Here is a 230,686-nt window from a genome sequence, read left to right on the forward strand (position 1 = left end):
CTCTTGCATAGACTAACTCAGTTATATCTGAAGTTACTACCTGAAAAGGTTTGTTTACAGTAAGCCTTTTTAAAAGATTAGCTCTATCTCCTAAATCTGCAATTATCTTTTGCAAATAGCTTGGCTTGCGTTTAGGTATTTTGCGCTTTAAAGATAATGCCCAGAGGTTGAGCAATTTGCTAAGAGTATCTCTACCAATACTTACTCCAAACTGGTTAAATAGTGCTTGCTTTATTCTACGTATGCCATATTTAGGATTATCCGTAATTATTTGGATTATTGAGTCCTTTATATGACTGTACTTTAAACTTAAACGCTCTTGAGGAGTTTTACTTTGGTAGTAGGTTGTTTTACTTATACCGAGAAGTTTACAGATCCTGTTTACACCAAAAGCGGAGTTTTTTACACACTCACGAGCAAATATTGCTAATTGCCATTTGGGGATCTGTAGAAATCCAGATAGTTTTTTAAAAGGCTAAGCTCTACCTCCTTTTTGCCTACAAGGAGTTCTAAGTCTTTTACATGTTTTTGAAGTTTACTTATCTCTTGCTCTGGTTTGTTCTCAAATACGCTGTAACCTAGCGATAAAAGATCTTTGTGCCATTTTGAAGCTAATCCTGTGGTTATGCCGTATTTACGGGCAGTTGCACCTATTTGACCACTTTGTATACACTCTAGAGCCACTGTGAACTTAAATTTAGGGCTGTGTTTACGACGATTTGTCATTTTCCTGAGTTAATATTTTATGTACCTATTTTACCAAACTGTTTCTTAGTTGGTGGTACAGTTTACTCAGGACTGGTCAATAAAGAATGGACTGAACTATACGGATCAGGTCACTTATCAGAGGGATCGTCCAAATTTCCTATGGATTTTGAAACCATATTGTAACAATACGCCACTCTTCACTTTCGGGATCAGATACTCAATCCCTTCAGATGGATCCTCTTTGTACGACTGGAATATCGAGTGTAAGGGTTTGTAAATTCGATAGACAAGCTGAACCTTATACATTGTTTTGGTATTTAAAGATCAATTCCTTAATTGTTTTGGCTAATCTAGGGATGCAATATCTTCGATTAAAAAGTTGTTTACCCCCTAACCCTATTCGATCCAACTCTGTTTTATTTTCGTAAGCCCACGTTATCGAATCCACGAGCTCTTCAGCACTCCCCTGTTCTACCAATAAGCAATTCTCCTTATCAACAAATCCTGTATCCTCTTGAATCCTACCAATCACCATAGGGATCCCTAAACTCATGAATTGATAAGTCTTACCTGTAATCACCCTAGTTGCCTGTCCCCGACCGTGGAACGGTCCACCTAGGCAAATATCTGCCCTACATGCACGATCTAAAAGTTCTTCATACTCCATCCACAAGAAGTGTTCTAGATTATCACATTTGTACCCTTGGATCCTCTGAAGTATCGGATCACTTTTTCTGCCCTTACCCCCCACTATTGTGAATTTTATTGGTAGCCCATTACATAGCTCTGCAGCATCTAGTATCACATCAACACCATGTAACTTCTGAAAAGTACCGTAGAAAAATACATCTAGATAATCTTTCTTTAGATCTACACCCTGCCAAGACTTCCCGATGATTGGTACGTTGCTGACTGGTAAAGCTACTAACTTCGACCTAGGAATATCTAACAGATTAGATATGTACTCCGCATGGATATTGGTATCAGTGAGTACCACATCAGATCGCTGTAAGATTATCCTCTCAAAAAATCTCAATACTACGGCGATCAGCCTCCCAAGGATTCCTTGCTTCACCTCGTTTACCAAAGAATCGTACGGAGATAGCATCTCGTCAAAGATTATCCTACGACCACGAGAGAGTAACCATACCAATGGAAATATCTCATGTCCTCGGAATGGAAGTACATAGATATCAGGATCTTGTTCTATCCTTAGTTTCAAAAGACCTATGAAACTCTCAAGATACCTCAGCAAACCACGTGACCGATTTCGGACCACATGTAACTGTACCTCAGGGAGTAATTCGAGTGCAGCGATCATACTCTTTCCACGGATGTAATCTGGAGAATAGTATGAGATGACAACAGCTACTTTCATCGGACACTCCTTCAAGTTACTTCTCATGCTCGATGTGCTTCAATCGCTCGATTATCTTTTCTTGATTTGTATTGCTCCTATCCAACATATCTGCCATCAACCCGAGACCCCATAGGAACAATCCAAGTGAAAAAAGGTAGATACCTCCAAATCCAACGAACTTGTATGGACTAAAACTTCTAGTTATCAAATAATATATCCCCAAACCGACTATCATTAACAATCCGGATAATAGCGGAAATGCACCCAACCCCAAAAAAAACGTCAGCGGAGCCTGATCTCTAAATGCCCGCATGATATTGATAGCACTCCCAAAGAGGAACTGGAAAAAATTGGTTACCACCCTACTTTTACGTCCAGGAAAATACTTCACCAGAACAGGCATAGAGGTCATATTGAGTTTCTTGACTGCCAAAACCTGGAATGACTCTTGAGTGTATGTGTATTTACTATTAATGTTCAACGACAAAAGTGCTTTTCGATCATAGGCTCTAAAACCACATGTCACATCATTGAACTTATATCCTGACAATTTTCCAACTATCCATGCTCCAAGGAGATTTGCATAGTATTTCCCTCCGGGCATATTCTCAGGCTTTCTTTTCAGACCTGTTTCTGGATCGGTAAATCTGTCGGCTGCGACAAAATTGTAACCATGATTTAGGATAGGATCTACAAGAGTAGGTATATCTGCAGGATTGAATTGTAGATCTGCATCAATATTTACAGCAATATCCGCACCCATTTTCAGACACTCTTCTACTGCTTGTTGGAATCTGTATGCGAGTCGCTTCTGAGCGTGTCCTTCTATCACTCTTGCTCCATGCTCACGTGCTATCTCAACCGTCTTATCTTGGCTACCATCGCTCACTACCAATTTTTCTATCTGATCCACCCCTTTGATACTTTTTGGCATCAAGTCTAAAACCTTACCTAGAGTCTTCTCCTCATTTAAAGCAATGACGAAGATTACCAGTTTCATTTTGTTTAATTGCTCAAATTACCTTCCTATCCCTCTATAGACAAGTCCTTTTTTAGTTATCTCATCCTTGTCGAACTTGTTCATACCATCAAAGAAAACTTTGATCGATCCGCTATCTAAGATCTTTTGAAGATCTTGAGAGAACACATCATGTGCTGTAAGCACAGCCACTGCATCTGCTCCATCTATAGCCTCATCCAAACTTTCAACTGTGTTCAAGCTTTTATCCCACGGATCGTATATTCGTAGATCTGCACCTTTGGCAAGCAATATATCCTTGATCTCGATAGACGGACTTTCCCTAAGATCTCCGACATTTGGCTTATAGCTCATACCGAGTGTTGCAATTTTTGTGCCTTTCAGTGGCAGTGCAACTTCATTCAATGCATCCTGTAGTCTGATCACTGAGTATATGGGCATATTATTATTGATATCCCTTGCTGTTTTTAAGAATCGGTGATTAAACCCGCTAACCTCAGCTCTTTTGATCAGGTAGTATGGATCAACAGCAATACAATGCCCACCAACTCCCCTACCTGGCCAAAATGGCATAAACCCAAAAGGTTTATTCGATGCTCCTCGTATCGTTTCGATCAGATCTATTCCCATCTTGTCAAACGATTGCGCAAGCTCATTTACAAAAGCGATATTCACATCACGGAAGGTGTTCTCTACTATCTTTGTTGATTCAGCGACCTTCAGTGAGCTACAGATGTTCAACTCTGCCTCAAGAAAAGATCTGAATATTTCTGCGACTTCCTCGGCTTTTTCAAATGGATAGACTCCAAGATTTCGGGAAATGTTGTATATGTTCCACTTTGGATCTCCGGGATTGATCCGTTCTGGACAGTGAGCCAAGGTTATGTCCTCACCGACCTTAAGCTTACTAAGCTCTTCGATCTTTGGCTTGACGACTTCTTCGTTGGTACCTGGATTGACTGTTGATTCTAATATAAATATATCACCCTTCTTTAATAATGGTGCGATCGTGGATGTCGCAGAAAGGACAGGTCCATAATCGGGAGTATAGTCATCAAGCACAGGAGTGGGTACACACACAAAGTATACTGTAGCGTCTGCAATATCCTTTGGGTCTCTTGTCACTGTGTACTTAAATTCCTTTAATTCTTTCGCACAGAGATCATCATCTATAGGGCATCCTCCATTTTTTATTAACTCAACTTTCGACTCATTGATATCAAACCCGATCACCTCATACTTACCGCTTTTTGCAAGAGCTGTAAGGGTAGGAAGCCCGACATATCCCAATCCTAGAACTGCCACTTTTTTCATTTAATTCTTGGAGAAAAATAATCTAAAGGATGAAAGACTTAACGATTTAGATACTATACCAAATTTACTGTAAAATAAAGAACAGATAACCTCATATAGGTTGTCTAGATAATTTTAATTGTGTTGTTATGCCGACATTTGAAGTATTAGGGGTTGTGGTTGATCCTCTTGCAATTATCGTTGCAGGTGTTGCATATGAGGTGTTGGGATTTCTTTGGTATGGTCCACTCTTTGGGAAGAAGTGGTCAGCACTGACCGGGAAAAAGATGGAACCATCCAAAAAGCGTCCTCTCGACATGATCTTTGGGTTCGTAGTTGCTATGTTCCTTGCGACTGGTTTGAATTCCATTTTACAGTTTGCACAGCAGGTTTCAGAGCTACAACCAGTCATGAATGTTTTGATCTCAAGTGGAATGATCGCAGGTACTACGACATTCATAGTGTATGCAGAAGAGTACCTTTGGGAGGAAAGGGACCTGAAACTTCTACTAATCAACTGGGGACACCAATTTGCTAACTATATCGTGATGGGAGCAGTCCTTGCACTCTTTGTATTGTAAAAGCGACATTCATGCATATATCCAACCATCTAGGGCATTAATGGTCTATAATATATGATGGATCCAGATCAGATACTTAGGATATCTAAGTCCCTCAGATCAACTACTTTTCTTGTAGGGCTGTTTCTTGCCGTACTGATAACGGGTCTGATATTAAGTATTTCAACCAGAACAGATCCTCCAATGATACCCCAAGTAAAGTCTGTCACTACACGATCCAACCGACCCCACAATACATTTCCACCATTAAAAGCAGAAAGAGATATGATCTCCGACCAACTATCGAATTTGTCCCTTGAAGAAAAGATAGGTCAGATGTTCATGGGAGGGTCGTACAAAAGTGATTCATTGGCACAACAAGTTGAGCTCATAAGTACATATCATTTTGGAGGGATCATACTAATGGGAATAAATGTGACTGATACACTCAAAACGAAAGAGAGTATCGACAAGATAAACAAAGCTCAAGACTCTGATCTACCACCAATCCTCATAGCTATTGACGAAGAAGGTGGGTCAGTCAGCAGGTTGTGGGGTCAATTGACCGATCAATCCGCTCAACCCGATCTGAAAACAGAAAAACTAGCAAATGATACTGCATACCGAAGAGGCACAGAACTTCATGACATGGGCATAAATGCCAATTTCGCACCTGTTGTAGACTATATCCCAGATCAAGGCTCATTTTTATATGACAGGGTCTTTAGAGGGGACAGGGACCAAATAGCAAAATTAGGGTCTGCTATGGTGAGAGGATATAGAGATGCTGGGATTATTGCAGTCCCTAAGCATTTCCCTGGACACCCATCAACTCCGATCGATTCTCATAACGCCCTACCCACAAGTGACATATCAACTTCTCAAATGGATGAGTACACTTCACAATTCAGATATATTATCGATACTTCTGCCCCTGTTATGATAATGACAGGCCACGTACTGTTCCCCAATATCGACGATCAGAATCTCTCAACCTTATCCCCCATATGGATAGATGAGTACTTGCGAGGAGATCTAGGTTATCAGGGTGTAGTGATCACAGATGGTATGATGATGGGGGCGATAACAGATGGTCATACATTTGAGGGAAATATCATCAATGCTGTGAAAGCTGGGAATGATATTCTACTGTATGTCACAGAGCCAAAATATCAGGCAGATGCCTACAAGATCTTATTGAATTCCGTTAGAAACGGTACTATCTCAGAGGATCGTATAGATGAAAGCGTGTATCGTATACTCCAGATGAAGAAAGTCCTTGAGGAAATACTTTAGTCCCGGATCCAGAGGCTAATCCAATAATAGAAGAAGAATGTTCACAAAAACCCCCAAGAATAGAAATATTGCTTGAATCAAACTATCTTTGCCACATGACGTATGTTTCAATTCGGGGATCAGATCGGACACAGCAATATATAAAAATCCTCCGATCGACAGTGACAGTATCAGACCTGTATCGATCGAGGTACTATTTTGGATAATTATTACTAAAAAGAAACCCACAAAAGCTGAAAATGCCGTGAGGGTATTTAATACAACGGTTCTTTTGCGAGACATCCCTGCATGTAACATCACCCCTACATCACTTAGCTCCTGAGGGATCTCATGTAATGCGATTGCCACCGCTGTGGCTATCCCAACCGGCAACCCAGCTAAAAAAGCTGCTGCTATCATCATACCGTCTAGCACATTGTGGATCAGGTCACCAACAAGGTTTGAGTATGCAAATGGATGTACATGACCTGGTTCATCAGGATCTATATGACAATGTCTCCAATACAGAAACTTCTCAAATATAAAGAAAAGTACTATACCGCCTAAAACCCCGTATCCGATCTTCAATGGAGCAACGCCTCCTTCCACAACTTCAGGAAAGAGGTGTAGTAGAGCATCAGATGTCAATGATCCCGCTGCCAATGCAACCAGAGACATCACAAATTTGGGACGATGATGTTGTGTCGAGACGAGAAGCGCTGCCAGAAATGAGATCAGCGAGATCGCTGTAAGGGCTATCAATCCATAAAATATCATTTACATATGATCATGAAATAACTAGAGGCGAGGATACACCGTTTCAGCACATATAACAAGCAAAAGACCTTGAATATTTGATCATATAGCGTATAGCATATCGCAGATCCCACCTCTACCCAATTCACAGCTCCATCATAGATGAAGGACTCTAACCCTTCGGTAAATTGACTTTTTGGATCCTCAACATACCCACACCGAGCATAATGATCGAGAAGAGCACCAATACAGCAACTGAGAAGCCATCTAATTCTCCTCTCTTAAGAATCGGTGTAGGCTCACCGTAGTAATAGAAGATCGAAAGATATTTCAAAGGGTCAAGATCTTCGAAAAGCTTCGCTAGTACATTCACAAAATACCCACCAACCAGAAAAGCACTTAGAATTGATGTGACTTTACCAGGTTTTTCAGTAAGAATACTAACTAAAGCGCCAAAAAAAGAAACTGCAAGAAAAGTCAGCGCGACATTAGACATGAATAGAAACCAGTTAGATATATCGATATCAGCATCGATGAACCTTACCGCGATCATGATAGTACCTACCATCAGTAGTGCACAGTAGATCGATTTGATGAGCAGAGAAATAAACATACCCAAGCCAACCTCGCTTCTTGAGATCGGATATGACAAAGTGATCCCCAATGATCCATCAAATGCCTCTTTTGCAAACTTGACTACCCATCCAACTATAAATGGCATAAAAACAACTGCCCAGAAGAAACCAAAATATTCAGAGCCAATAAAAACATCAAAATTGGAATAATCTGTATCTTGGATCCCAAATGCTTCAAGAAGTGCAGGAGGGAAAGCTTCAACATAGGCATTTAGATCCGCATCTAAACCTTGAAATGTAGGGAAGAAAGATACCATCAGAGCTGTGATCAGAATAGCTGCAATCGCACACCATATCATTGAGCTCTTGCTATCCAATATATCCATTTTTACTCTAGTCAGAATATTCCTCATATCACTTTTCGTTATATAGTTCTAAGAACATCTCCTCAAGCTTTGGTTCGGAGATCGTAAGATGCTTTATCTTTAGCTTTGCCAATAGATTTATCAACTGATTTATATCACCAAGATATTTCGCATGATATCGTCCCTGTCCTTCTGCTTTCATGTCTGGAAGAAGATTCATCAGATCTGATGGTAGTTCATCATCAACCCATAACTTCAAAAAGTAGGTTTTCGGTATCAATTCGCCTATTGTAGATACCTTTATCAATTCTCCTTGTCGAATTATCCCCACCCTATCACATACTCGCTGGACCTCACTTAAGATATGCGAGGAAAGAAGCACAGTACCGCCATTCTCCCGAAATTCAAATAACATCTCTTCAAATATGTTCTGTAGTAGTGGATCTAATCCACTCGTTGGTTCATCTAGGATCAGCAGTTTTGGCATCTTCATAAATGCCTGTACAAGCAACACCTTCTGTTTATTACCGCTTGAAAGTTCACTGATCTTTCGGTCAAGATCCAGATCCAAACGATCAGCAAAACTATTAAACTCTATCTGCTTATGTGATATCGAAGATAAATACTCGAACAATCTTCTTGCAGACCAGTTCTCATATATGTAACCTTCCCCACTGATATAGCCGATCTCATCCATCAGCTTTGTATCTGATCTGACACCATTATTTATTCCTAATATCTGAAAGTTTCCTTCATCTTGAAAGATCTGTCCCATCAAAACTCTTATCGTAGTGGTTTTTCCCGCACCATTTGGTCCAAGAAAACCAAATATCTCTCCGCGCTTTACACTAAATGAAAGGTCTTTTACTGCCTTTACCTTCCCATAGCTTTTACAGAGGGAATTGATAATTATGACATTTTCTTGTTTTGCTTTACCTTCCATTATGAATGTGGCATCTTTTATTGATTGATAATAGCCCAATTCCTATGCAAAATCCAAATCTAAAACGTCATCACTTCTACTACTTCTTTCTCTTTCTTACTACATTTCAGCTGGTAAATATTGCAATATGGTCATATTATCCCATACTGCTATACAAGCAATTAAGAAGTATAGATGCAATTGTCCAAGATAATATCTTTTTATACTCCGGGATCATTATTGGTTTCCTTTTCTTCTCATTTATCCTGGATCGCTTTGGTTACGCGAAGATATCAAGAGTTTCATTTATCCTGCTCTCATTAACTTCATTTGTAATATTCCTATTTATAGGGAACATAGCTGAATACTACAGAATATTTGCTTTGCTGATAGGGATCGGACACGGTTCATATTGGACTATCTTTCATAGCTTCACACTTTCAAAATTTGATAAAAAGGGACGCAGTAAACTCATGAATGAAGTCTATGGTTGGATGCTTATAATTTCTGTAGTTGCTCCCATACTTTCTGGCTATGCTCTAACCGCTACAGGAAGATATGATCTGTTATTCCTTTCAGCATCAGCAATATATCTCTTTGCAGCAATACTCCCTCGAGATCTTGGCTCCGAATCTAGAACAAAGTTCAGAGGGTCAGAGATAACAGCGATCTTAAAAGAGAAGGTTTTTAATAGATACTTTTTCACCATGTTCTATCATACTTCCACCGGGTCTGTGATGGATGCGATGTTCAAAGTCATACCATTTATAATGCTAGGTACTGAATTGAAAGTTGGAGCATTATTTAGCGTAGTTGCAGTAATGACAGGAGTTTTCTCTATCCTATCACGGAATTGGAACGAGAAGAGAAAACGTTTAGTTGCACTAGATTCATTCATCTTGCATGGTGGTACAAATCTTGCTTTAGCGATCTCATGGACTACCCCTTTTCTTATCCTGAGGCAGATCACGCAATCTATTGCTCAAGGGTTTGCAATACCGGTTTTTGATTCCATTGATTACAGTATCAGAGAGGATCTAACGAAAGGTAAAGAAGAATCAGCGATCGAGATGAATTTGGTGAGCGAAGGTATCTATTTCATCTCACGCCTGACAGGTCTTATCATTCTTCTGATAATATTTGAATTCTCCCCATACACACAGATGGCAACTGCACAGATAGTCATCGGTGCTCTATCCTTTCATAGACTACTCTCATATCTGTTTGGAGTGAGCTTATCAAAATAGAAACTTCTAGATCCAGACTGAGGTGGGTTGCTGATCGGTAGAGATGCTTAAATAACACTTCTTCCCACGAGGATCTTCACCATGTGATTGACCTAAAGTCAAGCATCATATACATTCATATTATCGGATATTAATTGAACGATCGCTCAATGTCATTCATTCCAAACACACATTCGGTAGAAAGTGTCACATCAGGTCATCCAGACAAGGTGTGCGATCAGATCTCTGATGCCATAGTTGATGCATGCATTTCGCAAGATCCTGATAGCAGAGTAGCAGTAGAGTGTTTTGGTGGACATGGAAAACTGAATATTGGTGGTGAGGTGACCACAACAGCACAGGTAAATTATGAAGATATCGCAAGGCAGGTATATGGCGAGATCGGATATATGGATCCTTTGGAAATCGAAGTGAATATCTCTGAACAATCACCTGATATTGCAATGGGGGTCAATCCCGGTGGTGCAGGAGATCAGGGGATAATGTACGGGTATGCAACAGGCAATACAGTAAATTTTATGCCGGAAAGTGTAAATCTCGCCCATCAACTAACTCAATCATTACAACGTCTCAGAGATGCTGGTGATCTAGATTGGTTAGGACCTGATGGCAAGGCACAAGTCACATATATTGATCGTAAACTACATACTGTACTTGTGAGTGCTCAACACGATGCAGATATGACAATAGAAGATGTACGGGAGATCATTCGATCTGACATAATCGAACCACTTACGACTTCGTACCCCGTTCTAGATATCTTGGTAAATCCGACTGGGCGCTTTGTTCGTAGTGGTTTCGACGCTGACACAGGACTTACTGGCAGAAAAATAATGGTTGATAGTTATGGTGGTTTGATACTACATGGAGGGGGTTGTTTTTCTGGGAAGGATGCTACGAAAGTCGATAGATCTGGAGCATATATGGCTAGATTCGTAGCTAAAAATATCGTAGCTAACCAATTTGCAAGTGAATGTTTGGTTTCTGTTGCCTATTCCATAGGCATTTCAGAACCTCTCATGGTCAGTATAATCAATGAAAAAGGCGAACAACTAGCTGAGAAGTTTGCAGTTGCATTTGATTTTAGACCTCAAGCTATCATCGAGAGGTTACAGTTGAAACGACCCATATATCGAAAGACTGCAACATACGGACACTTCGGAAAAGAGGGTGATAGTTGGGAGGAGATCATCTCGCTATGAGGGTGATTACAGCAAAGAAAAGGGGGTGTTAGCCCCCTTTCTTACTACTATTCCTTACTTATACCCTTTACAGATCCATACCATAACCTTCCATCTCCCCTTTCATCATACCTGCACCACGCATACCACCATGCATCATCGGACCTTCTTCTCTGACTTTGGTGAAGAAATCCTCAACAACCTCGGTAACATTAGTTCGTTGCAATTCTGCTTGGTCGGCAGTTAATTTCCCAGACTGCTCCAACTCATTAATTCTTTCTATGGAGTTTTCAACAACACAACTTTTGACTGCTGATATGTCTGATACTCCGAGTTGTTCCAATGCAGTTTGTAATGTCATCCCTTCAGTAGAATGGATCGTATCATGTATATCCTCTACTTTGAGATCTGTACATATGGAAACATCCTCCATCATCGCCATCCCTTTCATGAAACGGCCACCTCCAAAACCACCAACTGGTCCTAACTCCTCATGAGCTTGCTTGATTGCACTCCCTAGATCATCAGATGACACTCCAACAAGCTCCGCTACCCTGTCAACAAACTGTTGCCAAGAAGCAGGTGTTGCAGTTTCGTCAGCGGCATTGACGGTAGCTGAAGCTGATGTAAACAGAGCTACAATTGTAGCTACACCCGCGATTGCTGTAATAGCAATAAGTTTTTTCATAAATTATTAAGTAATATAAATTAGATATTCACATGATAACTGTTGTACTGTGTACAGCCTGTGAAGTACAGTTCATTTAATATAAGTTGGTATTGTGACAGTAAATATCGTCCCTTTTCCTTCAGTACTTAAGACCTCTATGGTTCCATCATGTTCCTCGATTACCTTCTTAACGATGGCAAGACCTAACCCCGATCCATCGATCTTCGGATCAGCTCCACCTCTATAAAATCTGTCAAATATATGAGGGAGAAATTTTGGAGATATTCCCAAACCGTTATCTTTGAATTTTACTATCAAGAAATTACCCTCAATATCAGCAGAAACTGTGATCTTCGGGTCTTTCGAGCTGTATTTGATCGAATTTTCTATCAGATTTCCAAAAGCTCTAGCGATATATTTCGGATCTCCGTAGATCATTGCATCCTTCGGTATCTTAGTTGTGACCTTAACATTCTCCTGAGCTATCAATGGATGAAGATCTTCAAGTATCTCCTCAAGTAGTTCATGTAATTTGATCGGTGCTCTTTTGCTGATGCTCCTTCGATCAAGATAGAAGAGATCTTCGCTCAAACGAATGAGTTTTCTATTCATTTTGGCTAAAACCTCTACAGCCTCATGATAATCACTAACTGTGGGGGTTTCTTTATTTCGAAGATTATCCAAATTTGCTCGCATGGATGCTAAAGGAGTCCGCAATTCATGTGCTGCATCTTGGATGAATTCCTCTTGAGAATTGAATGCTCTCTCTACATCATCAAGAAGATCATTGAAACTATCTCTCAAATACTCTATCTCAGTTGAGGAACGAACATCAGGCAATCTACCCTGTAATTTCCCGGATGAAAGCTTCTTGACATCTAACGCTAATTTATCGATCGGTCGTACAAGATAGGTTGCAGTTATATAACCCAGTCCCACTGAAAGTAAAGCGGTAGGGATAAGCAGAATAACGAGAGTTCGATTGTATTTCTCTGTTACCTGTTCCTCAAAGTATTCACCCATTTGTATCAGCCGATACTGATCCTTCAACTGCTGACCTCTATAAAAATCTCCCAAACCCGGATGTTTCTGTAATAATGCTTCTATCCTTGAGATAACTATCTGCTCTTCAACCTTATGATTGATAATGCTAAATAGTGATGTTGAGAATGCTATTAAAACGACTATGAGAATAGCAGAGAATACAAGTGCAAACTTACTTTTTAGTGATCTTAACATTCTTTGACCTCCTCTATCTTATAGCCGACACCTGGAATAGTCTTGATAATTGTGTAATCTTTGTCGCCTATCTTTTTTCTGAGATTCTTAATGTGGGATCTCACGGGAGGATCGACAAGATCAGCATCATCATCCCACAAAGTATCAATTATTGTAGCCTGTTCGACAACAGCAGGTGAATTGAATGCTAAAAGATAAAGTAGATCAAACTCCAATTTAGTTAGATCGATCTCATTATTTTTTAATCGAACTGTTCTTGATCTCGGATCGATCGTTATGCCTTTAAATGAATAACATTTACTCTCATCAACCTTATCCCTATCTAACACAACTCTTATTCTTGCCATAAGTTCACGCATATCAAAAGGCTTTGTGACATAATCATCGAAACCTAGTTCGAATCCCTTCAACTTATCGCTAATACCATCTCGAGCTGTCATTGCGATTATCTTGGTTTCTATCTCTGCAGTTCTAACAGACCGTGCTATCGAAAACCCATCCAAACCAGGTAGATTTATATCTAGTAATATAAGATCAGGTTTGACATTTGGTATCACACTAAGTGCTTCATCTCCCTTGTTGACGATCTCAACGTGATAATCCTTGGACAGAGCAGACCCTACAGCTTTGCCCAAATCTACAGCATCTTCAATTATCAGTATTTTCCTTTTTAACATGACTGATTATACCAACTCTCTATGAAGAGTATGTGAATTATTTGTGAATCAACAATACTCAATTAGGGCAAGTATAAAGCATGATTTAATTGGACTTAAGATCGTTTCAGGGGATATAGCCTTATATTATCAGAGCAAGATCCCTTCCCGATCCTCTTCGACCTCTGATTCATAAGGGAGATAGTAGATGTTTGTACCATAATCATCTACACCAACATTCTCTGCTTCCCCGCGTAAGATCGCCTCAAAAGGTCTGCATGCAAAACATCCATCTCCACCTTCTGGACAATCAAGTTTATTTAGTTGACGTGCTAATTTGATCTTCTTTGCAATTGTCATAACTTTTACCTCAGACTCATCAAGATCAGGAAGTTGTTTTTCCTCAGGTTCGTCATCGAGTTCGAGATACCAATAGCTTGCCATCTTTACTTTGCGCTTCTGACAGTGATGAACCAAGAGATGATAGATCGGAAGCTGTAAAGATTCACCCTCTTCTTTTTTCATGCTTGTCTTGAAATCCAAGATATTCACAGAATCTTCTTCAGGAATATACTGAAGCCAGTCTATCTTTCCACATAATATGATCTCGTCCTTCTCTGATAACCAGTAGTACGGAAGGTCCATATTGATCTTGACTGCTAACTTCTCTAAAGGCCCTGGATGTGCGATCACTCTTCGTATCATCTCTTCACCTCGTTTCTTATACTTCGTTTCCTGCTGTTCATCTTTGAATCCGCCCTTCTTGCCTGTATTTTTTTCCCATTCACTATCAAATTGTCTGAGCAGTGGAGTGCTAAAACGATCCTCAGTAGGTAAAGTTGATAAACTTTCTAGTACAGTATGCACAACACTTCCAAGTGTTAATGATGGTGAGATCAACTTGACCTTCTTATTATTAGTTGGGTCCTTATACATATTTTTAAGAAAGTATGCTCTCGGACATTGTAAAAAATCGTTTATCGAAGAGTGAGAAACCCAGAGTGCATTATATTTGTCTGCCATAATATCCATTGTGAATTAAGTCCTTGCATATTCTATCAGAGTAGCAACATTAGTTCAGCAAATATTGATATAACGCCAGATATGGCTATAGGCCTATGTTGACCAGACTTTACATTAGTGCTATATTCCACCAACAGGTAAATAACCTGTCTTACTGCCCAAGTGGTTCGTTGAGCGTTAACTTTTTTAGGTTGACCAATGCGCTCTCGGGTCGTACATTTTTACACCTCTGAAACTACACATCATCATTGTAGAGGAACATCCTTGCAAATTTATAAGTTTTATCTTTATGAAAGATCAATTTGTCATTCAAATATTATTAATTATCTAATTTAATAGAGAAAGGAGGTTAAAAATATCATCGATCAAATAGAACTGCCCGAATAACTTTACTTACCCAGCCAAATGAGTAGGATCGCATTGAGTATCACCTTGGTGGTGGCTCTTGCGGCTGTAGTTGTCGGTTCTTCTATGGCAGTTTTCAGTGACCAAGAAGTAGTAGCAGGCAATACAGTTGCAATGGGTACACTTGAGGTGACAGTGAACGACTCTGCAGGTAAGCCCTTTTCTGTAACAAATGCCTATCCTGGATGGATGCTTCCAAATTGGGAGTATATCGACATCCTAAACACAGGAACACTACCTCTTGAAGCTCATATGTCCTTCCAGAAGACAAGCGGAAGTTCACAGCTGTATAACCAACTAACAATCTTATTAAAGACTTCAGGATGGGATAGTGATTGTAGTAATGGTGATGCAGGTGAAAAGGTGATCTACAATGGTAAGATCAAGGACTTCACACCTCAGACATTAGTAAGTGACATTGCTTATTGGCACTTAGCCAATGAGGATGATGGCTCAGGACCAAACGATAACATCAGAGTTGGATGGTCGGAGAGAGTATGTCAGAAGGTTGGAGTTCATGTAGATGCAGGTAATGCAATCATGGGAACATCAGTGGAGTTCTCAGAGATCGTAGATGCAATGCAGGACAACGACTAAATGTCGTTAGCTTGGGTACCGGTGCACAGCTTCGCTGTGCACCGGGTCAAGCGACTACCCAGCCAGAGTAGCTTAAGGATTATACTATGAGAACAGATCTAATCAAAAACTTAACTCTAAAAAACCTTATCAATCCGGCTAAAGCTCTGCTTCTGTTCTTGATATTCACGATTGGAACACTGATCATCTTAAGCATGGTCGAAAATCCCTTCGGAATAAGATCTTACACTGTTCTGACAGGTTCAATGGAGCCAGCTATCCAAACAGGTAGCATCATTTTCACTTATCATAAGGATGAATATAAGATAGGAGATATCATCACCTACAAACCAACGGGGAAGATCGCGGGGCAAACAGATATGACCTTGACCCATCGGATAGTAAAGATCGATGAAACCCCAAACGGTTTGCTAATTACCACCAAAGGAGATGCAAATGCTGCAAACGATTATGACAAGGTTTCTGAAGATCAGATCATTGGCAGTTCTCTTATGACTGTGCCTTATCTTGGTTTTGTTGTTGATACAGCAAAGAAACCACTAGGGTTTGTAGCGCTTGTAGTTATACCGTCAACCATCCTGATCTATGAGGAGTTGAGAAAGATCCGCGAATCCTTGAAAAGCTCAAAAGGGTTAGGAGAAACAGCGACAAATAACCATAAGATCCTGAATTAGGATCTAGTAGATCTGGGTGGGAAAAAGGAAAGGTTATTTGAGATCAGGACAGCTCATTGGGGATCTTCATGACCTAATGCCTGTATCAGTTCGTCACACCATTCGGAAACTGAACTGTCTAACTGATCATCAGGATCACCATCAAGTTTGAGAGCATCTATGAGCTCAATAGCACCGCTATTGAGTGCACGAGACCTGATCATATCCATCGCTTTACAAAAATTTTCCTCACCGTAGATCAGATCTCCCAAACCTATAAACGCCATTTTTACTCCCGTCAGATCAAGATCTGGAATCTCTTCGTACAAACTCTCTAAGAATTGATTCATCTGTCCCATATCCCAAGTCGATGTAGCTACAATATAAATATCTTTTGTATTGAACAATTCCCCATCAATCTCCTCTGCTCTGTGTAGCATGGTTTCTAAACCCAATCCTGCCTGTAATAGATACTCCGCAACATAGCTTGCCACCCTTTCTGTATTACCCGTAACAGACGCATAGATTATATTGACCATCTCTTAAACACTAATCTTATTATGTTTCATTATCGGGAGCTTGAACTCTCTTAAGACCATTGCAACCCTATCGATATCCTCTTGGGTAGCAGGTTCTGTACTATCCAGTTTATAACTACCAAATAATTCTATCCATTTATAACGCCCCAATGTCACATAAGGCAAGAGTTCTATGGATTCGAAATTTCTTATCCTACCCACAAACCTCCCAAGTGCTTTGATATCTTCCTCTCCATCTGTCAATCCGGGTACCACAACGTACCTTATCCTGATAGACTCTTTTCTTCCCATCTCTGTAAGTTTTTCGTCCAGCCATCTTAGATTTGTGTGTATCGACTTGTTTGGCTTACCCGAGATCTCGAGATGCTTCCCCTCGTCCATATGTTTGATACTAATCATCCAGAGATCCACCTTATCTATAAGCATTTCCAAAACATGTTCAGATGTATACAATGAGGTCTCTACAACAGTATGTACATCAAGCTTTTTCAATTCACTTAATAAGTCTTCCAAAAACACCGGTTGTGCAAGTGGATCTCCACCAGTGATCGTTACTCCTCCATGTAGTTCGGGTTCGGGGATCACCCTAGTTTCATTACGTCGTATATACCTTTGCCAGTAAGGTTTATTCCTCATGATCCTCGATACGAGTTCATCTGTATCGATATGTTCACCTCGATCAGCTAAAGTTGTATCAATACTGTGACAGAAAGAACATTGCAAAGGACATCCTTGTAATACAACAACTGTACGCAATCCCGGTCCGTCTACAGCGCCTAATGTTTGAATTGAATGTAGGACTCCTTGTTTCATTTCTTAAAAGCTTTTATGAAATGTTCTAGCGATGACCTCATCTTGCTGTTCCCTGCTTAATCTATTGAATAGTACTGCATAACCACTAACACGAATTGTCAGTTGTGGGTATTTCTCAGGATGATCCTGTGCATCTTTTAATGTCTCTCGATTGAACACATTTACGTTCAGATGATGTGCACCTTTGCCGATAAAGTATCCATCTAACAATTGTACTAAGTTACCTGTCTGCTCGTCATCACTTTTCCCTAAAGCGCCAGGGATTATACTGAATGTATTTGAGATACCATCCTGGCAGTAGTGATACGGTAATTTTGCGACACTATTCAAAGAAGCTATAGCTCCGTTCTTATCTCTACCATGCATTGGATTTGCTCCAGGTGCAAAGGGCGTACCCGAAAATCTTCCATCAGGCGTTGAACCTGTTGCTTTCCCATAAACTACATTGGAGGTAATAGTAAGTATGGATAATGTGTGTACACTCTCTCGATAAGTCTTGTATCTTCTAAGTGCTTTCATGAATTCCCTAACGATCTCAACTGCTATCATATCCACTCGATCATCATCATTTCCAAACGCCGGATAATCCCCAATGATCTCATAACCTACTGCTACACCATTTGCACCCCACTTGGGTCTAACTTTTGCATATTTGATAGCAGAAAGGGAGTCTGTCACGACTGATAATCCTGCAATCCCAAAAGCCATGTATCTTTTCACTAATGGGTCATGTAATGCCATCTCAGCTGATTCATAATGATACTTATCATGCATGTAGTGGATCACATTCATTGCTGAAACATATCGTTCTGCAAGCCAATCCATCAACTGAACAAATCGTGGCCAAACTTTATCATACTGTAGATACTCTGAATCATTCATCGATCGTAGACCTGGTATGATGATCTCTCCTCCAGTATGTTCAGGATCACCATCCAGTGGTTCTTCTTTACCTCCGTTTATAGTCAACAACAAAACTTTTGCAAGATTTGCTCTTGCACCAAAAAATTGCATCTCCTTACCGATCGTCATACCCGATACACAACACGCTATCCCGTAATCATCACCGTAATATGGCTTCATCAGGTCATCATTCTCATACTGAATAGAGCTAGAGGATATCGATTGCTTTGCACAGTAGCTCTTCCAAACCGGAGATATATCTCTACCCCACAGCACTGTTAGATTAGGTTCTGGTGCAGGACCGAGATTTGTAAGTGTATGTAAGAATCGATACGATGTCTTTGTGACCATGCTACGACCATCCAAACCTGTTCCTCCTAGAACTAAGGTCACCCAGGTAGGGTCTCCGGCAAACAGCTGGTCGTATTCTGGATGTCGTAAATGTCGGATTATACGCAATTTGATAACAAGATCATCGATCATTTCCTGTATCTGACCTTCACTGTATTTACCTGTATTGAGGTCATGTTCGAAATATATATCCAGAAACGCATCTAGTCGCCCCATTGACATAGCAGCTCCATCTTGTTGCTTAACAGCCGCTAAATAGGCGTAATAGATCCACTGCACAGCTTCTAGTGAATCTCTAGCAGGTTTGGACACGTCGTGACCATAACCTTCTGCCATCTTCTCGATATCCTTAAGTGCACTGATCTGATCCATTATCTCTTCTCGTAATCTGATCGTGTCTTGATCCATTTCTAATAGTGCTTCCTCAAGATACTGCTCCCTCTGCTGTATGAGCTTCTCTGTACCGTACAGTGCTAATCTACGGTAATCACCAATTATCCTCCCTCTACTATAGTTGTCAGGTAATCCTGTAATGATATGATGGCTACGTAAATTCCTGATCTCAGGGGAATATGCATCAAATACGCCGTCATTATGTGTTTTACGATATTCGTAATATATCTTAGAGATATTTTTGGGGATCTCATATCCAAACGCTTCTGCAGCATTCTCAACTAAACGTATCCCTCCATTTGGTTTGATCGCTCGCTTCAAAGGTGCATCTGTTTGTAACCCTACGATCACCTCGTTTGGTTTATCAATATAGCCGGGCTGATGGCTTGTGATCGTTGATGGTGTCTCCACATCCAGATCTAAGATCCCCTTTTCTCTCTCTTCTGCTATCAATTCGGTCAATTTTTTCCAGAGAGCTTTCGTCCGATCAGTTGCTGGTACAAGGAAGTTCTCACTCCCCTCATACGGAGTGTAATTCTTTTGAATAAAATCCCTTACATCAATATCTTCTTGCCATATTCCAGTATTAATATCCATTTTGATCGGGGCTTAGGTTAATTCTTCTTTAATATATCATATTCCCCACAGCAGGGGTCCCATTGCATGACTACTGATATATGCTAGAATCATCCTCATATTTGATATATCTACCATATGTACTTATCACAAAAAGCAGTTCTGTTAGCGGGTGCAAATCTCGGACTTGATTGTGAGATACTCCACCCAGACGCTATCACAGTACGAGTGGCAATTAACGGTAGGTATTACTATTTCACACACTGGATCAAGCCTTTCAATACAGTAGATACTGTTCGATTGTTGAAAGATAAGGATCTTACTTATTCATTACTGGCAAAACATATAAAGATACCGGATTGGGAACCTTTTCTTGACCCTCACGTAGATGACTTCTACCCCATATCCCCAAATTCCAACAACTATAAAAGTGTCCATGACATAGCTAAAAGGATCGAGGATGTTTTCGGATACCCCCACATCATCAAACCCAACAAGGGGAGCACAGGAAAGAACGTATCTAAGGTCACAAATATGACAGAGCTACTAGCAAGCCTCAATACAGTTTTCGAACATGGATCACAAAATTACGACTATATAGCAATCGCTCAGGAATTTGTCGATATAGCACACGAATACAGGATTCTAACATTTCGAGGGGATATCCTGATGATGTATGAAAAAGATATATCTAATGCTACTTATATTGGAAATCTCAGTCCACTTCATTGGGAAAATTCGAAAGCTGTGATGATTAATGATATTACTCTCCAAAATAAGATCCTTGAATTCATTAAACCCACTTGGCGCGAGATCGACATTCAATTTGCTGGATATGATATTGCTATTGATAAAGGTGGGGACATGAGATTGATCGAGATCAATAGTAATCCGGGTTTGAAACATCTGATAGATGATAACGGTATAGAGCCTGTGGTGAAAATGTACGAGAAGATATTTACAAAGATCCGTGACCAGATCTAACCGATCTCCTCTTGTAAAACTCCATCCTCAAGCGTGATCATCCTGTCGACATTTACATTATCAACAAAATATCGATCATGTGATATCAGTAGTATATTTCCCTTGAACTCAGAAAGTGCATCTTCGATGACCTCTTTAGTTCCGATATCCAAATGATTTGTTGGCTCATCAAGGATCAAGAATTCAAAGTCATTTTGTGCAAATATGGCAAATGACAATCGAGCTCTCTGTCCCGGACTTAAGTCCCCTAGTTTATAAGTCCGTAACTCTTTAGGGAACAGGAATTTCTCCAACACGCCAAACGACCTATCATAAGAAACTGATGTTTGATCCAAGAAATATTCTTGTACGCTTCGATCCATTGGTAAGTGTGATTGATCTTGCGAGAAGTATTCCCAACGGACATTCTCTCCCCACTCGATACTCCCTTTATATGAACTCAATGATCCTATCAAGAGCTTGATCAGTGTTGTTTTGCCTGTACCATTAGCACCAAACAACCATATTTTCTCACCACCAAGAACTTTAAGGTCTATCTGTCTCAAGATCTCACTACCTGTTTCGTAAGCAAACGAGAGACCTTGTATATCAAGCATTTTTTTACTACTGTGTACCTTTCCTGTGATGTTCAATCCTTTTAACTGGACTTTTGAGTACTTGCTTATCTCATTTCGTAGAACTTCCCTTTCCATGCGCTTTTTAGCAGCCTTGACCGCTCGTCCTCGTTTATGTCCACTTTGTATCCTTCTTGCATTCATAAGTAATCTCTCGAGCTTTTCTCTCCTCTTTTCTTGATGTATCAACTGCTTTTCGCGCATCTCAACCCACTTCTCTTTGCCTAATATATAAGCATCATAATTTCCGACAAACTCATTCAGCTGTCCCTCATCGATCTCGAATATCTTTTGTACTGAGGAATTTAAAAATGACCTATCATGCGAGATAATGATTGCATTTCCTTGATACCTATCGACAAATTGTTCGAACCACATAATGCCGTCAATATCCAGATGGTTCGTTGGTTCATCTAGCAATAGCAAAGGATACTGACCAAGTTGCATAGCATCAGAATGCTGTGCCAACAATCCTGTCATGTACAGCTTCATCTTCTGTCCCTCACTTAGGGCTGATATGTACATATAATCGTCATGATCTCCAAATCCAAGCTGTCCAAGTATTCGTTTGACCTTGTATATATCGTTGATAGGATCATCTACCAGCCTCTCTAGGAATTCCCCAATAAGTTGTTCTTCGGGAAGAGAGAATTCTTGAGGCAGATAACACACAGGTGTTGGTATCTCAATCACTCCTGCGTCAGCAACCTCTAAACCGGCCAAGATTCTCATCAGTGTAGTCTTCCCACATCCGTTTAAGCCTACTAACCCAACCTTATCCCTATCCCCGAGCATGAACGAAACATCTCGAAATAGATCCAAATTGTAACTTTTTGCTAATCCATTCACTCTTAACATAATGTGGTTATTGTATGTTTTTTCACTCTTAGATGGAAGGGTCGATCAGGGTGAATGAGAGTGTGAGTTTTGTAACTTGGCGAATCAGGGATCGGTTGGTTGGTATATTTTACGGTTGGAGGAGATAGTTGGATCGAGGGAGATTAGAGTGGAGATGCTTTTAATGTTACTCTTATACCACCTCCCCTCATGCACTATAAGTTAGCGGGATGGTGAGCGCGCTGGGAGTCGAACCCAGAACCTAGCGGTTAAGAGCCGCTTGCTCTGCCAATTGAGCTACGCGCCCGGAAATTCTATTGGATTCTATCAGAAATGTCTGATTTTGTAACCCTCCGAGGCAAGTCCACAACTGCAATCCGAACTGATCAACTTTCGATAATCTCCATCACAACCCGTTCCAATGCTGTATCCATGAGATCAGATTCATACCTCACATCTGAAACAGGATGAAGCGTGGAACCAAGCACCAATTCAGTTGCACAATTACTGCAGAACATCTGTAAATTTGCAATATTGATAAACTTTAGCTCCTTATTAGAATTACATTTAGTACATTTTCGCATATCCGGCAAATACCCCAAATACTCTAACAACCACATGCGGAACTTATTGACCGCTCTCCTACTAACATCTCCGTGTACTAGTGCTACAAGCCGAGTATATACTTCTGTTTCAGGTTCATCCTCTGGTAACATCTTGTTGATCATCAACAATACCTTCGAGATCTCCTTTACCTGCTGATGATCTAGAATAGGTGCAAATTCTAACGAAGCCTCTATTAGACTTCCGAGATTTCTGCCTTCGTAATAAGTAATTGATGAGATCGATAAGGTTTGAACAGATGGACGATTCTTACTCTCAATTTTTCTAACTCCCTTTGCGATCAGAGCAAAACGTCCTCGCTTAGAGCCAAAGACTGTGATTATTCTGTCGGCTTCAGAAAAATTGACCCCCTTGATCACCAATACATTATCCTTAACTAATGCCACGCAGGTATGCCTTCAGCTTATTTTCAAATCTATCTCTAGAAAATTGAACCGCTTGAGAGCGACATAAATTCGGATCAAAACTCATCTTCTCAAAATCCTTTATGGTATCTATAAGTGCTCTCGGTGAATACTCTCTAAAAAACACCCCAGACACACCTTCTTTGATCGTTTCTAGTACACCTCCACCGGCATACGCAATTACAGGAGCTCCGGAAGCATTGGCTTCTATTGGAATTATCCCAAAATCCTCATCTTTTACAGGGAAGATCAATGCTTTACACTTGTACAGCAATTCCCTCTTCTGCTTCTCACTCACAAACCCTAAAAAACCGACAAGATGACGTACACCTAATTCATCAACCAAAGACCTCAGTCGCTCTAGATCACTTCCACTCCCAGCTATCTTCAATCTGAAATGCCCCTCTGCAACAGCTCGGATAGCTAACTCTACACCCTTATAACTCTCTACTCGACCAAAATACAGATACCAATCCTCACGGCTTTGGGTGTTCCGATTGAATTTCATTTTGTTAATTTCCACAGGAGGATAAACGACATCAGAAGAACGATTATATACTTTTGCTACACGTTTTCTTACCTCATCTGATATTGAGATCAGATACCTGTACTGTTTCACTGAATTCAGATCCCACTTTCGCCACAAGCTCTGCAAAGGATTTTTTAAGAAATTGTCGTAGACCTTGTAGCTGAATGATGGTAAAGAGTTGATCGATCTTGTTTCCATCCATAGAAACCTAGGGGGAGTGAGTGCTATAAGAATAGAAGGGATACGTTCAGGTATTCTAACGGTTTTCTCGAATCCGTCAGAAAGCACTATTACAAGATCGTGCTTAGAAAGGTCTAATGTACTATACGCCAGAGGGTGCAAGGGAATCAGCTCTCGATCTAGTTTTTCTTTATATGGGAATTTTTGAAGTATCGAAGATCGAAGAACAAAATTTTCAAAATACTGCTCTCTGAATTCATCATCATACCAAGCAGTATAGATTGTACACTTATTAAATATCGATGCCAGAACTTTAAGTTCATATTCAGCTCCACCCCACTTTTGAAGTTGATGTACTACGATGGCTGGATCCTTAAATTTCATCAATAGATTCCTTAATGAAATCAACTAACCTCTCAAGAAACCTCTCCTCAGTATACTCCTTTGCTCTGGCAACGATCCTTTTCTGATCCATTCGATTTCTATATCCGATATTTCTTACCAACTCATTCAATTCATTCTGATCATTAAAAAAGTATCCTGTCTGACCAGAAACAACAGTCTCAGTAACTCCTCCTTCATTATATGCTAAAACGGGACAACCAGATGCCATAGCCTCAACAGGAACATATCCGAAATCTTCCACCCCACAAAAAAGAAGTGCATCAGCATTTTTATACAGATCCCTTACTACCTCATCGGGTTGCCATCCAAGCATTTCGACCCTACTGCCTGCCAACCTCTTCAATCGCTCTCTTTCTGGTCCATCACCTACTATGAGAAGTCGCCTATCCTCCTCGTTTGCTGCTCTGATCGCCATATCGACCCTTTTATAGTCATATAACCTCGAAACCACAAGATAAAATTGTTCATTAATGCTTGTAGGGATCTTTGCATTTCCGGTATCGAACCAATATTTTGATATCCCGGGATATATGACAGATGAGTCTCTATGATACACATGTTGTACCTTATTTTGAATATACTTGGAGATCGAGATCAATCTATCTACACGCTTTATTGCTGATTGATCCCAAAGTCTAAGGTAGGTCTTAACAAATGGTGAGACACTGCGATACGCTCGTGCGAGTATGGAACCGCGAAAGTTATCCTCATGATCCCATAAGGAACGTGGAGGTGTGAGGATGATCCCTATGTGGGGCTGTTTTAAACCTGTGATAACTCCCTTAGCAACACCAGCAGAGAGTGAGATCACAAGATCTACGCCATCAAGATCGAATCCTTCGATAGCTACTGGCGAAAGGATATTTAAGTGACGATAGAATCGCCGTGAAAATGGGATATCTTGAATAAAGCTCGTTTCTATAGAGTTCTGAAATTTCCAGCGATCATGCTTGTAATTCTCTCTGAAGTATACAGTTGTATAGATCTTTGCAGTAGGAAAGATCGATAAGATGGAAAACACCATTCTATCAGCACCCCCTGGCATGGCGAGGGAATCAACAACTATCGCTACTTTCAGAGGATCCGTTCTCTTAGACATACGTGGAGTTTACCACATTTATAGCTCAGGAAGCTCTTCATCATCTACAAAACCCGAAAGACCATTAAGATCTGACTCATCATCATCTTGATCTAAAAGCTCTAGAGCATCAGCCATATCAACATCTGATATATGTGCCGTACCATCAGAAGGATCATCGGGAAAGATGTCTTCTAATTTCCCACTTGCGAATGTAACAACATCTTCGTCTAATTCGTCCGTCAATGCTGCTATTCCTTCATCCTCCTCAATGATCTCTTTCACTTCTTCTACCATTTCACCAGCTACTTCGATTTCCCCTTCAAATTCCTTTCCAAGGTCATCTATGAACTCTTTTGCGGGGATCTCGGTTCTTTTTTTGCTTTTTCCTAATGTAGACAGATAGTTGATAGCCTCGTCGTCGTATTTCTCGACAACCTCAACGACTTTCAAAGATGCGGGACATACCATATATATCCGACTGTCCTCGTCCTCAGGATCTGCATTTACAGGGGCAAAGACGATCAATTGGACACTACGTTTAAGTGAATTCGGATCTGTGGTCGGAGACTTTGTTTTGGGAGTAGGCATCGTAAAAACAAAGAGAATATTATCTTTTAGCTAACTCAGAATAATATAGGCATATAACTATGTCAATAAATCCTATAATGTCGATGTTGAGCGAATTTGACACAGTGATCTTTTTAGCGTCATAGAGGCAATGAGTGTTTTCTCAACTAGAAATGTGGTCAACCTATGATATGTTTTTAGCCTAACAGAATAGCATACTATAAGTCTTTGACATATTCAGTCTCCCATGCTTCTCTATCTGCAAAGTACAGATTGAATGCCTTTTTCTCTTCCGGTGTACTAGGATCTTTTCCTATATGGCATTTCTTGTATTTTTTGCCACTTCCACAAGGACACAGATCATTTCTACCGATCTTGTCACGGGTATTTACAACCGTATGTTGCTTGGAAACGGCTCCCGGTCTATTGTCAGAACGGACCCCTGTATTTGGAGTAATTGGTAAGGATGAAATACTGTTTTGTGCAGTTTTTGGAGGTTGGGTTGGAGCTTGTGTTGGATCTTTCCCCAAGGTTGTAGCATCCTCATGTACCGTATTTACTGGTTGTGATTGTGCTGTTCTCTCAACTATCCGTACTTTCATATAACGATTTACGACAGCTTCATCTACCTGTGACAACATCTTTTCGAATAGACCAAACCCTTCATTTTTATAGGCTACTAGAGGATCTCTCTGTGCATAGCTCTGCATACCTACTCCTTCACGGAGATCTGCCATAGAATCAAGGTGCTCCATCCAGTACTGATCTATCGTCTGCAGTACTAGCAATCTAGACATCTCTGATGCGTAGGCAGGACCTATCTGATAGATGTGTATAATGAACGCAGAAACTGTTAGTTTCAGCAGTAAATTCTCCATCTCAAGCGGTTCCTTCCCGTCTAATTCTCTGAAGAATTCAATGGTATCTTTATAGCCCAAAGCCTTTATTGCAGAGTCAGAAAGTTCCTCGGAGATTAGTGCAATCATCTGATTGACGATCTTTCTTTCTTCAACATTATCTATCTTCATATCATCGGCAAGATGAGTCGCTACAAGGACTCTAACCCTATCTACAAACCTCTTTAGGATCCAACTATAGATCGGACGATCTAATGCTTCGTACTGATCCAACCCAGAAATTTCCCAACTATCAGGATCCCTTAAGCTGAATGCGTCAAGATCCTCAAGTAAAGGAACTATATCCAAATGAGCAAGTTTAGCTCTTTCGAATTTTATCTCTTGGTTATTCTGTTTCGATCTGTTCTCGACCAGCTCTAAAACCCTTCTTCGGAGAGAATATACGATCTCTCTCTGCTGATTTAGAACGTCATCATAATCTACAAGTCTTTTTCGTATATCGAAATTGTGTGATTCGACCTTCTTCTGAGCATTTTCTATAGATCGACCTAATATCCCTATAGAAATTGGCATATCATCATCCATTCCGACAGTAGACATTATTTTCTGCATCCTATCACCACCAAACAATCGCATCAGCTCATCTTCAAAAGAAACATAGAATCTAGATCTTCCAGGATCTCCTTGACGCCCAGATCTTCCTCGTAGCTGGTTATCGATCCTCCGGGATTCATGACGCTCAGATCCGATAACATACAAGCCACCAACTTCTTTTACACCCTCTCCAAGTGCAATATCTGTACCACGACCTGCCATATTGGTTGCTATCGTTACTTGACCTTTCTGTCCCGCCTTTTGAACTATCTTTGCCTCTCTTTCATGTTGCTTTGCATTCAAAACCTCATGGGTTATACCTTCTTTTTGCAACATCATCGAAAGTATCTCGGATCGTTCAACAGATGTCGTTCCTACTAGAACAGGTTGACCGACGTTGTTGGCTTCTTTGATATCCTGAACAATTGCTTTGAATTTGCCCATCTCAGTTCGATATACGACATCATTTTCGTCTTTTCGAACTACTGGTCGATTAGTAGGGATAACTACTACATCAAGTTCATATACTTTCGAGAATTCCTCTGCCTCAGTTAGAGCTGTTGCCGTCATACCAGCTAGGTGTTCATATAGTCTGAAATAGTTCTGTAGGGTGACGGTAGCCAAAGTCTTCGATTCTCTTTTCACTTCAACTCCCTCCTTAGCCTCAATAGCTTGATGTAAACCTTCCGAATATCTCCTACCCGGAAGTGCTCGTCCTGTAAATTCATCAACTATTACGATCTCACCATCACGAATGATATATTCATCGTCTTTGATATACAATTCCTTTGCTTTCAAAGCATTTTCTAAATGATAGGCATTTTGAGGTTCGTCATACACATTGCTTACTCCAAGTGCTTTCTCAACTTGATCTATACCCTCATCAGTGATCGCAACTGAGTTGGATTTTTCATCAACTGTATAATGTACTTCAGGTTGGAGAGAACGTGCGATTGTTGCAAACTGTTTATACATATCATTAGACGCTTGCGCACTTTGCGATATGATCAGTGGAGTTCTAGCTTCGTCAATCAAAATTGAGTCTGCCTCGTCCACGATCGAGTAGTGCAATACAGATTGCACCCTATCAGACAATCTCTGAGACATGTTATCCCGTAGATAGTCAAAACCAAACTCATTATTGGTGCCGTAAACCACGTCACAAGCATATGTTTCTGATTTCGAACATTCGATAAGGTTGGTGCCACTCATCATGTCGAGTTTTAATCTTCCTACATCTTTCTGTAATTTCTTTCTTTCATCTATCTCTGTTTTGATCTCCGCGCCTTTTAATGCTATCGCTTCTTCATCAGTAATAAACCGATATTGAGTCCCACTATTGATCACACCGACGCTCATCCCTAAAGCACTTAGAACATGACCATTCCATTCACCATCACGTCGAGCGAGATAATCGTTGACTGTCACAAGATGAGCCCCTCTCCCCGATAGACCATATAGATACATTGCTAATGTTGCTGCATTAGTTTTACCCTCTCCAGTAAACAGCTCAATTATTTTCTTGTCGGCTAAGAAATAACCTGCAAGAAGCTGTACGTCAAAGTGCCTGTGTTGAGCCACCCTATCTGCAGATTCTCTGACTGCCGCAAATGCTTCAGGAAGGATCTCCATAAGGGCTTTCTTTTCAGCTTCAGGATCTATATCTGCAGTTCGTGCAGTTTCAAGATCCACCCCGACCCTCTCTCTTAGTAGCGTTGTGATAGCAAGCAACTCCTCATCAGAAAGTGCTTTCATTTTGGGCTCAAGATCATTGATCTGATCGATGATCGGTTGAACCTTTTTTAATTGCTTTTCATTTGAATCAAATATCCCAGTAATAAAGTCGAACATGTTGTAATCTCTCAGTTTATTGCATGGTGATTATATCACGATGTTGAGAAATAATTTGTAGAAAATTCAGAAGAAAATCAGATAAATATCATCATCAATTGGCAGAATTGGAGTATTAACCTAACAACATCACCTAAATGAGATATTACATCGCCATTCTACTTTCCTTCATTATCATGATGCTCACTTTGGTCAAGATCACCCATGCGGTAGAGTATCACAAAATTGAAGTGGACGAAGATGCATATGCTAAAGAATATTGGCCAACCAGTGGAACTGTGAACCTTGGTTATCTATCGGTAGGTTACAACTCTTTATACCCAGAGAAACGTACTAGAACATATCTTCAATTCGATCTAAACGGATTGGACAAAGATACTCCTGTAGAAATAGATAAAGCAGAGTTGATACTTTCCTATTACCCTGCGGGCAGGCAAGACATTGGGGAAATGATCATCACATCGGTAGAAGACATCAGCTCTTGGAATTCGTTGAATTGGTACAGCCAACCATTACAGATCGGTGAGCCGATCCACCCAAAATATACTATCGTTGGGAGAGATCACCATATGGATGTCACAGCTCTTATCAGAACGATATTTGCGCAGAAGAGGATCGCTACCTTACGCCTCACATACGAAGATGAATTTAATACCAGTATTCGCTTCTACTCCTCAGAATGCTTTTCAGCGAATCTTTTCTATAAACCAAACTGTACAGATGGGATGCAACCACGTCTTTTAGTTAATACACATATGTCTTTAGAAAAACCGATCCTGCAGGATACATCTATTGAAGTTTTCGATATTTCACCTATCTCGCTTGATTGGTCGATCCCATCATATCTCAGATTATTGGAACAAAATTCAGATATCGTTGACTTGGTACAGATCTCAAAGGATCAGGAATTCACAGTATATGAAGAGTACGAGGGAGAAAATGGTCGTGTACTTTGGACACCAGAGGAAGAAGGTTCGTTCTATTGGAGAATAAAACGAGGTGAGAACGAAGATCCAGAAAATCATATCTACTCTTCGATAGGTAATATTACTGTCCTTGAGCTATTGAATGTCAAGCCAGAGATAGTACGGAATGATGACACGTTCACTCTTTTCACCGATCTCCCACCTGTGAACTCATCATTAATGACTCAGTGGTACGTCGGTGGACGAATTATCGAAAATGATCAGATAACCATAGGAGATATCTGTATAGGTCGTACAGAGGAGAATCTTTCTGCAAAGATATTTGCTGGAGAAATCCACTCATCTGAAAGCGATAGTCTGTTGATTCACTGTGATCAAGAGGATGAGTTGATAGATGAGGATGACCCAACTCTGGTCGATCCACATCTTGATGACCCAACTCTGGTCGACCCGCCACAGATCGATCCACCTCTGGATGACAATTCCTCAGATGAGGGATCAATCGAGAAACCAGATCACGATAAAGACAGAGGGTCGAAAGAAAAACCAGAGAATTCCGATAAAGATACTACTACGGATAGTTCATCGAATGATCCGAAAGATCAACTAGGTCAAGACTCTCAAAGATCTAATGAACGTATAAATAGCCCCGATAAAACAGCTAATGACTTGAAGAATTCTAATAACCCAACGCCTCCAAATACCGAAGTTACAACCACTGATCCGGAAAAGCAGAAGCAGTTAACAGAACCCATCTCTAACGATAGTTCTCAAGAATATGTCGATGAGAGAAGTGGAGAAGAGATACTAGGGACTAATATCGAAAAAAACAGCGATAAGAACAAAGAAGGACGCAAAATCGAGAAAGCTGATATCAAATGTCATGAAGAGGATTGTAAGGGATGGAAGTTGCAAACCTTAGAGAATATCCCAGCAGGAAAAGATCTTTATTGGATCAGGATACTCCTTGTACATGAAGATCTTGGAGATAATTGTTCTTCTGAAGATCGGGATTGCAAGAAGAAGTATGAAATATGCGGTGGTGTCGAGAAAGTATCTACACATTCGATTTTGCATGTTGGTCGTTTAGCTCTTTCGCCATATCAGAAGCAGACTACCACAGATCTGACAGAATTCCTTTTCGCTACAAAAACTGATCTTGTAGGACAGAAGGCGACATTAAGGGTTTCACAAAGCTTGTGGAAAAGTAGCAGATTCTGTTCAACGGAACATGTTGAATTATCATTTCAGATAGAGAAGATCCCCCAAGCTAAAAGGATCCCAGATCCATCAGACAAAAGACCATACAGTTTTCCATTCCCATATACGATAGGTGTGACACAATGGCATGGAAATACTGTATTTTCTAAGCCTCATACAGGGATCGATTTTGGTGCAACACTTGAACCGATCTTCGCTTTGAGTCAGGGGGTAGTAGCATCTGCTGGTTATGATAGATATTATGGGGAATGTCAAAGTGGGGGCTATTATCTGAATATTAAGCACCCAGATGGGAAACATTCAGTTTACATGCATTTAGATGGTAACTCTTTCTCGAAATATAAATGGAAAGTCGGAGATCCTGTCAGAAAGGCTCAAACGTTAGGTTTGTCTGGAAATAGCGGATCATACAACTGCCAACCTCTCGGATACCATTTACATCTTGAGACTAGAGATGGAAGTGCACAATCAACACATACAGACCCTGTCAGATCGATAAGATACGATTGGGATGATGTTCTGACGATAAATGCAGAACGTTTCCCTGGCAGACTATCTGGAGATAACCCTCACCCTTGGAAATGAAGAATAAACATACTTTTACTATAATCTTGAGCTGTTTCTTGATATGCATTTTGAGCTTGATATGGTACTTCCAATTTCGAAAAGGTTCTAAGATCCAATATATCGGACAGTTACCGAAAGTTCACAGTGCGTTCATCTTTGAGAATTCGGTCTATATCAATTCTGATCTTGTATATAAATGGTCTGATGGTAACTTGAGTGTCGAATCAGATGGTTCAGATCTGACCTATGGAGTGTATGAAAATAAACTGGTGCTTTGTACTTGGAGAAACCACAAGATCCTCAACAGAAATGAGATCGCAACTGATGTCGTTATCCGTGACAGAGAGGGAGTTATGTATAAAGAATTTGGTTTGAATCAGACTGTCGCGATAACATACTGTACAGAAAATGGGCTCATCCTGAAAGATAGTTATGAAAATTCTCCAGAACGCGTATACCGCTTACAATTCAATGATAAATTTGAGGATACTTTAGGTGTGAGATCTGTAAGCCGCGCGGTGTATCAGGTTGTTGCTAAAGAGATTGCTGATCTTGTCAGAATACCAATACCGGTAGATACATTGGAGATCTTTGAGATAGCCGATGAGGGGTATGTTATTCAGGAGGTGACGGGGGAGGTTTGGCTCTATCCCGCTAACCTATAAGCATAGACAACCAGATAATCGAGATCAGCACACCCATACCAAATTTCAACAGAATTGATAAAAGAAAACCTAGGAAAGTGCCAAAACCTGCTTTCATTGCACTTTTTGTATCCTTTTTTGCAAATATCACCTCAAATATGGATGCCCCGATAAATGGTCCAAGTATCAAACCAAATATATTACCAACGAAGAGTCCTATCATAGCACCGATGACAGCTCCCACCATTGACCATCTGCTACCACCAGTATATTTTGCACCTAGTATGACCAAGAGGTTATCTGCCAAAGATGAGATCAGTGCTAGTATAGTAAAAAGAATCAGTATACCCGGTCCTATCTGTTCAAAGCCAGTATAGATCGCAGAGATCAGGATTCCGATCAGAACCAACCAAACCCCGGGTAAACCTACTAGAGTGATAAGTAAACCCGCAATGACCAAAGTACCTATCAATAACCAGATCAGTACTGTAAAAAGTGTGATAAGTGCTGTTTCTATCATTTTGAGTACACTTTCTTTCCTACTTGATCTAAAACTTTCAGAGTTTCTACCGCTGTATTCTCCCAAGTAAATTGCTGTGCTCGTTTTCTTGCCGCATTAACCTTATCTGCCACGAGCTTCTTTTCAGTATGTGCGATGAAAAGTGCTTTGGCAGCATCGTCCGGGTCTGTTCCATCAACTAAGAATCCTGTATCACCTACGACCTCAGGATAGCTAGTTCCATTGTGAGCAATGACAGGAACACCAGCACTCATTGCCTCTGCTACAGCGATCCCAAATCCCTCAAAAAGTGAAAGGTGTATAAAAGCTATTGCATTATGTAATATTGAGTACTTATGCTGATCAGAGTAAAAACCTGTAAACTTCACCTTACTATTCAATCCCAATTCTGTCACCAACTCGCGTAATCGTAACGACTCTGGCATGTTCAAGTGTGTAAAGATCTTTCCGGCAATTATCAGATATGGTGCATTTTCAACAGATATCGAACGTTCATCATTTAATATATGCAGATATTGGGCGTATGCTCTGATCACGTTTTCAGAATTCTTATTCATCTGGATACCTCCACCCATATAAAGGATATACCCCTTTTCAGACCAATCCTTTGGAAAAGCTTTGTCAAAGTCCGGTGCTTCAACCTCATCAATATCAAGCCCTAACATGATGGCATGAACATCGCTCTCATCGTAGTTAGGATAATATGACATGTAATCTAAGGCTGTGTTTTCTGAGCATGCAATGATCGCTTTAGCCCTTTGCGTTCGGTCCATGTGATACCAGAACTCCGATTTGCGAATTGTGTTAAATATTCCTCCCCTATTTGAATAGTAATTGAATTCTGGCATTGCAAAATCTAATACTGCTACAACAGTCGGTACGATATCTACAGGGAATCCAGAGAGAAAATGAGGAGAGAAGAACAGAGGAGAATCAATATCCTTGATGATCTTTCTAACTGCCGGAGCGAGATGTAACCAGTAGTTAAACAACCCATCAATAACTCCAGGTCGCCTCCCTATCCTTTGGACATCTATCTTATCAGCTTTCACTCCGCTCAGATCAAGACTACTATCACCATCATATAGTAGGATAGTTATTTGAGGAGCATTAGGAGCAAGGATCAAACTGCGAGTGATGTTCTTGGTATACTGTCCTATTCCAGAAAATTCTTTTGTCTGTGTGGCAGTAGCATCAATGATTAGGTGCATAGGGTATTTTACCATGCTGAGAGGGAATTACTATCTCTTTTAGATATGATCTCTCACCCCTGTATTACTGCACTATCCCAGCATACTCATTGAATGAGCCTTGATAGCTCACTCTTTGGGTCGTATACACATTTACATTTGAAGTAATCACCACAGGACCATCTTTAATATTCGGATAAGCCGGAGTGATACGTCCTCCAGGAGGGATAGAATAACTTTGATTTACTACATTGCCGATCTTGATATTTACAGTTGCGGTAGTTGTAGTTGAAGGGTTTCCGATCAAGATCCATGCTAAACGATCGGGTCTGCTTGTATCATACCAAGTGAAATAAAATTGTTTTGATAATGTATTTGACGCGATACCTGGGTATTCATTGAACGAACCCTCGTAACTTACCCTTTGGGTTGTATACACATTGATATCACTTGTCACCACAACTGGACCATTTTGGATACCATTCCATTCTGGTGTAACTTTACCTCCTGGAGGTATTGAGAAGTTCTGATTTACACTATTTCCGATCTTAACATTTACATATGCAGATTGAGATGACGAAGGATTTCCTATCAGAATCCAAGCCAGACGGTTCGACCTGATCGTGTCATACCATGTGAAGTAGTACTTGTTCGTAAGTGAACTGGAGGGGATCCCTGCATACTCATTAAATGAATTTTCATAATTTACTCTTTGAGTTGTGTACACATTGATATTAGAAGTGACAACAACAGGGCCGTTTTTTATCCCTGTGAAGCTTGGTGTGATCCTTCCCCCTGCAGGAATTGTGTAGTTCTGATTTATCTGATTGCCTATCTTCACATTTACTGAAGCGGTTTGTGTCGTCGATGGATTCCCGATCAGGATCCAAGCTTGGCGATTGGACCTACTCGTATCATACCAAGTAAAGTAATATTTATTTGTAAGTGATGCTGAGTCAATAGCTGCAAATTCATTAAAACTACCACTAAAGGATACTCTCTGGCTTGCATAGAAATCCTTACTTGATGAAATCTCTACTGGTCCAGTTTGAATGCCTGTCCAGCTCGGTGTCACTTTTCCTCCAGCAGGTACTGTATAGTTTGAATTCACCACACTACCGATCTTTATATTTGCAGTTAACGAAGATGTAGTTGATGGATTACCAATAAGTATCCAAGCTAATCGATCACTATATTTCGTATCATACCATGTGAAGTATTTCGTATATGTCGTTTCTACAGGTGGTGGAGGTGGTTCAACCGGTGGATCTTCTACATTCTGTTCTCTACCTAAAGCAGCCTCGATATCAAGTAATCCATATCCAAATTGGATATCAAAACCTGCATCGCCAAGATCAATCGCGGAATTTCGTAAAGCTGCCGAGATCTCGTCTACACTAGCAGTTGGTGTATCTGACCATAAAAGTGCAGCAGCAGCAGCAACCTGAGGAGCAGCAAAACTTGTTCCGTAACCAGTACCAGGAGATGAAGTTGAAGAGAAACTCTGGAATAGATTTGGGTTTGTTTCGTCAGAACAGGTATTGGGGGTGGTACCGCTACAGGTATACCTAATAGATGAAGCTCCAGCGCCGGTTGTATCTCCAGCGGGAGCGACAATGTCGATCACGCTACCATAATTTGAGTATTCGGCACGATTATTTAAGTTGTCAGTAGCTCCAACAACAAAAGCATCTGGTGCATTTGCAGGAAAATATAGGGATGCGTCATCATTCTCGTTCCCTGCAGCGACAATTGTAAGTACACCTGCATTTTTAGCATTTGTTATTGCTGTTTCCACGCCGAAATCTTGACCCTGTCCTCCTAAACTCATATTCAGGATCTTTGCTCCATTAGATACAGCATAATTGATAGCATCAATTATAGTTGTAGTAAGAGCGATAACCCGACTATCGTACAAAGGATATGAGCAGGTGGGATCAGGAAGTCCACTCGGTGTCTCACATAGGGAGGTATCATTCTGGGAAAATACTTTTATTGGCATGATCGATACATTGTGAGCTATACCTACCACACGATTTGGAGAAGCGTCTGATGTATCTGCAGCGATTATCCCTGTCACAAAAGTTCCGTGTCCGTGATCATCGTTTGCATGGTCTATCTTTGTTATCTCTGTTGCATTACATGGTGTAGCACCTACAACTTGTCTAAGGGTATTACATACATAATCTTGCCATGAGTCATATGGCGATACAAAATTCACATTCGACAACTCAGGATTTGCACGATAAACTCTATCGTAACCTTCATTGAATATCGAATTTGGAGTAGAGGTTGCTGGGATCTCCTGTGGATAGATCGGGTCAGAACCTACATATTCGATACTGTAAGATCCACCAGCATCATAATCAAAATCTTCATACGCAACACCAGTATCAATAACTGCAACTATCACAGAAGGATCACCGCCACAGCTATTATCTGATATACACCCCCCGAGATCGCTCCAAACTTCCGGCAACATAACTTTCTGAAAGTTCCAATGAACAGTGGGGTCGTAGTCGGATGGAACTGCTCTAGTAGGATCGGTATTGTTCCATGATCGGAGTCTGTATATATAATTTGGTTGGATCACACTTTTACCTTCGATCGTATTGATCTCTTGAATTACTTGATTCGCAATGCTCTGATCAACTAACGCGGTATCAATCTTCGAATCATTGTTTGAATCAAAAACTTCAGCACCTGCTTTCTCAAGAACATTGCCTAAAACTGCCGATTCACCTGTCACGATAAGTTGTACCTCTCCATTGATCTTCAAAACCTCTTTGCCATTTATCGGATCGTCAATGATCTCGTCAAAATCTCCCCTCAGTGCATTTAACTGTGTTTCGACATCATTTGTGAGATCGTTAAATGAACTTGAATCCATGACATTATGGAATTCGATACGGTCATTGGACAAACTATTAACATCTGCCAAAACTTTAAGTGTACCGATCAAGACATCTCCGATCAATTCAGCATAGTTATCTGATACTTCTACAACGATAGAGATCCTATCACCCGTACCGACATTTTGTAGTCCTGTGACGCCATTTCCTCCAGTCCTTCCCTCATAGAGGACTGCATCTTCTGTCAATATATAATTGTATGCAATATCCCCCCATGTTTCGTCGATAGCACAGGCAACAGGTGCATAACCTTCTGTATATCTACATTTGTTTGATTGCATATCATATAGCGTCCGAACTCGATCGACCGAACGAGCTTCTCCGATCCGTGGCATTGGGAAAATATCTATACCCTTGATATCCTGGATCTCCGCCGGTTCACTCACCTCACCGCCTATCCAAACATCCCTTGCGATCACTTGGACACCGTTCTCAGTTAGAAACTTAGTGTCTGAATACCCCTTATTGTCAGATGCCCCTAAGACCAATCCCTGATCCATACCCTCCAATGACATTGCTAGTAAGCCACTTTTCATAAAGTTGATCTCTGGCATAGGGGTGCCTTCTGGTCTGTAAAGAGTGATCTTGTCGATATCTGGTCCTATCAAGATGTTCTCCGAACTCTTATTGACAGGACTATCACCGATCACAGAGGGCTGAACCCCAAACTTGCTTATAACTTCGATATCGCCTTGTGACATCGAGATCATCATGCTACTCAGTTGATCACCCACAAGATACATTGCATTTGCGCCATCTTCAGGGATGAAAGTGAAAGTATCATAGTCTAACGATGGTTCGATGGATCGTTCGGTAGTCACCCCAAAGAAAAGTTCTGGGTCATCCTCCACCAAGTAAGTTGTGATGAAGAAAGCTATGGGTACAGCAACCCATACTAATAATGTTGTTGTATATTTTCGTAAGTCAGATAGCATTTATAAATAATAACCGATTGCGACGAGAAAACAAAGTGATCCAAACTTATAACTTCACATGAGAAGCAAATTCAATTATAAAGTATAGGAATTTCTAGTATGAAAATGTCTTTTAAATATTCGATGTAAATAATTTGTGGATCTTAAAAATTATGTGTGGAATATTTGGTTATATCGGAAAGGGACCTGCTGCAAATAACATTCGTGAAGGCCTTAAGAGATTAGAATATCGTGGATATGACTCATGGGGTATAGCTGTATTAGAGGATGGGAACATTCAAGTCCAGAAGCAGGTAGGTACGATCTCTAAGGTAGATAGCGAAAAGCTGTCTTCAAAAGCTGTTATCGGTGTAGGGCATACACGATGGGCAACTCATGGAGGAGTCACAGAGATCAATGCACATCCTCATATCTCAACTGACGGAAGCTTTACGCTTGCCCAAAATGGGATAGTTGAAAATTACCAAGAGTTAAAAAAAGACCTTATAAATAAAGGGTACGAATTCAGATCCCAAACAGATACTGAGGTCATCGTCAGATTGGTAGAGGAGAAATTACGCACCGAAAAAGATCTTGTGACAGCAACTCGTTTGGCTTTTAATCTACTCGAGGGCAGGAACACAATTATCTTGCTGGATCGAAACGAGAACAGGATAATCGCCATCCGAAATGGCTCACCACTTGTCATTGGTATTCATGGCAATGAATATTATCTTGCATCTGACACGCTGTCTTTTGCGGATAAGACCAACAACATAGTTCAGATGAAAAATCTTGAGATGGTTGTTGCTCATCCAACAGGAATCAAGAAATTTGATGCGGTAACAGGAAAAGAGGTCGAGGTGATCATAGAGGAAGTGGACATTGAGGACAGTAAGATCGACAAAGAAGGTTTTCAACATTTCATGTTAAAGGAAATTGTAGAACAGCAAGATTCCATCATCAATGCGGTACAATATACAGATGAAGAATTGCAACCTCTACTAGATGCTATCAGACAGGCAGAGACTGTCTATACTATCGGTGCAGGTACGGCTTCTTTCAGTGCAGGACAGATCGCTTGGGCACTCCGCAATATCGCTGAGATCAAGGCTATTGATCTGAAGTCTTATGAGATATCGGGTTACCGAAATCTCTTTTCTGAGAAAGATATTGTTATCGTTGTAAGTCAAAGTGGAGAAACAGCAGACACTATAGAAGCTGTTGAGATCGCCAAAGAACATGGAGTAAAGATTGTTAGTATAGTAAATATGCTTGGCTCTACGATCAGCAGGATATCCGATCTAGCCTATTACTCCCGATCTGGTCCCGAGATATGTGTAGCCTCCACAAAAGCCTTCACCGCACAGGTAGCTTGGGGCACACTCGTAGCATCAGCATTAGTTGGAAGATCTGGAGAGTATAAGAAAGAGATACGACAACTAAGTAGCAACCTCAAAGATCAATTCACCGAAGATACTTTTGATCAATACCGAGATCTAGCCAAAAAGCTAAAGAAAAAAGAGCATTTCTTTGTACTAGGTCGTGATTCTAACTATTATATTGCACTTGAAGGAGCATTGAAGATAAAGGAGATCACTTACAAACACTTTGAAGGTTTTGCTGCAGGTGAATTGAAACACGGAGTGATCGCTCTGATCGACAAAGATACTCCTGTATTTATCATCACACCTACTGGAGAACAGAAAGCGGATCTACTTTCTGCGGCAGCTGAGGTAAAAGCTCGTGGGGCTAATGTAATCGGTATCGGTGTTGAATCAAACGAATTATTTGATGTACATCTCAAAACCAATAACATCGGGTCGACCGATCCCATATCAAATGTTATACCATTTCAGTTGATCGCATATTTCCTTGGAGTTGAATTAGGTACTGATCCCGATAGACCACGAAATCTAGCAAAAAGTGTGACGGTAAAGTAGTTAATGCCAGTTTAACAACCAACAACAGGAAACGAACAAGAAATCTTCCGGATTCGTCCGATAGAGTTGATATGATGTCATAATCATCTTGAGTGATGTATTAGAGCTATAAAGATCAAACTGATCCTATATTGCACGAAACATTTACAAGATAGGGACATTTTCTATTCTCAGACTTTATCTCTGCGATAACCTAGATATTGTACGATACATATCAAAACTATCACTAATGCACTTCCCCAGCACCAAATACAAATATCTCCGATCACAAAGAATTCTAAATATCTCAGATATAATGTATATGCCACACCAAAGACCAGAACAGAGAACATCAGTTTATCAAGCAATCTGTCAGATATATTCATCCTGAGATAGGCAAGGAGGATGATCAACCCATAAAATGCGAATCCATATGCAGAAACCGGAACCCCGAACATTTTTCCATATTCACCGGAAATTACTGATTCACATCCTGTAAAACATACAACGCCTGTTGCTGTGACTGTGGCATTCCAGAGATAGAGACTGATGAATGCACCAACAGGCGCCAAGAGCAGTGTAGCTGAATCAGCCTGATATTTGTTTATAGATAGGCTTTTCATAATATTTATTGGGCTAAATATTCTTCTATGATCTTTTGGAATTCAGAAAATGGATATGCCCCTGCTATCAATTTCCCAGATACAGTTCCATCATCACTCAATCGACCGATTATAAAACCGGGTGTTCCATTCACACCAGATGCTAGACCATCTGCTTCATCTGCATCGATCTCATCAAAATATCTCTCTGAATCGAAACAGGATGCAAATTCATCCACATTTAGATCCAGATCACCTGCCCACTTCACATAGCTTTCTTTTGATGCTGATGAAACGGCGTTCGTAAATAGGATATCATGATATTCGAAATACACCTCATCACCACCCTGTTCTCTTGCACAATTCGCAGCTAACGCAGCCGGTTTAGCTTGAGGATGAAACCCTAATGGATAATCCCTAAAAACATAGATCACTTCACCTGTATCAATATACTGATCTACGATCTGATAGTAGGTATCGGAAAAGTGACGTTGACAGTATGGACATTCAAAATCTGAGAATTCAATTATCGCAACCTTCGCAGAATCAACATCACCATTTATTGGATCGTCATCGATAGATCCGACTGTATCAGTAAACTGTACCTGCTCGGTAGGTTCTGGTACATCTGCTACACCTTGTACAGAGGGCTGTGTAGGTGAAGCGACATCACCGTTAGATCTGTATGAAAGAAAGAGTGTCCCACCGATCAGAGTACCTGCAACCAAGATGGCCATAGGGGTAAGAAGTTTATTAAGATCAATAGTAAACAAGATCTCATCCTTTGGATCAACTTTTGTTGGAGGCATGCAAATCTAGTGAAAAATAAACTTGAACAGTAATGAAATATTACCATGTATAGACAACCCATGCTACAATCACCCTGCGATGAAACCTCAACTAGATCTACCTACAGTAGCGATAATTCTTACAGTACTAAGCTTCTTGCTTACTGTCTTTTCGATCACCAGAAATCGCATTCTCTGGTCTATGGGATTGCGAAATGCATTCAAAAGAAAATCTACAACCCTCCTACTGATAATCGGATCTCTTGTCGGTACAGCACTTATCACCGGATCACAGGTGATAAACGACTCCTTCCAATATACTTCTCGCTCAGCATTAGAAGACTCTCTCGGAGAAGTGGATGCAACGGTCAGATCACAAATTCCTACTGGCTTCAATCGTGCTGAGTTGAATCGATTAGAAAAAGAATTACGTAAATTAGATTCTGTGGATGATGTAGCCGATCTGAATGTTTACGAAGTATCTCTACAGAAAGTAGTCAACGGAGAGAAACTTAGCCTAAAAAGCAATGTCAAACTCTCAGCAGCTAATTGGGAGATATTGAACAATTTTGGTGATGATCCATCTCTTAATGAGGCGATCAGAGAACCAGAGAGTGGCAAAGCCTATATCACCCAAGATCTTGCGCGATCATTAGATATCAAGAAAGGCGATCTGCTGTCTGTATATGTTACAGGTAGTGAACTACAGGTCGAGGTTCAGGAATTGATCAAAGGGTCAGGGGTCACAGGTCCTTCACAGGCTGGTCATCTGATCGTTAATAAGCACGATATTCAGATGTTACTAAACCTTCTACCTGATTCGGCAAATACATTATATGTATCCCATGTAGGAGGAATACTACCTGACGACTCTTATGATCCTGACCAATTCACAAGTGAGATCGAAGATGCCGTAGTTGATGCAAACCTACGCGAAGGTAGTTACGAGGTCATTGAGCAGAAAGATACTTTACAGCAGAGAGTCACAGGCAATGGTACAGACGTGATATTTACTGCAATGAGTATTTTTGGAGCATTTGCTGGTGCATTGTTGATAGTAAACATTTTCCTTATGCTTGCAGAAGAAAGAAAATCTGAGATGGGGATATTGCGAGCTATTGGACTTAGCCGTGCAGATCTGATCAAAGCATTTTTATATGAAGGGATGATCTATGCTTCTTTATCATCATTGGCAGGGATGGTTGTAGGTATTGGGATCGGTTACCTGATCGTGATGATCATCTCACAGATCTTAGGACAATTCCTTTCGATTTTTGGCGTAAATGCACAGATCTTATTTGACGTGACAACTAACAGTCTTCTTGTATCTTTCTCTGCGGGTTTCTTGTTCACTTTCATCACGACACTAATGGCTAGTTACTTTATAAGTAATGTAAATATCGTTTCAGCGATCCGTGACATCCCTGAAGAGAAGTTAGAGACGAAATTTAAATCACTGATCAGATGGTCTTATCGGATGATTTTAGTAATTATTGGTGTAACGATGTATTCCTATGCCGGGAAACTCCAAGAAAATGCATCCGAAGGTATGAATATTGAAGGTTCACTTCAATACATGGGAATAATCCTCACGATCATCGGTGCGATGTTGCTCATTACAAGGATGATCCAACAAATATCTCATTCACGAACAGAACGACTACTAAACCGACTGATCGTCAGTATCAGCAGTCTATCTATCACGATCTATTCACTGTATGTAACATCAAACGATACATACGTAGAGAGCTTACAGGAAAATCCCGTGTTCTTCTTCTTTGTGGGACTAGGTATCGTTATCGGAAGTGTTGTATTTGTTTCGTACAACCTCGGGATACTCACATTCTTCATACAATTCATATTTCGACCTATGCGAAGGTTCATTGCCACCGTCACAGTCGCTGTAAAATACCCTGCATTTAGACCGACTAGGACGGGGATCACCTTAACTATCTATGCTGTGATACTGTTTCTCATTACATTCATCAGTATCCAACGAAGCTCACTCGACCTAGCACTTGAGCGAGGTAAGGACTCTGTACTTGGTTCATACGATGGGATCGTACTTATAACAACTCCTGAAAATATTGGTTCCGTGGAAACAGTATTAAAAAACGATCCAAACACCGTCCTTGTGATCACTGGAAAAACTGTAAAGGCTGTCTTTCCTGATGAGCAGGTACAGTCCTTGTCCATGGAGATGGGGCCTCCAATACTAGGAGATGAGATAACTTCATATGTTGAGAATTTATATCTAGCATCAGACGAATATCTTGGATCGACACAGTTCAAATTCGGCGAAACCTATCAGAACATCACAGATGACCAAGTTTGGGAGAAAATGAAGAATGAACCTGATGATTGGGTAATTCTTAGTGGGAAATACGGTATCGATCTACCTTTCTTCCCTAAATGGCAGGTTGGTGACAAGATCTCTTTTGTAATACCCCCTTCAGAACAGAAGATCACACGCACGGTCTTAGCAAAGGTTGATTCTGAATTCGGAAGTAGACTTCCATACGGTGACATTGTCTTATCTGCAAAAGGATTCCCTATCAGTACAGAGGAACTGGGTGGCTCATCAGATACGATACTATTCAGCTTGATCGAAAATGTTGACCCAGCATCATATGCATCAATAAAGGATGAGATCGCAAAAGAAGGGGAGTTCAATCTCGTCATTGCCGAAGAAGTCATCACGACATTTCAAGCATTTATCAAACAGTTCATCTATCTTATGCAAGGATTTCTTAGCTTTGCATTATTAGTAGGTTTAGCTGGGCTTAGTATTATCATGCTCAGGTCTGTAAATGAACGTCGTCAGCAGATCGGTATGCTTCGAAGTTTAGGCTTTAGCAGGGGTATGATCCTAAATGCTTTTCTGATCGAGTCAAGTTTGATCGGATTGGCTGGTATAACAATAGGTTCTGTCACAGGACTCATTGGTGGCAACACACTTATTACAACGGTTACAGGGGATTTTGAAGGCTTTGAGGTAAATCTTCCATATATGGAAACATTCTTGATCGGTTTAGTTATCTATATAGGGACAGTTATTTTTACAGCATGGCCTGCGATCAAGGCTGCCAGATTGCATCCTGTAGAAGCAACTAATTACCCAGAATGATCATATAAACTTTATTTAGGAAATTATGAAAAAACAGAAAAAGACCAGAAATAATAGTACAAAAAAGAAGCGAATATTCACCCTGAGAACTACCGATCTCTGGAAGATATACAATGAAGGCGACGATAATGAAGTAAACGCACTGCGTGGTGTATCTATAGAGATAGAAAAAGGCGAGGTAGTAGCAATAATGGGTGAATCCGGTTCTGGAAAGACTACCCTACTCAACTGCGCTTCGGGTATAGATATTCCCACAAGAGGTGATGTATTTATCGCAGGTAAGAACATAGCAAATATGAAAGACAGTGTGCGGACTAAATATCGTGCTGAAAAGATGGGTTTTGTTTTTCAAACCTTTAATCTCATACCGGTTCTTTCATCCTTGGAGAATGTCGAATTGCCACTACTGATCACCAGACGAGAACCGAAAAGCTCCCGAATAAGGGCAAAGGAATTACTTGATCTAGTCGGATTGGGTGATAGATTGGATCATAAACCCTCTGAGCTTTCTGGTGGGCAACGTCAAAGAGTGACGATCGCTCGTGCCTTGGTCAACGAACCAGAGGTTATATGGGCTGATGAACCTACGGGAAATCTTGATACTAAAACCGCTGATCAGATCATGGAACTCCTGATGGAGATCAATCGAAAGATGGGAACTACTATCGTCATGGTGACACATTCAAATCAGATAGCGAAGTTTGCACAAAGAAAGATACTGATGGATAGTGGTGCTATTGTATCTAGGTAAATGACTCGAAACTGAAGAAGTATATGTATGCCTGTTGCACTATATTCGGTACCGTATCTGCACGATCAAAGCTCTAAGCTTTGTAGTCTGTAAAACTGATGAACAAAGTTGGGGTATTATTATCACATTGGCTGAAATCGAACAGGGATCTCTAGCAAAATATTCCCCTCATCATATATTCTCCAGTTCCCAAAACTGCTTTCTAACCCCGCAATACTACCGATGACTATTGCGGTATCTATCTTTCCATCCTCGACAGGCAGAACGTACTCACCTATCTCATTGCCTATCTCACCTGTGAGTACCAATCTCAAAGGTCCCTCATATTCCGTAGTCCCACGAAAGATGACTGTTGTGTCATTGCTGATCTGATCGCGGATAGGACCGATCATTGAGATCTTGGGGGCACTTGAGATGGCGAATCTTATAGGTATCTTGAGTGTGAGGTCTGAATCAACTCCCTCAGAGATCGGAAATACTAAGATGTATCCTTCTGTTGTGCTAGGTGAATTTTGTAAGTTTATCGGAGTTGTCCAAGAACGAAGATCTGGTTCGATCCCTGTTAATCCTCCGGTGCTTTCCCCAAGACGGATACCACGATCATCATAAACTTCTATTTTCACAGCTAGAAACGATGCTGTAGCACTACCTGTTGCGACAAATTTACCAGTAAGCATCTCTCCTTGTGTAGGTTCGATTAACTCAATGGTCCTTGGAGCATTGAAATTAGGGAGGTCATCATCTGCAAATGGTTGGATGGCAACTATTTGACGGGGAGTTACAGACGGATCGTGTATGAATTTGAGTAGAGGATTTTCTAAATACCCAAAGTAGACCAAAATAGAAACAAATGCCGATATAGAAAGAATCATCATAAAATATACGAGGAGAAAGTCTTTCCAAGTTCTGATACCCTGTTTTTGACTCTTAAAAACATACGTCTCCTTTGGGTTAAAGTCTTCTTCTAATCCTAACTCCTTTAACTCCCTCTTTCTCTTTGCCGTGCGATCGACCTTATCGATCAGTTCCAGAATCGATTCTTTGGTAGAACCGATCACGCCGTTGTATGATTGGTCAGAGGCTGTTTCGACTACATATGATGATGTGGGATCGAACTTTGATCTATTCTTTTTTTTCTGTTTATCTTTGGTTTCCATTATATGTATTAATAACTGTAGGTCTTATATTGCTACAGCAGAAGTAATAACCTGCCCAAGAAAGAACAGGTAAAAAATTAGAAGAAGCAAACCTTCCCATTGTGTTATCTGTCGCTCTTGTGTGATAAAAAAATACAAAAGCCCCGTCGCAACAAGTATCGGTGCTATCAAATAATATGTCTCATGCGAGACGGTAACATCTCCAAGAAGTGCCGGTATCCCTATAGCTCCAAAAAGATTGAAGATACTAGATCCCATGATATTTCCCACCACAACCTCTCTTAATCCTTTCTTCAGTGAAGTAAGGATTATCATAAGCTCTGGGAGAGATGTTCCCAATGAAAATGCTGTTATAGCTATCATATCTGAAGGTACTCCTAACATAGTCGAAATATCAACTATTGAATCAACAACATACTTCGATGCTAGAACTAGTAAAACTATACCTAGTGCTATCTTCACAAAGGTCATCGCCCCAAGCTGTTCCTTACGTGATCGATGTTTTGCTTCTATCTCAAGCCTTTGATGAGCAGAAGTGCTGCTGGATCTCACATGGATAGCGTAGAGAATGTACACAACAAGTCCAAATATCATTAGCAAAGACTCATACTTTGAGATCGATCCATCCTGTGCACTGAGAACTACAAGAAATGTTGCACCTATGAAGATCGGAAGGTCGACATGAAGGAGATCGTATTTTACCGAAAGGTTCTTTGCTACGATCGCGGCTAAACCGAGTATCAAGAGTATATTAGTAAGATTGCTACCTACCGCACTACCGAAAACCACCTGCGAATTACCACTTATCGAGGCGTAGATGGCTGATGAGATCTCAGGAAGTGAAGTGCCAAAAGACACTACAGTCACACCCAATACAAAACTCGGGATCCCTAAATGACGACCTATCTGCTCTGATGATCCAATAAAAATATCCGCCGCTTTTACAAGTGCAGCCATGCTTAATATGAAAAGTGCTATAGGCAGTAATGGTTCCATGGTTACAATAATGATCTACAAAGGCTCTCCTTAAATATTAACAGATAGTAATACGATATTACAGCAATTTGGCGCAGAACATACCAGATCACATACTATAAGGATATCAAAGTATTTTCATTCGTGGTTACAATTTGATAATATTAAGAAGAATCAATCTAAGTATATGACTTTTTACAATCTGCCCTATGCAAGAACAATATTTATCACTTGGAAATCGAGATGTATTTAACGGACAGTACATGCTTGCTGCATACAAGATCATACCCTATGGTGGAGTTACATTGGCTGATGCAGCAACAGAAGTGGCCGCAGAATCAAGCACAGGCTCTAACCTAAAGGTCGGATCAGCCACTCCATTCTCCATGACGATGGATGCTCTCGTTTACGAGCTTGATGAAGAGAATCATATGGCATATATTGCCTATCCTTGGAGGATCTTCGATTCTGGAGGAAATATTCAAAACATTATGACATTTATAGCAGGGAATATTTATGGGATGGGTAATCTTGCTGGTTGTAAACTGATGGATGTACAGTTCCCTTCTCAGATGCTCACCAAGTATGACGGGCCAAGCACTAACCTCGATGATATGAGAAAGTATCTTAATGTTTATGACAGGCCTATTCTGGGTACTATTATCAAACCAAAGATCGGACTTACAGCAACCGAGTACGCTGAACTATGTCATGACTTTTGGGTTGGGAGTGGTGATTTTGTGAAAAATGATGAACCACAAGCCGATCAAGATTTCGCACCGTTCACACAAATGGTTGATTCTGTACGACATGCGATGGATATGGCAGAAGATAAGACAGGACATACTAAGGTACACTCTTTCAATGTCTCTTCATCTGATTATGAAACGATGATAAAGAGAGCTGACTATATTCAAAAGATCATGAATCCAGGCAGTTATGCTTTCCTGATCGACGGGATCACAGCAGGTTGGATGGCCGTGCAGACCTTGAGGAGAAAATACCCTGACGTCTTCATACATTTCCACAGAGCAGGACACGGTGCATTTACCCGAAAAGAAAATCCATTTGGTTTCTCAGTGCCAGTATTGACCAAAATGGCACGATTAGCCGGTGCTTCAGGTATACATACTGGTACTGCTGGGGTTGGCAAGATGGATGGTGATTCAACAGAAGATGTAGAGGCTATGCAACAGGCTCTAAGACTAGAATCAAAAGGTTCCTATTTTGACCAGATATGGAGCAAAATACCTAATGAAGATGATGACGTACAAACAATGATCAGAGCCGAAAAGAGTCTTTGGGATGCTGGTGCACATGAACTTAGCAATATGCGTAAAGATGCCATGAAGGTCGAGGGACATACACTTCAGTTCGGTGCTGATTGGAGAGTGATGAACAGGATGTCTCCTATCGCATCAGGAGGTATGAATCCAGTATTACTACCTGAATTCATAGATACTGTAGGCACAATAGACTTCATAATCACAATGGGAGGTGGGATACATTCACATCCAATGATGACTACAGCAGGTATGCAAGCAGTAATGGAAGCTTTTCAAGCTTGGCAGGATGGAATTACGCTGAACGAAGCAGCTCATGATAAGAAAGGTCACGATACAGAACTTGAATCTGCGATCAGATACTACGACAAGCATGGAACTCAAGCTCATCGGGTGCCACAAACTGGTGCCCCCATAGACAATATTGATCCTACAAAGATTGATCAGGGAGGTAATGGACAGTAATAGTCAAAAACAAAAAACAACAAACAAACCTTTACCAGATAGACAAAGGAGGTTGATGTATCTTGTGAGATCGGGATTATATGTCTTACCGGTAGTTTTTCTTGTAGTTGGGTTTGTTGTACTTAGATTCCTATACCAACACAATCTTGTAAATTCAAGCTTTTCAGAATTCACCGATCGATCTCCGATCATCACAAGCAAGATACTAGGTAAACAGCGTATTGATCTAGATAACGAAAGTATTCCATTTAGAAGCGACGGCATAAGTTATGGTGCCACAGTGATACTTCAAGGTTTTGTTGAATCAAAAGAGGGTTCTGTACTACGGATCGTGAAAGGAGATAGCCAGGCAGTAAGTGTAAGACTTCCTGATACAGGATCTCTTAGTATCAGGTGTGTGGAACCAATAGATTGCGTATGTGAATCTTGTGTCCTTGATGATATCGTTCCAGGTACACTTATTGAGATCTTCAATACATATGATCCTATCAATGATGAAAATGTCCTTGATCAAGAGCCAATAATATCTAATGTGACGATCAGATGAAACTCGAGATCAAACAACTATCCCCCAAGATCATGATCATTATGACGATCGATCTTCTGATCGGTTTATTACTACTTCTCGGTCTTTTATGGGTGTATGGATCTGAAAGCATTATATCTTCATTGCCTATGAATCCAGCGATCCAGGATTCCAGTCTCTCGATATATCTATTGGATCAGGATAGATATGAGCTAATTATGCCTGATTCAAGTGATTCATTTGGTTACTATGGCTTCGTGCTAAGAGTACCGGGTCAACTCACCGAATATCTTTGTGATGGGGTACGAAAACAGATCGATCTCTCTATGATGTATCCGACCTGTACCAACGGGATACCAGAGATACTTGATTTCGATGGGGTTGAGGTCACTCCACCTGTAGCTATACAAACTGTTCAATGGAACACCTTCCAAGATTCTATTTCAGGAGGTTGTCAGATCGGATTCCAATATGGTTTGATTGATAAAGAGCAAACTGTTAATCTTACTTGTGAACGACCTCAATGATATACAAACAGAGGACATATCTCGCTTGTACAACGATCATACTGATGATCTTCTCTTTAGGGATGTTCTTGAGGACTCCGACCCCAACAAATGCTGCTTACGAGTGCTCACCTGGCACATCTGAAACGGGAACTTCTACCAACCCTTGTAGTTGTATTGTAAATGGACAATGGAATGTATATCCGAATGATGTTGGCTATTGTCGTGTAAACGATATTCCGAGTGATTGTATGAATTGTTGTGATAACAGTAATGGAGGATGTGGAGGAGGAGGAGGAAATCAGTGTTCGTGTACACCATCATGTATCGACCCAGCACAACCGCTGATAACAAATACAGTACAAGGTGATCCATCAGTGATCCAATGGACAGTTTCAAACTGGGGAAAGGACCAAGGACAGACGACATGTAATAACAATTCTTGTGAAAGAAGTGGATACTCTGGTGCTGGGTATTCTAAGATCTATGCAAACGGAACAGATGTGACCGAACATTGCCTAGAGGCCATAGGTAACGGATCTTCTGCAAAGGTCCCCGACAGCTCAAGCTCTGTTGAAACATGCTCATTGGATTATATAGGTCCAAATTGGCCTGGCACAACAGTTACTTTCAGGGTAGAGATACATAATGTAGACACATCTTGTGACACACCATCAACCACCGCAACAATGACATTTCCGGCTAATGATCGACCGTATTGTGTGGATCTTGATATTGCTGGTGGTAGAGTTGCAGGTGATCTAGTAGGAATAGATCTAAACGCTCCACTTACATTGAGCTTTACAGCTGGCGAAAATGATTCGTACGGTCCTCCCGGGATGCTTGATCTTTGTTATGCAGTGAGAAACCAATCTCTAGCATTTTACTCCACTCCGGGGGACAATGCTTCTTGGGTTTGTATAGGGCCACAATATGACACTTCAACATACACCGTAAACACAACTCTTCAGCAATTGATCAATAACTACAACATCACATCACAAACAAATCCCTCAGATCTCCAACAAGCTATTACTCGATATGGATTTATTTTCACAACCAATGTTGTTGATAATATTTCTGATCAGTTCTGTACGACAAACCTTGCTTGGAACAACGGATCTGGTACTTGGGGACCTCCATTCCCATCCGGTACCTGTGATGGAGGGAATTGTCGTGGAAGTATTTTCAACAATCCACCTTCTATCGATGCAGTATCACAGAACAGTACCATCTACATAGGTACATCAATTGATTCAGACAATGGTTATCAGTGTCAGGACAATAACCCGTACACCTATCAGATGACAGTTTCTGACCCTGATGGTTCGTCAGACATTAACCTACTACATATAGACCTAGCTTCGGACTCAGCATTACTCGATCCCGATCCTAACTTTGTGGGACAAGGGCATTGGGAGATGCGAGCAAGTTTCGGAAAAACCCACTACGGTACTCCAAATGTATTTGCCTTGAGAGATATCAATCCAGATACAGGTACTTTTTGTTATCGTGCAGATAGAAGTTTGGAACCTATTGGAAACGCAAATACACAGTGTATGAAACTGAACGATGGACACAATTGGGAACAAGCGACACTGCTATCCAATCAAACGATGCCAAGTTCAGGAGTTCCTGTCGACATCTACTACCTACAGAATGATATCGAAGTTTATGGTGGTGGACATATCACACGCATGAAGGGTTCGACAGATTGGAGATCTGCTACCTACGTGGCTTATGAAAGAAATGGCGACAGGGTATTTATGAATTATGTCATCGAATTTCTTGATGACGGATCGTATCATTGGAATGGCTCGTATAATCAGATCTACTATGTCCGTGACATAGTCGGTCATAGGACAATTGCTCCGGGTGAAGATAGAACCATAGATCTCCCGGGAGAGAGTATCGTAAATGTAAATAACAGAAGTGCACACCACAAGCTTGGTCGCTCTATTGTTGATCTAAGGTATCCGGAGATCCAAGTAGGAACTCCAGTTGTACAGACAGCACGAGTTATGCGTATCAATTGGTCTGCCAGTGATGCAGATTCTGGTGTCAATAGAGTCTTTGCAGAATCAGGTTTTACAGGAGTACCCCCTGCAAATAACCCTTCATCACCGATCAGTGATCTAACAGCAATTTCATCAGGAGACCCACAAATTGCATCTGCTTATGATGCAGGTCTCTACACCCCTGTTGGGGATCCATTCCTATGGAATATGGTCGACATAAATCAGAATAATGTGAGCCGATCAGAAGATATTGACATAATTGACAATGATGAAGGGACTTTTGACTTCAATGCATACACACAGGACAGAGCATGCAACGCTAACACATTTATAATGAACGAACAGCTTGATCTTCCATGGATCGCCACTATGGGAGGACTTGTGTATTCATTCAGTTCACCAGAGATTGTTGTTACAAGCTATGCAGATACTGGTAATATAGCACCTGATATCAGTACATCTTCACCATTCGACTTTAAAAAAGAAACAGTCGACTTATCCACCGAATGGCTAGGGACAGGAGTTACAACTGCTGATGATAGATTTATCAAGAAATACAATCAAACATACGCCTTTGGAAATCGTTTCTACTCAGATGATAATAACGATGCTGGTTACTGGATCGACTACTTGAATGATCTTCTGGATTACAAACTCGGAATATATCCTGATGAGTATCAAGAACTTGCATACGGAAATGCAACTCTCTCTGGAAATGTAAGTACCCAGGGTTGTGATACAGATAAAAAGTGTGTCATCAGACGTACAGGGAATCTGACGATCAATGGAAATCTTACCTGTGATCGTAAAACAGCTCTTATTGTATATGGTGGATCCTTAACTATCAACGGAGATATACTTTTACCCGCAGGAGATCAAACAAACGGCTGTATCATACTGGTGACAGGAGATGTGATCGTGAGTGCAGGTCAGTATCTATCCAGTACTGGGTCCCCTCCAAGATACGATACCTTGAACGCTTTTATCATATCTGATGGGGCGATCAAGATTCCCGAGGTAGACATAACGGCAGAGATCCGAGATGGTTTGAGAGTATCGGGAAGTATGTTGGGTTTTGGTGTGAGTACAGAAGGCAGAAGTATCGTTCTTGACAGATCCTTGAGATTACTGGACAACTATCTTTATCCGACCCAGGTGATCAAATACGATAAGAGATATCTGTTTCTCGCAAGAGAGATCTTTGGTGGTGAAAAGGACACCTATAAAAGCGAAGTCGGATTCAAAGGTGGATAAATAGCAAAACTCAATACATACACCCTTGATATTCATTCAGAAGAATAACTTTCCAGCTTGGAGACTTTAGTTGCAGAGTTTTTGCTTGATCTCATTGCTGAGGAAGTAAGTAGGCAGTTCAATTGACTCTCGTCACAACTACTGGATAATCAGCGACATTGACCTCATAGGTCATCTGATAGACCGAGTTCTCAAAAGTACTAGAAACGATAAGTTCCTTTAGAGTAGGATCTCCTCCTATATTCGTCACAGACCCATCACAAACCACTGTATCCTCAGATATTTCAATACTTCCTACATAATCTGGATCAAACTTCAATATGGCAATTCCTTCTTCAAGGCAAGACTGCGCATTTAGTCTGGCTTCTGTGTATAGATAGTAGCTCTTGGATGCTTTGCGGATATCAATACTTAAAAGTACTACATTTATCCCGCTGATAAGTAGTATAGACGAGATGAGTATAACAGTGGGAAGAGCAACACTTCCACGATATTTAGTTATTGCCGACTTTATCTTCTTCATATTATGGAGTGATATAGAAGAAATTTAGATCCTGTGTCACAGTAGGAAGGTCCTGATTTTGGAGATCGATATAGATCTCCAAATAGTACATATTCGAACCCGAATCTTCAGCAACTTCTCCACGGAAACGTGTCACTAATGTATTTGGCGGAGTGAGTGGGAATATGTCTACACCATCAGTGATCTTCAAAATACCATTTTCCAGATAATACTCTTTATAACCCGTAGTGGTTTCAAAACGTAATATCCCGCTATCATCATCGAGTTTTGAGGAGAGGATGTCGAAGCTTAATGAATCTCGGATAGTTTCCTCAGTATGTTCTGCTAAGAATATCCTAGTTCGTTGCAATAACAGATTTGCAGTTGAACGCTGGTTTGAGGAGCCTATCGTGAAGTAGAACTGGATCAATGCCAAAAAAAGTAGTGCAAAAAGACCCAGATATACTACTGATTCGATAAGTAAGACTCCTGAATACCGTTTTCTAGAATTATCATCAGCTAACATCTCTATTCCTCGTAAAATATATCTATCTTGTGTAACTCTGGAGTGTAATCGGGATTTTCTGTACTTAAATATGCGATAAATTGTATATATCTATTACCATCATGTAATGTCGGGATCTCTGCATATGAGGGATCCGTATAGTATGTACCTGCAGTACCATCTGGACCGACCCAGGTTGCTTCTGCAACTGCAGCTTCGCTACTAGCAGAACGTATCTGTAATTGTATATCTGTCCCCTCCGGTAAAACTTCGATCCAATTAAAGTACAGATAGTCTGGCGAAAGAGCTACCGAATCATATATGAGAGATTCGTAAGTACCATTTGCACGATACCCAAATCCTAATCCTCCTAATTCCCCTTCATCACCTCGAACTATTTGAAATTCTTTACTATTGTCAGAAGTTAATGCATATGTATAATAATTAGTCTTATCCCAAACTGGATCGTATATCGTAGTGGCATCTATGTCACTAATTGGGTCTTCGACATATAGCCCACCACAATCAACTATATTTTGCTCGTCATTGTACTGGAACACACGGTAGTTATCTTGTCCACCAAGTGATGAACCGGCAATGATCATAATCATATCTTCTTCCACTATCGCAGCGCTTGTTGTAGACATGGTATCCAGGTTTAAAGAATTGATTATCGGAGCCTTGTTTAATCGGTTTGTCAGATTCACTAAAAACAATTCATCTTCACTTCCATTGTGCGTTGTCAGCAGGAATAGTCGTGTCTGATCCTCCGTAACATATAGATCAGTTGTATTCATACTGTTTACTGATAGCCTACCAGTCTGTATAACATCGTTTGGATCTGATATATTCACTTCGTAAACCTCATATGTATCAGACTGCATACCAACATATACAAAATCCCCAATAGCAACTAATGTGGTAATAGATGAAGAGCTACCACCTAGTGTTATGGTATCCAGTACACTCCTTGATCCTATCGGAGAAGAGGCATCAAAAACAACCAGCACCCTACCTTGACCGAGTAATCCAACATTTCCGATCTTGTAGATCGCCATACCATCGGTTGAACCAGGGGCATCTACATAACCAACTACCGAATACGGTGTATCAGAATGATCCAAGATCCGTACTTCCTGTGAGTTTGTATCGGAAGCCATATATGTATAATCTCCATCATTAAAGAGCATGTTAACTTTACCGTTATCCCATGACCCCAAAACATTTATTACTGGCTCAGTTTCGGTGGTATCGATATCTACTTTTGTAAATGCCGTACCTGATGCATTCGCACCTGTTCCTAAAAATGCCTTATCACCATACGCAATAACAGTACTAGCAATACCATTTCCTGGGATGTCATGATATGTAGCAGATAGTGCAGGATTGCACCAGTTTGGCAGTAGATCTACTACCAATTCGAGCTTGACCTCTCCATCATTATCAAGTGTAGATTCTGTTTGCCAGTATGTTCCCACATCAAATTGTTCTTGTGTGTTATTCCTCCATCTTTGGATATCCCATTTGTTTACATATGTGCTTATAGAAGAACTCTTGGCATCACCCCATAGATCAGTCCATTCAACTGTTGCAGTAACCTTGATCGTAAACGGATCAAGTACTCCTCCTGTAGTTACGATATTACCTGTATCATCTCGATAGACAGGATTAGCAGAAAAGTAGCGGGTTACCCCATCTACCACCTGTGTTCCATCAGTGATACTAAAGACTGCCCCACTCCTAGTGAAGTACTTATCTGTGCCATCTGCTTCAGCTGAAAACTCCGACCAAGACAGATTTTTAAAATCCACAACCGCACTTAATAGTTGGGTCATCTGGTTGTTAGCACTAACCAATCTCTGTTCATTTTTTGCGTACATTACAGCATCTATCGAAAATATCGAAACGGATCCTATTATGAACACAAATATAGTTAAAGCCAGCAGGATCTCAAGGAGACTAAATGCGGGGTATTTCTTCATGTTTAGATCATTCATAATAAACTAAACCTTCTTGATTAATTACTACGGTGTATGTATGCGACCCATCAGATAGAGAGATAGTACCATATGCATTTGGTTTCATACTTCCTCTGTCAAAAACTAACTCGTTTGTTGGTGTCAATGTTGCAATATCAGTTAGATCGATATCTGTAAATGTTACGGTATTCTTAAGTTCAAATGTATCCCAATATGTTGCAGTTGCATACGAGGCACCAATAAACACATCATAATCAGAAGAATTGAATCTGATACCGTGTGCAGATCCGTCTTTTTGAGTAAACGAATCCTGTTGAGTTGAAAAGATCAAGGAGGTCACATCTGAAGCTGGTTGACTGACCCTCGTCGAACTAAGTCCTGAAAGAGATAGTGGGACCATAAAATACGCTGCTATGGCAAACATCCCAAGCACGACCACCACTTCAACATATGTAAATGCACCATGTCTATTAAACGCCTTCATTAATACTGCCAGTTAACTGATAAATTGGTAATATGATCAATATAGCCAACAAACCTATCATCGCACCAATAAATACGAGGAGTAGTGGTTCAAGTAATGTTGCAAGATTACCACTCATATCTCCTACCTGTTCTGCATTGAATTCGTATAGATACATTAGATTCTCCTCTAATGAGCCTGTTTCCTCCCCTACCTCGATCATTTTGACATATGTCGCAGGAAAAAAGTCAGGATATTTGCCTAAAGACTCAGATAAACTTGCACCACCCTCTACTCTTTCATGGATATCTGCCAATATCACCTCATATGCTCGATTTGAAGATACTTCCTTTGCAATACCTAGTGAGGCAACGATCGGAATACCACTTTCGAGCAAGATACCCAAGGTTCGGGAAAAGTTTGTCAAAATATGATACTTGTTCAAATTTTTGATGATCGGGATCTTTAATTGAAGATTATCCTTGAATTCCAAACCTTTTTTAGTCTTGAGCAAGACTTTGGAAACTAATGTCAGCACAACAACAACTATAACACCCATCAAAACATTCTCTCGTACAAACCTCGAAACATTCATCATCAGTGCGGTTGTAGGAGGGAGATTATCACCAAATGACGAGAAAAGATCTTCTAGCTTCGGAAGTATGAAGAACATCACACCTAACATTTCTCCTACTGTGATAACCAATACAATGACAGGATACATCAATGCACCCTTTACTTTGGAGTTCAATTCATGATTTTGTTTCAAGAAATCCGCAAGAAAGAGTAGATTTCTTTCAAGCGTACCACCCTGCTCACCAACATCAATGATCGATACCATGATCTTGTCAAAATCTTTAGGAAACTTTTTCAGAGCATTTGCCATAGATGTACCTTCGTGTACCTCTTTGTGTACTTCCGTGAAAATCTCCTGCAATTTTTCACTCGGTGCCTGCTCGGCCATAACTAGGAGGGCTTCAGAAAGAGACATTCCGGATTTCAACATGATCGCTAGATGTCGTGCTGTCAGTGAGATATCCATCGGATTGACTTTTTTCGGAAGAGAGACTGACTTGTTCAGGACTCCTTTCTTTTTCTTGTCTTTTGGATCCTCTTTTACGATATCCTCAACTTTTGATGTGAGACTTGTATTTTCTTTGATCGCTTGTATCGCCATTTTTATTCCTCTCTGATCGCTGTAACGCGAAGTAGTTCATCAATTGAAGTAATTCCTCTCTGAATCTTTTTGATACCATCTTCCACAATTAGGCTCAATCCACCTTTACGAGCCACATCGAACAACTCATCCGTAGTCGCTGCTTCAGAAATCTTCTGTCGCAGAGCCTTATCGATCTCCAAAACCTCGTACAGTCCGATCCTTCCTTTATAGCCTGTACCGCTACACTTATCGCAACCCACCGGGATATAGATCGATTCTCCCGCCTTTAATAGTCTCGCAATATCCGGTCTCATCTTACCGATCTCGGCTTTGTTTTCCTTTGTGAATACCTCTTTCTTTGTACAATGAGGACAGAGTCGTCGTGCAAGACGTTGGGCTACAACGACATTTAACGTCGAAGCTACAAGAAATTCCTCAATACCCATATCTATCAGACGAGGGATTGTCGTAATACTATCGTTGGTATGTATAGTAGAAAGTACTAGATGTCCTGTAAGAGCAGCATTGATCGCGATACGAGCTGTTTCGATATCTCGGATCTCTCCGATCATGATCACATCCGGATCCTGCCTCAGTATCGATCGCAATCCTGTTGAGAATGTGAGATTTGCTTTCTTATTTACCTGCACATGATTTACACCATCAAGATCATACTCGACAGGATCTTCGACTGTAGTAATATTGATCTCAGGGGTACTAATGATCTTTAGTATCGAGTACAAAGTAGTAGTCTTTCCCGAACCGGTAGGTCCAGCTGCTACGATCATTCCGTACGGTTTAGTATAGCTCCTCTCGATCCTAGGAAGTGTAAATTCATCGAAACCAAGATCTTCTAATGCAAAAGATTGTCCATCAGAAGTGAGCAAACGCATCACTATCTTCTCACCCTTAGTTGTAGGCAAGATCGAAACACGAGTATCTACCTTACCATCGTCGCCAAAGATAAATCGGATCTTTCCATCCTGAGGTGCAAAATGCTCATCAGTTCTCAATCTTGCGGAAACTTTGATCTTGAAAACAAGTGCTTGCTCATATTTTTTCTCAACTCGCATAAAATCTCTCAAGATACCATCTATACGGAATCGAACTAGAAGATCATTAGCTCTAGGTTCCATATGCACATCAGAGGCTTTTTCTTGCATTGCTTTGAGAATTATCTTCTCAAGCAGTTCTCCGATGTTTATATCCTCATTTTCTTCTGCAACGATCGAGTCTACGATCTGATCATATGCTTGATTTCCGAAGTTTTCTCGCTCCCTGAGTAAACTGATCCTTTCTTCTGCTTTTTTCTGCGACAAGGATTTTTCAGCCTGTATCTCTTTACCCAAAGTCTTTCGTGTCTTTGGTGATTTCTCAGTAGGGGGACGGATCACCACATTTCCTCCTTCAGGTTCAGGCTTAGTACCTTGCACCGATGCTGTTTTTGAAATCGTATCATCGGCTACAGGTACGACAGTAGCTGGATCTTTTTGGTCAGATGTCTTTTTTGTGGTGGCCGGTTTAACTTCAGCCATATAGAATCCGGGCAGATTTTAGTATTCTACAGTTTAGCTATTTCTCGAGAAAATATCAAAGCCGATAGCAAATGTAGATATATTGTTGCTTCAAAGAAAAAGGCGCCTGTTTAGGCGCCTGTTTACAATCAAATTGACAACGAGCTATTACCTACTCACTGAGATGCTAGCTGCTCTCTCAGGATCTGCTGTGATCGTGACTCGTCCTGATGCAGTCACACAGAAGGTGTATCCTGTATCAGTTAAAGTTGTCCATGTTGTACTCTGAGATGGATCCTCAGGAATGGTTACAATATACTCATCTACAAGCACATTCGTCTGCTCTAGGTCTACATACTCTAGGGCATCACTTACTCCTGAACCATCAAGGTCAGGAGTCGTAGCTGTTAGATAAGTATCTACTCCTTTTCCGATCTTCTTTATACCATCAGCAAGGAGAGAACACAGCATACCTTCAGATCGATTACCATCGGTATCTACATCCAAACCCGTTTCATCTATGTCAGGACTTCCTATTGCGGCTAACAAGGTCTCGATTGTCTGACCTTCCTCTGAAGTATACTGTGTAACAGCGTTCAAAATAGCTGTAACGTCTGCTGATCTCTGAGCATCTCGCGTCTGCTCGAAGTTCTTCGCAGGGTTGATAGCAACGATCGTGACGGCTGCCAGGATCGCGATCAAACCTACGACTACGAGGATCTCGATCAGGGTGAAGCCCTCGTATGTTTTCTGAATTTTTGCCATTGGGCAGTGATAAAAAAATAATATACCTACTGGTATATATGTTATTAGCAGAAGTGGATAAATGTCAAGTCTAAATATTTCTATCATTCCTCTCGTAAAAAAAAGGCGCCTGTTTAGGCGCCTGTTTACAATCAAATTGACAACGAGCTATTACCTACTCACTGAGATGCTAGCTGCTCTCTCAGGATCTGCTGTGATCGTGACTCGTCCTGATGCAGTCACACAGAAGGTGTATCCTGTATCAGTTAAAGTTGTCCATGTTGTACTCTGAGATGGATCCTCAGGAATGGTTACAATATACTCATCTACAAGCACATTCGTCTGCTCTAGGTCTACATACTCTAGGGCATCACTTACTCCTGAACCATCAAGGTCAGGAGTCGTAGCTGTTAGATAAGTATCTACTCCTTTTCCGATCTTCTTTATACCATCAGCAAGGAGAGAACACAGCATACCTTCAGATCGATTACCATCGGTATCTACATCCAAACCCGTTTCATCTATGTCAGGACTTCCTATTGCGGCTAACAAGGTCTCGATTGTCTGACCTTCCTCTGAAGTATACTGTGTAACAGCGTTCAAAATAGCTGTAACGTCTGCTGATCTCTGAGCATCTCGCGTCTGCTCGAAGTTCTTCGCAGGGTTGATAGCAACGATCGTGACGGCTGCCAGGATCGCGATCAAACCTACGACTACGAGGATCTCGATCAGGGTGAAGCCCTCGTATGTTTTCTTCCAATCACGAAATTGTGTCATTGGATTTGTCTGATAAATTTATCCACACTATGTGTATATATCCATATTATTGATAGACGCTGTAGTAGTCAAGCGATATATGCAAGGATCCCTGATCGACCTGCTTAAACCAACTCCCATCTGATCGTGAAAAGGTTGCGGGAACTACTTTTTAACTCCATTGAGGATGAAAGCCTACCTAACATATCATCTTTCTCCAATGTCGAATAATTCCTGATCTTTCTTATGTATCGCATCTTCTTTCTGCGTAAAACACCAACTTCTAGCAACTGCATTTCCAACTTTTCTTTTCTGCGTTCCCTAGTGGAATTCATCCATCTCCTGTGTAGTTTTCGCTTCTCAGTCATGATCAGACGGAGATCTCTCCTGTGAACCAAGACCCTATCATTAAGCCATATCTCCAGTTTCCTTGAAAGTTCTTCCATGTAGATAGTGTCGCGTTCTTGAAGTTTTTTTATCAATTGCTCTTTGTTATGTAAAAAAACCTTCCTCAAGTCGATCCTACCCCGAAAACCTCCCAGATCTTTTGCACTCAGGTGCATCAGATCGTGACACTGTTTCTGTGATAGGATCTGTCCGTCATCAGTAATTGCGTTAAATATCAGATAGTCTTCAATCTGCATACCTCTAACTGTGACAAGTTTCAATTCAAGAAAACCTCTGCTCTTTTTTAACTTTTTAAGAGAATCAAACCGGGGTTTTACTGAGGCGTATCTGAATTTTAGATGATGCACTGGTAGTTTTCCTCTATATGCTTTATCTAATATCTTTTTTCCTATTCCTTTATTTACATAAAATTTTCGCCTATCCCCTCGCAGTGTCTCATCAAATCCGTAGATCCCCAGATCTTCTTTTTTCATGACAAGCGGTTTACGTCGAAGATTTAAGTAACCGGCACCACGAGTCGTGACAGTTCCTTTATCTCCAACAACAACTGCGGATATTATCGTCAAGCTTTTTTTCAATTCGGTGATACTCTCATCATACCTATCAAGTATCTTTTTGGTCAGTCGCTTCTCTGTTTGAGCTGACTTGATCACTAATCTATTGTAGTAATTGTTCATCGATCTCGATACTGCGTCTTTTATCTCTACAGATATCTTCCTAAAAGGCTGGTCCATGAGATGTACTGTATGTGTTTGCATAAAGAACTTGAAAACTTCCATCGCATAATCGGTTCCGACACCAATTGATCCTATCGCTCTATCGGATCTTCCATGTTTACCTGAGAATATTTCAAAGTTCTCGGATTGGATCTGATAATTCCATTTTTCAAACTCATTCGCTTCATTGACAATATTGAGTACCAAGATGTCATTGTTATTGAACTGGCCACTTACCCTCGAGATCCTCCATTCAGTACGGTAAGGATCGATAGGAAGGTCGTAGTTCACCACTACATCACACTTTTTTAGTACCTGTTCGGACATTCCGGGATCAGTTGCGACTAGATATTCACCTTTGGATTGGAACTCATTTATGATCGCAGTTCTCCGGTCTATCAACTCATCACCAGTGAGAAGATAGTGATTTTCCTTGTTGTTGATGAATCGATGATATATCTCGAGGGATCTTTTGTCTTGATTTCGCTTATTGATGGTATATATATTGCTAAACCCGCGATCATGCAACATAAATGCAATGTATTTCTGTGCCTGTTTGGATTCCGTGTAGATAATATAATGCTTTCGTCCACTTTTTCGTTTTAAACTTCGCTCTGCTTTGTTCAAACCGTTTACCAATGCATTTATCCTCGAATCCTTTTTGATGCTCAAAGCATACTCTCGCATTATCAACAGATCGTTCTGTTCTTTATCAACAGCGCGTTTGATATTCTTCTTGCTAGTTGCGTCAAGCTTGCCCCCATCCTTCTTTCTGTACCATTCATCATCGATCCAGGAAAGTGTTTCAATATCATTTTTAAACTTACGGATGAGCGAAGTTGAAGGATCTTTTGCTTGACGAACTATCTTTAGAGCTGCATCTATGTACCCCAAGCCTCCCATCGCAATCTTTGGTGATACTACAAGTTGTTTATACAATGCTAATGCCTGTAAGCTCTCTTTCTCACTAGGTAATCCAAACTTTGAAGTATTAATGAAATAATTATTTACTGCCGTTATGAAATCTGATTCTAATGCTGATGGTTTATAACTCAACAAGATCTCCCTTCGAAATGCCTTCCCGATATAATCTTTTGCACGATGATGAGGAGTACGGATCATTACCGGTCTCAACCTTTTGGATAACTCTCCATAGTCGATATCATCGGTGATACTGACGAACTGATAATTAAAACTTCGTTTATCACCGAAGGCGTATTTATCCACAAGATTACCCAATCTAAAAAGACGCTTCATAGTGCTTTGGAATGGATTTGATGTGATGAGTAATTTTGGATACGGTTTGACAAAAAAAGATATACTATCACCGATAGCACTACGGATATCATATATATTCTTTAACCTATGAGCTTCATCGACCACAATGAATTCCCACTCTACCTTCTCCAGTAGATTCATCCGTTCATAAGCAAATTTGTATGAGCAGATCACAATCGGATCAACATCTAACGGATTTGCATTATCCAACTTTTTTAGCTCAACCAATTTTCTTTCCGTTATAACCATACTCTCAAAGCCGAATAACCTCTGGAGGTTGACCTTCCACATAGTAATTTCTGTCACAGGAGCGATTATGAGAAATTTCTTCTCTCCATGATTTTTAAGATTTGAGAGCACCAAACCTGTCTCAACACTTTTTCCCATTCCAATTTCATCAGCTAGTATCGCTCCCTTCGAAAGAGGAGAGTTGAGAACAAAGTCTGCAGCAGAGAGTTGGTGCGGATATATTTCGATATTTGAATCATATATTGCATTAGTTAGCCTGTTGAAATCATCCATCGGAAATCTCCGACGGATCTTTGCAGCTAAATATTTGGCATGATATTCGGTGATCCCGTTCAGTTTCATAAGTAATTCATTGTATCATTAAATAATATTAACCATGACCCAAATATTACTTAGTGATTCTATTCATACGAATGCTTTGATACACTATCATAAGGGTGAAGAGCGCCTGTAATCAATTGACTGATATATGTTGTGAACAAGATACCAAATGGTTATACTCACAAAACGTATTCTTTGAACTCTGATCAAGAAACAACCTAAACGATATCAGAATCATATGTTCTCATAATCTCTTACTCAAATCGTATTTATACAAAATATGCGAAATGTATAAACGACAAAAAATAACACAAATAAGTTCCTTGTATAGAATTTCAATTTTCGTTTCTATCGTAATACTATTACTCATCACGGTCCGCTCTGCAATTTCTCCCTCGATTGTTGCTAAAACCGAGAGACTACAGCTTGCTGAGATACTCGGATCACAGGGTTGGGATCTCACTGATCCAGGTGCGTTATTTGATGCCACTAATAATACCAGTACTCAAGAATCAGGTTCTTCCCTTCAACTCAGCTATGCTCTTACAGAAGAATGTACCGGGCCTATCCAAGAGATACTTGTCAACGCCCAAACAACGACCGATTCTACATATATCGTACGCCTAAATGATCAATTCTCTACTACTGTCAGCGCGATCGAAGGTGTGTTCACTATAAAAACCCCAAACAAAGATGACGGACAACCTTGGGTCTGTGATGATGTAAAAAACTTACAAATTACACTTACAAGTAGTGAAAATTTGAACAACTCTGACTCAGTAATCCCAAACTCATGGAGTATCAGCACACTTACAGTAGATGTCGTATTCCAGATAAAAGAGCCCAAACTAGCACAGAATAGATATTTATGGGATACACTTGCAGATGACAACAATATTACCCCTATTAACTACGACAATTTAGTTTTGAATGTAGGACAAAGAGCAATCCTATATGTGGAAATTGAGAACCGTTCAGATCATTCTTCAACAACTAAAAATATCGGTTTCCAGTTTGCAAGTTCGACCCAAAATTGCGACTCTCAAGAACTCGACTGGAAAACTATCGATGAGCATTCGGAAGTTTCTTGGTGGGAAAATCCTGTGATCGATTCAACTTCAGAATACCTATTAGATCAAAATGATACCGCTTGCACCTCTGGTGGTTGCGTTAAAGTAGAAACAATAGCTAGTAACAAGGCTTTTCTGACAACAATCATCCCTAGATCCGAGAGCCTACAGATCTCTATTCCAATTGACACAAGAAATGCCAGAACAGAAACAGATTATTGTATTCGAGCAATCATCTATGATTCTGAAACTGCAAGTCCACGACTATTTGACGAATATAGTAGTATTCCAAAATTTTCAACAGCACCAAACCCTACTACTGACCCATCTTCGTTAAATACAATTACTGACCCAGAAATTTCCCTAGAAAAGGTTGACTTTGCCGCTGAAGAAAACGTTTCATTAGAATTAATATATTTTGAAAAAGATACAGGGACTAATAAGATCATCAATAGTGTAATAGCGCGAGAAAGACATTTAGAGATAAATGAGTACTCTGTAAATACAGTTGTGAGAGATTCAACTGGAGTAGAATATTCAGAAGCACCTGAGATAACTCTTCTTCCTGATGGAACTACGAATATTGTGATCCCAAGTAGTTCAGAAATGCGACCAGGCAAATACTCACTCTCTGTAACAGTAGAAAAGGAAGGCACACCTCCGATCGAACTAAATCAAGATTTTCTTTGGGGTGTTGTTGCGATAAATTCTCCTCAATCAACATATAGACCAAACGAGATTGTTGATCTTTATATGTCTGTATTGAATACCGAAGGAACAACTATTTGTGATGCTGATATTGACCTCGTGATAACATCACCAACAGGTACGATGTCTAGTTATAGTACTGAAAACGACTCAATCCAAAGATCGGAATCTTGTGCTCCACATTCAGTAACTTACCTTCCCGACTACCTCCTTTCATTTTCGGATACCACAGAGCCTGGAACATACATACTTAATGCTAAGATCACACATCCCGAGATTAACACGAAGGTTGAAAGCTCCTTTAGAATAGAAAATGATCCAGCATTTGTCATTACAAGAAATGCTCCCACTAGAATATACCCTGCCTCAAGATATGAAACGGAGATCACAGTATTTTCAAAAACAGGATATAAAGGTGTGATCAAGGAACATGTTCCCAAGATCTTTAGTGAAATTGAAACAGACGCTTTCGTTGAGATACTCACTGATCACAAAACACTATCTTGGAACGTTGATATCCCGGTAGGCGAAAAAATCTCAGTTAAATATAGTTACAAACCACCATATATCAGTCCTGAGATGTTTCTATTAGGTCCCTTGAAACTGGATGGGTATATTGAACCTCGTCAATGGCATATAGCTTCCGATGCAATTGGTGATTTTGCAACATATAGAGAGTCAACAGGATTGGACCTAATAAATACTACCGTCACAAATCTAAACTGGGATACCACGGTTGCTTCATCTTCTACATTCACCCTACAAGGTAACGGAATAGATATTGACCTCGCTGACGCAGGTCATTATCTGGTTATGTATTCGGTACCAACCGAAGCCAATAGCGGTGACAATTTGAGGAATGAACTTCAATCATGGTTACGTATCAATGATACGACAAATCTTATCTACGGTCGTGGCCAAGGATATAACCGTTTCACTGCCAACAATTATGAGGCGTATAATTCTGGTGCTGCTATAATCGAAGTAAATGCAGGAGACGATATACGTCTTCAAATGCAAAGGACTGATTCATCATCAGCAACATCACGCCGAAGAGCAAATAAGTCAGGGATAGATTTACTGAAACTAAACGATGATTACTACTATATCCGCACAAGACCCACTACGAACCAGAGTGTACCAACAAATAATAGTTGGACAGATATTTCCTTTGCCACAGATGATGAATTAGATAGTACAGGTTATTCGAGATCAGGTGCAGATATTACACTAAAGGATGTTGGGCATTATCTGATCACCTACAATGTAGGATTTGCTACTACTGGAACAGTTCGTGTAAATAACGAAGCGAGACTAACACTTGGTGCTTCTGATACTGAAATTAATGGAACTAGAACAACCACCTATATTCGAGGAACAGATGGTACAAATGATGGGATGGTGTCTTGGATTGGTATTATCGAAACATCCTCTACAAATCAAATCCTTAATCTTGAATATCGTCTTGAATCAACATCCAACCCCCAATACAATAGTACAAAAGCTTCAGAGACAGGCTTAACCGCTGTAAAACTTCCTGATTATGCTGAATATATCCGATTAGATGAAACTTTAGGTGGTCAAGATCTTAGCACATCACAAACTGCTGTAACTTGGGATAACACCTTAGAGGAAGATAATGGTTCATTTACTCACGATCCAACTTATACCGAGAGGATAAATATCAACCAAAATGGAGATTATCTGTTTTTACACTCTATGTATGCTTTAAAACCAACAGGAAGTAGTGTTCGAGAAACTCAATTCCTCCAGTGGCAAAAGAATTCGGGTCTTTATCCTTACGGTTCTTCAGGAGCGTTTAATCGAGGAGAACAAGGTGGAAACAACAGTTATAGTAGTGGTTCATCCGGTGGTCTAATAGCAAATTCTTTGACAAATACGGATTATATTGAGTTAACACAGATAAACGAAGCATCAAACTCTACCGCAGTTTATACTGCAGGATATATGGGCTTACAGGGATTAAACTTAGATTCCTTAACAGTTTCAGACCCAATCACTCAACAGAGCCATTACCGGTGGAGAGATGACTCAACCGCTCTGAATAGTGATGGAGGATGGTTAGCATCTGAAGATACAAGTACAGGCATTACTTTCTTTAAATACGAGAACTACAGGATCCGTATTGCCGTTGCAAATATCGGAACAGGTGCAGAATCTGCATCCCGAAACTATGAACTTCAGTTCGCTGATAAAGGTGCAGAAACAAGTTGTTCAAGTGTCACAGGATGGACAGGAGTTGCAAATTCATCAACAGATGAGATCAATATGTACGATTCAAGTAACATTACTTCAGATGGTCAAGGAACGTCACAGTTATTTGCAAATATTGATGGTTACTCTTTTACTACTGGTGAAGGTCGAGATCTCTCAGATACTACTGGGAGTATCGGCCCTCTGAACAACCTTTACTACACAGAATTAGAATACACTGTCAGGATATCAGATCAGGCATTGACAGGCAGTACATACTGTTTACGGCTGTATGACACGGCAAATACAGAAGAACTGAACCAATACAATGTTTTTCCAGAGATCATACTTGAATCTGCAGGACTTCCCCTTGCCCCAACTATGGAGTGGGGAACGCAAAGTTCGGTAACTGACACAGCTTGGACAACAGTAAATTTCTCTAAATCATATGCAAACCCCGTATTCTTTTGCTCAGCTGAATACAATCATAACATTGGAAATGAGGGCGATGGAGATGCTGATGCGCTAACATGCCGTATCAACAATGTTAGTTCTACAAGTGCACAAGTACGCCTCCAAGAACCCGGATCATCAACATTGGCGACTAATGAAACTATCCATTGGATTGTAGTCGATGAGGGAGCTTATGACACACCTGAGATCAAGTTCGAGGCCTTTAAATATCTATCTACTGTGACAGATGGTAAAACAGCTGGATATACAGGAGAGACCCAATCATACACAAATTCTTACACAAGCCCTGCTGTTTTAGGCAGTATTGAGTCTTATAATGACACAAACTTTTCATATTTTTATGCTAAGGGAAGTGGTGCAAATGCGACATTACCAAGTAGTTCATCATTAATAACTGGTAAGCATGTAGCTGAAGATTCCAATACGAGTCGTAATAATGAGACTATCAGTGTCCTTGTTGTGGAAAGTGGACATGGGACACTAAATAATGGTGACATTGAGTATGAAGCGAACCAAACAACTACAGCACCTGTTGATCGTATCGAAGAAAATCCTCCTTACACAGTTTCATTCTCCACTCCATTCTCGAGTACTCCGACCGTTGCGATAGTATCTCAAAACGGAATAAGCGGATCTGATGGTCCAAGTGTGAATATGTATGGGAATAGTATACTCTCAACAACAAATATTGATCTAGCTGTTATGGAAGATGAGATAACGGATACAGAGCAGACAGGTAATACCGAAAATCTTTCATATTTTGTTTTGGAATCATCTGGGATATTTCATGCTGCCAATGTTGGTTTTGATCAGGATAAATACCGTTTCTATGAAAATAAAGATAGTTCAGAACCAGACACAGCACTTTCTTCAGAAAATACAAATATTTCTGGTATCTCAATCAACGATGTAGTTAGGTTAAGGGTAGGGACTCAAGCCGCTGATACGATAGACGCATCTGCATTCTCACTAAAATTACAGTATGTGGCTTCGAGTGATTGTCCGAATGCTTCTGGTTGGACCGATGTTGACTCTAGCGGTGGATCTGGAATTTGGCGCGGATACAATAACGCATCTGTAACGGATGGTGTTACATTAAGTACAAATCTACTAACAAATTCAAATATCAAACAAACATATATAGAAAACGGAGCCATGAGTGGCACCAACCCTAATGCAATAAGTACTGGTGACAGATCTGAGTGGGACTGGGTAATTCAGAACAACGGGGCAGTGGGATCTACAAACTATTGCTTTAGGTTAGTCGATGATAATGGTATCACTATGAATTATACACTCTACCCTCAAATTTCTACCGCATCAGTAACTAATACAAATCCTGACAACCCCTCAAGCATGGACCAAAAGAGAAGCACAAATAGTATATCAATACCAATCGGTGTATGGGTAAATGAAAACAGTATTAAATTTACAGCCTTAGCTTCTGATTATGACTCAGGTGATACTCTACAACTTTGTGTCGAGAATCAACCAATTGGAACAAACTTTACAAATACGGAAACGAACTGTGGATCAGGTGTATTGTATTCCGGATCGCCAGTAACGGTTGAGACTACCATTTCTGGTCTTAACAATGATGATTATCATTGGCAAGCCAGGATTAAAGATGACTCCTCCGCGTACTCAAATTGGGTTTCATTCGAAGCGAATCCTGAAGGTGAGATCGATTATGGTGTAGATCTAGCGGGACCACTTGCAGGTTCTGTTTTCGATGGTGAAATATATTTGAACGATTCAGATATCAACGATGGTTCCCTATCGACTTTTATAGGGAGTTGGAGTGGATTCACCGATGCATTATCTGGGATATCACATTGGGAATACGCTCTGGGTACTTCTCCAGGTGGAACAGATGTCGAGAATTGGACCGAAGCAGTTGACAATGGGAATCTCTTTAATGATGGATTTGAAACAGGAGATCTAATACCATGGGATACATTATCAACAGATGGAGGTGATCTAACGGTTGTTCCACATAAGTCACATACTGGAAACTACTCTGTATCGTATTTGATCGATGATGTTACAGCTTTATATGTACAGGACGATCTATCAAGCCAGACGAATTACCATGCACGAGTATATATTAATCTCGTCGATCTAACTATTGGAAGTGGTGAAGAATTTGTATTTTGGCAATTAATGGACACAATAACACCATATGCCGAGATAAAGATAGGGAATGATGGCAGTAATTACTACCTCAAAGCCACAGAACTTGTTGGGAATCATTCCACTACCAATGTATCAATCACCTCAAGCGGATGGGTCGACGTGGAAATTCACTGGTTTGCAGGTACCAACAGCTATCTATCAATGTTTGTCAACAATATAGAATACACTACTGCCACAACCGACACCTCACTATTATCGATCAATAAAATGAGATTTGGGATGATCTATGGTCGTGACAATGGAACATCTGGTACATACTATATGGATAACTTCACATCGGACAATCTTGAGTATCAAGGTCCGATTGAGTACCATACTGCTACGATCACAGGTATCGGACATCTTCGTACCGGATTGGATTATTACCTATCAATAAGGGGTGTCGATAATGCTGGTAACACTGGATCTCCTACGTCATCGGATGGTTTTACAGTTCTCCCAACCTTCGCTTTCAGCCTCAATAATTCGTCGATCAGCTTTGTTAATCTCAACTTCGCTAACTCTTGGACAGACACTCAAGCAATACAAACCTCAGCTTCAACAAACGCCCATGAAGGATACACTACCTACATATATACCACTCAACCATTCACCAATACTCTCTCTCCTACTTATACGATACCCAACTATTCAGGAACCAATAGTGTACCAACCACATGGTCCGGAACAGGTTTTGGCTACACAACCTCGGACAATAATCTTACTGGTGGTATGGCTGATAGATTTACCAATGGAGGTCCCAAATATAGCGGTTTTCTCAACGCAGGTCCTGGTGTTCCAGTAGCAGATCACACGACAAATATCACAGGAACAACAGGTGCATTGATCAATCAACAGTTCGATATCACTCTGAGGGTTACCGCAGATGGAGGACAAGCTGCTGGACCATACAGTACGGATATAGTGTTCATAGCTATACCTAATTTTTAGGAGAGTTACATTCTCACAGATATTCAACATCCTTTCACACTCCAGATATGTACAAACAAATACCGCTACAATCAAATGAGTTCCACTATATTAAGAATGTTTTAGGCATGATATTTAGAGCCTTTACGATATTTAACGATCTGCTCATTATATCCAAACCATATCTGCTCTTGATAACCATTTTGGCTCTATACTCACTAGCTCATCCAACAGAAACCTATTCACAAAAAATCCAAGATCAACATCCGATTGGCTTAAGCATACAACCCGCAATAGCAATAATTGATATAGAAGCTGGAGAGGAGGTTCTAGGGAGGATCGGTGTTGGCAAAACAATTCCCGATCCAGTCCCGATATTTACTGAAGTCATGGAGTATTCACCACCATCCACAGATCTTTCTACCTATTCAATAGAGCTATGGGATGCATCCGATTGGGTCGAATTAGACAAAACCCCGATAATAATTGATGGCGACGATATCAAGTATCAGGAATTCAATGTTTCTGTACCAATTGAGGTTGAACCTGGTACATATTTCTGCACAATACTTTTTCAACCAGTAATGCCCTCAGATTTCTACCTCCCAGAAAGTGCAAGGGTCGTTCCTTATATAGGGAGCCTTCTTGTAGTAAATGTGTTGGGTGAGGAAAGTTCAAAGATCCCTCCGGAGATAAAAGAATTCAGATATGTCGACTCAAATAGTGAATTAAAACAGTACTTCGATACCGCACTTACTAATAATGATTCATTTTATCAAGAAATTTCTGGTGTTGTAGCGATCAGGTCTATTCTGGGAAAAGAGATCGCCGAGATAAAAGTACCCAAAACTCGTCTACTGCCAGGTGAGACTGAATCCCTCGAACTAGTTGCTTCTTCAAAGATCAGACCTGGTTTGTATACAGCACAGATGGATCTGATATCAGATCGAGGTATCAATAGCAGTAGTATATTTTTTATCTCTATTGGTGATAATTTAGATCCTGCCGTGATGTTCATCACATTCGTTGCAATAGTAACGTCCCTGATCATCCTACTCTCCAAGTACACAACATCTAGACATAGAAAGACCCGTAAACACAAGAAGTCTTAGCAAATCCCCCTTGACACTCGATTTTAAGCATGTTCTAATGGAGTTGTACTATATAGTAGATATAGTATGGACTTGTTTATATTATTTTTTATATTACTGCCCAATAATGGACAAGAAAACAATCCGGATCCTAGCGATCCTGGCTCTAGTCCTCACACCAATGCTCTCAGCATTAGTAGGTTCCGCTGAAGCAGCAGCACTTACAAGTGTGAAGGATACAGTCTCAGATTCTGGACTCTCTGCAAACTCGAATCATGAGATACGATTCGTAGCTACAAGCGGTGTTACCGTAGCTGGCACGATCACTTTAACCTTTGACGATACTGGTGATGCATACGACCTGACAGGTGTAGGATTTGCCGACATGGATCTCGATGCAGGTGTATGTTCATCCGAGACTTCTAGGACACTTGGTAGCACTGCATCTGGTGCGACCTGGGGTGTCAACGTGAATACGTCTACAGATGTCATAACCCTTACATCAGGTACAGATACGATCACCGCCGGTCACTGTGTGATCATCAAGATCGGTACAAATGCATCAGGAGGTACAAACCAGATAAACAACCCGTCTAGCGCATCCGTTTATGATTTGGATATCACCTCTGGAGCTTCAGACACAGGTAAAACCCTACTTGCAGTTCTCTCACATGTAACTGCAGATGTTACGGTTGATGAAACTTTGACATTTACAGTATCAGGTATTGCTTCAGGTGCTTGCTCTTCTCGAACAAGTGATGTTACAACAACTGCAACATCCGTTTCCTTCGGATCAGTTGTAGCAGATACATTCTATGAGGCCTGTCAAGGACTCTTAGTATCTACAAATGCTACAGGTGGATATAGCGTAACTGTACAACAGGATGGAGATCTAACCTCCGCAGGATTAGATACTGTCGATGCAGGTGTGTGTGATGGAACTTGTGATATTTCAACCGAAGATGGTTGGGCGACGCCTACCAACAACGGATTTGCATACTGTGTTGATGATGTGGCAAACACAGATGCCGTTGCTACAAACCCATGTAGTGATGGTGCAACCGCAGGATACCGATTATTTGGAACCTTAGGAACTGACACTCCAGAAGTCATCATGTCTAACAGTGGAGTAGTTAGCGGTAGTGAGATCGAAGTTGGATACCAGATCTCGATCGATGGTGCGCAACCAGCAGGTACATACTCAAACGAGTTGATCTACGTTGCTACACCAACTTACTGATCTAGATCAGTTTATAGTTGATTTCGAAGGGAGGGCTTGCCCTCCCTTTTGTTGATTAAACATAATTAATATTGTACGATGATTGATGAAGATAATTTTGTTATTAAGTCTATCATTATGAAGGGTGCATTATTAAAAGGTTTGTTATCCTTGAGCTTACTATTAACAAGCTCAGTTTTGTATACGACTTTTGTATCAGCTCAAGAAGAAACCGTAGGTCTTGCGATATCTCCTACTACTTTTGAGCTGACTGCAGATCCAGGAGATACTAAAACTGATGTTCTCAAAGTATACAATCCTACTGATGCACCTCTGACAGTCTCGATGAAAGTTGAGGATTTTGCACCTATTGGAGATGAGGGACAGGTAGTCCTTTCAGAACCGGGTGAAAATAGCACTTTTTCGATTGCAGCATGGACAACTATCACACCATCCGAATTTACCATCCAACCATTAGAACAAGTTATCGTAGATGTAGTATTTGCAGTACCTTCAAATGCAGAGCCCGGTGGACACTACGGTTCAATAGTTGCATCTCTTTCCGGAGGAACACAAGATGTCACTGGTTCTGCAGTTGGGAATGATCGAGGTTCACTAGTCTTGATGGCTATCTCTGGAGATATCGAAGAAGAATTATCCGTATCTGAATTCTCTGCTCCTTCATTTAGCGAATACGGACCTATCGATTTCGGCCTACTATTCAAAAATAATGGGAATGTACATGTCATACCAGCAGGTTTTGTTACTATCAAGAATTTACGCGGTGATGAAGTTGGTCAACTGGAGATCCCTAAGGATAAAAGGGTCTTGCCTGGTTTTGAGAGGCGTGCAGATCTCTCATGGGATGAGAAGAACTTGATCGGTAGATATACAGCAACTCTCGTTGTAAATTATGGTAGCGGTTCACAAGAAGTCCTTACTGATTCGATAACCTTTACAGTGTTTCCATGGAAGGTCGGTCTGGGAGTCGGCGTAGGTATCCTTGCAGTTGTTCTTCTGATAGTTAAAGGTAGAGCTAGGATCAAGAAAGCCGCAAAAGCCCTCGTTGGGAAGTAAAGGGCAGTCTATTAAAATATCTGCTCCATCATGATAAGCGGCAATGATAAGCCTGGACAATATGGTCATAGGTTGCTAGTACTGTTACTGTCTCCAGTACTAGCCTTGCTGATGATGTTAGTCGATCCTAAAATCACCAATGCGCTAACCCTTCTGGGTGCCGGAGACTTCGTATCATCTACAGCACCTTCTGCTCCCGGAGTTGTTCATAGTATCGGTTTTCTAACTCCGCTTAGCGGTCATCAGATCATACCTACTGACTATATAATAATCACATTTGCAAACTACTCTGATGTCACACCAGCAACTTCAAGTGTCGGATGGACAGGAGGCACACCTATCTATTCTGTTCTCGGAAATCAGGTGTTCATAACAGGTGTGAGTGCTATACAGGGTTCGGGGATCACGATATCAGGTATTACCACAACAAATCCCCCTACAGGCCAATCAGCGATCGTAAAAGTTGAGATCGCCGATGACAGTAGTGGTACAACGGTCTATGATTCAGTGAATATCGCCCCTATCCCTGCAAATAGAAATACTACAACTTCTGTCACAGTTATCTCATTCAGTTCTTCTTTTGAATTTTATGGGTATACATCTCCCAATGCATTTGTGACGATCTTGCTCAATGGGAGTGTCGCTGGTACAACTGTCGCTGATGTTAATGGGAATTTTTACAAATTGATCGCTGGTCTACAAGGAGCTACTTTATACAACATCTCCGTTTATGCTCAAGATCAGAGTTTACGCGACACACAATCTCTTACTTTTCAGGCTACTTCCTTAAACGATATGAATCTGATATTTAGTAACGTTACCATCCCTACAACCTTCGACATCGCACCAAGAACATTCTTTCAAGGAGATTTCCTTAATCTACAAGGCTCTGCACACCCCTACTCTCAGGTTACTCTTTTTATCGAGGGTTCAAATGACCATAGTTTTGTAGTACAGACGGACGAGGATGGCAAATGGACTTATAAAATGGATACACGCATCTATAAATTGAATGTCGGACCACATATCGCCTATGCAAAAGAGGTTGTACAGGGTGGATATACTAGTATATTTACACAAGAGGAAGCATTTGAGGTCAAATCGTGTAGGATCGCTGATCTTAATTGTGATAAACACGTTGACCTTACAGATTTTAGTATCCTTATGTACTATTGGAAAAAGCCTAACCCAGCAAATCATCGAGCCGATGTGAATGCAGATAGTAAAGTAGATCTGGTAGACTTTAGTTTAATGATGTTCTACTGGACAGGTTGATATGTATTAAATAGACTAGAATAAATAATGAAAAAGATGTTCACAACAATCTCTGCTTTAATACTACTGATGGTATTTCCTTCTACGGCATTTGCTGCCGCATCTCTCTTTCTAGACACACCTAGTAAAACTGTTTACCGGACAGCTTCTTTTACTGTCACCGTAAATGTGAATTCTGGGGGACAACCCACAAATTCATATCAAGCACGTGTGACATATGACTCAAATATGATCCTTCCGATATCTGCTACAAGTAGCGGGACAATTTGTACGCTTTTTATCGTAAATCCGACTCTGACAGCAAGTGAAGCTACAGTAACATGTGGTCTTGCCAATCCGGGCTATTCCGGATCAGCAGGTCGACTTATGAATCTAACATTTAGTGCTGCAAAAGCCGGTACAACAACTCTCAATATCGATAATGGTAGTTCAAAGATACTTGCAAATGATGGATTAGGTACAAATGTCATGGGTTCATCTTCAGGTCTGACCATCAACATTATCGAAAGACCCCCTTCAGCAGTAGTTATTCCTACACCCACGATAACATCAGAGATCGGAGAATCAGGTACTTGGACATCTGCAGACCAGATCGTAATGAAATGGAATAAGCCTACAGGAGCAACAAAGTTCAGTTTCTTACTGACCACTGACAAGAACGCAAAACCTTCATTAGATCCAGCGAAACTAGTATCAGATCTAACAACGACATTAAAGGATCTCGCTGAAGGAGAATACTACTTTAAGGTGGTAGCGAGCAATGGTGAAGAGTTCAGTGATATCGCGACATATACATTCAATGTAGATAGAAGTTCTCCGGAGTCATTGGATCTAGTGATACAACCGTCAGCAGAAAATCCTATCGATACAGCCCCTATCATCGGATTTAATGCTACTGACAAAGGATCCGGTATCAGTAGATATTCAATAAGTATCGATGGAGGAGATTTCTTTGACAGTACGCCACCATACTCTTTTGAGGAGATTACTGGAGGTGAACATACCATCACTGTACGAGCATACGACCTAACTGGTAATTTCACAGAAAAAACATTAACTTTCAGCGTTATAAGAATACCACCTCCTGTTATCCAAGTACCATTTGCAGATAGTGTTGTACAGATAAACGGTATGCTCTCCATATCGGGTACAGGAGAGAGAGGTACCGTCGTGCTGATATACCTTGATGGAGAACTTATCGGTACAGCACAGGTAAACAACGAAGGTATATTTTTATTTGACCATCGGACAGCGATATCCGATGGAGGACACGAGCTTTATGTAGTTTCTCGAAATCCCGGAGGGGTTCTAAGTGCAAGCTCAGACATTACAAATATCACTATCCAAAACACACTTGCGCCGGTAGCGAGTCAATCCATAGTGGATCAGATCAAAGACTCAAACATACTCACGATCTGCATGGGTACAGGATTTGTGTTAGTGATATTCTTCATACTACTCCTCTTCAGGAGGCGTAAAGAGGTCGATGAGATCGAAGATCGTTTGAATGAAGCCAGACTTGAGGTGGATCAAGAGCTTCAAAATATCGAACGTAAACTTCGTGATGAGATCGAAAAAGAGCCTCTATTAGGCAATGCACAAGGGAAAAAACTCGAACATGCAGTATCCTCAGCTATAGATAGTACTGATAAAGCTATAACTACATTGCTACATCCTGACAGGATAGTTGGCGCTAAGAAGCAGAAAAATATATCTCACAAGAAGAAAATTAAGCCCAGATCGGTTAACCCAACAGAGGTTTCCGATCATCTTTCTACAAAGAGTAGTGAGGACGTGACAACCGTACCCGTACGGTTGTCAGGTAATGGTTCTAGCATTACTCCAGAGCTGACACGACCGCAAGATACACCCGATATGTCAACCAATCCTTACGGTACAATAACAGGTGAACAGATCTCGGAACGATCTAGGCCATCTGCTGGTCTATCAGATGACTTAAGATCGAGTAGTTTGACTCCAGTTAATGGGGTTAGTACACTTTCTACAACATCCACACCAGCCGACCAACGGTCTGACACTCCGATATCAACAGATCTACCCTCTGAAACTGTAATACCACCTGACCAACGGTCTGACACTCCGATATCAACAGATCTACCCTCTGAGACTGTAATACCACAAAACACTCTTTCAGAAACCCTAACAACAGTAGATCAGCATCTATCTGATCTTATAAAACTAGATAGTGATAACAGTTATGACCAAACAGATCAGAGAATAGCTTCTTCTAATACAGATCTATCAGAGATAACCCCTAGCTCGAATGAAACTAAAGATCAACAACCAATATCTACAGATATATATGGAAATGTATCAAGTCAGACGAAAGGTAGGGATGATCTAGATCCGTCAAAGAAACCGATACAAGGTAATAACACCCCATTTCCTCCTTCTTATCAATAATTCTTCGGAATTGTCGGATTGCTAGTGATTGTCAAAATTCCTAGTATACTCGAAGTACCCGAAATGGACGGATACCGAGAGCTACTCGAATTATCCGGAATAGTCGGAGAAGTTTGTTCTGATATATTTGAAGGATTCCCTGGGATTTAACTCTCTGGTTGAATTACCCGCTCTAACAAAGAATTTCTCTGTACCATTACCTTTATAGAACACAGGTTCATCAGAACGTCTGATCGAGATCAAACATACGGTCTTTCCATCATCAGACACCTCAAATGAAACATCAAGATCTTGTGAATATTCAGCTCCGATAGAACTAGAGAATACCGTCGTCAAATGATTTTCAAATCCGTCAAGATTCTTTTTCTTCACTGTTTTAAGGTCATTCTCCAATCCGATAACCTCTCCCCTATCATTTACACCTATCAGGATCTTCCCACCTTCTGAATTCAACATCCCAACAATAGATCTCATGATCATCTGCTCAAGATCCTTGTTTACAGCACCCTGATTACTATCCCATCGAAAGGACTCTTTGAATTCGAGATTCTTGCTTTCTCCTTTGGATATCAGTTCCTCTAGTAGCTCATTCTTATCTTCTTTTGTAGGAACATCTTTTATTGAAACAAATTGCTGGATCTTCTCGATCTCCTCAGTAGCTCGAAATATATCAGGTATAACGATTATCTGTGAGTTTTTTGCATCTGCTAATTCGATAGATGCATAGTTGAGCCACCTTCCTAAGATACCCTCCTTATGTCTTATCGAGGTCAACGAAGTAAATGGGCGGATATCATTAGATTTGATAAAGATCCCCTTCTGATGAACTAACTTTTTGGGATACAACTCATAACTTTCAAAATACCAAGAGAGGAAGAGAGCTACTAAAAAGATTATCTGAAAAATACCAAGTACAAGGATACTAAAGATGGATGACGATATGACGTCAGAAAACGGGAGTTTCTCATAAAGTGCTATAAAATCAACGATAAAGGTAAAAATCGCCACAATAATTGCAACGAGTACTTCAGCCACCAATATCTTCTTGACTATAACTACTGGGCTTGGTTTTAGGGATAATGTCTTATCACTCATGATCAGAGACGTTCGTTATTATCATGATAGCCCAGGCAATAATATAATTCCAGATTTATAGTAATTATATTTATGTATACGTGAATTACTTGTGTAGGTCACAAGCACTATCTACTATTTTCTTAGTAGATAGTGTAACATGGGATATTCCATCAATACAATAACGGTAATATACCCAACACAGTTTGGTATAACCGAAACACTTTAATATACCCAACACAAACATATGAAATATTTTATGACAGTAGATTGCCTATTAGTGTAAGATGACATTTGTAAAGTTAATCTCAATTGAAATCTAAATGATCGACGTTACGTTTATCACAGCCTTTACAGCAGGTTTACTAACTTTTTTCGCACCTTGTACATTTGTTGCACTTCCCACCTTTCTTGCATATATCACTAACAATGCAACCATGGAAGATCCAGACTCAGGTGGCAGGAGATTTCGTGTAATGAGAAGTACATTACTTTATGCTGTAGGATTCATCCTTGTCTTTACACTGCTTGGATATTCGGCATCATCTATCAGCAGATCACTAAATCTCAACAAGGATCTTCTTACCCAGATCGGTGGAGTATTGATCATTCTATTAGGTTCGTTCGTTCTCTTTGGTGAAAAGATCAAAGGACTTCAATTCCTTTTTCGCGAGAAGAAGATAGGGGTTGATAAATTGAGTCGCTTTGCAGGTAGTTCGATCTATCCATTCATACTTGGATTTGTAACTGCAATTGCATGGACCCCATGTGTAGGACCGATACTTGGTGGGATCCTACTTCTTGCAGGGACTCAATCAGACACCCCTGCACAAGGCGCTTTTCTACTGACAATACACGGAATTGGAATCATGGTACCCTTTCTAGTGATCGCCCTTCTCTTTGATCGTGCATCGGGGATAGTAAAGAAATACGCTAAATACACTAAAAAGATCCATACAATAAGTGGTTATCTACTCCTGATAATTGGATTATTGATGTTGACTGGAAATATGGGTAAATTCACACAGATCGTTTTTCGATTACATTCTATGTTCTGAGAACCCTCCGATTGATCTGCATAGTTATCTAAGAACGGTTACTATAATATACTGCTTTGAGGAACCTTACTTTTCTACAACTCTTTTTTCTGTACTTGGCGGTTTATCATGTATTCATAGCATCACAGAGATTTAAATATGTCTAAATATAGTACTATATTCCTCTATTTTAGGTCGTAAAAGTTTGAGTATAAGTTCGTAAGTAAATTGACACTTACTACAGACTTTTAATAAAAACCGCCATATTGTTATCAATATAGTCAACTAACTTATATCCGAATTTTTCATAAAAACCGTATGCTGTATCTTTATATTTTTCTGCACTCCGAATGATAATTTCATCATGGTTCTTATCAAATAAAACGTTCTCAAGAAACACAAGTAACTTTTTACCTGCACCTTTTCCACGTGAATTATTGTCGAGATATAATATTTTTATCTCAGCTGGATTATTTCCTTTCGACAAATATTTCACTTTAGGTAAGGGTTCCGAAATTCCACCAACTCCTATTGGAATAGCATTATCTGTTATAACCCAGAATCGAGTATTGAATTCAATTTTATTATTTATCTCATTTAATATACGTTCAATATACTTTTCGACCTCATCTTTTTCCGTCCATTGTGACAGAATTTTTCTAATAATTTCGATGTCATTCTTCTGGGGTTTCCTTATATTCATATCTGTAGCATACATTTATAACGCAATACTTCTATCTTCTTTACTGTAAATACTATGAACATTACTACATTAAATAAAAACATTCCCAAGATAGATGGTGATAATAACATTCCCGCAATTAGTTGTGCAGTAGTTGATACATTAAAAAATAAGAATACTTAAACTGCCAAGTATAGCTATGAAAGAATAAATAATTGCAATTATAAGATACCACTTATAGACTCTCTTTTGATTTTCCGTATTAAATTGAATTGTGTCAAAATTGTTATTTAAATGATTCGAAATGAAATCTACCCTCTTCCAATTTTATGAATTCAAATCTATTTAGTATAACGTTTCGGCATATCATATGTTTTCGCCTAATTTGTTGATCTATACTTAAATATTAGCTGGTTCTTTTTCATTTCAGAAGACCTTCGATTGACCTCCGAACAGAGACGAAAATATGGGGGGAAGAAAAGGACATTCCACTAAAATTATAAAAAATCTTTTTCTTGTAGCCAGACATGCCGTGTTATATGCTGTAATTTTTTTCTTATACCTTATTTCAGTCACCTTATTCCTCAGATGCCTTTCCTGTTTCCATTGTCCATCTTGTGGATCGTGGTATTTACGAGTATCGAAAGTGTAGTAGCCGACTATAGGTATGGCAGAGACAGGCAAAAAGAAATCAACCTTCCCATCAGAACCAAACGTTAAAAAAATCGGCCCCGTTTCTTGTACAATAACGTCCATAGTATCTAATTTAGTCCCTTGAGCGTTGACAATGTAGTTACGCGACCCTTCCCCTTGAACTATCTGAAAAAGAGATTGCTCATACTGCGTCTCATTATCGCCCAAAACAGCATCAACATTGAAGGACGGAGGGGCTAACTTTCTCATAGTTTCATAGTCAGGTACAAAAAATATTGTGGTTTGGGGATCATATTCTTTTTGCTCGGCGGTTTTAAATCGTTGAATCGTCCCATCAGGACTATAATCATAAACTGAACCTTTCGCGGTTAACAATGTCTATTTCCCTTGGAACTTCCTGTTCACGAAGGAAAGGCTTTGGGGATATCCGGCACTCATATATTTTGTAGAAGGTTAAAATATTATGGCAGATAGCATCGAACGTATGACGTAGGAGGTTCACTTTTGTCTTCGCTTTATGAGAAAAAACCAAAAGATTATCAATAAGATTATAACCACTGCAGAAATTCCGACAATTAGGGTGACATTTGATTTTTGTTGATTATCATTAATAATGTCATTCTGGTTATCATCATTTTTTTCAATTATTTTTGATTCACAATCTAACGCATCATCTAGCCATTCATAATCCAATGAGGGACATATTCTACCCTCTAATTCGGTTTCTTCTGCTTGTTTCCAGTCTTGTGGAAGCTTTCCACATTTATTGATGTCTTTAACAAAAGCACATTTTTGTTTAATATAATTTACTACAACATCTTCACAATCTCCTCTACTCCCCGAATGCCCTATCGTGCAGCAAAATTCACTTTTCCCTCTTGTGCCAGAACATTCATCTCCGCCATCTATTCCTTGTGAAGCAAAAACAGATGAGGACATTAATGTGTTGAACAAAATTGTAAAAATACTCGAAATAGGGTTATTTCTCATAATATTTATATTAGATTGTTAATTATAAATCTTACTAAAGTGAACCGCCGAGTAATATGTTGGAGGCAAGTTTTTGCTAAGAAAATCAGAAATCTGCTTCTTTTTTCCAACGTCTTTTGGTGACAGAAAAACCAGGAAACGTGGACCCCAATGATGATCGGTCGAACGCTCCGTATCAAATCCAAGTACCTCCGAGCCAGAACCTAGCAATCCAGCAGAGTATTTGAGTCCATGAAATTCTGTTTCGATGAGAGTTTTCACGACCTCTTTGTAAAATTGTTCACACAGTTGTTATCTTGGAATAAACTTTGTCAAATTTGAAGTATTTAGTTTTTTACTAACCTATTCGAACTTTTTGTAGAACGTTTTTTGTAGATAGCAGGTAATTGCCATTCGACTTGCATCAAAATGAGGTGTCGGGAGATTTTTTGGATCTACCCATAGCCACTCATCGCATTTTTCTGGTTCCATTATTTTCAGCTCACCGGAAAAGTCCTGGGCAAGTAAGGCGATCGAAACGTAGTGTAACCCTTCTTTGTTGTAAGTTTCTAAGTTGTTGGTTACGGCTACCACTCGTGGATTTTTAATGTCCAAGTCGGTTTCTTCTTTAATTTCTCTAATCGCGCCATCTTCAAATGTTTCGCCTGGCTCTAGATGCCCGCCTGGAATGGAATAGTATGGAGCATGGCTATTTTTTCTTTTGCCAATAAGGACTTTTCCGTCGTGATTTACAAGAATCACGCCTAATCCAACTCTTGGTATGTTTTTTTGTTTCGTCATATTTTAGAAAGGTTAGTTTAAAAATCTCGCATAACGTTTCCCGATGAAGCGAAGTTTTGCAAATTCCTTATGTAAATTAATATTTATTGGCAAAATTTGGACGGAGAAAACAATAAATTAATTTTAGCTCCGTAACTTTACTATAGTGTCCTTGAGTTTCTTCATCAAATCGTCTTTATCGGTATATTCTATAAATTTATCAGTCACGATTTTTAGTGAGCTAGATGTTCTTTGTCCTGAATGATAAATACAAATAATTGGACACTTTGACAAATCAGCCCACCCAAGCTCGATTCCCAGGCCTGTCGATGGATAAGAAACCTCCGCGATCATTAAGTCGCATGTCTTTATTATATCTCGCGTTACAAAATCACTAGCGTCTTCATAGGCTTCGTGCGGCAAGATAATTTCATGCTCCGTGTTCAATAAGCTTGAACGAATTGGTTCATATAGCTCTTTTTCAAAATCGTAATCGGTAGAGTGTCCAATATATATTTTCATAGAAGAGGGGATAAGATTAATTTATTGTTTTATGTAGTCGCATACACATTGTTAGATGATGTGACATAATGGATATGGAGTCATTTCATATAACGTTAGCGTGTATGCAAAGTATGCCTAAGAACGGAACTGATATTATCTTCTCAAGATTTAAGCGAATAGGCAAATTGGGGCGAGCCATTTTTAGAAATCAGTTGCACTGGACACGACAAAATGGCTCACAGCATAGCTGCTGTTGTGTGATGTAAAAAGAAAAGCGCTATATGCTCTTCATCTGAATCATTTTTGCCATTGCTATATATAAAACAAGACCTACCGAATAAATGATAATATAGGGGGCAATGGCAATCCAACGGTTAATGTAAAACAGATCAACATTTTGAAATGATCTTTCTATTGTCGAACCTACTACAAAAAAACTAAGAGCAACTAATGTATTGAGTAGAATTGTAAAATACTGCCTACTGTCATCAACATGTATTAACTTTGTAATGAAGTAAGCTATTACGATATAAGCAATGGCAAAAATGCTCGTAATTGGCAATTGCAAAATCCATCTGCCATCTGAAGGAACATTTAATAACACATAAATTGTGTTTGCCACAAGAATTATCAAGAAACTAATGATAACTGAATTTGCAATTGTTTTCATATGGGTTTGTTATTAAATAGTAGTAGCATTTTACCATTTCGTTTTGTTTCGTACAACGTTATGGATATGCGGAGTTTTTCTGGAACGTACTGGAGTGAAAGCGCTAGTGTACCCTGGAGTTTGTCCTTCAACCCGTTACTTCTCATCAAGATAAGAATTAATTGCTTCATCAATAATCGTAATATCTTTGATTTTTTTACTTTCAGGATTTTTACTAAATTCTTTAATCCATTCAATACAGTCATCAATATTTTCAACAACTAAATCAGAAAAGGTCAATAGAAAAGGATGAATCCAATCATCGATTTTTGTACCATCAAAAACAATATTTGATCTTCTATGATGTGTATCTTTTGGAATTATTGAAATTACAGGTCTTTTGAAATATTTTGCAATTACCATTTCTTGAGCAGTTCCAGCTCCAAGTTTCTTCTTAGAATCAACGATGATAATATCTGCTGTTTTTACGAGATTAGAATCATGACCAACTAATTGCAAAGGTTTAGTTTCATCTTTCCATGCATCACCATCTGTAATTTCAACATTGGGAATTTTTGAAAGTTTTTCTTTGTATTCAACTTTCCAATCTTTCCAATTTTCTCTAACATCATCTCCTTTTGGTATTGAACCTAATAAAAAATTTTTAAGCGTCATATATTTTGTGAAAATCCTTTATAAATTAAATCTTATTCTTCTAATGGTTGTAGGGTAAATTTCATTTAACGTTCCTGCGTATGCGATGTTTTTGCGACCAACGGGAGCAAAAATATGGGTGAAGCCCGAGCCGAGGGCTGAACCGTATATCCCTTGTTATACGCCCCGACGACAGAAAGGAGGAGAGCGCAGCGTGGCTTGAGTTCAAAAAATATTTTTCGTTCTGATTCATCAGAGAGGCTTTCGGTTATTTCTTATAAATTTGATTTTTTCGTTTTTCTTTTTCCAAGAGGGGTTAGGGATGAATTGGAAAAAATAAAAACTCCTTATTCTTTTTCATTAATAACAAACCATTCTCCTTCACTAATCACTTCAATTTTGTTGTCAATAATCTTTAATGCAGAATCATCATCAAGTGCATAAATTGTTTTGCTTATTTCTTGACCAACTTTTTCTATATTTTCTCTTCTCATTTTTTTAAACCATTCAGAATTCAAATGTGGCAAGAAATAAAAATCTACAAAGTTTAAACCTTTTAATTCTTCAGTTTCAAGCATATCTTCTTCATAAATCACTTGGGATAATTTCAATGCTAAATCAGGATTAGTAACCATACTTCCAGCAGAAACACCAACATAAACTTTATCTTTAAATAAATCAGACAACATTTCAGATAAACCTGATTTATTTAGCCATCTCATTAGATGATAAGTATTTCCTCCTTCAAAAAACAAAACATCAGCTCTTTCTAAACTCGGTTTCCATATTTTTTCATCAACAGCTGAAATATCAGTAATTTCAATTGATTTGAAATTTTGTTTTTTCAAATTCACTAAATCAGTAATTAGCCAATCTTTATCGCCCGATTCAACATTGCTTGCAGTAGGAATAAAAACAACTGTTGTTTCTTCTGGTTTCTTTCCAGTTAATTCAAACAAAGCATTGGCAATTGAATTGTTTGTTAGTCCGCTTGATGTTAATAGTAGTTTCATAATAGTAGGAGTAAAGAATTAAAATTTATAAATCAATCGTTTTCGGAACGAAGTGGAGAAAACACATTATTATCCCCCTCTTTTATTTTAGAAAAAATCAAATTTATTCCCTTTTTAGAAAGCCTATTTTCATTATTCATCTTAGAAAAATATTTTTTGAATTTCACATAACGTATCCGAATATGAGAAGTTTTTTGCCGGATTTCCCAGTATTTATGTACAGTTTAGCACATTCGTTCGACATTTGAATATGCTTTAATTGATCGCCATTCGTAGGCAAAAAATTTGGATGGAATGAAAAAGACAAGTCCTTAAATTATTCAAAAGTGTCTTTTTCATGGAACCGGATAATCAGTGTTATACGAGAGTTGAATTAAGCGGCTCCTAGCAGTTTCAACATTTTCTCAGACCAATCAGTATTGCCCTTTGTTATTTCCTCCTTGAAAAATTTTATCATCAGCTGTTTTGGCTCATCCGATATTGCACAGTGCTTAATTTCTGGCCAAAATTCACGATACCATAATCCGATATTATCATGTTTTAAGTCGCAAGCACCGCCATTTGGATCAGGTTCAATAAACAAAATCCTGTCTACGTGATTTGTAACAGAAGCTCCCAAGCATTGAATACAAGGTTCAAGCGTACTGTATAGAGAGACAATTTTTGAATTATCCTTACGAACTTCCGCCAGCTCTTTGCCGTACTTAATTATTAGAGAATTTTCGGCATGATTCACAAAGGATTTTTGTTTATTGATTTCGTTGCCAGCGACGCCAAGCGTTTTATTATTGATAGCCAAAACAGCCCCCACAGGATAGTTCCCAAGCTTGAAAGTTTCTCTAGCAATACTGATGGCCGACTCCAAGCATTGTTTATCGAATTGTGTTATTTCTTGCACCATACAGAGCTTAATTCAATTTCATATAACGTTAGGGATATACGAAGTTTTGCGGAGTGAAACGGAGCAAAATTTGGGTGAGGGGCGAGCCGAGCACCGAACCGTATATCCCTTGTTATACGCCCCGACGACCAAAGGGAGGAGAGCGCAGCGTGGTTCGTGGCGATAGCCGAGAAAGTCAGAAGTCGGCTTTTTTCTTTTTTATGAGCGCACACCTATTTTTTCTTAACAATTATCATCATATGTCCACTTAAATCAACAATTATTGGATCGGTGCAAATTTTGTTATGAATGGCTAACCAATTTTTCCATGCTTTTGGATATTTCTTTGCAAATTTATTTGTCGCTTCAGGATTTACATTTAAGCCTTCAAGACCCACTTTCTCAAGAATTTGCACATCTTTTTTGGTAAAAATGGACTCAAGCTCTGATGAGGTAAAATAATGACAATAGCCATCTCCTCTCCATTTATAATCTTCACCATCAGATACCAGTCCCTCGAAATGCTTTTTGTAAACTACTTCTTGTGGCCAACCAAGAGGAGTGGCTAGGAGTACCCCATACTTGCTCATTACTGAAACAAAAATTAAAGCACCCTTTTTTGCGACTCTAATTAATTCGTCAATTGCTTTTAGTCTTTCGGATTCTGGGCTGACATGAGAGAGTGGTCCGCCCAAGCACAATACTACATCAAAAGAATTATTTTCAAATTCAGATAAGTCTGTAATAGACCCCTCTACAATATCTTTAATTTTTGTTTGTACCTTTGCTTTTTTAATTTGTTCCCTAGCAAGTTCTAGGTGTTCTGTGACCAAATCCAGAAGAACAACATCATATCCCATTTTTGCCAATTCAATTGAGTATCTTCCGGGACCACCACCTGCGTCAAGAATTACTCCAGATTTTGGAAGATATTTTTTTAGGAATTTTATTGATGTGTCAAATTCTATTTTATGAAAGGGGTCTTGTGCTAATCTATTCCATTCATAAAGAGCATCTTTTTTGTAATTCTTTTTGGTTAGTTTTGTAGTCTTGTTTGCCATAATAATATTGTAAAGTATAAATGATTTATAATTGTTGTGTTAAGTGTGCGCTCATTCCTTCTTAATTAAAAGCCGACTTCTGATTGCGTATAACTCGTTACTATACGAAGTGTTTTCGCAATTTGTACAGAAATGCATATACTATGCGAACAGTTTCTGACAAAATAACTCTAAACTAATTATCAATATCATCTCATAAAAAACAACAAATGAAAAAAGAAATTACAGCAACTGTACGAGAATTAAAAATTCGCAATTACAGTTCTAAAACAATAAAAAGCTACACTAGTGGAATTCAAAAATACTTTCGGTTCAAGAAAAATAATTTCCAACAGCTAGATATCCACAATATACAAAACTTTTTACTCTCCTGTTCAGATAAAGGACTGTCTGCTAAGACAAGAGATCTATATTTGAATTCAATTAAATTCTATTACCACAACGTCATTAAAACTTCAAAAAAGGTAGACATCAAATCTGCAAAACAAAATAAAAGTCTCCCTGTTATATTGAATCGCAAGGAAATCACAAAGTTGAGTGAAGTCATAAATAACCCCAAACACAAATTAATCATCTTGCTAGCATATGGAGCAGGATTAAGAGTTAGCGAAGTCGTCAACTTAAAGGTCAAGGACGTAGATATTGATAATCTCACACTCCATATTAAGAAAGCCAAGGGGAAAAAGGATAGAATTACTATTATCCCAGAAAAAATTAAGGATGATCTGAAATTGATAATTAATTCAAGAGATCAAAACGAATATGTTTTTACAAGTGAACGAGGAGGAAATCTTACAACTCGTACTGCACAAAAGATTTTTACTAATGCTCTGAAAAAAGCAGGAATTAAGAAGGAGACGACATTTCATTCACTACGCCATAGCTTTGCAACTCACTTACTAGAAAACGGAGTTGATATCAGATATGTTCAAGAATTACTTGGTCATCAAAATATTAGAACCACACAAAGATATACTCAAGTTACAAATCCGAAACTAAAAAACATTAAAAGTCCCCTCTGAAAAGAAACATTTTCTAAGACTCGAACCCAATTATTAGAGTTATATAGGCATTCTTGCTTATGGAGTGATATTTACCTTACTTTGCGTCATTTCTACGAACTGCAAGATTAGTCCGCTGTATAAGGCTTTTAAAATGCTGAAGAAAAAGCTGACCTAACTGGTCGGGGAGACAGGACCATCTCGGCAAACATGCCTCGATGTATGATGCAGAATAATTCTACTGCATCATAGGTCCCTGCAGTAGGTTCAAGTCCAAATACACCATCCATACAGAGTAAACGACCACCTAACGGTGGTCATTTACTCTGTCGGGGAGACAGGACTTGAACCTGCGACCTCTGCAACCCGAATGCAGCGTTCTAGCCATCTGAACTACTCCCCGAGTACAATATTTCTCTTAGGTATATCTGGCAAATGAGCCTTATAATAACAACTTTACGAACGTAGTACTATATACGAATTCCACTATCCATCAAGACTTATTTGTTTTTTGTGCCACTTTTTCGGGTAGAAGGTTATGGATCGCAAGAAATGGCAATAATGCAAATGACCCTACGAATAGAACCGCTAAAGCAAAAGGATATCTTCGCTTGCTCTTTTCACTATTTAGGATCCAAAAACAAGATATTGTCGAGAAAACACCTATATCAATGAACATAATGCGAGCGAAAGAGCTTTCCTCCAAAACGGATCTCATCGGTATAAAATCGTTCATTAGTTGTGGGTCAAATATGGCATAGATGACCAACAATACCCATACGACGATGAATGTTATCCCTAGTCGTCTCTTCTCAGATGAATTCATGATCTTCTTTGTAACTAATAATTAAAATGTTCAACCAGAAAACAGATCAAGCCTATAGTTGCTAAGCTGCTTTACTTTTATAAACCTCTCTAACTATAAGTTAGCTGGGTAGACAACTGCTTCACCATCTCCACTACAACTGCAGGAGCCACTATACTATATGATTCTACACCATTGTCATCGATAAAAGTCCACTTCGTATCCTTCCGTACTACCTTACCATCTACTACCTCATAAGATGCACGAGGTGTTAATTCGTAATCATCAAGTATATCAGCTGCGATCTCCACCGGAACAGAATTTCTCACAAAGATCTTTGGAACGCCATGCAGGTCAAAGATCTTTCGGATCAACTCATCGTCCATCTCTATCCTTTCCCGGATAGTTTCTATGCCAAGAGAATCCCCCTCTTTCTCAACCATTCGCTCAGAGCTACATTCAGGGTTATCACAAATCAGGTAAAACTCATCCTTATCAGGGTCATAGCCAGCTTCCTTTGTGGGGAAAGCCCACAGATTTCTTGATGTATGACATTTGGGGCAGATCCTCCTGTATTTGATGCGTGTATCAATTACTGATTCGGGAACATCCAGTAGCATGAAAAGATCAGGGTCATCGCGATAATTGATCAGCTCTCTAAAATACAGTGAGTATGTCACCTGATCCATATTTCTAGGAAACCCATCAATGAACAGATTTCTCCTACCGGCCTTTTCGATCTCGCGTTTAACGAGAGCGAGAATGAACTCGGTAGGTAGAAGATGTGCGGTAGAGCGATTCATAAAGGCCTCTATTGCATCATTTATGGATATAAAACCTCTATAATTAGCTTTCAGATACTCTTCCAGAGCTTGCCTCTCTACTGGATCGTTCTTGATCTCATCAGCAGCCCTTACGATATCACCTACAGAGAGGTGTTTGATCATATCAGAGCCAAAGATCTCAGCTAAGAGCTTAGTGAAAGTTCCTTTACCTGCTTGTTTCTTTCCAAGAATGTAGACTATGAACGTATTATCTCTCATATAATCTTTCAGATCGGCAATCTCTTTACCGATCTTATCTTGAAAATATACTTGTCTTTCTGCCGGATCTGACAGATCATAACTATCACGACCTGATCTAGTCTTTGTGTTTGGCATAGGAAAATCTAACCCCTTCATTCTGTTATTCGTTAAAGATTATTTACAATTTGCGATTATCCATTCTTTTATTAGGTCCTTGAATTTCATTAGATCCTCAAAGTCTACCCATTCATCCTTAATATGCGCTGATGAGCATGTTGGCATAGTCATAAGCACTGGGATACCCTTTGCACTAAAAAATGCTGCGTCCGAACCACCATGCGATCTGATTATTTCGGGTTGGATACCATGATCATGGGTAATCTCCTGCCAGATCTTAGTCGGACCTGATCTTGGATCATTATTAACCGCACTACTCCAATGTATAGTGGTTAATAGTAGGTTACGCGATGTAAATTCTTTGGTGACAAGCTCTTGTATAATTAACGGATCAAACTCGGCAGGTATCCTTATATCAAGAAACATTTCGGCACTATCCGGCACCATATTTATAGCAGATCCACCTTTGATCATTCCAATATTTACAGTAGGTATCCAATCATTCGAAGCTGTAGGTGTTCCCCACCTAGTAATAAATTCGTCATGTAGCCAACTGTATGCTTCGGTAAGTTGATTTATAGCATTTTTGCCCAGCCATGGTCTTGCTCCATGTGCTGCCACTCCCGTTGCAGTACATTTCAGATGCCACAACCCTTTCTCAGCTACACAGATCGACCAGTTTGGTCCCGAATCAGGTAGAAATACAACTCCGGGTCGATACCCAACATCATTCAAGAGATACTGCACACCATTATCACTACCGACCTCTTCATCAGATGTGAACATAAGTGCGACATCGAGTTTATTTCCTTCTGAAATGAGTTCCTTATATGCATATATCATTGCGACATCTACCCCTTTCATATCACTAGAACCCCTTGCATAGATCCTCCCATCCTTCTCATAAGGTTCAAATTGATCACTATCCAAGGGAGGTACCACATCAACATGGCCACTCAACATGATCTTCGGTGTAAGGGTTTTTCGTTGTGAGATAACAATTGAAGGGATATCATTCTTTTCGTACTTTTCAATATTCAGATCAAGATCACTTACTAACTGTTCGACAAATTTAATCGCTTCATGGAGTTTTGGAATGTTGTCTGATGTTGACCCGATCTTTAAGAATGATAACAGAGCTTCTTTCATGGTTAAGAGGATATCATATATCAAACATTTCTGTATACTTCTATCCAGTCTTTACAACATTTGCAATATCCCCGACGCACATCCAAGCGGATGAGATCCCGTAACCCTTCTTATCGATCTCAAACGGTTTGATCTTCCTCGGTTCTTTCAGGAATACAAGAATACAATATCTTTTTTTCTCATAGTACTCATTATATGTCGTAGTTTTCATACTGATCTCGTCACCATGGTCATGTGCTATCTTCTCGAACAGCTCTTTGTTTAGATTTTCATACTGTTTTACTCTCAAGACTTCTGCACATGCAGTAACAGGATCACCCGAATATTTAAAAAACACCCGGTCACCCTTTTTTATCTTTCCCCAAGGAGCTATACGATTTACATACCATCGGGATTCGATCCTTTTCTTTCTCGAAAGTATATCCTCGATCAAACCGGAAGACCTTTTCATGATCGCCACATGATCCATAGTTTTGATGAGTTAAAAATTTTATATATAAAAAAACCGAACTTTTGTTACTAGATCTTGATGCTGGATCGTGATACTAGGTTCTAATACTTGGGCTTGATACTGGGATCTTCTTGCGAGTGAGTTTTTACTTAATGTACTACCTCAAGATCCCCTCTTACTTAAATGCCTTCGTGAGTACTTTCTGGTATGTCCTATTCGATACTTTAAGAGAGTCCTGCAGAGAGGATCCCACCAATACTTACTAAGATCCCCTGCTCTTATACCATTCTTTGAGAGTATCAAAGGAGATCCTCTGCCCAAACTCCAATGCACCAAGTTCAAAAAGCTTTAAAGCGATGAAATAGCTAATGATCAACTGCAATATCAGAGCAACTATCGATGCAACAATTTCGAATGAAGATAAGACTCCTATACCATTCCTAAAGAGCAATATCAAAGGAGAAGAAATCGGTACATAACTTAAAATTAGAGCAAGGGTTCCATCAGGATCCGCTATCAAGAAACCTATCATATACAAAGGAAGTATCGCCAACATTATAAATACAGAAGAAAAACTCTGCGATTCTTTGAGGGTTGGCATTGCCGCTCCCACACCAACCATGATATTAGCTAGTATCACAAAGCCAAGAAATGCATATAAAAATGAAGGTATGGCCTGTACCGGGTCGATACTTATCTGACTTACATCTATAGGTAATGAGGCATCCGAGATCTTTAACCCCATAACCCCTAAAGTTATCAGAAGTGTGATCTGAGTCACAACAATACCTATCAAGCCTAGCAATTTCCCTTTTATAAGATCATCTGAGCGAATAGAGGTGAGTATGATCTCCATCATTCTCGACTCTTTTTCTTCTGCCACACTTGCCAGGAGATAACTCGTGCCAGATGTTATCATCAAAAAATATATTACAAATGCTCCGATCGGAACTATGTAATCTTCAACTTTTTCCTCTACCTTTTCGCCATTTTCATATACATTCAGCTCTACTCCGGGAGGTGTTTCTAAGATCAGATACTGCGTCTGGTCAAGGGTCGAAAGCACAGAGCTACGTAATAAAGCTACTGCTGTGCTATTGTACTGATTATTCTCTATCACATTGAGATTGATCCTGTAGATCTCGATCTTTCCTTTGCCTTCCAGAAGCGACTGAGGATAATAAAAGAATACTGAGGCACCACCATCCAAAACGATCTCTTTCCCCTCCTCGATCGTAGAGACGAACTCCACACCTTCTCCTTGTACTGCTTCGGTATCAATTAGACCAGTTTCATCAAGTACCAATAATACATTATCCTTGTCGAATTTCTGGATCTCTTCGAATTTCTGCTGTGCCGTTTCTGCTGAGAACGTATTTAGTAACGAGACAATAACTATCAAAATTGGCAATAACAGGGTAGAAAGCCAAAAACTCTTCTTCCTTACTACAGTTATGTATTCTCTTTTAGCGACAAGTAGTAGTTTGTTCATTTTAGTTATTGCCTTTCATTATATCTATGAAGATCTGCTCAATAGTAGGTAAATATCGCTCAAACGATCTGATCTTCACCCCTTCATTTAATAGTTTCTTTAAAACTTCATTATCCTCTGCTGGTTTTACTGTTCTTACTAAATACCCTTCTCTAAAAGGGGTTGTACTGATACCGTCAATCTTAGGTATAGTTGTACCTTCAGGGATCACGATGTAGTACGATCCATCTGCAGCTTCTTCTCTGACCTTGTTTACACTCCCGTCCAGCGCAATACGACCGTTATGCAGTATGCCAACTTTGTTCGCGACTTTTTCGACCTCTTCTAATATGTGAGTACTAAATAGTACGGTTGTGCCATTATCTCGTAGCTCCATGATCATATCTATCAGAAGTTTTCTATTTACAGGATCAAGACCTTTTGTAGGCTCATCTAGTATAAGAAGTTTTGGTTGGTGGATGAGAGCTAAACCAAGCTGAACCTTCTGTTGTTGCCCAGATGATAGTTTTCTGATCTCTTGCGACCCCTTTTCTGCAATTCCCACACTTTCAAGATACTCTCTCGATGCTGTTGTAGCATCCTTCTTGCTCATACCTTTCAAAGTAGCGTGATACACTAGGGCATCTAATGTTCTCATACCCAAATACAGTCCTCTTTCTTCAGGAAGATAGCCTAAGATATGTGCTTGTTTCTCTGTATATCTTTGGCCATAAACAAGGAGCTCTCCTTGATAGATAGTATAGATGTTCAATAAGCATCTGATCGTTGTGGTTTTACCTGATCCGTTAGCACCTATCAGGGCATAAACTTCACCAGAGTCTATCTGAAGATCCATTTGTTTGATAACTTCTTTATTTCCGAAAGATTTATGGAATTTTGAAATATCGACTGCATGGTTCACGATAATATTGGTCTGTAATACAAGATATTGGGTCTAATTATGATTATAATACAAAATGATGTGGGTGTCAGAACTTTCTATCGGCATACAAGTATGTATATCTCCGAGCATTTAGCTTCATTTATAAATTCACAAAAAAGTGCTGATCGTAAACTTGGATTGAGTAGGCAAAGGTGATAAATTAGTATAAACATTCTCAATTATTCCAACTATGGTGTCCAAAAGTAAACAGAAAAAACGATCAAAAAACAAACAGTTCGAACTAAGGATGATACTTTTGGGGATTGTATCACTCACTCTGTTTCTAGTTTCCTTACTCATATATCTCTATAAAAGTGAGTCGATAATTGATAAATACAACATCATTGCAAGTGATTTCTCTGACAGTTCCTTCTCAATATCCTTCAGCACATTACAACCTAAGTATTTTCAAGCAGTCCTTTTAACCGAAGGAGAGGGGATCTCAAAACTGATATCTTCAAAAGCTACATCAGAGACTGAAGATATCAGGATCATCGAAAGAGTTTCTGATACTTTCAAACCCGGATATTATACCCATTATTACACATTCAAAAAAATAGATCCTAATGAGAGCTATCGGGTCGCATTAAAGGACTCTACGGGGAGATTATGGAAGACTGATAAAGTTATCTTCCCAGAGGATTGGGAGGAGAGACATAAGGTTCAGAAAGGTGACTCTGATCCATTGCCACTTTCAGGTTCTGTATCCTATGAAGGTGAATTTGTTCAAGGTGCATTGGTTTATGCAACATATAATGGCATTACGATCTCAACGATCACAGCTGAAGAAGGTAAGTTCGTTTTAGAAGCTGCAAAATTTGGTTTACACGGATCTGACTTTGAAGACACACTGTCAATACCTATAAACGTAGACCTATCATATCTAGGTGGCTACGACACCTCACTCACATACACCACAGAAGAACTTAGTAGTAGGACAGAAAAAGATCTAGGACTCATCTGGAGTACAAGAAGTATGGACTGGGGATCAGATATCATGCCGAAGAAAAAAAGTGAAAATCTTCTTGTCTCAGAGGTCTATGCCTGCTCTGCCGGACAAACAAGGATCTGTCGCTCTGATACGAGTCGTGGGAGAGCTTGTTTACCAGGTAGTACCTGTGCATGGGAGGTCGATGAAGAAGGTTACCCTATCATCTGTTCATGCACATCACAAAGCTCAGGTTCCTCTGGTACTGCTGGAAATTCGACATCAACATCAGCTCCTGACATGTCTAACGCCGGATGGGAGAATGGTGTACCGGAGGTTGGAGGGAGTACACCTCTTGATAGTCAGCTATGTGAATATAAATGTTCGGTAGCATGCTCGTCAGAGCACTCTGATGGAAATTGGTATGGTCAATGTGGTAACCCCGACAAAAGCGATGCAGGTATAGACACTTGCACTTGTATAAAGCTCGAGGGAGAGATGAGTAGCTATACAACACCAGCATATGACCCTAATCAGTTCGGTTCTGGGCAAGGAGGTTTCAATTGCCCAGCTGGTCAAGATATCTATGTGTCAAAGCCCGGGGTGATTTTTTGTGTACCTGCAGATGCACCTAAGGTAGGTTACAAGGTCGACCCATCTTTAGTACAGATATTCACAGCGATCAAAGAGGCGATCGAGTCTGTCGGGGTCAAGGCTGGACTGATCACGGGAGGTTTTGGAGGAGGAGGAGGATCATACACAACTGACAAAAGTGGAAGACCCGTCATAAGGTTAGATTGGAATGAGCCGAATGTTGCATTAACAGCTGCTCATGAAGCGATGCACCAGGCTGGTGATCAGGCAGCCTCTTGTTATAGGAGTTTACCCGTGATACATAAAGAATTTTGTGCAGATTACTGTTCCTTGAGCACACCCTTAGAGATTGGTTATGCATTTAAGTATAAAGGATCCTATAGACTTCCAATGGAGATCGCTTCAGAAGAGTGGTATGGAGGTGAGACAGATCTGGATGCGATAAGAAATAGTCAACGATATAAGAATGACTGCCTAGATCCTGACGGTATGTGCCGAGGAGGAATATGCGACATTGTGAATAAGGTGAATATAACAGATGTTGTAGGGAGACGTTACGCACAAACCCATAATGAATACAGTGACGGTGTGAGGGGTTTGGAATATGTGGGGTCTGGAATAAAGAGGAATTGGAATCTACCAGATGATGATACTGTAGGAAGCGATGATCCTGCGATCTCTGAAACAGATACTTTCGATCCTGATCGTGATGAACCTGCATCAAATGAAGCTGTTTCTAATACAGACACCCCGGTTTGTACCTATGAAGAGGTGGGAGAGATCATTTATGAATTTAAGAATGCATACTATTACGAGATACTCAGTAGTATGCCACCAGGTACAGAAGTCGATACAGAGGACCTGTTAGACTGGTTGTTAGAAAAGATCACAGATTACTATGGTTATGATCAGAACAAAGCGCAGTGCATAATTGATCATCTTGACCAGTACCCAAATCTACTGCATTTTGATTCGTTACTTGTTTGGGATGACACAAAAGATGCTTATATAGTGACCACAAACAGTATGGGTTTTGCTGATTTTGCAGGATTGATAGAGAATGGATTTGATTTGCTTGATCCTTCAGATCTAGACGAGCAAACAAGTTATTCCTTGCCCGCTATACCGAGAGTAGATACCTCTGGACTTTATGAGATCTATTCAGCTTTTCCAATCGATTACGATTCCGAGACAGGATCATTTTTGATCAGTTACGATCCGGATGTAGAAACTCAATCGGAAAGTCTGTTGCAGAAAGCTTATGCAAGCGAACCGACTGTTCATCAGATCGACCCTTCCAATGCAAAGATGTTTCTATTTACGGATACAAATGAGAATCAAAAATACGATCCAGAGGGAGAGCAAATCGAGAAATTTGCAGGTATACCTATCATAATAAAACGGGCGCCCGAACAAACCCAACATAGCTATCAATTGAACAAGGGTTTGAACATGATAGCGTTTCCTTTCGAAGCTGAAAGTTTTACAGCAAAATCACTATTAGATAAAATAAACACACAAGGTGGAGATGCAACAGAGATATCCACGATACGAGATGGTACCTGGCAGGTTTATAAGAAATCCAAATTTGTAGATTACACATATAAGGACTTCCCTATTGAGATCGGAAAAGGATATTTCGTATTTACTGAACGGGATTCTACTCTACATCTGTGGGGCAATGAAGTTGACTTTACATATGAGATCTTCTCTGGATATGGGAGTGTGGGTTTCTCGGATACTCTGATCGAACAGTATAAGACCGCATATGGATTACTCCTCGCTGATAGTCAGATATATGAGATCACAAAATATAAGGATGGAAAATTCTATTCCGTTATCAGATCCGATGGTGACATATTTGGGTATGATTATGACCTCTCAAAATATGAAGGGTATTTCATTAGAAAATTACGATCTTCAAACTGATTGGAGAAACTGATCAGTAAAGCAAATTCTACAGATCAACCAGAGAGTTGTATGTCACATTAGTAAGATTTGGTGTGCATCCACTATTCAGAAATAAACCTGTTGTGGTACCGAAGAAATCAGTATTACTGATCGTTGGATTGCATGTAACATTTGTTATATAGCCACCGTACGTCGTCCCTACCCCTGTTGCTGTAAAATCAGAACCCGATATTGAGGGGGAAGATGTTTCGACATATAAAGCATAAGAGGTCGGAGACGAGTCGATATTCTCAATATTTACAGATGTATTTGTGACTGATACTGGGGTCTTGTTTATTCTCACACCATATACCGTTCCATCTGATGATTTATTTATATTTATAGTTGAATCTGTAATTGATGAGGAGTTTATGATCCCATAAAATCCATACGTCGTAGTTCCACTCCCAGTTACTGACAAATTAGCAACTACATTATCTATCAACATAGTATTTCCAGATGATACCGGATAGAACAATCCTACTGATTTGGTCGCAGAAGTGTAATTTATCACACTATCATAGATCCGGGTCTGTGCTGCCGAATTCGTATATATGATCTTATCAATAGTATTATTCGAAGTAGCATTATTTGTAATTGTGATATCTGAATCATACATACTGAAATTCGAAGCCCAGAAGGTATTCACAATACCAACATCGTCTCTTGTGCCAGAGCCACTTTTTACTTCAAGAGCAATATTCATATTATAAAATCTACCTCCTCCTGCATTATGAGTTATCGCATATAATCCATCTCCTGCAGGAGGTTGCTTAGCGTTTACGGTTACATTATTAGCTATCATAAAGCTACCTGTCCTAGTCAAAAGTGGGTATATAGGTCCAGTATTTGTATCGATCTCGATATTCACATTCTTTACATAACAAGGATTTGCAGCACGACGAGAATATGCATCGATTGGTGCCCACCAGGATATGTTTCCCGACCGTTTTATCGTTAGATCACGTATACTTGAGGAGTTACTCATATATGCATTATTTAACAATACGGTCTTTCCGACACCAGATCCTCTAACTTCGACATATTCCTTTATATCGATACTTTCATTATATGTGCCAGGCATAACAAAGATAGTGTAACTCTTGGTTGCTGAGCTATCAGTGATCGAATTCATTGCAGAAGTGATTGTAGTATAGGTTTGTCCTGATCCGACAACAATAATATCTTCATCATTCACAGTGATAGGAGTTTGATCAGTTGGGATGAAGATCCCATCGATCATTGCAGTTCGTTGGTTAGAACCTTTTACCTTCACCTCATAACCAGTCCCTAAGCTATCATCCTCAACATCTGGGGATATTGGAATATCGACTACATAATCAGGGATCAAGTCGTCTAAACTGATCATGCCTCTGGATTCACATTCGGATCTTGGCACACCACTCTTACAAACTTCTTTGTATATTGAGCTAACCCCCTCAGGATAACCGCTATTATCGATCAGATACTGGTCTATCGCACTATACAGAGCATTTAATTCATTCTTAGTCTCTGAGACCTTTGCGGACTCGTACATCTTTGTTGGATTTATTGCAATAGCAACAACAGCACCCAATAATGCTATCAAACCGACAACGACCAAGATCTCGATAAAAGTAAATGCTGGATATGTTTTCGAATGCTTTAAAAAATATATATTATTCATATAATCTTGTTGTCTCACTGTACAAAGGCAGCAGATAAATGAACTATATCAGTACAATTTTAAAGGAATGATCAAATAATTACAAAAGTTTTTCATAGAGCCTACTTGCAAAGCGCGATACTAACTGCTATCAAAGGATATCTTTCGTATTAGGTAAGTTGGGATCAGGGATTAAATTATTCTTAATACAACTGTATGAACGAACCGCAAAATAACAATCGCATAGTACTGATCACAGGTACAAGTCGAGGAATTGGACTTGCCACAGCAAACACATTTTTACAGAAGGGGTATACAGTTCTGGGGACATCAACAAGTGGTAGATCCCCTATCTCTCATGATCATTTTAAAGCATATGAGCTTGATCTGTCGTCTCAAGATTCAATAGATTCTCTAACTAAAAAACTATTAGATGAAGGAAAACAGATCGATCATCTAATAAACAATGCTGCAATAATGATAGATCAGCAAGATGGGAAAATCGACATGAAAAGATTGCGGGATACTGTTGAAGTGAATTTATACGGTACAATATCATTAACAGAAGGATCGATCCCTATGCTTCGTACAGGAGGCTCGATCATCAATATCTCGTCAGAATTAGCCTCATTATCTCAAAGGATGACTAATAGAGCATACTCTTACAGGATCTCAAAAACAGCTTTGAATATGTATACTTTGACATTGAGTCAGAGGCTGGAGGAGAAAGGGATCAGAGTATATAGCTTTGCTCCGGGATGGGTTAAAACGGACATGGGTGGTGAGAATGCCCTCAGAGATCCAGAAGAACCTGCCTTAGAGATCTTCAGACTCAGTACATCCGAACAGAGGTCCGGGTATTTCTATGAAGTAGATAGTGTACGAGATTGGTAAAAGATGTGTGATACTATCAAACTGTTGACCCGATCGATCACCCAAGATAACAAATATCTTTCAAAGCAGTGACCAGATCTTTAGGTGGTCTATCTTCGACATTTAAAACTGAAACCCCCTCTTCAGATATTCTCTGTTTAGAGGGGGTTATTTCAGCTTTCGGTAACAATTAGTCGTCAATCTCTACAAAAAGAACCTGTCCAGCTGAGTATATTGACATACCAACACCAAAGTCGGTCTTAACTAGATCCAAACCTAATTTGGTATCTCTACTATTGGTGTTATATACTAACTCAGGGGAAACCCAATTGATCCCATCAGTGGAACGAGCTCTGACCAACTTACCAACTGAATTCAGGTAAGTTTGCCAGTAGGCTTCAATAACCCCTGACTCACGTACATAGAGTTCTACTGCACCTTGATAGTTATCAGGTCCACCTTCGATCACTGTAAGATTTTGTGTCCCATAAGGATCGATCCTAAGTAGTTGTATTTCAGAAGAAGAATTTGCAGCATCGACAGTTGCCCAACCATATAGTCTATCTCCATTTGGAAGGAATATCTGATCAACATCAACAGAATAATCACCATGAAAACCAGAATAGATCTTGTTTATCACTCGACCACTCTTCGAATAGACATCTGTTATCCTCTCAGTATTTCCAGAATCAAGCGTTGTCCATGTCGTAACAATTCCGGTTTTCTTCGAGTACTCAACATCTACAGAGATCTCATCTATGAAAGGTGATGTTTCCTTTGACACTCTCTTCAAGTCTTTCCATTCACCTGTCAGAGGATCGAAACGAGTTTCATAGATCCTAAAATTCCCTGTATTACCTTCATACAAGGAAAAAGCTGCAAAAAATGTGCAAGAATCAGTAGAAGAAACTGCAGTATTTCTGAAACGAGGAGGTCCTGCGAGAAGCATATCCTCTAATTGAATTTCCTCACCACCTGTAACCTTAGTAGCTGGCAGGTTTAATCTCGTTATGCTCCATGTCTTTCCGAGATCCTTTGATTCCGACAGATAAGCAAAAAAACTGTTGTGTACAGTTGAATACATACTTGATGCAACTACAAGGGTATCCTTACATATATGTAAAGATGGGTACTGACTATAGTTCTCATCTGTTGAAAGAAGAACATTCTGACCCCACTCTGTACTTCCAGCTTTCCTAGTGCTGTAATACAACTTACTTGGATTCTCAAAATCTCTGGAATCCTTCCAGACCGCATGTAGATTTCCATACTGATCCTGTACAACTTCAGCATGAGAGTCCACCATGTAGTCTGTAGCTGGTGGGGTATCATTGATCACGGAAACTCTGACTCCTTCGGACGAATCTCCAGCATACAGAGGTGATACCGTAGAAAGCACCACTGCTACAAGGGAGAGAAATGAAATAAATTTTCGCATATGCGAATAGTAAAAATTTAGATAGGATAATAAACGAATATCTATGATTAAAGTAACATACAGGGGTGCAATACCTTTCTCGATGATAACCTATAGTGTACAATTCTGATCGAATTAATGATATTAAGTTATGAACACTGAGCAATTCGTTCCAGGTGAATATGGTGTATCTATTTCCGACAGGGTTCTCGGTCGGTTAATTGAGGTATTTGGATCTGCGGCTTTAACTGGGTCTCAAGATTCTCAATGGCATATTTACCCTAATTCACACGAAGCATTAGATGGTATATCACATACGATAACATATGAGCAGATACAGGCATTCTCACCTGCCATGCTTCTCGTGCTGTTACTGATAATAGAAGAATCTGATGAAGAGTCTTATCTTGCTGCTATGGAAAATCAAGCATATAGGCCAACATATACCAGAACAGCTGAGACTGATGAAGAATTGAATCCTGATTTGGATGAAGTACCGCAGAACCATGCCAGAGGTCTCATTCAAGATCTTTTAGCTTTGAAACTACGTGACACTGACATGGTCCCTGGATTTGCAAATGATGTTGCGAGATATCTCTCAACAGACCCTGCTTTATCAGAAGCATCCATTAGAAGATCATTCTGGGAAATACAGGCTGCTTTCTATCAGATTCTGGACGATGATCGGGAACTATTTGAGAAAAACCTTAGATGTTTCTTGGATCGATCATATGTGATCGATCCCAATTGGGGTCTAGTCGTTGATACCTTCCTCAACTCAAAACTCGAATTTGAAAAGATCCCACCTGAAGCATTCGAAGCTAAAGAAATAACTATTTTTTCAAGAAACCAGGATATTTTTGATTATGTTATCGATTACCTACTCCATCATATAAGGACCCAAAGTCTAACCAGAAAACAAGTAGACAATATAGTATCCTTACTACTACACAATTACATGGCTGGTAATGATGTGATGATTGCTTTTGATATGCTCATACGTCGGAGAGGAGCAAATTTTGATATCCTTGTTTTCGCTAAAAAGAATCCAACAGTCTCAAAAAAGATACTAGAACACATATTTCATTTACTTTTAACAGAACCAGACACAAATTATCCTGTTGATGTTCAAAAGACCTTGGTAGAGGGATGGATACTTCTAGTTAGATTACCTGTTTTAAAAATATGTCAAATACCTTTTGCTAAAGAAATCTTAGAAAAATATGCGTCTAGTCTAAAGATACCCCCTAGTGTAGCAGTCGGATTGCTTACTAAACGGCAAGATACTCAACAGGTGTTAGTCTCTTCAGACTCTGAGGAAGAATGCCAAGAATCTAGGAGAATACCAGCAACACATTATCTGCCTACTGAAATTACTACCAGATTAATCTCACATTTTCAGTGGGAAGAGCTTTCAACTGTAGGAATAGATCTTGATAAACTCTCGCTCGTGCAAGTTTTCCAATTAATTTTCTGGTTTTGGACAAATGGATATGATTTCGACATATATTATGGTATTCCCGCCCAAAACCCAGATCGATCTATCCCAATTTTTGTAAAAAACCTGTCGAAACATCTGGAGCATCTATTGAAAAGATCAAATGCTGGGGAGCTTGATTCATTTTGTCAGGTTCTTGCAGAAAAGTTGAACCATGGTGAACCTACAGCAGGTATCAATCCATACATATACGCAGACACCGTCTCAAGATTTCTTGTAGAGTACATAGAACCAGAGCTGAGACTTACGTTGTTGAAATCATTACAATGTGTAGATTACCCAACCGCCATAGTTTTAGCCCACAACCTTAACATGGAACAAGAGCTATACCAAAACCCTCCTGACCAGAAAATCCCTGTAATAAACGCGATCCGTTCTGATGCAGAGTTCTCACTCAACGTTCTAAGGACGATTATCGACAATAACCATGAGTATCCAAACACTCCATCTCATGTCTACTTGTTACTGCTACGAAAATCACTTTTTCCCCGAGGAAACAAACTTTTTACAATGACGGATAAGACACTCTTACGGAAAATATTGGGAAAAGTAGAACGTTCTGATCGAAACCAAATTCTCGATGAGCTAATAGAAAGAATATTTTGGACATATTCCCAACAAACCCAAGACCTGTTAAGGCTTTCGGCTTTCCTCGAGCTAGCTACGCCATCAGAGGTATATGCTTTTTATAGAAAACTTTATTTCATAGGTCAGGAGGATCCTAGAATGAGAGAACATGTTCTTAAACATACGAAATTATTGATGGGTACGTTACCTATAGCAAATAAGATTGCTATGGCGTCTAAGTCGCTCCCGCGACCTTACGGTCGGGGTTTCGGCTCTTCATTCAAATGAAGGATATTCATACTGAAAAGTGTTCCGGAGTAAATGTACAGATGCCTTGTGTATAGTGGTAATTCGTGTCAACAATTCTTTATCAGGATGCAGTTCATTATCAAATACAATTTGTGTCTCAGTTAAGAAATAGAGTTTACTTCAAAGAATAAACTTTCACAAAGACTTAAGTATGATCAACAAGATCCAACCTCATAGTATAGAACGACTCACCTGGTGGGTAATCAGCGATCTCACCGATGATATAGAACCCGAAATTCATGTAAAATTCTAAAGCTTGGAAACTGTATGTTTCTAGGAAAATATACGAGCAGTTTTTCGATCGTGCAATTTTTATTGCACAGTCCAATAATTTACTTCCTATACCAGATCTTCTGTGGCGATCTTCAACGTATAGGTTCTCGATCTTCATACATTTCCAATAGATCTGTGCATGTAGACCAGCGATCAGTTCTCGTTCTGAATGCTCTTTAATATTTATGTACTGGATCGATCCATCTCTTCTGTATTCATGATGATATTTAGAGTTAACATTGTTGTAAGTTCGGATCTTATTCTTTAACCACTCTTCAAAATCTTGTTGTTGAGTATAAGTTACTTTCAAACTGATGATGTTTAGGTTAATTTGTTAATTATATTGATCTATAAATACTTTAGCGATGCTATATGAACTTTAGTTAGCCGCTTGATCCGGGCCTGCTATGCAGATCATTATCTGCGCACGATCTCCTTAGCAGCCCTTACGGACCGTCTATCGTCTGGTCGGGGAGACAGGACCATCTCGGCAAATATGCCTCGATGTATGATGCAGAATAATTCTACTGCATCATAGGTCCCTGCAGCAGGTTCAAGTCCAAATACACCATCCATACAAAGTAAACGACCACCTAACGGTGGTCATTTACTCTGTCGGGGAGACAGGACTTGAACCTGCGACCTCTTGCACCCCATGCAAGCGCTCTAGCCATCTGAACTACTCCCCGATAAGGATATTGTACATTATGAGAACGAAAATAGTAACAGGAAAAGGGCTGTGTGCCCTTTTCAAGAAATATGTTAATAGTAATGAGAGCCAATAATTATCACAACGTAACTTCAAGAATTATCCACAAGCCATCCTCTCCTCGATCATCTGTTTTCAATTCGAAACTCTTTTCTGATGTAAACGCAAATTTATAACTACTTCCGCTATCGGTAGGCATCCATGTTAGCTCAGGTAATTGATTACCCAGATCGGTCACTGTTTCTTCTTTTGCTACATAGTCTTTGACAAGATCTCCATACTCAGCCATAAGAGTTCCGTCTTCCAGCTGATAAACTTTGATCATAGGGTAAGGCTTATCTTCAGAAGCTCTTACCTTCCATTCAAACATGAATTTTCCTCCAGCAACTTCGTACGAATAACCCACTACTGATGCACCATCAGCTGAACTTGCTGTACCTATAGTCAATTCTCCTGCATCTGTCACAATCTGTTCCTCCTCAACAGGGTCTGTTGTAACGGTATCTTCATCAGGCATATCAACTACAGTATTATCTGCATCACTCCCCTCATCATCAGGCTCATCTAATACTGGGTCATCATTTTCATCTACCTTATCTCCTGTATCATCGACCTTATCATCTTCCTCTCCAACGATAGTTACGTTCTCGAAATTTTCTTCTTCAACTTTATCGTCATCTTTTCTGAACAGTCCTATCAGTAAAGCTCCTGAGAGCAGAATTACTGCAAGTACGGCGAGTTTTTTAAACATCCTTTTGGGTATGTCAATTTAGTAATTACCTTATTATACGATATGCTCTCCTCATAGCAACAAGGCAACTTTCATGGCAATTTCTAATGTGCTACTATTGTATATATAAAATGCCCAATTAGAATGAAAGAAAAGAACATCACAGTAAGTGACATCCAAGAAACACCTAAAGAAGATAAGGAGGTGCAAATATCTATCGAAGGAGAATCCCCAAAAAGAAAAAAAGCTCCTCCCACAATATTCCAAATTATTAAATCTCGATTCTTTAACCGTACAGTCGGTGTGATATTGCTTATGACAATTACTACTCTGTCTGTATTTGGATGGCTACTCTACACAGTTATCTCGTTTAATCCTCCATCATCAACTGCACTATCAAAATTCACTGAAGATTTCATCCTACCAGTGACCCTAGAACGACACCCACTTACTAGCTACGGACTGATCGAACCTTCAGAGCCCAGGATCAAAGAGAACCCTATCAATGGCAATCTACTAACGGCTTCTGAGTTCGACGAATACTCTGATAGAAGACCAGTCGCAGTGATGATCAATAACCACTATGCCGCAAGACCCAGCTCAAATCTACAGAAAGCCGATATCATCTATGAAACCCTCGTAGAATCAGGAATTACCCGTCATATGGCAGTGTTTTGGCAAAATGCAGTAACTAAGGTAGGTTCGATCAGAAGTGCAAGACAACCCTACCTAGAGTGGCTAAGCGAATATGATGCTATCTATATCCACGATGGGTATGCATCAAGTACAGATCCCCGTATCAACGCAGGTGGTAATATTTGGAACTATGATATACATTCGATATCAACACAGGGTGCATGGAGAGATAGTACAAGATTTGCTCCCCACGATGAATACTCATCTATTGCCTACGCATTAGACATTGGCGAGAAGAATGGCTGGACTGGAATGATATCCGACTTTGCACCATGGAAATTCAAGAACGACGCAACATCAGAAGAAAGAGGAGATCTCGACCGCGTGGACATCAAATTCCATACTCGGCTTACTAATGGTGGTATGTATGATGTTTCCTGGCAGTATCAGAAAAACACCAATAGTCTTCTCAGAAGTATCGGAGGTGTGCCAGATATTGACCTCGAAAGTGGCGATCAGTTACGCGCAAAGACTGTCATTATCCAAGAGACCTCAATAATTCCTTCTGGTGACGAGAAAGCACATGTGATAACCAGGACAACCGGAGAAGGTGATGCTCTGATCATCCAAGATGGGAAAGTGATCGAAGGTAAGTGGGAAAAGAAATCAAGAACAAGTAGAACTAGATACTATAATCGTGATGGTAGAGAGCTTCTTATCAATCGTGGACTGATTTGGGTAGAGATCATTTCCACAGATGACAGTTCCTTTGCTATAATAGAGCAATAATATTATCCACTTGATACATGCTAAGTAAACTCTTCATCTCAAAGGTGAGGATCAAGATGCTCAATCAATTCCTAATGGATCCCCAACAGGAGTACCATGTAAGGGGCTTGGTTCGGATACTTGAAGAGGAGATAAATGCAGTTCGAAGAGAGCTTCAGAACCTCGAATCTGCGGGTATCCTGATCTCAAAAAGGAAAGGTAATAAACTCTTCTATAAATTAGATGAAAGTTGCAGATACCTTGTGGATCTAACAAGACTTATGTATCAAGACCGAGATGACATAGTCGAGATACATACAGCAATTTCGAAAGTCTCAAATATCCAGATGGCGTTGATCACAGAGAATTACCTGAAGAACTCCTATGAACACGATTACGATATTGATATGCTGATACTCGGAGAGGTCGATGTGAATGAACTTACTGTAGCGATCAAAAAGATAGAGGAGAAGCTCGGAAAAGAATTGCGTGTGACAGTACTACATCAGAAAGATCTAGAGTTCTCATATAAGAAAAGAGATGATTTCTTGCTAAACATACTCCGGGGGGATAAAATCTTCCTGATCGGATCAGATAAAGATCTCATATGAAATGAATATCAAAATCAAACGAATATTACCTAAAAGCTTTGACCTGAAACGGTATTCCGTGATCTTAGGCTTATCACTTATCACTACGATAATGCTCGCATCAGCACTTATAGCTATGCCATATACAGAAAAGATCTCCTCCAAACTTCAATACGATCTAAACCTAAAAGAGAACAGCTACAAAGCACGAAGGTACACAGTAGAATTAGATCTGACAAATGAAGATCCTGATAAAGTGGAACAGAAGATCGTACGCACCAAAGATATCATAATGAAACGATTACTGGATTACGGTGTTGAGAGCGTTTCGATCACTGAAGCAAATGATACAGATCCATCAGACGACATTACAGCTGAAGTATCAAATGAAGGCATACCCGTCGAAACAACCGGATTGCAGGATGACACATCAGGCGATAAAGAACAGAAGCGATATCTTGATATACAGGTAGATACATCAAAAGATATCGACATAATAAGTCAGATCATCAGATCTAGATCTTTTATACGGATAGTCACCCCAAAGGAAGATGTTGATTTTAACAATCCCGATGACCAGATAGCCCAGTATTTACCTGATAATTATAATGATACTAAGTTCACAAGATATTCCTTTCGAAATATTGCCATAAAAGAACTACCTACCTCGACAGGAGGTACTGCATATTTTGGTATATATAAAGTCAATCCAACAGACAAAGGGGACTTCCTTGATCTACTGGACAAATATGCAGGACAGCGGATCGGTATAGAGATAGATGGTTTCGTATCGCCCACTTTAGTACCCTCACAATTTGACCGAGGTGCTCAAACAAATAGAAGTGTCAACCCCGAGTTTGCTCCTGTAGTTGGTCAGAACAGATCTGAAGCTCAGATAGCAGACATCCTTCTCAATAGTGGTGTTATACCATTGCAATATAGTGTGACCGACGAAGTAGATCTTGCATCTTCCGTTATAAAACCCGACTACCCTACTGCATTATTTGCTATCTTGGCTGGTGTGATCGCAACTATCGGATTTATTGGATTTAGAAATAGAAAAGAGCAGGAGGAAACAGTTATCTTCTTCCTTTCTGCGATAGGTACTCTAAGCGTTTGGATCACCTATCTTAAATTCTTCTATCTGCCAGTAGATCTAGATGTAATGATCCTTACAGGATTTATATTGATCTATCTTGTAAAGCTATTTACATATAGACGTAAGGGAACTTTCGAATTGGAAATTGTCGTATTAGCGACATCAATAATGTTCGTATGGCTAACAGGAGGTTATACAGACCTACTAGCCAAGGCTGTGCTAGAAGTGGCGTTATTTGCGCTCATTATAGTCAATATGATGGGCTACTACATCAATAATATCAGGAGATACCTACTGAAATGATAGACAGCTTAATAAGACTGTTCGATATGACAACTTGGTATGAACTCAAAATACTGATCGGTGCATCTCTGATCATATCTGTGACATTCTCAGCATTCAATTATTATAAGAGTAGATCATACAAGCTGACCGCTTTTCCGATGTTATCACTTCTTTTCTCAATGATGACATTCCTACTGCTCTCATATCTAAACGAGAAGCTGTTTGGCGAAATGGAAGGTGGTTATCTACAGGCAGGATTTTTCCTCACATTCATGATCACAACGCTTAATTGTGCGATCTATATTTTTGAATACTCATCAGAGATAAAAAAGAAATCTTTTGATCCTGATCATGTAAATAGACATCATTTTGCTTCAACATTAAATACAGTAGTTATGATGGTGTTACTCGGGGTATCTTTTGGATTTTTCACTCCAACAGTACTTGGACAGACAGTTGTCATCACCGCTTTATCATCGATCATAACTGTAGCACTGAATCATCTGTATGCATTTAGATCGATCCGTGACGATCAATGAGCTCTGACAAGAGCATAAAACACCCTATCATCGTGCTAACGGGTTGTACTGCATCTGGGAAGTCCTCAATGGCCCTAGAACTTGCAAAACAGTACAAATGGCCCATCATCAACGCCGACAGCAAACAGGTCTACAAAGAGCTTTCTATCGGCACAGATAAACCTATTGCTGACAAAATCATATCTGATCGACATTGGATCGTATCTGAAGTTGATCACTATCTCTATGGGTATGTAAGCCTAACTGAGGGTTACAATGTATCAAGATATCAGGCTGATGTTAGCTCTCTACTACACAACACCACAACAACTGCCTTAATGGTTGGAGGAACCGGATTATATATCGATGCTGTGACAATGGGATTTCAACTTCCTGCCACGACTAATGATCCTGAAGATCTGTCTGACAGATCTATCGAAGATCTACATTCGATGCTCGGAAAAAAGACCCTCGCGTTAAATCCTTCAGATAAAATGAATCGCCGAAGACTGATCCGACTGATAGAAAGCTCCGGTATGAGAGGTTCAAAAAAAGAACCACTCGATCACCTGTATCTTGTCCTCGATCGCACCAAAGAGGATCTAAGAAGACGATCAGAGCAAAGAATTGATGAGATGTTCAATAATGGTCTCCCAGAGGAGGCAGAAACTTTGAAAGAGCTGATCTGTAGCAAAGATGGTGTCAATGTGATCGGATATAAGGAATTTAGGGAATATTTTGAAGGAAAGATCTCGTTAATACAGGTCAAGCAGAACATACTAACGCATACAAGACAGTATGCAAAGCGTCAACGGACATGGTTTAGACGAAGAAAAGATGCGATCTTCATCAAGAACATAAGTGAAGCTAGGTCTCAGATAGAAAATTTCTTTAACGATCGATAGCTACCCTTTTCTGAGTGTACTAAGTGGAATGCATCTACATCAAATCGAATTTCCTTTAGTATACTGCTGTTAAGTTCGTCTAATGAATGAGAAAGGTTTCTGTACTCCTCCTCTGACAGATCTTTCCTTACCCTTCCAAGTGTAATATGTGGAATAAACTTTCTATCTCTCCTATATCCAAGCTTTTTGGATAGGTCGTATACTAATTCTCGTAATTCTTCCGCTCCATCAAAAACTGGCATAAATACCAACTCCTTATTCTGTCTTGATATCCCCAATCTAACCTGTCGTACAGAGATCTTAAAGGACTTTCGTTTAAAATACCTTAATTTCAGGTTTAGGAGCTGTCTTTGTATTAGATTGAATTTTGGTCCAAAGAAAAGAAGTGTTATGTGGTAGCTGTTCCTGTCAACGTAGTTGACAGGAACAGCTTGATTGTCGAAGACCTTTCCTGCCTCAGCCAAGGTCTTGCTTATTTTCAGACAAGTTTCTTTATCTGGGAAAACGCCAAGGAAATAGTTCATCACCTAGATATCTTATCCTTACCGATAAATTCTCTCAATACTTCTGGAATTGTGATCGATCCATCTGGGTTCTGATATGTCTCGACTATGGCAACCATCAATCGACTGGTTGCTAGACCAGAAGCGTTCAATGAATGCATCAATTTTGGTTTACCACCATCTGTTGGTCGATATCTCATATTTCCCCTACGGGTTTGGTAATCCCGAGCATTCGATATCGAGCTAACTTCGATATATCGGTCAAGTACAGGCAAATAAACCTCGATGTCATATGTCTTTGCCATACCTGCAGAACAGTCTCCTGCAGCTAACTTCATGACGTTGTGGTGTAACCCCAATTTTTCAACCAGATTTGCCGCCTTATTCACTAATTCTATAAATGCCTCATCTGAGCCTTCTTCTGTTGTATATTGAAACATTTCTACTTTATTGAACTGATGCATTCTGATCAATCCTCTCTCATTTGCACGATAACTCCCTGCCTCTTTTCGATAACACGGAGTGTATGCAAATAGTTTTCGAGGTAGCTCTGCCTCTTCCAAGATCTCATCTCTGTATAGGTTGGCAAGTGCGGTTTCGGCAGTAGGGAGAAGACACGAGCCATCCGTTGTCCAATATACATCATCTCTAAACTTCGGAAGTTGACCTGCTACATAGGCTGATTGTTCAGTAAGGAGATGTGGTGGTAGTATCATTGTATAGCCATCTCTCACATGTTCTCTGATAAAAAACTGCAACAGTGCCCACTCGAGCAAGGCTCCATCTCCGACATACATTGCCATCTGGGCACCTCCTAACTTTGCTGCCCTCTCAAAATCAAAGATCCCTAATTCATCTGCAAGTACGGTGTGATCCTTCAACTCAAAGTCGAATGTCGGTTTCTCACCAAATGTTCTTTCTATCTGATTATTCTCTTTTTCTCCCGGTAGAACATCATCATCCGGAATATTCGGAAGTATCTCTACAGCATGTGTGAGTGCCTCATCAGCTGTTTTCACCTGATCTTCGGCCTCTTTCACCTCCGATGATTTTGCTTTGAGGTCAGCCACGAGTTTCTTGAACTCATCACTACCTTTATCTGTACTGGCCATCTTTTCATTATAAGAGTTCTGTTCAGCTCTTAGCTGTTCAAATCTCTTAAGTGCTTCTTGCTTCTTGTCGTAAAGATCTATCACTCCTTCCAGATCAAGATCTTTTAGATCCATTCTTTTCAGCAGAGCATTTCTGACATATTCGGTTTCATTGATTATTCGCTTAATATCTATCATTTGAGTACTAGTAAAATTTATGATCGAAAAGGATAACTACTTTAGCCCCAGCTCGTTCTTGATCCCTCTCATGGCGTTGATGACAGTTTCTATATGTTCATCGAGTGTGACTCCCAGTTCAGAGATACCGATCTCTATATCTTCTCGTTTTACACCTTTTGCAAATGCCTTATCTTTAAGCTTCTTCTTGACCGATTTTACCTCAAGGTCTGAGATCTGTCTCGGCCTAGGTAATGCACATGCTACTATAAATCCTGTTAGTTCATCAACTGCAAAAAGAGCCTTGGCCATTAAGGTTGGCCGAGAGAGTGGCAATCCTCCGTCTACATGTCCAACTATTGCCTGGATCACATCCTCACCGATGCCTTTACTTCTTAGTAACTGATATCCCCATTCTGATGGATGTTCATTACCCATCTTCTCATAATCAAAGTCGTGTAAAAGTCCTGTTATAGCCCATCTTTCTTCATCTTCGCCATATTTGCGTGCATACGCGCGCATAGCACACTCCACAGCAAGCATGTGTTTAACAAGATTTTCATTTTTTGTGTATTCTTTCACCAGTTGTAATGCTTCATCTCTACTCATGATATCCTGTCGATGATATAAAACTATTTAGCTATTATAATGCAAATGAGAACAGTTGTAAGCTATCTAACCGCCAGCACTTGTATATGATCTGATAGAGAAGTTCCATACCTGTAGAGCTATGAACAGTGTTGTCACAGCAGCAATGATAGAGAACCAAACAAAGTCCCATGTATATGTACCTGATAGCAGACGTGTTGGAACTACTGCTATGAATGCGATAGGAAATATTGTGAACATGAGGATCTTTATATTCTGAGAGAATATATCGATCGGAAATGATCCTACTTTGCTTATACCCTTTAAGAATTCGAGGATTCCGTTCTTCACTGATATGAAATTCATCGCAGCAACAGAAATGTTCAAGGAGAACCATACTATAAAGGCTGACAGCAGACAGATGATCGAACCCAATATCCCTATCCATGTAATCTCGTTCATATGACGGATCACATAGTATCCAACCATAAGAATTCCGGGAACCGCTGGTATCGCATCATCTATAAAGAACTCCATTAAGCTGGCAGAAAATACCGAACCAGTAGGATAAAGCAACAAAAGATCAAATTCCCCCCGCAACACTTTCTCTTCTAATCTCCAAAGGTTCACATTGAATATTCCCCAACCGAGATAAATGACAATATTGTAAAACCCTACCAAGAGATAGTACTCATCTACTGTCCATCCTCGGATATATTCACTTTCAGCAAATACAGATCTGATCAGAAGTACTTGGATCGCAACGATCAGAAACATCCTAACTACTTTTGAAAAAAACTCGAATCGATATGTCATGGCCTTGGTGAGGCTTTTACGCAAAACTGCAAACCAAACTTTTGGGTAGTAGATGAGCAGTGTTCTCATTGTTGTTTTATATCCCTTCAGCCTCATATCTGCGAATCGCCATTTTATATGTAAATTGGTAGATAAAAGATAGTGCCACTAGCCAAAAAAGTGCTATACCGAAGCCTCTACCTATCTGATCATGAGTAAGATCTCCAGATATGATCTCTATGGGAAATGAGAGTACATATCTGAACGGTAGCATCTCAAACAGGAAAAAGGCTCCAACAGCTAGCACTTTGAGCGGGATATACTCTCCGGAGAGTATTGATACAAAATTTATGTATAAAGCTCGTAGACCGTATATCTGTTTGCTGAAGAAAGCTACTAAAGCGAAGATATTGCCCAGTATGAAATTCATGATATATCCGATCAGTAGTGCGAAAAGAAATAGGGTAAAAGAGTTGGGCGTGAGCTCATAACTTATTAGGTCTCTAAATAGATAGTAACCGACCAAAAGAAATGGCAGTATAAGAAGTAATCGAATGGTCCTAATTGCCATACTCATACCTAGCATTTCAGACATATAGCTGAACGGTTTGACCAGATATTTTGAGAATTCTCCTTTGATTATTGAATTTGATATGAACTGTATAGACCAATCTTGTGTCAGTCTGCCAACTATCGTAACCATAAAGTAGTATGATACCATCTGATCTGCAGTAAAGTCCCTATCTCCCGTACTTGCAACAACACTCCAAAGGGTTGCGAATATCAACGGCTGTGTGGCATCAGAGATCACCCACAGAAGGATCTGCCATCGATAGGTCAGTTCAGAAGAAATGCCCATCTTGAACTCCATCAAGGCTACTTTAAAGAATTGTGCGATCCTTGAGATTGTTTCCATTTATGTAAATCTGATCTGTTCACTCTCTAATATACCATCCTTCTTGTTCAGGGAGGTCCTTCTCTTTATTCTGTTTCGTTTCTTTTCTTCGTTTTTTTGCGTTCTTTCACCTTTGTCAGGATCATCATTTGGAGATCTTTTGACTTTCACTGATCTACTTTTTTTAGATATTGCATCAGGTTCTTTCTGAGCGCTCTTCCCTTCGTTCGATATTTTAGCTTTATTACCTTTATTCTTTTTTCGTGTACCCTTTTTACGAGGTTTGCTTGCTGATTGGTCTTGTTTTGTGACTATATCATCTGTCTTTCCTGCTTCTTTTCTCTCATTCTCAAGCTCTTTCAATTTCCACATAAACAATTTCCCTCTATTTTTTGCATTTGGATAATCTACAGCAAATGAAAATGCCTGCATTATCAATGCACGAGGTTTCTCTTTTGCGAGTTTGATGTATAAAGATGACCTTGCGGTATCCTCTAATTTTGAGGCGATACGAAGTCCGAAATCTTGATATTCTCTACTAACATACTTTCGTCTTTCGACGAAGTCTTTGATAAGATCATCTTTACTGGATATCAATTTCTTTATGGATTCCATTACGTCCTTTATTTTTCAGGGGTAGCCTGATCACTTCAGTTTCGGGAGTCGATCAAACACTGCAAAATCTCCGTATTCTTTCAGTAATTTGTTGGCATCGTCTTCATCTCCCTGTTCCATTATTCTCAATGTGAGGTGTGATAATGCCTCGAGATCTGATGCTAGCTGAGTGTAGTCGATTGCCATCTTCCCATCTTCGACTTTGAATGCTCCAGATCGGAATCCGATATTGAACATAACAGCGAATCCTTTTGCATAATCCAATAGAGCCCCACTCTCTTGATAATGATTACACATATCTGTCGCAAATATAGCAAAGGCCATTAACAGATCTTGATACTGTTCTAGCGTACTAAATCCATTCAGTATGTGGTATTTTGCACTATCTAAACCTACTGCGTGTGCATTCAACTCACGAATGAAATCGTAATTCGATTTGAGTCGGCTCTCTGTACTAGAGAATTTTACCGTACCTTCAGCGATCTCATGTAATGCAACCCAATTGAACATTGCTGCACGAAGTTTCTCCACATGCTCTTCGTCACAGTTGTCACAGAAGAATTTCATCAGTGGAACATGTCTCTTATCAAATTTCATACTCATAGATGTTGTGAAAACAACAACTTTTGTACCGTATTTCTTAACAAGCTCGGGTTCATTTGGTAGGTTAGCACTAGAAACTAAATGTGTTGATTGCCTACCTGCAAACATCAATACATCATCTATACGTACTTGTATCTGATTTTTCTCTAATTTTGAACCAAAAGATGTTTCTGGCTGAGGGAGTCTGATGTTCTTCATCACATCTATCATATTCAGGATATCTTGGGTGGCTGTTTGATTCAACACACGCAGATTGAACTGGAATGTTTTCTTTCTTCCTAATAGATTATCCTCATAGGTTTCAAAAGGTCCTGCTGAGAACTCGATCTTGGTTTGAGGGTTTTCTAAAAATGCAATAAGTGAAGCTTGATAATCTCCTGCCGAACAAGCCTTAATGACCTTATCAATATAGATCTTCAGATCAGGATCATCACTCGCATCCTTAGCTTGTGTAAGTAGAGCAGAGAACTCTTTGAGATCATCTCCGTACTCATCTATATAATCAACTGCTTCTAACTTCCCATTGACCCGTCTAACCAATGTAGTCCCAGAGAGTAAAGCCGGATCCTTCTCTGCGGCAGCTAAAATCTCTTCCTTGGTCGCATCCTCGGGATATACGGTCAAACGTCCTGTGTCTTGATCTACTTGGCGTTGCCAGACCTTATGGATAACATTGCCGGCTTCTAAAAGTATATCAACAACTCTTCTTTCGCTCTCAGAAAGCATGCTTTTATCATACTCGAACAATCTAACGTTCTGCATATTATCCTGGTTGAAAGATTATTTTATTTCCAATACTCGATACTCCTTTTCTACTATTCCTGTTGATACAACGACTGTATCTCCTACTCGTTTTCCGATCAAAGCACGACCCACTGGTGATTCATCAGATATCTTCTTATTGATTGGATCGGCTTCCAAGGAATTTACTATCGTATACTCTTCCTCATATTGTCCAAAACCTACCCTTACTACTGATCCTATCTCAACTTGACTAGAGTTTGGGTTATCATGAACAATATCGTAGCTTGACAGTATCTCCTTTAACTCAAGAATCCTCTTTTCTAGATATCTTTGATCCTCAAATACATCTGAAAATGTAACGTCATCCTGATCATTTGGGAGACTTCGTAGCCAATCTAAACTATCTGCTATCTTCTCTCTGCCCTTGGTTTGCAGGTCTTTTAATTCGTTCTCAAGTTGCTCGACTTTTTGGGCAGATAACTGATACTTATTTTTCTTCATTCGGCCGATCAGACAAGTTAAGTGTTCGGTCCAAGTCTGGAGTCTTAACAGATATTATATCCTTATTCGGATAGAATATTAAGACTTCTTTGCATGCTTTGTTTCTGTTATTATATCGATCCTGTTACTTCTGGTCGTTTTTTCTGACTGAGCTTTTCTCCAGGCTGTAATTCTAGCATGATTTCCTGAAAGTAACACCCCGGGAACCTTCCATCCATTAAATTCCTCAGGTCTGGTGTAATGAGGATACTCCAAAGCCCCCATTTCAAATGATTCTTCTATAGATGACTGTTCGTTTCCTAGTACACCAGGAACAAGTCTCGTCATGCCGTCAACTAACACCAATGCTGCAAGCTCACCTCCAGACAAAATATAATCTCCTATGGAAACTTCGATATCAACGAGATGCTTATGGACTCTCTCATCAAAGCCTTCATAGTGTCCGCACAATATAATATAGTGATCATCACTCGTGGTTAGCTTACGCATCAATGACTGATCGAGCCTTTTTCCACGAGGTGTAGTTAGTACGACTTTACTCTCTTCTCTCTTTAACTCTCTTAATGCCTCATAGATGGGTTCGATCCTCATAACCATTCCTGCACCACCACCGTATGGTCTATCATCCACACTCTTATGGACATCACGGGTCCATTTACGTAGGTCGTGCACAAAATAGCTTACTAACCCTTTGCTTTCTGCTATCCTACTAACACCGTATTTCAAATGATCCTCTACCTGTTCAGGGAAGATCGTGATTATGTCAAATCTCATGATCGTTAACTGAGTAACGCTGTATTATACATACTGGTTGAGATTTTCACACCCCCGTAGGATATGTGTAATATAGCAGTCAGATGCCAAATGATTCTTGACATAATTTGACGGTTCTCAACCTGGGTTTGACACACTTCTAATTCATCAGTAGATATCCGGTACCTCTATCCGTATAGATCATACTACTAGTAGCTCCGTTATGTTCTAATTTCTTTCGCAGTCTTTCTACATTCTTATTCACAGACTGCAAACTGAATTCCTCAGCTTCATCACATCTAACAGTTTCCCACAGATCAAGATAGCTGACGGTACGGTTACTACTTCTGATAAGACACTTCATCAAGGATGCCTGTTTAGCTGAGAGACCTACCAATTTACCCTCTTTGTACAAGATACTTCCTTCAGGATCACACCTAAATAAACGACCGTTATTCCTTATCCCTAGTCGTTCTCTAAAATTGATACTCTGTTTGATCTGATATGAGGTAGGTTTCTTACATAGCCATTTAATATATTTGTCAGAATCGACATCCAATATATCGGCGAGTTCTGTTTCATTCAACATCCAATCCACGATAGTTTGAGAATCATGCCATACACCTTCATACTGACCGTAGACTTTAGGTCGGGTCAAAGCCATCGCTATCATTTTTGCAATATACCATGGCTCATTATCAATCCTATAAAAGATCCTGATCTTCTTATGACCATTGAAGATCCGTTGATAGGATCCTGCAGGACCATGAGTTGTGGGATGAATATCTATCTGATCTAGTTCAATATGAATCTTGGGGAACAATTCCTGAAACTTCCGAAAAAATCCATCCTGGATCTGACCCCATTTCTTTTCTCGATGAGTGTAATCTAGCTCCGTGACCATTTGATCTCGCATAAGTTGCTCAATATCTTTCCGCATGGGGTATTCAAGGGTTCGTAGATTATAGTCCCCAAAATTTTTCACCTTTCTCCAAAATCCCGGAATCCTCAAATAGTTCAGATCAGGAAGGGAAACGATCCTAAACCCGTTGAATTTGGTTTCTTTTGTATGTGGGATCACGATGAATCCATTTATCTTGTAAAATCCCCTGGAAAGATTGGCTGCTGTATGTAGCAACCGGATTGCTTCGGTACGTTGGTTGTAGATCCAATTGACCTTGCATCTGTTCATACTATAGGGATTATACAACGCTGCAATTACATATACAAGATATATATACAGATATATATCTACCATTATCATACAGAAGAAATAGCTGCACCGAAGGCTTATTCCTCTAACTTAGGAAGTATCTACAAAGGGAACTTATCGAGAGGATCCAGAATTATCACCAGAGCAAGGCGATCAGTGCAGGGATAGTGATCACAAATATTGTCAGGATCAATCCAGTTCTCACCATATCTAATGTTCGAATATATCCCGATGAATATGCAATAGCTGAAGGCGGTGTCCCTACAGGTAGTATAAAATCCAATGAAACACCTATTGTGGTCAAAAGTACTAACACAGTTGGGTCTAAACCTAAACGAGTTGCTAGTGGAATGACCACAGGGATCATAACGACTGCAGCTCCGGTATTGGATGCTACGACTGTAAATGCGATCCCAATAAGCAAGAGCAGTATATAAAATGGAAGTACCGGAAATTGCGAGAGAAAACCACCGATCCCGGATGCAATATACTCATTGACTCCTGTACTTCCCACTGCTTCGCCTAAAGTTAATCCTCCTCCGAACAGCAAAAGCGTTTCCCAATTCAATTTGTTCAGATCCTGAGTATTTAAGAACCCAATACCAAACAGGACAATAATTGGAATGGTAGCGATAAGATAAGATGATAATCCAACATATGAGCCAAATAGCCAAAACATCATAGTAACCAAAGCCAAGACCAGAACAAATTTACCAGATCTGGAGATCTTTGCATTATCCTCGTGAGGATGAAGCTCTTTCTCTTTGGTACGATACAGAGATCTGATAACAACAAATATCACAAGTAAAATGACTACTGTGATAGGGATCATATAAACCATCCATTCACTGAAAGTGATCTGTCTGACATTGAAATCTTGAAGATATTTCACAGCTAATGCATTTGGTGGGCTTCCAATTATCGTACCAAGTCCGCCAGTAGTTGCAGCATAAGCTATAGCTAATGGAAATGCCTTATACAAAGGGTCCTTCTCTGATATATCGCTTTTTTTCAATATCGATATTGAGATCGGGAGTAGTAGTGCAGCTGCGGCTGTATTTGACATCCACATAGATAGTATCGCTGCTATTACCATCAAACCGAACATTACCTTATACGGATCTCTACCAAACAGGCGAAGACTCTTTCGTGCAATAAATTCGTCGACCCCATATTTGATGAATGCCGTTGATAATACGAATCCACCCATGAAAAGTACGATTATCGGATCAAAGAAAGGGTTGAAGGCTTCTTTTGGAGTTAACCCACCAAAGAATATAAGTACAAAGGCGATAATGAATGATGTGACATATAGTGGCACAACCTCTGTCAACCAGAATATACCGGCAATAATAAAGGTTGCCAAAACGACCCGTTGTGAGGCGACTAGCTCTTTAGGAAGATAGTACACCAACATTGATAAAACCACAGTAAGTGTGATCACCCATAACTGCTTTTTGAGGGTCTTTTTATCTGGACCGTGATCTTCCATGATCGAGGAGATAAGTTACGCCATGAACATATTATACCCAGATATTTTCTGATACAAGTTTTTCACAGAATACGCTGAACATCTTATCCAACAATTTGGATGGTGGTACCATACGCGTAGGAGAAGATCTGAAAAACAAATAGTGGGGTTGGTACCGCCACGGGGAATCGAACCCCGATTGCATGGTTGAGAACCATGTGTCCTAACCGTTAGACGATGGCGGCATCTCTGACGCGAGATTTTACCATAATTTCTGTTAGAGAACAGTATAACATCATATGTCGAAATCCCCCAGTTCTAGAGTACACTTAGCTTGTTGAGTTGGAAAAGTTTTTCGTATAGAATACTCCTCTGTGTTTAATAAAGTACGAACTTCACAGATTAGAACAATAACATGATGGACTAAAGATAATGCCTGAATCAACACATACGATGACCCAGAAAGGCTTAGACGAATTGAAGGTAGAACTTGATCACCGTATCAATGTCAAAAGAGAAGAATTAAGGTCTATCGTAGAAGACTCCATTCAAAAAGGAGATATCAGTGAGAATGAAGCCTATGAGCTCGCTCTTGAGGAGACAGAGTCTAATGAGATGCGGATCGCAGAGCTAGAGAGAGTTATTGGAAATGCTGTTATAGCTACAGATACAGGTATTCACACCGTATCAATAGGTAATACTGTATCAGTAAGAAGCAGTTCTGGAGATTTGGAAATCCAGATCGTGGGTCAAGCAGAGGCAAATCCACTAGATAATAAGATCAGTGATGCAACACCATTGGGGCAATCATTGATCGGAAAGAAAAAGGGTGATAAGGTGACGATCAGCCTTCCAAAAGGTGATGTTGAATATGAGATACTGAATATCTCTTGAACCATACGCTTTTGATATCTTCTGCTGTAATATTAAGTCGTTATGGGTGTACAAAAGTTCCTGATTCTAAAACGCTCGAAAGAGATGGTTGTTCATCAATAGTGCTTCCTCCTGAAACAAAGAACGAGATCCCTTTCTGCGAGGCGAACCGTGCCGCTAAAACACCAATTGGTATGTTCTGTCCTGGTCTATGAGTAATATTACCTGCAGTCAATCCAAAGGTTCTGAAATAATCCTCCCAAGTGATGTCTTTTATGATCGTTGCTGTAGGGTCTTTAGATGGGTCAGCAGTATATATGTGATCGATATTTGATAGCTTATGTACTTTCTTGATACCCAATATATGTGCTAGGACGACACTATCCATATCTGTACTCCACCCTTCTTTGAATCCGCCTGTGACGACATATTTCGGGCCATCATCCACCACCATCTCTAATGCTTGACCCAAAGTTTTCGGAACCATGATACTGTCTTCCCCCAGTAGAGAACGGAGTATCTCAGCATTCGTATTTGTGATCGCCATTCCAACTCGATGTTGTGAGTTCTCTGTAGACATGAATGGTCTCACCTGACCCACGAGGTGTCGTGATAGTTTTCCCCCACCTACAATTATTACTATTCTAGAATAATCTTTTTTCGCCTCTTTGAACCATGCCTGAAATTTATTGAGAAATTCAAGATTCAAAGACAAAGAAAGATCATACAATAATGAACCTCCCAACTTTAAAATGATTTTGTCTTGCATCTGCCAGGTTTAGAAACTTAATAAGATCATCAAGGCCATAAGTGAAAAGAGTACTGGTCGTATGAATTCACCTAACCTTCTTTCACCAGATAACCGTATACCCCAAACTGATACTATCGTATAGAAAACCGTGGACATATACAACGGATAGCTGATCGCACTGTAATTAACAAAATATAAAGCAGATAGTAGGAGGGTTCCTATGGAGGCTAATAATATGTATGTACCATTCCTGTTCAATTGCTTATTCAAGATCAACTGATGCAATAATAAGAACGATCCTACTACCACAGTTCCGGCGATTCGTTGTTGACTATTTGTTCCGATAAGAACAAACCCGCTTACACCCACATAAAATAAAACAAGATCTACAAACTGGTATGCTATGCGGGTACCGACCTCCACAGAGAACACTCGTCGATAAGAAGATCGAATATTGATAAGCAGGATATACATAGTTATTGAAGCTACTAGTAGAAGTAACTGTTTGAGCATCATATTCACAGAACTATAGAGATATAAACATATAGCAATATAGAAGATCGTCGGAGTAAAGAAATATGCAGAAAACCTTCTTTTTAGATCTATCCAGAGCAGTACCTCACTATGTTCAGAGATCACTTTCCCTCCAAAATTCGAGTAGTTTGAAACCATCCATGTTGCTAGTAATGAAAAACCTATCATAGCAAAGATGATAAAAAGCCAACCAAGTCCGATGACCTGAGGGATCACCATCATCTCGAACACCACAAAAAGGATTATAGAATAGAACATCTCCCTTTTGTAGTTATTTATAGTTCTTAACATCAGTTGATCACCCCACTTAACTCAACTAATGTGCCGACCATCACCAAGAATACAAAAAGTGCCATAGTTAAAAGATAATTCCCATGCTGGTTGGACATCCTATGCTTCTTGTAATAAAACACCTGAACCAATAACAAGAGAAGTAAAAAGATCGCAACACCAAGATTTACTTTGCCTTTCAGACTCATTGTCGTCAAGTTTGAGATCATCGAATCAAAGAACGATGTAGTCGATACAGGCAGAACTGAACCAACACCAAGTAACATATCACCAGAGACCTCAGACTCAGTTGTATTTCCATACTGATCTGAAAGTATCAAAACTTGTCCATCCTGATCGACATTATCTACCACTGATCGTGGTAGATAGGCCATATATGATCCATCGCTGTCTTTTGCGAAACCGTAAGTCTCACTACCGACTGTTAAAAAGACTTCTGCAGAGGGGTCATCAGTATACACCCTGACTTCTGCATGATTATTATCGATCTTTACCGCGATCCTGCCACCTACTAGTGTTGGAGCTTTCGAATCAATAATAAATTTTAGTTCGTCTGTTATGCCTGTATCCCCTCCCTCAACATCCTCTAATACCGCTACAACCGATTGCTCACCCTCTGACCAATCCGAACCCTTATCGATACTCCAACTACTCGAAGAGCTCTCAGATGTTCCCACAATATCATCGCCACGCCTGAGAGTTACCGTGTATTGACCTAATGACCCGACATATCCATCAACAGTACCTTCTACATCGATTGATGGATCAGTAATAACCTCTCCATCTGTTGGTCTAACTATACTGATGCTCTTGATCTGGCCTGTTTCGCTATCTGGGAGTGGTGTCTCGATCTCAGGGGCAGGATCTGGTTGTGAAGGTAGTTCTGGTACTGTGTCTGCTACCGGAGCAACAGGTGTTGGTGCCGGAGTTGGTGCTGGTGCTGAAACTGTTGTAGAACCAAACATCTGTACAACCAGTACTACACTCTCCCCCTGTAATGTACCCTCAACAGTAGCCACTCCGATATCCTTATAATTCTCATTTATGATGTTTGCCCGATGTGTAGGACTTGCCATCCATGCTTGATGTACACCTTCAGCTGTCACAAACCCCTTAGCTAAGTTCTCCCCAGCAAACACATATCCGTATCCTGCACCTGAAATAAACTGCCAGGGGCTTTCACCATTCGGACCAAAATGATCCCAATAGTCTTTTGATAACATATCTTGAGCTTTTGCCTGTGCTGCCGCAGATAATCTCGCATCCGTCTTAAGTGTCGATAATCCCTGATTTGTTCTCTCACTATTTGTTAGGGCAATGATGTTGGAAGGATTGATACTGCTAGCAAAAACCCTTGATGAGGCACCAGGTATCAATATATCTATAAATAGATTGAACATCAGCAAAGCGATGGTTAATACCGAAAGAAAACCCTTGCGCATAAGAACAGGGTAATACTGGTTCTTTTTTGTTGGAATAATGAGTTGAGTTATCACAGGCAGTTATATTTTGAATTCTAGATCCAGTTTAAAGGAAAAGTTGATAGGTGGCAATTGATGAAATGATGTCTTGCTTGAAAAAAGTTATCAGGACCTTGCCTTATACATGCTTTTTCAAACTTGTATAAGTCAAGGCCCTGATCTCATGTACTCTGCAGTGTGCAGAGTGATGCCGGCAGTATTACTTCACAGCTTCCTTCAAACCCTTTCCTGCTTTGAAAGCGGGAACTTTGGTTGCGGGAAGTTGTATTTTAGCCTTAGTCTGGGGATTGATCCCGACTCTTGCGGCTCTATGTCGAACTTCAAATCTTCCGAAACCGGTCAGAAGAACAGAATCTCCCTTTGCGAGAGCGCCTGTGACAGCCTCGAGCATTGCATCGATAGCTTCACCTGCCTGCTTTTTGGTCAATCCGACTTTGTCGGCAACGACCTGTTGTAGATCTCTTCTTAGCATGCCTTGGTCCTCCTTTCTTCTGAGATAGAGCGTGGAAAGCTTATATTAATGCTTTTCCTCACACTAGCTTAAAATATAAGATTTTTAGGGGCTTGTCAAGAACTGCGTACCTATAGGATTTTATTTATACGCCTTATTGCAACAGCCTTTCTTGAAGTTTCGATGTCGATTAGTACAGCATCAAACCTTAATGGGCCATCTTCTTCTATTTCGAACCGTGGTGAGTAAGGGAACATATTTTGTTGGAATATCACGTCTTTTTTAACCCAGAGGACAGAATCCATCGGACCAGCCATACCAACATCAGTGATATATGCGGTACCCTTTTCTAGTATCCTTTCATCAGCAGTTGGAATATGAGTATGAGTTCCTACTAAAGCGCTTATGCGTCCATCAAAATAAAAGCCGGCCGATAGTTTTTCAGATGTAGACTCTGCATGAAAATCCACTAAGATCCCTGCATAACTATCGATGTCGATATTATCCAGAAGATCATTTAAAGCCCTAAACGGTTCTGACAGGGTGCGTTCATTCATGAACGCTATACCCATAGCAGAAATGACTAGAAAACGACCTTTTTTGCCGAGATCGATCTCACCATACCCTTTCCCTGGAAGATCTGCCGGATAATTGAGCGGTCTGATCACTGGTAACTCACCTGAGAGAACATCGTGAAATTCATTGTTTCGCCAGATATGGTTTCCCGCTGTAAAGAAGTCCACACCACTACCCATCAGTTCTCTGACTGTTTCAACAGTTGCGCCCCTTCCGTGTGCCACATTTTCTGTATTTGTGATCACTAGGTCTATCTCAAGCTCTTTACGCAATTTTGACAGGAAGTGGGCGACTGCACGTCGCCCTGGCTTCCCACTGACATCACCAATAAAAAGGAGTCTTATCATTAACGACAACCTTTCAATTCAAATTTACATTGCAGTTTCTTGAACCCTATATTCTCGGATCACTGTGACCTGCACTGTACCCGGATATGTTTGGGTTTCCTGGATCTTTGCCGCAATATCCTTTGCTAGCACCGCTGCCTCAGCATCGTCATAGCTCTTAGGTTTGACGATAACTCTGACCTCTCGTCCTGCATGAATAGCATACACATCATCGATCTTATCTTTTGCAAGATCCTTAGCAACATTCTCGATCCCTTCAACTCTCTTGATGTACTGCTCATAGCTATCTTTTCGAGCCCCTGGTCTTGCACCAGAGATAGCATCTGCCAGATATACGACCATCGCTTCGATCGATTGTGGTTCGATATCCAAATGGTGAGCTTCGATAGCATTCACCAATTTATCAGGCAAACCATACTTTCGTGCGATCTGCCCAGAGATGTGATGATGTGCACCCTCAACTTTGTGAGTTAGGACTTTACCTACATCATGGAGTAGACAGGCTTTCTTCACCAGATCTACATCTGCATTCAGTTCGGATGCTAATGCTGCACCCAAACGCACTACTTCGATCGTGTGTTTCATCAAGCTTTGACCGTAGCTTGTTCTATATTTCATCTTTCCGATCAATTTCAACAACCCAAGATCCATTCCTGGCCATCCAGCCTCATCGGCTAAGATCTGACCATTTTTCTTGATCTCAGTGGCAATCTCATTCTTTGCTTTTCTAACTTCCTCTTCGATAGTACCCGGATGTATCCTGCCATCTTTGATCAGCTTGTCCATAGCTACTTTTGCTATCTCCCTCCTAAGCGGATCAAAAGATGATAAACCTATCGCATTTGGAGATTCATCTACTATCACATCTACACCTGTGATCTTCTCAAATGCTCTAATGTTTCGGCCATCTTTTCCGATCACCCTACCTTTGACCTTCTCATCTTCAAGTTTGATTGTCGATGTGGTAGTTTCACCAACATAATCAGTCACGATCCTCTGCATACTTTCGATCAGTATCTGCTTGGATCGTTCTTCAGCAACCTCTTCTGATCGTTTCTCAGCTGCACGGATCAGTGATGCCTCATAATTCTTGATATCTTCCTCTACCTCTTTGAGGAGTTTCTGTTTTGCCTCTTCTCTAGTAAGACCGGAGATCTTTTCAAGCTCTTTTTTCAGCTTAGATCTCTCATCTTCTACTATCTGCTTCATTCTTTTATACTTGATCTTCTCCTCTTCAAGTGTCGTAGCCTCCTGTTCGATCATTTTCGAGCGTTGATTTAGGGTCTTTTCCCTCTCCATCAAAAGATTTTCCTGCTCTACAAGTTCTTTTCGAACGGTTTTTGCTCTTTCTTCTGCTCTCTCTCGGATCTCCAATGCTTCTCGTTCTGCTTGCTCCATTTTTTCAGAAGCCCTCTTTTGAACGATAGTTCGAACTTCTTCTTCGGTATAATCCTCAGCCTTTGTGGGCCTACCTTTCTTCATACCGTAGTTGTATGCTCCAACCGCACCAACGGATAACGAAATGAGAACAGTAACGAGTAATGTTACTGGTTCCATATATTACTGTGTAACAAGTTATAACAGTTGTTACTGTATATAGAGGATCTGCCCGTCCGGCGGGTTATTACCCAAAGGGATGAAAAACACTTTTACATCAATGTAATAAGATTTTCGCAAACTCATCAATTGTGACATGATAGGTCATTACAGTTATTTGCATGTTGGTTTTTGATGAATTCCCACTAACCATAAGGGTCAACTTCTTCTATAAACAGATAATCTCCAACCGTATATTATACCATCTATTCAGAAGCAACAGGAGTGTCGAACTGTTCAATTCATGATCCTTAATATATCGGAATGAGAAATATCCATCAGATCTGATATATTCTCATTTATGGCATTTACATATCTCTGGAAAAAGGTCAGGTTGTGAATTGTAGCTAAAGACATTCCAGTTATTTCATTATTTTTTAATAATTGATGGATATACGCCCTAGTATGCTCCTGACAAGCCTCACAGTTACATTTACTATCTATAGGTGATGTATCTGTAGAATACTGAGAATTACCTATCCTAAGGACTCCATCATCAGTATCAGTTGAATATAATGTGCCATGTCTTGCGTTTCGAGTAGGCAGAACAGTATCAAATAGTGTGTAGCCTAATTTTGCACAAGCGAGTATATCCTCTGGTTTCCCCACCCCCATAGCATATTTCAGAGTTCCTTTTGGAGTATTCTCAACAACACATTTCAACTGCTCAACAACAAGTTCGCCCGAATCATCCAAAACATAACCCCCAAAGTTATAACCATCAAAACCGATATCAACGAGGGCATTGGCACACTTCTCTCGCAGATCATTGAAATTTGCTCCTTGAACTACAGAGGTCAGGAACTTCCCTTTTCTCTCAGAACTCGGATATTTCAGATAGTGAGCTTTGCATCTCTCAGCCCACTGTATTGTATTTTTTACTGATACTTCAGCTTCTTCGCGACTTGTCTCTGCTTTTCGGCAATCATCCAGCACCACGAGAATGTCAGTTCCCAATTTCATTTGTATATCTATACTTTTTTCAGGAGTTAACTCATATGTTGTACCATCCCTGGGGGATTTGAAAGTCGCGCCATCATGATGTATCTTTCCTTCCCACTTTTTTGTATGAAGAAGTGAAAACACCTGAAATCCTCCAGAATCTGACAGTATAAGACCTGGCCAATTCATGAACTTATGGACACCCCCTAATTGGGCTACAGTATCGGCACCAGGACTGATGAGCATATGCAAGGTATTGACTACGATATGACTTGTACCAGTTGCATGCAATTGCTCTGATGTTAATCCTCTAACAACGCCACGAGTGGCATCTGGCATAAATGTCACCACTCCATGTAGATCTGTTGGTGTTGGTCTTCTATTATTCATATTATCAGCATTGAATCTCCATAACTTAGGAACTTATACCTCTCCCGGACAGCCTCCTCATAAGCCTTCATCATCAGTTCATAACCCATAAAACTAGACACTAGTGCTAATAGGCTGGTTTTTGGTGCATGAAAATTTGTTACAAGAACATCTACTATCTTCCATACATAACCTGGATAGATATATATATCTGTTTCTCCTGTATACGGCTCTATCTTTCGGGTCACCGGATCCGTGGCACTTTCGACAACCCTCGTTACCGTAGTTCCAAAAGCCCACAACCGTCCACCTCGCGTCTTTAGATCATTGATAGTGTCACATGTAGTTGGCTCTATTCGTATCTTTTCTGTATGGATATGATGTTCCTCGATATTGTCACTCCTAATTGGTGCAAATGTTCCCCATCCGACATCTAACTGGACTTTTTCTACATAAGCACCCTTCTTCTTAACCTTTTTTAAGATATCGTCTGTAAGGTTCAAACTTGCAGTAGGAGCTGCCGCCGAATGTCCTCTCTCTGAAAAAACCGTGTTGTACCGCTCTAGATCTGTAGCGACATCATCTCGTTTGATATATGGTGGTAGCGGAACATGACCATACTTATCAAAAAGATCTTCGGGAGAACCAATTTCGATCTGTGCGATCCAGATAGGTTGTTCGGGGATCTGCTCTTTCAAGACGAGTAGGTTTTTCGTGGGATCATTTACATATAGCCTCATACCTTTATGGGCATTTCGACCTCCGATCAGCAGTTCCCACTCATTCTTACCCAACTGTTTATTAAAAAGAACCTCAAAAGTTCGATCGTTGGCTTGATCTTTCATATATACCCGAGCTTTAGGTACATGAGTTCGATTTAGTACGATCATATCGTTCTTTTGGATGTATTTTGGAATATCTGCATAACTCCCATGTTCGATCGATCCTGTAGTTCGATCCACTATCAAAAGACGAGATGAGCCCCTCTTCGCAGGGGGATCGTAGACAATCAGTTCAGCAGGTAGGTTGTAATTTAATTTCTCTGTTCGCATCTGGATGATTTTAGCAAAAATAGCGTATAATCAGTATCATTATGATAAGAACATTATTTCTAGGGTCAAATTGGGAGGCTCTCGCCACTTTCAGAACCTTGATCGATGACGATAGGTTTGAGATCGTTGGTTTGATAACACAACCTGACAAGCCAATCGGTAGGAAAAAGATCATCGAACCGACTGAGATCAAAAAATTCGCTCAAGCGAATCATATCAAGGTTTTTCATACTGAAAATGAGAAGAAGAACTATCTCCAAGCATTGGATATATTCAAACCAGACCTTGTTGTTTGCAAATCTTTTGGAGAGCTAATACCTGAAGAATTCATAAATTACCCTAAATATTCCACAATAAACGTACACTACTCACTACTTCCAAAATTTCGCGGAGCTGTGCCAATCCAAAAAGCGATCTTAGAGGGGGAACAGGTTACAGGTATAACTTATGTTGAAATGGTCAAAGAACTTGATGCAGGGGGAATTCTAAAACAATTCAAAGAACCTATCAAAAGTGACGACACAAATCAATCATTACGAGAGCGCTTAGTTAAGATTACAACTGAAACTATCGGTGATATTTTAGAAAGTTGGGTAAATGGTGAGATCATTACAACACCACAAAATGACGCTGAGGCCACTTACTGTTGGCAGAAAGATATTTCAAAAGATAATGCGTTTGTTGATCTGACAAAAGATGATCCGATCCTAGCTGAGAGGATGATTAGAGCTCTTGTACCATGGCCGGTAGCATGGACAGATCATAATGGTAGTAGGCTAAAGATCTTCAAAGCTCATATTTTAGAAATTAAGCTTGATATTTCTCCTGGAGAATTCAAACTTTATGAAGGGTCTCTAATTGTTGGGAGTACGGTTCAAGACAAGGTACTACGACTTGAAGAGGTACAGCCAGAAGGGAAGAAAGTCATGAAAGGCGATGAATATGCTAGGGGGCAACATATTTTGCGTGTTTGAACTTTTTTGAGTAGTGCAAGTATCCCATAAGCCGGATCCTGTTTATGTGGTCATCTATCTAAGCGGTTCTGACCTTGCTTCAGGTGGGGGTTACCACGCACTTGCTTATTGCTAAGCGAGCCGGTGGTCTCTTACACCACCATTTCACCCTTACCCCCGCTAACTTATAGTGTCGAGTGTATCCAATGCTTGTAGTTCGATTTACATTACGCTCTTCTCCCTGACTTGAGACCCTATTTCTCAGTTCGTTCCGGGTCAGCTTTTGGGAGTTTCTGCGACAAACTATGCGTTTCTATTTGCGATCTAAAGTGCGATTTTACCTGCAATTCGGCTCTATAGGTTAGCGGGGGCGGTATAACTTTCTGTTGCCCTTTTCTCCGAAAGATCACTCCCTCCCAGCTCACACTGGCACCTACCCTTTAACGATGGGCCATCATGAAGTCCGGACTTTCCTCTAGGTTTGACCCTAGCGACCACTTGAGATACTTGCCCTTGATTATATCATTGTCGAGAGATTTTATGCGATAGAGCAACTTTCAGACAGGAGGTGCGGATCTAAAGGCGGATCTAAAGGCGGATCTAACGGTCGAGGACATTGAAACCGCGTACTGATAACAATATTAAACCCAAACTCTGATCATTATTTCAGATCGGGATAGCTCGAGTTGTACGATCTGTGTTTTTAAACAGGCTGTTTATGGATCAAACTAAGAGATCTATTACTGTTATCAGTACAAGATCACCACGCATCTCATCAAGTATTTGATAATTAACATCATATTCAGGAGTAATTAATACTTCCTAGATATGATCTTGGACAATGTATCATGAGATCCGAAGCATAATTCGTCATAGAGGAGAACTAACTGATGTAGCTATTCAGTGTGGGATCTCTAGGGGGATCCCGATGATCAAGATGTACGGCTCAATTAGTCGAGAATACTCAAGATATCGGGAATTACTGCCCTATACCTTCGCACAGGTCGGAAGGAAGCTACCCCAGCGGAAGATCCATATCAATTATTCATCTGATAGCAGTGGTATACAGACCCGAGATCTTGATCTACCAACAGCACTATCTATTTATTCAGCAATAAATGCATATGAACAGAGAGACCTGTATGCTATAGGTGAACTCTCCATGGACGGGAAGATCTCGCCTTCAGATGAAACAGGTGCATTACTTTACATTCTGGATAGCCGATCGGACTTGCGAAAAGCCTCAGTCTATGGAGCTAACCTGATCATCTCAGCAGAAACCTTATTTCCGAATGTAGAATATATTCAGACCCCAACTTTACTCCACTGTATACGGAATTTAGAAGGAGATATTGATGAATCGAACCAGCGCGGTCAGACAGTTCTGAAAAATTCGCCTAATTCGGCAATTGTGGAAAGTTCGGATCTGCCACACTTTCTGGCAATCGCATTGGGATTGAATTGTGTTGTGATCGATGAAGATAATTATGCAACCCTACCATCAGCGACAGCGAGATCAGCTCATCAGAACGAGGGCGTGTACTCACTTGAGCTAAAAAGGCTCACCAAGGCTATCGGACGCTACCTAGAGCCGATATGTTACGACGGAGCTATGATCAATGGTATTACTGGTATTACCCATTTACAGAACCTTCTAGAGCTTTCTAAGAGAACTGGTTCTGGCTGTGCACTATATCTCAATCTGACATTAACTGATATCAAAGATCAAAAGATACAAGAGCAAGTGATCAAGTTACTTTCTATCCGAACAGGTGTGATCGTGAGTATCCCAAGATGTCCGTGTGGATGTAGCAAGAGTTGCTCCTGTTCGACAACCGACAGATTAAAACACAAAACTTTCGTTAAAGGTCTTTATGAATCCGTGAGAATAGTTCTCAGGAATTCTGACATAGGGAGGATCACTCCTCCAAGTTGTTGGTTTGAGGGGGGTAAGAAGAGATTAATGTGGAAAAGTGGGGCCGAAGCACTTTATAGCAACACAGAAAACTCAAATCTAAACATAATCAGTAGTGAAGGAGTAAAGAAAACAGCAAATCACAAGAATATACCTCCAGAATTGATCCTAGATACAACAGATCACAAAGGACAAAGTACGTTTCTCAAGTACTTCTCTAAAGCAGATTATCTAGATGAGGAAATGAAAGCGACACTCAGAAGAGTGTCGCGAACAAGTCTAGAAAACATTGAGCTCTTTTAACGTTTGGAGAATTGTGGTTTCTTTCGAGCTTTTCTTCGGTTATATTTCTTTCTCTCAACCATCCTTGGGTCTCGTGTCACTAATCCTTTCTTTCGAAGATCAGGTTTGAGAGTCTCATCCATTTCGATCAGCGCTCTTGCGATACCCAATCTTACTGCTTCTCTCTGACCTGTAATACCACCACCTACAACATGAGCTGTAAAATACATCTCTTTTTCCTTACCTGAGATGGCTAAAGGAGAGATAACATCTGCATATTCTCCTCGTGCATCAAAGTACTCTTCCGCGGGGACATCATTTACAACAGAAGCTTTACTTCCTGTGTATATCCTAACCCTCGCTGTGGAGGTTTTTCTTCTTCCGATTCCTTCAAAATATCTCTCAGCCACGTTCATTCATTATGATAACTTATATTCTACTGGCTTCTGTGCTGAATGCTTATGATCACTGGTAGGGTACACAAACAATCTCGTCATCATTCCTGAGCGAAGTTTATTGTTTGGTAGCATGTTCTTTACTGCATTCTCGATCACAAATTCACTTTTCTTCTGTATCTGCTTATCAAAAGTAATAGTCTTTGCTCCTCCTGGATACCCACTATGTCTAAAGTATGTTTTCTGAGTAGCCTTATTACCAGTCACCTTAACCTTATCACTATTGATCACGATCACATAGTCACCACAGTCCAGATTAGGTACTTTGTTGACTTTGCCTTTACCGATAAGTAAAGAAGCGATCACTGTTGATACTCTTCCTAAAACCTGGTCGGAAGCATCGACTAAATGCCATTTTCTTTCAATATCTGTCGGTTTTACCCAGGTTGTGTTTTGTTTCATCTAATTAATAGTAATATATTACAATTATATTCCGGATCGGCTTCTTGCTCGCTCTTTTCCAACAAATCTGTTCTTTAGATTCTTTGCTAGACTTTTCGCTTTATCACTCTCTCTTTCCTCTTTTGCTTCTCGTAATTCAACAGCATCCTCATCTTGGACTGGAGGTTTTTTATCCTTCGTATCCTGTTTCAAAGGTGTCTTTTGAACAACACTCTTCTGAGTCTTTATATCCTTCTTGACCTTTGAAGAGAATCCTTGAAGGGATACCCTCGATACCTCAGCATTGTCTCCATCTCTAAATCCAACCTTAACGATCTTGACCTTTGGAGATGACTTGAGATATTCGACCATCTTGTTTGCTGAGCTATCATCACCTAATAGGGTCAAAAGTTCATATTTCCTTACCTTCTCTGCCTTTGAGTTCAGATCGTTCAAGTACGACTCTACATTAGCTTTTAAAACTTTTGCTTTTGGAGTAGTTGTCGTCACCTTACCATAGGTTAAGATAGATCTTACCTGATTCTTGATCAAAGATCTTCGATGCGACACCTTCCTACCTAATTTTCTTCTTCCTGCTAGCTTATACATCTGTATTACTCTGATTTAATTTCAATATTATACTGACCTAGTAGATCCAAAACTTCACTAAGAGATTTGTTACCGAAACCTGGTAGATTTAATAGGTCTGTAGTAGTTGCATTTGATACATCTGCGATAGTTTCAAAACCCCCGGCTAGAAGTCCTGACTTTGATCTCTTTGATATTGGAAGATCTTCAACCCTCCAAGAGAGAACTTCTTCATTCACCGAATCTCCGCTACCTTCTGCAACAACTTCCTGTACCTCTCGAGCCTGTTCGGCTAACTCCTCAACTTCTCTTACAGGAACACCTAGTGCAGCCATAACCTTACCTGCAAAATCTTGTAGGATCTTTGCAGAACTTAGTAGTGCATCTTGTGGTGTGACACTTCCATCAGTTGTGACAGTAATGTGGACAGCATCAAGATCGGTAGCTTGACCCTTACGAGCATTGACTACTTCAAAACTTACTTTCTTGACCGGAGAAAAATCAGCATCGACAGGGATCATACCCATTTCGGTTCTATGATCCTCATCAGCAGGTCTATATCCGATACCTTTTTCGATGGTCAATTCTAGTTTTAGTGCAGATGTCTTACTAGTTAGAGTTGCTATGTGCATATCTGGATTTGTTACCTCAACAGGACCAGAGATCTGTACATCAGCACCAGTAACCTCCCTTTGACCTGTAACATCGATCATACAAACCTGAGGGTCATCGGACTCTAACCTAAAACGCAATCCCTTTAGATTCAAAAGAACTTCAACAACATCTTCCTTCATACCTTCGATTGTTGTGTATTCGTGATCTACACCATGAACCTTAACAGCTGTTATTGCAGCTCCTGAGAGGCTAGAAAGTAGGATCCTTCTTAGCGAGTTGGCCAATGTATGACCATACCCCCTAGGAAGTGGAGTGATCTCATATTCACCAACTACACCTTCTTCTCTGATTGCTTTAACTTTTAGATCTTTGAAATCTATCATTCTTATATAATTCTTAAGCTTATCTAGAATAGAACTCAATAATAAGGTTCTCCTTGATCCCTGGATCAATATCCTCTCGGGATGGAAGCCCAATTACTTTACCTCTCTGTGTTTGAGACTCTAACCAAGGAGGAGTTGTTATCAACTTCTCACTAGGAACAAGCGTAGGTTTACTGACCTCTACCTCATCACCTATCTTTACATTGTGAGAAGGGATGTTTAAGGTCGCACCATTCACTCTTACATGCTTGTGAGTCACAAATTGTCTCGCTGCAGACCTTGATGGTGCCAATCCTAATAGGTAGATGACATTATCAAGTCGTGTTTCTAGTAAGGAAAGTAGCTCTAATCCTTTATCTGAATTATTTACCTTAGATCGTCTATCTGCTTCCTTATACATATTTTTGAATTGCCTTTCTCGTACACCATACATTCTTTTTACTTTCTGCTTCTCTCGAAGTTGTAGTCCGTAGTTAGATAACCGCACTCTTCGTTTATTTCCATGTTGTCCAGGTGGATAAGGCTTCCTAGCGACAGCGTTCTTATCCGAATAGGATCTTGAACCCTTTAGAAATAGATTAACGCCTTCTCTTCTACTTAGTTTGCCTTTTGGTCCTGTATATCGTCCCATTTATCAATATTTTGAAATAATTATTATTTTCTAGGTTGCTTTCTTGGTCTACAGCCGTTGTGAGGGATAGGGGTTCTGTCAGTGAGCATCGTCACTTTCAAACCTGCAGAATCTAAACCTTTCACCGCTGCATTCCTGCCAGTACCTGCTCCGGCAATATATACCTTCACTTCTTTTAACCCATATTTCTTCATAGCTGCCAAAGCTGCTTCTTTAGCTGCTTTTGTAGCTGCAAAGGCTGTACTTCGCTTCGAACCAGAGAATCCGACTGCTCGTGGACTACCCTGAACCAAAGTTGCACCTTCTTGATCTGTTATCGTGATGATCGTGTTATTGAATGTAGCCTGAATATAAGCATTCCCAGACTGTACATTTCTTTTCTTTGATTTGGTCTTCTCAGCCATCTAATTATCCTACTAAATTACAATTAATTAGGTCTTGGTTATCTTCCGCTTCAACCCACCGACCGCTTGTGATTTACCCTTCCTTGTCCTTGCATTCACTCGTGTTCTTTGACCCCGAACAGGCAAACCCAGCTTGTGTCTTACACCTCTGTACGATCGGATATCCTTCAATCTCTTAATATTTCTAAAAACCTTCTGTCTCAACTCACCCTCAACCTCATAATTATCTTCAATATATTTTCGTAATTCGTTAAGCTCTTTTTCAGAAAGATCTGACATAATCTTATCAGGATCGATCCCAAGATCAGAAAGGATCTGAGTAGCTATAGAATCTCCAATCCCATGGACATAAGTTATGGATATACTAACTTTCTTATTTTCAGGGATCTCTATGTTGGCGACTCTAGCCATTGATCTTTAATAATAATATTATCCTTGCCTTTGCTTATGCTTTGGCTCTCTTTTGCAGTAAACATACACTCGACCTTTACGTCGAACTATATAACAGTGCCTGCACCTGGTTTTTACAGACGATTTTACTTTCATTATCCTACTATTTATATCTATAAACGATACGTCCCTGATTTGGGTCGTAAGGAGTCATCTCGACCTTGACCTTATCACCTTCAAGAATTCGGATGTAGTACATCCGCATCTTTCCGGAAAGGTAGCCAGTGACTACATGCTTCCTACCATTTACCTCTATCTCTACTAAGAATTTAGTATCAGGCAGGCATTCCTTCACTACGCCGTCGATCTCTACTACTTGTTTACTTGCCTGGGACATTATGTCCAATTTATACTAAAATCTTAAGCTTTCCTTAAAAATCCATCGGATTATAACAAAGGATCTATACATATGCAATTACCATGATGTCAGAATTTTTGGCTTCTGATCAACAACAATTGTATGCTCGAAAAGTGCTGAGAGCATACCATCTTCCGTATAGCTTGTCCAGCCATCATCTATAGAAATAAAGATGTCTGGTAGACCCTGATTTACGATAGCCTCTATAGCTAAGGTTTGGCCTCGGTATAACTCCTGTCCTTTACCTTTTCGCCCATAGCCAGGCACATATGGTTCCTCGTGTAGATCGTACCCTATTCCATGTCCAACCATTTCTTTTACAACTGAATATCCATTCTTCTCAACAATTTCCTGCATAGCATGACCGATATCACCGACATGATTTCCCGGCTTTGCATTAGCTATCCCTGCCAAGGTAGCATCTTTGACAACATTAACGAATTTCTTTATCTCATCTGAAACTTCACCGATAATTACGGTATACGATGTGTCACTGTAGACATCCTTATACTTGATACCAAAATCTACACTGAGAACATCCCCATCCTCAAGGACATAATCATCAGGTATTCCGTGAACCACTACATCATTAACACCAGTACATAACGTAGCAGGGAAACCTTCATATCCTTTGAATGCTGGGATCACTTTATTATCAATACATAACTGCTCTGCATACTGATCTAGTTCGATCAAAGATACTCCTACGGAAACTTTGGAAAGTACATTTCTGAGGATCTCAGAACAGATCACTCCTGCTTCCTCCATCTTCACGATCTTTTCTGGGTCATACTTACGCATATTTTTGCAACTCCTTCAGTAAATTTTCATGAATTACCTCAATCGAAGGTGTTGCGTCGATCTCAAGCAGGATACCTCTGCTACGATAGGTATCTAATATTGGTTTTAGATCGTCATTATACCATTCCAAGCGTTTTGCTATAGCATCAGGATTGTCATCCTCTCGTTTGACAAGAGGTGTTCCATCATTATCACAAAAACCTTCTTTTTTCTCTTTTTTGTATAGTGAATGGTATGTAGTACCACATTTTTCACAGTAGGTTCGCAGAGACATCCTCTCGATAGCTGCTGATTCTGTAAGTTTGAAATGTACAAAAAGATCTAAGGTTCGGTCGAACTTCTGAACAAGTTTATCAAAAAGATCGATCTGTGTTTCTTTTCGGACAGGTGATACAAAGAACCATGGTTTTTTGGGGTCAAGCCTAGGTAACCACTCCTCAAAGATCAAATATACATCTTCATCAGAAGCTAGCTTGCCAACCCTGGTATTCTCATAGGCGCTAAGTGCTCTGGGATGACCTTCTTTTTTTAATATCTCCATTAAGCTACTAAACCCTATCCTTTCATAATCGATCGTTCTTTCAAGGAGATCCAATTGCGTATCTTTCCCTGAACCTGATGGCCCATGAAAAATTGCAGTTCTGAGTGTTTTTTTAGAGGTATCTATCATAACTTCGTACAACGATCATTGATTCGATCTGACGTTTGATCTCAAGTACTGTACCAATAATGATCAGTAGACCAGTTCCTGACATTATCGTTGCAGATAATATACCTGTCTGAACAAGCACATTTGGGAGGATTGCAAGTGTAGCTAAAAATACTCCCCCTACTGCAGTTAATCGGAATGATGATTTCCTCAAGAAAGATGCAGTTTGTTTACCAGGCCTGATACCGGGGATGAAAGCTCCTTGTTTCTGCAAATTCTCAGCTAACTCATCCGCGTTGAAAACAACTGTCACATAGAAGAATGAAAATGCTATTACCAGGAGGAATGTTGCTATATCTACCGTAAGTGGGTTAGAAAGATATCGTATGATATCAGATGAGATCTCAGTCAATTTGGTATTGAAATCCCTACTCACTAGGAATTGTGCTATCAATTGTGGGAAACTTATCAATGAAACGGCAAAGATCACTGGCATCACACCAAATTGTGTAAGCTTGATAGGGACATAATTATCTTGCACACCAGTAGCCCTAACTCTGCGTGAGTACATTACCTTTATTCGTCTCTCTCCTTGTGTGAGGAAAATAGTTATTGCAAAGATCGCCAAAAGGATAAACACAAACCATATCATCTGTAACGTATCAGCTGTTCTGATATTGTTAGAAACAATGCTTGGTAGAGAAGCGAGAATTCCTATAGCTATGAGGTAGGATGATCCTTGCCCTATACCTTTATCTGTAACAAGTTCGCCCATCCACATCATCAGTAGTGCGCCTCCTGTGAGAGCACTAACCATGGTAATGAGTTCCAAAGTTTGTAGTTCTCCGACCAATCCGAAGCCTCTAAGAGTTGAGTATATAACGAATGATTGAAGGATTGCGAAAGGAACTGTGAGATACCGTGTGTACATACTAATGATCCTTCGACCCTGTGAACCTTCCTTCCGAAGTTCTTCTAGTTTGGGGATAACGGTTCCTAGAAGTTGGAGGATGATAGAAGCATTGATATATGGTCCTAATCCGATAGCTACAATTGATGCAGTCTCAAGCACTCCACCAGAGACCGTTGATATTGTATCTCCGATACCACCTAATTGACCAAATAACTGTGAAAGACTTTCACGATCTATACCAACAACAGGTACAGCAGCAAGCAATCTGAAAATTACCAATATAATGACGATAAAGTAGACCCTCTGTCGGATCTCAGGTGTAGAGTAGGCTGCTTTGATTGATTGGATAGAGTCCTTTAACATTTACTTGATAACAATTTGATAAAGATATGATACTACTTGACCTGACCTTTGGCATCCAATATCTTCTTTTTTGCTGATTCAGATACCAGAAGTCCTTCTACAACAACTTTTTTCTTGATCGAACCTAATCCAAGAACTTTGACATTCTCTTTAGATTTTTTGATCAAACCCTTCTCCCGAAGTGTATCTAAACTGACGGTATCGCCATCACTAAAATACTCTTCAATGGTATGAACATTTATCACCTGATTCTCGATCCTATACGGCTTATTAAATCCTCTGTATTTAGGCATTCTTCTAAAGAATGGTGTATTCCCTCCTTCAAACATTACCATTGATTTGTGTCCTGATCGCGACTTCTGTCCTTTAACACCACGACCAACTGTATGACCTCCTTTTGTAGAACCGTATCCACGACCTACTCTTTTCTTAGGCATTACTCGATTTTTTCTTTTTGGTAGGTTCTGTAATTTCATAAGTATTGTTTAAGAAATATTACTCACTTTTTGATTCTGATGTAGATCCGGTATTCTTAACCTCTGAAGTTGGCTCGACTGGTTTTTCTGCTGTAGTGGGTTTCTCGACAGGTTTCTCAGCTGGTGCGGGCTTCTCTACTGGTTTCTCAACCTTAACTTCCTTAGTCTCAGCTCTTGGACCGGAGTTTCTTCTTGAGTTATCTCCTCGGCCTCTGTTGCCCCCACCTTTTCTACCACCACCTCGTCGATTACCCTTTCCTTCTCCTTTATCCTGTTCTTTGTTCTTCTTTCTTAATAATTCTTCTCGAGCTTTTCTCTCTTTATCCAATTGCTCCTTGAGGTTCAACCTGTCTTTCATATTGTGCATTCTCTCAAGAACTCTTTTACTTCTCAGTTCTGTTAGTGCTTCAAATGTACAGTAAGCATTTGCTACTAGGTCACTAGATCCCATGATCTTGCCATATACATTGTCTACTCCACACATTTCGAGGACAGTCCTGACGGAGGATCCTGCGATCACCCCTGTACCTGGTCGTGCAGGTCTCAACATGACCTTAGCAGCACCCTTCTTTTGAACTATCTCATGAGGGATAGTGTCACCAACTACTTGTATTTTTCGTGCATTCTTTTCTGCTTTTTTGATAGCTTTCTCGACAGCGGATCTAGTATCGGTACCTCTACCTAGTGCTACTCCCACAGTTCCATTCCTATCACCAACAACAACCATCGCGCTGAAGCGAAGTCTTTTACCTCCAGCTGTGACCTTGGCCACTCTTCTGATAGATACTGTCTGTGATTCGTATTTGCTCTCTCTTCTTCTCATTAGTTACTTTTATTAGATAATTACATTTGTATCCCAGATTCTCTCACTCCATCGGCAACAGCCTGTACTCTTCCGTGATAAACATATCCACTTCGATCAAATACAGCTGTTGTAACCTTCTTCTTTTTTAACTCTTTTCCGATCTCGATACCGATCTCCTTAGCTCTCTTAAGATCCTTAGAGGTTCGCTTTGACATCAACACCTTACCGGTTACATCATCAGCTACTCCAACCAGAAGATATTTGTTGCTTTTATAAACAAAGATCCTTGGTCTCTCTGAAGTTCCCGAAAGCTTCTTCCTGATATATTTTTTTCTTCTTATTCTTCTGACTTCTTTCTTATGTGCCATAACGGTTACGTATTGATATTACTACTTCACAACTGCCTTCGCACTCTTCTGTCTAACATATTCTCCCTCATATCTGATACCCTTTCCTTTATAGGGTTCCGGTTTTCTATATTCTCTTATTCGTGCTGCGACCTCTCCTACCTTCTGTTTATTATGACCTTTGACTACGATTGTTGTTTCATCAGGCACCTCAAAGGTAATGTTTTCTGGTGCAGGAAAAATAATCGGGTGATTCCATCCTAAGGACATTGATAATCCAGTACCCTCTGTTTTTACCCTGTATCCTACTCCATGTATCTTTAATGTCTTTTGGAAACCGTCCTTTGCGCCAATAATTGCACTATCTATAAGGCTTCTGACTGTTCCATGTAGTGATCTTGTTAACTTTGTTTCATCGGTTCTATCTACTGTAATAGTATCACCATCGATATGAATATTGATACCTTGAGGAATGTAAACGATATTCTCCCCTAAAGGACCTTTAACGATAAGTTCATCAGCAGAAACTTCTACTGATACACCTTCTATAATTTTTATTGGTTGTATTCCGATCCTAGACATCTTTACCAAATATTACAAATATATTCTCCACCGACACCTTTTGACTTTGCCATTGCTCCTGTCATCAAACCATCAGAGGTACTGATGATCGATATCCCTCTACCATTCATGATGGGTATGATCTGCTTTGAACTGACATACATTCTCTGACCTGGTGTACTGACCTTAATAAAGTGCCTTACAACAGGATCTCCCGCTTCATTATATGTAGGATTAACGATGATCGTATCTCCCTCCACTTTAAAATCATCAATAAAACCTTCGTGTTTCAAGATCTCAACGATCGATAGAACCATCTTACTATTTAGTAATTCTATCTCATCAGCTCCACGCTGAATCCCATTGTTCATTCTTGCTAAACTGTCCGCGACTATGTCATTTACCATAATAGTTTCAATAATATTACCAAATAGCTTTCTTTACACCTGGGATCTGCCCTTCATGTGCCATCTGTCTGAAGCATATCCTGCATAAACCGAATTCTCTGATATAACCCCTAGATCTACCGCAAACCATGCATCTATTGTAAGCTTTTGTCGAGTGCTTCTGTTTTAACTGATATCTTCTCTGTTGTACGACCTTAGACTTTTTTGCCATCTTTCTTAAAAGGGAATCCGAATTTATCCAATAACAGCTTTGCATCCTTATCATCCTGAGCTGACGTAACTATAGTAACCTGCAAACTCCTTAATTTCTGTACTTTATTTGGGTCGATCTCTGGGAATACTGTATGCTCTTCGATACCTAATGAGTAATTTCCAGACCCATCAAAAGCTTTATATGATACACCTCTAAAGTCTTTTGTTCTAGGGAAAACAACATTTACTAGTTTATCAAAGAATTCCCACATCTTTTCCCCTCTAAGTGTTGTATATACTCCAATATCCATTCCCTCTCGCAATTTGAATGTTGATACTGCTTTCTTTGACTTTGAAACAACAGCTTTCTGACCAGTTATCAACTCTATGATCTCAACAACCTCTTCAATAGCAGAACTGTTCGTAGTTGCTTCACCAACACCCGAATTAACAACTATCTTTCGTAGGGTAGGGACTTCCATAACATTCCTATATCCACCCTCTTTGAGTAGTTCTACCTTTATTTCTTTTTCATAGATTTCTTTTAATCTTGCCATACTACTTTTTATTTATCTTTTGTTTCTGACTTTTCTTTTTTGACCTCTACTTTTTTAGTATCTTTTGCTACCTCTTTCACATCTTCTTTTTTAGTATTCTGTGTTGATTTGGGTTTAACTGCTTTTTCGTTTCCTTTACTGACTGGCTTTGTATCAACAGGCTTACCAGTTCGTACAGAGATCCTTTCCTTCCCTCTACCATTTGTTGACATCTTGACCCTTGTTGCCTTACCACTCTCAGGATCAACCAACATAACCTTTGATACAGGAAGAGGCTTAAGAACAGTTGCAATCTCTGCTACTCTACCCCGTCCATCTCCCTTTACACTTTTCTTGAACTCATTGATCCCTTCCACTACAACCTTCATATCCTTTCTAAAAACACGAACCACTTTTCCGGTCCTCCCAGAATCTTTCCCGTAAAGTATTTTTACTGTATCACCTTTCCTTATTTTCATAATACTTCTGGCGCTCTAGATAATATCTTGTCAAATTTCTTTTCTTTTAATTCTCTTGCTACAGGTCCAAATACTCTAGTTCCCAAAGGTGCTTTCTTAGCATCAATTAGGACACATGCATTATCATCAAACCTAATATACGAACCATCAGATCTCTTTGTTTCTTTAGCAGTCCTGATCACTACAGCTTTAAATACCTGGTGAGCCTTGATATTACCATTTGGTAATACATCTTGGATAGCTACAGTTATGACATCTCCAACTCGTGCCCACCTTCTTCTTGAAGCACCTGGGATGCCGATAACCTTAGCCTTTTTGGCTCCGCTATTATCTGCAACAATTAATACGCTTTCTGTCTGTACCATAATTACTACCTTTATTTATCAAGTACTTTCACAACTACCCATCTTACGGTCTTTGAGTATGGTCTGGATTCTCTTATTACAACAGTATCACCTTCTACAACATTCATCTCATTATGTGCCATGAACGAATTTCTGCTCGATACGATCTTGTGATATACAGGATGTCTCACAGGTGCTTCTACAACTACCTTAACAGTATTTTGCATCTTAGTGCTGACAACTGTTCCTTGTAATTCTCTACCCTTATTTTTTCGTTGTTCCAAAGCCATGCTTAAAACCATAAAATTACGCTGAAGGATTCTATCAGTAATCCCTTTACTAATCAATAAAAAACTACAGTTCTGTTCTCGTGACCATCTTAGTCTTGATCGATAATTTGTGTGACGCCAATCTGAACGCCTCTTTTGCGATCGTTTCTGTGACCCCACCGATCTCGAACATAACCGTACCAGGCCTCACTACTGCAACATATCCCTGTACATCTCCTTTTCCGGCTTCCATTTTTGCATTAGTAGGCTTCGCAGTATATGATTTTTGAGGGAATATCTTGATCCATACCTTTCCTTTTCTCTTGATGTAACCTACGATAGCTCGCCTTGCAGATTCTATCTCTCTAGAGTTTATCCAACCTCTACCTGTTGCTTTAAGACCATAATCACCAAAGTCGACATTGTTGTTGGCCATTGCGACACCACCCATCTTGCCTCTAAACTCTTTTCTAAATTTTGTTTTCTTTGGTTGTAACATTTTTATTGTATCTTATTCATTTATTCGTAATTATCTGCTCTCAGTTTCTGCAGATTCTGGTCGGTATACCCATACTTTAATTCCAAACTTACCTAAATCGTGTGTTTCAGCAACATCTTTTGCAAAATCAATATTCGCTTTTAAAGTATGTAGAGGTACCGGACCATCATGATGTTTGATGGTTCTTGCTTGAGAAGCACCGTTGATCCTACCAGAAACCCAGATCCTGATACCCTTTGCTCCTGATGCCTTTGCTTTTTCGATCGCATTCATTGCTAATAATTTTGGAGGCATCCTCCTCAATAGACCACTTGCTATCTCAGCAGCGATAATACTTGCAGACATATCAGGTTTTTTAACTTCACTAACCTTTAATTCAATATTTGTATCAACTACTTTTTTCAATTTTTTAGTTATTGTTTCGATACCAGCGCCTCCACGCCCAATCGCTACACCAGGTCTTGCTACATATACATTTACTTCACAAGCTCCGACTGTCCTAGAGATCTCAACTCTGTCGATACCGGCAGCAGAGAGTTCTTTTCGAACAAGATCTCTGAGCTTCTTATCTTCATGTAGGAACTTAATATATTCGGGGCCCTGCTTATACCACCTAGATTTCCAGGTTTTACTGATCCCCATCCTCATTGCATTTGAATTGATCTTGTGTCCCATATCTTACTTCGACATCGAAACCTCTAAATTTAGGTTGGATCTTCTTTTGTTGATCTTATTAACTCTTGCTCTTGATGCGAACCTATATCTCTTGAGAGTAGGTGCTTCATCAACCGAGATATGAGTGATAATAAGTTTCTCCGGACTCCCCTCAAACTTCTCCTCTGCACTGCTCACAGCTGATTTTAGTGCTTTTGTAACAAATATTGCACCCTTCTTGTTAGTAAATCTCAATAGATCGAGAGCTTTTTGTACATTCATGCCACGAACCATATCAGCTACCAATCTCAATTTCAACGGAGATTGGGCTAAGTTCTTTGCTTTAATTTTTGTCTTTTTTATCTCGACCATGTTTATCTATCTATAAATCTATTCAAATCTACCAGAACTTCCATATACTTTCGCTAGTTTACCCTTCTTTGCATGCCCTTTGAACTTGCGTGTGAGTGAGAATTCACCAAGTTTATGACCAACCATAGACTCCAGAACCAATACCGGTTCATGAACCTTTCCATTATGTACACCAAATGTCAGTCCTACCATCTCAGGTGTGATAACAGATGATCTACTCCAAGTCTTAATTGGAGTTCTCTCTCCTGTATCTATAGCCTTTCGTACTTTCTTTAGTAACTTTGGATCTGTATATGGACCTTTTTTTGCTGACCTGGACATCCTGAATTATGTATAAGTTATTTCTTAGCGTGTGGTCTTGTCTTAGACCTTCTCCTCTTAATTATCATCTTCTCTGTTCTCTTATTTTTACGTGTTCTTGTTCCTACTTTATTACCCCATCTATCCTTTGCAGGACCACCGATAACACCTTTTCCTTCACCACCACCATGTGGGTGCTGAGCAGGATGCATCACTAAACCTCGTACCACTGGCCTCCAACCTAGATTTCGCTTCCTACCTGCCTTACCTAATTTTACATTCATATGATCTTCATTTCCTATCTGCCCTACAGTTGCCATAGATTCACCGTGTACCAATCTGATCTCTCCTGAAGGCATCTTTACCTGCATGTACTTACCTGTCGGATCAACACCCTGTACAACTATGGCCTGACCAGCTGCTCTACCATATGCAGCACCTCTACCAGGCTCTGCTTCGATACAATGAACCTCTGTACCGGATGGAATATTCTTTATTCTCATCGCATTCCCAATAAGTATATCAGCTTGCTCATCAGATACCACGCTGTCACCAACTTGCAATCCTCTAGGTGCAATTATAAATCTTCTATCTCCATCTGCGTACTTCAATAGTGCAAGATGTGCAGATCGATTAGGATCAAAGTAAAATCCTTCTACGACGGCAGGTACTCCGTACTTCTCTCTCTTCATATCTACATGTCTAACTCTTCTTTTCATCCCCCCCCCTCTATGTCTGATAGTAACTTTTCCCTGATTATTACGACCAGAGATCTTTCTCTTGTGAGAAGTAAGTTTTCTTGGAGGTCGCTTCTTTTCAAGATGAGACCTATCTTCCAATCTTGTACCTCTGAGTGTCTGAGTTGTAGGTTTGAATCTTTTAACTGCCATATCTAATGTCTCTAAATATTGAAGAACTCATCTATCTTATCTCCATCTTTCAATAACACGATCGCTTTTTTCATATCTGACTTTCTAAATTTCATATTCCTCTTCCAATCAGTCACAGACTTACCGGGCTTTACCACAGTATTTACCCTCAAGACCTTGACCTTATATTTCTCTTCTACCGCCTTACCGATCTCTATCTTGTTGCTTGTAGTAGGAACAAAGAAAGTATATTTATTCTGTTCATTTGCTAATGTATATGCTTTTTCTGATACTACTGGTAATAATTCCATGGCTTTCATTTCAAAATTCTATTAAATCTAGCTTCTATGCCTTCTACTGAGGCTGTATCAATAAGTAATCTCTTTCCTTGCATCGAGTTATAAGCATTCAACTCAGAATCTCTAACTACAGTCACATTCGCAAGATTTCTCAACGCCAGAACCACCTCATTTGATGATGTCACAACTACATATGTTTCCCTTGAATTCGTAAGTTCTGATCTATCAAGGTTAGTTGTATCCACAAACATAAGATCTTCACCTTTTAACCTAGCGGAGAGTACACATCCTAATGCAGCAAGCTTCATCTTTCGATTCATTCGCTTTGTCCACGTCCTCCCCGAAGGAGAAAATGTCACTCCACCCCCCACCCATAAAGGTGATCTAGTAGAACCATGTCTTGCACGTCCAGTACCCTTCTGTTTCCAAGGCTTTTTTCCTCCACCACTTACCTCTCCCTTACCTTTTGCAGACGCAGTTGCCTGCCTGAGATTGGATTGGTAGACAAGAACAGCCTGCGAAACAAGGTCGGCATTCATTGGTTTTGTCCAGATAGAGTCGTTCAACTTTACTGTCTTATCGGTTTCCTTCAATTTTGTGTCATATATTTTTACTTCCATATTTACTCCATGATAGTAACAGTGACCACATCCCCTCTACTTCCAGGAACGGCCCCAGATATTAACAGATAACCATCAGTTTTATCAACGATCTTCTTATTTTTTACAGTTGTTTTCTGCCCACCCATCCTTCCAGCCATTTTCTTACCTTTTAGAACTCTTCCAGGATCAGTACCTGCACCTATTGAGCCGGGTGCTCGCAATCTATCGGATTGACCATGTGTTTTAGGCCCTCCTGCAAATCCCCACCTTTTAACAACTCCAGCGAATCCTTTACCTTTAGACTGCCCAGTAACATCAACCTTAAGCCCCTTATCTACCTCATCAATGCTCACAGGATCACCCACTACCATTTCATTTTTACCACTTACCCAAGCCCTGTATCGCGGAACGAATCCAAGAGTCTTATATTTACCTTCGAGGGCTTTTCCAACTTTTTTCAATTTTCCGATGCCGATCTCATAACCTTGGTCGTCGGAATAGCTAACAACCGCACCATTTGTATCAAGTATAGTTACGGGTACCGACTTATCTCCATCGAATACTCTCGTCATTCCAGTTTTGATTCCCAATAATACTTTCATCTTTTGTATACTAAATAATTAGTTCCGACCCTGATCCCCAGGCACCTTATTAGATGCCAAGAGTCAATTTCGAACAACCTACTGGATCTCGATACCTACGCCCGCAGGCATCTGTAGATGCTGCAATGCCTCGATAGTCTTTGCAGTGGGTTCAATAATATCGATCAACCTTTTATGAGTTTTGATCTCAAAATGCTCCATAGAACTCTTATACACATGTGTTGACCTATTGACTGAATATCTTTTTGACCTAGTGGGTAGAGGGATAGGACCGGCAACTTTCGCACCTGTCCCAACAGCAGTCTCAATTATACTCTTTGCGGACTTATCGACCACAGTAGAGTCATAACCTCTAAGCTTTACTCTAATTTTTGAAGCAACCTGAGCCATGATAAAGAGCTATATTGTAAACTTATGGCACTAATAAGGTGGGTCTTTCGACCCACCTTTCAAACACTACTTTTATTCCACTACCTCTGTAACAACCCCATGCCCTACTGTTTGACCACCCTCTCGGATCGCAAACTTCATTCCTTTTTCTACTACTACTGGAGCGATCAGTTTGATATCAAACTGCACGTTATCTCCAGGGATTACCATCTCAACACCATCTGGAAGGGTTACCTCACCGGTAACATCAGCAGTTCTCATATAGAACTGTGGCTTATATCCAGATACAAATGGTGTGTGTCGACCACCCTCTTCTTTGCTAAGTACGTATACCTCTGCCTTGAAGTGGGTGTGGGTCTTAACTGAACCCGGTGCTGTAATAACCTGACCTCTTTCAACATCAGTTCTCTTGAATCCACGTAGAAGTATACCAGCATTATCACCTGCCTGACCTTCATTCATAGATTTATTGAACATCTCTACACCAGTAACAGCAGTCTTCTGATCTTTTCGACCCATACCTAATACATCAACGTTATCACCAACCTTGATGACTCCTCTTTCGATCCTACCAGTCACAACAGTTCCTCTACCCTCGATAGAGAACACATCTTCGATAGGCATCAAAAATGGCTGATCGATAGGTCTCTCAGGAAGAGGGATCACTTCATCTACCGTTTCCATCAATTTTCGAACCTCTGCCAAAGCAGCTTCATCTCCTTTTTCAGCCTTCAATGCATCGACCTCCACAACTGGTGCATTTGGATCATATCCATACTTCTCAAGTAACTCTGCAATATCAGCCTTGATCAACTCAAGGATCTCAGGATCAGCATCACCAAACTTATTGATACATACAACGATATGCTCAACACCAACCTGACGTGCAAGTAGTAGATGCTCTCTAGTCTGAGGCATAGCACCATCCGCAGAAGAGACTACGAGGATAGCACCGTCCATCTGTGCAGCACCTGTGATCATATTCTTAATATAGTCTTTGTGTCCCGGACAGTCGACGATCGCATAGTGCCTCTTTGCGGTCTCGACCTCTACATGAGCTACAGCAATTGTGATGCTTTTTGCTCTCGACTCAGGATCCTTATCCAACTTGTCGATCATTTTAGCAGCATCTTGGGAGTACGCATTGATAACACCTCGAAGAAGTGTTGTCTTTCCGTGATCCACGTGACCTAGCGTACCGACGTTCACGTGAGGCAAAGTCCTGTCATATGTACCTGCCATTATTTCGGATCTAATAAATAAGATATCTTTTATTCGCAATTATGCGTTTATACCAGATTTGGAGGTAGTAAACCAGGATAAACTCACAATAGCGAATATCGTGATGGATATTATCAGAAAGGATAGGAGTACGCAAGTATTTTGCCTATATTTATTACAATTCTTAAAAACCCTACTCCAAACTCGCACTTGAAACACTTAGATCGTATCTGAACGACCAACTTTCAAAGCGTGTTAGATCTTGCATTGCAGTACTTTAACGATGTCCTAACATCGACATTTGACCACATCGGGTTCTACTACACTATCTGTAGGATGTTCGATCAATTCCAACTCGAACAGTACAACACAGACCATCAGAACCCCAAGCTGAATTTTGTTGCCTAAAAAAACTCGGGAGGAATAGCCCTCCCGAGTTACTAATTCAGTATGTTACAGATCAATCCTCCTTTTTACCGCTTGCGATCTCTTCTGCAATACTCTTAGGTACCTGTGCATAATGTGACATTTCCATATTTGCAGAACCACGTCCACTAGTGATCGACCTTAATTCAGTTGTATAACCAAATAGCTCAGAAAGCGGTACCAATGCCTTGATGATATGTAGGTTGTGCTTAACCTCGGTCTGCTGGATCTCACCTCTCTTACTACTCAAAGAGCCAGTAACATCTCCTACATACTGCTCAGGGATAGTAACTTCGACGCGCATGACAGGCTCGAGTAGTACCGGACCAGCATTTCTACAACCCTCCTTGAAAGCCATACTACCAGCTACCTTAAATGCAGCCTCTGATGAGTCAACCTCGTGGTAAGAACCGTCATAGACAGAAACCTTCACATCTACGACAGGGTAACCAGCGACTACACCCGAGTGCATTGATTCCTCAACACCCTTTTGAATAGCAGGGATATATTCCCTAGGAATTGCACCCCCCTTGATCTCATTTACAAACTCAAAACCTTTTCCTGTTTCGTTAGGTTCCAACCTAAGCCAACAATCACCATACTGTCCCTTTCCTCCTGATTGCTTGACGTACCGACCTTCCTCTTCTCTAACCTGTGTGATCGTTTCTCGATATGCTACCTGTGGTTTACCTACGTTTGCCTCTACATTGAACTCACGCTTAAGCCGGTCAACAATTATCTCTAGATGTAGTTCTCCCATTCCAGAGATGATGGTCTGACTTGTTTCTTGATTAGATGAAACCCGGAATGTAGGATCTTCTTTGACCAATCTAGCTAGAGCCAATCCAAGCTTCTCCTCATCTGACTTGGTTTTAGGTTCGATCGCTTGTGAGATGACTGGTTCTGCAAATTGGATCTTCTCTAAGATGATAGGGTTAGCCTCAACACATAGCGTATCTCCTGTTATAGAGTCTTTTAACCCAACTATTGCACCGATATCCCCAGTAGCTAACTGATCTACCTCTTCTCTTTCATCAGCATGCATCAGAACTAGCCTTCCAACTCTTTCTCTAATTCCCTTAGTAGAATTATAAACATAAGTACCTGCCTGTATCTGCCCGGAATACACTCTGAAGTAAGATAGGTTTCCAACATGCGGATCATTTACTATCTTGAACACCAATGCAGAGAAGGGTTCATCATCCGATGCTTTTCTCTCGATCTCAGCTTCTGTCTTTGGGTGAATACCCTTTATAGCAGGAACATCGTTAGGAGAAGGCAGACAGTTCACAATGTAATCAAGTAGTTTCTTCGATGTAGCTGTTCTTGAGTCACCACCCATCACAGGGAAAATACTCCTGTTGATAGTACCTTTTCGTAATGCTGAAAGTAATTCGTCTGTACTGATCTCCTCACCTCCAAAGAATTTCTCCATTAACGTATCATCTTGCTCCACAAGTTTCTCTACTAGTTCTGCACGATATTCTGCAGCCTTTTCCTTTAGCTCATCAGGGATCTCACCTTGTACCATATCCAGATCCTCAACATTCTCATATGTATAGGATTTCATCTCGATAAGATCTACAAACCCTCTCAATTCATGCTCCCTACCGATCGGGAGGATCAATACAACTGCATTTGGACTCAATCTTTCCTTTATAGTTCGGATCGACATATCAAAGTCTCCACCGATCAGGTTCAACTTGTTTACGAAGCACATCCTGGGGACCTTATACTTGTCTGCCTGCCTCCATACGGTCTCTGACTGAGGTTCTACACCCATCTTGCCGTCAAAGATGACTACAGCACCATCCAGAACCCTCAGTGAGCGTTCCACCTCGGCGGTAAAGTCTACATGGCCAGGTGTATCGATAATATTGATACGATAGTCGGTTCCCCGATAATTCCAGAAACATGTGACAGCAGCAGACATAATAGTTATGCCCCTCTCCTTCTCTTGCTCCATGAAGTCTGTGGTTGCTTCTCCCTCATGAACCTCACCGATCTTATGCTTTTGTCCTGTAAAGAACAGAAGTCGCTCAGTAGTAGTGGTTTTACCTGCATCAATATGTGCAATTATTCCAATATTCCTGATACGATCCAAATCAAAGTCAACATTATACGAGATCTTTGCCATTTCAATACTTACAGAAAAATATTACATCGCATGGATTCTATAATTAGAAGCCGATGTTTGCAAGAGAAAACGGAATGAACAGTAAAGATCTAGATGAATCTCTTAGCTAGATCGCTTATCTCACCTTCAAGATCCCTATCTACAGCCTCTTCAAAAAACCTTTTAGCTTCAGCATCATCTTCAAGTACCCTTGCTCGGAGACCCTTGTAATATGCTGTAAGAGGAGGATCTTTGAATTCTTTTTCTAATATAGCGATCATATCATCTACGCCTGTCAGATCTTTTTCTACTAGAAGTCTATAGTCCAATACTGATCGGAGATATTCTTCTTTCTCAGAAGATCCTGCTGTGGTCATATCGAAACTTTCTACATAAACAGTATACTCCTCCCAATTTTCCCACGCAGAGTATACCCTCATAAAGAGTAGTTTTGTCCTGTTGCTCTCTGCGAAATCATCGATAATATCTAATGCTCTATTGAACTGTGCATCATCAACCAGTAAGGAGATGTACTCATCCAGGATCTCCAAACCTTCTGTGTCATCGCTAAATGCTATTGAGCGTTCATAGATCTCATATGCCGAGCTGGTTTGCCCAAGTACAGAATACGTTCGTGCCAGATACAGATATAGGACATTGTCATCAGATCCCAAGCTTATCGCTTTCTCAAATCTATTTAATGCTTCCTCGTATTCATCAAGGTCGTAGTATGCTCGTCCAAGATAGTAGAGTCCTTCCCAATAATTCTCCATACCTTCTTCAAATTTCCCCAATAAAGATCTTGCCAAAGCGGGATATCCGGAGAGTATAAAAGTTCGTGAGTTATTCACAACGGAATACAGATCAACATCATCGAGATCCTTATCAATATCGTTTGTGTAAAAAACCCAGAGTTGAGTTACATCAGCATTCAGTCCTTCTGGAATATCAGTGACAAACGTGGAGACCTGTTCTAATTGATCGGCTTGGATCGCCAACTGTGTAGCTAAGAGAGCTCTTGTTGGGTTTGGATCTTCACTATATGCTCTAGAAGCACTTTGAAATCCTTCGCTATAATCCATCCGAGCCTGCTGAGCTGTTGCGAGGATCTCGTATAAAGTCGCAGATTCAGGTGTTGTGATTCCTGTAGACACATCGGATATCAGCTCTGTAGCCTCTTTGTAGTAACCTTTCCTACCAAGGATATCTACGATACCTTTGTACGGATCAACTTCTGTCTGAGCGATCTCTGATGCATCAAGGTAGAGGCTCATGGCTTTTGAGTAGTTTCCCGCTTCAAATTCTGTACGTGCCTCTGTTAATGCAGATCTATAGGAGTCTTCATCAAAACGCCCTCTCTGCCAGATCAAAAGCACCAATCCGACAATAAGTAGTAATAGTAGGCCGAATAGTATCAGTAACAATTTTCGGTCCTTTATGAATTCTTGAAGTTTGCTATTCAAAATATCTCCTTAATGAACTATTATATTAGATAGTATTGGCATGGATGACAGTTTGTCAAATCTATGATACTATGCCACGGTTCCGTTGCTAAGTATCTGACGCTACTGTCATGAACCGGTTGTCCCGTAGCACGGAAATAACTTGTTCGTCCATTCAATGGAACGAAAGCTCCAAAAGAGCCTAAATAACAGCAGAAGATCTTTACGACTACTGGCATTTGGCCTCCTGTCTGGTTACCTGATCTTACCTGCGATCATCTTCATTTTAACATCCCATCCAGGGTTTGTTTCTGCAGAGGATAATCTCGTTATAAATGAACACTCCGAAGAACTCCTAATTCCTGAATGGATGAGATCCACAGATCATCCTCGATCGACCGATCAGATATTTGGTTACAACATCATCAAAGTTGAGACTGTAGATGGGATTTTCAACTTGTTTACTCCATACTCTTCTGTAGAAGATATATTGACTGATGCAGGGATCCAATTTGATGAGGATGACAAATTGAATGTATCTCCAAACGAAATCCTTGGTTCATCTGCATACATCAAATTAACCAAGATCGATTCAAATGAAGAATCCGTAGAATATCCTGTACCATTCAGTACAATCTTTGAGGAGGATCCAGAGCTTGAGGTTGGAAATGAGATATTGAAGCAAGAAGGTGTTGATGGGAAGAAAGTCGTTGTATACGAACATATCTTTGCTGACGGAGTGAAGGTTGACCAGAAGATCGCATCTGAGACGATCATCAAAGATCCTACACCTGAGATCATCATCAAAGGTACAAAACCACTTCCAATAATTCTCTATACTAGCAATACTTGTAACTATTGGGATGGGATCATTGATGAAAAAACTGCAGATCCAAACGAACGACTCTGGCTAAAAAGTGTGATGCGCTGTGAGTCTGGTTGTAACGCTGCAAACAATGGCCCACACAAAGGGCTATTTCAATTTCTACCTAGTACATTTGAGAGGTACGGAGGAGAGAATATCTTTGACGGAGCTGAACAGATAGATATCACATTGCGAATTTACCGACTCGGAGGTTCTGGACAGTGGCCATACTGTTCCTCTAGGGTCACTTTCTAGCACTCAACAAACTTTATCCACTTATATATTCCAACTGTAATATTCGCAGATATCCTGAGGTATCTCAGCTAGAAACCTAGACGGCATCTGGTCTGTGTATCCACCCATACTACTTCGAGACTCTGCAAATGTCAGCCACAACCTCTCCTTTGCTCTCGTGATACCTACATAACACAACCTTCTTTCTTCTTCTAATTCTTGTGGTTCTGTGAATGTTCTGGAGTGAGGTAATAATCCCTCCTCCATACCCACAATGAACACTGCAGGGAATTCCAGACCCTTGGAGGAGTGCAAGGTCATCAAAGTTACCGCTCCCTCAGAAAGATCCTTATTCGATTCTTCTTGAGCCTGCTCTATCAAAGCAATATCCTGCAAGAACACATTTAGTGACTTGTCTCCTTCTCGCTGAGCATAACTTGATGCTACTGTACGAAGTTCTTGTACATTCTCCCGTCTAGAATAACCAGCATCAGATCCATCATCCACATGATCAAGATACTTTACCCTGTCGATAACTTTATCAATTAGTGTCAGGACATCATTCTCGAGCGAAAAAAAGTACAGCGATCCGAAAATATCTACCACATTTGCATTCTTCATAACCTCCGACAGATGCTTATCTACAGCATCTATCGCTACCTGATCAAATCTCAGTTCATCTATTCTTCCAGTATCTAGTGCGTAAGAGATCACTAGTAGTTGTCCTAAGGACACACCCGCCTCTCGTGCCACTTTGACTAGATTAGCTACAGATTTTGGTCCCATTTTTCTACTTGGGACATTGATTATCCGATACAGACTCATATCGTCCTTTAGATTATTGAAAACTCTCAGGTAGCTAAGTAGATCTTTTATCTCCCGACGATCATAGAACCTAAATCCTCCGATCAGTTGATACCTAACTCCATTCTGCAAAAGAGCCTCCTCCAATACCCTCGATTGATAGTTTGTACGATAAAGGATGGCTATATCCCCAAGTTTAAATCCCTTCCTTTGCAAGGTGGATATCTCATCAACAACAAACTGAGCTTCGCCCTTCTCATCTCTTGCCTGATAAACAGTTATTGGTGATCCTTGCTCCTGAGATGTCCACAGACTTTTATCTATACGTTCATTGTTCTTCTGAATGACAGATACTGCAGCATGGATGATATTTGCTGTGGATCTATAGTTCTGCTCCAGCTTTACCGTTGTCACTTTCTTGAAATCTTTTTCGAAAGAGATGATATTTTTAATATCTGCCCCTCTCCATTTATATATGCTCTGGTCATCGTCACCTACTACACACAAGTTCTGGTGTCCATCAGACAGATGCCTGATCAGTTTGTATTGAACCTTGTTAGTATCTTGGTACTCATCAACGAGTATCTGATCGAACTTTTCTTGATATCTATCTCGGATATCTTTGTTCTTATCAAACATCTCAACGGTTTTATACAAAAGATCTGAAAAATCAACCGCATTCATCTCGATCAGTTGTTTCTGATAATCCGGGTATATCTGCGCTACAATATCCTCCACATATCCTACATAATGAAGAGAGTACTCATTTGGCCCTACCATATCGTTCTTTGCAGAACCTATCATAGATTGGATAACTCGGGGTTTGAACTGCTTGATGTCAATATTTGCCTGTAACATCAATTCCTTGACCAAATTTTCTGAATCGTCACTATCATAGATCGAGAAATTTGGTGATAGATCGACCTTCGATGCTTCCGAACGTAAAAATCTCGCACATATCGAATGAAATGTACCGATCATCGGACGAACTGAATAATCAAAACCTAACTGATCAAAGATAGTACGGATCCTTTCATTCATCTCCTCTGCTGCTTTCTTAGTGAACGTAACAGCCAAGATCTTATCTGCATTTACTCCGTGATTTGCGATAAGGTTGGCAATTCGATAGGTTATCACTCTGGTCTTGCCTGAGCCGGCACCTGCAAACACCAACAAGGGACCGTCTACATGTTCGACAGCCTTTTTCTGTTCGGGATTTAAATGTGTAAAGAAATCTGATAGATCAGACATTATTATTTAGTAAGGTGATAGCTGAAGCGCTACAGTTTATCCCATCCCCCACTGTGATGCAATGAAAGTAAGCAACCCTATAAGACATCTACTTGGAGAGTTTTGTTCTTAAGACGAAAATTACGGTATCAGCTTTACAATTTCTGTACATATTGACCAAAAACCCAACCTTCCTCTTCGCCATTCCATTTGATCTTGAACCACTGCCCATTTTCTTCTACAAGGACAAAAAGTTTACCTTCATCTACCTGTCCGAGAACTTGTCCACCTGTAGAAGGAAGTGACCGAACATTAAGATTACCAGTGGGAGTTTCCAAGATCTTTACGAGTTGAACATCTCCGGGTGTGACAGAAAAAGATACTGTAAAGGATGAGCCTGAAAGGTTCGGTTTTCCTAATCTTCTCAAAGCGAAATCTTGCTTGTAATCTCCAGGAACCAATGGTGCTTTCATATTGAACTTGACCTCATAATTTTCGTCTGGGAATAGGGTAACCTCTTCGATATGTGTTGGTGCGTCAAAACTATCCCATTCCTGATTAACAGAAAACTCACTATCTGTTCCGTCAGCAGTCACAACATAAACAAAATCATTGAAGGTGAACCATGGATTCTCCCCACTATTCTTAACATTTACTGTCACTTCAAAATCTTCACCTAATCCGATCTCTTTCTGATAGTCAACCTGACCTATAAATGCTGAGATCTCGTAATGATCCTCATTTGTATACCTTAATTGCGGAAGTAGTTGTTTTACTTCATCAGAAAATACTCCTGTACTTGATGAATAATTCAATTTTGATAATGTGCCAGATTCTTTAGATACTATATCCAGATCTACTGGTAGGACACCATTCTCGACTATTCCATACCGATATGAAAGATCCTCAATAAGTTCCTGTAAGGCTTCTCTTGCGGGAGTCGTAAGATCACTCCCGTTAGACATATACCCGATCAGTACAACCCCTTCGGGTGAATCTAATTCAGGGATCACACCAGGCCATCCACTTCGACCCTGATATACCTGACCGTCTCGATTCACTATGTAGTTGTATGGCAGGTCTGCCATCTCAAGCCTAGTGACATAGTAGTAATATAGCATCTTGTACCATAATTCCGGGTCATTCTCCAAATACTCTGGAGCACCTGCGATCTTGGTAATAAGTATCTTCTCAGGAAATGCATAAACCTCCTGCTCTTTGACATATAGTGCCTCATCAAGGCTCAGATCTTTACGTTCGATCAGAGAATACGCTCGAACAGATCCAGTGACTACACTAAAAAGGAGTGCGGAGATCGTAATTGTATAAAACAAACTTTTTCTATTCATGTATCTAATTCTATTAGTAAAAACCTACGATGTAAAATCGATCAGCATAAACCCTTATCATTCTGTAGTCAGATTGCCGGGAACATATACTAATTCAGGGTCTAATGCATTTGCATATATTATCAAAGGCACTACATACTGTTCTCCCTCATAGGTGATCGTCCCCCTACAATCCATTCTAAAAGCAGGTGCTAAGTTCTTTGTGGTAGCACGAATATAGTAATATACGACATCGATCGTACGAACTTTGCAACTATCAGGAGTTGGCATCTTATCGATATCACTTTGGGGAGGGGCATCACCCAAGAAACCACTAGCAGGATCATAAGGTTCACTTCCTATGGATGTCAGATCTAATCCAATTGGAGCAAGTTCGTTAATATCTTTTGGATAATCAGCCCTGTTTATGACACTTCCTAACAGATTGGGATCTATCAATGATACCTCTGTTCTCTCTCCTAACTCAAACAGGTAAACTTGCCCTTCTATCAGAGCTCCATCCTGTTCTATCACTATGTAATCCGTATACTCGTTAAATCCGGGATTTTGCACTTGTATCCCATCGATATTTCTATTCACCTCTATCCTATAAGTTTGCCCGGTCCTGGATATCCTTGCTTCTGAAAAATCAGCAGTTGATCCAAAATATTCCTTGATAAAATCCCTGAAAAAGTTGTCTAGCATATCAGTAGAAAGTACACCTCCATTATGAATGAGGTCCAATTCGACTGGCTGATCGAACCTGAAGAAGGTCTTATCTTGTATAGCATCATAATCAACTAACTGAAGAGTGTCCGAACTGCTTTTTTGCCATATATAGTAGATCTCATCAAATTGCTGTTTTGTCCAAAAAGCTTTGCCAATCTTTATCATGAACTGCTGTACAACGTCACTATGATTGAGATGTTGGATATCATAGACGTAATAACGATCCTCGCTAATATCGATCTTTGCTGTCAGATCTGGGTCGATACTGACTTTTGCCCCCTGATCGTAATTGAATTGCTGATCAACACCACCCGGAGGTAGAGGTTGATCTTTTGGTGAAAAGACAGAATTAACAAAAAGCAAGAACAGCAAAAGAAGCAATAGACCAACACCAAACAGGATCAACCGGCGTTTGTCAGCTAGTAATGATCCAATCATGTTGTTAGATCTATTAATTTCCATAATAATGTGTCAACAGCCTCTGATGCTACATCCCAGAGAATTATACCAATCCAAAGAGTTCACATAACCACCACCGGATTGCACCTCCAAATGATAGTGTGCACCAGTCCAACATTTACTTGTGGGTAAACCTGTACTAACCCTTGCGACAGGTGTTCCTTGAGTGACAGGTCCTAGACCTACTAGAGGTACAACGTGTAGTAGTGTGTAAACATTACCTTCAATGTCAGTAAATTCCAACTCTCCTCCACGGGATTGAGTTCCTGGTGACCATTCACAATCCTTATCAACAGCTATGGCTGTAACTTCGCCATTGTTCGGAGCCTTCCACACCCCTGCATTTGGAGATAGATCGATCGCATAAGTTCCCATCTTTGCATGTGAGAACCCACCAAATGGTCCTTGATTACATGTCGCACCAGCAGAGATAGGACATATCGATGTCAATGGTGGAGATCCAGCAGCAGGAGGATTAGTCCCACCACCTGGAGCTGGATTCAAGGTCGGGCCATCGTAGATCTCTACACCTAAAGGAGTCATATTTGCATGTGCGATCGTTTCATCTTCTACTAGTGCATCTGCCCAAAATACGAACAATCCCATGATTGCACATACACCCCAGACTGCTACAAGCATCATTGTCAGGATCGGTTTTGCGAGCTTGAAGATTGCCTCGGTACCAAGCCATGCGATGATAGAGATAACGATCCCACCCGGTACGACACCAATAAGTGTTGCTATTCCCTTGATAGCCATTTTGACCGCTGTGTTGATCACTTGACGTACACCTATAACACCTGCGATGTACTTATTTATCGCACTGGTCCAGAGTGGATCACTTGATAGCTTTTTGAGTATACCTAATACCCGACCACGGATCTTATTCAATCCAGGCCATCTACCCTGTCCCAATTCAATAAAATCACCAATATATTGCGATATGGATCTATAGACAAGCTCACCTTTATTATTTTTCCCGCGAATCTTACCTAAACGAAATAACCTGTCAGTGATCCATACATTTCTTTCAGATCTCTTTAAAATCGATTGCAGGGGTTTTGGTAGTGGACCACTCCCTTTCAAAGCTTTAATCACTCCTAAATAGTTGTTAGCAAGTACTTCCTTATTTAATGTTCCATCAGGATTGATCAATCCTCTGATCGCAGAGAATTTTGAGGGGTCAGAAAGGATGAAGCTTTCGAGATGTTTCTTTCTGTCAGTATAAAATGCTCTTTGGACAGCCCGTCTACGGCTCTCAGCGAGGAAATCAAAACCTTCTTGATTCCAAAAGAGTGTTTTGATAATACTACCGGGTGTCAAGTAATAAAGTGATGAGAGCCTAGCTGTGTGAACATTTATATCATCACGACCAAGAACGATCTTGTTGTTATATGAATATGTTTTACCATCTTTATTCACCATCTTATATTGGATATTTGCCAGTTGACCAGGTGCAGATGCTCCACTAGCATCAGTAAAAAATGCTGTTCCGTTGATCAATCCTCCTCCGAAACCACCTCTAAGGAATTGACTATTTAACATTCTGCCTGTCACTAACCAACTATTGAGTCGATTTCGTAATTCAGATCCAGGCACCATACTCAATTGATCCCCCATATTTTTTAACCTCAACATTTCAGCGGTTAACCTCCTTCTTTCAAAACGATCCTCGGTTCTGAGGATCTCGAATCGTAACCTAGAAATGTCAGCATTTATAAGTTCTTGAGCGCCTTCTCTTGCGAACTTCACATCATTTGGTTTAACATTGCCAATGTTAGGATTTCTCCAATAATCACCGCTTTTGTTCACTCTTTGCTGTTCTGCCCCATAAAGCTGAGAGAGTGTAGTTCTGTGTGTATTGAGGTCTTTACGATAATTCATGAGTTGTTTGAGTTCTCTTTCTTCTTCTGTTGTCCGTGTAGCCTTTGCCTGTAGCGCATCGATCTGAACAGAAACACCTTTGATATCCTCCGATAATGTGTCTAAACCACCTTTTATTGTTTCCCCTGCGTACTCACCATCACCTTTCATCCTTTCCCAACCAAGTGCTAGATTTGCAGCTCGTTGATGTTTTTCTCTTTCAGCCTGTGTTGTAGCTAATGAAGCATGCAGTGCTTCATTCTCCGCATATGTCAACCTATATCCTGATATCCCATCTCCATAAGTACCACTTCTCTGAATCTCTTTCTGATACTGCTCCATGAGTGCATCTACCCTGATCATTGCGTCTGGAGATGTACCGAGATCTGTTATAAGATTGCTACGTACTTCTGCTAATGCACGATTGTACTGAGAGTTTGGATCTGATGTGTCTCTCCATGGATTTCCTTTTTCATCACCAATATCAGCGCCATAAAGTTTTGATCCTCTCGCGGTTCTACTTTTTCTAATGGCTGCTTCTAAGCGTTTTCTGTCTTGAGTGATCTGATCTTTGCTATTTTCCACCAACTCTTGGACACGACTAGCAAAAGCCTTTGTGTTCTTATCCAAACCTTCAGACTCCGCAATCTTCTTCGCCACCTCCATATTTGCCTTGATAGCGGTATTCTCTGCAAGAAGCCTCTTATGTGTCTCCTCCATACCCGTACTGTACGACATGTTCGCTGCACTACCGAAATCCATAGCTTCCTTCATGGACATCCCAGTCTTTAGACCAATACCTACAGCTAAAGCAGCATCCAGAGCGGCAGCTGCACCGGTAAGTCTAGCCATCTTGCTATCTTGCTTAGCTCCCTCGAGCAGTTTATCCACAAACTTATTCGGATCTGAAAATGCTTTGCCTATTTCACTACCTCGGATCCTAAACCTTGAGGCATCTGGATCACGAGTTCGAACTTTTTTTTCTTGAATTTCATCCCGATCTAACCTGAAATCTACAAAGTTCACAGATTTCAGGAATGTTTCTGAAAGAGAGTTGATCGCAGCATCGTTAGCAACGATCCCTGGGTTCATGGCTAGCTCTGCTAGAGCTCGAGTAAAATCATCAGTATTGTTGAGACCTGTCGGGCGTCGTCTTAGCGGTTTGCTTGTACTTTTGTTATTTGCAAAGATGAAGTCAAAGATCGACCCTAAGGCACTATCATAACCTTCATTCTTTTTCCTAGGCTTTGGCATTCAATATGCTATTCAAATCATTACTATCCAAAGAAACTACCTACAACAGGGATCTTTCCAAAGCTCTTCTGGACATTACCAAATGCAGTAGCAGTCCCTTTACCGCCACTTGGAGCAGGAAGCAGATCAGCGATCAAGTTTGGTGCCTCAGCTGCTGTAAAGAAGAAGAATAGTGGAAGGATGAATTTTAGGAATCCACTAAGTAGTCCTCCTCCATTACTTACTGTCAGATCTCCGCCTGCCAATCCCTTGGGGAATCTATAATCTACCCCTATCTCGAAAAGATAATTTGCAAGATTGATTATCAGGAAAACAAGCACAAAAGTGAGAACATTCTTCAAGATCCTGTAGAACCAATCTGTTGCTGTAGATTGTTTACCAGGCAATACTGAAACAAATAGATATATTGGTGCTAAAACAGTGTCGAGGATTATACCGATATATGCTTTCATCAGTGTGATAAATACTTTTAGTGAAGCATAGGCTGTGATACCGATAAACACCAAAGTTACAAACATCAACAAGATACCACCTGCAGCCACAGGTGCAAGGGGTGGGAATGCTATACCCACGATCGACATGATACCTCCAATCAGTAATCCACCCCCCCCGAACCCACTTATTCCGATCCCATCAGTCCCTCTAAACAGTAATCCAACTAGACTTAATGGATCACCAACTACAAGTGGATCAGTCAGACCTAAAATCCCCGTGATAACATTTATCAACATGGCACCAAAATCGATCATGATACCAACTATTGCAAAACTGAAAGTCACAAGGATCAGTCCAAGTATGATCCTTGGTATAGTATTAAAGATGGTCACAGCCATCTGTCCACCGATCTTATGTCGGAACATGATCATGAATCCGGCAGCTATCAAAGCGATCACAAAGAATGAATATGATAGTAATCGTATCTTATCCCATAGATCTGAGATATTTATACTTTGCAGGACATCAAATCCATCTTGAGCATAAACAGATGTGTTGACTCCTTCATACCCTGGCACCCACTCATTAGCAAGATGTGCTATCACATCTGTGGAAGGAGGATTGTTGAGCATAGCCATATTCATATTTTCAAGAGTACCATTCAGTCCATTTCGTGCGAAACCATCGAGATCAGGATACTCTTCTAACATAGCAGTGTAGTTGCATCCGAGAGTCGGTTCTATTGAAAACACCATATTACCTAGCAAGGACGCGATCTCATTTCCTGAGTCATCATAATTATCTAAAACCTGATCATTGAAACCACTATTTAATTTATTAGCTTTCACATTTACATAAGAATATGAAGGATCAATACATGTCGGAAGATCAGATGTTTGAGCAAATGCAGATGTTGAAGATAGCGTGGTAAAAAGTACAATTGTGAAGACAAACCACTGCTGAGCACTATCTTTCTTTATAAAATTTAATGTGCTTCTTGAAGCCTTATGCACTACTCTGACAATTTTTTTGAATTTTTCTATCTGCATTTGGATCTCGAAAATAAAATTAAAATACTCCGCAAGCTTCACCTCTTCGTTCAGCTTCCTCAACAACAGCTTTCCAATATTCATCCCAACTAGGCATGTCTGGATCACCTGGTGCACGCATTTGGGCTTCTGTATTATATAATGTCATGTATGGAGATACGTCCCAGAGACATGGTATATCATAAATATTCTTATAATCAACCCTCACTTGACAAGGTGTTGTCACATAGTGTGCTTTCATTATCGGTTCAGGATTATTCTCAAAACCCGGTTCAACATAATCAGGAAAATCTAATGGGGATAGATTTGTGGCAAGAGAATGATCGAAAAACTGATCTGCACAATATTCGTCATTACATGTTTGGTTTGAACCGTATATAGCATCTATAAGTAGTCCAACTATCTCGACTTCTGCACATTGCTGTCTATTTGCGAGACACTCTACCCATTGCTTGGCGTCTACAAGTGCTGTAAATACAAAGTCCATAGGAGACCTTCTATTCACGCATGTTTCAAAGACATTCTGATTTGGCATAAATTCAATATTGCTTACATCTATACAATCTGCAGTACCGTAGTTACGAGGTTGGACATTTGTTGTAGGAGGCGTCCTTAATGAAGTCACTATGTCCGCGATCTGATTTGTTACACCAGGATTTGGATCTGATCTCTGAACCTCAACTGGCAATTTCGATAGGAGTTCCCTTTCTACAGTTGCTTGGTCAGGCTCTTTAGGGCTGTTAGAAATCTTAATATTTACCGAATACGGTTCACCAACAGGATATTCATAATCAGGTATAGTTTCACTTATAGATACAAGCTCTGAAGACTTAGGTGCAACAGATTGTTGACCGATATATTCGTCTTTGATGAGATCACTGCTACTTCTGAATCGCACCTCTTTTTTACTAATTGCAAAAGTATTATCACTCATATCTTCAATACCTGAGAGAAGTCCCATTGGGGAAGTTACTTTCCATATCTCAAGTACAGCATTTTTTGCTACGGTGACAGTCTGTCCATTGTTCCCCTTCTCTGCACCATCATTTAATCCGATATTTACAGGTGTCGTTGAACATACAGGTTGAAATGGAAATTTTTCTGATTCACAACCTTGGGGATTTGTAGCCTGACAACCGTTCTTCCCTGCTCCACCGGTTGCTCCATACCCTGAATCAACACCCTTGACTAGTTGAACACCTTCGATCGGAGCTTGTAACGGAGTTTCTTCAAAAAGAGCGGTTTGTGAAAAAAGTTCGATCTTACTCTCGTCAAATGCTTCTGCACGTGAGCCACTATCTGCTGGAACGACAGGGGTTTGAGTATATGAACGAGACATTAGCATCATGAGATAACAAATGAGTAACATTCCGAATAAGAACATTGATTTTTTTACGTTTTCCTTTTGAGTAATAACCATATGCATTGTCCTCGATTTTATAACAGTTAGTATCAATTAACAATCTTCAATATGACCGCTTTTTCCCCCTCATACTCATAAACTCCTTGTACGAGGTTCTCAATGTCATAGATCCTAGTAGTATCATACCTAGACTCATAGATAGTAGTGGGATATGATCTGATATCGCAGTCTTTGGTGTCACACCAGAGGTTGAAGGATAATATGCCTGTCCCGCATAACCACCTCCACCGCCAACTCCTACCGGTATGTATTGTAATGAAACTCCGTAATCAGTAAGTAGATCTACCGAATCTCCTCCGATAGTCGTGGTCGATGCTGTGGCGATCAGTGATATTTCGTTCTCTGAGGCATCAGCAATAGTAGATGTCACCTCATCAGAATTCGCATAAACATACATCGATGCCAGTATCTCATCTTCATCAGAATATGAGAAGTATTCCGCACCATCAGTAGTTCTAGCATCAGCGATGCTTGCGATCCATCTCCCTGCAGCATCAGTGACCAGTGCGATAGGATTTGATACATCAGTACTGCCGGTACTATCGGTATCTGACAAAGTGAGTAGAATTACCACATCTGTATAATCGTCAAGACCTGTAACCTCACCAGAGATAGTTTCATACGGTGGGGGAGATGCCAATGTCGAATAAGTTGTGAATGTAAACGGAGATCCTCCATCATTAAAAACATCTGTGCCTGTGTGTATCTGATAGTAGTATTGAGTTTCGGGAAGAAGATCTGTCACTTCGATGACATGAGTGTAGTATTCACCTTTTTCTACTAAATTATCTCTGGCGTCGATTGCCTCTTCATCTAACGTGGTGGTTTCAGTACCATACATGACATAACCTTCTTCTGGCTCTGCACTCATCCAAACAACCATAAATCCGTTGTCTGTCATGGATGCCAACTGGATCGAATCAGGACCGGTATTGACATCAGGTGTGGTAGCAACTGTCTGCCCCCCCGTAACTAGATCGATCCACGATATATCTACCTTGACCAGAAATTCCCTAGATGCAGGATCAAAAGTGGGTTTTGTTGGTACTACAGGTGTAGGAACCGGGGTCGGTGTTGGCGTGGGGGTCGGTGTCGGCGTGGGGGTCGGTGTTGGCGTGGGGGTCGGTGTCGGCGTGGGGGTCGGATCGGGTTCGGGTTCAGGTGTCGGATCGATAGCAATTACTTGAGCTATAAGGCTTTCGGGTGGTAATGCCGATAATGGGTCGACACCAGCAGTTAGTGTAAGATCCACAGTAGCCTGCAATCTTCCATTTTCATCAACAAGATCTGCATAATTACTCGTGACTGTTGCACCAGTTCCATCAATACCCTGTACTGAAAGGACAAGCTCACTGTCTGCTGAGATAGTTATCACATCCGTTCCATTTAACTCACGCATAGATGAAAGATCTACTATCCAATTACCACTAGCGGTAGGAACAGCAGACAATGGTAAAGATAATGGCTGATTTGTTTTTGTTATATATACGATAGCGTCATCATCTGACATCGAGGGTATAGTACCGTAGATCGGATTTGGAACAGGCGTGTCATCGGTCAGTTCGCTTGTAGTGAAAGTGAAGGGCTGACCACCTTCCGAAGAGTAAGACGTGCCATTCGAAACTATCTCAAAGGAATACTTAGTGGCTGGAACTAGGTCTAGTACTTCAACAAAATGTGTCTTTCTCGATCCGGAACCACGAAAATCGATATAAGGTCTAGAATCCTCACCTTCAGAATCTTTCACCACAACTTCCCCAGAAGCATCAATGCTAGTAGTCCATGTGACAGTCAAGGAATTAGTTGTCAGATTACTCACCACAACATTTTCTGGCACTGCTTCTTCATCTGCACTACTCAGTAATTGAGTGGCATAATAACCCGCAACTACAGTAAGTGGTATAGCTACAGTAATGATCAATGCATTTAACAGATACCTCTTTTTTTGTCTTGGAGTGACGTACATCTAATTAGTATTTTACTACAGAGAGACTTAATAATTAACCATCTTCAAACGATCTGCGTCAAAAGATATATTCACTGGTTCGTCCGAACCTATACGATAGACTGATGAAAGGTTTATTGAGATGGATCATTCCGAGTTGTCTCGGAACCCCTCAATAAAGCCACTAACTGTATGTAGCACAGAACCGATACTCCGAACAGGTACAATGATCGCTTTATTGACCTCATCAACTGTTTCTTCTAGCTTCTTTGCAGATGTTTTCGCAACCGAAACCACCTCAGCGGCATCATCTAATAGAACATTAGATTTTTGCACAGTCTTTGTCACCTCTGACATTGTGTTTGTTGCTTCCCTGAGGATCATGGCAAGATAGTAGAGGATCATTCCTAAGAGGATAGATAAACCGGAGATCACTACCATCCAGAAAACTGCGGGTATTTGATTGTCCATATTGATATTTCCGTCTATATTATATTTTCATGATACATCCACTTAATACATCTCGCAAATGCGATATTTCAAAGATGTTTCAAAACATATACATATGATCAACATTCTCTAACTTCAGATATTAGGATTCTAATAAAAACAATGATAGTAGGACTGTATCGGACTGTATCGGACTGTATCATTCTGGTTCATAAACCCCGGGATCATCTCGCACCCTTACCCAATAGGCTTTCTTCTCATCGATATCAAAGGGAAAACCATACTCGCTTCCATCTTCTACAACATAGCTGTTATATCTACCATTCTTGTATTCTGACATAAGATCACTTACGATCCCTGCATCGTTGATATCTGTTAAAACATCTGTCGATGACCATTCTACTCCTTCCCCTTTGTATAACCCTACAAGATTCCACGAAGTGACAAGATCTATAGGTAAAGCAGATAGAGGTTTTCTACCATAAAGATAGGCTTTGCGATCATTTAATACTTTTATGATTATCCCTTCTCCCGGAATCAGATCAAAATCTTCACCATACCCTACAACCAAACCTTCCTTATTGACATTTTCCTTATATATTCTGAATCCACCCCTGTAAACAGCAACCTCAACGACCTCAACACCTTGGTATACCAATTCTTTGATCAAGTCTGAGGCTGTTTTGATATTTGTTGTAGGTGTATCTGATTGTTGTAGTAATAGTGGGATCGAGATGAAATTGAAACCTTTACTGAAGTTATACTCTAAGATCGTACTTGCAGTTTTCTCCAGGTCCAGTTTGATCGCATTTGCCTCTGAGAACGTTAGCGGTGGTTCATCTTCATCCTGTATCCCATCCTTATCATAATCATAAAATAGGTATGGATATGTTTCATTTATGATCACTACTGTCTTGGTCGTAACATTGCCAGCTTGTATCACATAGACTCCAGGCTCATACTTTTCAGGCTGAGCATCATCTTCAATTGTTTCTTCAGCTGCAACCACATCTCCTTGTAACTCCACACGAGGGTTGATGAGTCCCACAAGACTATACACCTTCTGTCGGAGTAATTTTAGAAAGGATCCCGTGGAGGATTCAGGTTCAGAAGCAATCCCAATAGGTTGAGGAGGGTTATTACACTCGAAACAACCACCGATTATGTAGTCACATGGATGCCCTATTGAATCTCCTCCTACACTAAAATCTAAATGTGCTCCTATTGTACCAGTTTGTCCGCAAACTAAACCTTTATCACTACACATCTTCTCAGATGTACATTCATCAGGATTACACGAAGATGGATCATCTTCATAAGATGCATTTGTATGTGATGAACGAACAGTTGATATGGAACCATCTTGACTTGTAACTGAGTAACTTACAGCACACCCCAAACCTTGCAGACAAGATGCACTGCAACTGTTGCCAACCACCTCGAACATATTCGACAATGGTTCTCCAACAGTACATACAATATCTATTGCATTATAGCCGTTCTTATGTGATATCTGTGACTCATCAGATCCAGGCACCGACGATCCTTGAGAAATGTATCTCAGGTGTCCGTCATTTAGAACACAATATGGATAATTTCCATATTTAGGTATGTAATTCGTTGCATCTACAATAACGTTATTCACATCGCTAGTATCATAATTTGAGAGGAACTCATCCCAAGAACCTCCAGTGAAATCTCCAGATACGATATTTACATCAGCACAGACTGCTGAATTATGTGTTGTCTGTATGCACCCACCCTCACAACGTTGATAAACTGTACTTGTGTTATTATCTCCACAGGCGACAATGGTGTCAGATTCGCAATAATAACCCGGAGGAGATCCAAGACATACAGACTGATTACCACCTCCGGTATTTTGGAGGTTATCATTGTCTTGACCTTCTGCAATACACCTACCATTCCATACGCACCCGTCTGTGATAGAGCAACTTAATTGGGTTGTTCGGTCTGCACAGCTACTTAGTGGGGATTCAATATCTACACACTCCTCCTCTCCCCATACCCAGTATTGGTGTCCTAGGTCCGAGCCTACCATTATGCAGGTTTGTGTGCATAACTGAGGATGATTGAGTGCGCTAACAGACTGGGAAGACTTAACCTCACCTTCAACACAATCACCCTTCCCGTTACATCGCCACTCACTCCAGATCTTGTCTACCCCTACAGAGATACACTCTCTGGTGCATTGATTCGATCCCTCGATTTTTTCCTCAACATCGCCTAATTCGCACTCTATATAGGCTTCTTTGGTTGGTGAACACTCCCATACACCCCAATAATTCAAACCAGTTACAGCACTCCTCTCGCAACTACTGATACACTTCTGAGAAGGTTCAACTCTCTCTCTGTCAGGTTGTCCTATCGAACACTCATCTTCACCCATAGAAGGGTCTGCATTCTGATCTTGTACCTTCCACCAACTTGACCAAACAAGGTTCAATCTACTATCAACTATACATTCTCTCCGATAGACTGTTCCGTCGGATTCTTCACGATCCTCTGTTTCACCTAATTCACATATATATGTCCCACCGCCACCTTGGGTAAAAGGGTTATCCTTATCTGTGCCTGTACCATCCTCTCCAGTTGTTCTGGCAAAAATACTAGACATTAAGAGTCTTTGAGATGAGAGTCTCGTATTTTCTGTAGAATTTAAGTTATGTATTTTATTTTCGTCATCAGATCCGGGATCTTGTGGAAAATTTATCAGGCTGAGCTTTTCATCGTAGGTGCTTAATATCAAGTGTTGATATCTCAGCGTGATATCACCTAGTGGTGTTGCCTCCAAGTAATCTACGCTTACCTTTTCTTCATAGATCTCTCCGGTTCTATCATCTGAGTATAGTATGATCATTTCAATAGTATCCTCGTGATCTGTTTTGAACTGTTCTAAAGAGTCTTTCTGTTGTAGTAACGAAGTATCTACAAGATAAGTGCCTTGCTCAGTCAATATTGAGGATGTAAATGCACTTTCTACACCCTCTGTTGAGACACGCTTGGCTATAACAGCAGCTGTTGTTGGTCTGTCAGTGTTGATCTTGCCATATATAGGAGAGGGAACAGCTATAGAAGATGGTGTTCGAGCAGTATGTACATCTACAGTGCGTGAATACACGTTAAATGGTCCCCAGGAGAGGTTTACCTGATATTGATGATCGTCAATCAAATTAGAAAGTGTGACGGTTTTAACATGATTCCCCTGTGAAAAAAGATCTGACAACCAAGGGATATTTCCTTGCAGATCATTTGTGTCTGCCCAATCTATCTCATATGATGTGCGATCAAGACCCACTACACTTACCGAAATTGGGTGAGGTAAGCTCTGTGTAAATAGCAATGTTACCGAAGAATCCGTTGTATTTGTGATATAAACAGCATCTATACTCACACGTCTTTGGATAGCTGTAATACATAACAGACAGAGTAACAAAAACCCAATCACGACTACAACGAGCTGTAAGACTGTTCGAATTCTTAGCTTTTCCATTGATATCTGATAAGAAGTATTCATTTGGGTGCATTATTTAAACTTGGAGATCGTACTGTCCCATTTATATCATATCAAAAGTAACCCGATGATGTGTAGAACAAAGATCCGCGGTTAATGTAAGCTATATTTATATGTCTTTCTAAATGGAGTACTTCAGATCCACATCTTTAGCTGATGAATATATGTGTTTGGGTGTTCAACTTATACCGTCCTAATAATAAACCCCGGAAGCTTTGTAAACTTCCGGGGTAATTGCTTTGTTGTACCTCAGACTCAAGAGCTACTTTCTTTCAGGTTCCCAATTCCCTTGACCCTGTAATACTCTTACAAAATATGCAGTCTGTTGATCAAGAGGAAAATCGAATCCAAAAGTCTCTGAGCCTGTTTTCTGGAAACCCTCATACCGACCCTTCTCGATTGGCCAACGGGTAACATTATCTGCGTTGAAGTCGATGGGTTCGTAAAGATTCACGGAGTCAATCATCGATTCCGCAGTATACGCTTTGGTGCCAGTCCCATAGAGCCCAACAAGATTCCAACCTGGTGTCAGGTATATCGGTGCTGAGTCACCCTCCGATTCATATATTACCTGTTTACCAGTTAGTTCTATGTCCAAATTGATCTTGGACTTAAGGATATATCCTTGACCTGGAACGATCTGGAAATCATTCACATTATATTGACCTCCATTCTCACCAACCACATTCCAAGTACTTCTGAACTTTGAGATCGAATAAAAGGCATTATCATACCTCTCATTTAGGCCTGCAAGTAATGTGGAGGCGGTATTCTCTCCAACCAATACCATCGGAAATGAAACGAAGTTCAACCCCGCCTTTAGCGAATATGTCACCACATCAGCAACTAGTTCGAGATTTAGCAACGAGGCATCTTCGGATAGAGTCGTCTCTCCTGGATCTAAAATGCCATTTAAATTATTATCAAGGAAGATGGAGTACGATTTCCCTTCTTCTGGTAATAATACTGTGTATGTAACCCCTTGGTACTGGAATTGATATTCACCGTTAATATATACGAAATACTGACCAGATTGTGGATCGTATAGAACGTTCTGACTACTTTCCGGGACTTGAGCTGATATCTGAAACTTTAAACTGGCAAAGAGCCTACTCAATTCGGATGCTGATGAATCAGCGGATTCAGGGGTAGCTGGAGCTGCATTAGGGTCTCTTGGGGATCCACAGTATGTATTACCATCTGTATTGTTATCACATTCAGTTCCTGTCTCACAATCCCACATCCATGGATCATCCGTGCTCATCCCATCGCAACTACTCGGTTTTGTGCATCTTTTTCCACCCCCACACGGCTTCACATTTGTAGAAGTCTCTTGTGGAGGTTTCCAACAGGCACCACTCGGATATCCAACAACTTCATCTCGACACCCAGTTGTACTGAGATCAACGCACTCTCCTCCAGCCATACTTTTATAATTGACACAAGCTCCGAATGATCCCCAACAGTTTCTTCCACCACAATTCTGTGCATCATCAGGAAGTTCCTGGGGCGAGATCGAACCGTTATTGGGTGAATCAGGACATGTCGTTGAGCCTTCGCTCTTGTGAACAACGAAAGGATAATACCAAGAACCATTTGGATACTGCCCGCCAGGACAGTGACATGAATAAAAACCATCGTCTGTGCCAGCTTCACACCAAGCTCCCTTACCACAATCCACCTGAATTCCATTCTCGTAACAATCATTAGGTATCACAGGAGGAGGAGATCCACTATCATCATTTGGGAGATTTGATGTTTGGACATCAGGTTCATCGGTATTACTGGGATCAGCGGTACCGATACAATATGAATCATCTATACGGAATCCCCCTTGTGCAATTGTGACACCATCTATACATAATAATCTTCTGTCGTCACTAAGATTATCACCATCTCCATCAAAACACTCTCCAAATAATGCGGGGCAACAAGGGTCACATGAGTCCTCAGCATATACCTGATCAGTCAACAGACTGGACATCCCATCGGTCGAGAGTGCTTCATAGTCAAACAATTCTGTAACATCATATAGCTGCATAAGATTCATAGGTGCATCTTGACCAGTTAGAACTGTCATTGGCATTAGTCTGCCATTCGGACCTGCCTCCACCCATACCTCCTCAGTCAGTGCTTCTGTTACCTCCCCTAAATACTCTCCATCAGATGAGAGTGCATTAGAGAGATCAAAATAGAATGTGCCATTGTTTGGATTTACCGCAGAAGAAAGTATCTGAGCATCTGTACCATCAGCATGCCTCAATATCAAATACACCACGCCTTCATCGGATAATTGACCATCTATCGCTACTACCTGACCGTATGCAGGATAAGGGGTAGCTAACGTCTCTCTTTGTGTAAATGTTGTCACAGCCGTCTTTCTGGTTATGGCATCCCTCACCCCCCTGAAGAACCATCCATTACCTACCATGATCGAATAACTTGTACTGGGGTCGAGATCTGTGACTGTAACATGATGAACATAATATCTACCTTTCTTCGTAACCTTGACCTCTGTTTCTATACTATCCACAGACAGTCCAGATCCATTATCAGTGTTAGTAGCTTTTTTACGATTCTTATTGGCCAAAGCAATTTCAGCAGCTGAGTGATCGCGATCATCATACCCTGGCACACCTCCCGTCTGTAGGAGTTTGATAGATGGTGCACTCTCAGATAGCAACAGTGCCACACCAGGGGTTTTAGCCTTGGTGACCCATGATATAGTGACAGATCTATCGGTCACATTGGATACTAAAACATTCTTCGGAGCACTTCCCCAAATGCAGTATGTTAGGATGCCAATGATCAGAACAGATACAACGAAAGCTATAAAAGCGTATCTTTTTTGTTTGAACATTCTTTTGATATATCATACATTATGTACTATAAATGTACATTAAACGGAACCAACATACAAGAAAGTACATATGTAGATCTTTTCCAGCCAATGATATTTCAGCAGTTAATTCATAGACTGCAATTCGATACTGATTAGAATACAGAAAGTAATTGTTTTCATGACCATTATTATTGAGATCTGCTGGCGAGCACTGAATGAGTAAATTGAGATAAAGGCTGTATCTTAATATTCATATAGTCATAGAATATCTTTGATTTAACGCATGAGTAAAAATTTTTGTGTCCATGTTGATTGGATCACTAATAATTTTACCAGTCACATATTGGGGCTACTGTTTATGGGCATAGATACCTAAGAACGTTCTTGTAACAAACATTACGGATAAATCAGTTACACTATCTTGGGTGACTAAGGTCAAAACCCCTGGGATAGGATACATTTTGAAATCTAACACAAATGTTAAGATCTAAGGAACAAGCAAGGCTGTAAGATACGAGAGCGATTCTGATGATAAACAATCTATTTTAGAACCGAGTTGGAACTTGATCAGTCTTTATGGAACTGGTACTGTCGACTATACAGCGGAGTCTATGATAAATTTTATCAATATATGTGACCCAATCGACTTCACCGCAGATAATGTAACACGTTGGCCTACCGAAAAAGGTCGGTATGAAGGTTTTCAAAAAACTGGTTCTGAAACTTACGGATCCGACTTTCCTCTTGATCAACAAACTGAATATTCTGTAAAAGTATTGCAGGGTCAAAGAACTTAGGAAACTGACAGAGAGTAGCCCTTGAGTCTGAGGTGCAAAAAGACAAGAACCCCTGAAAATTTAGAACCTCAGGGGTTTTATGATCATCACATTATGATCTGAACATAAATGAAATTATGGATCAGGAGTCCATGTACCTTGCCCTTGCAATACACGTACGAAGTATCCACTACTCGCAATTATCGGAAAGTCAAATCCATATACTTGATATAGACCATTTTCATCCTGCTCTTTCTGTAATCCGTCATACCGACCTTTGTCAGAGGACCACCGTGAGACATTATCTACCACGAAAGTATTTGAATTGAGTGAATCGATCCAGGATTCAGCGGTATACAATGTTTCAGAACCAGCGATACCGACAAGATTCCAGCCTGGAGAGAGGGAGATAGGAACAGAGTCGACAACCTGTAGACCTCGTAGACCAATTAGATAATCATGATTCGATTTTAGAAGGTAACCTCTTCCTGGAATCAACTGAAAATCTTCGGATCCATAGAGAGAGCCGTCTTCACGCATTCCGACGATGCTCCATGAGCCTGAATCAAAAGCTGCAAGTGAAAAAAAACCCTTTGAAAAATTCGTATTGAGGTAAGAAATGAACTCAAATGCAGTTGTGTAATCTTCAGATATTCGATCCAAGTGAATTAGATTCAACCCAGAGGTTATGTTCAAATATTCAAGCGAATATTTCTCCTCTAACCTTAGACTTACTCCTTCATCCTCTAGTAGAATATCACCCTCATCCAAAATGTTGTTCTCATTATTGTCAATGTATAGATCGTATTGCCTACCATTCTCGAGCTCAAAACAATAACCTACACCTGCAACGTCAGTACAGTATCGTCCCGAAGTAGAGATTGAATAAAGACCATTTGTAGGAGACAGGATGATCTCTTCCTGTGCGTTGACTGTGGTTACTAAATCTTGGAGCTTACTGAAATAAACCGATCTAGTTGGTGGCCCAAGAGTAGAATTTTGAGCGCTAGGTGTCCTAGTTTTCTCACACGAATATATTATTGATGAATTACAATAGTTGCGGTATACATAATCGTTCAAACTCTCCTTACAATTTTCAGAAAGGGCTTCATAACTAAAATCTCCACGAGGACAATCACAGTAATCAGAGTCCGGATCCAAACGTATGTATTCTTGGCATGTTTTTTCACCTGAGACATCGCAAAACTCCCCGACGTTGGAAGCATAACAAGTTGCGAATGTTTGGGTAGGACAAATTTGATCTATGTGGATCTCCCAACTGTCAGTATACGTCGAATTCCCACCCATACCATTTGATGTTCTTAAACCACCTTCACACCAACAATCATCCTCTGTACATTTATCTCCTGGGAAAATAATCGGCCTACCCTTCACAAGATGGGTACCAATAGTATCCTTACAAAATTTGCCTATAGGTACCTCGATCGGAGCCCCATTCCAAAATCCTTCCCCTACGTCCTTACATCGGCAACCAGAATCAACGAGACATCGATCATCCAAACCAATAAGTGATACCCACGTACCTCCAATACACCATAGAACTCCATCATTATTGCTAATCTGTTGACCCTCACTATATGGACAATCGTCACCAGCTACTATTGGGGTGCCGACACATTTTCCGGGAGTGGTAGAAAGATCACATATTTTAGACGAACATTCCTTATATGAAAAGCAATCGCTGTCTAGGGTTCTCAAACAAATTCCTGGATTACTAGAACTACTTCCAACACAAGTTAGGTTATAATCACAGTCTCCAAAACATATTGCGTAAAGACCTTTTGATTGATTTGGTGATTGATTTGGTGATTGATTTGGTGATTGATTTGGTGATTGATTTGGTGATTGATTTGGTGATTGATTTGGTGATTGATTTGGTGATTGATTTGGTGATTGATTTGGTGATTGATTTGGTGATTGATTTGGTGGAGATGTGCTGTCTAGAACTGTTGCACTGGTACATTCACATTTTTCGTCCTTAGTACAGAATTTTATATCATCGTTATCTTCGCACAATAACTGACACCCAAGATAATAACATCTATCATCCTGATTGGTTATATCCTCAATTGTACAAGTATTATCAGAACCAGTTGGTGAAGGATACTCATTATCTGAACATAAAGGGATGTTTACTGGCTTACAAACGGCATTTGAATTAGGATTCGCTTTATAACAATAATATCCTGATGGACAATCGTTAGTATTAATATCGCATTCTACTTGATCCGAACCTACCGGTGGAGTCTGACATACTCCAATGTCATAACCACATTTACCAACACCAAAACAATCAATACACATTAGATCCCCATACCCGTCGCAACCACCTTCCAATGGGAACTGCTTTCCAATCACACATAGATCACCTATGCCCTTATTCTCATTCGTACCATAGTCAGAATTTTTGCATTGATCCGGTGCATCTACCCAACCGCCTCCAATACATCTCCTCCATTCACAGCCACTGGCGTTTGGGTCATCCCAACACCTTAACTCGCTTGGTCCACACACACCATTAGCACATTGTGCTCCTGGTAGGGTACCGCCAGTATCAGGTTCTTGTGGTGTAGTTCCGCCGCCACCCCCACCACCACATGTGCTTGCAGCACCTGAAGCACAAGCCTCACTTCGCCACCTTTGTTCACCATCACATCCATTTGTTGCACAATAACCATTAAACGAGTCCATATCCGATTGTGATGCTTCGTAACACTTTGATTCACAAGTGACAGTCCAACCAGCAAAGCTTTCAAATGAAACAAACGACATGAATGATTGTAAGAGATTTTCTTCAATTACCCTGTACTCTTCGATCAGCACAAAATCCCTCGCTGGAGCATCTTCATATGGGGGTACCTCAGTTCTGTAGAGTTCGCCGTCTTGACTTCGTACCTCTCCAACTCTCTTGAAATCAAAGATCTCCTCTTCGGAATAGGTTTCTAAAAGGTACCCACCATCAGGTACACGTAAAGAGGTGATGTCCAGATACCATGATCCATTTTTGGCTAAGGGAGTTGACACATAACTACTAGTTCGCTCACCTGAGCTATTTTCTAGATAGTAGTAGAAAATTCCATCCTCCAAGGGTACGGGTGTAGGAATATCATCAGTGCGATCAAATACTTTCCCATAGATCGGGTCAGGAGTGATTAATTCATCCAACTGGGGTAATGTTGTGAATGCTGTTTGTTCCTCATTTGATAATAATCTAAAAGTTGTTCCATCACCAATATAAATTGTGTAATTCGTCTCAGAATCCAAACCCCTAAATGTCACATGGTGAGTATAATATGCACCTAGCTCTGTAACTTCGACATCTTGTTCGATCTGCTTTCCAGAGATCTCTCCATCAGAAGCAATTTCTGCATTTGCCTTAGCTAAGTCCAATTCAGCTTTAGTGTAATCCCTATCATCATACCCCTTTATAGAGCCATCGATATTCCCTACAATCAGTTCCTTTAAACCTTCAGCTTCTGGTACAGCTAATCCTACTGCTTTTTGTGGATTTTTTGTCACCCAAGTCACAGTTGCGGAATTCGAGGTTACATTTGTTATCCTCACCCCTATAGGATCAGCAATAAACCTGGAGGTGAAATAGTATGCTCCTGATCCAATTAGAAGCACGATCAAGGCCACCAAAAGCATGATCAGATTGACACGTTTATCACCGAAGACTCTTTTGAAAAGGTTCTTTGGCTTTTTTCCTTGAATTGTGGATGTGTCAGAAGTGTTCATAGCTCCCAATGTTCCAACTGCTGTATCCGTTGTAGCCTTTGTACTATGTGATTGTGACTGCATTGTGCTTTCGATGACAAATAATAGGGTTTTCCCCCATTAATAATCTATAATATCCAAGCATTTATGGCAAGGAAGTCGTATAATCACACATATCAAATGATCATCGGCATCCCATGGGAGAACTGACCCTAAATATCAGAAGAAAAGTACAACCTGGCGAGTTAGTTGATATCTCACAGAAAGATCGTGAGAATATATCTGAACTCGATTTTGAACTTCCTGATACAGTCATTGTAAAAAGCTTATCAGGAACGTTTATTGGTCAATTTCGCTGGGAATCAGGGAATGTAAGGCTTCTGATCTGCGATAGATCCAAAGATGACACTACATTACCAATTGTTTTGTTACAATCAATTCCAGAACCCCAAAACAGGTTTTCTAGGATCCTCGAGGGTTGCATAGAATTAGGTGTGGAATTTTTGATACCTTTAGATACATATTACGACAAACCAGTAAACGATCTACAGAAACTAATAAACGCCACCATTGCAGATTCGTCCAAGCAATCAATGACCGATACACCTACAGATATATCAGAGATCATGTCTCTTGATAAAATCGATTGGTCACAATTCAATACCACGAACAAGATCTGTCTGAGCACCGAACCAGTCAACACAATTCGTTTATCTGAGGCTATTTCTATAGACAAACCCCATCTGATCGCTATCGGACCACCTCGTGGCTGGCATAGTAGTGAGATCGAGTATTTTAAAGATCATGGATTCCATTTTGTGAATTTGAGGAGTAATATCCTACGAACTGATACAGCAGGTGTGGTCGTTTCATCAATTATCAAGTATATTCAAGGAGAATTATGAGCAAACCTAGAAAACCTCGTGGTCGCCGTCAGGCACAACGATCAAAGTTCAAGAATGATGAGAAGTTCTTTACGAAAGAGGATATATTTCTTTCACGCATGGCAAGTATACTACTGGTGGATAAGAAGCTGGTTAAATCATTCTTTGGTCAAAGGAATGTTAGTACAATCAGACTCAACAACCTTTTAGAAGATCCTCAAAAGATCAAACAGCATCTGATCGATGCTGGTCTAGACCTTATCGAGGTCGATTGGTCTCCCAACACCTATATTGTCAGTAACATGGATAAGTCAGAGTTAGGCAGAATGCAAGAATATGACAGAGGTTTATTCTATATCCAGAATCTATCCAGTATGTTACCCGTGATAGTCCTCGACCCACAACCCGGAGAGAAGATACTAGATATGACTGCTGCACCGGGAAGTAAGACTTCGATGATAGCAGCACTAACAGGCAATGAGGTGGAGATGATAGCAAATGAAGAGGATCACAGACGGGCAGGAAAACTCAGAGCAGTACTTTCTCAATTTGGCGTAAAACATACTCAAGTGACCGAGAAAGATGCTCGGTTCATAGGCAAAGCCCTACCAGACCACTTCGACAAAGTTCTACTAGACGCTCCATGTAGTGGGGAAGGCTTAGTATATCTACGAGGAGATAAACCCTTACGTTTCTGGAATATTAAAAAGATCAAACATATGAGTTCACTACAAAAACAACTCATCACTTCCGCTTTTGATACATTAAAACCAGGTGGAGAACTTATTTATTCGACCTGTACTCTCGAACCAGAGGAAAATGAGGGTGTTGTGACACATCTGGTAGAACAGCGAAAAAATGCGCGTATCGAAAAGATCGATCTGGTTAATTCCGATTCGTTCAAGGAGTTTTCGAGATTCACTACAAGAGGGATAGTAAAATGGAGCGGAAATAGATTTCATCAGGAATCCGCACGAGCGATCCGAGTTATTCCTAGTGCTCAAATGCAAGGCTTCTTCATTTCAAAGATCTCTAAAAAGAAGTAGATCTAACTGATTGTATATAAGACCTGGGATATGGACTTTTACATTGACCCTACCCCATACTTTCCACCGCACCAGCTAAGATTACATCTCTACAAAGGGGATATGTTGTGCAGTAGCAATACTGAAAATTCACCGAAATATCACTAATTTGTTTAGTATGAGCTACATTCATTGTAATTTGGATTCGAATGGCTAGGGATATTTGAGGTTGATGGGATCCATGTCTCGCCTTCGATCTCTAATTCACCAAACCACACAACTTCTGCAGAGGTGATTTTCCATTCTCCACGTTCTAATCTAACATATAGTGAATCATTCATACATTGATCTACCATCTCACCTGTAGTCTTATTTGGAGCCTTGTAATTGAACTTGATCGGTATATATAGACCATACCAGTTATTCGGGATCCCAAAAGGATCATAATTGAGCAGATACCAATCATCAAATGCAGGGATCTCCACAGGGACATATCCGGTAACGATTATTTGAGAAAGAGCTTGGAATTGCTTGTCCTCATAAACCACACCGTCTGACCAGTATTTTTTTATCATTTGAGAGTTCTTATTCTTGAGTGCACCAGAATATCTGGAGATAAAATCTGCAAGATCATTTTCTGCCTCGAGTTTCAGTTCGACAGGATCAAGAGAGCTTTTCGACGATCTTAGGCTCGGCCAATATATATTCCATGCGCTATTATCGCCATTGAAAGACGGATCTGTAGAATAGTGTGCTTTCGTAACTTTCTGCATAGTTTCAGTACCGACTTCATCAACTTTCCGAAGATTTAAAGAAGTAGCTTCATCGCTTAGGTTAATGTTGTATGCAAGGTCAAAACTCGCACCGGATCCAAATCGCTCCCAATTCACATATGCCACCAATCGATCCGTAGGAAATACAATAAGTGGCAAGATGATGGACAATGAAATATATAAAGACCATTTGTTGATCCTGCGAAAGAATTGCTCCGTTCGTACGGATAAGAACAACAAGGTCAACATCGCCATAACCCCTAGCATCATTATATGACCAAGCAATCGGATATTCGTGAGTCCATAAAACTGCTCTGTGATAAGTAAACGGTAGTGAGCAGATACACCTATCAGAAATGTAAGTCCGATCAAGGTATAGAAAGGAAGAGTGAGACTCTTTTTCAATTTGACCCTATCAACCACACCTAACATCACAGTAGATATGCCGATCACTAGGAACGAAGTAATTAGTAATTCAACAAAACCTCTCCTTGCGTACTGTGCAAAGGTCAGGCCGGTAGCTTCTGAGATCACCTGTTCAGATCCTCCAAATAAGTACCGAAGTTGCACAAACACAAACACTCCGAAAAGGATAGATAAAAGTGAGAAAAATGTTGTAAAGATGATTGGTTCATACCCCGTGATGATTGGTGGTTTCAATTTTATGAGTGAGTTTTGGAAAGCATCGGTCTTGGACATCATAATTCCGTACAAACCCACAAGTAAAAGAGAAACTATGACGATGACCATGAGATCATCTATCGAGACCCAGAGATCTATATCAGCCAACCACTTTATCAGATCGCTAACGGAGAATACCTGTGCAAATGCCGGATCAGCACTACTAAACAACCCTCCGAATATCACTAACAACGGGATTGCAAGAATTATCCCTATAGCAACATATGTTAAACTACGGAAAGGGATCTTTCGATCTCCTTTGCTTTTGGTGATCTTTCTCTTACTGCCTGTATCGAATTGGTCATAAGCACTGATCATGGAGATTGGTAAACTTATACACCTTATCACTGCTTGTGCTACCCCTGCAGTGATAGATATTGGTTTTGAGTACCCAAACTCATCCAACAGAGCTATGATCATGAACGGGAGTAACATACAGTAGATCACAGTAGCAAAAACATTATCTCGTATCAGGGGTGGTAACAGGATGACCAGTATCGCTAATGATACTGAAATATTTAAACTCACCTTTTTAGATGGGATATACAATTTCACTAAGAGAAGAGAAACGACGATGATCGATGCAGTAAACAGAAATATCCCTAATCCTGGTTCAAAACCCCTAACCAAATAATTGAACATTAAAGAAAGAAGCAGAGAAAGTGAAAGTGTCGTGATAAATTTTTGCATAGATAATTATAGCAACTTTATAGATATAATCTTCATACGATATATTGAAACAAAAGTAACAGACGGAGCATTTCTGCTCCGTCTGAAAAATCTTACCTAAGAAACCTTTTACTCCTCTGTGTTATTACTATCATCATGAGAGCTATTGGTACTCTGGTCTGGACTACTACCATTGCTCAAAGCTTTGATCGAAAGTCTGATCTTTCCATTATCTCCAAAACCTATCACTTTTACCTTTACTGTCTCACCCTCTTTAAGGAAACTTCTAACATCCTTGACAAAAGAATCCGAGATCTCAGAGACATGCACCAAACCTTCAACGCTCTTGGCTAATTTCACAAAAGCCCCGAACTCTGCGATCTTTGAGACTGTTCCTGTATAGATCTGTCCCACTTCTGGCTCAAAAGCATATTCTTCGACATACTCTCTCGCCTTCTGGATAGAAGCGGCATCATCAGCATAGATATGTACAGACCCATCATCCTCAACATTCAATTCGACGCCTGTTTCATCGATTATCTTCTTAATATTCTTTCCACCAGGTCCGATCAGCTCACCGATCTTGCTGACAGGTATCATCAGCATCTCAACCTTAGGTGCAAACTCCGAAAGCTCTTCACGAGGTTTACCAATGACTTCTGCCATTCCATCCAAGATAGTTAGTCTGGCCTTCTTCGCAGCCTGGATCGCCTCACGAAATATCTCCATAGGCAAACCTGAAGATTTTGTATCCATCTGAACCGCAGTTACACCATCTCTCGTACCCGTAACCTTAAAGTCCATGTACCCATAAAAATCTTCTACCCCCTGTATATCGGTTAACACTTTGAACTCATTTGTATCTTCATCCATGACTACACCTATAGCTATTCCAGCCACAGGCTTCTTGATTGGAACACCTGCATCCATCAAAGCAAGGGTAGAACCACATGTAGAAGCCATGCTACTTGAACCTTCTTCAGACATGATCTCACTCATGAGCATGATCGTGTATGGGAATTCTTCCATCGAAGGTAGCACCGGGTACAAAGCCTTTTCTGCTAAAGCACCATGTCCGACCTCTCGTCTACCCGGAATATACTTATATCTTCCGGCTTCTCCGAAACTGTAAGGTCCCTCTACATAAAAATGCATATATCGGCGAGTATCCTCTCCTGTCATATCATCAACAAACATCATACTTCTAGAGCTACCAAGTGTAGCTATGGTCATAACCTGAGTCATACCTCGAGTAAACAAACCTGAACCATGAACCCTAGGTAACAGATCGACCTCATAATTTAGTTCGCGTATCTCATCCAATGCACGTCCATCTACTCTCTTACCTTCACCTAGAACTAACTTGCGTAGTTCTTTCTTTGCAACTGCTTCATACGCATCATCCAACTGTTTCTTACTGTATTCACTTCCAAACTCCTCTGCCATCTTCTCTAATGTTAGAGATTTTGCAGCTCGCTTATCAAGCATTGTCAGATTTCCACCTATCTCATCTCCAAATATTGAAACTGCTTTCTTAACCAATTCTTCAGGAAGTGCAAAGGAAACATACTCCGCCTTCTCAACTCCTTCGACCATATCTGCAAATACCCTCTGAGCCTCTAACCAAGGTGTCATTAATTCTAGACCGTACTCCATAGCCTCAATGTATCGATCTTCCGAGATCTCATATGCATTGGAATCTATGTTTGTTAGGCTTTTACCATCACCAGCAAGTACAAGGTCCAACTTTGACTCCTCGATGTTATCCCTGTCTACATGTTTGTTGTATGCAAACAAGGTTTCGTCTTTCATACCAACTCTTACACCTGAGATTGGTTCAGTAATTGGAGATCCTGAGATCAGTAAAGCTGCTGAGACAGCATTTACACCAATAATTACCGGATCATAATCTGGATCGAATGAAAGAACTTTTACGATAACTTGTACCTCATCTCGATAATCCTCAGGAAATCTAGGTCTGATAGATCTATCTATGATCCTAGCTTTTAGAGTTGCATCATCAGTAGGAAATCTATCTCTTTTCACAAAACGTGATCCTGATATCTTTCCTGCTGCATACATCTTCTCGATGTATTCAACACTGAGAGGGAAGTAATCCATATCTGTTCGGGCTTCACCCGTATTCACAGTAGCCATGACAACTGTGTCGCCCATCTGTGCAATGACTGCAGATTGGGACTTTCTTGCAAGTTTTCCAGTCGAGAATGTACATTTTACACCCTCGATCTCAAACTCGTGCTTGATCTCTTTGAACATATAATTTTCTTGAAAAATAAACTCCCTGTAAACATCCGGTGTTCAATTACCCGGGTATACAGTGGAAGTTAAATTGAGGAAGGAAGGGGTTAAAGCTTTAACTCTTTTGCTAACTTAGTGTACCTGTTCTCGTCAGTTCCTTTCAGATACTCAATGAGTCTCCTTCTTTTACCAACTAGCTGTAATAGACCTCTGCGTGAGTGGTTATCTTTCTTATGCCCTTTTAGATGCTCACTTAATCGTGAGATCCTTTCTGTAAGTATTGCGATCTGTACCTCGGGTGAACCTGTATCACCGTCATGCACTGCATACTTTGCAATTATTTTGCTCTTTTCTTCTGGTGTTAAAGACATTGATTCAATCTATCACATAGCTAATATGGTGGCAATAGCAACCTGGACAGTGCTCTTTTCTTTCAAAACGAGTTATCCACAACTCGAATGACGCGTATTTTTACTATTTTAATACGATATTGTCAAGCACTTTATGGGCTATTTACCTTTTGACCCACCAACTGTAGGAGGAAGATTGGGTCTTTCCTTCTCTCCGTTTCCCGCACTAGACTTGAATTCTACTGCTTTACCTTTAACGTTCAAGCCATACATATCATTTAAAACTACAAAGATGTTCTTCTCAAAATCCTTGATCGGCATATTCTCGACCCTAAAGGTCGCATGTGATGGTGTGCCTTTACCACCAAATACTCCAGCGATATTTGAAGCCTCATATTTGGAGGTATCATTTGATTCTACAACTATCTCTAGCTCATCTCTGGCAACTTCATACACAGCAAATGCTATATCAAACTCATCAGTGATATTGAAAATGATCCTTCCTCTCAGATCGATATTGTCTTTATCTATCCCACAGAATTTCAATTCCTCTCTGTTTAATTTCGACCATATCACCCGACTCTCACGATCAACTGTCACATTGTGCATCAGCTTGATCTGAAGGTCCAGATTTGAATAGGTTTTGGTATAGAATATTTTGTTCAGTTTATCCGATAGATCAACCCCATACTTTCCTAATTCCACTAATTCACTAAGTAGATCTGGATCTCCTATCATATCAACTGTCTGAATATCTCCAAGAAGTGCATCAGCTATCAAATTTGCAGATTTTTCATCAAGATCTTCACCGATAAGTTGTTTTAATGCGACAAGGTAATTCTCATCTTCTCCGACTTGAATGCTTTGATCCCCCAACGTACTATCTCCCTTGACGATGGATATTACTTTGGAATCTATGAAAAGCTTTCGATTCTTATCATACAACTCTCCAAGATCTTTGAATGATGTGACTCCAATTGTGATAACGGTATCGAAATCATTTCCCTCTGTTTTATACTCGATATTCTCAAAGTCGAACTCTCCAGAAGTAGGGGTTATATAAAAATTCAATCGACCTGTCTTTTCATCCGGATCATACGATATCTTCTCAATACCTGTTCTTCCGTAATCTATACTGATGACATATGTGATACTTTTCAAAGTATTTTCGACCTTGAAACCTTCGTTCTCTATCTTTTCTGCTAATTGAGTATCGATCGCTCCCGCACTATATACACCTACTTCTTTACCCCTATCTGCTAGAAACTTAGCAAGCAACCCTAAACATGTTGCGATCTCTGTAGAACTAACATCCTCTACACAAATGGCGATCTTCTTTGAATTGAGGATCATATCTTTTATAGACTCATTGTTATCAGCCATAGCTAAGTATAACCTATATAGTGCATTTCTGCAATTCTATAGGTATATCTTCACGCTTGGAACCGGGAGTTGGTGTTTCCTGTAATTACTTAACAATCTTGAAACAGAATAGCTTGTCGCCAACTTCAGCATTTGCTGATGTTGGTTCGATTATTGCACCAAAATCATTACCCTTTTGTGTTTCTTTGATATCTTCTTTACCGTGCTTTAAGGATACTATGCGTCCCTCAGCAACAATATCATCACCCCGCACTACATAACATTTTTCCCCTCGCTTTATCAGACCATTTGATACTCTACCACCTAAAACCTTTTTCCCATCTGATAGTACAAAGATCTCTTTGATCTCTGCATCTCCTAGATCTTCTTCTGTTTCTTTAGGTGTGGACATAGCTGTGAGAACATCATTTACCTCATCAACAAGTTTGTAGATGATGTCATACTGTCGTATTAATATCTTGGAACTGCGAGCTTCTGCTGCAGCCAAATTATCCACCTGTACCTCAAATGCCAATATGATCGATTTTGTCACTCTCGCCATCTCCACATCTCTCATCCATACATCACCCACACCAGAATCTATGACATTTACGCTAAAGCCATCAACATCGACCTTCTCGAGACTTTTTAGTATGGCTTGTAGCGAACCTTCAGACGAACTTTTTACTATGATGTTCAATTTCTGGACTGGCTCATCTACTTCCTCCTCACCTCCAAACATTTCAGCGAACCATGCATCGGGTGTTTCTTCTTCTGCTTCAACCTCAGTTCTGATCTCTTCATCTTTGGTCACAATGTTCTTGGCTAATTGTTTATCGTTAGTTTCAGAAGAAAGGACAACAGCTCCAAGTTCGAGAAGATTCGATACTCCGATGATCTTACCTCCATAACCAGCCTTTAATGAATCTATCTTTTCACCTGTTTCAGACATAAAGCCTTTTAATTTTTCGATATATGTTTCTCCCTTAAGTCCATATACCAACCAATCACCTACCTTTAATTCTCCTCCTGTAGCAATAACGGTTGATACATTTCCTTTACTATTGTCTTTGACAGATTCAAGCACAAATGCTCGACCTGTAGACCTATCGGGCAATTCATCGGGATTCCTTATACCTTCTACATCTATCAATAGTGCGATTGTGTCTAAGAGTTCTGGGATACCCTTACCAGTTTTCCCAGATACTTGTACGAGAGGGATATCTCCACCCATCCCCTCTACTAAGATCTCGTTGTTCGCAAGTTCGCGTTTGATCTTCTCGATATCTAGATTTGGTAGATCAACCTTGTTTACTACTACTATTGGTTTAGCCCTAGATGCCTTGATTATCTCAATGGATTCTAGGGTTTGTGGTTTTAGACCATCATCAGCTGCAACGATTAGCAGTACAATATCAGCAATATCACCACCTCTCTTTCGCATCAGATCAAAAGCTTCGTGTCCTGGTGTATCTATAAATGTAAGTTTTGAGAAATTCTTGGAATCACCAAAATGCTCATGTTCGATAGTGAATGCTGATATCTTTTGTGTGATACCTCCGACTTCTTTCAGTTGGACATTTGCATTCCTGATCTTATCAAGGATCGTGGTCTTTCCATGATCAACATGCCCGAGAATAGTGATGATCGGAATACGAGTATTAGATTGTGTTTTTGTGCTTGTTTTCATAGAATTCCTGACCATTATACATCAATCTAGCTTAACTTTCTCTCCCTGTATGCGAATACTAACCTTTTTCCTGTTTCCTCTAAATTGGACCTTTCGTATATATTGTTCAAATTCTTCTCGTGTGTCAGCATAATCTTCCCCTTCGATCTTGCTTTTCAATGCCCTTTCAAAAGCTCCTGATCTAACAGCTTTATCGTAAAGCTCAAGATCCAAGCTAAGATTGGCACCTCTAGATCTAACCTTGCCCATACTATCTATAGTGAACTTACCTGACAAAGGATCGATAACAAACCTCGCCAACTGATCCTTTGGGAGCTTTTTCCTACTCACCAAACATGTACGCATAGGAATATGCTTCAACTCTGATATGTCAACTGATCTTAGGCATTTAAGGCATCATGGATCTTCTGGGCGGATACTTTGCCTATCCCATCAAGCTCCATTAGCTGTTCAACACTCCAATCGGCTACTTCCTCGACACTTTTACCTGCTTTGGTTAATTTCTTCTCTATAGCCTCATCTACTTTTCTCTTTTTACTGGTTTCTTTTGTAGAGGCTGATTTCTTTGCAGTAGTTTTCTTTGTAGAATTCTTCTTTGTGGACTTTTTTAGCTCATTTTCATCAATATCTTCGGTAGTTTCGTGATTATCTTCACCTTCTGCCTCATCCTTTGTGTGCCTTGAACTATTCCCATCAGGACCTTGTATGTCAATTTTCAGATTGGTTAGTTTGGCGGCGAGTCTTACATTCTGTCCATCTTTTCCGATCGCTAGGGATAACTGATCCTCTTCGACTTTAACTGTAGCAACACCATCTTCCACCTTTACCGATATGACCTGTGCAGGACTCAATGCTTTCTGTACATATTCTTCCACATCTTCCCTCCATTCGATTATATCGATCTTTTCTTCACCTAACTCTGACATGACATTTGCGATCCTCATCCCTCTTTGTCCAACACATGACCCAATAGGATCGACACCTGACTGATGTGAGGTAACAGACATCTTGCTTCGTGAGCCCGACTCTCTAGCACAACCTTTAACCTCAACAACACCGGATTCGATCTCAGGAACTTCCATAGCAAAAAGTCCTATCAAAAAATCCGGATCACTCCTCGATATGACGAGTGTCCTTCCTCGTGGTGTATCTTCTATAGCTTTAAGCAAGACTTTGTATCTCTCTCCCACTCGATAGAACTCGTTTGATACCTGTTCATCTGGTGGCATGAAAGCAACAGCCTTACCGATCTCAAAGACAGCATTTCCACCCTGCATTCTGTGCATCATAGCAGTAAAGATCTCTCCAATCTTGTCGCTATATTCTTGTAGAACAGCTTCTTTTTCTGACTCACGGATACCTTGCATTATGACCTGTTTTGCTGTTTGTGCTGCGATACGGCCAAAATCCTCAACCTCTTGTTCGATCTCTACAGTATCACCTACTTCTAGGCCTGGTTCGATCTTCTTTGCTTCTTTGAGTGAGATCTGGATATTCTCATCCTCTACCTTCTTGACAACCTCTTTTTTGGCGATAACTCTAAAGGTTCCTGTCTCTCTATCCATCTCAACCATCATATCGCCTTCTTTTTCGTATTCCCTCTTATATGCTGCTAATACTGCGGTTTCAAGGGAAGTATAGACTGCTTCTGGTTCTATCCCTCTTTCAGAACAGATCTGATTTATTGCGGCAACAAATTCTGATACCATAGCCATGATCTAAATAAATGAGAATTTAATCTTTGTCGTGATCATAAAAAAAAGGTGAGCTTAATTACCCACCTTCCCTTCATATAACTTCCGTCTTCATTCTAACACATCAGCCATCAGGAGTCCAATAGCCGACACCCTCATCTACAAATAGAAAGATTCCTATCTTGTCACTTATCGTGTAGTCTACTCCAAACACACCATCTCCTTTAGTAACATATGTAATGAACCTCCCTCGTGCCGGATCCCAGATCGCAACTTTACTAGCTTTGACACCTGGCAGTTGATTCACCTCTGCCAAGAGCTCGCTTGCAGATATCTGGGCTGATCCACCTTTCAATGCAATCAAATTCCAGCCCTTTACCATATATTGCTGTACAGGGGATGTATAACTTTTCCCTTTGAGTCTCAATTTTACAGCCTCCTGGACTACTAGATACATCGCATCTCCCGGTGACAAGGTAAAGTCTTCACCATAATTCTGTGTCCCACGCCTATTCGCAGAAAACCATCCATTAGTAGCATTTCCCGAGTATGTAGCAACTGCTGTTGCATAACCCCCTTGATCTATGATCTCCTGAAGTATTTCTTGGGCCTCGTCAAAATCTTCTGTATAAAAAGGGATCGAGAGTATCGAGATACCCGGTTTTAGATCGATCTCTATGACATCCCCAACTTTTGTTAATTTCAGATCCATAATAGATGGGGCAGGGTATTCATCAGTGTCAAAGATCCCATCGCCATCTCTGTCTTGGAATACCGGTACATTTATCTGATCATCTGAATAATTATAGACATACTGTTCGCTTGTATCGAAAACAGATGATTCGATCAAAAATTCCCCACGACTTGGAAGTTTCAATGATGCAGCACCAAGAACCATATTCATAGATTCACCACCAGAAAGCAATATACTCTGCACACCACCAACAGATGGATCCCAGCAAGCTTCCCCATTAGGTCCTGACACATTATCAGAAGTGCATTGCCCACCTCCTCCACCTACACCTCCTCCACCTACTGCACCCCCATCAGTCTCGGCATTCCCCACTGAGATCGAATCATTCACAAATAGCTCTGCAGAATCCCAGTAAGCATCAGAATTTCTGTACGGATATTCATTATTAGCAGCTAAATATACCGTGATAAGAGAGGAATCTGAGCTTGCAGAGATCTCAAAGTCAGTGAACTGACTACTGTCACTAGGTTGTACATTTGGTAGATCTTTCCAATCAGACCAGATGACAGATGTAGAGTCAGGATCAATACCGCCTGTAGGGTCGATGCCTATCCTTCCTACAAATTTGTTTACTACCTGACACACACAATCACCTGACTCATTACAGCTGGCTTCTCCAAAATTCTCACAATGCTTACCATCAGACCAGGATGAAGCTCTTGCTTTAAATATAAGATCATTTGATCCACCTTCCCCAAGATCTATCTGCTGATATACACCTGCATGATGAGTTCCGTAAGTTGTAAACCATTGTAAGGAGGAGGCTCCACCTCCTGAGGGGATCCTATTTGCAAATCCTGTCGATTGTTTATACTCGGGTCGTCTGCATATCGCAGGATCTGACGAACACGAATACACCCCACACATCCCTCCCTGACATCCGTTCTGATACCATGCATGCCAATATTGTGGAACTTTGAGCTCAGCAGCACCATCAGATACGAAACTTCCTTCAAAACCTCCATTTAATAATCCACCTAAAGCTGTTGCATGATCTTGATGACCTACTCCTACACAAATATTCCCTAGGCATGGGTCATTTCCATTGTATGTCCCTCCGTAGGGAGATGACGAACTACTCGTATTTCCGTTTACCCCAGTTATACCAACACTTGATGTATTGCCTGTGCTGGTAGCACTTCCTGTATATCCCTTTTCAAAAGTTACACTCACTGAGCCTTCCTGAGGAACCTGAAAATTTCCTGCTCCACAATTTGATAACAGTCTTGAGATCAAGCCGGAATTAGACCATAACTCTTGATGATATGAAAATGCACTGTCGGGGTTAGAGCCAAGACTATTGAAAAGCATTATCACAAAGACATTTTCCATCGAATCGAGAGCTCCTATAGTGTTTGCGAGAACATCCCAATTCATTGAAGTATCGATCTTTCCCAGCTCTGTAACAATTATCGTATCCCTCAGCCCTTTTGATTGTAGATATGATGTAAATGCCTGAATATCAGATACAACATTACCCTCGCCCCTTTGATATAAGTAGTCATTTACTGCCCATGCAAATATATCTCCTGATACTGCTGAGAACGAGCTGTTTTCCAACATCTTATCCACATAGGTCTGTGCAGAATAGATAGGATGAGGATTTGGATCATCACACCCATCATTGCAACCCGGCCACTGTCCATCGCCATTACTATATAGATCAAGATTTGGAGAGATCACTTTAATTCCAATATCCTCAGGATCTGTTGATAAAACGCCAGCTCCTTTCAGAACAGAGATCAGATCAGCAACAAACTGAGCCTCATCGTTAGGATCACGGTATTCGGCAACATTTGGTTCATTATGACCTCCATGAATAAAAAGTCCATTTTGAGGTAATTGCCCAGAGGCTTTTAGTGAATTATAGACCTCTAATACGGAGTTACCATAAGCATTCCCATTATTGATATTGCAATTTCCTTTGTAGCAAAGCCTTAAGAGTAGGTTCATCCCGACATTCTTCCCATTTATCACACTTTGAGCATAATCATTCATCGCACCAAGATCAGTTATCAATGCCTCTCCCCATCTCATACGAGAACCTACAGCTTGTTGCATTTTATCTACAGGGACTTGGTACTGGATGGCGAAATTCTCCCCCATCTTTGAACATAAGTTCGCTGTTTGAGTCATCGGAGGGATAGTTGTTCCTGCTGGACTTGAGTCCCCTGCCGATCCAGTTGTTCCTGTAGAACCTGTTGTACCAGTCACGACTGGGGCTGGAGGTCCTTTTGGTATGTTCACGGTCACAGATGGGTCCTTTTCTGTCGTATTTATACACTCGGTTGTACCGTCAAAAGCTTTGATCAAATATGTCTTCCCGATCTCCAAACCAGATGATCCAATTTCTACATACCCACCATTTCGGATCTCAAGATCTGCATTAGTTGTAGGATCTTGAACATATGAGCTTGAGGTTTCATCAAAAAGTTTGAGGGTTACAGTAGCGGGTCTATGAAATTGGGTGTAGCTAGTATGTTTGATCAGCCCTAATCTAAATCTGGATTCCCCCTCCGGACAATCTCTGGTATCCAATGAGGATGTCCAATCGATCTTATCATTACACTGCACACGTATCCCTCCTCGATCAGTGCTATTTATACAGCTATTTGCTGCATTTACTTGATGAAGAAGGGCAATATCTGATCCATCGAGTGTAGAGGGAAAGATTATGTCTGCTACAGGTTGATTATAGAAGGATGCGGTCATATAGGTTCGTTTTTCACCGAGAGGCGTTACAACCTCAACTTCTTGAATGAAGTTCTCATCTACTCCATTGGTATATGCGATACTATAACTACCATTATCTCCTGTAGTGGAGGCAATTATCGGAGCAACATCATCTTCAGATCGTATCAATACCAGAGAATCTTTTATACCAAGGTCGTGATCATCTACAACTCGCCCATACACTCTAGAAGGGGTTGGGATATCTTCGCTGACTGATGGCAGAGAGAATTGTTGCGATATCTCAGGCTTATTGAATATGACACCTTTTAGTGTATCAGACCACGATAAAGAATGCTCTTGTATCGCATGATCGAGTTTAACTTCGTAATATTCATAATAAACAGTGTCAACATGATCGATCAAGCATGGAAGATTCCCATTGTCACAATCAGATAGATGCTCGTCGTCACTTTTGATCACAGACGATACAAAAGGCAGATGAAAAGAAGGCTCTTTAAGGATCACTATTGTTATGGCGTCATCAGAGATATTGGCTAAAACATGTTCCTTGTATGAGGATCTTTCAATGAAAATGAACAGCAATAGTAATGTCGCCGGAACAAGTACTGCTAGAAACAGCATTATTGTTATCCTTACGGTATTTTTCATTTACCAGTTACTTCTCTGAGGGTATCCAATACCCTACACCATTATCAACAAGTAAAAATATCCCCTGTACATCAGTTATCCCGAAATCAGAACCATACTCCTCACGACCTTCAAAGATGAACTGTCTGTAACTACCTTTGGAACTATCCCATACCGCTATAGCAGATGCCTGTACTCCTGGGAGATCGGTTACTTCCTCTAATACTCTACCAGCATCATAGCTTGCAGATGTACCCTTGATTGCTATTAGATTCCAACCCGCCTTTACATACTGCTGAACTGGTTCTGCGTAAGATGTACCCCGTAATCTAAGGTCTACAGCTCTTTTGATCACTATGAACATAGCGTCTCCAGGTCTGAAGTCAAAATCCTCACCATAACTCTGGTTTCCGACCATACTATACATATTCCAGCCAGATGTTTTTCCACTATTTCGATAAACAGCAATAGAAGTTGCTAAACCACCTTGATCTTTGATGGCAGAAAAGATATCACTTACACTCGTAAGATCTTCATTGTAAAAAGGAATTGAGACGAGGTTGATCCCTTCTGACAGATCTAGTTGTATGGCATCTCCGATCTGTCGAATGCTCACCATACTAACATCAGGAGCAAACGGTTCTCCTTCATCATATTCACCATCCTGATCCAGATCCTGAAATACAGGTAGTTCTAGCGGTGTATTTGCAAAATTCGCACGATAGATCGGTTCACTCATATATCCCTCTGCATAGATCTCATACTCACCTCGAGTTGGCAAAGTGATCATTGGAGGGGTCGTTGCTCCTAATATATTTTGAGATATTATATTTGAATTCGTAGGAAGGAGATCTTTGCTACTTTGTAATCGGGGATCTTCAAAATCACCATTCCAATTTGGTACACATTTTGTTACACAACAGTGTGCTCCCAACTTCCCGTCACCAGGAGGAATAACCCCACAACCTGCAGGGCATTGTGCAGATGTGCGCCCCCAGGGGCATGAGTTTGCCGGAGGGAGAGGTTCATCTGTATTGAGCCATTTTTTGGTTGATTCAATATATCCATCAGGACATAAAGGTTGACAACTTTGGGATTCAACCCAACAGGCGTCTATACCTGTTATATCGGAAACGCTTTGATCACACGCTATACCAGAGGGGGTTGTACCACCCCCACCTGTTGTATCATATTCTAATTGCTGTTCACCTGAATTCGTGGCATCACCAACAGACAAAATATCATTTACGAACATTTCTACGCCATCCCAGTATGAGTCAGAGTTTCTGTATGGATATTCATTATTTGAGGCGAGGAAAACTGTCACCCTATCATTTGAGGAGGTGGTTTCGATCTCAAATTGTACAAAATTCGCTCCATCTTGAGGTCCAACATTGGGTAATGACTTCCACTCTGTCCACTCAACGGTCGATGCGGTAGGATCGATACCCCCAGTTGGATCGATCCCTACCCGTCCAACAAATTTATTAATTATCTCACAGAAACAATCCCCTTCAACAACACAACTAGATTGACCATATCCCTCACATCTTTTGTCATCCGACCAGGAAGACGCACTGGCAATAACTTTAATATCATTTGTTCCTCCTAGACCAAGTTCAACTTGTTGGTAAACTCCAGCATGATGTGTCCCGTAAGTAGTAAAGTATTGTAGCGAGGCGCTTCCTGCTAATCTACGATTTACGACATCAGCACCACTAGATTGCTTATATTCAGGTCTTCGGCAGAAGGCCGGCTCATTAGAACAAGCATAGATCCCACACTGCCCCCCCTGGCAACCGTTCTGATACCACACATGCCAGTACTTAGGCACATTTAATTCAGCTGCTCCATCGCTAACGAACTCACCTTCCATGTTTCCATTCAATAATCCCCCTACCGCTACAGCATAATTATTATAATCTTTTCCTACGCATATCCCTCCTAGACAAGGGTCAGACCCATTATATGACGACCCGTAGATGCCGGGAGATCCACTACTACTCCGTGCGGAATTATCCGGTGAGCTATTAAATGGTACCGAACTTGAGGTTGTAGGGGGTGAGGAACTACCACTTGCACTACTGCCATTACCATTACTCGAACTCCCAGAGGTAGTAGTCACAGGTACTTCTCCTTCCTGAGGGACTTGATATGATCCGATAGTACAATTTGAGAAAAGACTCTTGAGAAGGTTACTATCATCCCATAGGGGTTTGTGGTATTCAAAAGCAGGATCTCGATTAGTTCCTAAAGCATTGAACAGCAGGAATCCTTCGACATATTCTTTTGATTCTAATGTTGCCAAGGTATTTGCTAATACAGACCAGTCATGAATAGGTTGTTGTCCAGGAGGTGCGTAGTTACCAGTTTCTGTAATGAATACACGACCCGGTAGATCTCGCGGTTGTAAGTATGCCGAGTAAAAGCCATCCACATCAGCATTAACAGCATCAGGACCCTTTTGATAAATATAATCATTTACTGCCCATGCATACAACTTGTTCGCAGCTTCGTAGAAACCTTCAACCTTCAGCATCTCATCGATATATGACTGTGCGGTGTATATAGGATGTGGATTTGGGTCATCACACCCGTCAGAACAACCTTGCCACTGTCCATTCTGATAAATGTACAGGTCAAGATTAGGACTCAAGAGCTTGATTGTAGTCTCACCGAGATCTTGTCCGAGCAATCCGGCAGAATCTACAGCATTCACAACACCTATCAGGAAGTTTGCCTCAGAGGTTGGATCTCGATATTCTGCATTGTTCGGCTCATTGTGCCCGGCATGGGCAAACAACCCATCCTGAGGAAGAGTACCGCTTTGCATCAACTCATTGAATACACCTACTAAGGCTTGACCATATGCAACCCCATCATTCACATTACAATTATTTTTATAACATAAGCGAAGTATCACATTCATACCTAAATTATTTGCATCTGACACAGAAGCCTTATAATCATTGATCCCACCAAGATCCGTGATCAATGCCTCTCCCCACCTCATTCCCAGTGAAACACCTTTCTGTATATCCTCTGCCGGGATCCTGTACTGTACTGCAAAATTATTTCCTACTTTCTTACAAAGATTCATCTCGTCTGTGACAGGTGGTATCGTACCCGCACCACTTGTTCCATTACCTGTATTACCCGTACTGCCTGTATTGCCTGTATTACCCGTACTGCCTGTATTGGAACCAGAAGGAGGACCTTGGCGATTTTCTGGGGACCTATACAAAACAGTTGGGTCACCATCATCTGTATTTTTACACTCAGTCGTACCTTCGTACGCTTTGATAATATAAGTTGCACCATCCTTCAGATCGACCTCAACACCATCTACATAACCACCGTTTGAAACGGTCAAAACATTTCCATCAGAATCTTTCACTAATTCACCTGTAGACTTCTCTACAAGTTGTAATTTCACATCCTCAGGCTTGTGGAACTGAGTAACTGATGTTGACTTGATCATTCCAAGTCGAAACCTACCATCTCCTTTGGGACAAGTTGTAGTGTCTAATTGAGATAACCAATCCACTTTCTCATTACACTGTGCACGAATACCTCCCATTGTGGTAGATTTTATACAAGAATTTGCAGCATATGATTGGAAAGAAAGTTCAGACAATATGTTCTCCTCTGAAGGCTCTTTCACTTGGACTATAAGATCTGCCACGGGTTTGTTAAAATCACTACTCGTCCGTAGAGTTACCTCTTCTCCTCCCATTGTCACAACAGAAACCTCTTGGAGATAGTACTGTTCCGAATGGGGAAGGATAAAACTGTATGTTCCATCCTCAGCTGTTTTGGTCACATATATGGTATCTAATTCGGGAGCATCGATAAACACTAAAGCGTCCCCGATCAGATTATCATACTGATCTAGAACCCTTCCGTAAGCTCTTTCAAATGTCGGAACTACATTTTCGACATTTGATATAAGACCGATCGAGGTAGTTTCTGCACCAAATGATTGTTTCAAAGTGTCTACCCATTCAAGAGTATTTGTTTGAAGGTCAATCATATTTGCCACCTTGAAATACCAATACTTATCATTTTTCAGTACAGTCGAATAACATGGATCAACAGTATCTTTACCGCACTCATTGATCTGCACATCATTTAGCAACAACTTAGGTTCTAAAGGATATGCACCTCTTGAAGGATCTAACTCTGCAATTACTGAAATGGTCGAACCCTCCTGTTGATATGATCTTAGAGCCACCAGAGTGCTTTTCTGACCGTTAAAGAGAATTACAAGAAATATCAGAAATGAGAACAGAATTGTTACTGCTGAAATGAGCAGTATCTTTTTACGATTTTTATCCATACCACATGGTACAAATTCAGCGCTGTTCTTGCAACTTTTCCCAAAGCTTCTTTTCTTCTCGACTGATCTTCTTAGGTATAACTACCTTAACCCTGACGTATTGGTCACCTCTACCTTCTCTCCCAATGATTGGTGCTCCTTTGCCAGAGATCCTGAAAATCGTGTCGGGCTGAGTGCCAGATGGGATCTTTAATTTAACAGCTCCTTGCAGGGATTCGATCTCGACCTGATCACCTAGGACTGCTGTCATTGGAGAGATCTCGTGATCGATATAGATGTCATTTCCTCTCCTTTCAAATATCTCATGAGGTTCGACAGATATCTCGATGAATAGATCTCCAGATGAGTGGCCTCTCCTACCACTATTACCACTACCACGATATCTGAGTATCATTCCGTCATAAGCTCCTGCTGGTACTTTTATCTTCAGAGGTACTTCCTGATGTATCACGCCTTGTCCATTACAATCTGGACATTTCTCTTTTACTATCTTCCCCGATCCATCACAATCTGGACATTCGGACAACATTGCGATCCTACCAAAGATACTTTGTTGTACTCGTTGTACCTGTCCTCTACCACCACATGTCGTACACGTTTGAAGTTCACCACTCTTGCTGCCACTACCAGAACAGGTTTTACACTCAACATCCCTCGTCACGTTGATCTTATACTCTCCCCCTTCCATAGCTTCCATGAATGACAGGTTGATCTTGTATCGAAGATCGCTACCTTGCATATTTTGCGTTCGTGCCGAACCTCGACCATTCATACCCCCAAAGTCAAACCCAAAACCCTGACCACCACCGAAGAATTGACTAAAGATATCTCCAATATCACCCATATCAAAAGGTGTTCCATTGAACCCCTCAGCTCCTGAGAAGCCACCGAACCCTTCTGTACCTGCGTGTCCATATTGATCATATGCTTTCCGTTTCGATTCATCAGACAGAACCTCATATGCTTCAGATACTTCTTTGAATTTTTCCTCGGCACCTGGATCGCTGTTGTGATCAGGATGATATTCTTTCGCAAGTTTTCGATAAGCCTTTTTAACCTCTGTTTGTGAGGCTCCTTTTTCTACACCTAATATTTCATAATAATCTCTTTTTGACATACGCAGTATTCTAGCAGACACGCAGCCTGAGTGCCAGCCCCATGGTACGATGATCTTAACAGATCCGAATTCTCCAAAAAGTATAAACTAATTGTCATTTATCATAACTTTGCAGATTGTAAAGCAACCCATGATAAGATAACATTCGGATTGTAGATGAAATTACAACATTAAACATCTTATGGCAATGTGGAATGTCAGTTCATCAGAGGCAAAGCATGAACGTACAGTTAAATACATTAGAATAACAATATCCTTACTGCTCTCTGGAGTTGGTTTGTATATTCTCGCTTCACAAGCGGTACCCATCGGCCAATCATATATTAAGGGTGCTATCATTGAGAAAAGGGAGGAATTGAAAGTAAGTCCTGTCCCTGGTTCGTACAAGAGAGAGATCGGGGGAGAATTTGCCTATTGGGATCCGGGAAGAAGCTACTTTGAGAACCTGATCGCTCAAGCTGTCTTGACCCCTGAGAATGGCCAAAGGGTCTACAACCCAGAAACCCAGCAATATCTAGATGTAGAAATAGATCAGAACTATTCAACTCCGATGTCACTTACTATCAGTTCGCTAGACATCGTCGACCTCAACATCACCCCTAACGTAGATAGCTATGATGAGAATGCTTATAATCGGGTATTGAAATATGGGTTGGCTCATTTTAAGAGTACACCTCTACCAGGGGCAGGTGGAAATTCTTTTATATATGGGCACTCCGCTGTAGATTCGTATTTCAACAATCATAAGAATAATCCCGAGGTTGCATTCTCGATATTAGAGGATATCAAAATAGGCGATGAGGTAGAACTGACCAAAGATGGTAGAATATACAGGTATGTAGTGAGAAAGAAGAAGATAGTAGAACCGACCGATTTCTCTATCCTTTCCAGACAAACATGGAAGGAAACTCTCACATTGATGACCTGTTCGCCGGTCGGTATCGGTACAAATAGATTAGTTGTAACAGCAGAATTAATAAATGGACAGTAAGAAATTGATCCTGATAGTCGGCGTAGTGGCGACTATTATCATTGGTGTGCTTCTAGTCGTAAGTATGAACAGCAACAGCGACTCACCTTCTGGACAGGATGGCAACAATGACAATGTTAACACACCTACAGGTGAACCTGTGACATTAGAATACTGGGGTTTGTGGGAGCCTGAAGGAGTAATGCTACCCTTGATCGAGAAATATCAACAGGCAAATCCAAATGTCAGAATAATCTACACCCAAAAATCATTCGAAGGATACGAAGGAACTCTGTACACACGTTTACAACAAGGAGCCTCAGCTCAATCTCCAGCACCTGATATCTTCAGGATAGACAATCGTTGGCTAAATAAATTTCAAGGGTACCTAAACCCATTACCCTCAACTATCATGGATCCTGCAGAGTATTCTGCAACATTTTATCCTACAGCAGTGAGCGATTTTACCGGAACGGATTCACAGATCTATGCGATTCCTCTTGAGGTGGACGGCCTAGCCCTTTTCTATAATAAAGAACTCTTTGCACAAGCGAGTTTGTCAAAACCATCAGGAGATTGGGATTCTGTTATAGATGAGGCAAAATTATTGACCATCAAAGATCCTTCAGGAAATATCGACCAGGCAGGTCTAGCGATCGGTTCGGCAACAAACATCAAACATTCTGCAGATATCCTTTCACTGTTTCTTCTACAGAATGGTGTGGAGATCAATCAGAATTATAATACAGAAGTTTCGCTCACAACACAGAGAGCTATCGATGCACTCGACTTTTATACATCTTTCACTAACGAGCATGAGGTATGGAGCTCAGATCTTCGATCAGATCTTGAGATGTTCTTTCAAGGTAAGTTGGCAATGATGCTTGCTCCAAGTTGGAGGGCTTTTGACATAATCAATGCAAATCCCGCAATCGAATTCGGCATAGTTCCAGCACCAACCCTACCAGGAGATCCGGTCTATTTCTCGATGTATTGGGGAGAGGCTGTTTCAGCTACCTCTGAAAATTCAACAGAAGCCTGGAAATTCATCAAATTCTTAAGCGAGCAGGATCAGATCAGAGAATTTCACAATAATTCGATAAGTGTAGGAGGAAGAGCCTTTGGAGAACCTTATTCCCGCAAAGATATGGGTGCTGAACTACAAAGCCATGCATACCTTGGTGCTTTTATGGAGATGGCTCCTCAGATGAAGGCTTGGAAGATCGGTGAACAAAGCTATATCGAAGAGCAGCTGAGGACTGCTATAAACGATGTCGCAGTAAATGGTACACCAAGCGAAGTGGCACTATTAGAAGCTGAAGAATCAATAAATGCCAAACTTGCACAATTATTCGGCTTGTAGAGTTATTATGAAAAGTGGATATTTTCTGGTCGCAAACATTTAGGTTAATTAATGAACTGCTTCATCATTGATACTACATTCTTTTCTGTAGTATATTGATTATAGTTATGAAAAGACTCACTAGATCAAAACGATTAAAACTTTCGATCACAACATCGATCTTTCTTTTATTATCGATACCTATCGTTCTTTACGGTCTACTAAAGACAGAGAGTGTTGATCCACGAAGTGATGCAGGTACAGAAGTGCCGAAGACTTTCTGCTCCATATCTTTTCCATATGTCGAAAGTGATACGATCGAAGCTGGCAAGGTAGTCCAGGTGACCATCAATGGTTCTGCTCCAAATGAAATCTCCTTGATCAGTACGATCAAGATTGAAACCTCAGAGGAGGTCGTCTTATTAGAAAAGAATTACCCTCAACCCCAATCCACGATCAGTGAGACAGTCACATTCACCACAGAAAATATCGGTAACGTGAGAATATTCGGACAAATGACGACACAAGGAGCGAATTATCCATGTATCTTGGAGGGTTCGAACGAATCAGGAGTTGTTACTACAAAAGAGATAAACAGTGCACCAGAATTCACCTCTATACCAGAAACAGATGCTCAACCCTCAAACGCGATCAAGGTAGGAGACAGTTATGAATACACGCTTACTGCTCAAGATACTGATGGAGATGGGATAGAATTCGCATATAGCTTCACTCCTAGGGCAGATTGGTTAACTATGAGCGTAATAAAAGCAGGAACAGATGGTGAATTAACGCTACTATTCAAAGGGACAGCTGATCAGCCTGCGAGTTATCTCGCAAATGTTTTTATTCACGACGGTTACAATCAACATCTAAGAGCTCAAACCTGGGTCATAAGTGTTGACCCTACTGAGAACGACACACCGATAGTAAAAGTTTCCGCTCCACCGTTTGGAACATCTGTAACACAAGGACAGAACCTCACCACTTCTTGGAGTGCGACAGATCTCAACCAGATAATTAAGTACAAACTATACTACGCATCAAACCCAGGGAATCAGAATTCCTGGAAACCTATTGACGACAACATCTCTTACAAGATCGGGTCATATATAGTTGATACAAAGGCAATAGAGCCAGGTGATTACAAATTCATAATCGAGGCAGAAGACAATCAAAATCCACCTGCGATCGGGACAGGTGTTTCAGAATCCTTTACGATCATTGCTCTACCACCAGCTCCTGTTGATGACGACCTTCCTCCTGTTGATGACGATGGTAAACCTCCTATAAAACCTCCTGATGACGGGGTGGTCATACAGGAAGCTCAGATAGTCAACGTTAATCCCGCAGATTCAAGTGTCATTAACAATGGAAGAAGGACAATAAGTGCGACCTTAGTTGCATCCAAGGATGCCACCATAGTTACAGACTCGATAACTATGAAATTAGATTCAAAAGATATTACAAACGAGCTGGAGATCAGCGAAATATCCGAATCAGAAGTGACAGTGATCTACAAACCGTCAAACGATCTGGAAGATGGTGAGCACAAAGTAGAGGTCTCCTTCGAAGATTCTGAAGGTGGAAACGCAACAAAAGCATGGACATTTACCATGGAATCATTAGACGAGGATAATACAGATACCATTAATATATTTGGATTCGAGATCAGTAACCGAACAGCCTGGATCATATTGATTGGTCTTGGGATCATCGTCCTTGCACTGATAATCCCTTGGATCCTATATCTCGCATGGAGAGATGACGGAGATAATGAAACCAATATCTACGACATCAGACCTACCGCAAGATATCCGTACAATACATCTCCTAGTACAAGTGTACCCCCTACAATAGATTCATCATCTAATAAAAAGGACGCCCCAAAACCGGTATTCGTACCAACGGTCACAATGCCCTCATCAAAAAAAGATGACACGGTAAATAAAACTATCGATACAAAAACTATCTCTACAAATACCCAAGATACAAATACTCACGCTTCAAACACTGCTATAACAAGTACTGAAACAGAGCCATCTGCTGAAACATCAGAAAACACTACAAAAGTGGTTGGAAAAGGAACAGATGAGATAGAAGCAAAACCAGCCTCAAAAGATGTCACTTCTACAGGTACTGAAATTCCAAAAGAGAAAATACCCATTACGACATTAGAAGATGAAGCTTCAAAGAAAAGATCCAAATTTAGTCAACTAAAAAACATTCTACCAACAGGGAGGGAAAATTCGACTGAGCAAGATACAACTCCAATTTTAGATCCAACTAGACTAAGAAACACATCAAACGATGATACTCAAACCCAAACAATAGATACCAAGGTAGTAAGTCAGAAACCAACAGGACAACAAGATCTCGTAACGGATGAGAGTGTAAAAGGGAGCCGTTTCAAACCTATGCTCAAATTCACAAATTCAAAGAACAGAAAAGGTGATCATGACAAAATCGATAGTTCAAAGAATGACACAGCGGTTACAGACAAAACCTCTACAGGGGGTGGTACAGTAGATGGAATGATCGCTAATAGTACCTCTGATACGGTAAACTCTACCGCACCACTTATGTGGAAACCTAAGGTTATCGTCCCTCCAAGACGAGAAGATGACAGTGGTACAAACGCCAAAGATGAGCCCAAACCTGAAACTCCATCTGAACCCTCTGTTCCAACAGGTGTATCTTCTGATACTGGATCTGCTCCCATCTTTAATACAGCATCTAACTCAACTCTCGAACCTGAAACTAAATCAAATATAGTTACTACAGAGCAACAGAACCCTTCTGCTACATCACCTGTTACACCACCTGCTACACCACCTGCTACGTCACCTTCTACATCACCTTCTACATCACCTTCTACATCACCTTCTACATCACCTTCTACATCACCTTCTACATCACCTTCTACACCACCTGTTACACCACCTGTTACACCACCTGCTACACCACCCACTACACCGATGGATCCAATGCCCCCAACATCCCCTGTTCCGATCATGACTACGCCATCTGATCAAACAACCACAACCCTATCTGATCAAACAGCCACTACACCACCCAACCAAATCAACATAACATCCTCAGAGCCAAGATTTTCTTTGATTTCGGATTCTGAAAGCAGTTCGACATCTACTGAACCTAGCTCGACATCTACTGATCCGTACTCAAACGACTCAGATACCGATACAACACAATTACCACCCCAAAGCGATGAGGGATCCGAGATACCTGACCCTAACTCCTCAGATTCACTGACGGCCTTACTCCAGCAGATCGAAGAATCCAAATTGCTGGTAGAAAAGGAAAGAGAAGAGAAGCAACAAGCTCAAAAGGCTAGTGATGCAGGTGACCTCCAAATACCTACTCAACCAATAGAGGATACAAACCAGAATACACCAGCAGGAGGAACGATGGATCAAGAGAAAAATACTCCTCCCAGAAACGATACCAACAACTCAACTCCTCTCACCTTCTCCGCACCACCTCCATCTGTAGGAGCTAATTGAGATTGACATTAGAGGTATTTAACAATAGAATTCGCACTAGGGTAATGCTATGAACAGTAAAAGCGAAAGTGGCCAACTGGGAGCGTTGTAGGAAGTCTTAGGGCGCAACTACAGTCTTGATGTGAGACACCCGAACACAGAACACTTGTTGATAGACAAGTGACTAAGGTTGATATAGCGATATATCAACGAAACAAGGTGGTAACACGAGATGAAGACCTCGTCCTTGTCGAACCGGAACATGGGTTACGGTTCCGCAGGAAAGGGGTCTTTTTTATTAATATTTTACAAGAATCTCTGATGAAAAAAATGAGCTACAACGAGATCCGGGAGATCTATTTAGACTATATGAAGCAACATGATCATTCGTTCATCCCTTCTGCATCTCTAGTACCCGATAATGATCCAACAGTACTGTATGTCAATGCTGGTATGTTTCCATTAGTGCCGTTTTTAATGGGAGAGAGCCATCCCAATGGAACAAGGCTTGCAAATTCTCAGAGATGTATAAGAACTATAGATATAGATGAGGTGGGAGACATAAGCCATCTGACATCATTTGAGATGCTTGGGAACTGGTCTCTAAACGATTACTTCAAGAAAGAAGCGATCGAACTAACCGTGGATCTGTTTGTGAACAGATATGGATTCGACATTAACAATATTTATGCATCAGTATTTGAGGGAAACGAGAATTCACCGGAGGATGATGTATCTATCCAAGTATGGAAAGAGATCTTTCGTAGTTACGGTATTGAGGCAAGTGCTGGACCTGGGGAGAGGATCCAGAAACTTGGCATGGACGAAAACTGGTGGGAATTAGCAGGTGGTGGCCCTTGTGGACCTTGTTCTGAGATATTTTACGATACAGGAAAAGAGCTCTGTTCTGATAAATGCGACGTTAGTTGCAGTTGTGGTAAATATATTGAGCTAGGCAACAATGTATTCATGGAATATCTGAAAGAGGGAGAAAGTTACAAACCTCTTGGGAGATTCAACGTTGACTTTGGTGGGGGTCTAGATCGACTTGCAATGATCTCACAGCAGGCAGAGTCTGTTTGGGAGACTGACAAATACCTTCCGATCTTGAAGAAGGTCAAAGAGCTAAGTCAAGTAGAGGTCGTAGAATCTGAAAGGATAATTATCGATCATCTTAAAGCTGCATCTTGGATCGTGATGGATGGAGTGATCCCGGGAAGGACAGAAAGAGAATACATCCTGAGAAGGTTGATAAGGAGAGCTATTCGACACGGTAGGAATTTAGGGATGACAAAGAGTTTTGTCGGAGAGATCGTTGACATCTGTATAGATCAATTCATGGACATATACCCACAATTAGATGAGGATAGAGAGAAGATCGTAGAAGTGATCGTATCAGAAGAGACAAAATTCAACGAAACAATAGAAAAGGGATTGCACGAATTTGAGAGGTGGTTCGATAAGACTTTTGAGGGTAAGAAAGAGTATATATTTGATAATTCGGACGGATTTACATTTAGTATGTACGAAACCTTTGGATTTCCTCTTGAGATGTCCCTTGAAGAGCTTAAAAATCGAAATGTGCGATTCGATGAAGCGCAAGTAAGAGAAAATCATCTGCGTGAATACGAAAAACATCAAGAGAAAAGTCGAACTGCGACAAAAGGATTGTTCAAGGGAGGCTTGGCTGACACTTCCGAAGAAAGCAAGAAGCTACATACAGCTACTCACCTACTGCTTCAGGCGCTTTATAGGGTTGTTGGTTCGCATGTATTTCAGAAAGGTAGTAATATTACACCTGAGAGGTTACGTCTTGATTTCCCAAATGACACGAAACTAACTCCAGAACAGATCCAGAAGGTGGAAGACTTGGTGAATGAGCAGATAGATAAAAAATTACCCGTATCTTTTGTCGAAATGTCAAAGGACGAAGCGATGAAATTAGTCCAGTATGCTGCTTTTGAGGATCGGTATGGAGAGATTGTCAAAGTATATACTATCGGAACAGCAGATGACCCATACTCTATTGAGATCTGCAATGGACCTCATGTTGATAATACATCGGAACTAAGGAGATTTAAAATCATAAAACAGGAGAATGTCGGTGCAGGGATCAAGAGGATCAAAGCCATCCTTGAATAAAAAACGTTTTCCGATACTCGCCATAGATTATGGAGAAAAAAGGTTTGGTATAGCTATTTCTGATAGCAAAGGGATCGTATCAACGTCCCTTGGGACATTAAGCATCTCAAAGAATATCGGGATAGGCGATATAATAGAGCAGATCAGAGTTATCACTACTCAGAATAGAGTTAGTTCAATTCTCTTAGGTCTTCCTCAAGCATTTGAGAAAGCTTATGAGATCAATAGAGATCGGATAAAGAGATTTGGACAGATGATCAGTGAAGCAACTGGTCTGGAAGTGTACTATTATGATGAGAGTTACTCATCCAAGCAAGCAACTGCGGTGATGATAGAAACTGGTAAAACACGTACTCAAAGAAGAAAAGATGTAGACAGTGTTGCGGCAGCTTTATTTTTGCAAGAATATTTAGATGGAAACAATTCTAAACAACTACAAAACAGAAACAGATAGCAAGTCTAGAAGCACTCTAAAGACTATGTTCGTGATCCTTGTCCTATTTCTAACGATAGTAGGCGGAGGTATTTACTATGTTTACAAAACATACACTGACAATGTCAATCAACCACTAACAGATCGAGATGATCTTATCGAGTTTGAGATACCAGAAGGAAGCTCAGTGGACGATGTCCTCAATTTGCTTGAAGATCTGGAGATCATGCCACCAAATAAAAGCAGTTCATTCAAAATATATCTTAAGATAAATGAACTCGAACAGCTCATCCAGGCAGGTTTGTTCAAGATCCCTATGAATTTGAATATGAAAGAACTTGCGATCGAACTCCAGACTGCAGGCATACCAGATGTATGGGTCACATTACCCGAAGGGCTACGTTTTGATGAGATCTCAGAGATTTTAGCAGAAGAATTTGGTTCACACGAAGGTTCTACATTCAGTAAACAGGAATTCGACCGTCTATCAACCGATCCTACATATATCAGTACCCTTCAACTACCCTTTACACCTGAGGGAGGCGATCCGATATCACTAGAAGGTTATTTGTTTCCTGACAGATATAGATTTCCGCTTGAAAGTACAGAGGAATTGGTGATAGAAACTATGCTGGATAATCTTCGAACCAAGATACCAGAAGACCTCACCTATCAGGATCTGATCTTGGCAAGTATGTTGGAGAGAGAGGGTAGAAATGCAGATGAGAGAGCTATGATCTCGGATATCATAAGAAGAAGGTTGGATGAGGGGTGGTTCCTAAATATCGATGCGACGCTACTTTACTACTATAAAGATTGGAAACATGTTTTGACACAAGAAGATCTCGATACTGACCATGAATACAACACTTATACACGAATAGGTATGCCACTAACACCAATCTGTAATCCCGGTGAGGTCGCGATCAACGCAGCTGTCAATCCTCGAACAAATGATTATTACTACTACCTACATGAAGATAATGGTATGATACACTACGCTAGAACTTGGGAAGAACATTCAGCAAATGTGAATACTTATCTACGTTAGTAAAACTGCGCCATGTCTCTATCTATCAACATCAATGACAGTAATAAAGTCATGCTGGAAAACAGAAATTTACCGTCTGATCCTGGGAACAACAAGTCCCGATCCAGATCATCCATGAGTTCGAAAAAGAAGATCATTCTGGTGATCCTTGGTGTGATACTCTTGGTCGGAATAACAAGTTTTGGAAAGATCCTCGGATATACAAAAGATCTAGGTTTGAAGATCTCTGCCGGGGACATTATCTCCCCTATCAAAAAAGACCCCCAACTAAGAACTGACAGTTCAGGTATTAGGACAAATGCCTTGCTGGTTGGGATAGATACGAGAGAAACTAATCAAGGCTTGCAGAACACAGATACAATAATTGTTGCTTCATACAATAAGGAGCGCAATGACGTTGAAATGATCTCTATACCAAGAGATACATACGTTGAGATCCCTGAAGCAAATTGGAACATCAAGATAAACGGAATATACAACAGGGCAGAGAATGAAGAGGAAGGAACTGGGCTTGAGGCACTAAAAAGTGTCGTTGAAGAGTATACGGGATTGGAGATACAGTATTATGTGATGGTGGATGTCAAAGCATTGACCAATATTATCGATATTATGGGCGGAATTGAGGTTTATGTAGAAAATTCATTCACTGATTATGCTTACCCTGATGAAACAAACCCATATAGTGACTATCAGGTAGTGAGTTTTGATGCAGGTCCGCAGACAATGGATGGAGATACTGCAGTAAAATTTTCAAGGTCTAGAAAATCTTTAGATAACAATGAGGGCAGTGACTTTGCTAGGGCAAGAAGACAACAGAAAGTACTAGAAGCCATCAAGAACAAGTTACTCTCTACAGATACTTTCCTCGATCCTGACAAGCTTTATAGCATCCTTGCCGAATTACGAGACCACATAAAAGTATCTGAATTTACCAATGAAGATGTACAGGCGGGATTGCAACTTGCGTCTATTGCATCAGAGGTTAAGATATTCTCATTTGTCCTTGATCCATCTGTTGGTGGCGGGACAGTGCTTATAACAAATCAGATCCCGGATGCTTATTCGATATCACCTGCTGCAGGTTTAGGAGTTTATAAAGATATTAATGAATTAGTCGGACTGTATCTCGAAGAACCGGAGATCTATGCTGAAGATGCTCTGATCTATGTCTATGATGTGGGGTTGGGATACCAAGAGGCCTATGACCTTACCACAGAGCTTTCAGAAAAATTCCCATACCTCAGGATAATCTTTAGAGGGACCTTATTTTCCGATAAAACAGGAAGTTATGTATATTCAAATAGTGGAGATGATGAGTATGATGTGACAGCAAAGCGATTAGGTACGATCGTAGGAAGTAGAACCCATGATAGACCCGATTTTATTACCAACAGACTGAATGGTGAGGATGTAGTTATTCTTTTAGGCGGAGATCTGGTGACTGATACTCCTTCTGAAGAAAGCACACAGTAGGATATGAGGATATGAGGATATGAGGATACGAGGATATGAGGATATGAGGATACGAGGATGTGAGGATTTGACCCTTATGACAGATCTTATAGTAGTCTAATATATGAAGCTTTCCGAAATGATCCGATTATTCCATGGGAAAAATTCATTTATTTCTTATCGAGAAGCTCGAACTTATATCGATGATGCCAAGAGCAAGGATCCGGATCGAGAATACCTAGAGATAGAAGCTGAGACTTTAGATATTTCTGAGATCGTCCAGACATACCAAACACACGGCATGTTCAGCACTAGGAAATTGATCTTTATTAAGCGACTATACCAAAGTAAAGAAAGATCAGTGATAACAGAACATCTGGTCAGTGATTTCCAAGATGAAGATCCTTCAATAGAGATAATTATCTGGGAATCTCAAAAGATCCCTGCAAACACAAAGTACCTAAAATTCTTCAGATCATCGAATTCTGTATACGAATCTCCAGAGCTCAACAAGAGAACCTTCATAACCTGGGCGAAAGAAGAATGCATACGAGAATCCATAGATATCACAATTAAAGCTCTCCAAGAATTAGCCCAACGGTGTAATTTCGATCCAGAGAGATTTGTGAACGAAATAAAGAAGGTAAAACTTCTCTCTCTAAAGCACGTCGATATTGATGATATCCAGAAGATCTCAGCAGATACATTCGAATATGACATATGGAAACTGATCGACCATCTAAATGAGCATGACCGTCAGACCACTGCGGTGATCCTTGATAGGCTCCTTAAACAGAATGTAGACCCCCATTATATCCTTGCTATGATATACAGAAACACAAGATTGATAGTCCTTTGTAGAGATGTCATAGATGGTGGAGGTGATAGCCGTGATGTAGCAAAGACCTTAAAGATCCCACCTTTTACAGTTCCTTCAATAATTCGAAGCTCCAAACAGGTAACTCGAAACGATCTGGTTAACTTGTATGAAAAGATGACAAATCTGGATTTCCAGATCAAGGTAGGAGCGATCGATGCTACTATCGGATTAACCCTCCTCTCAACGATCTTATAACTATCTATATATATACGGGACAAGACCGACTCTCTAAGGTTTTATTCGAAGTACCAAATCCTATATACCTCAGTTCGAAGTGACCTTATTCGAAATACCACAATCTTAACTGTCCTCATTGAGTATAAATTCTCTATTACAAACGATATGGGATGTTTGAGCGAAAAAATGGCGAAGTGGATCAAAGTGGCTACTACTTTAAGGTCAAAGGAGGTGGATTTGATTTGTTATCCTGTTGAGTACCGGGTTGGATTGCTAGATCAGCACGCTTGCTCATCTCCTCGGCAACAATAGTAGCATCACGGCCATACTTCAGTTTCGACAATCTCTTGATCAGCTCTGCAACTTCCTTGTTCTTGGGAAGATCGAAACCGGAATTGGGGTATAAAGGTCCGAATCCAGGATCCAAAGAGAACGGTGATGAATATTTCCCATCAGTGATCATTTTTACATAAGCATGGACATTGGGCTGATTTAGCAGATCGTTGGATGATAAAGTCGGCTCAAATTGCTTTTCGAGGAATTCTGCATCTTCGGGACCGACTCTTGCAACCATCATAGAACCGACATTACCGAAAACAGCATCTCGAACCTTTTCAGGCATCTGAGCAATATACTGATTTGCCATAGTAAGGTTCAGATGGTATTTACGAGCTTCTGATAGGATAGAAGCAAACTCATCAGTAGCAAAGTTCTGAAACTCATCAACGTAGAAGAAGAAATCTTTTCGGTCTTCCTCAGGGATATCTTGTCTACTCAACGCAGCACTGACCAGCTTGGGGATCAACATGACTCCGAGGAACTGGGCATTTTCATCACCGAGTACACCTTTCGAAAGATTTATGATCAGGATCTTCCCGCTATCCATTACTTCACGGAAATTGAATGATGACTCTGTTTGTCCGACAATATTTCGTATAGCCATGTTGGTCACAAATCGGTCAAACTTTGAAACTATATACCCTAGTGTTTCGGATTTTTGTTGTTCAGTTGTCTTGGCGATCTGATCAGTCCAATACCTTTTGACCAGATCATCTTTGATCAATGGAAGCCACTTCTCATTTACCCACTTCTCATCTGTAAGGATCCTTACCACTTCTACTAGAGTAGAGCCTTTTTCAGACATAGCCGTAAGCATAGCGTTTCGAACAGCTCTTTCAAGGATAGGACCTACGATACCCTGTTCATTAGGGTCAAACAGCTTCTTTAGCATTCCGATAAATCCATTTACTACCCTATGTTTATCCTGCTCATTCTGATAATCCATAAGATTAAAACCAAATGGTCTCTCAAAATCTCCTGCATTGAAATATATGACATCTTCGGCTCTCTCATGTGGGATCCTAGGGAGGATCATTTCAGCGAGCTCTCCGTGAGGATCCATTACGCATACACCATCACCATTATAGATATCCTGAATTATCATTCGTAAGAGTGACCAAGACTTACCAGAACCCGTTTGACCTATCACATACATATGCCTGCGTCTGTCATCACGTTTGAAGCAAACCGGTTTAGTTTTCCCCAGATATACATTATTTCCTAACCAAACAGTATCAGGCGAGTTTATGTCCGAATCTACCCAATGTGCAGCAGGAACCTCACGTGATAGCAACCAGTTGATGTTCGGGATCTGGATATTCTTATTTGGGAAGTGATAGAGACCTGCAAGCTCTTCGACATTGAGGACAGTCTTGGTACTAAGTGGCATACGGCGATATATGACATTGTGCATGAACTCTCTTTCGTCTGAGGTACGAATATCTGCTTTTTTCAAAGTATTGATACCTGGGTTGGAGAATTGATCAAAGGCACCTATGATATTTGTCACATGCATTTTTGCGATCTCTGTTTCAGGAGCACTCGCAACTACTCGAATTGCAGCATTAAACCCTATCTTCCCTGACTTTTTAGCAATAGCTTGAAGTTGTTCCTGACTGACGCTGATCCTTTTTTTCTCAGGGTCTGCATTGTTGCTCTCCACTTTACCTACAAATTTCCGTCCAGCTTTCTGCCATCCCGAATCCGCAGGAGAGAGTACTATCTGTATCAAAGCACCCTCCTTATCTCCCATCTTCCCTAGAGATGAGAGGATGTTTGCAAGTGGATCACCTTTAAAATCCTCAGCAACCTTGATCGGATAGTATCGCTCATCTGTGAGATCTAACTGGGTGAATGCAACCTTACCTTCTTCATGAAAAATATTATGTTCATCAACTACTGATACCTCTGCATCCTGATATGAACCTAATATCTGTTTCTCTACAAGATTTGCCAGTTTCTTTGGGGAATACACAAAAAACCTTATCTCCCCAGGAAGTCCGATGACCTCAAAACTGATACTATTTTTGACTGTGATATGTTTCTTAAGACCCTTTCCAGCTCCGCCGATCCCATAAAGATTGGCAAACATCTGCTCTGCGACCCCGATCTCTATCTCATTTCCTTTTGGAACTTTTACCTCAAAGAGTATACCTTCCTTAGTCTTTTCTTCTCGATCTTTCTTTTTTAGATAATTTGAATACAAATATGCAGAAAGACCAGCAACTCCAGCGAGCAGAAGAATGAAAACTACAACAAGTATCAAGAGCCCTATCGAAAAGCCCCCTTGATCTGGCTCATATGGGTTATCCGGGTATGTGACATCTTGACCCGGAGTAATATCATTACCACCAGGAATCGGAGGTCCTGCTTGTGTTAGTAGGATCTCATCGGATGAATCTATAAATGTAATTAGTGGGACAGTACTTATCATTATCAAATTTCAAAAGAGTTCTTGCTTAAGAATATCACAGCGTGGCTATTGATGCACCAGTTCTATGATTGGTTGAATGCAGCCCAGATCTTCAATATGATATTTGCAGCCCATGTTTTCGAACTGTCTGGATCTCCTTGACTACTTACTTGTACAGTACGAAGGAATTGTTGACTAGGTTGATAACCGGCCAGCCTTGGAACATTCATATTATTTGTAAATGTTGCACCTGACTCATCTTGTATCCTTTTCACATCTTCCGGACTCTGGACACTCGTTTCATCCTCCGCAAGCTCAACCTGTTGAACTCTCTCTTTCAGTGCATCAAACCTCTTTTCTACTTCAGACCTCTGATTGATCAAAACCTCACCACCAGGGACTTGAGCTTTTTCATGCTGTTTATCTGGAGAAGTAGAACCTATATTTCCTTCGACCTGATCTACAAACTGTTCAAATTCGGGTCGTCCTGCAACTGTTAGAGTAGATCCTTCACCTTTTGGTAAGATCTCGTGAGAGAACAAGAATTCCAGTTTCTGCTGAACGTTCAATGTCGACCATACACTTTCAGGAACGACACCGTACAATCGCTTGGGAAGTGTATCGATATCTAAAAGGATACCTCTCTGTTCGTAGGTCAATTTTCCCCACATCTCTATACTAACAAGGGTAGAGAGCCTTTCTGGTGGGACATCCAACCTTTTTCGAGCATCCTGCTCTAATATCTGCTCTTTTGTTACTAATTTTTGATCTGCCATTTTTTATAATTGCCTGATCTCAATGGTCGAACTCGACCACACGCATAAGCTAGGCGTTATTTTACCATAAATGAGCGTCTCTCTCTATGCAACTCTCTTTCCAGATCCCTTTCTTTGATCCTCTTTTTCTTCTCATACGATCTTTTACCTTTTCCTAAACCTATCTCTAGCTTTACCATACCTCTTGCTAAAAATACGGATAAAGGAACGATCGTCATTCTATCACTTTCAGCTTTACGTTGTAATTCCCTCAATTCAGCCCTTTTTAATAGTAGTTTTCTACTTCTAAACGGGTCGTATCCCTCAACAGTTGCATATTTATATTTTGGGATGTCGGCATTCCACAAAAATGCTTCTCCACCAATTATCTTAACAAATGAATCAGAAATGTTCACTTGACCACTCTTGATCGCTTTGACCTCTGATCCGAGTAGTTGAATACCAGCTTCGTACTTTTCCTTGATCTCATAATTGAAATAGGCTTTCTTATTTTTGGTTATCAATTTGATTCCCATTATCGTAGTTTTACAGACCAGATCGTTGGCCCATCAAGTATGTATAGCCTCGTTTCACCGGTATCAACCACGATATCTGAGACTGAAGAGAATGCAGAATCCCTCTCCCCCCGATAAACCAGACGTGACCTGAGAACCATTTCTCCCGGATGAAGTCCTGTTGTCTCATCAGGTTTCTCAAATGTCATTATTGAATCTCTATCAGTTTCAAATAGGTATAACTTATATTCGAGATTGATCCCTGCATACCCTGCTGTTACAGGCCCTATATCCCCTCTCAAGCCACTGATAGACCAAGGGTCTAGGATATATCCACCAACATCACGATTAAAATAGTATCGATTGAATGTAGGACTCTCTGTCGAGAGCACATAACCGCTGAAATCTGCAAAGAAATCTGTAGGTACGAGGTTCTGATCCAATTCGAGAAATCGTGAAGCAAATCCGTACGAACCTGATGAGTATCTGACCGATCTATAAACTGCCAAAGACTTTGCATCAAGCAAATACACAAAGTCGTCCCCTCCTAAGATCGCAAATTCTGTTATATCCTCGATATTTTGGTCATCCAGATCATCACGTGTAATTCCACTTAATGCAACAAATGACCCTATATCAGATGCACCATTAGAATACGGTGCCATCAGAACACCAGAGATATCATCATAAACATAAACTCCATCATTCCCAACATCTACATACATCGGTGCCTGAAGAAGACCTTTCTCATCAGGGATTTTTGAGATAGTTCCAGTGCTGAGATTGTATCTATGTACAGTCTGTAAACCCGGATCAGTGATAAGCAGATACTCGACCAGGTTATCATCACTATATATCGCAATATCAGAAGGTGTTTGAGAATTAGTACCTGCGAGAAGATCTTCAAGGACAGAAATGTTACCAGCTGATTCAGAAAGGATAGTAACTTTGTCCAATATGTCATAAACTCCTAGAACTGAACCTTCAACCTGAGACAGGAGTTCTTGGTCTTTTTCATTTAATTTGCTTCTATCAAACCCTCCCTCTTCCAATTTCTTTTCTACAGACAATAGTTTTAATTGTGCCTGTTCTGGATCTGTCTTTGCCTCTTTGTTTGCCTTTTCCAAGAGGGCAGAAACCTCGTCATAGATCGACAAGAACTGCTGGTGTACAAGACTTTTTTCTCTTACGTCTTTTGCAGCATTATATCCTGCATAAAGAGCTACGAGTACAAGAACAGTAGAGCCAAGAATGATAAATCTTTTGTTCCTCAGATTTTTTGTTCTGTAATCTCCTAAACGCATCTTCCTGATATCTGGAGTACCTATCCTAGTCTGCGAGAACTTAGCCCTCAACCGTTTGAACCAAACCTTCCTTCCATACCGATTTACTAAATACCGGTTGACCCATGCCTTCAGATTAGAGATCACTCTCGAAATGAATTTCTTAGTCCTTAACAGTAGTGGCATAAGGAAAGTTATGGTGTTTCGGACAAATTTCTTAATATAGAATAAAACCTTTGCAAATGCTGTTGTTGGTATTGGTTCAATAGGTTTGGCAAACAAACCATCTGACATAGTTCGTGGTGAAGTGTCAGTTTTTTCAAGGGTATCCCCATGAGAGAGTCCGTTCAAGACACGATCTTCTGCCTCAGATTCATCTGTATCATACTTTCGCTGACCGACCTTATTGATATTTGCATCCTCATAGCTATTAGACGAAGCAACCTCATCATCTCTGATATCATGACCTTTCTGAACAGATGAGAGAGGGATTTCGCTTGTTTTATCAACATCTGTAATGACTGTTTCAGTAGATAAGTTTTCTGTTTCTGATAGAGAGTCGTGTTCCACAGGATCATTATCATCCCCTTCAAATTCTGTATATTCCATCATACCCACAGGTGTTTCTTCACTCTGCTCATCTGTAGATGAGAGATCTACTGGTTTAGTTTGCTCAAGGCCATGAACTTCTTCATGATCTTCATTAACTTCAGCACCTTCTTTATCTTCAGTCTCTTCATTATCTTCAGATAATGACACCACCTCGATCTCTACATCAGATACTCCTTCTGCTTCTTTTTCAAATAGAACTACAGTTTGCAGATCAACACCTGTAGATGCAGAAACACATCCTTCACCTAATTCAAACTCGTGAGAATCGAGTAGTTGCATCATCCCAACAGGTGTGTGTATATCGGTGATATTGAGCTTACCGAGATAGTTTGGTGAAGAAAGCATTAGCACATCATCATCGCTTAGTTGAGTGCTACCTGTTTGTACATTGTTTTCTTTCAATAACGATGTGACATCCACTAACTCCATCTCATGAAGTATATGAATTTTGGATCCTCCCAGAAAACCGAAGTATAGATTATTATCCTGATAGTGACAGGTTATGATATCAAGTTCCACACCATTAGAGGCATCCTCATCATTCTTGATCAACTCTAAAAGCTTTCTTTGTGCCTCCTCCAAGATCAGCTTCATCACTGATACACTACCCCCATCGTGTTGCATAAACTCGTCTAAGACGCCATTCCAAACAAAACGTGCGATATTAGATGCATCCAGATCTCCCGGACTATGTACAGATACTAAACCAAGCAAATATCCCCTAGCTGTATCTCCAGGGTCGAAGTGGTGAAAAGCACTTGTGACACGATCCCCTCCCGCACTGCGAGAGAGAAAATCCTTTATGTATACTTTCATACTACTATTATGCAAGAAGTATCAGTATCATTGCAAGGAATCCACCGATCAATGATATGAGAAGGTGTATAGTAGTTGCAAACATTACCTTGCCAGAATGTGGTGTTTTTATTGTATCAGCGAGTATTCTTACCCTAAGCAAGAGTAAAAATGAATAAAGAATGTAACCAACTAATAGTACGAAAAACAGAAGTTTGAAAACAAAATTGATCCCCAAAAAAGATACTGAAGGTGTTGGTCCTGAGAGTCCGTCTAAAAAGTTCATTAGATCTGTCCTTTCTGTTTCATTTCAAGTAAATCTAATAAGGTATCCTGAACATCTCGTGGTCTAGGGATGTTGATGAATTCAAATTCCGGCTTTGAACCAGCTGTTTGGATATAAACAGTACCGTAATCAAAAATAGATCCCCAAATTCCTGCAACAGTATGAGTGACATCTTCGATCTGCTCTAATTGTGCCTCAGAAAATCTGTGAAATAGTACGTTAGAGAAATCTACATCTACTATCCTTTGATCTGTAATGATACTCACTGAAAAGAACCACTTAACAAAGGTATCAAATGCGATCGTGATGGCCAGTAGTATAAAGAATATCGACCCCCCAGCACCTAAACTAGCTAAGGATGTTCCCTCTACACCTATCGCACCCAGTACAGAAAAAAAGAACAGTGGGAAGAGCAATAAAAAGATCACTCCAAGGATATTTAAGATCAAAGATGCCGGATCTCTCCTGACTATCAACACAACACATTCCCCAGAATCCTTTCCCTGAAAATCCACCTTCTGAGGAAATGAACAAAAAGAGGAAAAACCTGATTTATCAGTATCATTCTGGATCTTACCTATGAAAGAAAGTCCCGGCTTAAGGAATCTCTCGGGTATCACGGTCTTTTTAGCCATACACCAGTATATAATATCTTATATAGGATTATAACACATTTAGTATCGTATTTCCTATTTCCTTTCGATATTCAGAAATGCAAATCCGGATTGTGGTACTGCTAGATATCCAGGAGCACGGGTATTGAAGACAGCTTTGAAATCCGCTCCAGACAATGATACAACCCCACGATTTGTACTGAAAGAAATAAGGTCGGTTTGACCAGAGGAGCCTAAGCTGACTCCAGGATAGCCTATGATACTTGTCACTGGTGCGGAGAGGAGAGATCGCATCTCAGACATACTGTATGGGTTACCCGAAAAACCAGAGTAGGTACAGGTATTTACGGTAACAGGCAGGATCCTTCCATCATCCACACTTCCTGTAACGCCTTCTCGATTCATTACCAACCAGGTATTTAGAATATCTGCCATCTCCTCCTGTGTCATCCATGGATATCGGCCACATGAACTGGAAGAATCGCTATATCCACTTCTATACCATGCCTTGTAGAACCAGGGACTTCCTGCGATGCTCTCGTATGCTCTAGCAGTCCAATCTCCCCCTCCCGTACGATCTGTAGTATCCCAACCAGACGTATCAAGATATCCTCCTGCAGTGGAAGAATAGAAGGTGACGACATCCTCAAGCACCATACCACGAGTTTCATCTACAGCCTGTTTCCATAAAGCAGGTGGTGCATCTGCTTTCGGTTTATAAAAAACCTGACAAGCCTCAGTGACACAGATCTCGATATTATCTCTGTAATATCTATACGCATATGTTCTAGCTGCAACAGCTTGCGCTTTCTGTGCCTCAAGACTCCAGGAGGATGGCATTTCAGCTATCCCATACAAATAATATGATTCAAAATCAACAGATCCCTGGCCAGCTACTTTGATCTTTCCTGAAGTATCTTTAAGTACAGGTGTTTTGCCGTAATATGCCTGTAAGATCTGCTGATAGTTCTGTCCGGATTCGGCTCTTGCCAATGCACCATATTGACTCATTCCTTTTCTATGGGTGTAAGCGCCAAAAGAAAACACCGCAAAAGAACCGGCCGGAGCACTTTCTCTAAAACCTGCTGCTGTTGAGTAGTAATCCCCTCCGGTAGGTAATGAGCCTACAGATGGGACATAAGCACCCGATCGAGCAAGAAGGATAGCCTCTTGTAGTTCGGTGATCTTACTGTTCAGCAAACCTATTTCATTTTGGAGTTGCCCTTTGGCAGCTGTGCGCGCGGCAATTTCTCTCTCTAACTTAGCTTGTTCTGATGACAATATCGCCTTTGATTCATCCAGAGCCTCTCCTTCAGCTTCTAACTTGATCCTCTGTTGCTCTAAAGCATCTCGTTTTACTTGCATATCGCCAAGTTGAACATTTAACTCTTCGATGTTCTGGCGTTGTTTCTCTAACGTATATTTCTTTAAGATATAGCTTCGCAACATACTTGACCCAGTATCTTCACTCAAAAACACATCGAACATATTTACCTTCGAGTTGATATATAGTCTCCGTGAGATCGCTTGAACCTGATCTATACGTTCGGTTATTAGATCCTCATGATACCTGATCTGTTCTTCCTTATTCTGAATATCAGCCTGTGTATCTGCAATATTCTGCTCCATCTCTTGGATCTGTTCTTCGATCGCAGAGATCTTTTGACTCAAGGTTAAAGAGCTGTTAAGAATCGACTCTATCTCGGATTGGGTTTTCTCTAGTATCTGTTGTTTGTATTCTTTCTCTTGTTGTGTCTTCTCCAATTCTTGCTCCAGATCATCAACCGAATCTTGTGAATGCACAATCAGCACAATATTACTGGATATCGTAGCAAGAGATACTGTTATGATGATAGCGATTAAGAATTTCTTCAACATAATGTCGATCAGTAGTTTTTCACTTTATCAGACATCGAAACGGTATTGTATGCCTCTTCCTTATTGAATCTGTCATACCGTCTGAATACTGCCAATGTACCTGCACCGATCATAAGCAGTGCCATACCCGCAACTGCAGGGTAATCATCCAAGAAGGAGGCTTGTGGAAGTGTCGTAGTAGTGTAAGAAGTACCAGAGGGAACATAATTTGAGATAGTATAATTGCCACCAACAAGTGAGTCGACCACAACTGAATCATCCGCATTCTGCATTGTCATACTGACAGTTCCGTTACCTGTTGTACGAAAGACCAATTTTGCTATCGTGCCACTATTTGGTAGTTTTCCATCAGACTGAACACTCGCCAGACACAAAATACTTAAACGCCCAGAAGTAGTTTTATTTACAACAAGGGTTCCACAACCTAACGTTCCAGCAGAATAGCTAGAAAACTCTACAGGTCCAGTGTAGATCAGATCTATGTCAAATCCAACTACTGGGTCACCTGTATTGTTTACCACGACATCTATGAAGATATTTTGAGAAAACGTGCCTGTCGCAGGAGAAAGATTGATCGCTGCTCCGGCATAGACACTCTGCAATGGGGAAAATAGGAGTAGAAACATCACTACTGCGACTTTGGATAGAAAGACTGGAGTTGTGAGTATTTTCATGGGCAGAAACTAATTAGTTATAATGGTTGACCTACTGGTAGATACTGCATATCAGGTGATAAGAGATTTTCACTTGATCCTACTTCTAGAACGGTACTTTGATTGCTATTTTGATCATTTACCACTAATTCAGCCGATGTATCAGGGTCATAGATTATCGTCCCTAATTCAATTGTGCCATCTATTACACTACTCGCATTTCCAGGAAACCTAAAAAATACCAGATTTAGTATATTGTCAGCATAAGTGTAATAACACTCGAATTCTGGATCACAGATAACATCTTTTATGTCGAGATTGCCATTGATATACATATCAAATTCTGCTCCTGCAAGTATAGTCGGCTTAGATAAGACCATTTCCAATACGCCCTCACCTATAGTAGCATTGTTCAGTCTCACAACAGCGACATTACCTACCGGATTAACTACATTATCTGTAGTAGTTGTCGATGTTCCATAGATCTGTGGTTCAGAAGGAGATTTATCTGAAGAAATTGTGATAAGCCCATCGACACCTGTCAGAAAAACGTAGAAGAAGAACAGAAATGAGCCGAGCGAGACTAAAACCAGACTCTTTAACTGTTTCTCTTGCTCTGTTTCATTCATTACTTTAGACATCAGTGTATTGGGACTGAATTAATATTACACCTTCATTCTATCACAAAGTGTCTGTGAGTAAAGAAATTCGAGGCTGAAAACACCTCTGTTTGATGATATATCCTTAGATCTGAGCTTGGATGATATTTCCAAGCACAAACTTGACAAGAAGTACGGACACGAAACAGATGATCAAACCAATTACTGCATATGTTATCCCTTTCGTAGCCTTTTCAACCTTACTCTCATCCCCACCGGAGATTATGTATAAAATTCCGTTGTAAACGAGGAATACCACTGCGATAAGACCCGCCATTCCAATTGCAAGACTTATCACTCTATTTACAAAAGTTATCAGATCGCTATCTCCAGTGGGATTAGGTGGTAAAAAGCTCAAAAATTCTACCGCTCTAACAGGTAGGGATAACACTGAGAAGATCGATAAAACGATGAACGATCGTACAGCCACCTTATTAACCATTTTCATACTATTTGTTGTGATGTAATATTATCTAATTTCGCAAACATCATTTCTAAGATCCTGTCTTGACGATATCTTTCGTGTTATGTTTCCAAGAATTTAACAACAGAGAAGAGTATCATTCCAAAGATCGACAAAAAGATCAGTCCCAAAACTGCCCAAGTAAGTATCCCTTGAGCCTTCTTGACTTTGGCTGGATCTCCTCCAGACATCATCCATACATACCCTCCATACACCATATAACCTAACGCAAGCAAACCTCCAAACGGTAAAAGAAGAGCCATGATCCTATCAAAGATCGCAGTAAGACCGTCTATTCTAGGTGGCGGGGCTGCAAGAGCCACCCCGGGTAAGAGTAGATACAGTCCAATTAACGATATCGAGAGTACTCTTTTCATTTATACGCTTTGAATAATATTTTCTAATATAAACCTTACAATAAGCGGTGATATAAATGCAATAATTAATCCCAGAACGGTATAGATCATCATTTTTTGTGCTTTTTCAGCCTTTTCACCTCCAGCGGAAATGATATATGTAAATCCGGCATAGATCAGAAATATCACTGCAAGTAGACCTGTTAAAGCAACAACTAATTCTATCGTTGATTGAGCGAATACTATCAGATCAGTATATCCCGTATTGTTTAAGCTACTAATTTCGAACATAACCTTGATAACTCACTTTAAAGAACAAGACACCCGTTGGGCAGGGTGTCTTGAAATTGTTAATTGCAAAGATCCTGACTTAAACCTTGAGAACTTGTTTAAGTACAAACTCAACGATCAGAACAGCAATGAAGCAGATGATAAGACCAATGACTGAGTACTGTATACCTTTAGTAGCTTTTTCCACCTTACCTTCATCACCTGATGCAAGGATATACTGAACACCACTATAGACCAGTACACCTACAGCTATAAGTCCTGCCAATCCGATAGCGAGATTTAAAGTATTTCTAATAAATTCGATCAATTCACCACCTGCTTGGTTTGTTATACCTTGAATATAGTTACTAGGAGGCTGACCTTGTGCCATAACAGAAGCAACTGCTGTCTGCATGATGACGGAAGCTGAAACCACATACTTAGCAATTTTCTTGAACATACTAGAATTGCATAAAATTATTTTTATAGGATAGAGCATTATATTACTTCGACCTACAATTTGCAACATAATAGCTCCTTCCAATTAGTGTATCATCAGATGAGAACTGTATCAATAATGTATAACAGGATCATCCTTGATATAAAAACTATCACTAAACCTATAACTGTATTGGTGATAATATTTGTTGCTTTTGTGATCTTATCCGGATCCCCTCCAGCGAGGATAAAGTTATACCCTGCGTAAACGAGCAGGATAACAGCAACTAAGGCAGAAAACCCAGTGAACCAACCGATCGCAACCTGGATCTTGACGATCACATCATCTAAACTACCCGGTCCGTAGCCTATACATACACCCATCCAACAAGATGCAGATAATCCTGTGCTGAACTCTCGGATCTTTTTTTCCAACCTGCTTTTTGTATTATCTATCAAGATCATGGTATGTTCGGCAAATTTAATAGGTTCTGAATGATCACTAAAACAGCTACAGAGAGTATGATCAGACCGAAGCCAAGTATAGCATTTGTTAAAACCTCCCTAGCCTGTCCGAGTTTCTCAGGATCTCCTTGACTAGTGATAAGTAGGAACCCTGCATAGCCACTCAAACCGATCAGTGCAAAAACAGAGAGCGGTATAGATAACTCAAGAACCCCTTTCACGAAAGTAGTTTGGTCAGTTGCCGCTGAAATATCATTTATTCTGTCGCTTAAAACATCCGCACGAGCCACAAAAGGCGTGCTAAATGACACGAACAAGATGAACATGGTGAACGCCATTACTAATTTGTACTTCGAAGTTGTAGTTTTCATTATTTTCCGACTTTGCCGGGTGATTATACCCTATAACCTATATATCAGCCAACGCATCCTCACAGATCTCACGATAATCACAGTACGAGCAATGAAAGCCTGGCGTTGCGACGAAATCCATCTGTCGTATCCTCTCGACCAGGTGCAAGATATGTTCTTTTACCTCATCTTTTCTTTCTTGCCCAATATTTACGCTTATTTTTGCACCATGCTCAACAAAAATCAAACTTGCAGATCTCACCTTATACCCAAAAACCTCTTCTGCGACAATAGAGTATATCGCAAGCTGGACATTGTCACGAACATCCGCCTCTGACTTTAGCTTTCCGGTTTTATAGTCTATTAGTTCAACGATCTTCTGCCCATTTTTCTCCTCTAAGACATCTATCCTATCTATCATTCCTTTTAGTATGATGTCTTTTAGTTGATATCTAAAGGACACTTCTAAACCGACAGTCACACTTTGAGGATCGAACTGTTCCCTATAGAAATCCTTTAAGATACTTTGGCCGAATTCCTTTCTGGCTTTCTCGTGCTCCAAACTATCATAGCCTTCCGTTATCCATTTCTGATCGTAATACTGCAAAAGATCGTTGAGTTGAGGCTCCTTGGCAAAGCCCTGTAGACCTTCTTGGTAATTTTTCAATTGAGAATAAAATGAACGCAATGAGTTATGAATACTTAAACCAAAGGCAAGAGAGGAGCTGGGACGTCCAGGGATCTTGTATATGTAACTGTATTTATATCGTTTAGGGCATGTCTCATAAGTATCAAGTTGTGAATAACTGACCGTTTGAGGATCCAATCCCCTCAACTGTTTGAATTCAATATCATCATTTTCGGTAGAGACATGTACTACGAAATCTGATTTTTCATTAGCCGAATCTTTGTCTGCCCCGAATTCCTCTACAACCTTCCTGTTCAACAGTTCATCAAGAAATACACTCGGTTTCTTTGCTCGCTTAGCATCGCCATAGAAACGAGCAGCTGTAAGGTAAAGCAATTCTTGAGCTCGGGTAGCCCCCACATAGAACAAACGTCGCTCCTCTCGTCTATGCTCTTCAGAGGTATCAACATCAGCTATGTGATCTTTGATCAATGCGTCAGGGATAGGGATACTATCGCCTCGATTCCTTGTAGGGAATCTTTCTGATACAAGGTTTACTAGGAATACAACAGGGAATTCAAGCCCTTTCGACCTATGAACGCTCATGATATTTACCGCATCATACCCTTCTAATGCATCCGACTCTGTAGAAGGATTCTCCCCGATCTCGATACTGTAATTCAGATAATCCACATAATCAGAAACTGAGGCTCCATGATTCGAATCCTCAAAAGATTTGATCATCTCGAAATATTTACTGATATTTTGAACCTGGAAAAGCGCTTGTGCATCATCCTCCTTAGATAACAGGCTCTTCATTATCCCGCTTTCTTTGAAGTATTCGAATAATGTTTCACCTATCGATGAACCTGATCGCAACATCGACATACCTTTTCCAATAAGTTGTAAAAGTTCTTTAAGGTGCTCTCTATGTTCTTCAGAAACTATCTCTTTTAGAAGGTTACTGGGCTCACCATCGATCGAAAGGTCTTCACCAACAGTACAACTCCACTGATCCTCAAGAAATCTCATCACGGGGGTCTTCAATCTCCGAGCGCTTCGCATAATATCCACCAATTCCCTAGCGGTAAGTCGCCAAAGATCCATCTTTAACAATCCATACATACTCAGATCATCTGTATGATCCGCAAGGATCCGTAGATAAGAAATAAGTTCGGCGATCTCAGGTCTGCTGTATAACCCTTTGGGACCAGCATATTTGAATGGGATCCCATAATGCTTTAAGGCTTGGACAAATGGCTCTGCATGACTATTTGCTCTAGAAAGGATGGCGATGTCTGAAAAACGCATAACCTCTCTCTCTGCGTTATCTACATCCACAAACATAGCCTGCCCCTTATCATCGAACTGTTTCTTAACTATATCGCTTCCTCCGTTAACCTTATCGATATTACCTGTCAATCGAAGGATCTCTCTGGCAACCAGATCTGCCTCCTCAGAACCGGTTTCAGCTACGAGTAGTTTTACAGGTTCTGCAATATCCTGATCAAATACCTTTCTGGATATAAGACGTTTATCTACAGACTCAGTTACCTCTAACCGATCTGGATCATTATTTTTGATCAGTTGATATGCAGAATCAAGGATTCCCTGTCTGGAGCGATAATTCGATGTCAACACCACCCTCTTTGCTTTAGGGTATGCATCCTTAAAATGCAAAATATTGGAGATCGCCGCGCCTCGAAATTTGTATATCGCCTGATCATCATCACCAACTACTGTAACATTTGCAGAATTCCTCTCCTGCAAGCTACTTTTCTCAACGGTTTGGCCTAATGCGAGCAGATTCACAAGGACGCTTTGTGTGTAATTTGTATCTTGGAATTCATCAACCAAGATATATTTATACTTCTGATGATATTTCTGTAAAATATTTGGTCGTTCCCTTAATAATCGTAAAGTCTGCATTATCAGATCACCAAAGTCCAAATTGGATTCAGATATCTTCAGTTTTGTATACGCTTCGTATGTTCCAGCTAATTCAAGTGCTTGTTTCTTCATCGCGATCTCTTCCTCGGATGTCTCAGGGAGAGTAGACGCATATGATCGATAATCCTCAGGAAAGACATCTTCATCTTGTAATCTTGAGAAGTGCTTCAGTATAGCTGTAATGTTTGCTGAAGGCTTTCCTGTAGGTCGTAGTTCATCTAAGGGAAATTCAAATAAGTGCCTTCTAAAGAAAATGTAACTTTGTGCCTCTGACATCAGGTCGAAATCGATATCTAAACCGATATACAAGCCATCCTGCCGAAGGATCGAATCACAAAACGAATGGAAGGTCATGATATCTACCTCTTCATATCCTATCGGCATCTCCTGATCTACACGTTCTATCATTTCTGAGGAGGCCTTTTCTGTGAATGTAAGTGCCAATATCTCAGAGGCTTTTGCTTCTCCAGACCTTAACAGATCGATTATTCGCTGGGTGATGACTGCGGTTTTGCCTGTACCTGCGCCAGCAATTATCAGGAGCGGAGAACCCCTGTGTTTTACTGCTGACAGCTGTTCATCATTTAATTTGATCTCCATATATACATTCTATCATTTAACAGATGGGGTTGGCTTTGAAATATCAAAGTCTCGTAATTTCTCTTGTCGAAAATGAGAAGGGTAGAATTCTATCTTTCCAGATAAATACCCCTTGAATAACCTCTTAAACTCTGGTTTATGACCAAAAATCAGCATATAAAGTAGTTGTGCTAGAAATGCAATTATTTCAAAGGGAAAAAGTAGGACTGACATCTTTTTCAAGGGCGAGTTAGATATTTGAGTAGGCAGAGTATTCACACCAAATTTCGAGACTAATTCCGAATTCGATCTGATCAGAGCGTTTTTAGGTAATACACCATACACCTTCTCAAGATAAACAAGTTCATTGAACGTAAAGATGTCATGCTCAGACATTTGCATACCTCGTTCTTCAACGATCATATTTATACAATATTTATCTTTCTGATCGATATCTCCGTACCACACTGCCTTATTACCCAAAAGCAGTTTCACCACACCCCTTACTATCCATGCGGTGTGATCTGTACAGACTAGGAAAACATCGATATCATCGTTTTCTTTTGCAATTCCTGCTGCAACAGAACCCGATATCCCAACAAATCTAATAAAAGGAACATTAGCAATGGTTAGAAGCTCTTTCTTGGCTTTTTTTAATTTTCGTTCACTCGCCATTGAACCCTTCCATTTTACAGGAAT

At 40.4% G+C, this 230,686-nt stretch carries 195 protein-coding genes, 4 tRNA genes and 1 other RNA gene (1 of these 200 cut by a window edge); 47 read left to right on the forward strand and 153 right to left on the reverse strand.

Annotated elements, in window-relative coordinates:
* Positions 1 to 426: 426 nt before the first annotated feature.
* The 4 genes from H6763_02120 to H6763_02135 all read right to left on the reverse strand — a co-directional run bounded on the left by H6763_02120 (position 427) and on the right by H6763_02135 (position 4,361).
* Positions 427 to 726 carry a hypothetical protein gene (locus H6763_02120; protein MCB9803603.1) on the reverse strand — a complete coding sequence of 100 codons (300 nt, stop codon included), beginning with the start codon at positions 724 to 726 and terminating at the stop codon, positions 427 to 429.
* A 280-nt stretch (positions 727 to 1,006) separates the two neighbouring features.
* On the reverse strand, positions 1,007 to 2,113 hold the full coding sequence (locus tag H6763_02125) for a glycosyltransferase (protein MCB9803604.1): 1,107 nt from the start codon (positions 2,111 to 2,113) through the stop codon (positions 1,007 to 1,009).
* The gene (locus H6763_02130; GenBank protein ID MCB9803605.1) at positions 2,103 to 3,068 is read right to left on the reverse strand and encodes a glycosyltransferase family 2 protein; all 966 of its coding nucleotides are present in this window, start codon (positions 3,066 to 3,068) and stop codon (positions 2,103 to 2,105) included. Before H6763_02130 ends, H6763_02125 begins: the two co-directional genes overlap by 11 nt.
* Before the next feature lie 18 nt (positions 3,069 to 3,086).
* The gene (locus H6763_02135; protein ID MCB9803606.1) at positions 3,087 to 4,361 is read right to left on the reverse strand and encodes a nucleotide sugar dehydrogenase; all 1,275 of its coding nucleotides are present in this window, start codon (positions 4,359 to 4,361) and stop codon (positions 3,087 to 3,089) included.
* A gap of 128 nt (positions 4,362 to 4,489) precedes the next feature.
* Between H6763_02135 and H6763_02140 the strand changes: the two genes are divergently transcribed.
* Together H6763_02140 and H6763_02145 are read left to right on the forward strand one after the other, a co-directional pair.
* The gene (locus H6763_02140) at positions 4,490 to 4,921 is read left to right on the forward strand and encodes a DUF1761 domain-containing protein (GenBank protein MCB9803607.1); all 432 of its coding nucleotides are present in this window, start codon (positions 4,490 to 4,492) and stop codon (positions 4,919 to 4,921) included.
* A 54-nt stretch (positions 4,922 to 4,975) separates the two neighbouring features.
* Positions 4,976 to 6,196 (forward strand): hypothetical protein, encoded by a 1,221-nt coding sequence (locus H6763_02145; protein MCB9803608.1) that lies wholly within the window; start codon positions 4,976 to 4,978, stop codon positions 6,194 to 6,196.
* A gap of 15 nt (positions 6,197 to 6,211) precedes the next feature.
* Here the strand turns inward: H6763_02145 and H6763_02150 are convergent, their stop codons facing one another.
* The 3 genes from H6763_02150 to H6763_02160 all read right to left on the reverse strand — a co-directional run bounded on the left by H6763_02150 (position 6,212) and on the right by H6763_02160 (position 8,814).
* Positions 6,212 to 6,952, reverse strand: coding sequence for a ZIP family metal transporter (locus tag H6763_02150; GenBank protein MCB9803609.1), 741 nt, complete (start codon positions 6,950 to 6,952; stop codon positions 6,212 to 6,214).
* A gap of 151 nt (positions 6,953 to 7,103) precedes the next feature.
* The gene (locus H6763_02155; protein ID MCB9803610.1) at positions 7,104 to 7,892 is read right to left on the reverse strand and encodes a hypothetical protein; all 789 of its coding nucleotides are present in this window, start codon (positions 7,890 to 7,892) and stop codon (positions 7,104 to 7,106) included.
* 28 nt (positions 7,893 to 7,920) lie between these two features.
* The gene (locus tag H6763_02160) at positions 7,921 to 8,814 is read right to left on the reverse strand and encodes an ABC transporter ATP-binding protein (GenBank protein MCB9803611.1); all 894 of its coding nucleotides are present in this window, start codon (positions 8,812 to 8,814) and stop codon (positions 7,921 to 7,923) included.
* Between the two features lie 44 nt (positions 8,815 to 8,858).
* On the opposite strand from H6763_02160, the gene H6763_02165 reads away from it, so the two are divergent.
* On the forward strand, positions 8,859 to 10,040 hold the full coding sequence (locus tag H6763_02165; protein MCB9803612.1) for an MFS transporter: 1,182 nt from the start codon (positions 8,859 to 8,861) through the stop codon (positions 10,038 to 10,040).
* 149 nt (positions 10,041 to 10,189) lie between these two features.
* A complete protein-coding gene (locus H6763_02170; protein MCB9803613.1) occupies positions 10,190 to 11,242 on the forward strand; it encodes a methionine adenosyltransferase in 1,053 nt (350 codons plus the stop codon).
* A gap of 67 nt (positions 11,243 to 11,309) precedes the next feature.
* On the opposite strand, the gene H6763_02175 is transcribed toward H6763_02170, so the two are convergent.
* The 4 genes from H6763_02175 to H6763_02190 form a co-directional block, all read right to left on the reverse strand.
* Complete coding sequence (locus H6763_02175) at positions 11,310 to 11,909, reverse strand: hypothetical protein (GenBank protein MCB9803614.1); 600 nt, start codon at positions 11,907 to 11,909, stop codon at positions 11,310 to 11,312.
* A gap of 72 nt (positions 11,910 to 11,981) precedes the next feature.
* Positions 11,982 to 13,130, reverse strand: coding sequence for a HAMP domain-containing histidine kinase (locus H6763_02180; protein ID MCB9803615.1), 1,149 nt, complete (start codon positions 13,128 to 13,130; stop codon positions 11,982 to 11,984).
* Positions 13,124 to 13,807 (reverse strand): response regulator transcription factor, encoded by a 684-nt coding sequence (locus tag H6763_02185; protein ID MCB9803616.1) that lies wholly within the window; start codon positions 13,805 to 13,807, stop codon positions 13,124 to 13,126. The genes H6763_02180 and H6763_02185 overlap by 7 nt, the downstream gene beginning before the upstream one ends.
* Positions 13,808 to 13,936: 129 nt before the next feature.
* Positions 13,937 to 14,809 (reverse strand): PD-(D/E)XK nuclease family protein, encoded by an 873-nt coding sequence (locus H6763_02190; protein MCB9803617.1) that lies wholly within the window; start codon positions 14,807 to 14,809, stop codon positions 13,937 to 13,939.
* 405 nt (positions 14,810 to 15,214) lie between these two features.
* Here H6763_02190 and H6763_02195 point away from each other — a divergent pair, with 405 nt between their 5' ends.
* Together H6763_02195 and H6763_02200 are read left to right on the forward strand one after the other, a co-directional pair.
* A complete protein-coding gene (locus tag H6763_02195; GenBank protein MCB9803618.1) occupies positions 15,215 to 15,811 on the forward strand; it encodes a hypothetical protein in 597 nt (198 codons plus the stop codon).
* An 86-nt stretch (positions 15,812 to 15,897) separates the two neighbouring features.
* Positions 15,898 to 16,485 (forward strand): signal peptidase I, encoded by a 588-nt coding sequence (locus H6763_02200; GenBank protein ID MCB9803619.1) that lies wholly within the window; start codon positions 15,898 to 15,900, stop codon positions 16,483 to 16,485.
* 53 nt (positions 16,486 to 16,538) lie between these two features.
* Here the strand turns inward: H6763_02200 and H6763_02205 are convergent, their stop codons facing one another.
* From H6763_02205 to pflB, 3 genes are read right to left on the reverse strand one after another with little or no spacing between them, the layout of a single operon-like run.
* Positions 16,539 to 17,003: a flavodoxin family protein gene (locus H6763_02205; protein MCB9803620.1), complete on the reverse strand. Its 465-nt coding sequence runs from the start codon at positions 17,001 to 17,003 to the stop codon at positions 16,539 to 16,541.
* Between the two features lie 3 nt (positions 17,004 to 17,006).
* Complete coding sequence (locus H6763_02210) at positions 17,007 to 17,816, reverse strand: radical SAM protein (protein MCB9803621.1); 810 nt, start codon at positions 17,814 to 17,816, stop codon at positions 17,007 to 17,009.
* A gap of 3 nt (positions 17,817 to 17,819) precedes the next feature.
* Positions 17,820 to 20,060 (reverse strand): formate C-acetyltransferase, encoded by a 2,241-nt coding sequence (pflB, locus tag H6763_02215; protein ID MCB9803622.1) that lies wholly within the window; start codon positions 20,058 to 20,060, stop codon positions 17,820 to 17,822.
* 117 nt (positions 20,061 to 20,177) lie between these two features.
* Here pflB and H6763_02220 point away from each other — a divergent pair, with 117 nt between their 5' ends.
* The gene (locus H6763_02220) at positions 20,178 to 21,023 is read left to right on the forward strand and encodes an alpha-L-glutamate ligase (protein MCB9803623.1); all 846 of its coding nucleotides are present in this window, start codon (positions 20,178 to 20,180) and stop codon (positions 21,021 to 21,023) included.
* On the opposite strand, the gene H6763_02225 is transcribed toward H6763_02220, so the two are convergent.
* The 7 genes from H6763_02225 to H6763_02255 all read right to left on the reverse strand — a co-directional run bounded on the left by H6763_02225 (position 21,020) and on the right by H6763_02255 (position 29,566).
* The gene (locus H6763_02225) at positions 21,020 to 22,495 is read right to left on the reverse strand and encodes an ABC-F family ATP-binding cassette domain-containing protein (GenBank protein ID MCB9803624.1); all 1,476 of its coding nucleotides are present in this window, start codon (positions 22,493 to 22,495) and stop codon (positions 21,020 to 21,022) included. The genes H6763_02220 and H6763_02225 overlap by 4 nt on opposite strands.
* Before the next feature lie 210 nt (positions 22,496 to 22,705).
* Positions 22,706 to 22,781: transfer RNA gene (locus H6763_02230), tRNA-Lys, on the reverse strand.
* A gap of 79 nt (positions 22,782 to 22,860) precedes the next feature.
* Positions 22,861 to 23,484, reverse strand: a complete 624-nt coding sequence (recO, locus tag H6763_02235) for a DNA repair protein RecO (protein ID MCB9803625.1) — start codon at positions 23,482 to 23,484, stop codon at positions 22,861 to 22,863.
* Complete coding sequence (locus H6763_02240; GenBank protein MCB9803626.1) at positions 23,471 to 24,595, reverse strand: glycosyltransferase; 1,125 nt, start codon at positions 24,593 to 24,595, stop codon at positions 23,471 to 23,473. The genes recO and H6763_02240 overlap by 14 nt, the downstream gene beginning before the upstream one ends.
* Positions 24,585 to 25,715: a glycosyltransferase gene (locus H6763_02245; GenBank protein ID MCB9803627.1), complete on the reverse strand. Its 1,131-nt coding sequence runs from the start codon at positions 25,713 to 25,715 to the stop codon at positions 24,585 to 24,587. The genes H6763_02240 and H6763_02245 overlap by 11 nt, the downstream gene beginning before the upstream one ends.
* Before the next feature lie 18 nt (positions 25,716 to 25,733).
* Positions 25,734 to 26,285 carry a hypothetical protein gene (locus H6763_02250; protein ID MCB9803628.1) on the reverse strand — a complete coding sequence of 184 codons (552 nt, stop codon included), beginning with the start codon at positions 26,283 to 26,285 and terminating at the stop codon, positions 25,734 to 25,736.
* 197 nt (positions 26,286 to 26,482) lie between these two features.
* Positions 26,483 to 29,566, reverse strand: coding sequence for a preprotein translocase subunit SecA (locus H6763_02255; GenBank protein MCB9803629.1), 3,084 nt, complete (start codon positions 29,564 to 29,566; stop codon positions 26,483 to 26,485).
* A gap of 176 nt (positions 29,567 to 29,742) precedes the next feature.
* On the opposite strand from H6763_02255, the gene H6763_02260 reads away from it, so the two are divergent.
* Entirely contained in the window at positions 29,743 to 32,298 is a 2,556-nt protein-coding gene (locus H6763_02260; protein ID MCB9803630.1) for a DNRLRE domain-containing protein, read from the forward strand.
* Between the two features lie 50 nt (positions 32,299 to 32,348).
* A complete protein-coding gene (locus tag H6763_02265) occupies positions 32,349 to 32,945 on the forward strand; it encodes a hypothetical protein (GenBank protein ID MCB9803631.1) in 597 nt (198 codons plus the stop codon).
* Here H6763_02265 and H6763_02270 read toward each other — a convergent pair.
* The 3 genes from H6763_02270 to H6763_02280 all read right to left on the reverse strand — a co-directional run bounded on the left by H6763_02270 (position 32,935) and on the right by H6763_02280 (position 38,481).
* On the reverse strand, positions 32,935 to 33,444 hold the full coding sequence (locus H6763_02270; GenBank protein MCB9803632.1) for a DUF456 domain-containing protein: 510 nt from the start codon (positions 33,442 to 33,444) through the stop codon (positions 32,935 to 32,937). The genes H6763_02265 and H6763_02270 overlap by 11 nt on opposite strands.
* Positions 33,441 to 34,655 carry a glycosyltransferase family 4 protein gene (locus H6763_02275; protein MCB9803633.1) on the reverse strand — a complete coding sequence of 405 codons (1,215 nt, stop codon included), beginning with the start codon at positions 34,653 to 34,655 and terminating at the stop codon, positions 33,441 to 33,443. Before H6763_02275 ends, H6763_02270 begins: the two co-directional genes overlap by 4 nt.
* Before the next feature lie 64 nt (positions 34,656 to 34,719).
* On the reverse strand, positions 34,720 to 38,481 hold the full coding sequence (locus tag H6763_02280) for a S8 family serine peptidase (protein ID MCB9803634.1): 3,762 nt from the start codon (positions 38,479 to 38,481) through the stop codon (positions 34,720 to 34,722).
* A 152-nt stretch (positions 38,482 to 38,633) separates the two neighbouring features.
* On the opposite strand from H6763_02280, the gene glmS reads away from it, so the two are divergent.
* Positions 38,634 to 40,403 carry a glutamine--fructose-6-phosphate transaminase (isomerizing) gene (glmS, locus tag H6763_02285; protein ID MCB9803635.1) on the forward strand — a complete coding sequence of 590 codons (1,770 nt, stop codon included), beginning with the start codon at positions 38,634 to 38,636 and terminating at the stop codon, positions 40,401 to 40,403.
* A 170-nt stretch (positions 40,404 to 40,573) separates the two neighbouring features.
* On the opposite strand, the gene H6763_02290 is transcribed toward glmS, so the two are convergent.
* Together H6763_02290 and H6763_02295 are read right to left on the reverse strand one after the other, a co-directional pair.
* A complete protein-coding gene (locus H6763_02290; GenBank protein ID MCB9803636.1) occupies positions 40,574 to 41,005 on the reverse strand; it encodes a vitamin K epoxide reductase family protein in 432 nt (143 codons plus the stop codon).
* 5 nt (positions 41,006 to 41,010) lie between these two features.
* Positions 41,011 to 41,793, reverse strand: a complete 783-nt coding sequence (locus H6763_02295) for a DsbA family protein (protein ID MCB9803637.1) — start codon at positions 41,791 to 41,793, stop codon at positions 41,011 to 41,013.
* A 79-nt stretch (positions 41,794 to 41,872) separates the two neighbouring features.
* On the opposite strand from H6763_02295, the gene H6763_02300 reads away from it, so the two are divergent.
* Complete coding sequence (locus tag H6763_02300; protein MCB9803638.1) at positions 41,873 to 44,899, forward strand: FtsX-like permease family protein; 3,027 nt, start codon at positions 41,873 to 41,875, stop codon at positions 44,897 to 44,899.
* Between the two features lie 25 nt (positions 44,900 to 44,924).
* Positions 44,925 to 45,650, forward strand: a complete 726-nt coding sequence (locus H6763_02305; GenBank protein ID MCB9803639.1) for an ABC transporter ATP-binding protein — start codon at positions 44,925 to 44,927, stop codon at positions 45,648 to 45,650.
* Between the two features lie 122 nt (positions 45,651 to 45,772).
* Here H6763_02305 and H6763_02310 read toward each other — a convergent pair whose 3' ends face one another.
* Together H6763_02310 and H6763_02315 are read right to left on the reverse strand one after the other, a co-directional pair.
* Complete coding sequence (locus H6763_02310) at positions 45,773 to 46,807, reverse strand: hypothetical protein (GenBank protein ID MCB9803640.1); 1,035 nt, start codon at positions 46,805 to 46,807, stop codon at positions 45,773 to 45,775.
* A 24-nt stretch (positions 46,808 to 46,831) separates the two neighbouring features.
* The gene (locus H6763_02315; protein MCB9803641.1) at positions 46,832 to 47,803 is read right to left on the reverse strand and encodes a calcium/sodium antiporter; all 972 of its coding nucleotides are present in this window, start codon (positions 47,801 to 47,803) and stop codon (positions 46,832 to 46,834) included.
* A gap of 188 nt (positions 47,804 to 47,991) precedes the next feature.
* Here H6763_02315 and H6763_02320 point away from each other — a divergent pair, with 188 nt between their 5' ends.
* Genes H6763_02320 through H6763_02335 form a run of 4 tightly spaced genes read left to right on the forward strand, consistent with a single transcriptional unit; the run spans position 47,992 to position 53,834 of the window.
* Complete coding sequence (locus H6763_02320) at positions 47,992 to 49,530, forward strand: ribulose-bisphosphate carboxylase (GenBank protein ID MCB9803642.1); 1,539 nt, start codon at positions 47,992 to 47,994, stop codon at positions 49,528 to 49,530.
* Positions 49,520 to 50,077 carry a hypothetical protein gene (locus H6763_02325; GenBank protein MCB9803643.1) on the forward strand — a complete coding sequence of 186 codons (558 nt, stop codon included), beginning with the start codon at positions 49,520 to 49,522 and terminating at the stop codon, positions 50,075 to 50,077. Before H6763_02320 ends, H6763_02325 begins: the two co-directional genes overlap by 11 nt.
* On the forward strand, positions 50,074 to 50,583 hold the full coding sequence (locus tag H6763_02330; protein ID MCB9803644.1) for a hypothetical protein: 510 nt from the start codon (positions 50,074 to 50,076) through the stop codon (positions 50,581 to 50,583). The genes H6763_02325 and H6763_02330 overlap by 4 nt, the downstream gene beginning before the upstream one ends.
* A complete protein-coding gene (locus H6763_02335; GenBank protein ID MCB9803645.1) occupies positions 50,580 to 53,834 on the forward strand; it encodes a hypothetical protein in 3,255 nt (1,084 codons plus the stop codon). The genes H6763_02330 and H6763_02335 overlap by 4 nt, the downstream gene beginning before the upstream one ends.
* Positions 53,835 to 53,952: 118 nt before the next feature.
* Here H6763_02335 and H6763_02340 read toward each other — a convergent pair whose 3' ends face one another.
* The 9 genes from H6763_02340 to H6763_02380 form a co-directional block, all read right to left on the reverse strand.
* Complete coding sequence (locus tag H6763_02340) at positions 53,953 to 54,357, reverse strand: hypothetical protein (protein MCB9803646.1); 405 nt, start codon at positions 54,355 to 54,357, stop codon at positions 53,953 to 53,955.
* Position 54,358: 1 nt separating this feature from the next.
* Entirely contained in the window at positions 54,359 to 54,862 is a 504-nt protein-coding gene (locus tag H6763_02345) for a hypothetical protein (protein ID MCB9803647.1), read from the reverse strand.
* 2 nt (positions 54,863 to 54,864) lie between these two features.
* Positions 54,865 to 56,838, reverse strand: a complete 1,974-nt coding sequence (locus H6763_02350; protein ID MCB9803648.1) for a hypothetical protein — start codon at positions 56,836 to 56,838, stop codon at positions 54,865 to 54,867.
* On the reverse strand, positions 56,831 to 57,304 hold the full coding sequence (locus tag H6763_02355; protein ID MCB9803649.1) for a type II secretion system protein: 474 nt from the start codon (positions 57,302 to 57,304) through the stop codon (positions 56,831 to 56,833). Before H6763_02355 ends, H6763_02350 begins: the two co-directional genes overlap by 8 nt.
* Positions 57,291 to 58,460: a type II secretion system F family protein gene (locus tag H6763_02360; protein MCB9803650.1), complete on the reverse strand. Its 1,170-nt coding sequence runs from the start codon at positions 58,458 to 58,460 to the stop codon at positions 57,291 to 57,293. The genes H6763_02355 and H6763_02360 overlap by 14 nt, the downstream gene beginning before the upstream one ends.
* Positions 58,461 to 58,462: 2 nt before the next feature.
* On the reverse strand, positions 58,463 to 59,977 hold the full coding sequence (locus H6763_02365) for a type II/IV secretion system protein (protein ID MCB9803651.1): 1,515 nt from the start codon (positions 59,975 to 59,977) through the stop codon (positions 58,463 to 58,465).
* Between the two features lie 147 nt (positions 59,978 to 60,124).
* Positions 60,125 to 60,721, reverse strand: coding sequence for a type II secretion system protein (locus H6763_02370; GenBank protein MCB9803652.1), 597 nt, complete (start codon positions 60,719 to 60,721; stop codon positions 60,125 to 60,127).
* A gap of 150 nt (positions 60,722 to 60,871) precedes the next feature.
* The gene (locus tag H6763_02375; protein MCB9803653.1) at positions 60,872 to 61,477 is read right to left on the reverse strand and encodes a type II secretion system protein; all 606 of its coding nucleotides are present in this window, start codon (positions 61,475 to 61,477) and stop codon (positions 60,872 to 60,874) included.
* Between the two features lie 104 nt (positions 61,478 to 61,581).
* Positions 61,582 to 64,449: a DEAD/DEAH box helicase family protein gene (locus H6763_02380; GenBank protein ID MCB9803654.1), complete on the reverse strand. Its 2,868-nt coding sequence runs from the start codon at positions 64,447 to 64,449 to the stop codon at positions 61,582 to 61,584.
* A gap of 266 nt (positions 64,450 to 64,715) precedes the next feature.
* On the opposite strand from H6763_02380, the gene H6763_02385 reads away from it, so the two are divergent.
* From H6763_02385 to H6763_02410, 6 genes are all read left to right on the forward strand, one after another.
* Complete coding sequence (locus H6763_02385; protein MCB9803655.1) at positions 64,716 to 72,020, forward strand: hypothetical protein; 7,305 nt, start codon at positions 64,716 to 64,718, stop codon at positions 72,018 to 72,020.
* Positions 72,021 to 72,067: 47 nt separating this feature from the next.
* On the forward strand, positions 72,068 to 73,111 hold the full coding sequence (locus H6763_02390) for a hypothetical protein (GenBank protein MCB9803656.1): 1,044 nt from the start codon (positions 72,068 to 72,070) through the stop codon (positions 73,109 to 73,111).
* Between the two features lie 106 nt (positions 73,112 to 73,217).
* Positions 73,218 to 74,330, forward strand: a complete 1,113-nt coding sequence (locus tag H6763_02395) for a hypothetical protein (protein ID MCB9803657.1) — start codon at positions 73,218 to 73,220, stop codon at positions 74,328 to 74,330.
* Positions 74,331 to 74,408: 78 nt separating this feature from the next.
* The gene (locus tag H6763_02400) at positions 74,409 to 75,386 is read left to right on the forward strand and encodes a DUF916 domain-containing protein (GenBank protein MCB9803658.1); all 978 of its coding nucleotides are present in this window, start codon (positions 74,409 to 74,411) and stop codon (positions 75,384 to 75,386) included.
* Positions 75,387 to 75,416: 30 nt separating this feature from the next.
* Entirely contained in the window at positions 75,417 to 76,661 is a 1,245-nt protein-coding gene (locus tag H6763_02405; GenBank protein MCB9803659.1) for a hypothetical protein, read from the forward strand.
* Positions 76,662 to 76,697: 36 nt separating this feature from the next.
* Positions 76,698 to 79,085 carry a hypothetical protein gene (locus tag H6763_02410; protein ID MCB9803660.1) on the forward strand — a complete coding sequence of 796 codons (2,388 nt, stop codon included), beginning with the start codon at positions 76,698 to 76,700 and terminating at the stop codon, positions 79,083 to 79,085.
* Positions 79,086 to 79,175: 90 nt separating this feature from the next.
* Here the strand turns inward: H6763_02410 and H6763_02415 are convergent, their stop codons facing one another.
* Positions 79,176 to 80,180, reverse strand: a complete 1,005-nt coding sequence (locus tag H6763_02415) for a putative DNA binding domain-containing protein (GenBank protein ID MCB9803661.1) — start codon at positions 80,178 to 80,180, stop codon at positions 79,176 to 79,178.
* Between the two features lie 302 nt (positions 80,181 to 80,482).
* Here H6763_02415 and H6763_02420 point away from each other — a divergent pair, with 302 nt between their 5' ends.
* Positions 80,483 to 81,217: a sulfite exporter TauE/SafE family protein gene (locus tag H6763_02420; GenBank protein ID MCB9803662.1), complete on the forward strand. Its 735-nt coding sequence runs from the start codon at positions 80,483 to 80,485 to the stop codon at positions 81,215 to 81,217.
* Positions 81,218 to 81,434: 217 nt separating this feature from the next.
* Here the strand turns inward: H6763_02420 and H6763_02425 are convergent, their stop codons facing one another.
* The 10 genes from H6763_02425 to H6763_02470 form a co-directional block, all read right to left on the reverse strand.
* Positions 81,435 to 81,899 (reverse strand): GNAT family N-acetyltransferase, encoded by a 465-nt coding sequence (locus H6763_02425; GenBank protein MCB9803663.1) that lies wholly within the window; start codon positions 81,897 to 81,899, stop codon positions 81,435 to 81,437.
* A 405-nt stretch (positions 81,900 to 82,304) separates the two neighbouring features.
* Positions 82,305 to 82,781 carry a hypothetical protein gene (locus H6763_02430; GenBank protein MCB9803664.1) on the reverse strand — a complete coding sequence of 159 codons (477 nt, stop codon included), beginning with the start codon at positions 82,779 to 82,781 and terminating at the stop codon, positions 82,305 to 82,307.
* Between the two features lie 249 nt (positions 82,782 to 83,030).
* Positions 83,031 to 83,471 carry a hypothetical protein gene (locus H6763_02435; protein MCB9803665.1) on the reverse strand — a complete coding sequence of 147 codons (441 nt, stop codon included), beginning with the start codon at positions 83,469 to 83,471 and terminating at the stop codon, positions 83,031 to 83,033.
* A 393-nt stretch (positions 83,472 to 83,864) separates the two neighbouring features.
* Complete coding sequence (locus H6763_02440) at positions 83,865 to 84,302, reverse strand: NUDIX domain-containing protein (protein ID MCB9803666.1); 438 nt, start codon at positions 84,300 to 84,302, stop codon at positions 83,865 to 83,867.
* Between the two features lie 123 nt (positions 84,303 to 84,425).
* Positions 84,426 to 84,803 carry a hypothetical protein gene (locus H6763_02445; protein ID MCB9803667.1) on the reverse strand — a complete coding sequence of 126 codons (378 nt, stop codon included), beginning with the start codon at positions 84,801 to 84,803 and terminating at the stop codon, positions 84,426 to 84,428.
* Positions 84,804 to 85,062: 259 nt separating this feature from the next.
* On the reverse strand, positions 85,063 to 85,455 hold the full coding sequence (locus tag H6763_02450) for a hypothetical protein (protein ID MCB9803668.1): 393 nt from the start codon (positions 85,453 to 85,455) through the stop codon (positions 85,063 to 85,065).
* Between the two features lie 135 nt (positions 85,456 to 85,590).
* On the reverse strand, positions 85,591 to 86,109 hold the full coding sequence (locus tag H6763_02455; GenBank protein ID MCB9803669.1) for a hypothetical protein: 519 nt from the start codon (positions 86,107 to 86,109) through the stop codon (positions 85,591 to 85,593).
* Between the two features lie 326 nt (positions 86,110 to 86,435).
* Positions 86,436 to 87,101, reverse strand: a complete 666-nt coding sequence (locus tag H6763_02460) for a Type 1 glutamine amidotransferase-like domain-containing protein (protein ID MCB9803670.1) — start codon at positions 87,099 to 87,101, stop codon at positions 86,436 to 86,438.
* Between the two features lie 373 nt (positions 87,102 to 87,474).
* The gene (locus H6763_02465) at positions 87,475 to 88,002 is read right to left on the reverse strand and encodes a nucleoside deaminase (protein MCB9803671.1); all 528 of its coding nucleotides are present in this window, start codon (positions 88,000 to 88,002) and stop codon (positions 87,475 to 87,477) included.
* A gap of 212 nt (positions 88,003 to 88,214) precedes the next feature.
* Complete coding sequence (locus tag H6763_02470) at positions 88,215 to 89,042, reverse strand: class I SAM-dependent methyltransferase (protein ID MCB9803672.1); 828 nt, start codon at positions 89,040 to 89,042, stop codon at positions 88,215 to 88,217.
* A 209-nt stretch (positions 89,043 to 89,251) separates the two neighbouring features.
* Here H6763_02470 and H6763_02475 point away from each other — a divergent pair, with 209 nt between their 5' ends.
* On the forward strand, positions 89,252 to 90,064 hold the full coding sequence (locus H6763_02475; GenBank protein ID MCB9803673.1) for a tyrosine-type recombinase/integrase: 813 nt from the start codon (positions 89,252 to 89,254) through the stop codon (positions 90,062 to 90,064).
* Between the two features lie 308 nt (positions 90,065 to 90,372).
* On the opposite strand, the gene H6763_02480 is transcribed toward H6763_02475, so the two are convergent.
* From H6763_02480 to H6763_02510, 7 genes are all read right to left on the reverse strand, one after another.
* A tRNA-Pro gene (locus tag H6763_02480) sits at positions 90,373 to 90,446 on the reverse strand.
* Positions 90,447 to 90,536: 90 nt separating this feature from the next.
* Positions 90,537 to 90,869, reverse strand: coding sequence for a hypothetical protein (locus tag H6763_02485; protein MCB9803674.1), 333 nt, complete (start codon positions 90,867 to 90,869; stop codon positions 90,537 to 90,539).
* A gap of 89 nt (positions 90,870 to 90,958) precedes the next feature.
* A complete protein-coding gene (locus tag H6763_02490; protein ID MCB9803675.1) occupies positions 90,959 to 92,029 on the reverse strand; it encodes a nucleoside monophosphate kinase in 1,071 nt (356 codons plus the stop codon).
* A gap of 18 nt (positions 92,030 to 92,047) precedes the next feature.
* Entirely contained in the window at positions 92,048 to 93,139 is a 1,092-nt protein-coding gene (locus H6763_02495; protein ID MCB9803676.1) for a M20/M25/M40 family metallo-hydrolase, read from the reverse strand.
* A 40-nt stretch (positions 93,140 to 93,179) separates the two neighbouring features.
* Positions 93,180 to 93,590 carry a hypothetical protein gene (locus tag H6763_02500; GenBank protein ID MCB9803677.1) on the reverse strand — a complete coding sequence of 137 codons (411 nt, stop codon included), beginning with the start codon at positions 93,588 to 93,590 and terminating at the stop codon, positions 93,180 to 93,182.
* A gap of 262 nt (positions 93,591 to 93,852) precedes the next feature.
* Entirely contained in the window at positions 93,853 to 95,082 is a 1,230-nt protein-coding gene (locus H6763_02505) for an ABC transporter permease (protein ID MCB9803678.1), read from the reverse strand.
* Between the two features lies 1 nt (position 95,083).
* Positions 95,084 to 95,983 (reverse strand): ATP-binding cassette domain-containing protein, encoded by a 900-nt coding sequence (locus H6763_02510; GenBank protein MCB9803679.1) that lies wholly within the window; start codon positions 95,981 to 95,983, stop codon positions 95,084 to 95,086.
* A 211-nt stretch (positions 95,984 to 96,194) separates the two neighbouring features.
* Here H6763_02510 and H6763_02515 point away from each other — a divergent pair, with 211 nt between their 5' ends.
* Positions 96,195 to 99,455: a hypothetical protein gene (locus H6763_02515; GenBank protein ID MCB9803680.1), complete on the forward strand. Its 3,261-nt coding sequence runs from the start codon at positions 96,195 to 96,197 to the stop codon at positions 99,453 to 99,455.
* A gap of 28 nt (positions 99,456 to 99,483) precedes the next feature.
* Here the strand turns inward: H6763_02515 and H6763_02520 are convergent, their stop codons facing one another.
* Positions 99,484 to 101,142: a hypothetical protein gene (locus H6763_02520; protein ID MCB9803681.1), complete on the reverse strand. Its 1,659-nt coding sequence runs from the start codon at positions 101,140 to 101,142 to the stop codon at positions 99,484 to 99,486.
* Positions 101,143 to 101,337: 195 nt separating this feature from the next.
* Between H6763_02520 and H6763_02525 the strand changes: the two genes are divergently transcribed.
* On the forward strand, positions 101,338 to 102,015 hold the full coding sequence (locus tag H6763_02525) for an SDR family NAD(P)-dependent oxidoreductase (GenBank protein ID MCB9803682.1): 678 nt from the start codon (positions 101,338 to 101,340) through the stop codon (positions 102,013 to 102,015).
* 169 nt (positions 102,016 to 102,184) lie between these two features.
* On the opposite strand, the gene H6763_02530 is transcribed toward H6763_02525, so the two are convergent.
* A complete protein-coding gene (locus H6763_02530; GenBank protein ID MCB9803683.1) occupies positions 102,185 to 103,432 on the reverse strand; it encodes an exo-alpha-sialidase in 1,248 nt (415 codons plus the stop codon).
* Between the two features lie 130 nt (positions 103,433 to 103,562).
* On the opposite strand from H6763_02530, the gene H6763_02535 reads away from it, so the two are divergent.
* Complete coding sequence (locus H6763_02535) at positions 103,563 to 105,764, forward strand: hypothetical protein (GenBank protein MCB9803684.1); 2,202 nt, start codon at positions 103,563 to 103,565, stop codon at positions 105,762 to 105,764.
* Between the two features lie 166 nt (positions 105,765 to 105,930).
* On the opposite strand, the gene H6763_02540 is transcribed toward H6763_02535, so the two are convergent.
* The 3 genes from H6763_02540 to H6763_02550 form a co-directional block, all read right to left on the reverse strand.
* A complete protein-coding gene (locus tag H6763_02540) occupies positions 105,931 to 106,368 on the reverse strand; it encodes a GNAT family N-acetyltransferase (protein ID MCB9803685.1) in 438 nt (145 codons plus the stop codon).
* A 305-nt stretch (positions 106,369 to 106,673) separates the two neighbouring features.
* Positions 106,674 to 106,747: transfer RNA gene (locus H6763_02545), tRNA-Pro, on the reverse strand.
* 99 nt (positions 106,748 to 106,846) lie between these two features.
* Positions 106,847 to 107,518, reverse strand: a complete 672-nt coding sequence (locus H6763_02550) for a hypothetical protein (protein MCB9803686.1) — start codon at positions 107,516 to 107,518, stop codon at positions 106,847 to 106,849.
* Positions 107,519 to 107,641: 123 nt separating this feature from the next.
* Between H6763_02550 and H6763_02555 the strand changes: the two genes are divergently transcribed.
* The 5 genes from H6763_02555 to miaA are packed head-to-tail and all read left to right on the forward strand — an operon-like array spanning position 107,642 to position 112,298.
* On the forward strand, positions 107,642 to 108,922 hold the full coding sequence (locus tag H6763_02555) for a DUF3048 domain-containing protein (protein MCB9803687.1): 1,281 nt from the start codon (positions 107,642 to 107,644) through the stop codon (positions 108,920 to 108,922).
* A 17-nt stretch (positions 108,923 to 108,939) separates the two neighbouring features.
* Positions 108,940 to 109,512, forward strand: a complete 573-nt coding sequence (locus H6763_02560; protein ID MCB9803688.1) for a hypothetical protein — start codon at positions 108,940 to 108,942, stop codon at positions 109,510 to 109,512.
* 1 nt (position 109,513) lies between these two features.
* The gene (locus H6763_02565) at positions 109,514 to 110,893 is read left to right on the forward strand and encodes a hypothetical protein (GenBank protein ID MCB9803689.1); all 1,380 of its coding nucleotides are present in this window, start codon (positions 109,514 to 109,516) and stop codon (positions 110,891 to 110,893) included.
* Complete coding sequence (locus tag H6763_02570) at positions 110,890 to 111,414, forward strand: hypothetical protein (GenBank protein MCB9803690.1); 525 nt, start codon at positions 110,890 to 110,892, stop codon at positions 111,412 to 111,414. The genes H6763_02565 and H6763_02570 overlap by 4 nt, the downstream gene beginning before the upstream one ends.
* A complete protein-coding gene (miaA, locus tag H6763_02575; protein ID MCB9803691.1) occupies positions 111,411 to 112,298 on the forward strand; it encodes a tRNA (adenosine(37)-N6)-dimethylallyltransferase MiaA in 888 nt (295 codons plus the stop codon). The genes H6763_02570 and miaA overlap by 4 nt, the downstream gene beginning before the upstream one ends.
* On the opposite strand, the gene H6763_02580 is transcribed toward miaA, so the two are convergent.
* The 12 genes from H6763_02580 to H6763_02635 form a co-directional block, all read right to left on the reverse strand.
* A complete protein-coding gene (locus H6763_02580) occupies positions 112,268 to 112,822 on the reverse strand; it encodes a 2'-5' RNA ligase family protein (protein MCB9803692.1) in 555 nt (184 codons plus the stop codon). The two genes, miaA and H6763_02580, sit on opposite strands and share 31 nt — an antisense overlap.
* Positions 112,822 to 114,090: a serine--tRNA ligase gene (gene serS, locus H6763_02585; protein MCB9803693.1), complete on the reverse strand. Its 1,269-nt coding sequence runs from the start codon at positions 114,088 to 114,090 to the stop codon at positions 112,822 to 112,824. Before serS ends, H6763_02580 begins: the two co-directional genes overlap by 1 nt.
* Positions 114,091 to 114,126: 36 nt before the next feature.
* Positions 114,127 to 114,678, reverse strand: coding sequence for an HDIG domain-containing protein (locus H6763_02590; GenBank protein MCB9803694.1), 552 nt, complete (start codon positions 114,676 to 114,678; stop codon positions 114,127 to 114,129).
* A gap of 66 nt (positions 114,679 to 114,744) precedes the next feature.
* The gene (locus tag H6763_02595) at positions 114,745 to 115,569 is read right to left on the reverse strand and encodes an ABC-2 family transporter protein (GenBank protein MCB9803695.1); all 825 of its coding nucleotides are present in this window, start codon (positions 115,567 to 115,569) and stop codon (positions 114,745 to 114,747) included.
* Positions 115,550 to 116,368: an ABC-2 family transporter protein gene (locus H6763_02600; GenBank protein ID MCB9803696.1), complete on the reverse strand. Its 819-nt coding sequence runs from the start codon at positions 116,366 to 116,368 to the stop codon at positions 115,550 to 115,552. The genes H6763_02595 and H6763_02600 overlap by 20 nt, the downstream gene beginning before the upstream one ends.
* Positions 116,369 to 116,962 carry a hypothetical protein gene (locus H6763_02605; protein ID MCB9803697.1) on the reverse strand — a complete coding sequence of 198 codons (594 nt, stop codon included), beginning with the start codon at positions 116,960 to 116,962 and terminating at the stop codon, positions 116,369 to 116,371. It lies immediately after the preceding gene.
* A gap of 30 nt (positions 116,963 to 116,992) precedes the next feature.
* Positions 116,993 to 118,327: a hypothetical protein gene (locus tag H6763_02610; GenBank protein ID MCB9803698.1), complete on the reverse strand. Its 1,335-nt coding sequence runs from the start codon at positions 118,325 to 118,327 to the stop codon at positions 116,993 to 116,995.
* A gap of 18 nt (positions 118,328 to 118,345) precedes the next feature.
* Positions 118,346 to 118,810: a GreA/GreB family elongation factor gene (locus tag H6763_02615; GenBank protein ID MCB9803699.1), complete on the reverse strand. Its 465-nt coding sequence runs from the start codon at positions 118,808 to 118,810 to the stop codon at positions 118,346 to 118,348.
* A gap of 78 nt (positions 118,811 to 118,888) precedes the next feature.
* Positions 118,889 to 119,584, reverse strand: a complete 696-nt coding sequence (gene trmD, locus H6763_02620) for a tRNA (guanosine(37)-N1)-methyltransferase TrmD (protein MCB9803700.1) — start codon at positions 119,582 to 119,584, stop codon at positions 118,889 to 118,891.
* Positions 119,585 to 119,723: 139 nt separating this feature from the next.
* Complete coding sequence (locus H6763_02625) at positions 119,724 to 120,755, reverse strand: winged helix-turn-helix domain-containing protein (GenBank protein MCB9803701.1); 1,032 nt, start codon at positions 120,753 to 120,755, stop codon at positions 119,724 to 119,726.
* A gap of 157 nt (positions 120,756 to 120,912) precedes the next feature.
* Positions 120,913 to 122,268: an SLC13/DASS family transporter gene (locus tag H6763_02630; protein MCB9803702.1), complete on the reverse strand. Its 1,356-nt coding sequence runs from the start codon at positions 122,266 to 122,268 to the stop codon at positions 120,913 to 120,915.
* Positions 122,269 to 122,417: 149 nt separating this feature from the next.
* Positions 122,418 to 122,492 (reverse strand) — tRNA-Glu (locus H6763_02635).
* Positions 122,493 to 122,679: 187 nt separating this feature from the next.
* Between H6763_02635 and H6763_02640 the strand changes: the two genes are divergently transcribed.
* Positions 122,680 to 123,141 carry a GreA/GreB family elongation factor gene (locus H6763_02640; protein MCB9803703.1) on the forward strand — a complete coding sequence of 154 codons (462 nt, stop codon included), beginning with the start codon at positions 122,680 to 122,682 and terminating at the stop codon, positions 123,139 to 123,141.
* A gap of 40 nt (positions 123,142 to 123,181) precedes the next feature.
* Here H6763_02640 and H6763_02645 read toward each other — a convergent pair whose 3' ends face one another.
* From H6763_02645 to queA, 8 genes are all read right to left on the reverse strand, one after another.
* A complete protein-coding gene (locus tag H6763_02645; protein MCB9803704.1) occupies positions 123,182 to 123,889 on the reverse strand; it encodes a hypothetical protein in 708 nt (235 codons plus the stop codon).
* 9 nt (positions 123,890 to 123,898) lie between these two features.
* Positions 123,899 to 124,696: a hypothetical protein gene (locus H6763_02650; protein ID MCB9803705.1), complete on the reverse strand. Its 798-nt coding sequence runs from the start codon at positions 124,694 to 124,696 to the stop codon at positions 123,899 to 123,901.
* Entirely contained in the window at positions 124,696 to 126,096 is a 1,401-nt protein-coding gene (locus tag H6763_02655; GenBank protein MCB9803706.1) for a hypothetical protein, read from the reverse strand. Before H6763_02655 ends, H6763_02650 begins: the two co-directional genes overlap by 1 nt.
* A 280-nt stretch (positions 126,097 to 126,376) precedes the next feature.
* Positions 126,377 to 126,649, reverse strand: coding sequence for an HU family DNA-binding protein (locus H6763_02660; protein MCB9803707.1), 273 nt, complete (start codon positions 126,647 to 126,649; stop codon positions 126,377 to 126,379).
* Positions 126,650 to 126,759: 110 nt separating this feature from the next.
* A complete protein-coding gene (locus tag H6763_02665) occupies positions 126,760 to 127,548 on the reverse strand; it encodes a YmdB family metallophosphoesterase (GenBank protein ID MCB9803708.1) in 789 nt (262 codons plus the stop codon).
* A 27-nt stretch (positions 127,549 to 127,575) separates the two neighbouring features.
* A complete protein-coding gene (gene rny / locus H6763_02670; protein ID MCB9803709.1) occupies positions 127,576 to 129,108 on the reverse strand; it encodes a ribonuclease Y in 1,533 nt (510 codons plus the stop codon).
* A gap of 276 nt (positions 129,109 to 129,384) precedes the next feature.
* Positions 129,385 to 130,479: a tRNA guanosine(34) transglycosylase Tgt gene (gene tgt / locus H6763_02675; protein ID MCB9803710.1), complete on the reverse strand. Its 1,095-nt coding sequence runs from the start codon at positions 130,477 to 130,479 to the stop codon at positions 129,385 to 129,387.
* Positions 130,476 to 131,510 carry a tRNA preQ1(34) S-adenosylmethionine ribosyltransferase-isomerase QueA gene (gene queA / locus H6763_02680; GenBank protein MCB9803711.1) on the reverse strand — a complete coding sequence of 345 codons (1,035 nt, stop codon included), beginning with the start codon at positions 131,508 to 131,510 and terminating at the stop codon, positions 130,476 to 130,478. The genes tgt and queA overlap by 4 nt, the downstream gene beginning before the upstream one ends.
* Positions 131,511 to 131,551: 41 nt before the next feature.
* Here queA and fmt point away from each other — a divergent pair, with 41 nt between their 5' ends.
* The gene (gene fmt, locus H6763_02685; protein ID MCB9803712.1) at positions 131,552 to 132,484 is read left to right on the forward strand and encodes a methionyl-tRNA formyltransferase; all 933 of its coding nucleotides are present in this window, start codon (positions 131,552 to 131,554) and stop codon (positions 132,482 to 132,484) included.
* Between the two features lie 12 nt (positions 132,485 to 132,496).
* Here the strand turns inward: fmt and rnpB are convergent.
* Positions 132,497 to 132,973: RNase P RNA component class A (gene rnpB / locus H6763_02690), an RNA gene on the reverse strand.
* 331 nt (positions 132,974 to 133,304) lie between these two features.
* On the opposite strand from rnpB, the gene H6763_02695 reads away from it, so the two are divergent.
* Positions 133,305 to 134,681 (forward strand): hypothetical protein, encoded by a 1,377-nt coding sequence (locus tag H6763_02695; protein MCB9803713.1) that lies wholly within the window; start codon positions 133,305 to 133,307, stop codon positions 134,679 to 134,681.
* On the opposite strand, the gene rpsI is transcribed toward H6763_02695, so the two are convergent.
* The 34 genes from rpsI to H6763_02865 all read right to left on the reverse strand — a co-directional run bounded on the left by rpsI (position 134,678) and on the right by H6763_02865 (position 155,880).
* Positions 134,678 to 135,076, reverse strand: coding sequence for a 30S ribosomal protein S9 (gene rpsI / locus H6763_02700; GenBank protein ID MCB9803714.1), 399 nt, complete (start codon positions 135,074 to 135,076; stop codon positions 134,678 to 134,680). The genes H6763_02695 and rpsI overlap by 4 nt on opposite strands.
* A gap of 3 nt (positions 135,077 to 135,079) precedes the next feature.
* Positions 135,080 to 135,517: a 50S ribosomal protein L13 gene (rplM, locus tag H6763_02705; protein MCB9803715.1), complete on the reverse strand. Its 438-nt coding sequence runs from the start codon at positions 135,515 to 135,517 to the stop codon at positions 135,080 to 135,082.
* A gap of 24 nt (positions 135,518 to 135,541) precedes the next feature.
* Positions 135,542 to 136,105, reverse strand: coding sequence for a hypothetical protein (locus H6763_02710; protein ID MCB9803716.1), 564 nt, complete (start codon positions 136,103 to 136,105; stop codon positions 135,542 to 135,544).
* A 5-nt stretch (positions 136,106 to 136,110) separates the two neighbouring features.
* A complete protein-coding gene (locus tag H6763_02715) occupies positions 136,111 to 137,082 on the reverse strand; it encodes a DNA-directed RNA polymerase subunit alpha (GenBank protein ID MCB9803717.1) in 972 nt (323 codons plus the stop codon).
* Positions 137,083 to 137,101: 19 nt separating this feature from the next.
* The gene (gene rpsD, locus H6763_02720; protein ID MCB9803718.1) at positions 137,102 to 137,713 is read right to left on the reverse strand and encodes a 30S ribosomal protein S4; all 612 of its coding nucleotides are present in this window, start codon (positions 137,711 to 137,713) and stop codon (positions 137,102 to 137,104) included.
* A gap of 23 nt (positions 137,714 to 137,736) precedes the next feature.
* Positions 137,737 to 138,117 carry a 30S ribosomal protein S11 gene (gene rpsK / locus H6763_02725; GenBank protein MCB9803719.1) on the reverse strand — a complete coding sequence of 127 codons (381 nt, stop codon included), beginning with the start codon at positions 138,115 to 138,117 and terminating at the stop codon, positions 137,737 to 137,739.
* 27 nt (positions 138,118 to 138,144) lie between these two features.
* Positions 138,145 to 138,528: a 30S ribosomal protein S13 gene (gene rpsM, locus H6763_02730; protein ID MCB9803720.1), complete on the reverse strand. Its 384-nt coding sequence runs from the start codon at positions 138,526 to 138,528 to the stop codon at positions 138,145 to 138,147.
* Positions 138,529 to 138,546: 18 nt separating this feature from the next.
* The gene (rpmJ, locus tag H6763_02735) at positions 138,547 to 138,663 is read right to left on the reverse strand and encodes a 50S ribosomal protein L36 (protein ID MCB9803721.1); all 117 of its coding nucleotides are present in this window, start codon (positions 138,661 to 138,663) and stop codon (positions 138,547 to 138,549) included.
* A 7-nt stretch (positions 138,664 to 138,670) separates the two neighbouring features.
* Positions 138,671 to 138,904, reverse strand: a complete 234-nt coding sequence (gene infA / locus H6763_02740) for a translation initiation factor IF-1 (GenBank protein ID MCB9803722.1) — start codon at positions 138,902 to 138,904, stop codon at positions 138,671 to 138,673.
* Positions 138,905 to 138,982: 78 nt separating this feature from the next.
* Positions 138,983 to 139,726: a type I methionyl aminopeptidase gene (map, locus tag H6763_02745; GenBank protein ID MCB9803723.1), complete on the reverse strand. Its 744-nt coding sequence runs from the start codon at positions 139,724 to 139,726 to the stop codon at positions 138,983 to 138,985.
* Entirely contained in the window at positions 139,719 to 140,396 is a 678-nt protein-coding gene (locus H6763_02750) for a nucleoside monophosphate kinase (GenBank protein MCB9803724.1), read from the reverse strand. The genes map and H6763_02750 overlap by 8 nt, the downstream gene beginning before the upstream one ends.
* Positions 140,380 to 141,651, reverse strand: coding sequence for a preprotein translocase subunit SecY (gene secY / locus H6763_02755; GenBank protein MCB9803725.1), 1,272 nt, complete (start codon positions 141,649 to 141,651; stop codon positions 140,380 to 140,382). Before secY ends, H6763_02750 begins: the two co-directional genes overlap by 17 nt.
* Before the next feature lie 32 nt (positions 141,652 to 141,683).
* Positions 141,684 to 142,127 carry a 50S ribosomal protein L15 gene (gene rplO / locus H6763_02760; protein MCB9803726.1) on the reverse strand — a complete coding sequence of 148 codons (444 nt, stop codon included), beginning with the start codon at positions 142,125 to 142,127 and terminating at the stop codon, positions 141,684 to 141,686.
* A 19-nt stretch (positions 142,128 to 142,146) separates the two neighbouring features.
* Positions 142,147 to 142,950: a 30S ribosomal protein S5 gene (rpsE, locus tag H6763_02765; protein ID MCB9803727.1), complete on the reverse strand. Its 804-nt coding sequence runs from the start codon at positions 142,948 to 142,950 to the stop codon at positions 142,147 to 142,149.
* Positions 142,951 to 142,970: 20 nt separating this feature from the next.
* Positions 142,971 to 143,300, reverse strand: coding sequence for a 50S ribosomal protein L18 (locus tag H6763_02770; GenBank protein ID MCB9803728.1), 330 nt, complete (start codon positions 143,298 to 143,300; stop codon positions 142,971 to 142,973).
* A 21-nt stretch (positions 143,301 to 143,321) separates the two neighbouring features.
* The gene (gene rplF, locus H6763_02775) at positions 143,322 to 143,861 is read right to left on the reverse strand and encodes a 50S ribosomal protein L6 (protein MCB9803729.1); all 540 of its coding nucleotides are present in this window, start codon (positions 143,859 to 143,861) and stop codon (positions 143,322 to 143,324) included.
* Positions 143,862 to 143,863: 2 nt separating this feature from the next.
* On the reverse strand, positions 143,864 to 144,247 hold the full coding sequence (rpsH, locus tag H6763_02780) for a 30S ribosomal protein S8 (protein ID MCB9803730.1): 384 nt from the start codon (positions 144,245 to 144,247) through the stop codon (positions 143,864 to 143,866).
* A gap of 16 nt (positions 144,248 to 144,263) precedes the next feature.
* Positions 144,264 to 144,458, reverse strand: a complete 195-nt coding sequence (locus H6763_02785) for a type Z 30S ribosomal protein S14 (protein ID MCB9803731.1) — start codon at positions 144,456 to 144,458, stop codon at positions 144,264 to 144,266.
* Positions 144,442 to 144,996 (reverse strand): 50S ribosomal protein L5, encoded by a 555-nt coding sequence (gene rplE, locus H6763_02790; GenBank protein MCB9803732.1) that lies wholly within the window; start codon positions 144,994 to 144,996, stop codon positions 144,442 to 144,444. The genes H6763_02785 and rplE overlap by 17 nt, the downstream gene beginning before the upstream one ends.
* 8 nt (positions 144,997 to 145,004) lie before the next feature.
* Positions 145,005 to 145,454, reverse strand: a complete 450-nt coding sequence (gene rplX / locus H6763_02795) for a 50S ribosomal protein L24 (GenBank protein MCB9803733.1) — start codon at positions 145,452 to 145,454, stop codon at positions 145,005 to 145,007.
* On the reverse strand, positions 145,451 to 145,819 hold the full coding sequence (gene rplN / locus H6763_02800; GenBank protein ID MCB9803734.1) for a 50S ribosomal protein L14: 369 nt from the start codon (positions 145,817 to 145,819) through the stop codon (positions 145,451 to 145,453). The genes rplX and rplN overlap by 4 nt, the downstream gene beginning before the upstream one ends.
* Before the next feature lie 11 nt (positions 145,820 to 145,830).
* Positions 145,831 to 146,088, reverse strand: a complete 258-nt coding sequence (gene rpsQ / locus H6763_02805) for a 30S ribosomal protein S17 (GenBank protein MCB9803735.1) — start codon at positions 146,086 to 146,088, stop codon at positions 145,831 to 145,833.
* A gap of 64 nt (positions 146,089 to 146,152) precedes the next feature.
* The gene (rplP, locus tag H6763_02810; protein MCB9803736.1) at positions 146,153 to 146,566 is read right to left on the reverse strand and encodes a 50S ribosomal protein L16; all 414 of its coding nucleotides are present in this window, start codon (positions 146,564 to 146,566) and stop codon (positions 146,153 to 146,155) included.
* Between the two features lie 30 nt (positions 146,567 to 146,596).
* Positions 146,597 to 147,241, reverse strand: coding sequence for a 30S ribosomal protein S3 (gene rpsC, locus H6763_02815; protein ID MCB9803737.1), 645 nt, complete (start codon positions 147,239 to 147,241; stop codon positions 146,597 to 146,599).
* A 3-nt stretch (positions 147,242 to 147,244) separates the two neighbouring features.
* Entirely contained in the window at positions 147,245 to 147,592 is a 348-nt protein-coding gene (gene rplV / locus H6763_02820) for a 50S ribosomal protein L22 (protein ID MCB9803738.1), read from the reverse strand.
* Between the two features lie 18 nt (positions 147,593 to 147,610).
* Complete coding sequence (rpsS, locus tag H6763_02825; GenBank protein ID MCB9803739.1) at positions 147,611 to 147,913, reverse strand: 30S ribosomal protein S19; 303 nt, start codon at positions 147,911 to 147,913, stop codon at positions 147,611 to 147,613.
* A gap of 17 nt (positions 147,914 to 147,930) precedes the next feature.
* On the reverse strand, positions 147,931 to 148,782 hold the full coding sequence (rplB, locus tag H6763_02830) for a 50S ribosomal protein L2 (GenBank protein ID MCB9803740.1): 852 nt from the start codon (positions 148,780 to 148,782) through the stop codon (positions 147,931 to 147,933).
* Positions 148,783 to 148,793: 11 nt separating this feature from the next.
* On the reverse strand, positions 148,794 to 149,081 hold the full coding sequence (locus H6763_02835) for a 50S ribosomal protein L23 (protein ID MCB9803741.1): 288 nt from the start codon (positions 149,079 to 149,081) through the stop codon (positions 148,794 to 148,796).
* Entirely contained in the window at positions 149,078 to 149,680 is a 603-nt protein-coding gene (gene rplD, locus H6763_02840) for a 50S ribosomal protein L4 (GenBank protein MCB9803742.1), read from the reverse strand. The genes H6763_02835 and rplD overlap by 4 nt, the downstream gene beginning before the upstream one ends.
* A 2-nt stretch (positions 149,681 to 149,682) precedes the next feature.
* Positions 149,683 to 150,264: a 50S ribosomal protein L3 gene (gene rplC / locus H6763_02845; GenBank protein ID MCB9803743.1), complete on the reverse strand. Its 582-nt coding sequence runs from the start codon at positions 150,262 to 150,264 to the stop codon at positions 149,683 to 149,685.
* Between the two features lie 78 nt (positions 150,265 to 150,342).
* Entirely contained in the window at positions 150,343 to 150,654 is a 312-nt protein-coding gene (rpsJ, locus tag H6763_02850; GenBank protein MCB9803744.1) for a 30S ribosomal protein S10, read from the reverse strand.
* A 72-nt stretch (positions 150,655 to 150,726) separates the two neighbouring features.
* Positions 150,727 to 151,899, reverse strand: coding sequence for an elongation factor Tu (gene tuf, locus H6763_02855; GenBank protein ID MCB9803745.1), 1,173 nt, complete (start codon positions 151,897 to 151,899; stop codon positions 150,727 to 150,729).
* 436 nt (positions 151,900 to 152,335) lie between these two features.
* Positions 152,336 to 154,438, reverse strand: a complete 2,103-nt coding sequence (gene fusA, locus H6763_02860; protein ID MCB9803746.1) for an elongation factor G — start codon at positions 154,436 to 154,438, stop codon at positions 152,336 to 152,338.
* 89 nt (positions 154,439 to 154,527) lie between these two features.
* A complete protein-coding gene (locus tag H6763_02865; GenBank protein MCB9803747.1) occupies positions 154,528 to 155,880 on the reverse strand; it encodes a tetratricopeptide repeat protein in 1,353 nt (450 codons plus the stop codon).
* Positions 155,881 to 156,037: 157 nt separating this feature from the next.
* Here H6763_02865 and H6763_02870 point away from each other — a divergent pair, with 157 nt between their 5' ends.
* The gene (locus H6763_02870; GenBank protein MCB9803748.1) at positions 156,038 to 156,979 is read left to right on the forward strand and encodes a G5 domain-containing protein; all 942 of its coding nucleotides are present in this window, start codon (positions 156,038 to 156,040) and stop codon (positions 156,977 to 156,979) included.
* Between the two features lie 21 nt (positions 156,980 to 157,000).
* On the opposite strand, the gene H6763_02875 is transcribed toward H6763_02870, so the two are convergent.
* The 10 genes from H6763_02875 to H6763_02920 form a co-directional block, all read right to left on the reverse strand.
* A complete protein-coding gene (locus tag H6763_02875; protein MCB9803749.1) occupies positions 157,001 to 159,013 on the reverse strand; it encodes a UvrD-helicase domain-containing protein in 2,013 nt (670 codons plus the stop codon).
* A 134-nt stretch (positions 159,014 to 159,147) separates the two neighbouring features.
* Complete coding sequence (locus H6763_02880) at positions 159,148 to 160,341, reverse strand: SH3 domain-containing protein (protein ID MCB9803750.1); 1,194 nt, start codon at positions 160,339 to 160,341, stop codon at positions 159,148 to 159,150.
* A gap of 57 nt (positions 160,342 to 160,398) precedes the next feature.
* A complete protein-coding gene (locus tag H6763_02885; protein ID MCB9803751.1) occupies positions 160,399 to 161,511 on the reverse strand; it encodes a hypothetical protein in 1,113 nt (370 codons plus the stop codon).
* A 9-nt stretch (positions 161,512 to 161,520) separates the two neighbouring features.
* A complete protein-coding gene (locus H6763_02890; protein ID MCB9803752.1) occupies positions 161,521 to 164,625 on the reverse strand; it encodes a hypothetical protein in 3,105 nt (1,034 codons plus the stop codon).
* Between the two features lie 23 nt (positions 164,626 to 164,648).
* Complete coding sequence (locus tag H6763_02895; protein MCB9803753.1) at positions 164,649 to 166,172, reverse strand: hypothetical protein; 1,524 nt, start codon at positions 166,170 to 166,172, stop codon at positions 164,649 to 164,651.
* Complete coding sequence (locus tag H6763_02900) at positions 166,129 to 167,448, reverse strand: hypothetical protein (GenBank protein ID MCB9803754.1); 1,320 nt, start codon at positions 167,446 to 167,448, stop codon at positions 166,129 to 166,131. The genes H6763_02895 and H6763_02900 overlap by 44 nt, the downstream gene beginning before the upstream one ends.
* A 127-nt stretch (positions 167,449 to 167,575) precedes the next feature.
* Positions 167,576 to 169,498 (reverse strand): fibronectin type III domain-containing protein, encoded by a 1,923-nt coding sequence (locus tag H6763_02905; GenBank protein MCB9803755.1) that lies wholly within the window; start codon positions 169,496 to 169,498, stop codon positions 167,576 to 167,578.
* 126 nt (positions 169,499 to 169,624) lie between these two features.
* Positions 169,625 to 169,948 (reverse strand): hypothetical protein, encoded by a 324-nt coding sequence (locus H6763_02910; GenBank protein ID MCB9803756.1) that lies wholly within the window; start codon positions 169,946 to 169,948, stop codon positions 169,625 to 169,627.
* Positions 169,949 to 170,126: 178 nt separating this feature from the next.
* Positions 170,127 to 173,441, reverse strand: coding sequence for a hypothetical protein (locus H6763_02915; protein MCB9803757.1), 3,315 nt, complete (start codon positions 173,439 to 173,441; stop codon positions 170,127 to 170,129).
* 283 nt (positions 173,442 to 173,724) lie between these two features.
* Positions 173,725 to 176,322 carry a fibronectin type III domain-containing protein gene (locus H6763_02920; protein ID MCB9803758.1) on the reverse strand — a complete coding sequence of 866 codons (2,598 nt, stop codon included), beginning with the start codon at positions 176,320 to 176,322 and terminating at the stop codon, positions 173,725 to 173,727.
* Positions 176,323 to 176,915: 593 nt separating this feature from the next.
* Between H6763_02920 and H6763_02925 the strand changes: the two genes are divergently transcribed.
* Positions 176,916 to 177,101: a hypothetical protein gene (locus tag H6763_02925; GenBank protein ID MCB9803759.1), complete on the forward strand. Its 186-nt coding sequence runs from the start codon at positions 176,916 to 176,918 to the stop codon at positions 177,099 to 177,101.
* Between the two features lie 114 nt (positions 177,102 to 177,215).
* Here H6763_02925 and H6763_02930 read toward each other — a convergent pair whose 3' ends face one another.
* Positions 177,216 to 180,902, reverse strand: coding sequence for a hypothetical protein (locus tag H6763_02930; GenBank protein MCB9803760.1), 3,687 nt, complete (start codon positions 180,900 to 180,902; stop codon positions 177,216 to 177,218).
* A 113-nt stretch (positions 180,903 to 181,015) separates the two neighbouring features.
* On the opposite strand from H6763_02930, the gene H6763_02935 reads away from it, so the two are divergent.
* Both H6763_02935 and H6763_02940 read left to right on the forward strand, forming a co-directional pair.
* Positions 181,016 to 181,723, forward strand: coding sequence for an RNA methyltransferase (locus H6763_02935; GenBank protein MCB9803761.1), 708 nt, complete (start codon positions 181,016 to 181,018; stop codon positions 181,721 to 181,723).
* On the forward strand, positions 181,720 to 182,748 hold the full coding sequence (locus tag H6763_02940; GenBank protein ID MCB9803762.1) for an RsmB/NOP family class I SAM-dependent RNA methyltransferase: 1,029 nt from the start codon (positions 181,720 to 181,722) through the stop codon (positions 182,746 to 182,748). The genes H6763_02935 and H6763_02940 overlap by 4 nt, the downstream gene beginning before the upstream one ends.
* Before the next feature lie 152 nt (positions 182,749 to 182,900).
* Here H6763_02940 and H6763_02945 read toward each other — a convergent pair whose 3' ends face one another.
* From H6763_02945 to dnaJ, 10 genes are all read right to left on the reverse strand, one after another.
* Complete coding sequence (locus tag H6763_02945; protein ID MCB9803763.1) at positions 182,901 to 184,871, reverse strand: DUF4173 domain-containing protein; 1,971 nt, start codon at positions 184,869 to 184,871, stop codon at positions 182,901 to 182,903.
* Positions 184,872 to 184,979: 108 nt separating this feature from the next.
* Positions 184,980 to 187,127 (reverse strand): polyribonucleotide nucleotidyltransferase, encoded by a 2,148-nt coding sequence (locus tag H6763_02950; protein ID MCB9803764.1) that lies wholly within the window; start codon positions 187,125 to 187,127, stop codon positions 184,980 to 184,982.
* 89 nt (positions 187,128 to 187,216) lie between these two features.
* The gene (gene rpsO, locus H6763_02955; protein MCB9803765.1) at positions 187,217 to 187,480 is read right to left on the reverse strand and encodes a 30S ribosomal protein S15; all 264 of its coding nucleotides are present in this window, start codon (positions 187,478 to 187,480) and stop codon (positions 187,217 to 187,219) included.
* Positions 187,481 to 187,618: 138 nt separating this feature from the next.
* Entirely contained in the window at positions 187,619 to 188,842 is a 1,224-nt protein-coding gene (locus tag H6763_02960; protein ID MCB9803766.1) for a hypothetical protein, read from the reverse strand.
* Positions 188,843 to 188,927: 85 nt separating this feature from the next.
* On the reverse strand, positions 188,928 to 190,511 hold the full coding sequence (locus H6763_02965; GenBank protein ID MCB9803767.1) for a GTP-binding protein: 1,584 nt from the start codon (positions 190,509 to 190,511) through the stop codon (positions 188,928 to 188,930).
* Positions 190,512 to 190,532: 21 nt separating this feature from the next.
* The gene (locus H6763_02970; GenBank protein ID MCB9803768.1) at positions 190,533 to 190,841 is read right to left on the reverse strand and encodes a YlxR family protein; all 309 of its coding nucleotides are present in this window, start codon (positions 190,839 to 190,841) and stop codon (positions 190,533 to 190,535) included.
* Between the two features lie 50 nt (positions 190,842 to 190,891).
* Positions 190,892 to 192,226 carry a transcription termination/antitermination protein NusA gene (nusA, locus tag H6763_02975; GenBank protein ID MCB9803769.1) on the reverse strand — a complete coding sequence of 445 codons (1,335 nt, stop codon included), beginning with the start codon at positions 192,224 to 192,226 and terminating at the stop codon, positions 190,892 to 190,894.
* A gap of 103 nt (positions 192,227 to 192,329) precedes the next feature.
* Positions 192,330 to 196,301 (reverse strand): hypothetical protein, encoded by a 3,972-nt coding sequence (locus H6763_02980; protein ID MCB9803770.1) that lies wholly within the window; start codon positions 196,299 to 196,301, stop codon positions 192,330 to 192,332.
* A 7-nt stretch (positions 196,302 to 196,308) separates the two neighbouring features.
* Positions 196,309 to 200,619, reverse strand: coding sequence for a hypothetical protein (locus H6763_02985; protein ID MCB9803771.1), 4,311 nt, complete (start codon positions 200,617 to 200,619; stop codon positions 196,309 to 196,311).
* 16 nt (positions 200,620 to 200,635) lie between these two features.
* Positions 200,636 to 201,736, reverse strand: coding sequence for a molecular chaperone DnaJ (gene dnaJ, locus H6763_02990; GenBank protein MCB9803772.1), 1,101 nt, complete (start codon positions 201,734 to 201,736; stop codon positions 200,636 to 200,638).
* A gap of 181 nt (positions 201,737 to 201,917) precedes the next feature.
* On the opposite strand from dnaJ, the gene H6763_02995 reads away from it, so the two are divergent.
* From H6763_02995 to holA, 8 genes are all read left to right on the forward strand, one after another.
* Positions 201,918 to 202,727, forward strand: a complete 810-nt coding sequence (locus tag H6763_02995; GenBank protein MCB9803773.1) for a sortase — start codon at positions 201,918 to 201,920, stop codon at positions 202,725 to 202,727.
* On the forward strand, positions 202,717 to 204,069 hold the full coding sequence (locus tag H6763_03000) for an extracellular solute-binding protein (GenBank protein ID MCB9803774.1): 1,353 nt from the start codon (positions 202,717 to 202,719) through the stop codon (positions 204,067 to 204,069). The genes H6763_02995 and H6763_03000 overlap by 11 nt, the downstream gene beginning before the upstream one ends.
* A 107-nt stretch (positions 204,070 to 204,176) precedes the next feature.
* Complete coding sequence (locus H6763_03005; protein ID MCB9803775.1) at positions 204,177 to 207,572, forward strand: hypothetical protein; 3,396 nt, start codon at positions 204,177 to 204,179, stop codon at positions 207,570 to 207,572.
* A 159-nt stretch (positions 207,573 to 207,731) separates the two neighbouring features.
* The gene (locus tag H6763_03010) at positions 207,732 to 209,693 is read left to right on the forward strand and encodes an alanine--tRNA ligase (protein ID MCB9803776.1); all 1,962 of its coding nucleotides are present in this window, start codon (positions 207,732 to 207,734) and stop codon (positions 209,691 to 209,693) included.
* Positions 209,686 to 210,147 (forward strand): Holliday junction resolvase RuvX, encoded by a 462-nt coding sequence (ruvX, locus tag H6763_03015; protein MCB9803777.1) that lies wholly within the window; start codon positions 209,686 to 209,688, stop codon positions 210,145 to 210,147. The genes H6763_03010 and ruvX overlap by 8 nt, the downstream gene beginning before the upstream one ends.
* Positions 210,107 to 211,177, forward strand: a complete 1,071-nt coding sequence (gene mltG / locus H6763_03020; protein ID MCB9803778.1) for an endolytic transglycosylase MltG — start codon at positions 210,107 to 210,109, stop codon at positions 211,175 to 211,177. The genes ruvX and mltG overlap by 41 nt, the downstream gene beginning before the upstream one ends.
* A 12-nt stretch (positions 211,178 to 211,189) precedes the next feature.
* Positions 211,190 to 212,650, forward strand: a complete 1,461-nt coding sequence (locus H6763_03025) for an LCP family protein (GenBank protein MCB9803779.1) — start codon at positions 211,190 to 211,192, stop codon at positions 212,648 to 212,650.
* A 103-nt stretch (positions 212,651 to 212,753) separates the two neighbouring features.
* A complete protein-coding gene (gene holA, locus H6763_03030) occupies positions 212,754 to 213,704 on the forward strand; it encodes a DNA polymerase III subunit delta (GenBank protein ID MCB9803780.1) in 951 nt (316 codons plus the stop codon).
* A 193-nt stretch (positions 213,705 to 213,897) separates the two neighbouring features.
* Here holA and H6763_03035 read toward each other — a convergent pair whose 3' ends face one another.
* The 17 genes from H6763_03035 to H6763_03115 form a co-directional block, all read right to left on the reverse strand.
* Positions 213,898 to 216,459, reverse strand: coding sequence for a type IV secretory system conjugative DNA transfer family protein (locus H6763_03035; protein ID MCB9803781.1), 2,562 nt, complete (start codon positions 216,457 to 216,459; stop codon positions 213,898 to 213,900).
* 62 nt (positions 216,460 to 216,521) lie between these two features.
* Positions 216,522 to 217,214, reverse strand: a complete 693-nt coding sequence (locus H6763_03040; protein MCB9803782.1) for a hypothetical protein — start codon at positions 217,212 to 217,214, stop codon at positions 216,522 to 216,524.
* A 56-nt stretch (positions 217,215 to 217,270) separates the two neighbouring features.
* Positions 217,271 to 217,729, reverse strand: a complete 459-nt coding sequence (gene smpB / locus H6763_03045; protein MCB9803783.1) for an SsrA-binding protein SmpB — start codon at positions 217,727 to 217,729, stop codon at positions 217,271 to 217,273.
* Entirely contained in the window at positions 217,729 to 220,419 is a 2,691-nt protein-coding gene (locus tag H6763_03050) for a hypothetical protein (protein MCB9803784.1), read from the reverse strand. The genes smpB and H6763_03050 overlap by 1 nt, the downstream gene beginning before the upstream one ends.
* Positions 220,420 to 220,426: 7 nt before the next feature.
* Positions 220,427 to 220,684, reverse strand: coding sequence for a hypothetical protein (locus H6763_03055; protein ID MCB9803785.1), 258 nt, complete (start codon positions 220,682 to 220,684; stop codon positions 220,427 to 220,429).
* Positions 220,684 to 221,319 carry a PH domain-containing protein gene (locus H6763_03060; protein MCB9803786.1) on the reverse strand — a complete coding sequence of 212 codons (636 nt, stop codon included), beginning with the start codon at positions 221,317 to 221,319 and terminating at the stop codon, positions 220,684 to 220,686. The genes H6763_03055 and H6763_03060 overlap by 1 nt, the downstream gene beginning before the upstream one ends.
* 54 nt (positions 221,320 to 221,373) lie before the next feature.
* On the reverse strand, positions 221,374 to 223,176 hold the full coding sequence (locus H6763_03065; GenBank protein MCB9803787.1) for a hypothetical protein: 1,803 nt from the start codon (positions 223,174 to 223,176) through the stop codon (positions 221,374 to 221,376).
* Between the two features lie 8 nt (positions 223,177 to 223,184).
* Positions 223,185 to 223,850, reverse strand: coding sequence for a hypothetical protein (locus H6763_03070; protein MCB9803788.1), 666 nt, complete (start codon positions 223,848 to 223,850; stop codon positions 223,185 to 223,187).
* A 17-nt stretch (positions 223,851 to 223,867) separates the two neighbouring features.
* A complete protein-coding gene (locus H6763_03075; GenBank protein ID MCB9803789.1) occupies positions 223,868 to 224,458 on the reverse strand; it encodes a hypothetical protein in 591 nt (196 codons plus the stop codon).
* Between the two features lie 115 nt (positions 224,459 to 224,573).
* Positions 224,574 to 224,936 carry a hypothetical protein gene (locus H6763_03080; protein ID MCB9803790.1) on the reverse strand — a complete coding sequence of 121 codons (363 nt, stop codon included), beginning with the start codon at positions 224,934 to 224,936 and terminating at the stop codon, positions 224,574 to 224,576.
* Positions 224,937 to 225,013: 77 nt separating this feature from the next.
* Positions 225,014 to 225,328 carry a hypothetical protein gene (locus tag H6763_03085; GenBank protein ID MCB9803791.1) on the reverse strand — a complete coding sequence of 105 codons (315 nt, stop codon included), beginning with the start codon at positions 225,326 to 225,328 and terminating at the stop codon, positions 225,014 to 225,016.
* Positions 225,329 to 225,598, reverse strand: a complete 270-nt coding sequence (locus H6763_03090; GenBank protein MCB9803792.1) for a hypothetical protein — start codon at positions 225,596 to 225,598, stop codon at positions 225,329 to 225,331.
* Positions 225,599 to 225,677: 79 nt separating this feature from the next.
* Entirely contained in the window at positions 225,678 to 226,037 is a 360-nt protein-coding gene (locus tag H6763_03095) for a hypothetical protein (GenBank protein MCB9803793.1), read from the reverse strand.
* Between the two features lie 95 nt (positions 226,038 to 226,132).
* Positions 226,133 to 226,480, reverse strand: coding sequence for a hypothetical protein (locus H6763_03100; protein MCB9803794.1), 348 nt, complete (start codon positions 226,478 to 226,480; stop codon positions 226,133 to 226,135).
* Complete coding sequence (locus tag H6763_03105; protein ID MCB9803795.1) at positions 226,477 to 226,851, reverse strand: hypothetical protein; 375 nt, start codon at positions 226,849 to 226,851, stop codon at positions 226,477 to 226,479. Before H6763_03105 ends, H6763_03100 begins: the two co-directional genes overlap by 4 nt.
* Positions 226,852 to 226,888: 37 nt before the next feature.
* The gene (locus H6763_03110; GenBank protein MCB9803796.1) at positions 226,889 to 230,008 is read right to left on the reverse strand and encodes a UvrD-helicase domain-containing protein; all 3,120 of its coding nucleotides are present in this window, start codon (positions 230,006 to 230,008) and stop codon (positions 226,889 to 226,891) included.
* A gap of 12 nt (positions 230,009 to 230,020) precedes the next feature.
* Positions 230,021 to 230,686, reverse strand: partial view of a hypothetical protein gene (locus H6763_03115; protein MCB9803797.1) — the 3' portion only. Its footprint extends 144 nt past the window's final position; 666 of the gene's 810 nt are visible here — the last part of the coding sequence; the start codon falls outside the window, past its right edge; its stop codon occupies positions 230,021 to 230,023.

Source organism: Candidatus Nomurabacteria bacterium (genome assembly GCA_020632395.1).
Taxonomy (GTDB): Bacteria; Patescibacteriota; Dojkabacteria; order SC72; family JAHDCA01; genus JACKFQ01.

What these genes read in the sequence shown, in the direction of transcription:
- H6763_02120 (MCB9803603.1), bottom strand. Translation starts at nt 726, where the DNA reads ATGACAAATCGTCGTAAACACAGCCCTAAATTTAAGTTCACAGTGGCT.
- H6763_02125 (MCB9803604.1), bottom strand. Translation starts at nt 2,113, where the DNA reads ATGAGAAGTAACTTGAAGGAGTGTCCGATGAAAGTAGCTGTTGTCATC.
- H6763_02130 (MCB9803605.1), bottom strand. Translation starts at nt 3,068, where the DNA reads ATGAAACTGGTAATCTTCGTCATTGCTTTAAATGAGGAGAAGACTCTA.
- H6763_02135 (MCB9803606.1), bottom strand. Translation starts at nt 4,361, where the DNA reads ATGAAAAAAGTGGCAGTTCTAGGATTGGGATATGTCGGGCTTCCTACC.
- H6763_02140 (MCB9803607.1), top strand. Translation starts at nt 4,490, where the DNA reads ATGCCGACATTTGAAGTATTAGGGGTTGTGGTTGATCCTCTTGCAATT.
- H6763_02145 (MCB9803608.1), top strand. Translation starts at nt 4,976, where the DNA reads ATGATGGATCCAGATCAGATACTTAGGATATCTAAGTCCCTCAGATCA.
- H6763_02150 (MCB9803609.1), bottom strand. Translation starts at nt 6,952, where the DNA reads ATGATATTTTATGGATTGATAGCCCTTACAGCGATCTCGCTGATCTCA.
- H6763_02155 (MCB9803610.1), bottom strand. Translation starts at nt 7,892, where the DNA reads ATGGATATATTGGATAGCAAGAGCTCAATGATATGGTGTGCGATTGCA.
- H6763_02160 (MCB9803611.1), bottom strand. Translation starts at nt 8,814, where the DNA reads ATGGAAGGTAAAGCAAAACAAGAAAATGTCATAATTATCAATTCCCTC.
- H6763_02165 (MCB9803612.1), top strand. Translation starts at nt 8,859, where the DNA reads ATGCAAAATCCAAATCTAAAACGTCATCACTTCTACTACTTCTTTCTC.
- H6763_02170 (MCB9803613.1), top strand. Translation starts at nt 10,190, where the DNA reads ATGTCATTCATTCCAAACACACATTCGGTAGAAAGTGTCACATCAGGT.
- H6763_02175 (MCB9803614.1), bottom strand. Translation starts at nt 11,909, where the DNA reads ATGAAAAAACTTATTGCTATTACAGCAATCGCGGGTGTAGCTACAATT.
- H6763_02180 (MCB9803615.1), bottom strand. Translation starts at nt 13,130, where the DNA reads ATGTTAAGATCACTAAAAAGTAAGTTTGCACTTGTATTCTCTGCTATT.
- H6763_02185 (MCB9803616.1), bottom strand. Translation starts at nt 13,807, where the DNA reads ATGTTAAAAAGGAAAATACTGATAATTGAAGATGCTGTAGATTTGGGC.
- H6763_02190 (MCB9803617.1), bottom strand. Translation starts at nt 14,809, where the DNA reads ATGGCAGACAAATATAATGCACTCTGGGTTTCTCACTCTTCGATAAAC.
- H6763_02195 (MCB9803618.1), top strand. Translation starts at nt 15,215, where the DNA reads ATGAGTAGGATCGCATTGAGTATCACCTTGGTGGTGGCTCTTGCGGCT.
- H6763_02200 (MCB9803619.1), top strand. Translation starts at nt 15,898, where the DNA reads ATGAGAACAGATCTAATCAAAAACTTAACTCTAAAAAACCTTATCAAT.
- H6763_02205 (MCB9803620.1), bottom strand. Translation starts at nt 17,003, where the DNA reads ATGGTCAATATAATCTATGCGTCTGTTACGGGTAATACAGAAAGGGTG.
- H6763_02210 (MCB9803621.1), bottom strand. Translation starts at nt 17,816, where the DNA reads ATGAAACAAGGAGTCCTACATTCAATTCAAACATTAGGCGCTGTAGAC.
- pflB (MCB9803622.1), bottom strand. Translation starts at nt 20,060, where the DNA reads ATGGATATTAATACTGGAATATGGCAAGAAGATATTGATGTAAGGGAT.
- H6763_02220 (MCB9803623.1), top strand. Translation starts at nt 20,178, where the DNA reads ATGTACTTATCACAAAAAGCAGTTCTGTTAGCGGGTGCAAATCTCGGA.
- H6763_02225 (MCB9803624.1), bottom strand. Translation starts at nt 22,495, where the DNA reads ATGTTAAGAGTGAATGGATTAGCAAAAAGTTACAATTTGGATCTATTT.
- H6763_02240 (MCB9803626.1), bottom strand. Translation starts at nt 24,595, where the DNA reads ATGAAATTTAAGGATCCAGCCATCGTAGTACATCAACTTCAAAAGTGG.
- H6763_02245 (MCB9803627.1), bottom strand. Translation starts at nt 25,715, where the DNA reads ATGTCTAAGAGAACGGATCCTCTGAAAGTAGCGATAGTTGTTGATTCC.
- H6763_02250 (MCB9803628.1), bottom strand. Translation starts at nt 26,285, where the DNA reads ATGCCTACTCCCAAAACAAAGTCTCCGACCACAGATCCGAATTCACTT.
- H6763_02255 (MCB9803629.1), bottom strand. Translation starts at nt 29,566, where the DNA reads ATGTTCGACTTTATTACTGGGATATTTGATTCAAATGAAAAGCAATTA.
- H6763_02260 (MCB9803630.1), top strand. Translation starts at nt 29,743, where the DNA reads ATGATGCTCACTTTGGTCAAGATCACCCATGCGGTAGAGTATCACAAA.
- H6763_02270 (MCB9803632.1), bottom strand. Translation starts at nt 33,444, where the DNA reads ATGATAGAAACAGCACTTATCACACTTTTTACAGTACTGATCTGGTTA.
- H6763_02275 (MCB9803633.1), bottom strand. Translation starts at nt 34,655, where the DNA reads ATGCACCTAATCATTGATGCTACTGCCACACAGACAAAAGAATTTTCT.
- H6763_02280 (MCB9803634.1), bottom strand. Translation starts at nt 38,481, where the DNA reads ATGCTATCTGACTTACGAAAATATACAACAACATTATTAGTATGGGTT.
- glmS (MCB9803635.1), top strand. Translation starts at nt 38,634, where the DNA reads ATGTGTGGAATATTTGGTTATATCGGAAAGGGACCTGCTGCAAATAAC.
- H6763_02290 (MCB9803636.1), bottom strand. Translation starts at nt 41,005, where the DNA reads ATGAAAAGCCTATCTATAAACAAATATCAGGCTGATTCAGCTACACTG.
- H6763_02295 (MCB9803637.1), bottom strand. Translation starts at nt 41,793, where the DNA reads ATGCCTCCAACAAAAGTTGATCCAAAGGATGAGATCTTGTTTACTATT.
- H6763_02300 (MCB9803638.1), top strand. Translation starts at nt 41,873, where the DNA reads ATGAAACCTCAACTAGATCTACCTACAGTAGCGATAATTCTTACAGTA.
- H6763_02305 (MCB9803639.1), top strand. Translation starts at nt 44,925, where the DNA reads ATGAAAAAACAGAAAAAGACCAGAAATAATAGTACAAAAAAGAAGCGA.
- H6763_02310 (MCB9803640.1), bottom strand. Translation starts at nt 46,807, where the DNA reads ATGGAAACCAAAGATAAACAGAAAAAAAAGAATAGATCAAAGTTCGAT.
- H6763_02315 (MCB9803641.1), bottom strand. Translation starts at nt 47,803, where the DNA reads ATGGAACCATTACTGCCTATAGCACTTTTCATATTAAGCATGGCTGCA.
- H6763_02320 (MCB9803642.1), top strand. Translation starts at nt 47,992, where the DNA reads ATGCAAGAACAATATTTATCACTTGGAAATCGAGATGTATTTAACGGA.
- H6763_02325 (MCB9803643.1), top strand. Translation starts at nt 49,520, where the DNA reads ATGGACAGTAATAGTCAAAAACAAAAAACAACAAACAAACCTTTACCA.
- H6763_02330 (MCB9803644.1), top strand. Translation starts at nt 50,074, where the DNA reads ATGAAACTCGAGATCAAACAACTATCCCCCAAGATCATGATCATTATG.
- H6763_02335 (MCB9803645.1), top strand. Translation starts at nt 50,580, where the DNA reads ATGATATACAAACAGAGGACATATCTCGCTTGTACAACGATCATACTG.
- H6763_02340 (MCB9803646.1), bottom strand. Translation starts at nt 54,357, where the DNA reads ATGAAGAAGATAAAGTCGGCAATAACTAAATATCGTGGAAGTGTTGCT.
- H6763_02345 (MCB9803647.1), bottom strand. Translation starts at nt 54,862, where the DNA reads ATGTTAGCTGATGATAATTCTAGAAAACGGTATTCAGGAGTCTTACTT.
- H6763_02350 (MCB9803648.1), bottom strand. Translation starts at nt 56,838, where the DNA reads ATGAATGATCTAAACATGAAGAAATACCCCGCATTTAGTCTCCTTGAG.
- H6763_02355 (MCB9803649.1), bottom strand. Translation starts at nt 57,304, where the DNA reads ATGAAGGCGTTTAATAGACATGGTGCATTTACATATGTTGAAGTGGTG.
- H6763_02360 (MCB9803650.1), bottom strand. Translation starts at nt 58,460, where the DNA reads ATGGCGATACAAGCGATCAAAGAAAATACAAGTCTCACATCAAAAGTT.
- H6763_02365 (MCB9803651.1), bottom strand. Translation starts at nt 59,977, where the DNA reads ATGGCTGAAGTTAAACCGGCCACCACAAAAAAGACATCTGACCAAAAA.
- H6763_02370 (MCB9803652.1), bottom strand. Translation starts at nt 60,721, where the DNA reads ATGGCAAAAATTCAGAAAACATACGAGGGCTTCACCCTGATCGAGATC.
- H6763_02375 (MCB9803653.1), bottom strand. Translation starts at nt 61,477, where the DNA reads ATGACACAATTTCGTGATTGGAAGAAAACATACGAGGGCTTCACCCTG.
- H6763_02380 (MCB9803654.1), bottom strand. Translation starts at nt 64,449, where the DNA reads ATGAAACTGAACGGGATCACCGAATATCATGCCAAATATTTAGCTGCA.
- H6763_02385 (MCB9803655.1), top strand. Translation starts at nt 64,716, where the DNA reads ATGTATAAACGACAAAAAATAACACAAATAAGTTCCTTGTATAGAATT.
- H6763_02390 (MCB9803656.1), top strand. Translation starts at nt 72,068, where the DNA reads ATGTACAAACAAATACCGCTACAATCAAATGAGTTCCACTATATTAAG.
- H6763_02395 (MCB9803657.1), top strand. Translation starts at nt 73,218, where the DNA reads ATGGACAAGAAAACAATCCGGATCCTAGCGATCCTGGCTCTAGTCCTC.
- H6763_02400 (MCB9803658.1), top strand. Translation starts at nt 74,409, where the DNA reads ATGATTGATGAAGATAATTTTGTTATTAAGTCTATCATTATGAAGGGT.
- H6763_02405 (MCB9803659.1), top strand. Translation starts at nt 75,417, where the DNA reads ATGATAAGCGGCAATGATAAGCCTGGACAATATGGTCATAGGTTGCTA.
- H6763_02410 (MCB9803660.1), top strand. Translation starts at nt 76,698, where the DNA reads ATGTTCACAACAATCTCTGCTTTAATACTACTGATGGTATTTCCTTCT.
- H6763_02415 (MCB9803661.1), bottom strand. Translation starts at nt 80,180, where the DNA reads ATGAGTGATAAGACATTATCCCTAAAACCAAGCCCAGTAGTTATAGTC.
- H6763_02420 (MCB9803662.1), top strand. Translation starts at nt 80,483, where the DNA reads ATGATCGACGTTACGTTTATCACAGCCTTTACAGCAGGTTTACTAACT.
- H6763_02425 (MCB9803663.1), bottom strand. Translation starts at nt 81,899, where the DNA reads ATGAATATAAGGAAACCCCAGAAGAATGACATCGAAATTATTAGAAAA.
- H6763_02430 (MCB9803664.1), bottom strand. Translation starts at nt 82,781, where the DNA reads ATGAGAAAGTTAGCCCCTCCGTCCTTCAATGTTGATGCTGTTTTGGGC.
- H6763_02435 (MCB9803665.1), bottom strand. Translation starts at nt 83,471, where the DNA reads ATGTCCTCATCTGTTTTTGCTTCACAAGGAATAGATGGCGGAGATGAA.
- H6763_02440 (MCB9803666.1), bottom strand. Translation starts at nt 84,302, where the DNA reads ATGACGAAACAAAAAAACATACCAAGAGTTGGATTAGGCGTGATTCTT.
- H6763_02445 (MCB9803667.1), bottom strand. Translation starts at nt 84,803, where the DNA reads ATGAAAATATATATTGGACACTCTACCGATTACGATTTTGAAAAAGAG.
- H6763_02450 (MCB9803668.1), bottom strand. Translation starts at nt 85,455, where the DNA reads ATGAAAACAATTGCAAATTCAGTTATCATTAGTTTCTTGATAATTCTT.
- H6763_02455 (MCB9803669.1), bottom strand. Translation starts at nt 86,109, where the DNA reads ATGACGCTTAAAAATTTTTTATTAGGTTCAATACCAAAAGGAGATGAT.
- H6763_02460 (MCB9803670.1), bottom strand. Translation starts at nt 87,101, where the DNA reads ATGAAACTACTATTAACATCAAGCGGACTAACAAACAATTCAATTGCC.
- H6763_02465 (MCB9803671.1), bottom strand. Translation starts at nt 88,002, where the DNA reads ATGGTGCAAGAAATAACACAATTCGATAAACAATGCTTGGAGTCGGCC.
- H6763_02470 (MCB9803672.1), bottom strand. Translation starts at nt 89,042, where the DNA reads ATGGCAAACAAGACTACAAAACTAACCAAAAAGAATTACAAAAAAGAT.
- H6763_02475 (MCB9803673.1), top strand. Translation starts at nt 89,252, where the DNA reads ATGAAAAAAGAAATTACAGCAACTGTACGAGAATTAAAAATTCGCAAT.
- H6763_02485 (MCB9803674.1), bottom strand. Translation starts at nt 90,869, where the DNA reads ATGAATTCATCTGAGAAGAGACGACTAGGGATAACATTCATCGTCGTA.
- H6763_02490 (MCB9803675.1), bottom strand. Translation starts at nt 92,029, where the DNA reads ATGAAGGGGTTAGATTTTCCTATGCCAAACACAAAGACTAGATCAGGT.
- H6763_02495 (MCB9803676.1), bottom strand. Translation starts at nt 93,139, where the DNA reads ATGAAAGAAGCTCTGTTATCATTCTTAAAGATCGGGTCAACATCAGAC.
- H6763_02500 (MCB9803677.1), bottom strand. Translation starts at nt 93,590, where the DNA reads ATGAAAAGGTCTTCCGGTTTGATCGAGGATATACTTTCGAGAAAGAAA.
- H6763_02505 (MCB9803678.1), bottom strand. Translation starts at nt 95,082, where the DNA reads ATGAACAAACTACTACTTGTCGCTAAAAGAGAATACATAACTGTAGTA.
- H6763_02515 (MCB9803680.1), top strand. Translation starts at nt 96,195, where the DNA reads ATGGTGTCCAAAAGTAAACAGAAAAAACGATCAAAAAACAAACAGTTC.
- H6763_02520 (MCB9803681.1), bottom strand. Translation starts at nt 101,142, where the DNA reads ATGAATAATATATATTTTTTAAAGCATTCGAAAACATATCCAGCATTT.
- H6763_02525 (MCB9803682.1), top strand. Translation starts at nt 101,338, where the DNA reads ATGAACGAACCGCAAAATAACAATCGCATAGTACTGATCACAGGTACA.
- H6763_02530 (MCB9803683.1), bottom strand. Translation starts at nt 103,432, where the DNA reads ATGCGAAAATTTATTTCATTTCTCTCCCTTGTAGCAGTGGTGCTTTCT.
- H6763_02535 (MCB9803684.1), top strand. Translation starts at nt 103,563, where the DNA reads ATGAACACTGAGCAATTCGTTCCAGGTGAATATGGTGTATCTATTTCC.
- H6763_02550 (MCB9803686.1), bottom strand. Translation starts at nt 107,518, where the DNA reads ATGTTTAAAAAACTCGCCGTACTTGCAGTAATTCTGCTCTCAGGAGCT.
- H6763_02555 (MCB9803687.1), top strand. Translation starts at nt 107,642, where the DNA reads ATGAAAGAAAAGAACATCACAGTAAGTGACATCCAAGAAACACCTAAA.
- H6763_02560 (MCB9803688.1), top strand. Translation starts at nt 108,940, where the DNA reads ATGCTAAGTAAACTCTTCATCTCAAAGGTGAGGATCAAGATGCTCAAT.
- H6763_02565 (MCB9803689.1), top strand. Translation starts at nt 109,514, where the DNA reads ATGAATATCAAAATCAAACGAATATTACCTAAAAGCTTTGACCTGAAA.
- H6763_02570 (MCB9803690.1), top strand. Translation starts at nt 110,890, where the DNA reads ATGATAGACAGCTTAATAAGACTGTTCGATATGACAACTTGGTATGAA.
- miaA (MCB9803691.1), top strand. Translation starts at nt 111,411, where the DNA reads ATGAGCTCTGACAAGAGCATAAAACACCCTATCATCGTGCTAACGGGT.
- H6763_02580 (MCB9803692.1), bottom strand. Translation starts at nt 112,822, where the DNA reads ATGAACTATTTCCTTGGCGTTTTCCCAGATAAAGAAACTTGTCTGAAA.
- serS (MCB9803693.1), bottom strand. Translation starts at nt 114,090, where the DNA reads ATGATAGATATTAAGCGAATAATCAATGAAACCGAATATGTCAGAAAT.
- H6763_02590 (MCB9803694.1), bottom strand. Translation starts at nt 114,678, where the DNA reads ATGAGTAGAGATGAAGCATTACAACTGGTGAAAGAATACACAAAAAAT.
- H6763_02595 (MCB9803695.1), bottom strand. Translation starts at nt 115,569, where the DNA reads ATGAGGCTGAAGGGATATAAAACAACAATGAGAACACTGCTCATCTAC.
- H6763_02600 (MCB9803696.1), bottom strand. Translation starts at nt 116,368, where the DNA reads ATGGAAACAATCTCAAGGATCGCACAATTCTTTAAAGTAGCCTTGATG.
- H6763_02605 (MCB9803697.1), bottom strand. Translation starts at nt 116,962, where the DNA reads ATGGAATCCATAAAGAAATTGATATCCAGTAAAGATGATCTTATCAAA.
- H6763_02610 (MCB9803698.1), bottom strand. Translation starts at nt 118,327, where the DNA reads ATGCAGAACGTTAGATTGTTCGAGTATGATAAAAGCATGCTTTCTGAG.
- H6763_02615 (MCB9803699.1), bottom strand. Translation starts at nt 118,810, where the DNA reads ATGAAGAAAAATAAGTATCAGTTATCTGCCCAAAAAGTCGAGCAACTT.
- trmD (MCB9803700.1), bottom strand. Translation starts at nt 119,584, where the DNA reads ATGAGATTTGACATAATCACGATCTTCCCTGAACAGGTAGAGGATCAT.
- H6763_02625 (MCB9803701.1), bottom strand. Translation starts at nt 120,755, where the DNA reads ATGAACAGATGCAAGGTCAATTGGATCTACAACCAACGTACCGAAGCA.
- H6763_02630 (MCB9803702.1), bottom strand. Translation starts at nt 122,268, where the DNA reads ATGGAAGATCACGGTCCAGATAAAAAGACCCTCAAAAAGCAGTTATGG.
- H6763_02640 (MCB9803703.1), top strand. Translation starts at nt 122,680, where the DNA reads ATGCCTGAATCAACACATACGATGACCCAGAAAGGCTTAGACGAATTG.
- H6763_02645 (MCB9803704.1), bottom strand. Translation starts at nt 123,889, where the DNA reads ATGCAAGACAAAATCATTTTAAAGTTGGGAGGTTCATTATTGTATGAT.
- H6763_02650 (MCB9803705.1), bottom strand. Translation starts at nt 124,696, where the DNA reads ATGTTAAGAACTATAAATAACTACAAAAGGGAGATGTTCTATTCTATA.
- H6763_02655 (MCB9803706.1), bottom strand. Translation starts at nt 126,096, where the DNA reads ATGTTCAATCTATTTATAGATATATTGATACCTGGTGCCTCATCAAGG.
- H6763_02660 (MCB9803707.1), bottom strand. Translation starts at nt 126,649, where the DNA reads ATGCTAAGAAGAGATCTACAACAGGTCGTTGCCGACAAAGTCGGATTG.
- rny (MCB9803709.1), bottom strand. Translation starts at nt 129,108, where the DNA reads ATGGAACCAGTAACATTACTCGTTACTGTTCTCATTTCGTTATCCGTT.
- tgt (MCB9803710.1), bottom strand. Translation starts at nt 130,479, where the DNA reads ATGAATAATAGAAGACCAACACCAACAGATCTACATGGAGTGGTGACA.
- queA (MCB9803711.1), bottom strand. Translation starts at nt 131,510, where the DNA reads ATGCGAACAGAGAAATTAAATTACAACCTACCTGCTGAACTGATTGTC.
- fmt (MCB9803712.1), top strand. Translation starts at nt 131,552, where the DNA reads ATGATAAGAACATTATTTCTAGGGTCAAATTGGGAGGCTCTCGCCACT.
- H6763_02695 (MCB9803713.1), top strand. Translation starts at nt 133,305, where the DNA reads ATGTATCATGAGATCCGAAGCATAATTCGTCATAGAGGAGAACTAACT.
- rpsI (MCB9803714.1), bottom strand. Translation starts at nt 135,076, where the DNA reads ATGAACGTGGCTGAGAGATATTTTGAAGGAATCGGAAGAAGAAAAACC.
- rplM (MCB9803715.1), bottom strand. Translation starts at nt 135,517, where the DNA reads ATGAAACAAAACACAACCTGGGTAAAACCGACAGATATTGAAAGAAAA.
- H6763_02710 (MCB9803716.1), bottom strand. Translation starts at nt 136,105, where the DNA reads ATGTATAAGCTAGCAGGAAGAAGAAAATTAGGTAGGAAGGTGTCGCAT.
- H6763_02715 (MCB9803717.1), bottom strand. Translation starts at nt 137,082, where the DNA reads ATGATAGATTTCAAAGATCTAAAAGTTAAAGCAATCAGAGAAGAAGGT.
- rpsD (MCB9803718.1), bottom strand. Translation starts at nt 137,713, where the DNA reads ATGGGACGATATACAGGACCAAAAGGCAAACTAAGTAGAAGAGAAGGC.
- rpsK (MCB9803719.1), bottom strand. Translation starts at nt 138,117, where the DNA reads ATGGCTGAGAAGACCAAATCAAAGAAAAGAAATGTACAGTCTGGGAAT.
- rpsM (MCB9803720.1), bottom strand. Translation starts at nt 138,528, where the DNA reads ATGGCTAGAGTCGCCAACATAGAGATCCCTGAAAATAAGAAAGTTAGT.
- rpmJ (MCB9803721.1), bottom strand. Translation starts at nt 138,663, where the DNA reads ATGAAAGTAAAATCGTCTGTAAAAACCAGGTGCAGGCACTGTTATATA.
- infA (MCB9803722.1), bottom strand. Translation starts at nt 138,904, where the DNA reads ATGTCCCAGGCAAGTAAACAAGTAGTAGAGATCGACGGCGTAGTGAAG.
- map (MCB9803723.1), bottom strand. Translation starts at nt 139,726, where the DNA reads ATGCGTAAGTATGACCCAGAAAAGATCGTGAAGATGGAGGAAGCAGGA.
- H6763_02750 (MCB9803724.1), bottom strand. Translation starts at nt 140,396, where the DNA reads ATGATAGATACCTCTAAAAAAACACTCAGAACTGCAATTTTTCATGGG.
- secY (MCB9803725.1), bottom strand. Translation starts at nt 141,651, where the DNA reads ATGTTAAAGGACTCTATCCAATCAATCAAAGCAGCCTACTCTACACCT.
- rplO (MCB9803726.1), bottom strand. Translation starts at nt 142,127, where the DNA reads ATGAAATTACAGAACCTACCAAAAAGAAAAAATCGAGTAATGCCTAAG.
- rpsE (MCB9803727.1), bottom strand. Translation starts at nt 142,950, where the DNA reads ATGAGAAGAAGAGAGAGCAAATACGAATCACAGACAGTATCTATCAGA.
- H6763_02770 (MCB9803728.1), bottom strand. Translation starts at nt 143,300, where the DNA reads ATGGCACATAAGAAAGAAGTCAGAAGAATAAGAAGAAAAAAATATATC.
- rplF (MCB9803729.1), bottom strand. Translation starts at nt 143,861, where the DNA reads ATGTCTAGGATCGGAATACAACCAATAAAAATTATAGAAGGTGTATCA.
- rpsH (MCB9803730.1), bottom strand. Translation starts at nt 144,247, where the DNA reads ATGGTAAATGACATAGTCGCGGACAGTTTAGCAAGAATGAACAATGGG.
- H6763_02785 (MCB9803731.1), bottom strand. Translation starts at nt 144,458, where the DNA reads ATGGCAAAAAAGTCTAAGGTCGTACAACAGAGAAGATATCAGTTAAAA.
- rplE (MCB9803732.1), bottom strand. Translation starts at nt 144,996, where the DNA reads ATGGCAAGATTAAAAGAAATCTATGAAAAAGAAATAAAGGTAGAACTA.
- rplX (MCB9803733.1), bottom strand. Translation starts at nt 145,454, where the DNA reads ATGAAAATAAGGAAAGGTGATACAGTAAAAATACTTTACGGGAAAGAT.
- rplN (MCB9803734.1), bottom strand. Translation starts at nt 145,819, where the DNA reads ATGGTACAGACAGAAAGCGTATTAATTGTTGCAGATAATAGCGGAGCC.
- rpsQ (MCB9803735.1), bottom strand. Translation starts at nt 146,088, where the DNA reads ATGGCTTTGGAACAACGAAAAAATAAGGGTAGAGAATTACAAGGAACA.
- rplP (MCB9803736.1), bottom strand. Translation starts at nt 146,566, where the DNA reads ATGTTACAACCAAAGAAAACAAAATTTAGAAAAGAGTTTAGAGGCAAG.
- rpsC (MCB9803737.1), bottom strand. Translation starts at nt 147,241, where the DNA reads ATGGGACACAAGATCAATTCAAATGCAATGAGGATGGGGATCAGTAAA.
- rplV (MCB9803738.1), bottom strand. Translation starts at nt 147,592, where the DNA reads ATGGTCGAGATAAAAAAGACAAAAATTAAAGCAAAGAACTTAGCCCAA.
- rpsS (MCB9803739.1), bottom strand. Translation starts at nt 147,913, where the DNA reads ATGTCCAGGTCAGCAAAAAAAGGTCCATATACAGATCCAAAGTTACTA.
- rplB (MCB9803740.1), bottom strand. Translation starts at nt 148,782, where the DNA reads ATGGCAGTTAAAAGATTCAAACCTACAACTCAGACACTCAGAGGTACA.
- H6763_02835 (MCB9803741.1), bottom strand. Translation starts at nt 149,081, where the DNA reads ATGAAAGCCATGGAATTATTACCAGTAGTATCAGAAAAAGCATATACA.
- rplD (MCB9803742.1), bottom strand. Translation starts at nt 149,680, where the DNA reads ATGGAAGTAAAAATATATGACACAAAATTGAAGGAAACCGATAAGACA.
- rplC (MCB9803743.1), bottom strand. Translation starts at nt 150,264, where the DNA reads ATGAAAGTATTATTGGGAATCAAAACTGGAATGACGAGAGTATTCGAT.
- rpsJ (MCB9803744.1), bottom strand. Translation starts at nt 150,654, where the DNA reads ATGGCTCAGGTTGCTTCAAAAATTAGAGTAAAGCTTAGAGGTTATGAC.
- fusA (MCB9803746.1), bottom strand. Translation starts at nt 154,438, where the DNA reads ATGGCAAAGATCTCGTATAATGTTGACTTTGATTTGGATCGTATCAGG.
- H6763_02870 (MCB9803748.1), top strand. Translation starts at nt 156,038, where the DNA reads ATGGAACGAAAGCTCCAAAAGAGCCTAAATAACAGCAGAAGATCTTTA.
- H6763_02875 (MCB9803749.1), bottom strand. Translation starts at nt 159,013, where the DNA reads ATGTCTGATCTATCAGATTTCTTTACACATTTAAATCCCGAACAGAAA.
- H6763_02880 (MCB9803750.1), bottom strand. Translation starts at nt 160,341, where the DNA reads ATGAATAGAAAAAGTTTGTTTTATACAATTACGATCTCCGCACTCCTT.
- H6763_02885 (MCB9803751.1), bottom strand. Translation starts at nt 161,511, where the DNA reads ATGGAAATTAATAGATCTAACAACATGATTGGATCATTACTAGCTGAC.
- H6763_02890 (MCB9803752.1), bottom strand. Translation starts at nt 164,625, where the DNA reads ATGCCAAAGCCTAGGAAAAAGAATGAAGGTTATGATAGTGCCTTAGGG.
- H6763_02900 (MCB9803754.1), bottom strand. Translation starts at nt 167,448, where the DNA reads ATGTCTCGTTCATATACTCAAACCCCTGTCGTTCCAGCAGATAGTGGC.
- H6763_02905 (MCB9803755.1), bottom strand. Translation starts at nt 169,498, where the DNA reads ATGTACGTCACTCCAAGACAAAAAAAGAGGTATCTGTTAAATGCATTG.
- H6763_02910 (MCB9803756.1), bottom strand. Translation starts at nt 169,948, where the DNA reads ATGGACAATCAAATACCCGCAGTTTTCTGGATGGTAGTGATCTCCGGT.
- H6763_02915 (MCB9803757.1), bottom strand. Translation starts at nt 173,441, where the DNA reads ATGGAAAAGCTAAGAATTCGAACAGTCTTACAGCTCGTTGTAGTCGTG.
- H6763_02920 (MCB9803758.1), bottom strand. Translation starts at nt 176,322, where the DNA reads ATGTTCAAACAAAAAAGATACGCTTTTATAGCTTTCGTTGTATCTGTT.
- H6763_02925 (MCB9803759.1), top strand. Translation starts at nt 176,916, where the DNA reads ATGATAAATTTTATCAATATATGTGACCCAATCGACTTCACCGCAGAT.
- H6763_02930 (MCB9803760.1), bottom strand. Translation starts at nt 180,902, where the DNA reads ATGCAGTCACAATCACATAGTACAAAGGCTACAACGGATACAGCAGTT.
- H6763_02935 (MCB9803761.1), top strand. Translation starts at nt 181,016, where the DNA reads ATGGGAGAACTGACCCTAAATATCAGAAGAAAAGTACAACCTGGCGAG.
- H6763_02940 (MCB9803762.1), top strand. Translation starts at nt 181,720, where the DNA reads ATGAGCAAACCTAGAAAACCTCGTGGTCGCCGTCAGGCACAACGATCA.
- H6763_02945 (MCB9803763.1), bottom strand. Translation starts at nt 184,871, where the DNA reads ATGCAAAAATTTATCACGACACTTTCACTTTCTCTGCTTCTTTCTTTA.
- H6763_02950 (MCB9803764.1), bottom strand. Translation starts at nt 187,127, where the DNA reads ATGTTCAAAGAGATCAAGCACGAGTTTGAGATCGAGGGTGTAAAATGT.
- rpsO (MCB9803765.1), bottom strand. Translation starts at nt 187,480, where the DNA reads ATGTCTTTAACACCAGAAGAAAAGAGCAAAATAATTGCAAAGTATGCA.
- H6763_02960 (MCB9803766.1), bottom strand. Translation starts at nt 188,842, where the DNA reads ATGGCTGATAACAATGAGTCTATAAAAGATATGATCCTCAATTCAAAG.
- H6763_02965 (MCB9803767.1), bottom strand. Translation starts at nt 190,511, where the DNA reads ATGAAAACAAGCACAAAAACACAATCTAATACTCGTATTCCGATCATC.
- nusA (MCB9803769.1), bottom strand. Translation starts at nt 192,226, where the DNA reads ATGGCTATGGTATCAGAATTTGTTGCCGCAATAAATCAGATCTGTTCT.
- H6763_02980 (MCB9803770.1), bottom strand. Translation starts at nt 196,301, where the DNA reads ATGAAAAATACCGTAAGGATAACAATAATGCTGTTTCTAGCAGTACTT.
- H6763_02985 (MCB9803771.1), bottom strand. Translation starts at nt 200,619, where the DNA reads ATGGATAAAAATCGTAAAAAGATACTGCTCATTTCAGCAGTAACAATT.
- dnaJ (MCB9803772.1), bottom strand. Translation starts at nt 201,736, where the DNA reads ATGTCAAAAAGAGATTATTATGAAATATTAGGTGTAGAAAAAGGAGCC.
- H6763_02995 (MCB9803773.1), top strand. Translation starts at nt 201,918, where the DNA reads ATGGCAATGTGGAATGTCAGTTCATCAGAGGCAAAGCATGAACGTACA.
- H6763_03000 (MCB9803774.1), top strand. Translation starts at nt 202,717, where the DNA reads ATGGACAGTAAGAAATTGATCCTGATAGTCGGCGTAGTGGCGACTATT.
- H6763_03005 (MCB9803775.1), top strand. Translation starts at nt 204,177, where the DNA reads ATGAAAAGACTCACTAGATCAAAACGATTAAAACTTTCGATCACAACA.
- mltG (MCB9803778.1), top strand. Translation starts at nt 210,107, where the DNA reads ATGGAAACAATTCTAAACAACTACAAAACAGAAACAGATAGCAAGTCT.
- H6763_03025 (MCB9803779.1), top strand. Translation starts at nt 211,190, where the DNA reads ATGTCTCTATCTATCAACATCAATGACAGTAATAAAGTCATGCTGGAA.
- holA (MCB9803780.1), top strand. Translation starts at nt 212,754, where the DNA reads ATGAAGCTTTCCGAAATGATCCGATTATTCCATGGGAAAAATTCATTT.
- H6763_03035 (MCB9803781.1), bottom strand. Translation starts at nt 216,459, where the DNA reads ATGATAAGTACTGTCCCACTAATTACATTTATAGATTCATCCGATGAG.
- H6763_03040 (MCB9803782.1), bottom strand. Translation starts at nt 217,214, where the DNA reads ATGGCAGATCAAAAATTAGTAACAAAAGAGCAGATATTAGAGCAGGAT.
- smpB (MCB9803783.1), bottom strand. Translation starts at nt 217,729, where the DNA reads ATGGGAATCAAATTGATAACCAAAAATAAGAAAGCCTATTTCAATTAT.
- H6763_03050 (MCB9803784.1), bottom strand. Translation starts at nt 220,419, where the DNA reads ATGAAAGTATACATAAAGGATTTTCTCTCTCGCAGTGCGGGAGGGGAT.
- H6763_03055 (MCB9803785.1), bottom strand. Translation starts at nt 220,684, where the DNA reads ATGAACTTTTTAGACGGACTCTCAGGACCAACACCTTCAGTATCTTTT.
- H6763_03060 (MCB9803786.1), bottom strand. Translation starts at nt 221,319, where the DNA reads ATGGCTAAAAAGACCGTGATACCCGAGAGATTCCTTAAGCCGGGACTT.
- H6763_03065 (MCB9803787.1), bottom strand. Translation starts at nt 223,176, where the DNA reads ATGTTGAAGAAATTCTTAATCGCTATCATCATAACAGTATCTCTTGCT.
- H6763_03070 (MCB9803788.1), bottom strand. Translation starts at nt 223,850, where the DNA reads ATGAAAATACTCACAACTCCAGTCTTTCTATCCAAAGTCGCAGTAGTG.
- H6763_03075 (MCB9803789.1), bottom strand. Translation starts at nt 224,458, where the DNA reads ATGAATGAAACAGAGCAAGAGAAACAGTTAAAGAGTCTGGTTTTAGTC.
- H6763_03080 (MCB9803790.1), bottom strand. Translation starts at nt 224,936, where the DNA reads ATGAAAATGGTTAATAAGGTGGCTGTACGATCGTTCATCGTTTTATCG.
- H6763_03085 (MCB9803791.1), bottom strand. Translation starts at nt 225,328, where the DNA reads ATGAAAAGAGTACTCTCGATATCGTTAATTGGACTGTATCTACTCTTA.
- H6763_03090 (MCB9803792.1), bottom strand. Translation starts at nt 225,598, where the DNA reads ATGTTCGAAATTAGTAGCTTAAACAATACGGGATATACTGATCTGATA.
- H6763_03095 (MCB9803793.1), bottom strand. Translation starts at nt 226,037, where the DNA reads ATGTTCAAGAAAATTGCTAAGTATGTGGTTTCAGCTTCCGTCATCATG.
- H6763_03100 (MCB9803794.1), bottom strand. Translation starts at nt 226,480, where the DNA reads ATGATCTTGATAGATAATACAAAAAGCAGGTTGGAAAAAAAGATCCGA.
- H6763_03105 (MCB9803795.1), bottom strand. Translation starts at nt 226,851, where the DNA reads ATGAAAACTACAACTTCGAAGTACAAATTAGTAATGGCGTTCACCATG.
- H6763_03110 (MCB9803796.1), bottom strand. Translation starts at nt 230,008, where the DNA reads ATGGAGATCAAATTAAATGATGAACAGCTGTCAGCAGTAAAACACAGG.